Raw genomic sequence first — 230,686 nt, 5'->3', positions numbered from 1 at the left:
GCGACCTGTTCCGGGGTGCCGACAAAGTCGCGCTGGGGCCGCGAGAAACGCAGGGCCACTTCGCGCAGGGTCAGGCCTTCGTCACGGGCCAGTTGCTTGATACGTTCGGAGCCCCCTTTCTGGCTGTTGGCTCCCAGGTCGCCCAGTTCAGGGAAGGGCGCATCCAGCGGGTACTGGCTGAAATCATGGTCGTTGAACGGCCGGCCGAGGGCGACGATGGCGTCTTCCACAGTGACCAGCGCCACAGCTTGCTGGTAGCGGCTTTCCACTTCGGCGGCATCGCTCCCGACAATCGGGCGGATACCCGGCAGGATCGACAGGCTGTCCGGGTCGCGGCCAAAGCCCTTGGCGCGGCGTTTCAAATCGGCGCTGTAGGCCTTGGCCTCGTCGATAGTTTCCACATGCACAAAAATCGCATCGGCGTTTTCGGCGGCAAAGTTACGCCCATCCTCCGAAGTGCCCGCCTGGAAAATCACCGGTTGGTCCTGGCGCGAACGCGCGATGTTCAGCGGGCCTTTGACCGAGAAGAATTCGCCCTTGTGGTTAAGCGCATGCAACTTGCCCGGAGTGAAGAATTCGCCGCTGTGCTTGTTATAGGCAAAGGCGTCGTCCTCCCAGGAATCCCACAGGCCCTTGACCACATTCAGGTGTTCCTTGGCGATGCGGTAGCGCACGGCGTGGGGCGGATGCTCGGCCTTGCCGAAGTTATCGGCGGTGCCACTCAGCCACGAGGTGACCACGTTCCAGCCGGCGCGGCCGCCGCTGATGTGGTCCAGGGAGGCGAACTGACGTGCTACCTGGTAAGGCTCGGTATAGCTGACGGTCACGGTGGCGACCAGGCCGATGTGAGTGGTCAGCGCGGCCAGGGCCGAGAGGATCGTCAGCGGCTCGAAACGGTTGAGGTAATGGGGGCTGGACTTGGGGTGAATATGCAGGCTGTCGGCGATGAACACGAAGTCGAACCGGGCGGCTTCGGCCAGTTCGGTCTGCTGCTTGTAGAAGCCGAAATTCGTGCTGGCGTCGGGTTGTGCCTGCGGGTGGCGCCATTCGCCCCAACCGTGGCCGACACCGTGCACCATGGCACCGAGTTTCAATTGACGTGGCTTGCTCATGTTCTGCTCCTTAGCGCGAGGCTTGTTCGAGGGGGATACGCTTGGCGTTGAAGCTGGAATCGAAGCCCTGGGAGACGTCGATGTGTTTGCTCAGCAGGCCTTCTTTTACATAGGTGTCGGCGGTGGCTTGCAGGCCATGGATCACCGTATCGTCAATCGTGACCGGGGAAAGATGGGTGTCCTGGGCCACTTCGATATGCACGGCCAGTGGCAGGCCAGTGATCTTGGCTTGGGCAGCGGCGTATTGCTCGGGATGGGTATTGGCCCAGGCGTAGGCGCGATCAATGCGGGCGACAAAGTCGTCCAGTTGCACACGTTTGTCGGCAATGGCCTGGCCGGTAGCGGCGAAGTACAGATGATTGCTCAGCAGCTGCTTGCCGCTCACCAGCACGCGAGCATTGCTCTGTGAGGTGACCACGGTGGTGTAAGGGTCCCACGTCGCCCAGGCATCGGCGGTGCCGTTGTCGAGTACCAGCCGGGACTCGGCGGGCAGCAGGAAGATGAACTGCACATCCTGGGTGGTCAGCCCGGCATCGTTCAGGGCCTTGATCGCCAGGTAGTGCCCGATAGAGCCGCGCCCGGTGACGATTTTTTTGCCCTTGAGGTCGGCCGCGGTCTTGATCGGTGAATCCTTGGGCACCAGTAGCGCGGTGGTGTTACGGCCTTCGGCATGGATGATGCTGATCACCTTGATCGAGGCACCGGCGCCGAGGGCGAACACATAAGGGGCATCGCCCAGGGCGCCGACATCCACAGCGCCGGCGTTCAGCGCTTCGCCCAGGGGCGAGGCCGAGGGGAATTCCGACCATTTGATCTCGTAAGGCACGTTCTGGCTTTCGCCCGAGGCTTCCAGCAGTGCCTTGATCGTGGATTTCTGGTTGGCCACGCGCAGCGGTTGCAGGTCGCCAGCCTGGACGGTGGAAAGCAGGCCGAAGGCCAGGGCGGCGCCCCACAGCAGGCGTTTGAATGGGAGGGCATACAGCATGGGAAAAACTCCAGGCGTTGGGTAAAGGGAGATACCTCCGCCTGGAGAAGGGGTCGGTTGGGCGAAATGATGCAGCGCTGAATCAGATCACGTAGAAGCCATGGGTGCCGTCGCGGGCCAGTTGTTCCACGAGGCCGAACTCCCAATCCAGGTAAGCTTGCATGGCTTCCCGTGGGTTGTCGGTGCCTTCGTAGGGGCGGCGGTAGCGGTCGATACGCGGGGACGCCAGGTGGCTTTCGCCTGACTCAAGGGGCAATTGCGCGTGGACCCAGCCGGCCGTGCCGTCCTGCAGTAAAAAGACCGGCTTGCCGGTGAGGGCCTCGACTTCCGGCACGGCCAGGCGCGCCAGTTGGCTGCTGCCGCAGGTCAACACGTAGCGCTGGGCGCTCGGTACCTTGCTCAGGGCCTCGGGCAGTTGCGCGCGCAGCACCCACCAGGCGCCCGGGATATGACGTTTCACGTAGTTGGCGCTGGCGGTGAAGTCCAGCACCTGCGTGTCGCCATGGCTGAGCCAGTCGGCAAGGGTGTGAGGGCTGATCAGTTCGGCCTGGGGCGGTGGCGGCGCTGGTGCGACCCATGCGCCGCGTTCGCTGAAGTGCGTGGCTTGCAGATCGTCCAGCACCGAGACCTGCCAGCCCAACTGGGCCAGCCATGACGCGGACATATTGGCGCGCACGCCGTCGTCGTCCACCAGTACCAGGTGCGCACCGCGCACACTGGCAACGTGGTCGGTCTCCTGCACCAGTTGCCCGCCCGGGGTGGCGCGGGCGCCCGGCAGGTGGCCGGCTTCGAATTCTTCTACGGTGCGCACATCGAACAGGTAGGTGGTGCGGGTCGCGTCCTGTTGCCAGCGCTGCAGGTCATTGAGCGTTGCACGTTTTACCCCGGCTTTGTCGGCAACACCACGGGCCTCTTGGGCGGCGAGCTGGCGATGGTTTTCCGAGGTCGGCGCAAAGCGGCGCGCCTGGCCATGGGCGAGGGTCTGCCCGGCCAAGGTCCAGCCGATGGTGCCGTTGCGCAGGGCTGCCACCGGGTTGGGAAGGCCGGCGTTGATCAACGACTGGGTGCCGATAATGCTGCGGGTGCGCCCGGCGCAATTGACGATAATGCGCGTGGCCGGATCGGGCGCCAGCTCACGGGCGCGCAATACCAACTCGGCTCCCGGCACGCTGATGCCGGTGGGGATGCTCATGGTCTGGTATTCGTCGAAACGGCGTGCATCGAGCACCACCACATCGGCCTGGCTGTCGAGCAGGGCCTGGACCTCTTCGGCGGCCAGGGACGGCGTGTGACGCTGGTTCTCCACCAGTTCGCCAAACGCCTTGCTGGGTACGTTGACGTCGATAAACAGCTCGCCACCGGCCCGGCGCCAACCGTCCAGCCCATCCTCCAGCAGGCTGACCTGGGTGTAGCCCAGTGCAACCAGGCGTTCGGCGGCGCGGTGGGCCAGCCCTTCGCCGTTGTCGTACAGGGTGACCTGGGTATCGCGGCGTGGAATGCGCGCGTACACCTCCAGTTCCAGCTTGGACAAGGGGATATTCGCGGCGAACAGCGGGTGGGCCTCGGCAAAGGGGGCTTCCTCACGCACGTCGATTAGCGCGACTTCTTCACGTGCCAACAGGGCCTGGCGAATCTGCGCAAAGCTGCGGGTCGATAGGGTGGTCATAGGGCAGGGCTCTTTTCTTTGGACAGGTCCCAGATGTTCGGGAGATAGGCGTTGGAATAACCGGAGATAAACAGTTTTTCGCTGCCGTCGGGTTGATACACCGCCCGGCGCACCGCACCGATATTGGCGCCGTATACATGGATGCTGATGGACACCTGGTCGCCGTGGGCATTGCTGACCTGGTGGATATCGCCGACCTTGGGCGACACCGCCTCAACTTGGCCCGGCACCAATTGCACGGGTTCGCCTCGCGCTATCAGGCTGCCGCCCGGCGCCCGGGCAAACCCCTGGGAAACCTCCGCCCCGCGCAACATGCCGATCAGCCCCCACACCCTGTGGTCATGAATCGGCGTGCGTTGCCCTGGCCCCCATACAAAGCTGACCACGCTGAACCGCTGGCGCGAATCGGCATGCAGCAAAAATTGCTGGTAGCGCTCGGGGTCGGGTTGGGCGAAGTCATCGGGCAGCCAATCATCGTGGCTGACCAGTTGCGCCAGCAGCTTGCCGCCACGGTGCAGCAGGTCGCCTTCACGCGGGTTGCCGTCGATCAATTCCGCCAGGGCGCCTATGAAGGCTCTGAGTCTCTCGGGGTGTCGGGCCTGGGTCATGACCATTCCATCGGGCTATTGGTATGCTTTTATCTAAGCATAATGTTTATTTTTAATATGCTATTTTTTAATGATTAGCTTATAGCCGGAGGTAATTTAGAACCGCTTTGAATAGTGTTAGACGCTATTGATCACTGGCTGGTCTATCCAGAAGTGTGTGCGGCCACTATGCTTCACGCACATCTTAATGACTGATCTGTATGTGCGGCCCAAATGAAAATTGACGATATCGATGCCTTTGTCGAGGTGATTCGTTGCCAGTCCATCAGCCATGCCGCCGCGTCGTTGCAGCTGACCCAGCCAGCCATCACCCGCCGCGTGCAGAACTTCGAGCAGGCTCTGGGAGTGGAGCTGTTCGACCGCAACACCAAGCCCCTCAAGCCAACGCTGATCGGTACCCGTGTCTATGAGCAATGCCGGTTGATCCTGCGCGAGATGGATGCCCTGCGCGAACTGGTGGCCACCGATGCACCGCCCACCGGCGTGCTGCGCCTGGGCGTACCGCAGACCATCGGCGATGTGGTGCTGCTGGACGCACTCAAGCATCTGCGCAGCGAATACGCCGACTTGCGCGCCCAGGTTGCCACCGGCTGGGGCAGCCAATTGGTCGGCAAGATCGAACGCGGCGAACTGGATGCGGCGGTGGCGTTGTTCCCCGCGGGCAAGATCTTCCCGGACAACCTGGTCGGTGAGTCCATCGGCAAGATGGAGTTGGTAGTGGTCTGTGCCAAGGCGCAGTTGCCGAAGAAGCCTTGCAAGCTGGCGGACGTGTACCAGAGCGGTTGGATCCTCAACCCGGACGGTTGCGGGTTCCGTGCGGGGTTGCAACGCACCTTGTCTGACCAGGGCCTGGCGCTGCGGGTGAACCTGGAAACCTTCGGCACCGAACTACAACTTGGCCTGGTGGCCGACGGCCTCGGCCTTGGCCTGGTGCCACGTCCGTTGCTGGAACGCAGTGCTCATCGCGAGCACCTGGCGGCGATGCCCCTCAAGGACTTCAAACCGGTGATGGATTTGTGGCTGATCTATCCGCATTTTCTCGGCAATCTGCAGGGACCGGTGGATGCGTTTGGTCAATGGGTGGCGGATGCTTTGCACAAGATCCGCAGCGCTGCCTGACGCCCTGCCAGCCGACGCCTATCCACCTGACACCTCGCGAACCCAATGTGGGAGCTGGCTTGCCTGCGATGACGGCCTGCCAGCCGACATTTACCTACCAGACACCCCCGCAATCCAACTGTGGGAGCTGGCTTGCCTGCGATAGCGGCCTGACAGCCGATACAGGGTGTCAGACCGAGTACATATCCATTCCTGCGGTAACGGCCACTTAGGGTTCCGCCCTGACGGCGGCTCACTTTGCAAAAGCGGCAAAGTAAGCAAAACGCTCTTGCCCCACCACTCGGCACCTTGCCTAGGCTCGGTGTGCCCGTAATCCGCCAGTGATTTGGGGGGCCGCCGCCACGCGCCATCCATGGCGCGGGGCGGCTAAACCGGCATCCCTGCCGGTTTACCCCCCAAATCCCTGTCGAATTCCGGCCAGCGTGGTTTAACGGGGCGCCTAAGATCAAAAGCAGATCAAGAGCAAGATCAAGAGCGGCTCGCTTCGCATCGTGGTTACCGTCTCCAGATGGCCGGCTTGCCCTTTTTGTAGGAGCGAGCTTGCTCGCGAAAAACACTCAGGCGCCGCGTTCATTCAGGAAACCCGCGTTATTGTTGACGTTTTCGCGAGCAAGCTCGCTCCTACACAGGGTTTGCATCACTGCACATCTACCCGCTGCACCTGCAGCCCTAACTGTTCATATGCGTGCACATCCGGCGCGTCCCATTCGGTAATCAGCGTATGAATACGGCTGCAAGGCGCCACCACAAAGGGTTCCACCGCGCCGAGCTTGTCTGAGGTGGTCACGGCGATGACGTGGGACGCGCTGTCGAGCAAGGCTTGCTTGACGGCGACTTCACCAAAATGCAGCGAGGTGATGCCCACTTGCGGATGCAGTGCGCAAACCCCGGTGAACAACAGGTCGGCCTTGACGCTCTGGATCAGCCGCACCGCTTCATGGCCGCCGGTGGAGAGCGTGGCGGGGTTGAGTTGGCCGCCGGCCAGGATCACTTTTATATGCGGATGGTCGGCCAGGGCGATGGCGATCATGGGGGATGGCGTGACCACGGTCAGGTGCAGTGCATGGGGCAAGCACTGTGCGATCTGCAAGGTGGTGGAGCCAGAATCGAACAGCACGATCTGGCCGTCTTTAACCCGGCCCGCCGCCACGCGGGCGAGGTGGCGCTTGACCTCGTTGGTTTCCCCCACACGGGTAAAGAAATCCTTGCCGGTGTCCTTGGGACGGGGCAGGGCGCCGCCGTGTACGCGTTGCAACAGGCCGGCCGCGGCGAGCTCGCCGAGGTCGCGGCGGATGGTGTCCTGGGACACGGCAAAATGCTCGACCAACTCGGAGGCGGTGACCTTGCCGTCGCGTTCCAGCAACAACAAGATCTTCTGTTTGCGCAGGGAAGGCAGGTCGATGGCTTGATGAGTGTTATGCATGTTTGTGCGCTTTATTGCGGGTTTGTGCGAGATTAATCGCCGGCCCATCTAAACGCAACGGCTGGTTGCCTACGCTCCTGCCGGTTACTCTCTGCGTTCAGTTCAGGGAGAGGTGACCCGATGCCGTTGATCACAACCATCGAAGACTTACGCAAGCTGGCGCAAAAACGTGTCCCCCGCATGTTCTACGACTACGCCGATTCCGGCTCCTGGACTGAGAGCACCTACCGCGCCAACGAAACTGATTTTGCGCGTATCAAGTTCCGTCAACGGGTGGCGCGCAATATCGACGAGCGTTCGATCCGCGCCAGTATGATTGGCCAGGACATGGCCATGCCCGTGGCGCTGGCGCCGACTGGCCTGGCGGGCATGCAGCATGCCGATGGCGAAATCCTCACTGCCCGTGCCGCTGCCGCGTTCGGGCTGCGCTATACCTTGTCGACCATGAGTATCTGTTCGCTGGAAGACATCGCCGAGCACGTCGGCCAGCCGTTCTGGTTCCAGTTGTATGTGATGCGCGACCGCAGTTTTATCGAGCAGTTGATCGAGCGCGCCAAGGCGGCCGGGGTGGATGCATTGGTGCTGACCCTGGATTTGCAGATTCTGGGGCAGCGCCACAAGGACTTGATCAATGGTTTGTCCGCGCCGCCCAAGCTGACCCTGCCGAACATTCTCAACATGATGACCAAGCCGCGCTGGGTGATGGGCATGCTGGGTACCCAGCGGCGTGGTTTCGGCAATATCGTCGGGCATGTGAAGGGCGTGGCCGACATGAGTTCGCTGTCGTCGTGGACCGCCCAGCAATTTGACCCGCGCCTGAGCTGGGACGATGTGGCGTGGATCAAGCGGTGCTGGGGCGGCAAGCTGATCATCAAGGGCATTCTCGATGTGGAGGATGCGCGCTTGGCGGCCGATTGCGGTGCCGATGCGCTGGTGGTGAGTAACCACGGTGGCCGCCAGCTTGATGGCGCGCCGTCGAGCATCAGCCAATTGCCGGCGATTGTCGAGGCCGTGGGCAACCGCATTGAAGTGTGGCTCGACGGCGGTATTCGTTCCGGCCAGGACGTACTCAAGGCCATGGCGTTGGGAGCCAAGGGCACCATGATCGGCCGCCCGCACTTGTATGGGCTGGGGGCGATGGGCGAGGCGGGGGTGACCAAGGCGCTTGATATCATCGCCCGCGAACTGGACGTGTCGATGGCGCTCTGTGGCTATAAGGATATACGCGAAGTGAATCGCGAAATCCTGTTGCCCGGTACCTTTCCTGGAAGCACGGCTTGAGCAAAAAAAACGTAAAAATATAAAAAGAGTTGTCCACGAAAACCGTGGGTATCTCTGTGGATAACTTTGCGAAGGCCCGGCAGCGTTGGCGATTTCAGCGAAGATCATTATTTGATCAACTTGTATTTCGGGCCAACATGGCCAGGGTTTGCGCTTGACAGCCAAGCGCGAACCCAGTGCCGAAAAGCATATTTATGAGGCGTTATCGCGGCCTATGGAGTGTGTGACGATCTGGGCGGGCATCTTCGTACGCATCAGGTTTTCCAGCGCCTGGCCATAGCTGCGTCCGGCGAGGTTCATGCTGTTGTTATGGCTGGCACCTGGCACCAGCAACAGGTGTTTGGGTTGCTGCGCGGCTTCGAATAACTGCTGGCTGAAGCGCGGCGGCACGTAGCGGTCGTCAAGGCCGTGGACCACCAGCAGCGGCATGTGGATGTCGGCAATCTTGTCGATGGAATCGAACTTCTGCGACAGCAACCAGCGCACGGGCAATGAGGTGTTGGCAACGGCCGTGGCGACATCCGCCAGGGAGGTGAACGTGGACTCGATCACCAGCCCACGCACCGGCAATGGCACCTGCTTGCCCAACTCGGCAGCAAGATCGATGGCGACCGCGCCACCCAGGGAGTGCCCGTAGATCAGGCGCTTGCCGGGGTCTGGTTGCAGGGTCTGGAAACGCTCCCAGGCAATGCGTGCGTCCTCGTACACCGTGGCTTCCGAGGGCAGATCGCCCTGGCTTTGGCCAAAGCCGCGATAGTCGATGGCCAGGACCGAAAAGCCCAGGGCATGCAATTGCTCGATGCGAAACAATTGGCCCGTGAGGTTCCAGCGTACCCCGTGCAGGTAGAGGATGGCGGGCGCGTCTTTGTTGGCTGCCGGGTACCACCAGCCATGAATGTTCTGCCCTGCTTTGAAACTGGCGGGCTTGAGTTCGAATTCCTGCACCGCCTTGGGCAGGCCGGTGTACCAGCCGGCGGTTCCCGGCTCGATGCGAAACACAAGTTCGCGCTCCTTGTGTTGCAACACGGCGCAGCCGACCGGCAGGCCGACAATCAACACGGCCATGCACAGCCAGACAAGCCAGCGCAGGCCCCGGCGGGGCATAGAAACAGAAGACATGAAGGTTCCAGAACAAAGATGAAGCACGGGTTTTACCAGATGGCCTGGGCGGGTAGGCATTAATGCGACGGCCGTGACGGATGAAAGTGTTACAGCATTGAACAATCCTCGTGCGGGTTGATAGGGTGGACGGCTTGAACCTGCCCTACCTGCAAAGGCCCACACATGAACAACAGCCCCGTGCGCATCACCGCCGAAGAAACCCTCTCGGACAACTGGTACCTGCTGAAGAAATACAGCTTCGACCTGCGCCGTCGCGACGGCAGTTGGCAAGCTCAGACCCGCGAGGTGTATGACCGGGGTAACGGTGCGACCATCCTGTTGTACAACCGTGAGCAACGCACAGTCTTGCTGATTCGCCAGTTCCGCATGCCCACGTTCGTCAACGATTACCCCGGCTACCTGATTGAAGCAGCGGCCGGTTTGCTCGATAACGCCAGCGCCGAAGAACGCATCCGCCTGGAGGCCGAGGAAGAGACCGGCTATCGCGTCGGGCATGTTGAGAAAATCTACGCGGCGTTCATGAGCCCGGGATCGGTGACGGAGCGGATTCACTTTTTTATCGGCGAATACCAGCCAGGCGACCGAGTGGGAGCGGGCGGAGGCCTGGAAGAAGAGGGCGAGGATATCGAGGTACTGGAGCTGGGCTTTGAGCAGGCACTGGCGATGGTGCAGAGCGGGGAGATTGTGGATGGCAAGACGATTATGTTGTTGCAGCATCTGGAGCTGCGGATGTTGAAAGAGGGGTGGTGAGGCATGCCTTCATGTGCATAGGTATCTACACAACTTTCGCACGACGCTAAATCTGTGGCGAGGGAGCTTGCTCCCGTGACGGCCTGGCAGCCGACACAGATATAACTGATGCCCCGCGATCCAATGTGGGAGCTGGCTTGCCTGCGAAGACGGCCTGACAGTCAACACAGTTGGACCGTGTACATATCCATTCCTGCGGTAACGGCCACTTAGGGTTCCGCCTGACGGCGGGTCACTTTGGAAAAGAGCCCCAAAGTAACCAAAGGGCTCTTGCCCCACCACTCGGCACCTCGCTTAGGCTCGGTGTGCCCGTAATCCGCCAGTGATTTGGGGGGCCGCCGCCACGCGCCATCCATGGCGCGGGGCGGCTAAACCGGCATCCCTGCCGGTTTACCCCCCAAATCACTGTCGAATTCCGGCCAGCGTGGTTTAACGGGGCGCCTAAGATCAAAAGCAGATCAAGATCAAGAGCGGCTCGCTTCGCATCGTTGTAACCGTTGAGCTTACAGACTTAAGTAGATACCTATGCCTTCATGTGGTAGCTGGCAATTAGCAGACTGACGGTTATTGTCAGAAATTTCCCACAGGAGTACAAATGTACTCCATGACAAACCTGACTCCCCGCCGCACCGCCATCCTGACCTTCATTCGCGAACGCATCGCGCAACAAGGCCAGCCTCCCAGCCTCGCCGAGATCGCCGAGGCGTTCGGCTTCGCCTCTCGCAGCGTTGCCCGCAAGCATGTGGTGGCGCTGACCGAAGCTGGGTTTATCGAGGTCAACCCCAACCAGGCCCGTGGCATTCGCTTGCTCAATCAACCTGCGCGTCCCGAGTGGCTGGATGTACCGGTGCTCGGCCGTGTGGCGGCCGGTCGGCCGATTGGCGCCGATGCCGAGGTGCACAGCCGCTTGCAACTGGACCCCGCCACTTTCGCCAAAACCCCCGATTACCTGCTGCGGGTGCAGGGCGATTCGATGATTGAAGATGGCATCCTCGACGGCGACCTGGTGGGCGTGCGCCGCAGTGCCGAAGCCTTGAACGGGCAGATTGTGGTGGCGCGCCTGGACGGCGACGTCACCATCAAGCGTTTCGAGCGCAATGGCGACAGGGTTCGCCTGTTGCCGCGCAACCCGGCCTATCAACCCATCGTGGTCGGGCCCGAGCAGGACCTGGCCATCGAAGGCGTGTTCTGCGGCCTGGTGAGGCAAGGCTGATGGGCGCCGTGGTTGCCCTGGACTCGCTGTTCAATGGCGGGCGAGTCTGGAAGGGCCGGCCCGCCGCGCCCCCGGCCAGCGTGCACCCCACGGGGCTGGCGGCGCTGGATGCGGTGCTGCCCAGTGGCGGCTGGCCGGAATCGGCCTTGAGTGAAATCCTGATGGCCCAGGACGGGGTGGGCGAGTTGCAGCTGGTGCTGCCTACCCTGGCGCGCCTGTCGGCCCTGGGCGAGCGCATTGTGCTGGTGGCGCCGCCCTATACCCCCTATCCCCATGCGTGGCAGAACGCCGGGGTGGATGTGCGCCAGCTGTCCATCATCCGGGCCGAGGAGCGTGACGCGCTGTGGGCGGTGGAGCAATGCCTGCGTTCTGGCAGTTGCGGGGCGGTGTTGTGTTGGCCGCGCAAGGCCGATGATCGTGCCTTGCGGCGTTTGCAGGTGGCGGCCGAAACCGGGCAGACCCTGGCGTTTGCCTGGCGCTCCCTGAGCGAGGCGATCAATGCCTCGCCTGCCGCCCTGCGCCTGGCGGTCGAGGCCAGGCCCGCGCAAGTGCGGGTGCTCAAGTGCCGTGGCGGGCTGGCCCATCCGGCGCCAATTGCCCTGGCGGGGCATTGAGGTTGCCATGCGTTGGGTGTGTATTGTCTTCCCGCAATTGGCGCTGGACGGGGCACAGCGTGTGCACCCCGAACCCGAGCAGCCGCTGGCGCTGCTGGCCGGCACGCCGCAGCGGCGCGTGTTGCAAACCGTCAACGCCGCCGCACGCGCCTTGGGCCTGCGCCCCGGGCAATCGTTGACGGCAGCCCATGCCCTGGTCAAGCAGTTTGCCTGTGTCGAATACGACCCGCTGGAGATCGAGCGCCTGCAGCAGTTTCTGGCCACCTGGGCCTACCGATTCAGCTCCCAGGTCAGCCTGTATTACCCACGGGCCTTGTTGTTCGAGATCGAATCGAGCCTGGGCCTGTTCGGGCCCTGGCCGCACCTCGAGGCGCGTTTGCGCAAAGAGCTGACCGAACTTGGCTTTCGTCATCGCATCGTCGCTGCGCCCAACCCGGCGGCGGCGCGGATATTGGCAAACGGCTACGACGGCCTGGCCGTGGCCGATGACAGCGCCCTGATGCAGGCCCTGGCGTCGCTGCCTGTCGACCGTGCAGGCCTTGAACCCCAGGCCGCCACCGCCTTGTCGCGCATGGGCCTGCGCAGCCTGGCCCAGGTGCAGGCCTTGCCCCGGCATACCCTGGCGCGACGTTTTGACGCCAGCCTGCTCAAGCACCTCGACGCCCTGAACGGGCAACGGCCATTGGCCCTGGATTTTTATCAACCACCCGACCAGTTCGATGCACGCATCGAGTTGAATTTCGATGTGCAATCCCACCAGGCGCTGTTGTTCCCCTTGCGGCGTTTGACCGGCGACCTGTCCGCTTTCCTGTGCGGCCGCGACAGTGGCGTGCAGCGCTTTGACCTGCACCTGGAACATGCCCAGGCACAAGACAGCGTGATCAAGGTGGGCCTGCTCAGCGCCGAGCGCGAGCCTTCAATGTTGTTCGAACTGGCCCGTGGACGCCTGGAGCAGGTACAGGTCACCGCGCCGGTGCGGGGTGTGCGCCTGGTGGCCGAGGACTTGCCGGTGTTCGTGCCGCAACGCCAGGACCTGTTCGACGACCGCCCGCAACAAACCCTGCCGTGGGAGCAGTTGCGCGAACGCCTGCGTGCACGCCTGGGGGATGAGGCGGTGCAGGGCCTGCGTTTTCAGGCCGACCATCGCCCCGAATGCGCCTGGCAGGCTGCGACCGACCACCAGGCGTGCCCGAGCTTGAACAAGGTCCGCCGCCCAGGCTGGTTATTGCCGCAACCGACCTTGCTGGCCGAACACGGCGTACAGATCCTGATGGGCCCGGAGCGCATTGAATCGGGCTGGTGGGATGGCGCCGATGTCCGCCGCGACTATTACCTGGTCCAGACCCGCGCCGGCCAGCAGGGTTGGGCCTATCGCACGGTGGGGCAAGGCGATGGGTTGTGGTTGCAAGGGTGGTTTGCATGAGCATCCCCTCAGCTGGAGCGCACTTACTGTGGCGAGCAAGCTTGCTTGCGCTGGGGTGCGCAGCGCCCCCAATAAAAGCCGGAGACTGCTGCGCAGTCAGCAGGAGCAAGCTCCCTCGCCACAGCAAGCTCGCTCCTACAACAGGGGGTGGGGACGCATGAATTATGCCGAGCTGCACTGCCTGTCCAATTTCAGCTTCCAGCGTGGCGCCTCCAGTGCGCTGGAACTTTTCGAGCGCGCCAAGTGCCAAGGCTACAGCGCCCTGGCGATCACCGATGAATGCACGCTGTCAGGCATCGTGCGTGCCTGGCAAGCCGCCAAAGCCGTGGACTTGCCGTTGATTATCGGCAGCGAAATGCACATCGAAAACGGCCCGAAACTGGTGTTGCTGGTAGAGAACCTGAGCGGTTACCAGCACCTGTGCCGGCTGATCACCCTGGCCCGGCGTCGGGCTGAAAAGGGCAATTATCGTCTGCTACAGGAAGATTTCGAGCAACCGTTGCCCGGCCTGTTGGCGTTGTGGGTGGCGCAAGACAGCGACACCCAGGCCAGCCTCGACTGGCTGCGCCGCACCTTCGACCAGCGCCTGTGGCTGGCGGTGCACCTGCACTGTGGGCAGGACGATGCGCGCCATCTGCAACAGCGCTTGCAACTGGCCCACAGCCTGCAAATCCCTGCCGTGGCCTGCGGCGATGTGCATATGCATGCGCGAGGCCGCCGTGCCCTGCAAGACACCATGACCGCCATCCGCCACCATGTGCCGGTAGCCGAAGCCGGCACGCGCCTGCACCCCAATGGTGAACGCCACCTGCGCAACCTCGACGCGCTGGCGGCGCTGTACCCACAGGCCTTGCTGGATGAAACCCTCGCCATCGCGCGGCGCTGCACCTTCGACCTCGGCCAGTTGCGCTATCACTATCCACGCGAGCTGGTACCCGCGGGGCATGACGCCCAATCCTGGCTGCGCACCCTCACCGAAGAAGGCATCGCCCAGCGCTGGCCCGAAGGCATCGACGACAAGACCTTGCAGCAAATCCATCGTGAACTGCAACTGATCAGCGAGCTGGGTTACGAAAGCTATTTCCTTACGGTGCATGACATCGTGCGTTTCGCCCGCAGCCGTTCGATCCTGTGCCAGGGCCGTGGTTCGGCGGCTAACTCGGCGGTGTGTTTTGCCCTGGGCATCACCGAAATCAACCCGAGCCTGACCAACCTGCTGTTCGAGCGCTTCCTGTCCAAAGAGCGCAACGAGCCGCCGGACATCGACGTGGATTTTGAGCACGAGCGCCGCGAAGAGGTGCTGCAATACGTGTTCCAGCGCTATGGCCGCACCCGTGCAGCCTTGACGGCGGTGGTCAGCAGTTACCACGCCACGGGCGCGGTACGTGATGTGGCCAAGGCCCTCGGGCTGCCGGCGGACCAGATCAACGCCTTGGCCGATTGCTGCGGGCGCTGGAGCGATGAGGCGCCGCCGTTGGAGCGCCTGCGTGAAAGCGGCTTCGACCCGGACAGCCCACTGCTGCGGCGTGTCTTGACGCTGACCCAGCAACTGATCGGTTTTCCGCGGCACCTGTCCCAGCACCCTGGCGGCTTTGTGATCAGCGAATACCCGCTGGACACCCTGGTGCCGGTGGAAAATGCGGCCATGGCCGAGCGCACCATTATCCAGTGGGACAAAGACGACCTCGACGCCGTCGGTTTGCTCAAGGTGGACATCCTTGCCCTGGGCATGCTCAGCGCGATCCGCCGCTGCTTCGATTTGCTGCGCCGACATCGCCACCGGGACTTGAGCCTGGCCACGATTCCCAAGGAAGACCCGGCCACCTACGCCATGATCAGCAAGGCCGACACCATCGGTGTGTTCCAGATCGAGTCGCGGGCGCAGATGTCGATGTTGCCCCGGCTCAAGCCGCAGACGTTTTATGACCTGGTGATCGAGGTCGCCATTGTGCGGCCTGGGCCGATCCAGGGCGGCATGGTGCATCCGTACTTGCGTCGACGGAATAATGAAGAGCCCACCACCTATCCGTCGCCGCAATTGAAAGCCGTGCTGGAACGCACCCTGGGCATCCCGCTGTTCCAGGAACAGGTGATGCAAATCGCCATGGTCGCCGCCGACTACAGCCCCGGCGAGGCCGACCAGTTGCGCCGCTCCATGGCCGCCTGGAAACGCCACGGCGGCCTGGAGCCGCATCAGCAGCGCCTGCGCACCGGCATGCTGAAGAACGGCTACACCGAAGCCTTTGCCGCGCAGATTTTCGAGCAGATCAAGGGCTTTGGCAGCTATGGTTTCCCGGAGTCCCACGCCGCCAGTTTCGCCTTGCTGACCTATGCCAGTTGCTGGCTCAAATGCCATGAGCCGGCGGCCTTCGCCTGCGCCCTGATCAACAGCTGGCCCATGGGCTTTTACAGCCCGGACCAGATCCTGCAGGACGCTCGGCGCCATCGCTTGCAGATCCGCCCGGTGGATGTGCAGGCCAGCGACTGGGAATGCAGCCTGGAGCCCATCGACGGCCAGCAACCGGCGATTCGCCTGGGCTTGCGCATGATCTCGGGGTTTCGCGAGGACGACGGGCGGCGTATCGAAGCGGCGAGGCAGCAGCGGCTGTTCAATGACATCGCTGACCTGGACGCGCGCGCCGGGTTGGATACGCGTGCCCAGGCGCTGCTGGCGGATGCCGGGGCCTTGCGCGCCCTGGCCGGCAACCGCCATCAGGCGCGCTGGGACGTGGCCGGTGTGCATCAGCAACTGGGCTTGTTTGCCGGCCTGCCGAGCCCCGATGAAACGCGGGTGGCATTGCCCGAGCCCACGGTAGGCGAAGATTTGCACGCCGATTACGCCACCCTCGGTACCACCCTGGGGCCCCATCCCCTGGCGTTGTTGCGCGCCGAGTTACGCCGGCGCCGCTGCCGCAGTTCCCAGGAGTTGCTGACGGTGGAACATGGGCGCAACGTGAGCATCGCCGGGCTGGTCACTGGCCGCCAGCGCCCAGGCACGGCGAGCGGCGTGACCTTTGTCACCCTGGAGGATGAGTTCGGCAACCTCAATGTGGTGGTCTGGCGCGACCTGGCCGAGCGTCAGCGCCAGGCGCTGGTGGGCTCGCGTTTGCTCAAGGTGGACGGCCGTTGGGAGGCGGTGGGTGAGGTGCGGCATTTGATCGCGGGGCGCCTCACCGATTTGACGCCGTTGCTGGATGGAATGGTGGTGCGCAGCCGGGATTTTCATTGAGTTCCAGGGGTTTGTGCATTCCTCTGTGTTCAGGATGAAACCATCTACCGCTGGCGCGCTCCAAAACTTGCGACTGTCTTGTCCCTGCACAGAGCCCAATCATGCAATTTTTATCCAACCCCCATGGCTGTGAAGGCTGGGCCGGCGAAATGGCCCAGCGGATTCGCACGTTTGACTGGTCAAGTACCGACCTTGGCCCCTTGGATCAGTGGTCCACGAGCCTGGCTTGCACCGTGCAAATGATGCTCGCCTCACCCGTGCCGATGGTGATGCTGTGGGGGCGGGCGGGGTACATGATCTACAACGACAGCTATTCGGTATTTGCCGGCGGGCGCCATCCCTACCTCTTGGGCACTCCGGTAGAACTGGGCTGGCCGGAAGTTGCCGAGTTCAATCGGCATGTGGTGGATACGTGCCTGGCGGGTGGTACCTTGTCGTTCAATAACAAGGAGCTGGTGTTATCGCGTCACGGCCAACCGGAAAGCGTATGGCTGGACCTCTATTACAGCCCCGTGGCCGGGGACAACCAACAGCCGGCCGGGGTGCTGGCGATTGTGGTGGAAACCACCGAACTGGTGAAGTCCGAGCGGGTGCGCCAGGAGCTCACCCATAATCTGGAGCAACGCGTAGCCGCTGAAGTGCAGGCGCGGTCTGCCGCAGAAGACCAGTTGCGCCAGTCACAGAAGCTGGAAGCGATTGGCGGCCTGACCGGTGGCGTGGCCCATGACTTCAATAACCTGCTGCAAGTGATCGCCGGCAACCTGCATTTGCTCGCCCGGCATGAGCCGGACAATTGTCAGGTGCAACGTCGCGTCACCGCGGCCATCGCCGCCGTGGAGCGAGGGGCCAAGCTGTCGTCGCAACTGTTGGCCTTTGCCCGTCGCCAGCCCTTGTCTCCGGCGGTGTACAACCCGCAGCGCATCTACGCCGGCCTGGGCGAGCTGTTGCAACGGGCGTTGGGGGAAACCATTCATATCGACGTGCAACTGCCCCAGGACTCCTGGTGCATCAATGTCGACCGCAACCAGCTGGAAAACGCGCTGCTCAACCTGGCGATCAACGCCCGCGATGCCATGCAGGGCGAGGGTGTGATTCGTATCACCGGGGAAAACGTCATCCTCAACCCGGACGATTGCATCGGTAAAAGCATCAAGCCCGGCGAGTACGTGCGCCTGGCAGTGGCCGACACCGGCGTGGGCATGTCCGAGGCGACCCTCAAGCGCGCATTCGAACCCTTCTTTACCACCAAGCGCGAAGGCCACGGCACCGGCCTGGGCCTGAGCATGGTGTTCGGTTTTGTGCGCCAAAGTGGCGGGCACGTGGACATGTGGAGCGAGGAGGGCAAGGGCTCGGTGGTGCAGATGTATTTCCCCCACTGCCTGGAGCCTGAATGCTTCGACGACTACAGTGATGCGGACCTGCAAGGCGGCGGCCAGGAAACCATCCTGGTGGTCGAGGACAACGAAGGCGTGCGCCTGACGGTGGTCGAGTTGCTGCAGCAGTCGGGTTATACCGTACTGACCGCCGAGGATGGCGACCGCGCGATGCAAGTGTTGCAGCGCGGCGTGTCGCCGGACCTGATCTTCACCGATGTGGTGATGCCGGGTCGGGTCAAGAGCACCGACCTGGCCACCTGGGCCCGCGCTCAGAACCCGCCGGTGCCGGTGCTGTTTACCTCTGGCCACACCCGCGACATTCTGTCTTCCAATCATCTGCTCAGCGCCGATATCCACCTGCTGAGCAAACCCTACAGTCCCGATGCCCTGACCCAACGCGTGCGCAGGGTGCTAAGCGCAAGACAAGGTTGCCCATGACATCACAGCGCAACATCCCACCGCTCACCGCCCGGCAAACGGGCTTCGTCAGGGTGCGTGGCGCCCGTGAACATAACTTGCGCAATGTCGATGTGGATATTCCCCGGGACGCCCTGGTGGTATTTACCGGCGTGTCTGGCTCCGGCAAATCGTCCCTGGCGTTTTCCACGGTGTACGCCGAGGCCCAGCGCCGCTATTTCGAATCGGTGGCGCCGTATGCGCGGCGCTTGATCGACCAGGTCGGCGTGCCGGACGTAGACAGCATCGAAGGCTTGCCGCCTGCCGTGGCCCTGCAACAGCAACGGGGTACACCCAGTGCGCGCTCGTCGGTGGGCAGTGTCACCACCTTATCGAGCTTGATCCGCATGCTCTATTCCCGCGCCGGCCGTTATCCGAAAGGGCAGGCCATGTTGTACGCCGAGGACTTCTCGCCGAACCTGCCCCAGGGCGCGTGCCCGCAATGCCACGGCCTGGGCCGCGTGTATGAAGTGACCGAAGCGCTGATGGTGCCCGATCCGTCCTTGACCATCCGCCAGCGTGCAGTGGCGTCCTGGCCGTTGGCGTGGCAGGGCCAGAACCTGCGCGACATCCTTGTGACCCTGGGTTATGACGTGGACATCCCGTGGCGCGAGCTGCCGAAAAAGCAGCGCGACTGGATCCTGTTCACCGAAGAAACCCCCACCGTACCGGTGTACGCCGGCTTCACCCCGCAGCAGACCCGCGAGGCGTTGAAACGCAAGCTCGAACCCAGCTACCAAGGCACCTTCAGCGGCGCTCGGCGCTATATCCTGCACACCTTCGCCCACACCCAAAGCGCGCTGATGAAAAAGCGTGTATCGCAGTTCATGCAAGGCAGTGCCTGCCCATTGTGCGAGGGCAAACGCCTGAACCAGGCGGCGCTGTCGGTGAAGTTTGCCGGGGTGGATATCGGTGAGCTGTCGCAATTGTCCCTGGCGCAATTGGCCGAGTTGCTGCAGCCGGTGGCCGCGGGGCAGGACACGATGAAGCTGTCGGTGGAAAAACGCCTGGCGGCCCAGCGCATCGCCCAGGATCTGCTCGAACGGGTCAACACCTTGATCGAACTGGGCCTGGGCTATCTGTCCCTGGAGCGCAGCACGCCGACCCTGTCGTCCGGGGAACTGCAGCGTCTGCGCCTGGCCACCCAATTGGGCTCGCAGTTGTTCGGCGTTATTTATGTGCTCGATGAGCCTTCGGCGGGACTGCACCCGGCGGATGGCGAAGCATTGTTCACCGCGCTTGATCGTTTGAAGGCCGCGGGCAATTCGCTGTTTGTGGTGGAACATGACCTGGAAACCATGCGCCGCGCCGACTGGCTGATCGACGTGGGCCCGGCTGCCGGCGAACATGGCGGGCAAGTGCTGTACAGCGGGCCGCCAGCAGGGTTGGCGGATGTCGAGGCCTCGCAGACCCGCGAATACCTGTTTGCCTCACCTCGCCCGGCCAATGTGCCAAGCCGCGAGCCGGCCGGTTGGCTGAAGCTCAAAGGCGTGACGCGAAATAACCTGAAAGATTTGAACGTGGATTTCCCGCTGGGCCGTTTCACCGCGGTGACGGGGATTTCCGGCTCGGGCAAATCCAGCCTGGTCAGCCAGGCGCTGCTGGAATTGGTGGGCACGGCCCTGGGGCGTGTGCTGGAAAGCGACGACGAACCGAGCCTGGAAGATGCTGCACCGCAAGCCAGTGGCGGGCGCATCAGCGCCGGGCTCGAGCACATTCAGCGCCTGGTGCAGGTGGACCAGAAACCCATCGGCCGCACGCCGCGTTCCAACCTGGCGACCTACACCGGGCTGTTCGACAACGTGCGCAAACTGTTTGCCGCCACGCCAGCGGCCAAGAAACGCAATTACGATGCCGGGCAGTTCTCCTTCAACGTCGCCAAGGGCCGTTGCCCGAACTGTGAGGGTGAAGGTTTTGTCAGCGTCGAGTTGCTGTTCATGCCCAGCGTGTACGCGCCATGCCCGACCTGTCATGGCGCGCGCTACAACCCCGACACCCTGGCGATCAAATGGCAGGGCTTGAACATCGCCCAAGTGCTGGGGCTGACGGTGGAGCAAGCGGTGCAGGTGTTTGCCGAGCAGCCGGGCATCCTGCGTTCGTTAGTCGTGTTGCGCGATATCGGCCTGGGTTATCTGCGCCTCGGGCAGCCGGCCACCGAGTTGTCGGGCGGTGAGGCACAGCGCATCAAGCTCGCTACCGAGTTGCAACGCAATGCCCGGGGCGCCACCTTGTATGTGCTGGACGAGCCGACCACCGGGTTGCACCCCAGGGACGTCGATCGTTTGCTCAGCCAACTGAACCAGTTGGTGGATGCGGGGCATACGGTGGTTGTGGTGGAGCATGAAATGCGCGTTGTGGCCCAAAGTGACTGGGTGATTGATATCGGGCCGGGAGCAGGGGACTTGGGCGGGAGAGTCGTGGCGTGTGGGGCGCCGCAGAAAGTGGCCAAGAGCAAGACCAGCCGGACTGCGCCGTTTCTTGCTCGGGAGCTGGTCTGACTGGAGGCTGGCCTTTTGTGGGAGCTGGCTTGCCTGCGATGATGGCCCCCCAGCCGACCCCTATCGGCCTGACCCAACACAATCCAACTGTGGGAGCGGGCTTGCTCGCGAAGGCGGTCTGAGAGTCAACACAGTTGGATTGTGTACATATCCATTCCTGCGGTAGTGACCACTTAGGGTTCCGCCCTGACGGCGGCTCACTTTGCAAAAGCGGCAAAGTAAGCAAAACGCTCTTGCCCCACCACTCGGCACCTCGCCCAGGCTCGGTGTGCCCGAACGCAGGCTTGAATCCGTGGGCCGCCGCCACGCGCCATCCATGGCGCGGGGCGGCTAACCCGGCGTCCTGCCGGGTTACCCACGAATTCAAGCCTGCGTTCGGCCAGCGTGGTTTGACGGGGCGCTTAAGATCAAGATCAAAAGCAAATCAAGAGCAAGATCAAGAGCGGCTCGCTTCGCATCGTGGTTACCGTTGGCTGCGACGCAGTTGCAGGTACCAGGGAGCACAGGATTTTGCATTGTCTTGGTAAGACCGTGTTTGGCTCAGATGCTGATCGAGTCCAGCATGCGCCCCAACATGGCATCACATCCCGCCAATTGCGCTACGCTCACGAACTCGTCCGGCTTATGCCCCTGCTCCATGCTCCCGGGCCCGCATACCACGGTGGGAATGCCTGCCGCATCAAACAGCCCGCCTTCGGTGCCAAACGCTACGGTGCCGAACGCTTGCGAGCCGCAAAACGCCGCAATCAGCTGCGCCGCCTGGCTGTGCTCATCCGTGACCAGCCCCGGGTAGGCCGACAGCTCTGTGAACCGAATGGAGCTCTGCTTGCTGACCGCCTGCATACGCGGCAGTACCTGCTGCATGGCGTACGCTTGCAGTTCTTGAGCGACTTCAGCGGGGTCCGAGGCGGGCAGGGCGCGTACTTCAAAGTCAAAGCGACAATCGGCCGGGACGATGTTCAATGCCTTGCCGCCACTGATCAGGCCGGTCTGTACCGTGCTGAAAGGTGGATTGAAACGTGGGTCCTGGTGCGAACGCAAGCGCTGGCCGATGCGCCCGAGTTCGCAGATCAGATCGGCGGCATGTTCGATCGCATTCACCCCCGAGGGCGCATACGCCGAATGACATGCTTGACCCTGTATGTCGCAGCGCATCGCCAACTTGCCCTTATGACCCAACACGGGTTTGAGTTCGGTCGGTTCGCCGATGATGCACAGCATGGGTTTCACCGGGCGCTGTTCCAGAACAGCGAGCAATGAGCGTACGCCCAGGCATCCGACTTCTTCATCGTAGGACAGGGCGATATGCACCGGCAGGCGCAACGGTGTTTTGACCAGTTCGGGTACCAACGCCAGCACGCATGCGATATACCCCTTCATGTCGGCAGTGCCGCGCCCGAACAGCTTGCCGTCACGCTCGGTCAACGTGAACGGCGGCAGGGTCCAGGGTTGCCCATCCACTGGCACCACGTCGGTATGCCCCGACAGCACGATACCTGGCAGCTCAACCGGGCCGACGCTGGCAAACAGGTTGGCCTTGGTGCGTTGCGCGTTGTAGACCAACTCGCTGGCGATGCCAAACCCGGCCAGGTAATCGCGCACAAACTCGATCAACTGCAGGTTGGACTCACGGCTGGTGGTGTCGAAGCCCACCAGCGTTTCCAGCAGGTCGCGGCTGCGGCTCATCGCTCGTCTCCGGCCACGCCGTAGCCGGGGGAGCGGTCGGGGGCGAGGGCGCGATCGATATAGTCCTGTACCTGTGGGCGGTAGGCGTCCCAGAGTTTTTGCAATTCGCCAATCGGCGCTTCGTCGGCCCAATCCACGCGCAAGTTAATGATCGGCCAAGTCAACTCGCCCACCACCACCAGCGCGGCGGAATGCACCGGGCCGGCTTCGCCACCGGCGGCGATGGCGGCATGCATCGCTGCCAGCAACCGGTCTGCGAGCTGGCCTTCGCCCTGTTCGAAGGCCGAGACCATCGCGGTGATGACTTCACGGTCGGCGAGCATATTGCCCGCCGCCACGCATTGCTCGCCCGATACCGCGTGATGGGTACCCAGGGTCTGGCTGCCGCTGAAATGCACGCTATGGCCCAGGTGGTCTATCGCCGTCAGTTGCCGATACTGGCTGTAGCCGTTGCGGGTGAGTGCTTTGTCCACGGCATCGGCTGGGGCCAGGCCCTGTTCCAGCCCGTCGAGCACATCTGGGCCGAGGGCCGGCAAGGTGATGTTCTGGGTCGATACCGCGCCCACGCCGGGCCGCAGCCATGGGCAGCGAGCGCCTACGGCGATACTTGATGAGCTGATGGCGACGCCCAACTGGCCGGTTTCCGCGCAGCGGCCAACGATTGAAAAGGTCATGGTTAGCCTCCTTACTCTGGGATAACCGCGATCACATCGATTTCCATCAGCCACTGCGGCTGGCCCAGGGCCGAGACCACCAGCCCGGTGGAAATCGGGAATACGCCCTTGAGCCACTTGCCCACTTCCTGATACACCGGCTCGCGGTAGCGTGGGTCGATCAAGTAGGTGGTGGTTTTGACGATGTGGCTGAGGTCGCTGCCGGCTTCTTCGAGCAGTTGCTTGACGTTTTTCATCGCCTGCTCGGCCTGGGCCCGAGGGTCGCCGAGGCCCACCAGGTTGCCATCGAAATCAGTGCCCACCTGGCCGCGTACATACACGGTGTTGCCGGCGCGCACGGCCTGGCACAGGTCGTTATCCAGGCTCTGGTTGGGATAGGTTTCTTTGGTGTTGAACATGCGGATGCGAGTGTGAGTAGGCATCAAAAAACTCCAGGAAAAAGTGATCAGGCGCTGACAGGGGTCTGGCGGGCAACCGGCGCAGCTGCGCGGTACTCGAGGTACTGACGCTGGATAGCGATATGGTCGGCTACGTATTTGGCGTCGTGCCACACCCCCCAGATAAACGACGAGCCACGCCGCGATTGCCATGGCAAACCGAGGAAGTAGATGCCGGCTTCGCTGGATACACCGCGTTGGTGTTGCGGCTTGCCGGCGGCGTCGAAAGCGTCCACCTGTAGCCAGCTGTAGTCCACGGCAAACCCGGTGGCCCAGATGATCGAGGTGATGCCCGCTTGGGCCAGGTCCAGCGTCAGGATTGGCTGCTTGATGCATTCAGCGTCTGGAAACACGCGACGTGCTTCGGGCTCCTGGGGCAGGTCGAGACCATTGCGTTCGACATACGCGTCGGCCGCGTCCAGCAGGGCCCGGTAGTTCTCATCCCCGCGTGCCAGGTTTTCCACCAGGTTGGGTTGGAACGTCGCCACCGTGCCGTCGAAGGCTTGGGTCAGGCCAACCAGGGTCATGCCTTGCTGGGCCAGTTCACGGAAGTCGATGGTCTTGCCGCCGTGGGCGCCGCTCACAGCAATGGTCACGTGTTCACGGCCAGGTTTCATCGCCGCCTGGTCCCACTCGCCCAGAACCCCCAGCCACCAGCAGAAATCCCGGTTGCGATAGGCGCGGGGCGGGCGGTCATGGGCGCCTACCGACAGGTAGACCTGGCGACCGGCGCGCTGCAGTTCATCGGCGATTTGTACGCCGGAAGAACCGGCGCCCACCACTAATACGGCGCCTGCCGGCAGTTGCCCAGGGTTGCGATAGTCGGCGGAATGGATCTGGTGCAGAGCCGTGCCTGTAGGCGCTATGCCTGGAATCACGGGCTTCTGGAATGGCCCGGTGGCGGCGACCACGCGGTTGGCTTCGATCACACCTTCACTGGTATGCACGGTGAAGCCGGGGCGGCCGATGTTACGTACCACTGACGTCACGTCCACGCCAGTGCGGATCGGCGCATTGAATTTGCGTGCGTAGGCTTCAAAGTAATCGGCGACACGCTCTTTTGGCGCGAAGCCATCGGCAGGGACGTCGTCGAATTCCAGACCGGGGAAGCGGTCATGCCAGGCCGGGCCGTTGGCGACCAACGAGTCCCAGCGCCCGGTGCGCCAGCGCTCGGCGATACGGCTGCGCTCCAGCACCAGGTGCGGCACGCCTTGCTTGCTCAAATGCTCGCTCATGGCCACGCCAGCCTGACCTGCGCCCACCACCAGCGTGTCTATTTTTGTTATTGCTTGAGTCATGTGTCTGTCCTTGCGTAATGCAGTTGGATTCAGCTTGGGCATGACGTCAAGTTAGGGGGCGGGCGGTGATTAATAAAATATTATTAAGTTGGGAATTGAGCATAAATATCGGATGCAGAGGGGGCTGGAGCGAGCTTGCTCGCGAAAAACGTCAACGCTAACGCGTGTTTTCTGGATGAACGCGGCGCCTGTGGTTTTTTCGCGAGCAAGCTCGCTCCTATGTATGGACTCGCCCCCACTTTCAACCCGCTTTTCAAACATTGGTACCCGGTTGCATCTATGTATCAGGCCTATCCGAGGAAGCTCCAAACAGCTTCTGGCCAACATTGGATCAGCTCGCGATCTGCCCATTACAAAAAGGCCTCAAGGGCCGGTAGGAGCGCAGGCATCAATTCGCGACGGTCTGACCAGGGGTCAATGTTCGTTAGCACGGGTTGGAGCGGCTAAACGCCCCGGTGGCAGAACTCTGTGAATCAGTGGCTCATCGCAGTCTCCTGACTGTTGCCTGGCTGGCGGCGATACGTCTGGTCGTTCTGCAAGAGCCGCCAGAGGATACGCAGGTTACGGTTGGCCAAACGCACTGCCGCCTCCTTGCGCCCCAGACGAGATACCCAACGCTGTAACCGCTGGTCGTCGGGCTGCTCTGAATCCGGTCGTACCTGTCTTAAAACGGCGTGGGCACCCTGGACCGCCAGACTGCGCAAATACGCATCACCCTTCTTGCTCATCTTGCCGAGCCGGATTTTTTCTCCGCTGCTGTGCTGGCTGGGCACCAGCCCGAAGTAGGCGGCGAACTGTCGGGCATTTGCGAAGCGTTCAGGCTCAGTCTGCTTGGCCAACAGTGCTGTGGCTATGATCGGGCCAACTCCGCGCACCGTCATCAATCGCTTGGCTGTCTCATCGTTCTTCGCCGCTGTTTCGAGCCGACCGGTCAACACGTTGACGCGTTCGCCCAAATGAACCCATTCAACTAGCAGTTCGGCGATTAGTTCGCGCAGCAAATCGGGTAATGGCTGAGTGGCGTCTTCCAGTATTCGCGGGATACGTTGGCTGATGGCCATTTCGCCTTGGGGCATGGATACTCCCTGCTCCAGCAGTAAGCCGCGCATCTGATTACCGACTGCCGTACGTCGCCGTATATATCCCTGTCGGGCCCGATGCAGCGCTTGCATTGCGAGCGCCGCCGCACTTTTGACCGGTACGGCAGATATCCTGCAGTCGCGTCCAGCACGCAGGATCGCCAATGCATCGTTGCGATCATTTTTCGGGCCGCTGCGATGAGTGGTCACATGCTGAGCCGGTAGGATGCGCACTGAATTGCCCTGCGTTTGCAGCAATCGCGCCCATGCCTGAGCACCTGGCCCGGTTTCCACCAGCACCGTTACGCTTGCTGGAAGCTTAAGAAGAAAGGTTTGAAAGGCCTCTCGTGACTTAATCCGATCCTCGAATATCACCTGGCCGAGCGCATTCTCGCCGGCCACTTGGAAGACCTTTTTGGCAAGGTCTACCGCGACGTTTACGCAAGTAGATACATCGGCTGACAAAGACTGATTGATCGTCGTATGCTTTTTCATGGGCTCGCCCTCGCTGTCGTTGGCTTCTATAAGAATGCCACCGTGGCGCATAGACGCCTCGGCTTGGGCGAGTCCATCTAATTACAAACAGCTTAGAGCTCTCCGGAGTACTTCACCGCCGCCGCCGCCCGCGATGGTACCTTCAGGCTGCGCAGCAGGGACGACACATGGATGCGCACGGTAAACGGCGAGATATCCAGGGCCTTGGCGATTTCCTTGTTGGTCTTGCCCTGGGCAATCAGGCGCAACACTTCCTGCTGGCGGGTGGTAAGGGTATGAGTGTCCAGCGGCAGCAGGCCCGACGGCGCGAACTTGACCAGCACTTCGCCGGCACGTATCGCCAGCAGCGCCTGGCCGATCTCGTCCGGGGCGATGTTCTTGCCGATAAAACCGTCGACGCCCAAGGCCATGACTTGTTCGATCAGCGCAGGGTCGTCGACCATCGACACCACCACCAAGGTGGTGCGTCGCAGTTGCTGGCGCAGTTCGGCCAGTTGGCTGATGCAGGTCAGGCCGGGAAAGCGCAAATCGAGGATCAGGGTATCGACCTCACCCGCCTCGCGCAGCAACGTATTCACCGTGGCGAGGTCGCCGGCCTCTTGCACCTGGGCGTCGGGCAGCAGGCGTTGCACGGTGCGCGCCATGCCTTCGCGAAACATGGGGTGGTCGTCGGCGATGATGATCCGGCCGGTCATGGCGAGCTCCTTCCTGGGGCCAGGTTGTGTCGAGGCATGCTACTTTACCAGCGGGCCAAGGGCCCCTTTTCTAAGATGATATGTCAAGGATATGACTATGAGTCCCGAGACCAACTCCGAACTCGATCAGGCTAACCTGCGCATCGTGGTGGCCACCATCGCCATTGTGTATATAAGCCTATTGGGTTTCCTGCCTGGGCAGTCGTTGGACACCTACCTGCCGGTGATCCTGTATATCTTCGTGTTCCTGCTGGCATCCATCGGGTTGCGCCAGGTGATCGCACGCTGGCCCGGGCATTATCCGGCGCGGCGGATCTTCGGCATGATCCACGACTACACGGGCACTTCGTTCGGCCTGGTGGTGGGCGGTGAGGCGGCATTGCCGCTGTATGCGGTGATGGTCTGGGTGAACCTGGGCAACGGCATGCGCTACGGTTCGCGCTACCTGGCAATTGCGACGGGGCTGGCGTTGCTGGCGCTGTTGATCGTGTACCAACTCACGCCGCTGTGGCAGGCGCAACCCTTCATGATGCTGATGCTGATGATCACCAGCACAGTGATCCCGGTGTACGCCCATATCCTGTTGGAGCGCACACGCAAGGCTTCCGAGCAAGCCATCGCCGCCAACCTGGAAAAGTCGCGCTTTCTTGCCCAGGCCAGCCATGACCTGCGCCAGCCGATCCACTCCATCGGCCTGTTCACTGCATGCTTGCGCGAAGCCCGCTTGGGGGAGGACGAACAGCGCCTGGTAGACAATATCGACCGCTCTTTGCTTAACGTGTCGCAATTGTTTCGTTCGATTCTCGATCTTTACACCCTCGACAACGGACGCCTGTTGCCCAAATACCAAGTGATTCACCTGGGTGACTTTCTCGCCGACCTGGTGCGCCAGAACGCAGAGGCTGCGCGCTGGGCTGGAGTGCAGTTGCGCTTGCGCGCCTGCGCTCACTGGGTGCTGGTCGACCCGGCCATGTTGGCAACGATGGTGCAGAACCTGCTCTCCAATTGCTTCAAATACGGCGCGCAACGACCAGTGCTGATCGGCGTGCGTGTTCGCGATAACGGCTTGGTGGTGGAGGTGCACGACCAGGGGCGGGGCATTGCCAGGGAGCATCTGTCAAAGGTCTTCGAAGAGTTTTATCGCGTGCGCCAACTGCGTGACAAGGACGTTGAAGGCGTGGGCCTTGGGCTGTCCATCGTCAAGCGCCTGGGGCAGTTGATGGGCTTGCAGGTGAGCCTGCGTTCGCGGGTGGGCCATGGCACCTCAGTGAGTCTGCATGGCCTGGCCCTGGCCACCGCGCCGCGTCAACCGGCAGTGCGTGACGATGCTCGCCAGGCCGGTCTGCTCAGCGGTCTGAAAGTGTGCCTGGTGGAGGATGACTATAACGTGCTGCTCGCCACCCAAGCCTTGCTCGAGCGCTGGGGGTGCGAGGTGCAGGCCGAGTCCACGGGGCAGGGCTTGGTCAGCGACTGCGACATCATCGTTGCCGACTACGATCTGGGCAACCATGCCACCGGCATTGAATGCATCGACCAGCTACGCGAGCAACGCGGCTGGGCGGTGCCAGCGCTGATCCTCACCGGGCACGATGTGGAGAAAATCCAGGCCGCGTTGCATGATCGTCAGATCGCTATCCTCTCCAAACCGGTACGCCCTGCGGAATTGCGCGGCACCCTGCGTGAGCTCAGTCAGGAAAAAATTACTGCATGAACGGCGTCAACCCATTGCCTTTGGCGCCCTTGGGCATGCAGTAGGCCGCGGGCTTCATCAGACCGAAGCTGGCAATTGCGAACGCGCCGCCGCTCGCACCGCTGGGCACGGAGCAGTTGTACTCGCCGGAGGCAGTGTTAGCGACGTAGTAGGTGGTCATGGAGTCGCTGCGCACATTGGAAATACGTTTTACCGGCTCGCCCAGATTGGTTTCCGAAAGCTTCTTGAGATGATCTTCGGTGGGCTTGATATTGCTGCAACCGGCGACGCCGATGATCAAGGCGCCCAGCAGGGCAAGACGAGTGACAGGGGAGTGGAGTTTCATGGTGCTTCTTCCTTGGGGTTGTTTTGGTTTTTCCAACGCGCAAAGAACCCGCGCGCACTGAGTGCGCGGTGTGGGTGAGAACGTTGGAAGTGCCGCGGAATATAGCGCCGCCGTGGGGTGGGGTCGATTAGCACAAATGGGCTAGTGGCAGTTTGAGGTCATGGAAGGAGCTTGCGATGCTGGAGATAAAACGTGCCACGCCGGATGACGCCGAGCGTGCCTTCGAGATTCGACGCGAGGCCATTCGCGGCCAATGCATTGGCGCCTACAGCGCTGAGCAAATGGCGCTCTGGACCCGAGGTCGCGCCAGCGATGGCTACAACGTGTTGATGGAAACACAGTTCTACATGGGCTGGCTGAATGACGAGCCTGTCGTCACCGGTATGCTCGATCTTGCCGACGGTGAAATAGGGGCCTTGTTTGTATTGCCCGCTTACATGGGGCAAGGCCTTGGCAAGGCAATGCTTGCTCATCTGGAAGGCGTGGCACGCCAGCAAGCGATTGAACAGGTTGTGCTGGATGCGACCTTGAACGCGGTAAGTTTTTATAGAGCGTGCGGGTATGTAGGCGATGAGCAAGCGGTGTATCGCTCTCCGTCCGGGTTGGTGCTGGCGTGTGTGCCGATGGTGAAGCGGTTGCGGGTTATGAGTCCCGCTTGAATGCAGCGCGCAATTGCTCGATCACCTGCGCCACCCCTGGCCCTTGAACCTGCGGTGGGGTGAGGCTCTCGCCAAACTCTCGCCATACAAACAGGGTCAGTTCAGCGCCATCGGTCAGGGGTTCGAGGGGCGGCGTACCGAAAGCGTAAAGCGAGCGGTAGCGTTCGTCCTGCCAGAACGCTCGCTCCACCCAGTCATAGACAGGAATGAAGTGAAAGTGCAACGGGAAACCCGGCATATGTCCGTAGCGGCTGATATATAGCCACTTCGGCTGGAGCTGGGCTTGCATCACTCGTTGGATGTTGGCGAGCAAACCGCCCATTTCGGCCAGTGCGGCTTCTGGCATGTCAGCGAGGGAGTCAACCGGTACCTTGGCGCCAAGCATCAGGTAGCCCGGCAGCTTCGACGCCAGGTGGTGGTTGAGCTGCCAGTGCTCGGTCTGGTGAAGGATGAAGGCCGGGTCGATGTGCATACGCGCGCGTCCGTGTGGGCGGGAGCGCCAGGATAACAAAACTGCGGGCTTGCTCGCGAAGGCGGCCTGATAGCCGACCAGATGTCAGATCAGACCGCGTCCATATCCGTTATTCAGGCAACGGCCACCTAGGGTTCCGCAATGACGGCGGCTCACTTTGCAAAAGCGGCAAATCAAGCAAAACGCTCTTGCCCCACTACTCGGCACCTCGTTAGCGGGGCCCTATCGCCCTGCTTAGCCGCCGGCTACTGGATTGCGCCAGTCGTCCGAACCGGACGTCCCGGCGACTTCGTGAGTCCAGATGATCTTGCGATAGCTGAAGTGCACGTCCTCCAGATGGGTGAAGTGGGCGTTGTCGGGGTCCTGGCAGTTGGGCATGCGCGATTGGATGTCCACGATGGTCGCGCCTTCCAGTTCAATGGTGAAGTAGTGCTCCAGGGTCCCGGAGTAAGAGCTGCGCAGCCATTCCAGCCGGCAGGACACTTCTTCGCCGGTAGTCAGGGCGCTGAACAGCAAGGGTGAGGATTTATCGAAAACCTTGCTGATCATCAGCGGTTTGTGCACGCGCTGACCGGTTGGCTGGCCGGATTGCGGGTCGCGAGGGATGATCACCTGGTGAGCAAATGCCTGTACCAGTATCTGGTCCTCATGACCTTCCTGATAAATGCTGCCTACCGAGTCCTGAGTAAATGTGCCTGCCGTAATCAAACCTTGTTTGACACCGGTGATGGAGAGATACGCGGGTGTTGGCATGACGGGTTTCCTTGCCTGATTGAGTAGGTATTGCCGAACAGCAAAAGCGCTGAAGGGGCAGAGGCCTATAACAAGAAGCGTGCCTGAAAGTATGAAAGCCAATGAAATAAAGACGAAGGCGGCTCTGTGTTCGTTTGTTCAGAGCTTATTGTCGAACGGTAGGTGGATTTCAGCGCTATTAGTTTCACGCCTGCGCGCACTTAGTTGCTCATGCCCTTTAAGTTGTAAATGCGCGGTTGTCGGAGATAAAGCGTGGTTTTTTCCGATGAAGAGGTGCGCAAATAGTTGCGCATTCCTTTATTTGTTGGGTGTGTAGGACGTTTCTTAAGTTCCGTTCCGTTACTTGCTGATTGTTTTTGTCGTGGCTAAGGTTCACTCACTTCGATGAGTTTTGAATGGAAGTTCAAGGGCGTTTCGACAATGGCGTTAAGTCCTCCTATTTACCTCGGACGGATGTGTGCAACTCAAAATGGCTTATTCAGAAGAACTTTATGTTCATTACCGCAAGCTTGCACGGACAGCATGTTGCTCAAGCAGTTTTGTTGGTAGTGACGTGCGTTTTTCGAGCGAGTTTGAAGCGCTGGAGGCCGAGCTTGGCAAAGCCCAGTCTATCCATGTTGCGGGCCAGCCGGATTGGCAGAAGGTCAGCGAAATCAGCGAGCATTTGCTGCGTGATCACTCCAAGGATCTACGCGTCGCCGTCTGGTTGGTCTGGGCCCTGTATCAACGTGATTCATTTGCCGGATTGCTGGCCGGTCTCGGTTTGCTGCGTGACCTGTGTGAGCTCCATTGGGAGCAGGTTTACCCTGGCAAGCTACGAACCCGTGCTGCGGCGTTTGGCTGGCTGGTGTCGCGCCTTGAGCAAGCGTTTGCACTCAACCCGTCGCTCAGCGATCAACGGCCTTTATTCCAGGCCCTGTTGGAACACCTGGCATGTCTCGACCAGCTATGGGGCGAACAACTTGGAAGCGAGGCACCTTTGTTGCTGCCGATTCGCCGGCAATTGTCGGAGCGCTTGGCGCAGGGGGTATCCGAACCTGGCGGTGTCGCGAACGTCATTGCCCAGGTCAAGCAGACGACCCAGTTGCTGAGTCCCGGGCAACCGATCAACAACGAAAAAGACGCGCACAGACTGCTGCGCACTTTACAGGAGCAGGCCCGCCCGTTATGTGCCTGGTGGTTGCGCCAGGACGCAACCGACCTGCGTGCCTTGCGCCTGGGTCGAACCTTGGCGTGGTTGATGCTCGTCAATTATCCCGACGCCAACAGTGAGCGAGTAACGGCGTTGCGCCCGTTGGTCGCGGACAAGCGCAAGCGCTATCAAGAGCGTCTCAGCCAAGGCCATCACGCCGATCTGTTGCCTGAGCTTGAGGTAAGCCTGGCGGGTGCGTTGTTCTGGTTGGATGGTTTGCGCATGGTCTGGGAGTGCCTGGACGCCTTGCATGCAAACCTGGCCATGACTGAACTGGAGATGCATTTGGCTCTGCTGCTGCAGCGCCTGCCGCACCTGCCTGAATATCGGTTCAACGATGGCACCCCCTTTGCCGACCCTGCGACAGGTGAGTGGATCGCGCTGCATGTGATGCGTCACGTGCACAAGCCCGAGCCCTCCCATGTTGTCGCCGACAGTGACACGCAGCCCTGGGAGACCACATTGCAAGCGGTGATGCCTTGCCTGCGAAAGGACGGCCTCAAGGCAGCAGTGGCCGTACTCAAGCAAGGGCTGCAGGCGGCGTGCGGTGATCGAGCGCGCTTTCATTGGCGCCTGGCGCTGGCCAGGTTGTGCGTGGCGGCTGGCAAGCATGAGCTGGCCAGGCTTCAGCTGGAAGAACTGGACCTTCAATTACAGCGCACAGGCCTGGAAAGTTGGGAGCCGGCGCTGACCTTGCAAGTCGGCAAGCTTCTGTATCGCTGCTATGAGCTGTTGCCACAAACCCTGCCCATATGCGACTGCAAAGACGCACTGCATCGCAGGCTGTGCCATCTCGATCTTGAAGCAGTACTTGAATAGCGCCTCATCAAAAAGGAAAAGCACCATGGCCAAAGACGGTTCGGTAGCCCCCAAGGAACGTATCAATATTACTTTCAAACCCGCCGTCGGTGGGGCCCAGGAAGAAGTCGAGCTGCCGTTGAAGCTGCTGGTGCTGGGAGATTTTTCCCAGCGTGCGGACCCACGCAAACTCGAGGATCGCAAGCCCATCGGTATCGACAAGCACACCTTTGACGAGGTGTTGGCCAAGCAAGCCTTGAGCCTGACGCTGAGCGTACCCAATCGCCTGCAGGATACCGCTGATGTGGAGGAGTTGCCGATCCAGGTGCAGATCAACGCCATGAGGGACTTCAACCCCGCAAACCTGGTCGAGCAGATCCCGGCGTTGCAAAAGCTGATGGCAATGCGTGAAGCCCTGGTGGCGCTCAAGGGGCCGCTGGGTAACACGCCGAACTTTCGCAAGGCTATCGAGCAGGCATTGGCCAATGACGAATCCCGCGCTCGAGTCCTGGCCGAACTGGGGCTGGACAGCCCTCAAGCATTGCCGTTTCAGTAAAGGGACACTGACACCATGAACACGATTGAACACAGTTCGAAAATCGTACAAACCACCGAAACCTGCAGCATCCTCGATAACATCATTGCCCAGACCTTGCTCAGTGCCGACGACGAGGCTTATGGCATCGCCAAGCGCGGTGTGTCGGCGTTCATTGCAGAGCTGGTGAAGCCACATAACTGTGATGAGCCGGTAAAGAAATACCTGGTCGACCGCATGATTGCCGAGATAGATACCAAGCTCAGCCAGCAAATGGATGAAATCCTGCACCATCCGGACTTCCAGGCACTGGAGGCTTCCTGGCGAGGCTTGCAGTTGCTGGTCGAGCGCACCAATTTTCGCGAAAACATCAAGATCGAGCTCTTGAATGTCTCGCGCCAGGACCTCCTGGACGACTTCGAAGACTCATCGGAGATCACCCAGTCCGGGCTTTACAAACATGTCTACAGCGCTGAATACGGCCAGTTCGGCGGACAGCCGGTGGGCGCAATCATTGCCAACTACTTTCTCTCGCCCAACGCACCCGACGTGAAGCTGATGCAGTACGCATCCAGCGTCGCCAGCATGGCCCATGCGCCTTTTATCGCCGCTGCCGGGCCCGGTTTCTTCGGTTTGGAAAGTTTCACAGGGCTGCCGGACCTGAAGGATCTGCGAGATCATTTCGAAGGTCCGCAATTTGCCAAGTGGCAAAGTTTCCGGCAGAGCGAAGACGCCCGTTATATCGGCCTTACCGTGCCGCGCTTTCTGTTGCGTACCCCGTATGACCCCCTTGAGTACCCAGTCAAGACCTTTGCCTACCAGGAGAATGTGGTTAATAGCCACGAGCATTACTTGTGGGGCAATACCGCGTATGCCTTTGCCACCCGCCTGACCGACAGCTTTGCGCGATTTCGCTGGTGTCCGAACATTATCGGCCCGCAAAGCGGCGGAGCGGTCGAGGACCTCCCGCTGCATCACTTCCAGAGCATGGGCGAGATCGAAACCAAGATTCCTACCGAGGTGCTGGTATCGGACCGACGCGAATACGAGTTGGCACAAGAAGGTTTCATCGCCTTGACCATGCGCAAAGGCAGCGATAACGCGGCGTTCTTTTCCGCCAGCTCCGTGCAGAAGCCCAAATCCTTTGGTATCAGTGAGGAGGGCAGGGCCGCAGAGCTGAATTACCGGCTGGGCACCCAATTGCCTTACATGATGGTAGTCAACCGCTTGGCGCACTACCTCAAAGTGCTGCAGCGCGAGCAGTTGGGCGCATGGAAAGAGCGCACAGACCTGGAGCTGGAACTCAACAAGTGGATTCGCCAGTACGTGGCGGACCAGGAAAACCCTAGTGCCGAAGTACGTGGGCGGCGCCCGTTGCGAGCTGCACGCATTGTCGTCAGTGATGTCGATGGCGAACCTGGCTGGTATCGGGTCAACCTGACTGTGCGCCCGCATTTCAAGTACATGGGGGCAGATTTCACTTTGTCCCTGGTCGGTAAGCTGGATAAAGAATGAGCAGAGGCTACGGCACGCCAGAGCACAGCAGCCTTTTCGAACGCCTCGAATGCGGTGCGTCGCCCCCGGAGGGCGGGGCGGCGTCCATTGCTGCCCATCTGGGGAAAATGCTCAGCACTCGCGCGGGCAGTGTCAAGACACTGCCTGATTATGGGCTGCCTGACCTCAATGACATGCGGCTTAGCTTGCATGAGTCCTTGAGCCAGTCGCGTCTACATATCGAGCGCTTTATCCAGGCCTATGAACCGCGGTTGACGAATGCACGTGTCAGGCTGTTGCCGGGGGCGCGTGAATCCCTGGAGTTGGCGTTTGCCATCGAGGCTGAGCGGGCCATTGACGGCATCCTGCAGCCCGTGGTGTTCCACGCCCGCCTCACGGATGCCGGGCGGGTTGAGGTTTTTACCGATGACGCTTGACCGATATTTTCAAAGCGAACTCAGTGCCCTGCGCCAACTGGGTAGGCGTTTTTCAGAGCGTAATCCCGCCCTGGCGCCGTTTCTCGCCGAGGCTGGCCAGGACCCGGATGTCGAACGCTTGCTGGAGGGCTTTGCTTTTTTGACTGCGCGCCTGCGCCAGAAGCTGGATGACGAACTGCCGGAGTTGACGCATTCGTTGATGCACTTGCTCTGGCCTCATTACATGCGGCCGATACCGGCCTTCAGCATCCTGCAATTCGATCCGTTGAAACGCGCTGGCCCCGGTGTTCGAGTGGGTCGGGACACCGCCGTGGAAAGCGCCACCATCCACGGCGAGCGTTGCCGGTTCCGTACATGCTACGCCACCGATGTCATGCCCCTGCAGCTCAGTGGCCTGGAATACCGGAGCCAGGGCGAAGGGGCCCGTCTGGATTTGCACCTGAGCATGAGTGTCGCAGGTAACTTCAGCGAGTTGGCATTTGATTCACTGCGCTTGCACCTGGCCGGAGATCCCTATGTCAGTCAGGGCCTGTATCTGAACCTGTTGCGGCATCTCGATGGGATCTGCCTGCTGCTACTGGATCACGATGGTCTGCCGATCATCGCCAGCGATGGCCAGCCCGTGACGCTACGGCTCGCTGCTGGCCAGGTCCTGCCGGTGGGGTTTTCCAAGGAGCAGGCGTTGATTCCTTATCCGCAAAATACCCTGGAAGGTTATCGACACCTGCAGGAGTACTTTGCTTTTCCCGAGAAGTACCTGTTTGTCGACGTTGAAGGTCTGGGTGTGCTGCACACGCTGTCTCACGAGCTGCTCCGGCAGGCGCATGGCATGGTAATGCGCTTTGAACATCGCACTCACGGCCGTGAACCTCAGCGCCCCACCCTGGACAACATAAAGTTGTACTGCACGCCCATCGTCAACCTGTTCAAGCAGGATGCGATTCCTATTCGCCTGGATGGAAAGCAGGATGAGTACCTCTTGGTGCCCGGGGAATATACGCCGGGTAATGCCAGCGTCTTTTCCGTGGATCAGGTCACCGGGTGGCGCCCCGGTGGCTTGGGCTATCAAACCTACGTGCCGTTCGAGTCGTTTGAGCATGACTGCGACACTGAGCCCCTGGCGGCACCGCCCAGTTACAGCATTCGCCAACGCTCGTCGGTTCAACATGCCGGGCTCGATACCTGGATGGGGTTTGGCAACCGCCGCGAACGGGGCCATGAAACCCTCTCGGTCGAACTGACCTGTACTAATTGCAACCTGCCGCGCCAACTGCGTGCGGGTGATATCAATCTGCCGGGCGAGCAGACGCCGGAGTCGTTGACGTTCCGCAACATCACCGCGCCAACGGCGAGCTTCGCACCACCACTGGACCAAGACTATCTGTGGAAGCTCATCAGCAACATGTCGCTCAACTATTTGTCGTTGACCGATATCAATGCCTTGAGAGTGATTCTGGAGTCCTACGATTTGCCGCGTTATTACGATCGCCAGGCGCTGAAGGTCAGCCAGAAAAGAGTGGGCGCCTTGCGCTCCATCCGCCAAGAGCCAGTGGATCGCCTGCACCGGGGGCTGCCCATCCGAGGCGTGCGGATCGACCTGACGGTCGATTCCCAGGGCTTTGTTGGCCAGGGCGACCTGTTTGTATTCGCTTGCGTTCTAAATGAGTTTTTTGCGCTTTATGCCAGCCTCAATTCGTATCACGAGTTGCGGGTCATCAGCACACAAGGAGACGTGTATCTATGGCCATCCCAGATGGGACAGCAACCCCTGCTCTGACTCAGCTTTGTCGCGTTATCCGTGAGTACACGTTATTTCAGGCGGTTCTGCAGGTCACCGAGCATTTGCGCGAGGCCCATCCGCTTTTAGATGACGACGCGCTGTACGACCAGTTGGAATTCCAGGCCAACCCTGGTCTCGGGTTTGCCGCGCACGATATTGACCGGGTGGAGTTCTTTATGGATCAGGGCCAATTGCGCGCGCGCCTGCGTCTGAATGTGTTGGGGTTATTCGGTGCGGGGTCACCACTGCCCGCGTTTTATGGTGAGCAGGCATTCGCCGAGCGCTCGGGTGGCAACCCGACTCGGGATTTCCTCGACCTGTTCCACCATCGGCTGCATCGGCTGATGCTGCCGATCTGGCGCAAGTACCGCTATCGGGCGTGTTTCCGGGCAGGTGCCAACGATAGGTTTTCCGAGCAGATGTTTGCCTTGATGGGGCTAGGCGCAGCTGCGATACGGGGCGTTTGCCAAGTCGATTGCAAGCGCCTGCTGCCTTACCTTGGCTTGCTGAGTTTACGGGTGCATTCGGCGGCGTTGATCGAGTCGGTCCTGCGTTACTACTTCATGCATGAGGCGTTGTTTCTAGAGCAATGGGTTGCACGTACGGTCGAGGTCTGCCAGACGCAGCGCAATCATCTGGGGCGGGCCAATAGCGCTCTTGGCGATGACCTGATCCTGGGGCACCGCATCGCTGATCGAAGTGGCAAGTTCAGGGTGCATGTCCGGGCACTGTGCTGGGAGCGTTTCCACGATTTCCTGCCCACCGGAAGTGCCTACCAACCACTGCGTTCGCTGGTGCGCCTGACCCTGCGGGACCCCTTGGACTACGACCTGAGCCTGATGTTGGCGCAGGGCCAGATCAAGGCCTTGCATATTGGTGAGAACACGGTTTGCCGCCTGGGCTGGACCACTTGGCTGGCGCATGAACAGGCCGATGGCGTGGTCACGCTGACCCACAACTCATCAGGGATTAATGACCATGATTAATGCGGACCTGCAACAACTGATCGGCGCGCTGTCGGCAAGACCGACACAGTGCTGGCCCTGGCGTGTTTCGACGAGTGCAGCCCATGACCGATAACCTGCTTGGTAAAGAGGCCGACCCGCTGGTTTATGTCGACGCGCTGTCTGCCTGTTTCACACGCTTGGGGTTCGAGCGCGATGAACATTCGTTACTTGAAGGATGCGTTACCGGGGCGGCACGGCTGAGCCAGTGTGAGCTCAGCCAGTTGTATCTGCTGGACGAAGTGTCCGGCCGGCTTGAACTGACCGCTCAACATATGGCCCAGATACCATCGCTCTCCGTTGCGCCTGCGTGTCCCGATCAGTCCCACCAAGGGCTGCTGCACGACACCTTGAACCAGGGCTCTGTCCTGAGTCTGGAGGATGTGCAAGACAGTGGGTATGACACCCGCTTCCTGCCGGCAATGGCGATACCCTGGCGTGCGCTAATGATCGTGCCGCTGCTCAGCCGATGCAAACGTATGACCGGTGTGCTGGTCTTCGCCCGCCAACAGTCGGTCCAGTTGCGAGGCTACGCCTCATCCTTGGGGCATTTGGGCAGCTTCGCCTTGAATCAGTTACTCGCACTGCGCGATATCCAGCCCATCGTTGGCACAAAGCGCAGATGCGACAAACCGTTGGCTGGAACATATGGCTTGATTGGCACCAGTGCGGCAATGGAACAGGCGTGCCGGCTGATCAGTAAAGTACTGCACACGTCTTATACCGTGCTGCTGCACGGTGAGACCGGCACTGGCAAGGAAGTGGTGGCCCGTGCCATCCATGCTGCCGGGCCGCGCAAGGCCAAGGCCTTTGTCGTGCAGAACTGCGCAGCGTTCCCGGAAGGGTTGCTTGAAAGCGAACTGTTCGGCTACCGAAAAGGCGCGTTCACTGGCGCCGAGCGCAATCACGCGGGGCTGTTCGACGCTGCGCATGGCGGTACGTTGCTGTTGGATGAGATCGGCGATATGCCGCTGTCACTGCAAGCCAAGTTGCTGCGGGTACTGCAGGAGGGCGAGGTTCGCCCACTGGGTGCCAGTGCAGCCCATAAGGTTGATGTCCGCATCATTGCTGCCACCCATCGCGACCTCGCGGCGATGGTTGCCGAGGGGCGCTTTCGCGAGGATCTCTATTATCGGCTTGCTCAGTTTCCCATCACTCTACCGGCCCTGCGCGAGCGAGACGGCGATGTACAGCAACTGGCGCGCTATTTCACGGACAAGGTTTGCGAAGCGCTGAAAAGGTCACCTGTCGATTGGTCGAATACCGCCCTTGATCAACTTTCCAGCCACAGCTTCCCCGGCAACATACGCGAGCTCAAATGCCTGGTGGAGCGCGCCGTGCTGTTGTGTGACGACAGCGTGATCCGACCGGAGCATCTGGCGCTGCCAATGACACTGACGCCAGCCGCTACCGATGAAGCGACCCTGCGCCAGCGCATGGAACGAGTGGAGCGCACGTTTTTGCTCGATTGCCTGCACAAGAATCGCGGTAATCGCACCCGTACGGCACGGGAGCTAGGGGTTGCCCGGCGTACGCTGCTCTACCGTCTTGCCCGCTTGAACATTCCCTTTGGCGATGCCAGGGAAGAACGCTGAATGACGCACCTTATTTTCACTATGGGAGAAAGCCGATGCCTGATCGTCCATGGCACATCGTCGTGCTTGTACTGTTTTTGCTGGGTGGCTGTAACGCCAACTATGTATTCGATGACGCTGAGTACCATCCTGTGGGTGACCCACAGGCGATCACTCGTGGCCGCTGAATGGAGGGTCATGAAGATGCAGCTTGTGTTTGAGATCTGCGCGCCCGAGAGCGAAAAGAACGTGCCCCTGGCCCGCAAAGTGTTTGACGTGAGCGGTGGCGTGATCGGCCGCGGCTCGGAATGTGATTGGGTAATACCTGACGCCAGCCGCGTGCTCTCCAGCCACCATGGACTGGTCGCATACCGCGAGGGCCGCTATTTCCTCACGGATATCAGCCGCAACGGAATCAGGGTGGCAGGGAGTCATGAGCGCCTGCGCAAGGGGCACGCGCGATTGATCAGTGATGGCGAAGTGTTCGAGTTGGGAGCGTTGACGATACGTGCGCGCTTGCTGGAGCCACCGCAACCTGCTGGCGGCCTGCAGGCCGCCTCGGCAGTAACGATCCCTGAAGACGCCTTCCTCTCGCTGGGCCCTTCGCATCAGTTGGACCTTGATTGCCGTATGCATGCCTTTTCGCAGGATCTGGAGGCATTGAACGAGTCCGCCGATGAGCAGCAAGTGTGGACGGATCGCTACGGGGCTGACCGGGAGCACGTGGTCTTCCCTCGTCGGGAAGAACCTGCGGTAGAGGTTGCTACGGTACAGGCAGCGATGACTGTGCCGACTGATGAAGAGTTCTGGCCACAATTTGCAGCAGCCTTGGGCCTGGACCTGAATACGCTCGATCAACCGGGTCGGCAAGCACTTGCGATCAAGGTGGCGTGCTTATTTCGCTTGACGATCGAAGGGTTGCAACAAAGTTTGCGCACCCGTGACGAATTGAATAACGAGTTGGATACAGCGCCGTTCGGCAGCCATGGTGTGGGCCTTAATCCCTTGAAAGCGTGTAGCGACATCGATGCTGCGGTAGCTGCGATGTTGGATATAAGTGCGTTAGGTCAGATGCCCGCTGTACGGGCTATTACCCAGGCTCACCGGGAACTGCAAGCGCATCAGATCGCACTGTTGGCCGCCTGTCGAAGCACCTTGCGCAACGCCCGTGCGGCCTTTGAGCCCAGCTATCTGTTGGGATGCTTCGAGTCCTCGGGCAAGTCGGTCGGGTTTTTCTCGGATGGTGGGCATTGGCGTGCATACCAGCGTCATTACCAGCGTCTGGTGGCGCAAGAGCGATTGAATGATCGTCCTTTGGGGGGCGACTTCGCCAAGGCCTATGAGGAGCAGGTGCGCCTGATCTCCAGCCTGCATATTGATTTTCCAGGATAATGCACATGTACCGAGTCACCCTTGCTTTGCTGTTGCTCATGTTCGGGCTATTGGCGGGTTGCAGCGCCGCCTCGCCTTTTTCTAAGCTGACCAAGCTAGACATGGCGCTGACCGCCAGTGAACTCGTCAACCCGGATCTGCATGGCCGCCCCTCGCCAGTTGTGGTGCAGTTGATTGAACTGCGCCAGGGCGTCGCTTTTGAACATGCCGACTTCTTCGGTCTGTATGGCAATGCGCAGCAGACGCTGTCCAAGGACTGGGTAAACAGCGACGAACTTGAATTGCGCCCTGGGGACCGCCTGGGGCTCAAGCTTCGTATCGGACCTGACAGTCGTTTCGTGGGGGTGCTGGCGGCTTATCGAGACCTGCCCAATGTCCAGTGGCGGCTACTGATCCCGCTGACCGTGCAACAACGTAACCGTGCTGATCTGGTATTGGATCAGACCGGTATACGCGTTGCTGGCTCACTCGCCGGCCTGGAGGCGCAGTGACATGCAGGCTCAGAAAGTTATCTGGCAAGAAGGCATGCTGTTGCGGCCACAGCACTTGCAGCACAACGACCGTTACTATCACCAACAACTCACCCAGACGCGCTTGTTGGGCAGTGATACCTGGGGCTTGCTCACGCTGGAACTCAATTTGCAGTACCTCAAGCTGGGCAAGTTGGTGGTCAACCAGGCCAGCGGCGTTTTGCCGGACGGTAGCCTGTTTGAGTTGAACGCCGGGATGGAACCTCTGGTGTTGCAGATACCAACCGACACGCGCAGACAAGGCGTTTTCCTGGCGCTCCCGTTGGCCAGTGGCAGTCACCTTGAAGTTCGCCAGCCAGGACAGAGTGATGTGCTGGCACGCTACGTCAGCTGCGAAGTGGAAGTGGGAGATGCCAATGCGGGTGTGGATACGCGTTGCCGGATCAACTGCGCACGTCCCGACTTACGTCTCCTGTTGGGCGGACAACCGCATGACGAGCACTTCGTCAAACTCAAGATTTCCCAGGTACTGGACGCCACCGACGAGGGAGGAGTGAACCTGGATACAGCGTTCATCCCTACGTTCATTTTCGTGCAGGAGCATGGGTACGTGGCGTCGTGTCTCAAGGAGGTGATCGGCCTGCTTGTCAGCAGGGGCGATGCCATCGCTGAACGTATTCGTGGCGAGAGCACGACCGCAGGCACACAAATCGCTGACTTCCTGATGCTGCAAGTAATCAATCGTACCGAGCTGGAGCTTCGCCACTGCCTGAGCCAGGCCCGGGTGCGGCCCGAAGCAGTGTTCCGTGCGCTGGTGTCGCTGCTCGGTGAGTTATCAACGTTCGCCAGTGACAGTAAGCGTGCGCAGTTGAACGTTCATTACCAACACGGTGATCAGGGCGCCAGTTTTCGTGGGCTGATGGAGCAGGTGCGCTTGGTGCTGTCTGTGGTGTTGGAGCAACAGGCGATCAAGTTGGCTTTGCAGCCGCGCCAATATGGCGTCCTGGTATGCCCGGTCAGCGAGTTGAAACTGCTTGGTACGGCCACCTTCATTTTGGCGGCCACTGCGCAGTGTGAGGCGCAGGAGCTGCGCCAGCGTCTGCCGGCACACCTGAAAGTCGCGCCGGTTGAGCGCATACGTGAATTGGTCAACCTGCACTTGGCCGGTATCAAGGTCAAGCCGTTGCCAGTGGCGCCGCGACAGATTCCATTTCATGCCGGCAAGACCTACTTCATGCTCGATATGAGCGCCCGTGATATCGCACAACTGGAGCAGTCAGGTGGTTTCGCTTTCCACGTAGGAGGTGAGTTCGCCGGGCTTGAACTTGACTTCTGGGCCATCAGGAATTGAATGCCATGGAAAGTGAATGCACTCAAGATGAAAAAACCGTCCTGCTCGACCGGGAAAGTCATGGGCCAGCCCAAGGACCCTTAACGGACTTCCCGTCGCCGCCGCGTTATGAGCAGCTGGAAGATCGCATGATCTACGCCGGCCTCAGGCTCGATACGCAAAGCTTCCAGGTTGGGCTCAACCCTATAGTCGACGCGGCCTGGGCGGTATTGTCCGAGGTCGTAGGGCTCAGGCGCTGCTCTGGCCGTGAAAGTTGGGACACGCTCAACGAGCGGTTGTCGTTGGCTGTCAATCAATTTGAAACCCACGCTTTGCAGGGCGGCGTGGAAAGCAGCCAGATAATATCGGCGCGTTATGTGTTGTGCAGTGTGATTGACGAGGCGGTCTTGATAACTCCGTGGGGGGCGCAGAGCGAGTGGTCGAAAAAGAGCCTGTTGAGCCGCTTTCATAACGAAACCTTCGGGGGCGAAAAAGTTTTCCAACTGCTGGAGCGGCTGTCGCGCGACCCCCTCAAGCACCTGGCGATGCTGGAGCTTTTGTACCTGTGCCTGTCTTTGGGGTTCGAGGGCAAATACCGGGTCATGGAGCGGGGCGCGTCACAACTTGAGGCTGTTCGTGATGCCTTGTATCGCCAGATCAGGCATGTACGTGGGGAACCTCTGAAGGCGCCGCTACTGCCTGTCATACAGGGGAAGGACCTGCACAAGCGGATCCGTGTCATTCCCGTCACCTGGTGTGTGGCATTCACCCTGAGCTGGTTGTTGGCTCTGTATACAGGATTTGCCTGGGTACTGAGCAAGGAGCGATCGAATGCACTGCAACCCCTTCAATTCTCGGCGTCGGACCTGATTCGTACGCCCTTGTAAACGCTGGAGCAATGAATGAGCGCATTCTTCAAAAGGATGGGCGCCGTGCTGGGCAGGGTTTGGGTTTGGAGCCTCCTGCTGGCGCTTTCCTGTGCGGCACTCGTGTGGTTTTTAGGGCCGCTGTTGGCAGTGGATGACTATCGTATCTGGCAGGGGACGACTGCTCGCCTGCTTACCATCAGCATCGTGTTTTTACTGTGGGGGCTGGTGATAGCGCTTACGGATACTGGTAGTGCTACCAGGCGCCAAAGGCCCCCGCGTCAGCAGCCGTTGAAGTGGGTTGAGGATGAGCGCCGTCAGGTAAGCGTTCGATTCAAAAACGCTGTGCATCTGCTGAAAACATCCAGCCATTATGGCGTGCATAACGCACGCTGGCGCGATGATCTGCCGTGGTACCTGTTGATCGGCGAGCAGGGCAGTGGCAAAACGCAGTTACTGGCTGCCGCCGGCTTGCCGTTGGCGCTCGACCCTGCCCAAAGTCGGCCAATGGGCAGTAGCGTTCATTGTGATTGGTACTTCGCCGCCGCAGGCGTACTCGTCGACACGCCGGGGCGCTACCTTACCCAGCCTGACAGTTCAGTGGATGCCGCAGGTTGGGCAACCCTGCTCAATCTGCTCAGATGGCGGCGCCGAGTGCGTCCGCTGAATGGTGTGGTGGTGACGCTGTCGGTCGACACGTTGTTGAGCATCAACGAGTACGACCTGGATCATCACGCACGCCGTGTGCACTCACGTTTGCAGGAGATCCAGCAGACGTTGCATGTGGATGTGCCGATCTACCTGGTTTTGACCCAGGCCGATCGGTTGTCGGGATTCGCTGAGTTCTTCGACCTGCCCTACGCAGAGAGTGCTGACAGCTTGCTTGGGCAGCACTTGGACGCCCATGTCGAGGATACTGACACTACGCAGGTTCGCCGGGCGGTCGAGGGATTGTTAGAGCGCTTGAATAGTGAGCTGATCGGGCGATTGCACCAGGAGCGCAATGTCGAGCGCCGGGGGCAGATGCTGGGATTCCCCCAGCAGGTGGCCCGAATAGGTGAACGCGTGAATCTGTTCGCTGAAATGGCGTTTTCCTCTCATCGCTACCAACCCATCAATGGTCTGCGAGGGATTTTCCTGACCTGCGCCGATGGCCGGCATCCGCGATTTGTGCAGGGCCTGTTCAGCCAGGCAATCTTTGCCGAAGCCGACCTCGCGGGCTTGCAGGCCGAGGAACGACAGCGAATCCGTTGGCGCCAGGGGTTGCAAGCGATGGCCGTAGCCTTGGTTATTGGCGGTGTCGGCGGGCTGTGGTGGCACAGTTATGCCGTCAACCATCAACGACTGGCGCAGTTGGCGGCACTGGTAGCACTCCCGCCGCTTGGCTCGCAAGCCAGCGATGACAGCACGGCGCTGTTGGCGCTGTTGGATACGCGGCTGGCGGCGACCCGGGTTTTTCCCAGGTCGGCAGATGTGCGCCTGGTCGAGCACGTTGGGCTGTATCAGGGCGAGCTGAGTCGGCCCAGTGTCGAACACGCCTATGAGCAGGCACTGCACCAGCAATTGCTGCGTTGGATAACCGCCCAACTGGACGAGCAGGTATATGCCAGCCTGGGAGATCGGGACCGGCTATTGGACAATCTGCGCGCGTATTTGATGCTCAACGTGCGCGAGCGCCGTGAGGCTGCTTGGCTGGCACAACATATGGCGAGCCTCTGGTCGGAGCGTTTTGCCGGGGACATGTCGACACAAAAGCGCCTGAATGATCACTTTGCGCGGCTGCTTGAGCGTCCGTTTGTCGGGCCGCTCAACGAGGAACGGGTGGCTCAGGCTCGCGAAGCACTGAGGGGCGAGTCATTGGCCGACGTGGTGTATCGGGTACTGCGCGAACAAGCCCGCGACCTGGAACCCTTGCGCCTGGCCGAGGGCAATGTATTCGCTGGTATCGCCCCCTCCGTACCGGGTTTCTATACCAAAAGGTATCTGCAGTACTTTGAGGCGCAGGGTCCACGGTTGGTTGACACCATTGCCCGGGATAACTGGGTGCTCGGTGAGGGTACCGATCTGGGCCATCAAGATTTGAGTCGGCTGATGGCGCAATTGCAGCAGCGCTATTTCAGTGAATATGCCGATGCCTGGAGCGATGTTCTCGGCCGTATCACGCTGCAAGAGACCGACAGCCTACGCCAGGACGCCGAGCAGCTCATGAGCCTGACTTCGGCCCAGTCCCCTTTGATTCGGTTGTTGCAACAGCTGCGTGAAAACACGCGTTTGCTGCCAGGTCATGAGCTGCTCGATAAAGCAGTGCAACATCCTGCAGACGTGGCCAAGGCGGCGCTGGTGGCTGGGCCAGTGGCGTTTGCTGATGCTGCGCGGCGGGCGCTGCAACAAAAATTCGAGCCTTTGCATCAATTGCTGGATGAGCAGAACAACCCCGGAGCAGAGTTGACCCAGGCTTTGCGTCAGTTGGATGAACTGCACTTGCAACTGACGGCATTGAACCGTGACAGCGCACCCGAGCAGGCAGCCTTCCTGCGTGCCCGGCAGCGTATGGAGGGGCAGCAGGATGTGCTGGGTAGTCTGCGTGATGCCGCTGCGCGTCTGCCGCTACCCGTTGCCGGCTGGCTTGAGGGCCTGGCCGACGAGAGTTGGCGGCATTTGCTGGAGCAGGCCTATGTGCACGTCAACCAACGCTATCAGAGCGATGTACGTAGCCCTTACGCCAAGGCAATTGGACGACGTTACCCGTTCCATGCCAACGCGAGCAACGACGTAGCCCTTCATGATTTTCAGGAGTTCTTCAAGCCACGAGGGGTGATGGCGCGCTTTTATGAGAACTACCTGCGGCCTTTTATCAGTGTCGACGGCACTCGCTACCGATTGCGTGGGCTGGATGGCCAGAGCTTGCCGGTTTCGCGTTCGCTGTTGGAGCAATTGACAAAAACCCAGGCCATACGCCGCGGTTTTTTTACCGAGGACACGGAGGAGTTATCTGTGCGGTTTACCGTGGCGCCCTACAGCCTGGACCCATCGATCAGTCGTGCGATTCTGCGCGTGGGTGACCAGCAATTGGAGTATCGCCACGGTCCCATCGTACCCGTGGCGTTCCGTTGGCCCACCGATGCAGAGAATGGGCGCAGCAGTCTCGTCCTGGAGAAAGGCACTGAGCAGCGACCCTCGGGAATCGAGAAGAACACAGGGGCTTGGTCACTGTTCCGGTTTCTGGATCAGCTGCAGAGAGAGCCCGCCAGTGGGCAAAATGCTCAGGTTTTCAAGGCAGACCTCGCCGGCCTGCGCGTCAATTACCTGCTGACCAGCCAACGCACGCCTGTCCCGTTTGATGTGGATACATGGCGCACCTTTCGCTTGCCGGAGCAACTGTGAGGATGGCAGCCCCCTGGCGCAGCGCTGGTCGTACGCAGCAGGGGCAGGCGCGGCTGCGCAACGAGGATGCATTCCTGGACGACCCGCGCCGCAGCTGCTGGGCGGTTGCGGACGGCATGGGCGGGTATCGCAACGGGGATGTCGCCAGCCAATGGGTGGTCAGGCAGTTGGCAGCCGTGTCGGCTCAGGGCAACCTTGATCAGCGTATCCAGGCCGTTCGCAGCTGTTTGCAAGGCGTCAACCAAGGGTTGAGGCGTGCATGGACAGAACCTGGCGCACCTGGTGACGCGACGATGGGCAGTACCGTAGTTGCACTGCTGCTGGAGAAAGGCCGGGCGGCTTGTCTCTGGGCGGGGGACAGTCGCTGCTATCTATGGCGCGGGCAGAGTCTCTACCAATTGTCGAAGGACCATTCGTTGCTGCAGCGGCTCATGGACGAACGTCACCTCAGCGTCGCGCAAGCCCAGGCCTACCCCGATGCCAGGGCCTTGACCCGAGCCGTGGGCGCGGGTTCGCGGTTGCACCTTGAGGCATTGGAACTCAGTACCCGCCCAGGGGATGTATTTTTATTATGCAGTGATGGTTTGTATCAGGCCCTCAGCCATGTGGACCTGGGACGGGCGTTGAGTATGCAAACGCCCCAGCAGGCGGTGGATCGGCTATTTGCAGGGGCGTTGCGCAGGCCGGTACACGATGACCTGACTGCGGTTGTCGTGCAGCCTTGAGCGCGTCCCCACAAGCCTTGCGTCTGCTGGTTGGGCGTTATCACCTTGAGCATGTCTTGGGCAGAGGGGGTATGGGCGTGGTGTACCGTGCGCGCGACCTGCTGCACGAGCAATTAGGCGAGCGCTGTTCGAACGTGGCGCTCAAGCTGGTGGACGAATCCATTTCCCAATGTCCCGATGCGCATGTGTTGTTGTACAACGAGTTTGCGTTGACCCGCAGCCTTCGGCACGACCGCGTGGTACGGACGTTCTCGTTCGAAGTCGACACACACAGCCAGGTCGCGTTCTTCACCATGGAGTTGTTGCAGGGGCTGACCCTGGACCGTCTGCTGCTGGAATGCCCTTATGGGTTGCCCTGGCGCGAACTGCAACCCATCGCCTTGCAGTTGCTGGATGCCTTGGTCTACACCCACCAGCAAAACGTGCTGCACGGTGACGTCAAACCAGCCAATGTCATGGTGGGCGAGGAGGGCGTGCGCTTGTTCGACTTTGGGCTGGGCCATGCCGCCGGGCAGGCTGGGGTGGGTTTGCCGAGTGTCAGCCGCAGTCGTTTCAATGCCTGGACACCTGCCTACGCAGCCCCGGAACTGTTGGCCGGCGGGGCGTTGACCGCGGCCGCCGACTTGTACGGCGTGGCCTGCATCCTATACGAACTGGCCCATGGCAAGCGCGTTGGCGAACGCTGCGCAATGGACCGGCTGTCCCGGCCTGCGCAGTTGCCCAGGCATTGCTGGGCGGCATTACAGGCTGCGCTGGCGGTGGACCCGCAGCACCGAAGCATAACGGTCGCCGAGTTGCGCCAAGTCATGGGGCGCAATCGGCCACGCTGGCGCTTGTAGGGTAGAGGTCAAACGGCCAAGCCGTGCAACTGACAGTACTCCAGCCAGTCCATGCCCGCCATCTGTGCGACTTCTTTATGCACTTCACGGCGCTGGGCCTCGAAGGCTTCGGTGGAATCGGCCGTCAGCTTGAGGGTCAATTCCCAGGCGAACAGCTGTTGCTGTTCAGCGTGTGCCTCGAAGGCCTCATGCAGGCGTTCGGCGCGATACTGCGCCAGGGTTTCGCCCCTGGCCTGGGCTACCAGCGGGTTAAGACTGTCCAACTCGGCAGCGACCTGCGGTTGTTCGCGCAGGAACCTGTCCAGTGCAAGCTGATAAGTATCGTTAGGTGCCGACACAGGTAGACACCTTAACGCGAAGGATGAGAGCTGCCATCGGACGTGCGTGCGTTGAGGTGATGGCGGGCACGCTTGCGCGACCTGCGTCGCATCCAGTTCTGCAACGGCGCCAGCAAGAAAAACATCAGGTAGGCGATCAGCACCAGCGTCAGGTCTACCCAGGTTTCAGCCACAGGCCCGGTAAACAATTCAATGACGTTCTTGATCACAAACAGCAACACCACGCTGCACAACCACAGCACAATGGTGACGAATAGAGGACGCATGTTACTTGAGCGCTTGTCTTGCATAGTGAGGTTCTCTCCTTTGGCCTGTTGTCGTTCCAGGCAAGATTCCCTGAGTGCGTACCCATTATCAGACAGGTTGTAACATCGTTTAACACGCACAAACCGTGCGGATGATACCGACTCAGACAGCCTTAGGGGATGATTCAAGTCAGAAAGTTCGTTAAATCTGTAGGGAATTATCCTGGCAGCCCGGCATTCACTGGTAAAAAGCCGGGCTGGGACGGGGATAAAGGCTTTCGCTTCGGCTATCAGGGCGTGTAGCGTTAGCGGTGTTTCCGGCCGCTGATCTTCAGCGGCAGTCGGTGACAGGCAGAGGACGGCCCATGGCGCACACCCTGTTCAAACTTTTCCTGACCCAGCGCCTGGCGGTCCTGGCCAGCACGGAGTCGTTGCGTGCGATTCGTGAGGGGCTGCTGTGGATTCTGCCGTGCCTGTTGGTGTCCGCCGGCTTCCTGATTCTGTCCGAATGCGCCCTGGCGCTGGGGTTCGATCCCCAAGTGGTGAGTTTCCTGGCGGGGTTGCATAAACAGATCAGTTCGGTGATCCCACTGCTGGTCGCGGCCTCCATCGGTTATATGTTGGCGATTCAGCACCGTCTGCCACAGCTGCCGGTTGCCTTCCTGTGCCTGGCCCATGTGGTGGTCGCCACCTTCGTGCTGCGTGATTACCCGCGTGCTTCGGCCACGTTCCTGCTGTTTATTGCCATTGCTTCGCCCTTGATCAATGTACCTGCCATTGCCTGGCTGCACCGCTTTCGCTGGACACGCCTGGTTAACCAAGACCTGGTCGGCCATAACCTCAAGGGCACCATCAACATGGTGATACCCGGCGCACTCACGGCCTTGTCGTTGGTGACCGTGTTGTCGTTGCTGCTGTTGATCCCCCATGTGGCGCAAATCCAGGGGCCGCAGGTGCTTGATGCGTTGCAGACGCCTTACGGCAGCGGGTTGTTTGTGACACTGATGAATTCGCTGCTGTGGTTCTTCGGCATTCACGGCGTGTATGCCATGCAGCCGTTATTCGATGCCCTGGACCAGGCCGTGGCGCTCAATGGCGCAGCGTTGGCGGCGGGGGAGCCGGTGCTGTACTTGCTCAATAACGGCTTGCTGGGCAGTTTTGCGTTTATCGGTGGTTCGGGGGCAACCTTATGCCTGCTGCTGGCGATCCTGCTGTTTTCCAAAAGCCAGTCCATGCGCTTGCTGGCGGTGGCGAGTTTGCCGTTGTCGTTATTCAATGTGAGCGAGGTGCTGTTGTTCGGTTTGCCGATCATCCTCAACCCGCGCCTGTTTATACCGTTTCTACTGGTACCGGCGTTCAACGCGATGGTGGCGTTGATGGTGGTGCAACTGGGCTGGGTGTCGCCGGCGGTGGCCAGCGTGCCGTTTACCGCCCCGGTGCTGCTCAATGCATACCTCAGCACCCACGGCGACGTGGCGGCGGTGGTGTTGCAGATCGTTCTGCTGGGGGCCGGCACGCTGGTGTATGCGCCCTACGTGAGAGCGATTCATCGTCAGTCCAGCGATGGCGGCACGGTGTATCTCAAATCTTTGGACATGACGTTTCGCGGCCTTGAGGAAAAAGGCCGTCTGTTAGAGTTTGACCCGGTGCTGGCCACCCACCAGACATTGGCCCGCCAGGCGGCTGAGTTGAACCGCATCCAGCAGATCAGCGATTACGAGTTCTATCTTGAGTTTCAACCCCAGGTCTCCACCCGCACCGGTTTATGCACCGGGTGCGAGGCGCTGATGCGCGCCCGGGACAGCCAGGGCACGGTGCATTCGCCGTGGGAGTTCCTGCAATGGCTGGCGCACGCCAGGCTGATGCCGGACGTGGATGTGTGGGTGGCATCCCAGGCCGTGCGCCAGTATCAGAAATGGCAGAAGGTGGGTTTTGAACTGCCGATGACCATCAATATTTCCAGCACCACACTAAAGGATGCCGCCTATGGCGACCGCCTGGTGGAAATTCTTGGCCAGGCCCGTGGGCAAGTTTCAGTGGAAATTACCGAAGACGCGCTGGTCAGCGACATCCCGGCCACCCGCCAGACCATCCAGAAGTTGCAAGCCATGGGGGCCAAGGTCTATCTGGATGATTTTGGCACTGGGTTTTCTGCGTTGAGCTATCTGCACCAGTTTCCTGTGGATTTCATCAAGATCGACCGCAGTTTTGTGGTTGCCCAGCACGACCCTAAAGGCGCCCAGGTGCTCACCGGTATGTTGCGCTTCTGCGAGGCCCTGGACCTGGGCGTGGTAGTGGAAGGGGTCGAGACGGCTGAGCAATTGGCGTTCTTGAGTAACGGGCCTGAATTGTTTATCCAGGGCTGGTATTTCAGCAGGGCACTGCCTGGGGATCAGTTGCCGCGCTTTGTGCTTGAGCGCAGGGCGTTGGTCTGATGACCGACCCTTATCTACCTGGCACCCCGATCCAACTGTGGGAGCTGGCTCGCCGACGCTGATCTAACTGACGCACCGCGATCTAGATGTGGGAGCTGGCTTGCCTGCGAAGACGGCCTGACAGCCGATACAGTTGGATCGTGTACATATCCATTCTTGCGGTAACGGCTACTTAGGGCTCCGCCCTGAGGCCATCACCTCCCATCGCCAAGCCTTGAAAGAATTTTCCTACAGGTGTTGACCTTGCCACTACGGGAACCTTTAGGCTTTTTTCCGAGTATGTCCAACCACAAAAACAAGATTCAGGGGTTATCAATGGATACTGCTACCCTGCAACAACGCTCGGATTCCGATCTGTTCACCACCGCCTCGCGGCTGATGACGAATGCCTTGGAACCCGGCGCCAACTACACCCAGGTCACCCGCGCGCTGGAAGCGCTGCTCGCACTGACTCGACAAGGCCTGTCGGGAGACGCTGGCGCCTACGCGCACTATCAGTCAGCCTTGCTGCAATTGCACATTCCAGGTGACCCGCGCACCGAGCCGACCCGGCGCTGGATGGCCAGCGAGGTCTACCGCGTCGAAGATGAGTTCGCCGCCGACGTGCCGGGCTTCACCGCGTTGCCGGTGGAGGAGTTCCGTCAACAGGTCGACGCTGAAATCGCCGCACGTAGCCGGGTCAACCACCCGATGTCGGTACACCTGTTCCAAGGTACGCCGCCGGTGCAGGATGTGCGCTTCTTCCTGGAGCATCACTGGACCCGTTCCTACAACTTCTACAGCCTGCTGGCCGAACTGGCCTTTCGCTTCGAAGCCATCGAGGACGCCTCGGTGTTTTACCGCAACCTGTACGGCGAAGCAGGGGCTGAGACACCGGAGCGTTCGCACCCGGCGATGCTCGCCCATCTGATGGAGTATTTCGATATTCCGCTGGCCATCGACTTCCCCGCGTTGCATGCGCTGGAAAAGGCCTACCTGAATAATCGCATTCGCTGTGTGCGCCACACGGATGTCGCCTGGGGCCTTGCGCTGCTGTATGCGGTGGAGTCGGTCAGTTGCGTCAACCATCGGCGCATCTACGAGCTGTTGCAGCGCCTCGACGTTCCAGAGCAGCCCAGCGAATTCCACCGCTTGCATGGCACCCAGGATGAAATCGACACCGAGGAAATGTGGGCACTGATTGCCAAGTTCGCCAGCGAGGAGGGCTTTCAGCGCACGTTCATGCGCGCACTCAAGCGCCACTTCGAAATCAACAAAGCCTACTTCGACAGCCTGTGGCAGCAGATGCAGGCCCAACGCCTGTCTGCCTGAACGACCTGCGATCCGAAAACAAAAATAATGGAGCACATGATGAGCCCGCATAATTTTTCCCTGCCGCAATTGCAGAATATTCACACGCCCGAAGCCCGTCTGTTGGCGGAAGCCTTGAAGCCGGACGCGACGTTCAATCGCATCGAAATTGCCGCCAATATGCTGCGCGCCCTGTGCGAGACCGGCCAACGTGGCGACGCCGCGAATGCAGCGCAGTGCCAGCAATTGCTGTACATCCTGTCGCTGAGCGATGACGTGGCCACCGCCTCGACCCGGCGCTGGCTGGCCAATGCCGTCTATAGCGTGCAAGAGCGTTTCATGCCGTCAGCCGACCTGGCATCACCCTTGTCCGAGGCTGGTTTCCAGCAACGCCTGGAAGAGCAGATTGCCGCGCAGTCGCGGGAAAACCATCCGATGTCGCAGTATGTGTTTGAAGGCAAAGCCTCTCGCGAGCAACTGCAGGTGTTTTTGCGCCATCAATGGTTCCGCACGTACCGCCTGTACCGGGATGCCGCCGACCTGCTGGTCAACCTGACCGATGTCGACGAGGCGGCCGCCCTGGCGCGTTATCTCTACGGCGAGTTGGGCGAAGAAGACGAGCGGCGCTCCCACCCCCGCCTGTTGGCCAAGCTGCTTGCCGCCGTGGGCCTGAATGCCGATTTCGAGGCGCTCTCGACGATGCCCGAGGAAATCGCCTACCTCAACAACCGCGCACGCTGTTTCCGCAACCCCGATGTCGGCTGGGGCCTGGCGGTGTTCTACATCACCGAACTGGTGGTGCCGGGCAACCACGGCAAGCTGTACAACGCCCTGCGCAATGCGGGCTTGAGCCAGGATGATGCGGAGTACTACGAAGTGCATATCAGCCTGGTGCCGCCGCGGGCCAAGCGTGAATGGGCACTGATCTCACGGCGTATTCCGGACCTCGGGTTCCAGAACGCGTTCCTGACGTCTTTGGCCGAGCACTTCCGGCTGGAGCGGGCTTACTACGATGCAGTCTGGGAAGAAGTACAGCGCGTGAAGTAGCCCTCCCTGGACAACCCGAGTAACTCGACATGCCAAGTCATATCACTGAATCCCGTATCCACGGGGGCGCTTACTCGTCCCCGGAATTTGCTGCGATCTTCTCTGATGCCAATCAGGTGCAGAAGTGGCTCGATGTTGAAACAGCGCTGGCGGCGACCCAGGCGCAGATGGGCCTCATCCCCCACGAGGCCGCCCGGGAGATTGCCCGGGTAGCCAGCGTGGAACTGCTGGACCTCGACGCGTTGGGGCGCGAAGGCCTGGAAACCGGGCACATCCTGGTGCCGACCCTGCGCGCATTGCAGGGGTTATGCGCCGATGGGCTGGGCGAATACGTGCATTACGGCGTGACCACCCAGGACATCCTCGACACCGGGCTGATCCTGCAAATCCGCGATGCCTGGGGCCTGGCGGTGCAGCGCTTGTGCGGGATCCGTGGGCATCTGCTCACGCTCGCCCTGCGCCATAAGCACACGCCGATGGTTGCCAGGACCCATGGTCAACACGCATTGCCCACCACGTTCGGCTACAAGGTGGCGGTGTGGGTCGATGAGATTGATCGACACCTTGAACGCTTTGAAGAAGCCTACGCCCGGGTGATGGTCGGCAACCTGACCGGCGCCGTGGGCACCCTGGCCGGGCTTGGCCCGCAGGGTTTGGAAGTGCAGCGCCGTACCCTGGAAAGCCTCGGCCTGTCGGCACCGTTGAGCAGTTGGCACAGCGCCCGCGACCGAATCCTGGAAGCCGCGTGGTTGCTGGTGCAGGCGTCGGCGACGTTGGGCCGTGTCGCCAATGAGATCTACCACCTGCAGCGCACCGAGATCGACGAAGTGCGCGAGGGGCGGCGAGCCGGGCAAGTGGGGAGTAGCACCATGCCCCACAAGCAAAACCCATCGACGGTGGACCTGATCAGCGCGCTGTCGCGGCTGGTGCGCGCGCAGATGGTTGCGCTGACCGACGCCGCTTTCCAGATGCACGAGCGTGACGGCACCACCTGGCGCATCGAATGGGCGGCCTTACCCGAGCTGTTCATTTACGCCGGTGCGGTGCTCGCTCGTATGGAAGGCTTGCTGCAGGCTGGGCTGCAGGTGCGTGAAGCGCGCATGCGCAGCAACCTGGACTTGCTGGGCGGGCTGATCCTGTCGGAGCGCGTGATGCTTGCGCTGGCGCCTCGGTGTGGCAAGCAGACGGCCCATCATCTGGTGCACGACATCGCCCTGCAGGCCCAGGACGCGGGCGTTTGCTTTCGCGACGCGCTGCTTGGCGACCCTCGGCTGCGCGGTTGTTTCAGCGCGCAAACGCTCGATGACTTGCTTGACCCGACAGCCTACACAGGGCTGGCGGCCGAGATGGTCGATCTGGTGGCAACTAAAGCACGACCTCGCGCTTCAGGCGATGGCGCTGAAGCAGTGATGGCAACCCAAGGCAATACCAGTCAGTCCCTGTACGCTACGGAGGGTATGTGATGGATGCGCAAACATTGGAAAAGACAGCCCGTGCGTCTTGCACCGCACGTTCGGACCACCCGGGCTTTGATCATGACGGCGAGCAATGCCGCCACGAACACAGCCACATCCTCGATTCGAAAACCCACGGTTCGGGTTATGCCGGCCCGCAGAGCCGCAAGATCTTCTGCAGTCATTGTCGCCTGCAACGTTGGCTGGACGTGGAAGCTGCGCTGGCCATGGCCCAGGCCGATGTCAACATCATCCCGCGCGAGGCGGCCCTGGAGATCGAAAAGGCCGCGTTGCTATCGGGCATCAATGTGCGCCAACTGGCCGAGGGCGTGGCTGCCACTGGGCATTCGCTGATGCCATTGCTGAGCGCCCTGCAAAAAAATTGTAGCCCCAGTGCCCGTGAATACGTGCATTACGGCGCTACCACCCAAGACATCCAGGACACCGCCCAATCCCTGGAGATGCGCGATGTTCTTGATGCGATGGATCAGGCCCTGGAGACTTTGCTGGGCAAGTTGTCGACCCTGGCCGATGCGCACCGTGACTCGCTGATGGTCGCCAGGACCCACTCGATTCCCGCTTTGCCGACCACCTTCGGGCTGAAGGTCGCCGGCTGGATCGATGAGCTGTTGCGCCACCGGCAGCGCTTGGCCGAAGCCCGCCAGCGTGTACTGGTGGTGCAACTGTTCGGCGGGGTCGGCACCATGGCGGCGTTCGGCCCGGACGCCATGCCGATGCTGGAGCGTTTTGCCCAGCGGTTGTCGCTGCAAGTGCCCCTGACAGGCTGGCATGTGTCCCGTGACCGCGTTGCGGAGTTCGTCAGCACCCTGGCCATGGTCACCGCCTCGCTGGCCCGCGTAGCCGATGAAATCCGTACGCTCAATCGTTGGGAAATCGCTGAAGTGGAAGTGGGCTGGAGCGACCAGCAGATCGGCAGCAGCACCATGCCGCACAAACGCAACCCCGAAGGCTGCGAGCAGGTGGTGGTGTTGGCACGGCTGGCCAAGGCCCAGGTCATGCTCGCGCTGGACGCGATGATTCTTGAGCATGAGCGCGATTACCGCGGTACGCGCTTGGAGTGGTGCGCGGTCGCGGACGTCTCCCACTATGCGCTGATGGCGCTCTCGATTCTGACCGAGACCATCGATGGGCTCACCGTGAATGTGCAGAAGATGGAAGGCACCGCCCAGGCCTATGGCGATGCCATCTGCACCGAAGCGGTGGTGTTCGAAATGGCGCGCAAGCTGGGCAAGAGCAGCGCCTACCAGATCATCTTCGAAGTATCCCAGGCCAGCCAGCGCAATCACGTGTCGATCCGCGAGGCAATCGAGGCCGATGCGCGGGTGCTTGCGGTCATGAATGACGGCGCCCTGGCCCGGCTGTTCGAGCCCCGTACGCACCTGGGCATGTCCGGGCGCATCGTTGACAACGTACTGGCCAAACTCGCTGGCCACTAACCATTGATCTCTGAACAGATTCGCAAATTCATCAAGGAGCGACAGATGTCCAACGTTATGGAAGTTGATAAAGCCAAGGTCCAGCAGTTTTCGGCGCGCATCATGGAGGATTACGGCAACACGCTGCGCGGCGCCATGCTCTACATCGGCGACCAGCTCGGTTTGTTCAAGGCTTTGGCCGACGGCCAGGCGGTGACCCTGGAAGAGTTGGCGCACAAGACCGGCTACAACGCACGTTACTTGCGCGAATGGCTGGGCAGCATGGCCACCGGCAATTATGTGACCTACGACGCGCAAACCCGCCGTTACCAAATGCCCGCCGAGTTTGTGCCGGTGCTGGCCGATGAAGACTCGCCGTATTTTGCCGGTGGCATTATCCAGCTGAGCGTGCCGTTCGTGAGCATGGCGCCCAAGGTCATCGAGGCCTTCCGCCATGGTGGTGGTTGCGCTGAAGAGGCGTTCCCGCTGGAAACCTGGAAAGGCATGGAGCGCATGACCATGCCCTGGTACAAGCACTACCTGGTCCAGCACTGGATTCCATCCCTGGACGGCGTCGAAGAGAAGCTCAAGACCGGCGGCAGTGTGCTGGATTTCGGCTGCGGTGCGGGCCTTGCAGCGATCACCATGGCCAAGGCCTACCCCGAGGCGCGCATTGTCGGCTGCGATTTCCACCTGCCTTCCATCGAGTTGGCGCGGGCCAACGCCGAGGCGGCTGGCGTGGGTGACCGGGTGCAATTCGAGGTGAACGACTCCGATGCCTTGCGCGGCCAGCAATTCGACTTCGTGACCACCTTTGTGGTGATCCACGATGCCACCGACCCTCAGCAGATGCTCAAGGATTTGCGCGCCGCCACGGCCGAAGACGGTACCTACCTGATGGTGGAGCTCAACCTGTCCGAAGAACTGCACGAGAACATGAACTTGTTCGGGCGCGTCATGTACCCGCAGAGCACGCTCTATTGCATGACCTGTTCGCTGTCCCATGGTGGGGCAGGGCTGGGGGCATTCATGGGCGAGAAGCGTGCCCGCCAGATGGCTGAGGCAGCCGGGTTCAGCCGCTTTCGTAAAGTGCCTTCGCAGTGGCCACCGATGCCGGCGCTCTTCGAACTCAAGCCTTGATAGGAAGCATCCACGAGTCGCTTTGCGCAGTAAGGCAATTTAATGGCCCCTTTGTAACAAAATCCTCGCCAAAATCACTTTTATTTTCAGGTGGTTAGGTGAGGATGCAAATGCGCTCTGTGGGAATGATGCTGATTGCCTGCTCCCTGGCCGGCGGCGCGACTGTCGCGCAGGCCAGGGAATTGCGCGAGGGTGACAAGTACATGTGCAGTTGGGGCGCAGGCACGGCCGCCAGGGCCCAGGAGCTAAAGTTATCCGGCGTTTCGCTATACGCGGCCCGGCAGAAGATCCAGACCCTCAAGTTCAGCAAATCGTGGATGCGCATGATGGCCATGGGCATCACCGAGCAGACCTATGACAGCCGCTCAAGGCTCAAGCCCGAGGCGATTCGTCAAAGCTTTTACCAGGATTGCCTGCGCTACAAGGTCGCGCGCAAGTAATCCGTAGCCCGCACCAGCCGTGGGGCCTTTACAAATCCACGACAAACCCCGTGTGAGTATTTGCATACAATTGCGCACTTCTTGATGGAGGCGGGTATGCAAGTGCTGATTCGAACGGCGACACCTGATGACGTCGACACGCTGTGCGCGATTCGCACCTCGGTAGTGCAAAACCACCTGAGCCTTGAACAGATGGCTGGCCTGGGGATTACCCCGCAGGTATTGAGCGATACGTTGCGCGCAGCACCTTGCGGCTGGTCCGTTGTGGGGCCGGTCGATGGTGATGACGTTCGTTATGAAAAGCGCAGGGCGCCATAAGGCCATGAATGCCCCGGAGCCTCCATCATCCAACAGCTTGCGCTACCTCGCGGTGGGTGTGCTTGGCGTCGCCGTGCTGCTGGGGTTCTATTTCATTCAACTTAACGCCAAGGTCGACCGCCAGCGCGAAGAGGCGGCTGAACGCCTGACGCTGTGTCGTCATCTGGAGGCCGTGGTGGGCGCCACAGCTTCCAGTCGTGAGGCCCTTCAAGAAACATGCAAGCAGTTAAGTGAACAGTTAATTGAAAGCGCTGCGCCCGATTAATAACCATTTTTTCTACAGGGACTTACTGTCGTTACTTGCACCAAAAAGTAGCACGAGTACTGCCTTCCACCTTAAAAAACATGTGGTTATTGAATGACTTACGACGCTTTCAATCCGACGAAAGGATTAAAATAATCTTGTTACATGTTTTTACAATCGCTACTATAGCCGGGCGTTCACCTCCCACGGTTTATGCATTTTTAAATCCCAAGTTTCCATCAGCTACTTGGGATTTTTTTTGCCCGCGATTTAATCTCGGCCTGTCGTTCATGGCCGGTGACGCCCTACAAAGTGAGGGCTGGCTAACACTTTTGCATTAATTGTCCGGCGGCCGGCAAAACCTTATCTATGCTGCTTGCATCACCTCAATCGGGTAGAACCCAGGGACGGGGGGCTGATCATGATTTCCATCACCGAATTCAACCGCATCATGGCCTCAGGCTTCCTGCCGCTTGCGTGCGAGTGCTGCCTCAACAGCGACGGCTCGCTGCGCATCAGCGTGTTCGAGCCCACGTCCGGTCGTGTCGACTTGCTGTTGACCCGTGTATCGCCCGAGGGCCTGGACAGCATCCGTGCCATCTCCAACCTGATTGGTGAGTTGCGTACCGAGATAAAGGCCGGGCGCCGTGGGTTTGCTGCGGTAGGTTAGCGGCCGTCCAGCGCGTCAGAGGCGCCGCAGGAAGGATTTGACGATGTGGCGGGTGGCGTCCGTGGTGTCCAGCTCATCCAGGGCGCTGTAGGCATACCACTGGCAATCGACAATCTCGTTGCACGGCCGTGCCTCGTCGATATTGACCACCGAGGCCTCGAACACATGGTGGACGGTGTCGCGGGCCTTGAGCTCCTGCAGGTACAGCAAGCCGTCCACGTTTAAACCGGTTTCTTCTTCCAGCTCGCGTTCCGCCGCGCCTACCGGGCGCTCGTGCGCTTCTACTTTCCCGCCGGGCAATGCCCATTTTGATCTGGCTTTACGCACGAAGAGGATGTGCCCCTCATGTTCGCAAATGACAGTCGCCCTAATTTTCATCGGATGTGCCCCCGCGCCGGATGAATGTCATAAAAGTGTAATGCAAATGTCATGCTAAGTGGTTATGGCGCGCCAGGGCCGGTATGTGGATACTGCCCGATTGACGAATACGACCGAGGACATTAGATGAAGACCATACGCTGGGGCATGATCGGCTGTGGCAGTGTCACTGAATTGAAGAGTGGACCGGCTTTCTATAAAGCGCCAGGTTCGGCATTGGTCGCCGTGATGGGGCGGCGTGCCGAGGCGGTGCGCGATTATGCGGCGCGCCATGGCATTGCTCGTTGCTATACCGATGCCCAGGCCTTGATCGATGACCCCGAGGTGGATGCGGTCTACATCGCCACTCCGCCCGCCAGTCACCTTGAGTACGCCCTGAGAGTGGCCGCGGCGGGCAAACATTGTTGCGTCGAAAAGCCGATGTCGCTGAATGCTGAACAGAGCGCGTTGATGCAGCGCACATTCGAGCGCGCCGGGCTGCACCTGTTTGTCTCCTACTACCGGCGTTCATTGCCACGCTTCCAGCAAGTGCGCACTTGGCTGCAGGAAGGCCGTATCGGTGAGTTGCGCCACCTGACCTGGACCTTGTGCAAACCCGCTGCCGTAACAGACTCCGACGCCACCAATTGGCGCACCGATCCGGCCATTGCCGGTGGCGGTTACTTTGCCGACCTGGCGAGCCATGGGTTCGACCTGTTCCAGTACCTGGCCGGGGACATCGTCGAGGTCTCAGGCTTTTCGGCGCGACAGGCTGGGCGCTACGCGGCAGAAGATGCCGTGACGGCCTGCTGGACATTTGCCAGCGGTGCATTGGGCATGGGCTGCTGGAATTTTGTGGCGGACCGACGCGAAGACCGGGTCGAACTGATCGGCAGTCGCGGTCGTATTCAGTTTTCGGTGTTCGAGGACCAGCCGCTGCGTCTTGAAGGCGAGACCACCGAGGTGTTGGACGTGCCGTGTCACATCCATATTCAATGGCACCATGTCATGAACATGAACGCGCATATTCGTGGCGAGGCCGAGCATCCGTCGCTGGGCATCGAAGCGCTGAAGACCGATATCATCCTGGACAAGGTGTTACACCGTTACTCCCAGCATCCCTAGGCGTGGCGATAGCGTAAGGCTTTACTCTTTTAAAGGAATACCGGGATGAAATACTGGATGGTGGTGTGGCTGCTGATGGCCACCGCGGTAACGGCGGCGCCACGCAGCCAAGGGCAGGCGGGTGAGTTTGATTTCTATGTGCTATCGCTCTCGTGGTCACCCACGTTTTGCCTCACGCACCCAGGCAACGAGCAATGCTCAGGTAAAGGCTACGGCTTTGTGCTGCATGGTTTGTGGCCGCAATACGCGCGAGGAGGGTGGCCTGCGTCCTGCACACCGCAGACGCGCTTGAGCGAGGCAGAAATGGACAAGGGCGCGGCGCTGTTTCCCACCCGCACGCTGCTCAAGCATGAATGGGCCAAGCATGGCACCTGCAGTGGGCTGGAGCCGTTGGAGTATCTGGAGAAGACCGATGTGGCGCTCGGTGCGGTTGCCATTCCGCAGCAACTGCAGCCGTTCAATACGCCGCCGTCATTGCAGGCCCACGAGATCGAGGCGCTGTTTCGCGAAAGCAACCCACGCATGGGCAACCACGGTATGGCGGTGATCTGCAAGGGCAAGGTGCTGTCGGAAGTGCGGGTGTGCCTGACCAAGGATCTCGCGTTTGCCGGTTGCCCGCGCAGTGTGAAGAGCCAATGTCGGAGGGGCGATATTCGTATTCCCACCCAGCGCTGAGAGATGCCCTGGATCCCACTATGAAAGCTGGCTTGTTGGGTCGCCGTATCGCGGCGATGGCGGCGTGCCAGCCGATGGCTATCTACCTGACGCCCCCGCGATCCAACTGTGGGAGCTGGCTTGCCTGCGATAGCGGCCTGACAGCCAACACAGCTGGATTGTGTACATATCCATTCCTGCGGTAACGGCTACTTAGGGTTCCGCCCTGACGGCGGGTCACTTTCGAAAAGCGCGAAAGTAACCAAAGCGCTCTTGCCCCACCACTCGGCACCTCGCTTAGGCTCGGTGTGCCCGAACACAGGCTTGAATCCGTGGGCCGCCGCCACGCGCCATCCATGGCGCGGGGCGGCTAACCCGGCGTCCTGCCGGGTTACCCACGAATTCAAGCCTGCGTTCGGCCAGCGTGGTTTAACGGGGCGCCTGAGATCAAGATCAAAAGCAGATCAAGATCAAGATCAAGATCAAGAGCGGCTCGCTTCGCATCGTGGTTACCTGTGGGCGGCACATTCGACATCTCTGTCGATTGAACGGCCGCCATCGCAGGCAAGCCAGCTCCCACAGTTGATCGCGGGGGCACTAATCAGATCAGCGTCCGTTTCTGAAGTACCCAGGGGCATTTTCTTCAATACCCTCGTGTCCCTGCGCGGTACCGTGATCTAAACCTCGTTTGGGATCACAAAAGGAACTGCAATGAGCTTGATTCTCTCCATGGCCGCCTTTGCCCTGGCCACGTCCATCACGCCGGGACCGGTGAATGTGGTCGCTTTAAGTTCTGGCGCACGTTTTGGTTTCGTCGCCAGTCAGAAACATGTCTTCGGCGCCGCCGTGGGTTTTACCTTGTTATTGGTGTTGATCGGCCTGGGGTTGCATGAAGTATTGGTGCGCTGGCCGATCCTGATTCAATTGATCCGCTGGGGCGGCGTGGCGTTCTTGTTGTATATGGCTTGGAAGCTGGCGGTGGATGATGGCCGGCTGGACGCTGACGGTGCGCACACCGCGCCGTCGATGTTGTATGGCGCGATCATGCAGTGGCTCAACCCGAAAGCCTGGCTGGCGTGTGTGGCAGGCATGGGGTTGTTCGTGGCCGATGGCGATGCGGCGCAGGTGTGGTTGTTTGCCGCGCTTTACCTGGTGATCTGCTACCTGTCGGTGGCGTGCTGGGCGTATGCGGGGACGTTTTTGCGCCGCTACTTGAACAACCCCAAAGGTGTGCGCCTGTTTAACCGCTCAATGGCCGCGTTGCTGGTGGCCAGTGTGGGTTATTTGCTGATGGCTTGAGGTTCTCGCGGTATTGCCCCGGCGTGGCCGCGAAGTGTTGTTTGAAGGTGCGCTGGAAGTGTGCCTGGTCGGCAAAGCCCGCGGCCAGGGCGACGTCGGCAATCAGTGCGCCATTGCGCAGTTGGCTGCGGGCGAACTGGATGCGGCGGTTGACCATGAAGGCGTGGGGCGTCAAGCCGTAATAGTGCTTGAATGCGCGGATCAGATAAGACGGCGACAGCTCGGCGGCCTGGCAGATGTCTTCGAGTTTCAAGGCCTGCGTGCAGTGGGCGCGGATGTAGTCGGCGGCGCGTTCCAGTTTGTGGTTGACCTCGCGTACCGGCGTCAACGGAGGATTCAGGCGCTGTTGCACCTCGGTGAAGTAACTCACCAGCGCGCTCTGTTTTTGCAGCAGTTCGGCCTGTTCATCCACAAGCGTGCGGTACAGGTCGAGCAAGCCGTGGTACAGCCCGGTGTCGCGAGTATGGGGTGTGTCGAATGGCCGGTAGCCCTGGTCGGTACTGAACCCCAGCTGGTATTGCAGGTCGGTCAGCCAGGGCGTGTCGAGGTATAGCATGTGGTAGGACCAGGGCTGGTCATGGATGGGGTTGCACGCATGCACATCGCCGGGGTTCATCAGCACCACGGTGCCGGCGCTGATTTCGAAGGTGTGCGCGCCGTAGTGGTAATAGCTGCAGCCCGTGGTGATCGCGCCGATGGAAAAATGCTCATGGGCGTGTCGGGTATAGGTGACCTTGCGCCCGTCGGCGATGCTGCGGGCTTCGATGAACGGCAGGCGTTCGTCGCGCCAGAAGCGCGGCGTGTCTGCGGGACGGGCGATCGGGCTGAGCGACATGGCGTTATTTCTCCTGCATTTTCACCCGCGTTACGTCAGGCCGGTACCAAAAAAGCGGCCTTGAGCAACTGCCGGGTATAGGCATGTTGCGGGTCGGCAAAAATAGCCTGGGCATCGCCTTGCTCCACCACCTGGCCTTGCTTGACCACCATCAATTGGTGACTCAGCGCCTTAACCACCGCCAGGTCATGGCTGATAAACAGGTAGGTCAGGTTGTACTTGGCCTGCAAGCCGCGCAGCAACTCTACCACCTGGCGTTGTACCGTGCGGTCCAGGGCCGAGGTGGGTTCGTCCAGCAGGATCAGGCGCGGCTTGAGCACCAGCGCTCGGGCAATGGCGATGCGTTGGCGCTGGCCGCCGGAGAATTCATGGGGGTAGCGATGCCGGGATTCGGGGTCCAGGCCCACCTCCTTGAGCGCCGCGATAATCGCCGCTTCTTGTTCGGCGGGCGTGCCCATCTTGTGGATACGCAGGCCTTCGCCAACGATCTCGCTGACGCACATGCGCGGGCTCAGGCTGCCGAACGGGTCCTGGAACACCACCTGCATTTCCCGGCGCAACGGGCGCACCTGCTGTTGGCTGAGGCGGTCCAGTTGCTGGCCTTCGAAGCGAATCCCGCCCTGGCTGCCGATCAGGCGCAAAATTGCCAGGCCCAGGGTGGACTTGCCCGAGCCACTTTCGCCAACGATGCCCAGGGTTTGCCCCTGAGGCAGGCTGAAGTTGATGCCGTCCACGGCCTTGACGTAATCCACGGTATTGCGCAAAAAGCCTTTCTTGATCGGAAACCAGACTTTAAGGTCATCCACTTCCAGCAGCGGTGGGCCGACCGCGTTGTTGGCCGGACCGCCACTGGGCTCCGCCGCGAGCAGTTCCTGGGTGTAGGGGTGTTGGGGCGACTGGAACAGTGTCTCGCAATCGGCCTGTTCAACGATGCAACCTTGCTGCATCACGCACACACGGTGGGCGATGCGCCGTACCAGGTTGAGGTCGTGGCTGATCAGCAACAGCGCCATGCCCAGCCGCGCCTGCAGCTCCTTGAGCAATTCCAGGATCTTCAACTGCACGGTGACATCCAGCGCCGTGGTCGGCTCGTCGGCAATCAACAACTCCGGCTCGTTGGCCAGGGCCATGGCGATCATCACCCGCTGGCGCTGGCCGCCGGACAGCTCGTGGGGCAACGCCTTGAGGCGTTTGTGTGGCTCGGGGATACCCACCAGCTCCAGCAATTCCAACGTGCGCTCGGTGGCGACCTTGCCGGTCAGGCCCTTGTGCAGGCCGAGCACTTCGTTGATCTGTTTTTCGATGGAGTGCAGCGGGTTCAACGAGGTCATCGGCTCCTGAAAGATCATCGCAATGCGGTTGCCGCGTATATGCCGCAGGGTCTTCTCTTTGAGCGTCAGCAGGTCTTGCCCTGAATACTCGATAGTGCCCGACGGATGCCTGGCCAACGGGTAGGGCAGCAGGCGCAGGATCGAATGGGCGGTGACCGATTTGCCCGAACCGCTTTCACCCACCAGCGCCAGGGTTTCGCCGCGCTTGATGTCGAAGCTCACGTGGTTGACCACCCGGTGATGATGCTCGCCGGTGACGAACTCGACACTGAGGTCGCGGATTTCGATCAGGTTGTCCGGATTCATCTCATTTCCTCGGGTCGAACGCATCGCGAGCGGACTCGCCGATAAACACCAGCAGGCTCAACATGATCGCCAGCACCGCAAAGGCACTCATGCCCAGCCACGGCGCTTGCAGGTTGGATTTGCCCTGGGCCACCAGCTCACCCAGCGACGGCGAACCTGCCGGCAGCCCGAAGCCGAGAAAGTCCAGGGCGGTCAGGGTGCCAATGGCGCCGGTAAGGATGAAGGGCAGGAAGGTCATGGTCGAGACCATCGCATTGGGCAGGATGTGGCGAAACATGATGGCGCCGTTCTGCATGCCCAACGCCCGCGCAGCCCGCACGTACTCCAGGTTGCGTCCGCGCAGGAACTCGGCGCGTACCACATCCACCAGGCTCATCCAGGAAAACAACAGCATGATCCCCAGCAGCCACCAGAAGTTGGGTTGCACGAAGCTGGCCAGGATGATCAACAGGTAGAGCACCGGCAAGCCGGACCAGATCTCCAGGAAGCGTTGCCCGGCCAGGTCGACCCAACCGCCATAGAAGCCCTGCAAGGCGCCGGCAATCACGCCGATGATTGAGCTGAGTATGGTCAGGGTCAGGGCGAAGAGCACCGACACGCGAAAGCCGTAGATCACCCGCGCGAGCACATCACGCCCCTGGTCATCGGTGCCCAGCAGGTTGACCGAGGACGGCGGCGCCGGGGCCGGGACTTTCAGGTCGTAATTGATGCTCTGGTAGCTGAACGGAATCGGCGCCCACAAGGTCCAGGCGTCCTTGGCTTTTAGCAGTTCCTGGATGTACGGGCTCTTGTAGTTGGCTTCCAGCGGGAATTCACCGCCGAAGGTAGTCTCCGGGTAGCGCTTGAGCGCCGGGAAGTACCAGCCGCCGTCGAAGTGCACCGCCAGGGGCTTGTCGTTGGCGATCAACTCGGCGCCCAGGCTCAGCACGAACAGTACCAGGAACAGCCACAGCGACCACCAGCCACGCTTGTTGGCCTTGAACCGCTCGAACCGGCGGCGATTGAGGGGGGACAGGTTCATCTCAATGCTCCCGGCTGGCAAAGTCGATACGCGGATCGACCAGGGTGTAGGTGAGGTCGCCGATCAGTTTCACGATCAGCCCCAGCAGGGTGAAGATAAACAGCGTGCCGAACACCACCGGGTAGTCACGGTTGATCGCCGCTTCAAAGCTCATCAGGCCCAGGCCGTCGAGGGAGAAGATCACCTCCACCAGCAACGAGCCGGTAAAGAAGATGCCAATGAAGGCCGAAGGGAAACCGGCGATCACCAGCAGCATCGCGTTGCGGAACACGTGGCCATACAGCACGCGGCGATTGGTCAGGCCCTTGGCCTTGGCGGTGACCACGTACTGCTTGTTGATCTCGTCGAGAAAGCTGTTCTTGGTCAGCAGGGTCATGGTCGCGAAGTTGCCGATCACTAGGGCGGTGACAGGCAGCGCCAGGTGCCAGAAGTAATCGAGGATCTTGCCGCCCCAACTCAACTCCTCGAAGTTGTTGGAGGTGAGCCCGCGCAAGGGGAACCAGTCGAAATAACTGCCACCGGCAAACACCACGATCAGCAAAATAGCAAACAGGAACGCCGGTATCGCGTAGCCGACGATGATCGCCGAGCTGGTCCACACATCGAAATGGCTACCGTGGCGCGTGGCCTTGGCGATCCCCAAGGGGATGGACACCAGGTACATGATCAGGGTGCTCCACAACCCGAGGGAAATGGACACCGGCATCTTTTCCTTGATCAGGTCGATGACCTTGGCGTCTCGGAAAAAGCTGTCACCGAAGTCCAGCTGGGCGTAGTTCTTGACCATGATCCACAAGCGTTCCGGCGCCGACTTGTCGAAGCCGTACATCTTTTCGATTTCCTTGATCAGCGCCGGGTCCAGGCCCTGGGCGCCACGGTAGCTGGAACCGGCCACCGCGACTTCGGCGCCGCCGCCAGCAATGCGGCTGGTGGCGCCGTCGAAGCCTTCGAGCTTGGCGATCATTTGCTCCACCGGGCCGCCGGGAGCGGCCTGGATGATGACGAAGTTGATCAGCAAGATCCCGAACAGCGTGGGGATGATCAGCAACAGGCGGCGAACAATATAGGCCAGCATTTAATCGCCTCCGCTCGCCGTATCGGCGCGTGTGTCCAGGGGGACGGCAGGTGTGACGTCGGGTTTGCTCCACCAGGTCGCGGTGCCGACGTCGTAGCGTGGCGAGACCTTGGGGTGGCCCAGGTGGTCCCAATACGCCACGCGGAAGGTCTTGATGTGCCAGTTGGGAATCACGTAGTAACCAAACTGCAGCACACGATCCAGCGCCCTGGCGTGGGCGATCAGGCTTTGGCGCGAACCGGCGTCGATCAGCTCTTCCACCAACTGGTCGACCGCAGGGTCCTTGAGGCCCATGTAGTTGCGGCTGCCGGGCTTGTCGGCGCTGGAGGATTTCCAGAACTCGCGCTGCTCGTTACCCGGCGAGGTGGATTGCGGGAAGCTGCCCACCAGCATGTCGAAGTCGCGTGAGCGCAAGCGGTTGACGAACTGCGAGACGTCCACGCGACGAATCACCAGATCGATGCCCAGGTCTGCCAGGTTGCGCTTGAACGGCAGCAGGATGCGCTCGAACTCGGTCTGGGCCAGCAGGAACTCAATGGTCACTGGCTTGCCGGTGCTGTCGACCATTTTGTCGTCAACAATCTTCCAGCCCGCTTCCTGCAGCAGTTGGTAGGCCTCGCGTTGCTGGGTGCGGATCATGCCGCTGCCGTCGGTGTGGGACGGTTCGAACGCCTGGGTGAAGACTTCGCCAGGGATCTTGTCGCGCAGCGGCTCGAGAATCGCCAGCTCGTCCGGACCGGGTAGGCCGGTGGCGGCCATTTCCGAGTTTTCGAAATAGCTGCGGGTACGGGTGTAGGCACCGTTGAACAGCTGCTTGTTGCTCCATTCGAAATCCAGCAACAGGCTGATGGCCTTGCGCACCCGCACGTCCTGGAACATCGGCTTGCGCATGTTGAACACAAAACCCTGCATGCCGGTAGGGTTGCCGTTGGGGATTTCTTCCTTGATCAAGCGGCCTTCTTTCACCGCTGGAATGTTGTAGGCATTGGCCCAGTTCTTGGCGCTGAACTCCAGCCAGTAGTCGAACTGCCCGGCCTTCAAGGCTTCCAGGGAGACAGTGCTGTCGCGGTAGTAATCGGTGATGCGGGTATCGAAGTTGTAGAAGCCCTTATTGACCGGCAGGTCCTTGGCCCAATAATCCTTGACCCGCTCGTAGCGAATCATGCGGCCCGGCTTGACCTCGGCCACTTGGTAAGGCCCGCTGCCCAGGGGGATTTCCAGGTTGCCCTTGGAAAAATCCCGGCTGGCCCACCAGTGTTTGGGCAGTACTGGCAACTGCCCAAGGATCAACGGCAACTCGCGGTTGTTGGTGCGCTTGAACTTGAACAGCACGCGCAACGGGTCTTCGGCCACCACCTCATCGACGTCGGCGTAGTAGTTGCGGTACAGCGGGTTGCCTTCCTTGATCAGGGTCTGGAAGGTAAACACCACGTCTTCGGCGCGTATCGGGTGGCCGTCATGGAAGCGCGCTTCGGGGCGCAGGTAGAAGCGCACCCAGCTGTTGTCCGGGGCTTTTTCGATCTTGCCGGCCACCAGGCCGTATTCGGTGATGGGTTCGTCCAGGCTCTGCATGGCCAGGGTGTCGTAGATCAGCGGCAGGTTATCCGCCGGCACGCCCTTGCTGATGTAGGGGTTGAGGCTGTCGAAGCCGCCCATGGCCGATTCGCGGAAGGTGCCGCCCTTGGGGGCGTCGGGGTTTACGTAGTCAAAATGCTTGAAGCCGGCGGGGTACTTGGGGGGCTCGTTGTAGAGAGTCAGCGCATGTTGTGGCGCGGCGTGCGCCGCAGTGCACAGCAACAGGCTGGCGAGCAGGGTAGTACGCAAGGACATCATTGGGCTTTCTCCGAAGCTTTCAGCCACCACGCGCTCAGACCCAGGCTGTAGGGCGGCGTGGTGACGAAGGCGAACCGGTTGCGGTACGCCAGGCGATGATAGTTGAGGTACCAGTTGGGAATGCTGTAGTGCTGCCACAGCAGCACCCGGTCCAGGGCGCGGCCGGCGGCCAGTTGTTCTTCGCGGGTCTGCGCCGCCAGCAGTTGGTCCAGCAGGTGGTCGACCACCGGGTTGGCGATACCGGCGTAATTCTTGCTGCCCTTGATTGCGGCCTGGCTGGAGTGGAAGTACTGCCACTGCTCAAGGCCGGGGCTCAAGGTCTGGTTGAGGGTCATCAGAATCATGTCGAAATCGAATTGATCGAGGCGCTGTTTGTACTGTGCGCGGTCAACGGTGCGCAAGCGGGCGTCGATGCCGATGCGGGTCAGATTTTCGACATAAGGTTGCAGGATGCGCTCAAGGTTCGGGTTGACCAGCAGGATTTCCAGACGCAGCGGTTGCCCGTCCTTATCCAGTAGGCGCTGCCCCGACAGTTTCCAGCCGGCCTCGCCGAGCAGGGCCAGGGCCTGGCGCAGGGTTTCGCGGGGGATGCCGCGGCCGTCGGTGTGCGGCAGGCTGAACGGCTGGGTAAACAGCGCGGCCGGCAGTTGGTCGCGGTAGGGCGAGAGCATCAACCACTCATGGCCCACGGGCAGGCCGGTGGCCGAGAATTCACTGTTGGGGTAATAGCTCACCGAACGCTTATAGGCGCTGCTGAACAGCGTGCGGTTGGTCCATTCAAAATCGAACATCAACCCCAGGGCTTCGCGCACCTTGGCCTGGCTGAACGCCGGTCGCCGGGTATTCATGAACAGGCCCTGGCTTTGAGTGGGGATCTGATGGGCGATCTGCGCCTTGATCACATCGCCGCGGTTGACCGCCGGGAAGGTGTAGCCTGTGGCCCAGTTTTTGGCCTGATGCTCGATATAAATATCGAATTCACCGGCCTTGAAGGCTTCAAAGGCCACGTCACTGTCGCGATAGAACTCCACTTCGACCTTGTCGTAGTTATAGAAACCCTGGTTGACCGGCAGGTCTTTGCCCCAGTAATCCTTGACCCGTTCAAACACCAGTTGCCGCCCAGGCGCAACCTTGGTGATGCGATAAGGCCCACTGCCCAGGGGCGGCTCGAAGGTGGTGGCCTTGAAGTCACGGTTTTTCCAATAGTGCTGGGGCAGCACCGGCAACTCGCCCAGGCGCAGGATCAGCAAGGGGTTGCCGGCGCGCTTGAACACAAAGCGGATACGGTGGGGGTTGAGGATGTCGACCCGGGCCACTTCCTGCAGGTTGGTGCGGTACTGCGGATGGCCTTCGGTCAGCAGGGTGCGATAGGAGAACGCTACGTCATCGGCGGTGATCGGCTTGCCGTCGTGAAAGTGCGCTTCGGGGCGCAGGTTGAACACCACCCAACTGCGGTCCTCGCTGTATTCCACCGATTGGGCAATCAGGCCATAGCTTGAGGTGGGTTCATCGCCGGACGGCGCGTATTGCCCGGTGCCCACCATCAAGGGTTCATTGAGCTCGTTGACGCCGTACTGCAGGAAATTGGCGGTGGAAACCGGGCTTGAACCTTTGAAGGTGTAGGGGTTGAGCGTATCGAAGGTGCCAAATGCCATCACCCGCAATGTCCCGCCTTTGGGCGCTGCAGGGTTTACCCAATCGTAATGGGTGAATTTGGCCGGGTACTTGAGTGTGCCGAACTGCGCATAACCGTGGCTTTCGGTGATCGTCGCGTTCGCTGCAAAGCTCAAGGCCAGACTTATTAGTAGAAGGAGGGGACGCTTCAAGTCAGAGATCCGATCCAGGCGGCTTGGGCTTTATGATCGGTACAGTAACAGCTTGTTCCGGTTGGAAAAAGGCTGTCGGGAAGGCCATTTTGCGGACTGCAAGCTATTGGACGGTGTGAAGGTCAAATGTGGGAGCTGGCTTGCCTGCGATAGCATCACTGCGGTCTGACTGATAGACCGAGGTGCCTGCATCGCAGGCAAGCCAGCTCCCACACAAGCCAGCTCTCCCCGAGGTATTAGCGCGGCCCGGAAACCACCAGCATCTGCCCTGGTTTCAATGCCTGGCCGGTGCGCGGGTTCCAACGCTTGAGATGTTGCATCTCGACATTGAAGCGCTTGGCCACCATGTACAGCGAGTCACCTTTCTTGACCTTGTACTGCACCGGTTTTTTCGCCGCGACTTTACGCGTGTCCTGCATTACCAGGGTCTGGCCGACCTTGAGGGCCTGGCCGTTGAGCTTGTTCCAGCGCTGCAGGTCATGCACATCGACCTTGTTGGCCTTGGCGATCAGTGTGAGGTTGTCGCCACTGCGTACCTTGTAGCTGCGGGTACGCCCGGCAACCGCCTTGGTCTCGACTTCGTCGAACACCGGCTTCTTAGGGCGCATGCTCAGCAACTCTTCCGGCTTCATCGTCGAAAGGGTGCTGGTCAGCAGTTGGGCCTTGGAGGTCGGCACCAGCAGATGCTGGGGGCCGTCCAGGGTGGTGCGTTGTTTCAAGGCCGGGTTGAGCTGGAACAGTTCGTCTTCGTCGATCTCGGCCAGCGCGGCAACCCGTGACAGGTCCATGCTTTGCTTGACTTCAACGACCTCGAAGTACGGCGTGTTGGCAATCGGGTTCAGGTTGACGCCGTAGGCTTCGGGCGCCAGTACTACTTGGGACAAGGCCAGGAACTTGGGCACATAGTCCTTGGTTTCCTGGGGCAGAGGCAGGTTCCAGTAGTCGGTGGGCAGGCCGAGCTTTTCGTTGCGCTCGATCGCCCGGCTGACGGTGCCTTCGCCGGCGTTATAGGCCGCCAGGGCCAGCAGCCAGTCGCCGTTGAACATGTCATGCAGACGCGTCAGATAGTCCAGGGCGGCGGTGGTGGAAGCGGTGATATCGCGGCGGCCATCGTAGGCGCGGGTCTGGCGCAGGTTGAAGTAGCGCCCGGTGGAGGGAATGAACTGCCATAAGCCGACCGCATCGCTGCGCGAATAAGCCATCGGGTTGTAGGCACTTTCAATCACTGGCAGCAGCGCCAGCTCCAGGGGCATGTTGCGTTCTTCAAGGCGTTCGACGATGTAATGAATGTAGAGGCTGCCGCGTTCGCCGGCATTCTCCAGAAAGGAGGGGTTGCTGGCGAACCACAGGCGCTGTTGCTCGATGCGCGGGTTGACGCCGACACCGTCCTGCAATTGAAAGCCCCGACGCATGCGTTCCCAGACGTCCTGGGGTACTTCGGGGCTGGGCTTCTCTGATAGCCAAATAGGTTTTTGCTTGATCTTGGCAGCAAGATTCGGTTTGGGTTGCACGGTGGATTGTGCAGCGTAATGAGTCGATTGGCAGCCCGCCAGAGTTGCGGAAACGGCCACCGCCACGGCTTGAGCCAGGCGGGTCAATGCGTCTGAAGAAATGGATTTACGAATAGATGACGACATTGGCTGGAAGTAAGTTCCGGGCAAAAATGTCGGGCGATTCTAGAAAGCGCTTTGGTTCCGGTCAACCATTCAGAAATTACGTATCAGATTGCATCTGGTTAGAACTTATCTTTCCAAGCCCTCAAGCTAGCAAACACCTCGGCCCCAGAGCGGTTGTCGCGGCCGTTCCGTTCGTCCGCTTTTTGTTTAACGGATGTTTCAGCGGTGCGCAGAAAAGGGTTAGTACGTTTTTCCAAGGCCAGGTTGGAGGGCAGCGTCATCTCGCCACGGGCGCGAAGTTGGGCGACATTTTCCACACGTTCGGCGATGTCGGCATTGTGCGGTTCCACGGCTTGGGCAAATTTCAAGTTACTTTGCGTGTATTCATGGGTGCAGTACACCTGCGTATCGGCGGGCAGGGCGGCCAGGCGTCCCAGAGAGTTGTACATCTGTTCGGGTGTACCTTCGAACAGGCGACCGCAACCGGCGGCGAACAAGGTATCGCCACACAGCAATACGCCTTGGTGATAAAAGGCGATGTGGCCGAGGGTGTGGCCTGGCACGGCGTACACGTCGAAGTCCCAGCCCAGCACGCGGATATGGTCGTTATCGTGCAAGGCCACATCCCGCGCCGGGATCTTTTCGTTTGCAGGGCCATAAACCTTGGCGCCGGTGGCATTTTTCAGTTGCTCGACACCGCCTACATGATCATGGTGATGGTGGGTAACCAGTATGTCGCTGAGGCGCCACTCGGCATTCTGCTTGAGCCAGGCCAGCACTGGCGTGGCATCGCCGGGGTCGACCACGGCGCAGCGCTGGGTCGTAGGGTCTTGTAACAACCAGATGTAGTTGTCGGTAAAGGCGGGTAGGGCACTGATCTGTATCATTCTTCGATTCGCCAAGCTGAACACATTGGTGCATCTTAGAACGTCTAGGCGAGTTGGAGAATGCAATGACTGATAAAGCGTTCGCCCAGGCCGATCCTGAGTGGCTGGCCCTGATCAGCGCGGCCCGCGAATGGTTGTCCGGGCCGATTGGGCAGTTTTTGCTGGAAGAAGAGCGGCGCATGCTCGAAGACGAGCTGGGCCGGTTCTTTGGTGGCTACCTGGTGCATTACGGACCGTCGGCCGACACGCCTCCATCGGCGCCGCAGGTGCAACGCAATGTGCGCCTGGGTGCACCGTTGCCGGGCGTGGAGATCGTCTGCGAGGAACAGGCCTGGCCCTTGAGCGAACACGCCGCCGATGTGGTGGTGTTGCAGCACGGCCTGGATTTCTGCTTGTCACCCCACGGTTTGTTGCGCGAAGCGGCGAGCAGCGTGCGCCCTGGTGGCCATTTGCTGATTGTCGGCATTAACCCCTGGAGCAGTTGGGGCCTGCGCCGTGTGTTCGCCCATGACGGACTGCGCCAGGCGCGTTGCATCGCGCCATCGCGGGTGGGCGACTGGCTCAACCTGCTGGGCTTCGCGCTGGAGAAACGCCGCTTCGGGTGCTATCGTCCGCCGCTTGCGACTGCCAAGTGGCAGGGCCGTCTGGCCGGTTGGGAACGCCGGGCAGGAGCCTGGCAGCTGTCGGGTGGCGGCTTCTATTTGTTGGTTGCACGCAAGATCGTGGTCGGGCTGAGACCGTTGCAGCAAGTGCGCCGCGAGCCGATCGGCAAGCTCGTGCCGATGCCGTTGGCCAAGGTCAACCGCGAACAAGGCGAACCGTAAAACCTCTTTTTGATTTCAGGCCGAATAACCGATGACCGATAGCGTAGAACTCTTCACCGATGGCGCCTGCAAAGGCAACCCGGGCCCAGGCGGCTGGGGCGCCTTGCTGGTGTGCAAGGGCGTGGAGAAGGAACTGTGGGGCGGCGAAGCCAATACCACCAATAATCGTATGGAATTGATGGGCGCCATTCGCGGCCTCGAAGAACTCAAGCGGCGTTGCAACGTACTGCTGGTGACCGACTCGCAATATGTGATGAAGGGCATCAACGAGTGGATGGTCAACTGGAAAAAGCGCGGCTGGAAAACGGCGGCCAAGGAGCCGGTCAAGAACGCCGACCTGTGGCAATTGCTCGATGAACAGTGCAACCGTCACGACATCACCTGGAAATGGGTACGCGGGCACATCGGCCACCCTGGCAACGAGCGCGCCGACCAGTTGGCCAACCGTGGCGTGGATGAAGTGCGCGGGTACAAGCAGAGCTGAATCAACGACATCGCAGCGGCCGCTCGAGCCGCTGCTTCAACGCCGCCATCGCATGTGGCGAATCCACTTTGCTAAACCTTGTAAATAACTGTTGGGTGTCCACCGGGGGTTGGGGGCCATGGGCGCTTCGTTTACAGGGCGTGCTAATATCCCGCCCCTTGAACTGTACCGAACCGTTGAGAGCTGAACCCTGATGGCCATCCGATCTGTTGTACTCGATACCGAAACCACCGGCATGCCGGTGACCGATGGTCACCGGATCATCGAAATCGGCTGTGTCGAACTGATGGGGCGCCGCCTGACCGGCCGCCACTTCCACGTCTACCTGCAACCGGACCGCGACAGTGACGAGGGCGCGATTGGCGTCCACGGCATCACTGACGAATTCCTCAAGGGCAAGCCGCGCTTCGCCGAAGTGGCCGATGAGTTCTTCGAATTCATCAATGGCGCCCAGTTGATCATCCATAACGCGGCGTTCGACATCGGCTTCATCAACAACGAATTTGCCCTGATGGGGCAGACCGACCGTGCGGACATCTCCCAGCACTGTACGATCCTCGATACCCTGATGATGGCCCGCGAGCGTCACCCGGGCCAGCGCAACAGCCTCGATGCCTTGTGCAAGCGCTATGGCGTCGACAACTCCGGCCGTGAACTCCACGGCGCCTTGCTTGACTCCGAGATCCTGGCCGACGTTTACCTGACCATGACCGGCGGGCAGACCAGCCTGTCCCTGGCCGGTAATGCATCCGATGGCAGCGGTTCGGCGGAAGGGTCGGGCAACCGCCCTTCGGAAATCCGCCGCTTGCCAGCTGATCGCAAGCCGACGCCGATCATCCGTGCCAGCGAGCAGGACCTGGCCGAGCATGCGGCAAGGCTGGAGGCGATTGCCAAGGCAGCCGGTGCGCCGGCGTTGTGGACTCAACTCACTCAGCAATAACCGCTCATGTAGGAGCAGGCTTGCAGCCATGGGTACTTACACAGTTGCATCTGTGGCGAGGGAGCTTGCTCCCGTGACGGCCTGCCAGCCAACACCTATCTACCTGACGCTGCGCGATCAAACTGTGGGAGCGGGCTTGCTCGCGAATGCGGCCTGACAGTCAACACGGTTGGATTGGGTACATCTCCATTCCTGCGGTAACGGCCACTTAGCGTTCCGCTCTGACAGCGGGTCACTTTGGAAAAACCGGAGTGCCGGTCCAGCCCACCGACATTTGGATCGCGGAGCCTCAGGTAGATAAGTGTCGGCTGGCAGGCCGCTATCGCAGGCAAGCCAGCTCCCACAGTTTGATCGCGGGGTGTCAGGCAGGTATGGCCCGGCAGGCGGGCCGTCACGGGAGCAAGCTCCCTCGCGACTTATGTAGACACCTCTCGAACACCTGTGAAATCTTCATTCGCCACTTTTGCTTCCAGCTTCTACCCTTGTGCAAAGCCTCCGGAGTAAGAGTGCTCATGTACAAAGACCTGAAGTTCCCTGTTCTGATCGTGCACCGTGACATCAAGGCCGACACCGTTGCCGGTGACCGGGTTAGAGGCATCGCCAGGGAGTTGGAACAAGAGGGCTTCAGTATTTTTTCTGCGGTGGACTACGCCGAGGGGCGGCTGGTGGCCGCTACCCATCACGGTCTGGCCTGCATGCTGATTGCCGCCGAAGGCGCCGGGGAAAACACTCATCTGTTGCAGAACATGGTGGAGTTGATTCGCTTGGCGCGCCTGCGCGCACCCAACCTGCCGATCTTTGCGCTGGGCGAGCAAGTCACCCTGGAAAACGCCCCCGCCGATGCCATGAGCGAGCTCAACCAGCTGCGCGGCATCCTTTATCTGTTCGAAGACACCGTGCCGTTTCTGGCGCGCCAGGTCGCCCGCGCCGCACGCACTTACCTGGATGGCCTGTTGCCGCCGTTCTTCAAGGCGCTGGTGCAACACACCGCCGATTCCAATTATTCCTGGCACACCCCCGGTCATGGCGGTGGCGTGGCCTATCGCAAAAGCCCGGTGGGGCAGGCGTTTCATCAGTTCTTCGGGGAAAACACCCTGCGCTCTGACTTGTCGGTATCGGTGCCCGAACTGGGCTCGCTGCTCGATCACACCGGGCCCTTGGCCGAAGCCGAGGCCCGCGCCGCGCGCAACTTTGGCGCCGACCATACGTTCTTCGTGATCAACGGCACGTCCACCGCCAACAAGATCGTCTGGCATTCCATGGTGGGGCGCGATGACCTGGTGCTGGTAGACCGCAATTGCCACAAGTCGGTGTTGCATTCGATCATCATGACCGGCGCGATCCCGCTGTACCTGTGCCCGGAGCGCAACGAGCTGGGGATCATCGGCCCGATCCCCCTGAGCGAATTCAGTCCTGAGTCGATCCGCGCCAAGATCGACGCCAGCCCCTTGACCCGTGGGCGACCACCGAAAGTGAAATTGGCGGTGGTGACCAACTCCACCTATGACGGCCTGTGTTACAACGCCGAACTGATCAAGCAGCAACTGGGCAACAGTGTCGAGGTGCTGCATTTTGATGAGGCCTGGTATGCCTACGCCGCCTTTCACGAGTTCTTCGCCGGGCGTTATGGCATGGGTACCTCGCGCACGCCGGACAGCCCCTTGGTGTTCACCACCCACAGTACGCATAAGTTGCTGGCGGCATTCAGCCAGGCGTCGATGATCCACGTGCAGGACGGCGGCGCACGGCAACTGGACCGTGACCGCTTCAATGAAGCCTTCATGATGCATATCTCCACCTCGCCGCAATACAGCATCATCGCGTCGCTGGATGTGGCCTCGGCAATGATGGAAGGCCCGGCCGGGCGCTCGCTGCTCCAGGAAATGTTCGACGAGGCCTTGAGTTTTCGTCGTGCCCTGGCCAACCTGCGTCAGCATATCGCGGCCGAAGACTGGTGGTTCTCCATCTGGCAGCCACCCTCGGTCGCGGGCATCGACCGGGTCGCCACGGCGGATTGGTTGTTGCATCCTGGGGATGAGTGGCATGGCTTTGGCGACGTGGTAGAGGACTACGTGCTGCTGGACCCGATCAAAGTCACGCTGGTGATGCCTGGCCTCAACGCCGGTGGGGCCTTGAGCGAGTGTGGGATTCCCGCTGCAGTGGTCAGCAAGTTCCTCTGGGAGCGCGGGCTGGTGGTGGAGAAGACTGGGCTGTATTCGTTTCTCGTGCTGTTTTCCATGGGCATTACCAAAGGTAAATGGAGCACCTTGCTCACCGAGCTGCTGGAGTTCAAGCGTAGCTACGATGCCAATGTCAGCCTGGCCACTTGCTTGCCGTCGGTGTATGCCCAAGGCCCGGCACGCTATCAAGGCCTGGGCCTGCGCGACCTTTGCGACCAGTTGCACAGCTGTTACCGTAGCAATGCCACGGCCAGGCACCTCAAGCGTATGTATACGGTATTGCCGCAAATCGCGATGAAACCCGCCGATGCCTACGACCAGTTGGTCAGGGGCGAGGTGGAGGCGGTCTGCATCGATGCCTTGGCAGGACGCATCGCCGCTGTGATGCTGGTGCCTTACCCGCCGGGCATACCACTGATCATGCCCGGCGAACGCTTCACCGAGTCAACCCGTTCAATCATCGATTACCTGGCATTTGCCCGCACGTTCGATAGCAGTTTCCCCGGTTTTGTCGCGGATGTGCATGGGCTGCAACACGAAGATGACGGCAGTGGCCGTCGTTATACCGTCGACTGCATCAAGGGTTAAGGAAGTCTATGCAAGCTGTAATGAACCCGAAGTATCCAGGGCTCAGTGTGCGAGTCGCCGACGAAGGTTTTGATGCCTATGTGTGGGGCAATGATTTCAGCTTTGAAGTCAGTGCCTATGGGGTGCCGCAAATGGGCCAGCGCGTCGAACAATGGCCGGTGGAAAAAGTGCTGCCGTACCGCAAGTGCTATGGCATCGACCCGGAAGAGTTCGCCAGTTTCCGTGATGCCGCCGACAGCTCGATCTTCATGGCGTACCTGGATGACCGCGCAGTGGGGCATATCGTGGTCAGCACCAACTGGAACGGTTTCGCCCATGTTGACGAGTTGGCCGTGGCGTTACCGGCGCGCCGACATGGCGTGGCCAAGTCGTTGTTGGACGTGGCGCAGTTCTGGGCTCGCAAGAAGAACCTGCCGGGCATGATGCTTGAGACCCAGAACAACAACCTCGGCGCCTGTCGCCTGTATGAGCGTTGTGGCTATGTAATGGGCGGCATTGATCAACTGCGTTATCGCGGGATTGACCCGCAAACCCGCGAGGTCGCGATTTTCTGGTATCGGTTGTTCAAGGCGCAGGTGGAGGCTGTCTGACCCCTGTAGGCGCGAGCTTGCTAGCTCCTACAGGGGCTTGGTGTCGTTGCCAAGCAGGCTTTCGGCTTTCTGGATGACGATTTCCAGCAGCGCATTCAATGCCGGGGAGGGTGCAGCGTCTTTCAAGGTCAGCGCATACAGGCTGACCACTATCGGTGGCGACACCGGGCACGCATCAAGCCCGGACTCGCGTGCACCCAAGGCGGTGAACGGGTCGACAATCGCCAGGCCTTCTCCGGCCTCCACCAGGCCGCGCATCATCGGGTAGGTTTGCACCCGCGTCTGCACCACGGGCAACGGCCGCAGGGCGTGCAGCTTGGCATCCAGCAAGCGACTGAGCGGGTCATGGCCTTCAAGGCCGATCAACGACTGGCCGGCCAACTCCTGCAGCGCAATGTATTTTTGCTTGGGCTTGAGCCAGCCATGGGGGGCCAGCAACTGCAATTTGCCTTGGGCCAGCACCGTGCTTTGGATGTGTGGATGCTCAGGGTCATGCAGGCTAAGGCCCACATCGGCTTCATGCAACAGCAGGCTGTTGATGATCTCGCCAACTGGCTGGCTCGACAGGTTGCACGGCATGTCCTGGAAACGTCGACGCAGCGCAGCAATGCTCTGCGGCAACAGTTGGTTGGCCAGCGGCGGCGTGCAGAGCGCGCGCAGGGGCGGCGCATGATGGTGTTTCAAGCGGCTGGCAAGGCGTTGCAGCGGCTCCAGGGCTTCGTACAGAGCAGTGATTTGTGCCTGCAATTCCAGGGTTTCCCGGGTGGCCTGCAAGCGCCCGCGCACGCTGGCGAACAGCATGAAGCCCAGTTGCTGCTCAGCGTCCTTGAGGGTGGCGTCTACTTCGCCCACGGGGAGTTGCAACCACTCGGCGGCGGTGCCGAGGTGGCCGGTCTGCAAGATGGCCTGAATCACTTCGATATGACGTAAACGCATGGCCGGAGTCTATGTGCAGTGCGCAGGGGATTCAATGGCGCAGGCCTTCGTGCGCAAAAAAGACTGCCGGGGTCGTCCCGGCCTATGGCGCTCAGCCAGGACCCCATTAGAATGGCGGGTCTGATCAGCAACGACCCCTGCCGGTTTCCCGGTACTTAAAATAAAAAACAGGTCTGGTCTCATATGCCTCTACCCTCGACGTTCTTCGGGGTAACGGCCAAGCAACTCGTGGTCCTGGTGACCGTGGGAGGCCTGGCGGCTTACTTCTTCAATCATCAGGATGAACCGACGCCGGACAACCTCGCACTGGAAGCCTTTATTCGCTCCCAGCAACAGGTGGGCGAGCAGGTGGGCGCAGTCGTGGTGATCACCCTGGTCAGGGAGGTGGAGGCTTACCCCGCGTACAATGCGGCAGGTTACAAGCGCTCGATGTTTACCGTGCAAGGGGAACACGGCCAGGTGCTGGTGACGCTCAAGCAAGACGAGCAGGGCATAGAGGTGACGCAGATCCGCCGCCCATGAACGTCCCCAGCCCAGTCGCCAGGACTGAGCAGGTGAACAAGGCAAGCGCTTACGATGCCAGAGTAGTTTCGGACTCGCGCACGAGAATGGTGCCCGACTGGATCAGTTTGAATTCATCACCTTCCAGCTTTTCTACACGGTCGCCAATGGCCAGCTTGTAGGTCGTGGTGGGCGTCGATCCGGCCACGTCGCCTTGCGCCGGGTTGGATTCCTGGAACTCATGCACCGAATACACGCGGCCTTCCGCGTCTCTGGCATGAAACTGTCCAACAAGTACTGCAGCCATCTGTTTAGAACCTCTGGAGATAAACACTCGATTTGCGGTTCTGTAGACCGTCAGGGAGCGGGGTAGTTTACCTATAAGAAAAAAATACTATTCGCTGATATTTTCAGACGCTTCCTACGCAAGTGCTTGCAAGGAAAACGGCGAGGGAATCCGCACAACCCTCTGGTGAACGCGTCGCGAAGCCTCTATAACTACAGGCTCCTTTATTCAGAAGTCGGGAAACCTCAATGAGCAAGGTCTACACGATTGCCGTCCTGGTGGGCAGCTTGAGAAAAGAGTCGATCAACCGCAAGGTCGCCCTGGCCCTGGCCGAACTGGCCCCTGCCAATCTCAAGTTGAACATTGTTGAAATCGGCGACTTGCCGCTCTACAACGAGGACATCGACGGTGCAACACCGCCCGCAGCCTACAGTACTTTCCGCAAACAAGTGAGTTCATCCGACGCGGTGCTGTTCGTCACCCCCGAATACAACCGCTCCGTGCCGGCGGCCTTGAAAAATGCCATCGACGTGGGTTCGCGCCCATACGGGCAAAGCGCCTGGAGTGGCAAGCCGGGGGCGATCATCAGCGTGTCGCCGGGTGCCATTGGCGGCTTTGGCGCCAACCACCATTTGCGCCAGTCCCTGGTGTTCCTGGATGTGTGGTGCATGCAACAGCCGGAAGCCTACTTGGGCGGGGCAGGCAGTGTGTTCGATGAGGCGGGGAGGGTGTCGGAAAAGACTAAGCCGTTCCTGCAGGCATTCATCGATGCCTACGGCAAGTGGGTGGAAAAACAGAAAGGCTGAAATTAGCCCGGCACCTGTAGGAGCGAGCTTGCTCGCGAAAAACTCGACGACGACGCGTTCATTCAGGATGTCAGCGTTACCGTTAACGATCTTCGCGAGCAAGCTCGCTCCTACAGTAGGGGGTTATCGCAACCAGTTGGTGCGTGCCAGTTCGATAACCTCATCGCCACGCCCGCTCATCACCGCCTTGAGCATGTACAGGCTGAACCCCTTGGCCTGTTCCAGCTTGATGCTCGGCGGCATCACCAGTTCCTGAGTCGCGGTCACCACGTCCACCAACACCGGGCCATCGTGGGCCAGGGCGCGGCGCAGTGCCGGTTCCAGGTCTTCGGATTGCTCCACACGTATGCCCAAAATGCCCATGGCATTGGACATGGCCGCGAAGTCCGGGTTTTTCAGCTCGGTGCCGGTGTCCAGGTAACCCGCAGCCTTCATCTCCATGGCGACAAAGCCCAGGGACGAATTGTTGAACACCACGAGTTTGACCGGCAATTGCAGCTGCGCCAGGGAAATGAAATCCCCCATCAACATGGTGAAACCACCGTCCCCGGACATCGAGATCACCTGCCGTCCAGGGAACGCCGCCTGGGCGCCGATAGCCTGAGGCATGGCGTTGGCCATCGAGCCATGGTTGAACGAGCCGATCAGCCGGCGCTTGCCGTTCATCTTCAGATAGCGCGCTGCCCACACGGTGGGTGAGCCGACATCGGCGGTAAAGATCGCATCATCATCGGCCAGTTCGCTGAGCAAGCGCGCCACATACTGGGGATGAATCGGCCGGCCGGCCTTGGACGGTTGCGCCAGGTCATCCAGGCCTTGGCGGGCTTTTTCGTAGTGCTTGAGGGAGGTTTCGAGGAAGCTGCGATCGGTCTTGCGGGTCAGGCGCGGCAACAGCGCGTCGATGGTTTCACTGACATCGGCGGCGATGCCCAGGTCCAAGGTCGCACGGCGCCCCAGGGCTTGGGGGTTGCGGTCCACCTGGATGATCCTGGCGTCGGTCGGGTAGAACTGGCGATAAGGGAAGTCGGTGCCGAGCATGACCAAGGTGTCGCAATCGAGCATGGCGTGGTAGCCGGAGCTGAAACCGATCAGGCCGGTCATGCCGACGTCGAACGGGTTATCCCACTCCACGTGCTCCTTGCCCCGCAGTGCGTGAACCACCGGCGCGCCGAGGGCGTCGGCCAGCGCCACCACTTGATCGTGGGCACCGGCACAGCCGCTGCCACACAGCAGGGTGACTTTCTCGCTGCTCTGGAGCATGTCGGTGAGGCGCTGCAAGTCCTGCTCAACCGGCAGGGTGCGCGGTGCGTGCAAGGCCGGCCAAGGCTTGAGCTTATCTTCCACCTCCAGCAGCGACACATCCCCCGGAATCACCACCACCGCCACGCCTCGGTTGAGGATCGCCGAACGCATGGCACGGTGCAGCACTTGAGGCATCTGTTCAGGGTTGCTCACCAGCTCGATAAAGTGGCTGCATTCCTTGAACAGTTCCTGGGGATGGGTTTCCTGAAAGTAATTCAGGCCAACCTCCGAGGACGGAATTTGCGCGGCAATCGCCAGCACCGGCACATGGTTGCGATGGCAATCGAACAAACCATTGATCAAATGCAGGTTACCCGGCCCGCAACTGCCGGCGCACACCGTCAACTCGCCGGTGGCCGCCGCTTCGGCACCGGCGGCGAAGGCGGCAACCTCCTCGTGGCGCACATGCATCCACTCGATGCTGTCCATGCTGCGCAGGGCGTCGGTCAGGCCATTGAGGCTGTCGCCGGTCAGCCCCCAGATACGCTTGATACCCGCTTGTTCCAGGGTGGTCGCCAACTGCTGGGCCAGGTTGATTTTCGCCATGAGGAACTCCAATCGTCAGTGAGGTTGAAAAACTGCTGATCAGTAGGGGACAGTTCAATCACGGCGAATGCTCCGCCTTTAATGTGAAGATTGCGTCATGCTTGCGCGGTATTGCCGCGTACGCCGCGCGATAAACCACTGGTCACAGGCCAATGCCAGCCAGGGCGCAACGTTGGGGTTGGGCAGACGGCCGCGGCTCAGGCGACGCATCTGGTCGCGCACCACGGCGAGGGTGGCGAGGGCGGCCAGCGGTTTGCGCTTCCATTCCATGGGCCGCAGTTGTGGGTTGAGGTCGCGACCTTCACGCCACTGTTTGATCAGTTGCGGCTCCAGGGTCAGGGCGGTGGCGATGCCGGCCATGGCGATGCCGCTGTCCAATACTTGCTGGACCACCGGCAAGCGGCGAATACCTCCGGTCACCATCAGTGGCATGGTGGCGATGCTCGCCATTTGCGTGGCGAAATCCAAAAAGTAGGCTTCACGGGCCAAGGTTCGGCCGTCCCGCGCCTCACCTTGCATGGCCGGCGCTTCATAGCTGCCGCCGGACAACTCAAGCAAGTCGATCTGCAGCGTATTGAGCATCTCCACTACAGCGCGTGCATCGGTCTCATCGAAGCCGCCGCGCTGGAAGTCTGCGGAATTGAGCTTCACCGACACACAAAATGAAGGGCTGACGCTGGCACGTACGGCACGGACGACCTCCAGCAGCAGGCGTGCGCGGTTTTCCAAGGGGCCGCCCCAGCGGTCGGTACGGTGGTTGCTCAAGGGCGAGAGAAATTGGCTCAACAAATAGCCATGGGCGCCGTGGATCTGCACCCCGGTGAACCCGGCTTGCTCGGCCAGGCGGGCGCTGGCGGCGAAGCGCTTGATGACGTCCTGGATGTCATCTTCGGTCATGGCCTTGGGTTTGGCGAACATTTTGGAAAAACTGCCCACATCCAGCGCAATAGCCGAGGGTGCCAACGCTTGTTGACCGAGGTTGGCCATGGTCTGGCGGCCCGGATGGCTGAGCTGTACCCAGAAGTGCACACCTTTGGCCCGGGCTACGTCGGCCCATTCACGAAAACTGGCCAGGTGTTGCTCGTTTTCCAGCGCGACACCGCCAGGGCCGGTCATGGCGCGGCGGTCGATCATCACGTTACCGGTCAGCAGCAGGCCGGGCTCGCCGTCGGCCCAGGTCTTGTACAGCTGCTTCAAGGCTTTGGACGGTGCCTGATGCAGGTCCGCCATATTCTCTTCCATCGCGGCCTTGGCGATGCGGTTGGCGATGACTTGGCCGTTGGGCAGTTGCAGCGATTCGAACGGTGACATGGGTTAACTCCTGAGCAGGGGAGGTCTCAGGCTAAGCTTAAAGTTAACTTTAATGTCAAGCGGGCGTCGATCACACAGGATTGACGGGCGATGGAGCTGTAGGAGCGAGGGGGACGCCTAGTTCTTGCTCGCTCCTACAGGGTGTCAGCGGCGGCGGAACAGCGGCAGTGGTTCATCGGTGGCCGCTTGATAGGTCACCGAGAAATCCTTGAGACTTTCCAGCGCTTCGTACGGGTCTTTGTCCGCGCGCAAGGCGAAGGCATCGAACCCGCAGCGGTGCAGGTAGAACAACTGGTCACGCAGCACGTCGCCAATGGCACGCAATTCACCCTTGTAACCATAACGGTCACGCAGCAGGCGTGCGTTGGAGTAGTTGCGCCCGTCGGTGAAGGCCGGGAAGTTCAGGGCGATGACCTGGAAGTGCTGCACGTCATCACCGATTTCTTCGGCTTCTTCATCGGCGTCCAGCCAAACACCCAAACCGCCGTCGCGGGCCTTGAGGGCGTGGCCGTGCTCGCGCCACAGGGCCAGCGGTACGATCAGGTCGTCGCAGTTGGAGATGCCGTCGAAGCTCGCGTCCTTGGGCAGCAGGTGCCAGGTTTCGTCGACGACTGCGTTGTTCTTAATGATTCGCTGCATAGACACGCTCCTTGAACAGGTCGATGCCGATGCGCTGGTAGGTGTCGATGAAACGCTCATCTTCGGTACGCTGTTCGATATACACGTCGATCAGCTTGCCGATCACCTCCGGCATGGCTTCCTGGGCGAAGGATGGGCCGAGGATCTTGCCCAGGCTCGCATCGCGGCTGGCGCTGCCACCCAGGGACACTTGGTAAAATTCTTCGCCTTTCTTGTCCACGCCCAGGATGCCGATGTGGCCGACGTGGTGGTGACCACAGGCGTTCATGCAACCGGAGATGTTCAGGTCCAGCTCGCCGATGTCGAACAGGTAATCCAGGTCGTCGAAACGGCGTTGGATCGACTCGGCAATCGGGATCGACTTGGCGTTGGCCAGGGAGCAGAAGTCGCCGCCCGGGCAGCAGATGATGTCGGTCAGCAGGCCGATGTTCGGCGTAGCAAAGCCGCCTTCGCGCAGTTCGCCCCACAGGGTGAACAATTGGCTCTGTTCAACGTCCGCGAGAATGATGTTCTGCTCGTGGGAGGTGCGCAGTTGGCCAAAGCTGTAGCGCTCGGCCAGGTCGGCGACGGCATCCAGCTGCTTGTCGGTGATATCGCCAGGTGCAACGCCGGTGGGCTTGAGCGACAGGGTCACTGCCACGTAGCCGGGCTTCTTGTGCGCCAGGGTATTGCGCGTGCGCCAGCGGGCGAAACCTGGGTGTTGCTGGTCGAGTGCGGCCAACTCGGCGTCCTGATTGCTCAGGGCCTTGTACTCAGGGTCGACGAAGTGCTTGGCGACGCGGTGCACTTCGGCTTCGGTCAGGGTGGTCTGGCCGCCGCGCAGGTGTTCCATCTCAGCATCGACTTTCTGGGCAAACACCTCAGGGGTCAGCGCCTTGACCAGGATCTTGATCCGGGCCTTGTACTTGTTGTCGCGACGGCCATAGCGGTTGTAGACCCGCAGGATGGCGTCGAGGTAGCTCAACAGGTCCTGCCACGGCAGGAACTCGTTGATGAACGCACCGACCACCGGCGTACGACCGAGGCCGCCACCCACCAGCACACGGAAGCCCAGCTCGCCTGCAGCGTTGTACACCGGCTCCAGGCCGATATCGTGGACTTCGATGGCGGCGCGGTCCGAGGTCGAGCCATTGATGGCGATCTTGAACTTGCGTGGCAGGTAGGCGAACTCAGGGTGGAAGGTAGTCCACTGGCGCACGATTTCACACCACGGCCGTGGGTCGATCAACTCGTCGGCAGCGACGCCGGCAAATTGGTCGGTAGTCACGTTGCGCAGGCAGTTACCGCTGGTCTGAATGGCGTGCATCTGCACGGTAGCCAGTTCAGCCAGGATATCCGGCACATCTTCCAGGGCCGGCCAGTTGAACTGCACGTTCTGGCGGGTGCTGATATGGGCATAGCCTTTATCGAAGTCGCGGGCGATCTTGGCCATCATTCGCGTCTGGCGCGACGTCAGTTGGCCATAGGGCACGGCCACCCTCAGCATCGGCGCAAAGCGCTGAACGTAAAGGCCATTTTGCAGGCGCAGAGGGCGGAACTCTTCTTCGCTCAGTTCACCTGCTAAGTAGCGTCGGGTCTGATCACGGAACTGCTTGACGCGGTCCTCGATGATGCGCTGATCGTATTCGTCGTATACGTACATATAGGTCCTGTTCTCGGCAAATCTGCGCGCACGGCCGCGCACTCCCAACGGAGCCGGCGCACGATACCAGTTTGCGTATATGCGCAAAAGTGATGTTTGGGTATATGCACATAACCAAACTGACTAATGAGAACAGTTATCGCGATACCCACATTTGTCATGGGGGCAAGACTGGTCTTTACTGTGGACGAGTCTTAGTGCAGTCACCTATAAAACCGACAAGAGGCGATGCGATGAGTAATTCCACCAAAGCCCGTAAACCTGACAGTACCGTTGATGCCTGGGCCATTTTGTTTCTGATTATTCTCGTGGTCGGCACCGCTGTATTTTGGGTCAGCCACCAGTAATAAAACCGTTGATTGAGCACCGATTGGTTGTCGAGTAGCCAAGATGATGGTGGTCGATATTCAAGGTTCATCTGAGCGCCTGCAGTTGTCAGCGCCGCCAGCGCCGGTGGATTCCGTGCGCTGGCGGTCGTTGGCAAACCGGCGTTCTGTTTATGCGTTCAGTCTGCATCGGCGGCTGCGTTAAACACCGGCCAGGTACAGCACCAGCTTGACGATGCCAAACAGCGTCAAGGCAAACACCACCGTGAACGCAATGCCCAGGATCACAAAGTGGCTGGGTTTGCCATGGGTGAAGTCGCGGGCGCGATTCTTGCCGCTTTGCACACCGAACGCGGCGGCCGTCACGCTGTGCAGCATCTGCCAGAAGGTCGGTGGTTTGTTATCGATTGGATCGTCCATAAACCCCTCGTCAACATGGTTCTCGTGCAGAGTATAGACAGTCTGTCGAGGCTCATTTGGAACCCAGTACCTCCAACCCCAGGAATAGCCGCTGATCAAGCGGTGGCTTGATCTCGGCTTTCTCCAGATTGACCACGGCGCGGTTGTCGGCACGCGCCTGTTCAATCAGTTCCCGGCGCGTATATCGCTGCTCACTCGGGGTTTTAAGGTGGCCGAAATCAGGTTGGGAGGGCGGTTGATCGGCGGATGAATAATGGAAATGGGCGTACCACAAAACATTGCCCTTACCCTTTATACCCGCCCTGATTTTGCTTTTGTCGCGTACTGCATACTCGGTGAGAAAGTCACCGGCCTTCAACGGCACGCGGCTGCTGACCAGGTTGATATCGACAAAGCCGTGCTGCCACAAATACTCGACGTTGGCCGCCTTGGGGCGTTGTAACTTGTACCCCTCGCTGCAACGTTCGCGGGCCTGCTGCGTCGCTTCGGCTGCCTTGGCGCGGTATTGCCCGATCAGCGCCTGAGCGCGGGGGGCTGTGGCGTGATCGCGCTGGAGCTCTTCGGCAAGGGCTTCAAGCTTTTCCGCGTGCTGGGTGAGCATCACATCCCATTCGTGAGGGGCGACCTCGTTCAGCCGGTCGGGTTGTTGCAGCTTGCGTTGTTGGAAGCGAATGCTTGCATCAATACTTGCCCGCTCCTCCAAGGCAGTTCGTGCGAGTGTTTCTATCGTCTTTAATGAACGCACGGCACGCGGCGCAGGTTTTACCTGCGCACGAGCCTGTACAACTTCGTTCCACAGGCCCTCGTTGGCGTGTTCATGATAAGTAGCGACGGTTTGCCCGGTGATTTCGTCCTTGATGTCGACGAACTCGCCTTCAACGCCCTCCTCGCGGGGGCGCAGTTCACCCACCAGCGTCTCCTGGTTGCGGGTCTTGATAACCTTGCGGGTGGCGGGTTTCTGTCGGGCGCTCCGGTGGGGGCGGGGCGCAGGGGCAAAGCCCTCTTCAGCGAGAATCAATTGGGCCAGTTGTGCTTCCAGGTCTGTTCGCGACTTGCCGAACTGTTCCATGAACGGTCCACGATACTGCTCTCGCAAAAGCGTGGAACCCATTTCAGCTAATGAGTTAACGGCGTTTTCCAGCCGATCGTACTGCTGGAGCGCATCCTTGAGGATGTCAATTTGTTCGGTCGGTGAGTAACCGCTGGTGGCACGCATTTCGGTGTGAGTGAGTATAGCGGTGGTGGCTCTGCGATCAGTGAGTACCTCCAGGAAAGGACGCTCCTCTGGCTTACCGGTATCAAGAGCACGATTAACTATCAATTCAACGAACGCTAACAGCATGTGCTGTTCTACGATGACGGAAGAAATAGTGCTGGAGGGCGTAAGCTGTCTCATCAGTTGCTCGCGCAACGCCTTACCCGCCTGCTGCAGAAAGTCTTCGACTTTTTCTGCCACGGTGAACATTTCCTTGAGCAGTTCCAATCGCTGCGTCGCGCCGTTGATGAATTCCTCATAGGCGTCGGTGATTTGGTCGGCAAGTTCATTGTCAAAACGGCGCAGGAGTTCGGCAAGGCTTTCGCCGCGTCCGGTTTCCAGCGTGTTGGAGATTTTTTGATGTAGATTCGAATATAACAACAATAAGTGAGTGTAGATGTTGGTGGCTGCGATATCGCGTCCTTCTTTGTATGAAGCTTGGGTTCGGTCTATATCCAGCAGCTCTCCAGCCAGAGCCAGGGTCCTTTCCTGCGTGGAAATAAATGCCTGCGTGTTTGCCTCGTAATGCTCGACCGCGACGGTCCACGCGTTTTTGGCGCGAATGGCTGAACGTTGCCTTTGGGCATAACGCTCTGCGATTCTGGGGCGCAGTGCGGGAAGTAACTCAGGGCTGGCAAGTCTGACCCAGTCCTCTCTCAAGGCCCGTTTGTGTTCTATCAGTTGTTCCTTGGCGCTTTTCAGTGCAGCGCTAAGCTGTCGCGCCTGCGACTCCAATGACTGTGCTTCAATGCGCAGGATTTCCAATCCTGAACTCAATTCCTGCAAGCGTTCCTGTCGTGTTGTGTTCCATTTGCCCAGCCGCTCTCTAGGCATACCACCTTCCAGCCGAGCCTGTCGGTCCAGCCGCCAATGACCCTGCCCATCGCTCACCAGCCTGAAGCCAGGATGATCAGGGTGCCGCGGATGCACCAGGTAGACTTCATCGAACCCAGGTACAACGCTGACCCGGAACAATAGCCCGCCCAGGCTGGCATGCCAGATGTCATCAATGCGGTAGAGGCCTTTAAGTGAACCGCTGGACTGCGGGAGCGGCAAAGGCTCGGGCCAAGGCACGTTGATATCAAGCAGTGCCCTCAGCCGCTCGCTGGCTTGAGCGCTTGCCAGCGAATGACTGAAGTCCAGGGCCGTGTGGCCCGAAGCCGGTGGCTCTCCGGGCAGCGAGACCGCGCCGGGGCGGATCGCTGGTAATTCGTGCGGCACGGCCAGGCCAGGCATACGACGCCAGGCTTGAAGGTGCAGGGCGCCTTCGTCTGCGCGCTGAGGCGACCACGGCTTGCTGGAAGGCGATGCGCCATGCAGCAACACCATCGCAGTATTGAGCAGCAGATCAATCAACGCCAACTCGCGGGTGGTGGGATCGCTGCTGTCCAGGCCTGCCAAGTCCTGCTCCAGGCTGGCAACCAGCACCAGGAACCAGCCGGCCAACATGGCTGGGCCCTGTACCAAGGGCAGCAGCAATGTATTGAACAACAGCCAGGCACCCTCCATCACAATGGCCCATCGGCTTTCGGTGTTGGAGATCGACTCGCGGTCCGCCAGGTCGACCAGTGCCCGTGCGGTGCTGCCGAACAGATGGTTGGGCAGTTGGCCGTTGAGCTGGGACTGGAGCCATTCCCCGGCGCCGTCATCGACGGCCAGGGTCGCGGGCGCTGGTTTCTCGGGTCGGTTGAACTCGTCGCCGGGCAAGAAACGGATGATGTGCGGCTCTTTGATGCCGCCGTGTGCATAGATGGGGCGCACCTTGTCCGACAGCCAGGTCAGCACGCTGTCCTGCAACGCACCCGGTTCGGCGATGGCCTCCAGCAGCGCCTGGCGCGTGGGGTATTCGTAGAGGGACTCGGCGTACAGCGGTCGGTAGAGCAGGTGTGGGCCGACCTGGGAGTCGCGAGGCTCAATGATAAACATATTATTCACTTCGTCCGGCGTGGCCCCGGCTTTGCGGCACAACGCCAGGGGGCGCAGGACGATTTCCTGATCGTTGACGAGTCTGAGCGAAGGCGTTTCTCCCATGAGCGCCTTGACATACTGATAACCCGTCACGGTAACGCCATGCTGCTGGCGGACCTTGAATTCCAGCGCCTGCATCGGCAGATGAGCCTTCAGTTCGCGAGTAAACAGCACCTCGCGGCGACGTGCCTCGACGGTATCGGACAGCAGCAGCTCTTTGAGGGCATTGGGGTAGGTGGTGCCGATATCGACGCGCTGGATCAGGCCGTTGCTGCCCATCAGATAGTCTTCATTCAACCAGCCAGGCAGTGGCGTGGCTGTTGTGGAAGACAGCTTCAACGTACCTTTGGGCTTGCCGGCCAGATTCTTCAGGGCCAGCTCCGTCAGGGACATGCGCACGTGTTCGATGATCCCGGCGCCGCCCGGATAACCCGCCGCTACCGCAAAGTCCAACTGCACCGCATCAGGGTCGAAATCGCCGTGATCAGCTTGCATTTGCTTGCGCAAGGCGACGCGGCTGAATGTGTGGATGTTTTCAATGCCCTCGTTGAACGATCGCCCCTGGTTTTTTTGCAGCACTTGCGCCATATCCTGCAAGTGGCGGTGATAGGCGAAACGATCCGCGGGCTCGGCTTGCTTGAGCCATTGCGGCAGTTGCTGGCTCACGGTGCCAAGGCGCTTGGTGTCGGGCAACTTGATGTCGGTAAAATACCTGGCCGGGTTGGTGATCATGTCCAGGCGTTGATCAAGTTCTTTTTCGTCTTGCCCCTGGAACGATAGGGTTGCCAGGTCTTCGAGTTGTTGGTTGAGGATCAGCCCGGCCTGTTGTTCAAACACGTTGGCGGCAGGTTCATTGCGGTGCCAGGTAAGGCTGTCGAACTCAAACTCGCGTTGCATCCTGCTCCCCCAGGCCTGGCTGAACGCCTCCAGCGAATCAAACGCATGGATTGCGCCGGCTACGCTGTAGAGCAACACCTGTTTATCGCGTACCAATAACAGGTCCGGGGTCAATACCCGCACCGTCTTGCCGACGCGGGTGAGTGTGCTCTCGATGAAATATACGTAGGTGGCGGGTGAGGAGCGGGGCAGGCGCTCACGTTGCGCCGGCCAGGCGGCGACTACCGCCAGCATATCGCGCTGCACGTCGCTCAGCGGTGACTGGCTGGCCGCTGCGGCAATCATCTGACCATTGAGGAACTCTGCAAGCCACTGCCAGCGGCTGTTGCCATGATTGTCGACCTGGCTCCAGTAGTCGGCCAGATCGTGTTGCATGTACAAGTAAAGGGACGCGGGAAATTCGTCAAGAATCTGGGCGACCACCTGCATGTCGAGCGGCTGGCCATCCCCGGTCTTGAGCACGGCGGGGGGCTGTGTCGTGAGGAAGTACGGGCGCTCGCGGACGGTATGCAGGTCAAGTGGCTGTGGGTTCAGTACATGGGCGATAGCCACCTCCATGAGTGCGGGGTAGGTGTATTCACCATTGGCCTGAGGGCTGGCCAGTTTGACCGCGAGCAAGTCGAGGTTCAGCGACGGATATCGCTCCAGCATACGGCTGCGCAATGCTTTGAAGACGACGGAATACAGCGCCGGCCGCGTAGCGAAGCGCTCATGCACTGCCAGGGCGGGTAGTTGGCGAAAGGCTGAGTTTGACGAGGGAGTATTGGGTTCGGTCATGATGACATGCGTTTCCTGTGTAAAACCGGTTGTGCTGAGCTGCCGGTTCAGCGGACCGAGAATCGGTCCGACACAGGAAATCGCATTGAGTCATCGTAGGTGCGGTAAACGGTTACCGCAGCCAGTAGCAGCGTTACCTCAGTTGTCGTAGCCCAGATTCGGCGCCAGCCAACGCTCCGTCACGCTCAGGTCCTGGCCTTTGCGTGCCGTGTAGCTGGTGACCTGATCCTTGTCGACCTTGCCCACGGCGAAGTACTGCGCCTGGGGGTGGGCAAAGTACCAGCCACTGACCGCTGCCGCCGGGAACATCGCGTAGTGCTCGGTGAGAAACACGCCGCTGCGGCCGGCGTGCATTTCGTGGGCTTGGGGGTCGAGCAGTTGGAACAGTTGGGCTTTTTCGGTGTGATCCGGGCACGCCGGGTAGCCGGGGGCAGGGCGGATGCCGCTGTACTGCTCCTTGATCAGCGCTTCGTTGTCCAACTGCTCGTCCTTGGCGTAACCCCAGTAGTCTTTGCGCACTTGCTGGTGCAGCCATTCGGCGCAGGCTTCGGCCAGGCGGTCGGCCAGGGCCTTGACCATGATCGAGTTGTAGTCATCGCCCGCGTCCTGGTAAGCCTTGGCCACTTCCTCGGCACCGATGCCGGCGGTGGTGATGAACCCGCCGATGTAATCGGTCACGCCGCTGTCCTTGGGGGCGACGAAGTCGGCCAGGGAGAAGTTCGGTTTGCCGTCGGTCTTGATGATCTGCTGGCGCAGGTGGTGCAGCCTGGCAATAGGCTGGCCGTCGTCGCCGTAGACTTCCAGGTCGTCATCCTGCACCTGGTTGGTCGGCCAGAAACCGAACACCGCCCGGGCGCTGATGAGTTTCTCGTCGATCAACTTCTTGAGCATTTCCCGGGCATCGGCATACAGCGCGGTGGCCGCTTCGCCGACCACTTCATCGGTGAGGATGCGTGGGAATTTGCCGGCCAGGTCCCAGGAGATGAAGAACGGCGTCCAGTCGATGTACTCGGCCAGCACGTTGAGGTCGATATTGTCCAGCACCCTGGCGCCGGTAAAGGTTGGCACCACCGGGGTGTAGCTGCTCCAGTCGAACTGAGGCTTCTTGGCGACGGCTGCCGGGTAGCTCAGGCGCTCGGTGCGTGCGCTGCGGTTGGAGGTGCGCTCACGCACGTCGATGTATTCCAGGCGGGTTTTCTCGACGAAACCGGCCTTCAGTTCCTTGGACAGCAACTGCGTAGCCACGCCCACGGCGCGGGAGGCGTCGGTGACGTAGATCACCGCGTCGTTGCTGTACTTGGGCTCGATCTTCACCGCCGTGTGCGCCTTGGACGTGGTGGCGCCACCGATCATCAGCGGCAGGTGGAAATCCTGGCGCTGCATCTCGCGGGCCACATGCACCATTTCATCCAGGGACGGCGTGATCAGGCCGGACAGGCCAATGATGTCGCATTTCTGCTCCTTGGCCACCTGCAAGATCTTCTCCGCGGGCACCATCACGCCCAGGTCGACGATGTCATAGCCGTTGCAACCCAGCACCACGCCGACAATGTTCTTGCCGATGTCATGCACGTCGCCCTTGACCGTGGCCATCAGGATCTTGCCCTTGGCTTCGGGCTTGTCGCCTTTTTCCAGCTCGATGAACGGGATCAAGTGCGCCACCGCCTGTTTCATCACCCGGGCGGATTTCACCACCTGGGGCAGGAACATCTTGCCGGCGCCAAACAGGTCACCAACGATGTTCATGCCCGACATCAGCGGGCCTTCGATCACTTCGATCGGGCGTGCGAACGACAGGCGCGACTCTTCGGTGTCTTCGACGATGTGCGTGGTGATGCCCTTGACCAGCGCATGTTCCAGGCGCTTGTTGACCTCCCAGCCGCGCCACTCTTCGGTCTCGGCTTCCTTGACGCTGCCGTCGCCCTTGTACTTGTCGGCAATGGCGAGCAGGGCGTCGGTGCCTTCGGGTGTGCGGTTGAGTACCACGTCTTCGACGGCGTCACGCAGCTCGGCGGGGATCTGGTCGTAGATCTCCAACTGGCCGGCGTTGACGATACCCATGGTCAGGCCCGCACGGATCGCATGCAGCAGGAACACCGAGTGGATCGCTTCGCGCACCGGGTTGTTGCCGCGGAACGAGAACGACACGTTGGACACGCCACCGGAGGTCAGCGCGTAGGGCAGTTCGTCACGGATATAGGCACAGGCGTTGATGAAATCGACTGCATAGTTGTTGTGCTCTTCGATACCGGTGGCGACCGCGAAGATGTTCGGGTCGAAGATGATGTCTTCCGGCGGGAAGCCGACTTCATTGACCAGGATGTCGTAGGAGCGTTTGCAGATCTCTTTCTTGCGCGCTTCGGTGTCGGCCTGGCCGGCTTCGTCGAACGCCATCACCACCACGGCCGCACCGTAGCGCTTGCACAGCTTGGCGTGATGAATGAACTGCTCCACGCCTTCCTTCATGCTGATGGAGTTGACGATGCCCTTGCCCTGAATGCACTTGAGGCCTGCTTCGATCACCTCCCACTTGGAGGAGTCGATCATGATCGGTACGCGGGAGATGTCTGGCTCGCCGGCGATCAGATTGAGGAAGGTCACCATGGCCTTCTTCGAATCCAACATGCCTTCGTCCATGTTGATGTCGATCACCTGGGCGCCGGCTTCCACCTGCTGCAGGGCGACTTCGAGGGCTTCGGTGTAGTTGTCTTCGCGGATCAGGCGGGCGAACTTGGCCGAGCCTGTGATGTTGGTACGTTCGCCGACGTTGACGAACAGCGAACTGCGGTCGATGGTGAACGGCTCCAGGCCCGACAGGCGGCAGGCCTTGGGAATGTCCGGGATCGGGCGCGGCGCATACCCGGCCACGGCCTTGGCGATGGCCTCGATATGCCCAGGCGTGGTGCCGCAGCAACCGCCGACGATGTTCAGGAAGCCGCTTTGGGCGAATTCTTCGATGACCTTGGCGGTTTCTGACGGCAGTTCGTCGTACTCGCCGAATTCGTTGGGCAGGCCAGCGTTGGGATGCGCCGACACATGGGTGTTGGCCTTGTTCGACAACTCCTCCAGGTAGGGGCGCAGTTCGCTGGCGCCGAGGGCGCAGTTCAAACCGACCGAGATCGGCTTGGCGTGCGCCACGGAGTTCCAGAACGCTTCGGTGGTCTGGCCCGACAGGGTACGGCCGGACGCGTCGGTGATGGTGCCGGAGATCATGATCGGCAGTTCCACGCCCAGTTCCTCGAACACCCCTTGCACGGCGAAAATCGCGGCCTTGGCGTTGAGGGTGTCGAAGATGGTTTCGATCAGGATCAGGTCGGCGCCGCCTTCGATCAGGCCCTTGGTGGCTTCGGTGTAGTTTTCCACCAGCTCATCGAAGGTCACGTTGCGGTAGCCGGGGTTGTTCACGTCCGGCGACAGCGAGCAGGTGCGGCTGGTCGGGCCCAGCACGCCGGCGACGAAGCGCGGTTTGGCCGGGTTCTCGTGGGTTTTGGCGTCGGCCACCTTGCGCGCCAGGCGAGCGCCTTCCACGTTCAGTTCATAGGCCAGTTCTTCCATGCCGTAGTCGGCCATGGAGATACGCGTGGCGTTGAAGGTGTTGGTTTCAAGGATGTCGGCGCCAGCGTCCAGGTACGCCTTCTCGATGCCGCCAATCACGTCGGGACGGGTCAGCACCAGCAGGTCGTTGTTGCCCTTGACGTCGCTTGGCCAATCGGCGAAGCGTTTGCCACGGTAGTCCTGCTCCTCGAGCTTATAGCTCTGGATCATCGTGCCCATGCCACCGTCCAGGATCAGGATACGTTCCTTGAGGGCTTGGTGAAGGGCTTGCAGGCGAGCGCTACGATCGGGCATGGGACTACTCTGGTCAGGCATTACGGAGGGCGTGAATCATAGCAAACCTGTGCCGATTTGGAGCATGTCCGGGTTGTGCATGAATATCGCTCATGTTGCTGGCGGTCATGGCCCGGTAGAATCACCGCCATTTCACAGACCGCACGCCTTGAATCGGGACCCGATACATGTCACTTCGTTTGATCGTCAGCGCCGTCCTGGCCTTGATAGCCAGTACTGCGCAGGCAGAGGGTCCCGCTTCGGCGATTTCCTATACCCGCGATATCCAGCCGATCTTCACCGAGAAATGCGTGGCCTGCCACGCCTGCTACGACTCCGCCTGCCAGCTCAACCTTGGCAGCGCCGAGGGCGCCGCGCGCGGGGCAAGCAAAATGCCGGTGTATGACGGCGAGCGCAGCCAGGCCACGCCAACTACGCGGTTGTTTTATGACGCATTCGGTAAGCAGGCGTGGCAGCAGAAGGGCTTCTATTCGGTGCTGGACGCCCAGGGCAGCCAGGCTGCGCTGATGGCGCGCATGCTGGAGCTGGGGCACAACGCGCCGCTGGCGCCCAATGCCAAGCTGCCCGACAACATTGTGCTGGGGCTCAACCGCGAAAATATGTGCGCAACGCCCGGCGAATTCAATGCCTATGCTGGCGCTCACCCCAAGGAAGGCATGCCGTTGGCGGTCACCGGCCTGACCGATCAGCAGTACCAGACTTTGCAACGCTGGCTGGCCTCCGGCGCGCCGATTGACGAGCAGGGCCTGGCGCCGAGCGCCAGGGAAGCGTTGCAAGTGCAACAGTGGGAAAACCTGTTCAACCAGCCGGGCGCCCGGGAAAGCCTGGTGGCGCGCTGGCTGTTCGAGCATTTGTTCCTGGCGCATATCTATTTCGAGAACGGCGAGCCGGGGCATTACTTCCAGTGGGTGCGTTCGCGTACGCCCAGTGGCCAGCCGATTGACCTGATCGCCACCCGTCGCCCCAACGACGACCCGGGCACCCAGGTGTACTACCGCCTGTGGCCGGTGCAGGGCGTGATCGTGCATAAAACCCACATCACTTACCCCTTCAGCGCGGCGAAGATGGCGCGGATCAAGGCATTGTTTTACGCCGGCGACTGGCAAGTCACGGCCTTGCCAGGCTACGGCCCCGGCAGCCGCGCCAACCCGTTCGCGACATTCGAGGCGATCCCGGCCAAAGCGCGTTACCAATTCATGCTCGATAACGCTGAGTACTTCGTGCGTACCTTCATTCGCGGGCCGGTGTGCCGTGGGCAGATCGCTACGGACGTGATCCGCGATAACTTCTGGACGCTGTTCCAGGACCCCGACCACGATCTGTACATCACCGATGCGCGTTATCGCGGCCAGGCCACGCCGTTGCTGGCCATGCCTGGGCAGAATGACGACGTGGGCAGTGTGCTGAGCCTGTGGCTCGCCTATCGCGACAAGCGCAACCAGTACGAAGCCTTGCGCCGTGACAACTATGCAGACCTGCCGGCGCCGAGCTGGTCGACATTGTGGGCGGGCAATGACAATGCCTTGTTGAGCATTTTCCGCCATTTCGACAGCGCCTCGGTGACCAAGGGCCTGATTGGCGAGGTTCCGCAGACGATGTGGCTGTTCGACTACCCACTGCTGGAACGCACCTATTACCAGTTGGCGGTGAATTTCGATGTGTTTGGCAACGTCTCGCACCAGGCCCAGACCCGCCTGTATTTCGACCTGATCCGCAACGGCGCCGAGCAGAACTTCCTGCGCCTGATGCCCGCCGACACCCGCGAAGACTTCATGGACGACTGGTACCAGAACAGCGGCAAGCTCAAGCTGTGGCTGGACTACGAAGCGATTGACGATGACAAGGCCAGTGGTTTGCACCTGAGCGAGAAAGACCCCAAGCGTGACTTCGCCAACCAGTTGCTGACCCGCTACGGCCATTTGAACGCCAGCCCCGACCCGATCAACCGCTGCAGCGGCGCGTTCTGCTCCCGCGACGGCATCGACCCGGCCTTGCAGGATGCCGAACAAGCGCTGAGCCGCCTGACCTCGCGGCCGGCCGCGGGGCTCAAGGTGATCGAGCAATTGCCCGAAGCCACGATGCTGCGCATCGAAACTGCCAGCGGCAAGCGCGAGGTCTACAGCCTGCTGCGCAACCGTGCCCACAGTAACGTGGCGTTCCTGCTGGGTGAGGCGTATCGCTATCAGCCGGGCCTGGACACTGTGACCATTTACCCTGGCGTGCTCAGCAGCTACCCGAACTTCATGTTCAATATCCCGGCCCGGCAAGTGCCTGAGTTTGTCGCGCAGATGGAACAGGCCAGGGACGCCAAGAGCTTCGAGAAAATCGTCGACCGCTGGGGTGTGCGGCGCAGCCATCCGTTGTTCTGGCAGTATTTCCACGACTTGTCGCAGTACATCCGCGAAACCACGCCGGTGGAAGAGGGTGTATTGGACATGAACCGCTATGAGAACCTATAACGAAGTGCATTGATCCGGTCATTTCTCCATGTGGGGCTGAAGCAGTCGGATATTTACCTACAGATTGGAAAGGGGTAGGCCGATGCTGATTTCAGTGCAGTTGTTGCGCGCGTTGGCTGCATGGGTGGTGGTGGGTCACCATGTCATGCAGCTGTTTTTCAACTTCGAGGCCCACAACGCCTTCGAGGACCTGTTGGTCGAAAAGGGCGGCGCCGGGGTGGACGTATTCTTCGTCATCAGTGGCTTGGTGATTTTCCTCGCGAGCGCCGATAAAGCGCTCACGCCCTGGCGCTTCATGCTGATGCGCGTGGCCAGGATTGCTCCGGCGTACTGGTTCTATACCGTGCTTTTGGCTGTGCTGGTCACGGTCATGCCCTGGATGTTCCCAGACGTTCAGCTAGAACTGGGTCATGCGCTCCTGTCGATGCTCTTTATTCCCGCGCAAAACCCGGCGGGCTACGGCGTGTATCCACTGCTGGATGTGGGCTGGACGCTGAATTTCGAGATGCTGTTCTACTGCCTGTTTGCTGTTGCGCTGCTGGTGCGTGAAGCCTATAGGCTGTGGGTGGTGGCGGTACTGCTGTATCTGCTGTGCTACGTCATTGGCCCCGCCTTTGACTTGGCCGATGGGTTTTACCGTAATGACATTGCTCTGGAATTTCTCATGGGCATGGCAATCGGCATACTTTACCGCCGCGGTCTGTGCCGAGCCAGGCCTTGGCTGGCGTTGCTGGGTGTCGTCGCGGCATTGGCAGCGATTTACCACGGCGCGGATGTACCCCGAGTATTGGAATGGGGAGTGCCCAGCGCCGTGTTAGTGATCAGTTGCGTGGCGCTGGAGCCTTACTTCCATGGTTCGCGCTTGATAAAACTGCTGGGGGACTGCTCCTACTCGGTCTATCTGCTACACGTACTGGTGCTGTGTGCTGGGCGCTGGGCCATCGAGCACAGGGCAATAGACCCCTATGCAATGATACCGGTGTGCATCGCCGTCATTGCGCTGGGCGCCTTGGCCAGTTACCAAGTGTTGGAGAAGGCTACGCATCGCAGGCTCAAACATTGGTTTGGCATTGATGATGCGTTACCCACAAGGCAAAAGCATTAGGATTGCCGTTTGGCGGCTCAAGGCGTCATGTACTTCCAGTAGGCTTTCCCATAGTCCATCAGCAACTCGGTCCCGGCAGGGATGTCCCGCCAAGCGACTATAAACACCATGTATTTGCCTACATACAAGGCACCGACATTTTCGATGCCGACGTCGGGCAGGTTGGGCACCTTGACCGCATTGATCAGGCTCAGCGTATTGCTGTTACCGTGGCCGCTGATAGTCGCGCCATGAGTGTGGGTTTGGAATAAGTACGTGCCGACGGCCGCTTCACCTTTTTCCAGTATCTCGGTATTGAGCGAGGCTTGATTCAAGTGCACCTTGCCGGTGTACGGCCCAATCACATCAAAACGTTTTATATCGGTTCGGGCCACCACCGACAGGCCACGCTCCGGGCCCTCGGCCAGTTTCCTGACCTCCAGCAGTCGATCGAGTCTGCGATGATGGTTGCCTTCTTTAGAGATCCAGTCGCGGATACTCTTGGTTGCAGCCTCTTTGACTTCTACGTGTTGCAGGCCGGTGAACTCGTCGAAAAACTGGTTGGCGTCGGTGATCTCTATGTTTTGCAACGGACCTTCAAGTTCAAGGGTCAAGCTGCGCCTGACGTCGTTGGGGTCTTGCAGAATTGGCGCATTATTGTTGATTTTATGATCAAAAGACGCGGTGATTGAAGTGGATCGGCGCCGCGTGGTTGCGGTGTCGTCCTCCAGGCGCGGACGTTTTGAGCTGCTTGCGGTGGGCGGCGCAGGCCGCTTCCTGGCCACAGGCTCGTCCAGCGGGCTTCTTTGTCCGAACAGCCACCTTTCTCTACCGGCGCGGGTCATGCTGCCATTGTCATTGACGTAGTTGCTCCAGATAACCGGATTGAGGTTGTTCTGCTCGACAAATGCGTGCATGGACACCCTTGAATTGGGGGCGTTGTAGTGCTTGTTCCACTCTTGCAGGTGTTCGGGCTTCAGGTCGTCGAATTGTTCACCCCTGGCGTATTTGGCCAGTACCTTGCCTGCCGCTCTATAGGTGCCATCAAGGTTTACATGCTCGGCAAGGGCCACCGGGTCCAGGTTATGGTCGGCGGCGAAGCCCTCAAGGGTGAGGCTGTTGCGCTCGCGCTGGGACGCCTTGCTCCAGTGCTCCATATGCTCGTAAGTGACGCTGGTGCGGGCGGTTCCCGCGCGGTCTAGCATCTTTAGCCCCCGAGGTGTCAGGGTGTTGCGGCTGTTGACGAACTGCCGAAAGGCGCTGGGGTCCAGGTTGTAAGTGCTGACGAAGTTGTCCATGGTTTTTTTCAGGGCGTCTTCACTGGCTTCGGTCCATTTCAACAGCACTGAGGGCGTTACAACGCTTGGCGCATCCGGCGCGCCGCCCGTGAGCTTGATCGGGCCTGAATACCAATGACCGGGTTCCACCGACGACAGCGTGATCGACAAATCCCGGTTGGTCCTCGGATTGACCAGCACGATAGAAAAGCTGTTGTCGGCGCCTGTCGCGGCCTCCTGAATGAACCCATAGGAGTTGTCGCGGATCTGGTACACCGCGATTTTGCCCTTGTCATCGACATTACAGATGAACTTCTGGTTGTAGTCCGCCCGGGAGAAGATACCGCGCGCGTCGGGCTTGAGGCCTCTGATCAACTCCGGGTCAACCGCGTACTGACGGATCAACGGGCTGCCGTTGCTGATGACCGTGATCGGTTCTCTAAAGCGCGGTCCGAAGGCTTGGTTGGAGGCGGTATCGATCAAGCGATAATCCGGCGCGTCGAGGCTGCCGACGTTACGCATCGGGACATTGGCGAAGCCGTCCACGGTAAACAGTTGATCGCCCGCCTGCAGCGGCTTCCAGCTGTCAGGGTCGACCGAGCGCATATGCCTTGCGGCGATCGTCCCATCGCGCAGCTGGGCGATACCCCGTTTTGCCTGGCGCATCAGTTTGTGGCTCAGCTTGAGCAAACCAAAGCGCGCGAGCCTGAGCAGGCTTGGGAGGGCGGCCAGGGGGTTGAGTTCCTGGAGTGTAGCGATCACCAGTTTTCCGGTCAGTTTCGCCAGTTTGGGCAATGCCAGGCGCAGCCCGGTTTTACCTGCCTGGATGAGCAAGCGAGTCGAGCCAGCCACATACCGGCCCACCGGCAGCGCGAAAGCCACGATGTCGATGAACAGGCTGGCGACACCGGATTTGATGCGCTGGGGATCGCCGGAAGCGATGTCGTCGATGCCGCCCCAGAACGGCACAAATATCTTGCCCCAGAACGCCAAGTCTTCGAGTACCTCAGCGGGGATGTCCACTTCCCGCGTGTCTTTACGGGTTTTTTCCAGCAGGGCCTGTTCGTCGCAGAAAAACAGCTCGCGGGCAATCATGCTCGCCAGGGTTTCACTGCGCGGCGCATACAGCGTGTTGGGCGCGAACGATTGGATACGCGGCCCTGCGTCGATGGCAGGCAGTGTCTCGCCGACTTGTTCAACGATCAACTCGGCTTTTTTGCCTGGTCTGGGCGCTTTGTTCTCGCGGTAGGCCTCGCGATCAAATGGCACGTCGGTGGCCAATCGGTATTTGCACCAGCTCATGGCGTCGCGTAGCTCTACCACTTTGCCGTTCAGCGGTAGGCTTTGCAGGTCTTTACGTCGACGCAGCAGACCGGCGAAGGGGAATACCTCGATGTAAATGGCATGGAAGGGCGAGCGGGGCTTGACGATGCGTAGGATAAAACCTGTCCGGTAACGAATGGCATCGGTCTTGGCTTTGGTTTCATATTCGATGGGCACCTTGTTCAGGGCTTCTCTTAATGAATACACGGTGATCTCGTCCTGATCCACATTCAGAGTCGCGCTGCCCAGGTGGGCAAGCAATGATTGGATTAAGGTCTTATAGGCGTTTCTCGGCACCTGGAGGGCTTCGTGAAAGGCTTTGTCGTACTCCGTGTCCGAGGCAAAGCGCCAACGGCTGGGCAGTTTGAGTTTGAGGTTCTGAACCGCGTTGAACATCTCGGATTCATGCTGCTCCAGTGCAGTGACGGCCTGGGTGAGCTCGTCGCGGGAGGGGCCCGACGATCGGTTGGCGATCAGGCCGTTGGCCTGCGCCCATTGCACGGTGGGGCCCAATTTGGCCGCTGCGACCAGTGCCTGTTGTTTGATGTCATCGCCACTGGCGCGAAAGTGTTCCGCCGCCAGGTTGAGCAATTGTTCGAAACTCATGTGGCGCGATGAGCCAGGTGCAATCGTTTCGGCCAGCAGAAAGCCGCTTCTGAAATTGACCCAGGTACTGGTGGCAGCGTAGGGCAGGTCATCGGGAATATCGGCCACCCACACTTCACTGGCGACATTGGCCTTGATCACGCACACGGCCAATAGCGCTGCGTCAGTGCTGATCGACAAGTCGTGGTGATAGCGGCTGATCAGGTTTTGGCGGATCGCCTTATAAGATGCCCCCGGCGAGATGAATAACTTCAATTCGTTATCCACCGGCGAATCGGGGTTGGGGATGATCGTCAGCCACAGCGCGCGCCACAGTAATTTCACCCGTACCGGGTCTGGGCAGATTTCGTCCTTTTGGCTGCCATACCAGTCCAAGGCCTTGGCGATCCGTTCGCCCAGCGCCAGGTTATCGGGGCTATTGAGCAATTGCTCAAGCAGCACGGTGGGGGTGGTGGTGAGCATGTCCTGCTGTGAGGCGGTAAATGTTTCGGGCAATACATGACGGAACAGCGATTGACGTGTTTGTGTTTCGATCTGGCGGATAACCTCTTTGATTTTCTGGTCGGCAGGCGCATCCAGCAAGTGCTGCAAATCGCTGAGGTCGCCTTCGTGTCCGAGTTTTCTCAGGGTGTGGTGTTCCTGCAAGCCAGCGAGAACCGCTTTCCACTGTTCGCGGGTTTTGGGCTGTGACGGGATGATCGAGTAATACTTGAGCACCAGGTCAAACCGCACCGAGCCATCACTTTTAAGGCCGTTACCCACACGCCGGTTGATATCCAGCAACACGTCGGCGTCGATGTACCAATAGGTGGGTATATGGCGCAGGATCACTGAATGGTCGGCGATGCTGAACGTCTCGGCAGGGTCGGGTATCGGTGCGCGCACGCTGCTGAGCATGGTGGAGAGCAGGTCGTAAAGAAAGTCCCGGCCGAGAATGGAAGCATCTGGTTCGGGCTTTTCCCGCAGGAACTGCTGAAAGTCTTCATCGGCTTCCAGCTTTGCCAAGACACGAAAGGCTTCCTTGCATTCGCGATGCAGTTCGCTGTTGTGCGGCGGGGAGTAGTACACCTCGGCGGCGGATGCCGTCAGCGAGCTTTGTGCCGTCACGAAATCAATCAGATGGTCCAGATGCGCTTGCTGTTCCGGCAAACCCTTGAAATAGAAACTCTGCAACGCGTTATTCATTCAATCCTCACAATCCGTAGTCGAAGAGGATTCACTCTATTGAGCCGGGTTTTGCCGGGGGGGCTATATAGGTAGGCACAGGTTTTTGCAGAAATGGCCAGGTGTCACGATGCGTCAGGTCAACAGAGACAAGTCTTTCCCGACAAAAATACTAGGACTTTGTACCTGCGTAATAATTTGGCGTAAACTGCGGGCAAGCCTGTGAGGAGTTTCCATGACTGCCATAACCATTACCGACGCCGCCCACGATTACCTGGCTGACCTGCTGTCCAAGCAGAACACCCCGGGTATCGGCATCCGCGTCTTTATCACCCAGCCCGGCACCCAGTACGCAGAGACCTGCATCGCGTATTGCAAGCCCGGCGAAGAAAAGCCTGAAGACACCGCCCTGGGGCTCAAAAGCTTCACCGCGTATATCGACGCCTTCAGCGAAGCCTTCCTTGACGACGCAGTGGTCGACTACGCCACCGACCGTATGGGCGGCCAGTTGACCATCAAGGCCCCCAACGCCAAGGTGCCGAACGTCAACGCCGACAGCCCGGTCAATGAGCGCATCAACTACTACCTGCAAACCGAGATCAACCCGGGGCTGGCCAGTCATGGCGGCCAGGTAAGCCTGATCGACGTGGTGGATGACGGTATCGCCGTGTTGAAGTTCGGCGGTGGTTGCCAGGGCTGCGGCCAGGCGGACGTGACCTTGCGCGAAGGTATCGAGCGCACCCTGCTCGAACGCATCCCGGAGCTCAAGGGTGTACGTGATGTGACCGACCACACGCAGAAAGAAAACGCCTACTACTGAGTAAGGTGTTCACTGCGAACATAAAAAACGGCGCCCCGTGAGCGCCGTTTTTCATTATTTAAATTCAGTGAGTTGCAAGATATATCTGATCAAGCAGATCAAGTGTGGGAGCTGGCAAGCCAGCTCCCACATTATTGTTGTTCGCATTGCTTCAGGGGCGGTAGAGGTGCGCATGCCCTGCGCGGTACAGCGACGACTCGCTGAAACTGTCGCTGGCCAGCACTCGGCCTACCACAATCAGCGCCGTACGCCGGAACCCCTTGGTCGCCACTTTGGCGGCAATGTCTGACAGGGTGCCAGCCACCCAATTCTGATCCGGCCAAGTCGCACGGTGTACCACGGCAATCGGGCAGTCGGCGCCATAATGCGGCAGCAGTTCGGCGACGATCTTCTCCAAGTGATTGACCCCGAGGTGAATCGCCATGGTCGTACCGTGACGAGCCAGGCTGTCGAAGTCTTCACCAGTCGGCATGCTGGTTTTATCCGCATAGCGGGTCAGTATCACGCTCTGGGCGATGTCCGGCAGGGTCAGTTCGGTCTCCAGCAAGGCCGCGCACGCCGCGACCGCCGTGACCCCTGGAATGATCTGGAAAGGGATGCCCAGCTCACGCAAATGGCGTATTTGTTCACCAATCGCCCCATACAGGCTGGGATCGCCGGAGTGCACCCGCGCCACATCCTGGCCTTTGGTATGGGCCGTCTTGATCAACTCGATGATCTGTTCCAGGTGCAGCTCGGCACTGTTGACCACCTGGAGCGCCTGATGACCTTCCAGTACGGCGGCGGGCACCAGCGAGCCGGCGTAGATGATCACCGGGCAACTGCGGATCAGCCGCTGGCCTTTGACGGTGATCAATTCCGGGTCGCCGGGGCCGGCGCCGATAAAGTAGACGGTCATGGAGAAGTCCTGTTCAAAAACGGGCGAGCATGAACACAGCTCATGCTCAAGAGCGGCAATTATCGGAATTTTAACCTGCGCAGGCCAATGCAAGGGTGGCCTGTGCGCTTTTCTGGCGGGTGATCAGCAGGCGCGCGGGGCCATTGGACAGGTGCTCGGCCAGGGCCAGCGCGGCGCTTTCGGCCACCCCATAACAGCCGGTATGGGCAAACGCCAGTGTTGAGCGATGGCTCAGCCGATGTTCATAGCCTGCCAGTTGCTCGGCGCTGAAGCACTGCAAGGGCAGGTTCAACCGCTGGGCCAGCGCCAGCAGCCCAGGTTCATCGCGCTTGCGATCAATGCTTGCCAGCGCAGTTATGCGTGAGCGATCAATGCCTGCCGCGGCCAGGGCTCCGTCCAGCAACGCCAGCAGGCTGTGAACCTCACAGCCACGCTGGCAGCCCAAACCGACAACCAGGATCATGCCGAGTATTGGTCGTCGCGGTTGCGGCGGAACAACCAGGCGCTGATCAGGCCCAAGGCCAGCCAGAAGGCGACGTTGGTCAATTGCGAGGCGATCTTGAACTGCGCTTCGAGCGCCTCAGGGGCCAGCATCGAATGTACCTCAGGTTGCGGCGCGCCGATGACGTGGGGTACGGCAAGGATCGCCAGCCCAAGGCCTTTCAACAGCCAGTTGCGGCCGAACACGATCAGCGCCAGGCCTGCAGCGGTGGCGGCTGCGGTGCCGATCCACCAGGTCTGACGCAGTGTCAGGTCAGCCGCCGCAGTGCCCGGCAGTTCCGGCGGCAGGCCCAGGGTGGGTGCCAGTACAAAGGTCGCGTAGCCGGCCAGGCCCCAGAGCAGGCCTTGGGCGGTGCGGGTCGGCGCACGTAGCGTGTAGAGGCCGGCGAGCATCAGTGCAAAGCCTACGGCCACCACCAGGTTGCCTCCAGTGGTGGACAGCACACGCTGCCAGCCATCTTCCGGCTCCCAGGCTTGGGCATCGTGGCTGTGGGCAGCAACGCCTGCGGTGTGCTCGTGCACCACTTCGGCGGCTGGCGGGGCTTTTTCAAAGCTTTCCGCCTGCAGAATCAGCGGTGCCACCCAGAAACTTTGCAGCAGGGTCAGCAGCAAGGCAGCCAAAAGCCCAGTGAACCCTGCGGTTTGCGCAATACGCTTGATCATGTCGGCAGCTCTCAATGGCACGGGAACGCGGCGCTGTGGCGGGTATCGTGGGCGGCGTTGTGCACCGCCTCGATGTGCGAGAACCCGGCGAAATACACCAGGCACGCACCGAGGATCGACGCACCGATGGCGGCGGTCAGGCGTTGGCTGAGGGTGGCGGTGCTAGTGGCGGTGTGCGAAGTGCTGCTGATGATCGACATGGCGCGTCCCTTTCAGGTGTCAGGGTGAAACGAGCGCATGAAAACCCCACGCGCCAGGCACGCAGGGTTCTGAACAGCGCCCGCCCACCGCGGGTTTGTTATCTGAATTTTTCGGGCCGGTCTCCGGGCTTGCGAGGGGCGGCTCTTGAAAGAGTCCTCCTGAAAGCATCGCCTTCCCATGCAAAAGCACAGTGGCCGTGACGCTTCGCTCGCTTACCGTTGCGGGGGCAGCACCGGACTGGTCATAGGTCTATGACGCACCGGTTTCCCGTTTCACCCTGTGAAGGGCACCCGAAACAAGGCGTGTAGGAGAGCATGGGCCGGGACGGTAGTCAAATGCTGCAAGCCCCTGTAGCCTTGCACCTTCGAGGTTCTTCGGCCCAGGCCGAAGCTAAGAAGGGAACGCGGTTCAAGCCGCGGCTGCCCCCGCAACTGTGAAGGGTTCAGTTGACTGCCACGCCACTGCCGATAGGGCGGGAAGGCGCAGTCAGCGTTGGTCGCAAGACCTGCACACCCCAAGCCAGGAGACCTGCCTCGCAACCGATTTTCCAATTCAACCGGGCGGGGTGATCCGGTGACGAAATCCGCTGCTGCGCGCCGCCGCAGGGCCTGTCGTCCCGTATGCCCGCCCCAAAGGGCATCCGATGAAAACACTGGCCAAACTTCCCGTCACCATCGTTACCGGCTTCCTCGGCTCGGGCAAAACCACGCTGTTGCGCCATATGCTCGACAATGCCCAGGGCCGTCGCATTGCGGTGATCGTCAACGAGTTCGGCGAGCTGGGCATCGACGGTGAAATCCTCAAGCAGTGTTCTATCGGTTGCACCGAAGAAGAAGCCAATGGCCGCGTCTACGAGCTGGCCAACGGTTGCCTGTGCTGCACCGTGCAGGAAGAGTTCTTTCCGGTGATGCGCGAACTGGTCGCCCGTCGCGGTGACCTGGACCATATCCTCATCGAAACCTCGGGCCTGGCCCTGCCCAAGCCGTTGGTGCAAGCCTTCCAGTGGCCGGAAATCCGCAGCGCCTGCACCGTTGACGCGGTGATCACCGTAGTCGACAGCCCAGCCGTGGCCGCCGGTACCTTTGCCGCCTTCCCGGACCAGGTCGACGCCCAGCGCAAACTCGACCCGAACCTGGACCACGAGTCGCCGTTGCACGAACTGTTCGCCGACCAACTGGCCAGCGCTGACCTGGTGATCCTCAACAAATCCGACCTGATCAGCGCCGAAGACCTGGCCCGTGTGCGCCTGGAAGTGGCCGAAGAACTGCCGCCGGCGGTGAAGGTCATCGAAGCTAGCAGCGGCCGCCTGCCGCTGGACGTGTTGATCGGCCTCGGTGCCGGCTCCGAAGAGCATATCGACGCTCGCCACAGCCATCACGATCAGCACCATGAAGGCGAAGACGACCACGACCACGACGCGTTCGACTCCATCTCCATCGACTTGCCGCAAGCCGACGAAGCCCTGTTGCTCGACGCCCTGACTCAATTGGTGGTGCAGCACGGCATTTTGCGTGTGAAAGGCTTTGCAGCTATCCCAAACAAGCCGATGCGCCTGCTGATCCAGGGTGTGGGCACACGCTTTGACAAACACTTCGACCGTGCCTGGGGCGCTGACGAAGCACGCACCACGCGCCTGGTGCTGATCGGCCAGGAACTGGACGCCGCCGGCCTCGAAGCGCAATTGCGCGCTGCCCTCAGCGTTTAACCATGCACCTGCTCAGGACCCAACCCGGTGGTTTCGTCGCGGACGACAATATTGCCGACCTTGGCCAGACCCCCGCTGAACTGGTGATCCTGTGCAGCGGCGATTCCAGCCTGGCGCTGCTCGCCGAAGCCGCCCAGCAATTGCCCGAGGATTACCCCAGCCTGCGCCTGGCCAACCCGATGCAGGTGCAGAACCATGCCTCGGTCGACCTGTACGTGGACGAGGTATTGCGCCACGCCAAGGTCATCCTGCTGTCATTGCACGGCGGCATCGGGTATTGGCGCTACGGCATCGAGCGCCTGGTGGAGTTGGCCGAACGCGGCGTCACCCTGATCCTGGTGCCGGGTGACGACCGCCCAGACCCGGAACTCAGCGGCCTGAGCACCGTTGCTGCCGAACACCGCGAGCGCCTGTGGCACTTCCTGCGCCAAGGTGGCCTGGGCAATGCCCTGGATTTTTACCATTGCCTGGCCAGTGCCCACCTGGGCCGCGACTATGCCTGGGCCGAGCCGCAAGCGCTGCCGCGCACGGCGATCTATCACCCGCACTCCGCCAATGCCCGCCTCAATGACTGGCAGGCCGATTGGCACGCCGATTGGCCCGTGGCTGCGGTGCTGTTCTATCGCTCCCATTTACAGGCGGCCAATACCGGTTTTATTGATGTGTTCTGCCAGCGCTTACAGGCGGCGGGCCTCAACCCCTTGCCTGTCGCGGTGGCCAGTTTGAAAGAACCCGGCTGCCTCACGGTGGTCGAGGACCTGCTGGATGACGTGCAAGCCGCGGTAATTCTGAACACCACCGGCTTTGCCCAATCGAGCCCGGAAGCGCCGCATTTGCGCCCGTTTCGCCGTAATATCCCGGTGATCCAGGCGATCTGCGCCCAGGATAACCAACCCGGCTGGCAGGCCAGCGAACAAGGCCTGGGGCCCCGCGACCTGGCGATGCACATTGCCTTGCCGGAGCTTGACGGGCGCATCATCAGCCGGCCGATCAGTTTCAAGGACCTGGCCTGGCGCAGCGAGCGCAGCCAGTCGGACGTGGTGTGCTACCGCGCAGCGCCCGAACGCATGGATTTTGTCGCTGAGCTGGCAAGCCGTTGGGTCGAGTTGGCGCGGGTGCCCAATGCCCAGAAAAGGATTGCGTTGATCCTCGCCAACTACCCGACCCGCGACGGTCGCATCGGTAACGGCGTGGGCCTGGACACCCCGGCGGCAGCGCTGAATATCCTGCGCGCCTTGCAAACCGAGGGCTACCCGGTGGCGGAGCGGCTGCCCGACAGCGGCACCGCGCTGATCCAGGAACTGCTCGGCGGCGTCACCAACGATCTCGACAGCCTCGACCTGCGCCCCTGCCATCAAAGCCTGAGCCTTGTGGAATACCAGGCGATGTTTGAGCGTTTGCCGGCCTCCAATCGCCAGGCCGTGCTGGCGCGTTGGGGTGCCCCGCAAAACGATCCGATGTGCCGCGATGGCCGCATGATGATCGCCGGCCTGCGCCTGGGCCTGACCTTTGTCGGCATCCAGCCGGCCCGGGGTTACCAGGTAGATGCCAGCGCGGTGTACCACGACCCGGACCTGGTGCCGCCCCATGGCTATCTGGCGTTCTATTTCTGGCTACGCCATACCTACGGCGCCCACGGCGTGATCCATGTGGGCAAGCACGGCAACCTGGAGTGGCTGCCCGGCAAAGGCGTGGGCCTGTCGGAGCACTGCTGGCCGGATGCATTGCTGGGGCCGCTGCCGAATGTCTACCCGTTTATCGTCAACGATCCGGGTGAGGGCGCCCAGGCCAAGCGGCGCACCCAGGCCGTGATCATCGACCACCTGATGCCGCCGCTGACCCGCGCCGAAACCTACGGCCCGCTGCGTGACCTTGAGTTATTGGCCGACGAATATTACGAGGCGCAATTGCTCGACCCGCGCCGTGCGCTGGAGCTGCAAAAAGACATCCTCAAGCTGGTGCGCGAAACCCGTATCGACCAGGAGCTTGAACTGGGCAGTGAGGCGGACGCGGCGGTGTGGCTGCCGCGCCTGGATACCTACCTGTGCGACTTGAAGGAGTCGCAGATCCGCGATGGCCTGCATATCTTTGGCGAGTCGCCCGAGGGCCGTTTGCGTATCGACACCTTGCTGGCGCTGTTGCGCATTCCCCGTGGCGATGGCCGGGGCCCGCAGTCGAGCCTGCTGCGTGTGTTGGCCAAGGCATTCGACCTGGGGTTTGATCCGCTCGATTGTGCACTGGCCGAGCCCTGGACGGGGCGGCGCCCGTTGGTGTTGCAGAAGATTGACGATCAGCTGTGGCGTACGGCCGGAGATACCCGTGAACGTCTGGAGTTGTACGCGGCGCGCTTGATCGAGCAGGCGTTGGAAGGCCCCATCGAACAGTTGGAAGAGCCCGGCTGGCAGGAGGTGAAGTCGGTGATCGAAAGCCTGCGCATTGTCGTCGCGCCACGCCTGGATGCCTGTGGGCCGGCGGAGATGCGCGGCTTGCTCGATGCCTTGAGTGGGCGCTTTGTCCCGGCAGGGCCCAGCGGTGCGCCGAGTCGCGGTCGGCTGGATGTGCTGCCTACGGGGCGTAACTTCTTTACCGTGGACGTACGCAACCTGCCAACCACCACGGCGTGGCGTCTCGGTTTCCAGTCGGCCAACCTGATTCTTGAACGGCACCTGCAAGACCATGGCGACCACCTGCGCCAGCTCGGCCTGTCGGTATGGGGCACCGCGACCATGCGCACCGGCGGTGACGATATCGCCCAGGCCATGGCACTGATGGGCGTGCGCCCGGTATGGGCCACTGGCAGCCAGCGGGTGGACGATTTCGAGATCCTGCCGATCAGCTTATTGGACCGCCCGCGGGTGGACGTGACCCTGCGCGTGTCCGGGTTTTTCCGCGATGCGTTTGCCAACCTGATCCGCCTGTTCGATGCGGCGGTGCAAGCGGTGGCGGCCCTGGATGAACCCGACGACATGAACCCGCTGGCTGCCAAAGTGCGCAGTGAACGCCAGGCATTGCTTGAGGCGGGCCTGGATGAAGGTGCCGCGGCCAAGCAGGCCGGCTGGCGCATTTTCGGCGCCAAACCGGGTGCCTATGGCGCGGGCGTGCAGGGCGCGATTGACGGGCGCTTGTGGCAGAGCCGCGAGGACTTGGCCGAGGTCTACCTGAACTGGGGGGGTTACGCCTATGGTGGCGCTGACGAAGGCACTGCGGCCCGGGAGCAATTTGCCCAGCGTTTGAGCCAGGTGCAGGCGGTGTTGCAGAACCAGGACAATCGCGAGCACGACTTGCTCGACTCCAACGACTACTACCAATTCCAGGGCGGCATGCTGGCCGCCGTGGAAACCCTGAGCGGCGAAAAGGCCGCCAGCTACCATGGCGACCACAGCCAGCCGGACGTGCCGAAAATCCGCACCTTGAAGGAAGAGCTCAACCGGGTGATCCGTTCCCGCGCGGCCAACCCCAAGTGGATCGAGGGCGTGAAGCGCCATGGCTATAAAGGCGCGTTTGAAATGGCCGCGACCGTGGACAACCTGTTCGCCTTCGACGCTACCACCGCGCTGATTGACGATCACCAATACGCCTTGCTCGCCGATGCCTACCTGCTGGACCCTGACACCCGTGCCTTTGTGCAACAGCACAACCCCGATGCCCTGCGCGACATGACCGAGCGCATGCTCGAAGCCCAGCAACGTGGCTTGTGGCAGGCACCGGGGGCGTACCGCGAAGCCTTGGAAAACCTGTTGCTGGACATAGAAGAAGACAGCTGATGACTGATACTCCGCATTTCCCACTGTCCGCGGTGGTCGGCGCTGATGACTTGAAGCTCGCGCTGTGCCTGGCCGCCATCGACCCGAAGGTCGGCGGCGTGCTGATCGAAGGGCCACGGGGCATGGCCAAGTCGACTCTGGCCCGTGGGCTGGCAGACCTGTTGGCCAGCGGGCAGTTTGTAACCTTGCCCCTGGGCGCGACCGAAGAGCGCCTGGTCGGCACCCTGGACCTGGACGCAGCACTGGGCGAAGGCCGTGCGCAATTCTCCCCCGGCGTGTTGGCCAAGGCCGACGGCGGAGTGTTGTACGTGGATGAAGTCAACCTGCTGGCCGACCACTTGGTGGACCTGCTGCTGGACGTAGCCGCCAGCGGCACCAACTTGATCGAACGCGACGGGATTTCCCATCGCCATGCGGCGCGCTTTGTACTGATCGGCACTATGAACCCGGAGGAGGGCGAGCTGCGCCCGCAGTTGCTCGACCGCTTCGGCTTCAACGTGGCCTTGAGCGGGCAGACCTTGCCCGCCGAGCGTGGGCAGATCATCCGACGTCGCCTGGATTTCGACACCGACCCGGCGGCGTTCTGCGCGCAGTGGGCGCCAGCGCAAGCTGCCTTGCGCGAACGCTGCACCCTGGCACGGGCACGGCTAGACAGTATCGCCCTGGATGACCAGGCGTTGGCCCGCATCACCGAGCGCTGCTTTGCCGCTGGGGTCGACGGCCTGCGTGCCGACCTGGTCTGGTTGCGTGGCGCCCGTGCCCATGCGGCGTGGCGTGGCGCCGTCGCTATCGAGCAGGAAGATATCGACGCGGTGGCGGAGTTCGCCTTGCGCCATCGACGTCAGCAGCAAGCGCCGATAGGCGCGCCGCCCCAGCCGGATGACGGGCCGTCATCGTCACCCTCTGACACCTCGCCTGGCCAAGGCCAGTGGGGCGATATGCCCGCACCTGGCTTGCCCACGGGCGCACGCCGCGATGTACCCACCTGGCCAAAAAAGCCCTAGGCATCCGCCCCCGACCTGACGCGGGGGCGGATGCCCGGCCCCAGGCGGGGCGATTGAACACCGGCCGGCAGGGCAAGGCCCGCAGCGCACAGCGCGGGGCGATCAATTGGCCGGGCACGTTGCTGGATGGGCGGCCGCAATGCCGTGAGGACCTGCTGTTCCACCTGCGTAGCCGGTCGGCTCCCGAACTGTGGTTGGTGATAGTCGATGCCTCGGCATCCACGCGGCGCCATCGGGCGTTGACCGATGCCAAGGGGTTGTTGGCCCAGCTGTTTGACGACGCTTATCGGCAACGGGCGCGCATGGCGTTATTGACGGCCAGCGGGCAATCGCCGAAGTGGCAGGTACAAGGCTTGAAGGCGGCGAAAGGCTTGGTCGACTGGTTGGGGCAGTTAGGGGCAGGCGGGGGCACGCCGCTGCTGGCTGCGCTGACCGAGTCGGGGCATTGGTTGGCGGCACGGCGCAAGCGCTATCCCGCCGAGCAACAGAAGTTGCTGGTGGTGACCGATGGGCGGCTCAAGGCGATTGGCGCGCTGCCGCGATTGGAGTGCCCAGGCATGTTGATTGACATCGAGCGTGGGCCGATCAGGTTGGGGCGGGCTGAGGCATTGGCGGTGGGGTTGCAGTTGGAGTATCAGCACATCGATAAGCTGTAGCGCCTGGGCTATCGCCATCGCAGGCAAGCCAGCTCCCACAGGGATAGGCGGCGCGTCAAACGGTGTGGCTTCAGTTGGATTATCAGCACATCAATAAGCTGTAGCGCCTGGGCTGTCGCCATCGCAGGCAAGCCAGCTCCCACAGGGATAGGCGGCGCGTCAAACGGTGTGGCTTCAGTTGGATTATCAGCACATCAATAAGCTGTAGCGCCTGGGCTGTCGCCATCGCAGGCAAGCCAGCTCCCACAGGGATAGGCGGCGCGTCAAACGGTGTGGCTTCAGTTGGAGTATCAGCACATCGATAAGCTGTAGCGCCTGGGCTATCGCCATCGCAGGCAAGCCAGCTCCCACATGGAATCGGCTGCGCGGTCAAACTGTGGGAGCTGGCTTGCCTGCGATGAGGCCCTCAAACACCCCACACCTATCAGCCTGTCCCCGGCACATTCGGCCAAAGATCAGCCACCAGAAACAACCGCTCGGCTTCCTCCCACTCCTCACCGTTCGGCACCATGCGCACCAGCAACTGCGCCGGGGCCATGGGGTCCAGCTCTGCCAGCCAGTCTTGCATCTGCACCTCACTCCACACTTCATCGGCCGGGTAATGCGCGGGCGCCAGCCAGGCATGGCGGGGCAGGGGTTGCCAGCGGCCCGCCGGGCGGGTGCTGACAAAGTCTGTCCAGTCGCGCTGATGCAACCAGCGCCCACGCAGATGCTGCGGGTGAGCGCCGAGGGGGGATTGCGCCGCGCCGGGCCAGGGGTAGAGCAGATAGCCGCCGAGCCACAAATGCGCATCGAACGCTTGGATATCCAACGCCCCCAAGGCCTCGCGGCTTTCTGCCCGCGCGGAGATCGGCAGTTGATGCTGGGCCAGGTGCGCGAGTTTGCGGTCAAGCCGGTCATGGCAGCCAGGTCCCAGCCATTGGGCGGTGTCCTGGCCGTTGCCGTCCTGCGGGCCCAGGTAGAGTTTGATCGCCAGTTCCAGGTGGTGCACCCCATCGCGGTCGCGCAGCAGCATGTCCAGCTCGCCCAGGGTGTGCCCGGCACGGCGGATCGGCAGGTTGGCGGCCAGCAACTCCACGCCTGGAGCATGTTGCACCGCAAATTGCCATAATCGCTCGTAGTACAGGCCCAGGCGCCGGGTACGTGACAGGCTCAGCCACTGCTGCAACGCGCTGCTGTCCTGGTCCAGCTGGCGCAGCCAGGCTTCGAGTTGGTGAGGGGCCTGCACCCAGTCACTGCCCGCCAGCGGATGGCGCTGCGGCCAAGGCGTCTGCGCCAGCATCGGCGGCGCGAGCATCACCCACGCCAGGTCGCGCACCTCGGGGTGGCGCAGTTGGCGGGGCAGGGTGTGCAAGTCGGGGAATGGGGTCATGGTCCGAGCATAGCCTTTTCAGCGTGCAGAAGGTGCCTGAGAACCATTGTCATCAAGGCGTGGCGGCGACAAAGGATTTTGCCTGAGGCGGCCTTTCGCCCATAATCGCTCTTTTTGCCTCACCCCAGATCCCGCAGGAGCCCCATGGAGCAATTTCGCAATATCGGCATTATCGGTCGCCTGGGCAGTACCCAGGTGTTGGACACCGTCCGCCGGCTGAAGAAGTTTCTGCTCGAGCGCCACCTGCATGTGATCCTCGAAGACACCATCGCTGAAATCCTCCCTGGCCACGGCCTGCAAACCTCGTCGCGCAAGATGCTCGGCGAGGTGTGCGACATGGTCATCGTGGTCGGTGGCGATGGCAGCCTGCTCGGCGCCGCCCGGGCGCTGGCGCGGCATAACGTGCCGGTGCTGGGGATCAACCGCGGCAGCCTGGGGTTCCTCACCGACATCCGCCCCGATGAGCTGGAAGTCGAAGTGGCCAAGGTGCTCGACGGCCATTACCTGGTGGAGAACCGCTTCCTGCTGCAGGCCGAAGTGCGCCGCCATGGCGAGGCGATCGGCCAGGGCGATGCCCTTAACGACGTGGTGCTGCACCCCGGCAAGTCCACGCGCATGATCGAGTTCGAGCTGTACATCGATGGCCAGTTCGTCTGCAGCCAGAAAGCCGACGGCCTGATCGTCGCCACGCCCACCGGTTCTACCGCCTACGCGCTGTCGGCCGGCGGCCCGATCATGCACCCCAAGCTCGATGCCATTGTGATCGTGCCGATGTACCCCCATATGTTGTCCAGTCGGCCAATTGTGGTCGATGGCAACAGTGAGCTGAAAATCGTGGTGTCCAAAGACATGCAAATCTACCCGCAAGTCTCCTGCGACGGGCAGAACCATTTCACCTGCGCCCCCGGTGACACCATCACCGTGAGCAAGAAGGCACAGAAGTTGCGCTTGATCCACCCGCTGGATCACAACTACTACGAAGTGTGCCGTACCAAGTTGGGCTGGGGCAGCCGCTTGGGGGGTGGAGGCGACTGATGCTCGATCCCGCGCGTAGCTACGACCTGATTGGTGACGTGCACGGTTGCGCTCATACCCTTGAGCACTTGCTCGACCAACTGGGTTACCACAAGCAGGGCGGCACCTGGCGCCATCCGTCGCGCATGGCCGTGTTCTTGGGCGATATCATCGACCGTGGCCCACGCATCCGCGAGGCGCTGCATATCGTCCACGATATGACCGAGGCCGGCCAGGCGCTGTGCATCATGGGCAACCACGAGTTCAATGCGCTGGGCTGGACCACGCCGGCCCCGCCGGGCAGTGGCAAGCAGTTCGTGCGTGAGCACAACCCGCGCCACGCCCGCTTGATCCACGAGACCCTGACCCAGTTCGAACACCACCCGGCCGACTGGCACGACTTCCTCGGCTGGTTCTACGACATGCCGCTGTTTGTCGACGCCGGGCGTTTTCGCGTAGTGCACGCGTGCTGGGATGAAGGCTTCATCCAGCCGCTGCGCGCCACCTTCCCGGACGGCTGCATCGACCAACACTTCCTGCAAGCCGCCGCCGTACCGGGCAGTTTCGCCTGCAATGCATTCGATCGCCTGTTGCGCGGCACCGATATGCGCCTGCCCGATGGGCTCACCCTGACCGGTGGCGATGGCCTGACGCGGTCGTTCTTTCGCACCAAGTTCTGGGAAGACGACCCCAAGACCTACGGCGACATCGTGTTCCAGCCCGACGCCTTGCCGGAGCCGGTGGCGCGCACGCCGTTGTCGTCCACCGAAAAGAACTCTCTGCTGCGCTACGGCGTCGACGAGCCGTTGTTGTTCGTCGGCCACTACTGGCGCAGCGGCAAACCGGCGCCGATCCGCCCGAACCTGGCCTGCCTGGACTACAGCGCAGTGTTGTACGGCAAGCTGGTGGCGTATCGACTCGACCAGGAAACCCAACTGGATCCGCGTAAATTCGTATGGGTCGACGTTGAGCGACCAGAGGCCATGCCATGAGTACCGTAGCTGTATTGCGCTTGCCCCTGAGCGTCGACCTGGGCGGCTTCGTCAAGTTGCTGCAGCGCATGCAGGTGCCGCACCGCGTCAGCGAGGAGGCGGGTGAACAGGTGCTGTGGGTGCCCGAGGCCATCAGCGACGATGTGCGCGTGTTGTATCAACGTTTCCCCGCTGGCGACCCGGACCAGCAACTGGACATTCCCGAGCAGGCGCCGGTTGCGCGGCCAGGTTTTGTCCAGCAGGTGCGCCATAGCCCGGTCACCGCGCTGGTTTTGCTGGCCAGCCTCATCGTCGCGGCCGTGACGTTGCTCGGCGAAAACCTGCAAACCATGGCCTGGCTGACCTTCCTGCCGTTCCGGGTGCTGGGCGAGTACATCCAGTTCACACCGTTGGCCGACACGCTGGCCTCGGGGCAGTGGTGGCGCCTGGTCACGCCGATGCTGATCCACTTCGGCATCCTGCATCTGGCCATGAACGGCATGTGGTACTGGGAGTTGGGTCGGCGCATTGAAGCGCGCCAGGGCAGCATCAACCTGCTGGGCCTGACCCTGTTGTTCAGCCTGGTCTCCAACTACGCGCAATACGCCTACGGTGGCCCCGGCTTGTTTGGCGGCTTGTCCGGCGTGTTGTACGGCCTGCTCGGGCACTGCTGGATCTTTCAATTATTGTCGCCCAACCCGGCCTATCGCCTGCCCCGTGGGGTGCTGGTGATGATGCTGGTGTGGTTGCTGCTCTGCCTGTCGGGGCTGGTCTCGATGATCGGTTTCGGCGAAATCGCCAACGCGGCCCATGTGGGCGGGTTGGTCATCGGTTGCTTGACGGGTTTGCTCGGCGGTTTGTACAACCGTCGCAAAGCGTCTCTTTGATAAGGAAGAGCCTTATGTCCTCTTTTGCTGAAATGATCGAAAACATCACCCCGGACATCTACGAGAGCCTCAAGCTCGCGGTAGAGATCGGCAAATGGTCCGATGGCCGCAAGCTCACCGCCGAGCAGCGCGAATTGTCGTTGCAAGCGATGATCGCCTGGGAGATCCAGAACCTGCCCGAAGAGCAGCGCACCGGCTATATGGGCCCGCAGGAGTGCGCGTCCAAGTCAGAACCGGTGGCGAACATCCTGTTCAAGTCGGATGCGATCCATTGATTGAAATTGGTCGCGGTGCAGTCAGCAAAATGTCGGCGCAACTCGGTGAGCCGACCGTTCAATACGCCTTTCGCCTGGGCGACACCGAGGTGCCGGTCAATCCGTTGATCGGTACCCATGTCCGCCTGGAATACCTGGGCGCGATTCATTGCAGCCATTGCGGGCGCAAGACCAAGACCAGCTTCAGCCAGGGCTATTGCTACCCGTGCATGACCAAGCTGGCCCAGTGTGACCTGTGCATCATGAGCCCCGAGCGTTGCCATTACGACGCCGGTACCTGCCGTGATCCGGGCTGGGGCGAGACATTCTGCATGACCGACCACGTGGTGTACCTGGCCAACTCGTCGGGCATCAAGGTCGGCATTACCCGTGCTACACAGTTGCCCACCCGTTGGCTGGACCAGGGCGCCAGCCAGGCGCTGCCGATCATGCGCGTGGCGACGCGCCAGCAATCGGGCTTCGTCGAAGACTTGTTCCGCAGCCAGGTGGCCGACAAGACCAACTGGCGCGCCTTGCTCAAGGGCGAGGCGCAAGCGGTGGACCTCAAGCAGGTGCGTGATGAGCTGTTCGCCTCTTGCGCCGAGGGCTTGCTGGGTTTGCAGGAACGCTTTGGCCTGCAAGCCATCCAAACCATTGCCGACATCGAGCCGATTGAAATCCGCTACCCGGTCGAGCAGTATCCGACCAAGATCGTCAGCTTCAACCTGGACAAGAACCCGATTGCCGAAGGCACGCTGCTGGGGATCAAGGGCCAATACCTGATCTTCGACACCGGCGTTATCAACATTCGTAAATACACGGCCTACCAGCTCGCCGTGCATCAGTAGAAGGATCCCAAGCATGCGCACCGAACAACCGAAGATGATTTACCTGAAGGACTATCAGGCGCCGGACTACCTGATCGACGAGACGCACCTGACCTTCGAGTTGTTCGAGGACCACAGCCTGGTCCACGCGCAGCTGGTGATGCGCCGCAATCCCGAGCGCGGCGCCGGTTTGCCGCCATTGGTGCTCGATGGCCAGCAACTTGAGCTGTTGAGCGTCAACCTGGCCGACCAGCCGCTGACGGACGCTGACTATCAGCTGACCGATAGCCATCTGACCGTGCAGCCAAAGAGTGAGACCTTCACCCTCGACACCACCGTCAAGATTCACCCGGAAACCAACACTGCCCTGGAAGGTTTGTACAAATCCAGCGGTATGTTCTGCACCCAGTGCGAGGCCGAAGGTTTCCGCAAGATCACCTATTACCTCGACCGCCCGGACGTGATGAGCGTGTTCACCACCACGGTGATCGCCGAGCAGCACAGCTATCCGGTGCTGTTGTCCAACGGCAATCCGATTGCCAGCGGCCCTGGCGAAGACGGCCGGCATTGGGCGACCTGGGAAGATCCGTTCAAGAAGCCGGCGTACCTGTTTGCGCTGGTGGCCGGTGACCTGTGGTGCGTCGAAGACAGCTTCACCACCATGACCAACCGCGAAGTCGCGTTGCGCATCTACGTCGAGCCGGAAAACATCGACAAGTGCCAGCACGCCATGACCAGCCTGAAAAAATCCATGCGCTGGGACGAAGAGACCTACGGCCGCGAGTACGACCTGGACATCTTCATGATCGTGGCGGTCAACGACTTCAACATGGGCGCCATGGAGAACAAGGGCCTCAATATCTTCAACTCCAGCGCCGTGCTGGCCCGCGCCGAAACCGCTACCGATGCCGCTCACCAGCGCGTTGAAGCCATCGTCGCCCACGAATATTTCCATAACTGGTCGGGTAACCGCGTGACCTGCCGCGACTGGTTCCAACTGTCGCTCAAGGAAGGCTTCACCGTGTTCCGTGACTCGGGCTTCTCTGCCGACATGAACTCGGCCACGGTCAAGCGCATCCAGGACGTGGCGTACCTGCGTACCCACCAGTTCGCTGAAGATGCCGGCCCCATGGCCCACGCCGTGCGCCCGGACAGCTTTATCGAGATCTCCAACTTCTACACCCTGACCGTGTATGAAAAGGGCTCGGAAGTGGTCGGCATGATCCACACCTTGCTCGGTGCCGAAGGCTTTCGCAAAGGCAGCGACCTGTATTTCGAACGCCATGACGGCCAGGCCGTGACCTGCGACGACTTCATCAAGGCCATGGAAGACGCCAATGGCGCCGACCTCAGCCAGTTCAAGCGCTGGTACAGCCAGGCCGGTACCCCGCGCCTGGCGGTAAGCGAGGCTTACGATGCGGCGGCCAAGACCTACAGCCTGACCTTCCGCCAGAGCTGCCCGCCGACTCCGGACAAGGTCGAGAAATTGCCCTTTGTGATCCCGGTAGAGCTGGGCTTGCTGGACGGGCAGGGCGCCGGCATTGCCTTGCGCCTGGCCGGTGAAGCAACGGCGGGTGGCACCTCAAGGGTGATCTCGGTAACCGAAGCGGAGCAGACGTTTACCTTCGTCGACATCGCTGAAAAACCCTTGCCTTCGTTGCTGCGTGGTTTCTCGGCGCCGGTGAAGCTCAGCTTCCCCTACAGCCGCGATCAACTGATGTTCCTGATGCAGCACGACAGCGACGGTTTCAACCGCTGGGATGCTGGCCAGCAGTTGGCCGTGCAGGTATTGCAGGAACTGATCGGCCAGCACCAGGCGGGCCAGTCGCTGAAGCTTGATCAGCGCTTGATCGACGCGCTGCGCACGGTGTTGAGCGATGAAAGCCTGGACCAGGCCATGGTCGCCGAAATGCTCTCGCTGCCGAGCGAAGCCTACCTCACGGAAATCAGCGAGGTGGCGGATGTGGACGCTATCCACGCTGCCCGCGAGTTTGCCCGCAAGCAACTGGCCGACAACCTGTTCGAAGGCTTGTGGCTGCGCTACCAGGCCAACCGCGAGCTGTCCAAGCAAACGCCTTACGTGGCAGAAGCCGAGCACTTCGCCCGCCGTGCGCTGCAGAACATCGCGCTGTCTTACTTGATGCTCAGCGGCAAGCCAGAAGTATTGGCGGCCACCCTGGATCAGTTCGACACCAGCGATAACATGACCGAACGCCTGACGGCGTTGGCGGTGCTGGTGAACTCGCCGTTCGAAGCAGAGAAAGCCCAGGCCTTGGCGGTGTTTGCCGAAAACTTCAAGGACAACCCGCTGGTCATGGACCAATGGTTCAGCGTACAGGCCGGCAGCACCTTGCCGGGCGGGCTGGCGCGGGTCAAGGCGCTGATGGAGCACCCGGCGTTCACCATCAAGAACCCCAACAAGGTGCGCGCGCTGGTGGGCGCATTTGCCGGGCAGAACCTGATCAACTTCCATGCGGCGGATGGCTCGGGCTACCGTTTCCTGGCGGACCTGGTGATCCAGCTCAATACGTTGAACCCGCAGATCGCCTCGCGCCAACTGGCGCCGCTGACACGCTGGCGTAAATACGACAGCGCACGGCAGGCGCTGATGAAAGCGGAGCTGGAGCGCATCCTGGGCGCGGGTGAGCTGTCCAGCGATGTGTTTGAGGTGGTCAGCAAGAGCCTGGCGTAACCCTCTCTGCCCTAATGCGATCCCCCTGTGGGAGCGGGCTTGCTCGCGAAGGCGGCGTGTCAGTCGACATCAATATGACTGACCCACCGCTTTCGCGAGCAAGCCCGCTCCCACATTTAGGTCAAGGGGCGTCAGTTTGATAAGCGCCGTAACTGCGGCGCGTGCGCTCTATCTCTTCGACCAACCGGTCAATGCCCGTCAACCGTGCCCGGTTGTCATGATCCCAAGGATGAAAGCCCGGTTTGAAATAATGCAGCCACGGCCGGCACATCCGTGGAAACACCCCCTTGGGCCCATACAAGAACTTAACCATGCGCCACAAGCCCTTCAGCGTGCCGCCCGAAGTGCGGTCGGCAATCAACAGGCGCACGTGAAAATCCAGCACCACCACCCAGAACAGCACGCTGGTGGTCAGCATGGTCCCCGTGCGCAGCAGGTAACGTGCAGGCCCTGGTTTAATCACCCTGTTCCATACATCGAACGCCACGGCTTTATGTTCGGTTTCTTCCAGGGCGTGCCAGTACCACATCTGCTGGTAACCCTTGAGTGAGTCGCCAAAGCGCGACGGGTCGCTCAGCAGGATTTCCGCGAGCATGGCGGTGTAGTGTTCCAGGGCGATGGTCACCGCCAGGTTGAACGACGCCGGCAGGTGTTTTTTCTGCAGGTCGAGGAAGAACTTCAAGCGTCGGTCAAGGGTGTGCGCCGGCAGGCCGGCCGCTTGCAGCAAGTCGTTATACGCCACGTGCTCCCGGCTGTGCATGGCCTCCTGGCCGATAAACCCCTGGATCTCTTTTTTCAGTTCGGCATCATCGATCTGCCCACGGTAGTGGCGCACGCTGTCCATGAAGAACAGCTCGCCCTGGGGAAACAGCAACGACAGGGCATTGAAGAAATGGCTGACCACAGGCCCTTGTTCGTGCCAGTTCTTGATGCGCTCGGCAGGCAAGGCAAAACGGATATCGCGACGGATCGGCAACATGGTGCGTCCTCCTGTTCAGAGTCGAGGCTCGTCGTTGGTTTCAAACACCGGCGTGCGCGGCTTGGGCGCCATGCGCTTGCTGGCAAACACCACCAGCGCCTGATAGGCCGCCGGCAGGCAACGGGCGAGCAGGTCGAGGAAATAGGCATCGCGGCCAATCAGCACGCGGCGCTTGTTTTTGTGTACGCCTTGCAGGATCACTTTGGCGGCCTGGTCGGCGTCGGTGATAAAGAGTTTTTCGAAATCGGCGCGGGCTTGTTGCTCGCTGTGGATGAGAAAACCGGTCATGTTCGCGTCGATGCGGCTGCTGCGGCAGATATCGGTACGAATACCACCGGGGTGTACACAGGTGGCCGAGACGCCGCAGCGTTGCAGGTCGAGTTCCTGGCGCAAGGCTTCGGTGAAGCCGCGTACCGCGAACTTTGTAGCGTTGTAGCCGCTCATGCCGGGCTGGGCGAACAGGCCGAACACGCTGGACGTATTGATGATGTGCCCGTCACCGCTGGCCTTGAGGTACGGCAGGAATGCCTTGGTGCCATGTACCACTCCCCAGAAGTTGATGCCGACGATCCATTCCAGGTCGGCGTAATCCACCCCTTCGACGGTGCTCGACAGCGCCACCCCGGCATTATTGAAGACCAGGTTGACCTGGCCGTGCTCGGCCGCGCAGCGTGCTGCCCAATCGTGCATGGCCTGGCGGTCGGACACGTCCAGCACTTGGGTGGTGACAGTGACGGGCGACAAGGTCGAGGTGCGGATCAGCGCCAGGGTCTGTTCCAGGCCCTGGCTGTTTTTGTCTGCCAGCGCCAGGTGGCACCCCTCCCGCGCCAGGGCCAGGGCCAGTGCGCGGCCCATGCCGGAAGCCGCGCCGGTGATCGCCGCGACGCGGCCGTTGAATGACTTCATGACAGGCTGCCTTCTGTGGTGGAGTGGGGCGTTGCAACCGCTCGCGGCAGGGCGGGCGCCGGCGCCTGGCTGACGCTGTAGTCCTTGAGGGCAAAATGCCGGGTGACCTGCTTGAAGCGCCAGGTCGAGCCGGGCCACAGCGTGGTGTTCTTGCCGGTGCGCGGGTCGAGGTACCAGCTCTGGCAGCCGCCGGTGTTCCAGATGGTGCGCTTGAGCTTGTCCTGCAACTGCTGGTTGTAGGCGTGCTCCACGGCGGGCTTGACCTCTACCGTGGCAAGGCGCTGGCGCTGCATGTGTTTCAGGGCGTCGAGGATGTACGCGACCTGGGCCTCGATCATCAGGATCATCGAGTTATGCCCCAGGCCGGTGTTGGGGCCCACGATCAGAAACAGGTTCGGGTAGCCCGGCACGGTGGTGCCTTTGTAGGCATGGGCGCCATCGCGCCAGGCGTCCATCAGGTCGATGCCGTCACGGCCGATGATGCAGCCACGGGGCAACGGGTCGCTGGCCTGGAAACCCGTGCCGAAGATCAGGCAATCGGCGGGGTGCTTGATACCGTCGGCGGTAATCACGCCGTCGGCTTCGATGCGCAGTACGCTGTCGGTGACCACCTCGACATTGCTGCGCGAGAGTGCCGGGTAGTAGTCGTTGGAGATCAACACCCGCTTGCAGCCGATGGTGTAGTCCGGCGTCAGGGTTTTGCGCAGGGAAGGGCGGGCCACTTGTTTGCGCAGATGACGCAGGGCGATTTTCTGCACCATTTTCATCAGGCGTGGATGCAGGGCAAAGCCCACCACACGGCCTTCCAGCGCCCAGTAAAGCGCAGCGCGCACCAGCCTTTGGGTGAGCGGTACATGCTTGAACAACCAGCGTTCGAACGCTGAAATCGGCCGATCAGGCTTGGGCATGATCCAGGGCGGTGTGCGCTGGAACAGGTCCAGATGCGCTACCTGCGGGGCGATCTGTGGCACGAACTGGATAGCGCTGGCACCGGTGCCGATCACCGCCACGCGCTTGCCCTTCAAGGAGTACTCGTGATCCCACTGCTGGGAGTGGAAGCGCTTGCCCTTGAAACTCTCCAGCCCTGGGATATCCGGCATTGCCGGGCGTGACAACCCCCCCATGCCCGACACCAGCACCCGTGCGCTGACCTGGCGGCCGTCGCTGAAGGTCAGTTGCCAGCGCTGTTGTTGTTCATCAAACACCGCACGTTGCAGGCCCATGCCAAAGCGCAGGTAGGGCGCCAGTTCGAAGCGCCTGGCGCAGTCTTCCAGATAGGCGCGAATCTCGGGTTGCGCCGCGAACTGTCGCGTCCAGTTCGGGTTGGGCGCAAAGGAAAACGAATACACATGGGACTGCACGTCGCAGGCGCAACCTGGGTAGTGGTTGTCGCGCCACGTACCGCCGAGGGTCTCGGCCTGTTCGGCAATAAAGAAGTCGGTGATCCCGGCTTCCTTGAGTTTGATCGCCATGCACAGGCCCGCGAACCCGGAGCCAATGATGGCGATGTCAATTGAGTCACTGGGGGCATTCATAGGGCTGCCTCGTCAATAAAACGCTTGGGCATCGGATGTGCTCCTGTTTTTGTTTTGTCTTTTAGATAGAACACCATTGCAAAGGAAAATTGAATTATTTATTTTAAAAAAGATTTTAAATAATCTACCTGAAAAATTCGCCTACGCTAGGACCTTGCTGCGCATGAGCGATTTGTCCGACGGACGAACGTGGTATGCATGAAGTGTAGGTCCAGGGTGTGGACGATGGCTGGGGCCAGATCAATTCCGGTCGGGTCGCCAGCAGCAGGGAAGCAGAGGACCGAGCTATGGCTGTCGAATGGGTTGTCGCTGCGGGTGTGCTGGCGGGCGCCAGTGCTGCGTTGTGGGGCTTGAGTGCCTGGATGACGCGGCGCATTGAAGCGACTGTGCCGATCAACGGGCGCTTCGTCGAGGTAGATGGCGAGCGCTTTCATTATGTCGAAGAGGGCAAGGGCCCGCCGCTGGTGATGATCCACGGGCTGATGGGCAGTAGTCGCAACCTGACCTATGCCTTGTCCGGCCAGTTGCGTGAGCATTTTCGGGTCATCAGCCTCGACCGGCCGGGCTCAGGCTATTCCACCCGGCACAGCGGCACGCCGGCAGACCTGCCGGCCCAGGCGCGACAAATCGCGGCCTTTATCAATACGCTGGACCTGGGCAAACCGCTGGTACTGGGGCACTCCCTGGGCGGCGCGATTGCCCTGGCGCTGGCCCTTGACCATCCCCATGCCGTTTCCGGGCTGGTGCTGGTTGCGCCCTTGACTCACCCCCAACGCATGCTGCCGCTGGTGTTCCTGTCTCTGGCCGTGCGCCCGGCCTGGCTGCGGCGCTGGGTGGCCCACACCTTGACCCTGCCCATCGGCCTGCTGACCCAAGACTCGGTGGTGAAGGGCGTGTTTGCCCCCGATCCTGCGCCACCGGACTTCGCCACCCGTGGCGGCGGTTTGCTGGGCATGCGACCCGACAATTTCTACGCCGCTTCCACCGAGATCAACCGGGTCAATGACCACTTGCCGGAAATGGTCAAGCGCTACTCCCGATTGACCCTGCCCATCGGCCTGATCTACGGCGCGCAGGACAAGGTGCTCGACTTCCAGAAACACGGCCAGGCCCTGGCCAGCAAGGTGCCAGGGCTGAAAATGCAGGTGATCGAAGGCCGGGGGCATATGTTGCCGATCACCGCCACCGAGCGCGTGGCGGCGCTGGTGGAGCAGGTGGCCAAGCGGGCTCGACCCGGCGAGAGCGTCCGGCCGCTAAACCCACCTGTCGCCCTGGCGAGCCAGTAACAGTGCCACCTGACTGCGGCGCCTGGCGTTGACGCCTGCCCCTGAGTACCTGACCAAACGGCTGTAAAGAGACTGCTCGGTCACGGAAAAAAGGGCTGGAGAAACTAGTTGACGACCTAACGATTCCGCGCTATTTATTTAAAAAAATTATTTCAATGTGTAATTTGAAATTATTTTTGAAATGCCTAAGAGCGAATAAAATAATGAAAAAAACGCCTTTTATCGCATGGTTGATTTCCCGGAGCAGTCAACGCTCCGTATACCTGTCGCCTGCCTCGTTGCCCACCGAATGCGTTCGGAGGCTGCCATGAACCAGACTCTGGCAGCCCCGCATGTCTGGGCCGACGGCAAACGCCACCTGTGGTGGCTCGGCATCATGCCGCTGGCGACGCCCTTGCTCTCCGGCGCCCTTGCCATCACCACAGGCGTGCAGCAATTGTGGTGGGTGGGCGTACTGGTGATCTTCGGCCTGATTCCGCTGATTGACGGCCTGCTCGGCGAAGACGTCAGCAACCCGCCCGAATCTGCGGTCAGCCACCTTGAATCCCAACGCTACTACCGCTGGATCGTCTACACCGGCGTGCTGTTTGTGATTGCCTCGGTGGTCATCACCGGTTGGCTCGCTGCTGGCGGTATCGACTGGATCATCAACGGCGGCCTGTTGCACGCCACGGCCACCCTGGAACCCTCAAGCTGGTTGGTCAAGACCGCCGCGTTCATCACCGCGCGCACTGAACTTCACGGTGCAGTCAGCTGGTTGACTTATGTGGGCATGGCCATGTCCACCGGTGCCGCCACCGGTATTGCCATCAATACCGCCCATGAACTGGGGCACAAACCCAAACCCCTGGAAGTGTTCCTGGCCAAGGTCACCCTGGCGCCGACCTTCTACGGCCACTTCTACACCGAACATAACCGTGGCCATCACGTACGGGTCGCCACCCCGGAAGACCCGGCCAGCTCGCGCCTCGGTGAAAGTTTCTGGGCATTCCTGCCGCGCTCGGTGTGGTTCAGCGCCGTGTCGGCCTGGAACCTGGAGCGCGAACGCCTGCGCAAACTCGGCCTGCCGACCTTGCACTGGAAGAACGCCGTACTCAGCGCCTGGATGTACAGCGTGGTGTTGTGGGGCGCAATGATTGCCTGGCTGGGGGCGGCGGTAATTCCGTTCCTGATTATCCAGGGCATCTACGGGTTCTCGTTGCTGGAAGTGGTGAACTACGTCGAGCATTACGGCCTCAAGCGTCAGAAGTTGCCCAATGGCCGTTATGAACGCTGCTCGCCGCGTCACTCGTGGAACAGTAATCGAATTGTCACCAATATCTTTCTGTTCCAGTTGCAGCGGCACTCCGATCACCATGCCAACCCTACGCGTAGTTATCAGTCGCTGCGTCACTTTGATGAGTCACCGCAACTTCCGTATGGCTACGCCAGCATGATTGTCTGGGCTTATGTGCCGTACTTGTGGCGGCGTCGCATGGACCATCGTGTACTGAATCACTATGCCGGCGATATCAACCTGACCAATCTTCAACCGTCAAAGCGCTTGAAGTATCTGGAGAAGTACAGCGGCACTGCCAAACCATTTTGATACGTATCAAGCGGTAAGGGCGTACTCGGGATCTGTGTATCGCGCAGGTTCTGATCGCCCCCGGTAATGAAATGCAAGAACGTGGTTTGACCCTACAACAATAATTTCAAGGGAAGGACGTACACCATGCAAAGTTCTGCCAAGTTCACCGCCCACATCCTGTTGGCGGCCATGGGTTTGATTGCTTACCACCAGGCCCAGGCTGCGCGTATCGAACCCGCTGGCAGTGCCTTCACCGCCCAGGGACCTATCAGCTTTTCCAAAGGCAAGCTCATCAGTGCCGACTGCACCATCAAGGTAGCCGGCAAGGTTGCAGCCGATGGTTCATCGGTGAATGTCGACAAAGTCGAGTTCGACGGTGGCCTCAAGTGCAGCCGTGTCGAAGCCATCAACTTGCCTTGGGTGTTAATCGCCAAAGATACAAAAAGCGGCTCCATGTCGAAGATCAGCGTGGACGTGCATGCCTTTGGCCTGGGCGGCAAGTGTGGGCCGTCGACGGCCGACGGAACTTGGGATAACGCCACCGGCAAGTTGGAAGCCGCTGATGTTGCGATTGGCGAAGACTGCAAGATCAAGACGGTGTCGATCAAGATGCCGCCCAACTTCAAAGTTGTCGAATAGCGCGTTCCGACTGTTGTAGCGGTAAATGCATTGAAATTTGGCTGGAAAGGGAAGTTCTGCAGTTTCACCGTGACCTCTCGATCATGGCCATTACCCCTGGCGAAATGAATCGCCATAACATGTGAGGAAAAACAATGAAAAGCTTGAAAACCCTCGTTTGTGCAACTTCGTTTGCTCTGTGCTTTGGTGCCGCCTCCATGGCGAGCGCGGCTTCCGTTTCTCCAGACGGTCCGTTCTCGACTAATGCCGGTACCATCGTGGTGAAGTCGCCCTCATCCTTTGGTGCGGCAGTGACTTGCGGCATTACCTTTACCGGCAACGTTAGCGGTGGCGTGGCTTCTATCAACGGTGCTTCCTTGACCGGCGGCGGCCTGTGCGCACTGCCCACGCTGACTAACCTGCCTTGGGTTCTTACCGCTGCGACGGGCACCACCGGCACCGTGACCAACGTAGGCTACAAAATCTCCTCGATTCCGGCCACTAACTGCGGCCCTACCACCATTGCCGTGGCTTGGACTCCTGGTACCAAAACACTTTCGGCTACCAATCAGTCGCTGACCGGCAACTGCACTGTCGTATCGCTGAATGTTGTTGCCCCGACGCTGACGGTTAACCCGTAAGCATGTGACTCCAGAGGGCTGATCACCCGTTGAAAGGCCGATGCCTCATGCGAGGCATCGGTTGGGCAGGGTACTTACGGTCTGCCTACGGCCACACGACCCATCGGCAGGGGCCGGGCGAAATAATAATAAGGAGCAGCGCATGAATAATAAGAAACAACACGCTCACACGTTACTGGGGTTGGCGCTGTTGGGAGGCTTGATGACCACAGGAAATGTGCAGGCGGGCGGCTTCTCCACGCCAACCTACGGTGCGCCTGGCTGGGGGCGCGCGTTTGGTGGCGGTTCATTGTTCAAGAACGACCCCAGTGCCGCGTACAACAACCCGGCGGCCATGGCGTTCATCGATTCAACCATCGTGCAGCAGACCGTCGATTACGCCCGGATCAAGATCAAATATTCTGGCCAGGCGTATGACCATAACGGTAACCCGGTGACCAATACGCCGGTGCTGGATGATCAGGGCAACCTGGGCGATCCGACGCTGAATACGAATAATGGCGGCCAGGGTGGTTTCACCGCATGGCTACCTACTGGCTTTATGGTCATGCCCATCGGCGACCGTTTTGCTTTTGGCCTGAGCCAAGTCGTACCGCAAGGCATGAAAAGTACGTGGAACGAAAACTCTAAGCTGCGAGATTTCGCCGTTGACACCAAGATCGAGACCATTGGCCTGACAGGCTCCTTGTCATTCAAGGTCAATGATGAGTTTTCCGTCGGTGCCGGTGCCATCGTTCAACGTAGCCAAGGGAACGTCAGCCAGAACGTTGACCTGCTGGCTGCCGCGGATGTCTCTCCCGGTCTGGGAGGCACCGGTTTTCCGACCGGCGTCGGGCATTCCTTGATACGCGTGAAAGTCGACAATATCTCAGTGGGCTGGTTTGGCGGCGTGGTTTGGAAGCCGACGGCGCAAGACACGCTGGGCGTGAATTATCACGCCAAGATCAAAAACAAGATGACGGGCAAGTACGACGTTTATACAGACGCGATTGGCCGTAACGCGATGACCAACCCGATTGGTCCGAACGGCGAAACGCTGGTTGAAATGGCCTACCCTGGTCTCAAACTGTTCCCGGATGGCGCGCATGCTAGTGCTCAATTGGATATCCCGGCGACGGCGGCGATTGACTGGGTCCACCAGTTCAATGATCGCTGGACGCTGGGCGTGAGTGCCCAGTGGACAGAGTGGTCCTCGTTCAAGGACCTCACGCTCAAGTCACAGGGCTCGACCATCGTTGCCATACCCTACAACTACAAGAACGCGTGGATGACTTCTATCGGCGGCGACTACAAAGCGACCGACGAACTCACCCTCCGTGCCGGCGTGGCTTACGACCAGACACCGACCCGAAACTCCACCCGTGACCCTCGGATCCCCGACGGGGATCGCTACTTCCTTGCGTTTGGTGCAGGTTATGACATCAAGGCGGTACCAGGCCTGTCGGTGGATGCCGCCTACTCGCACCAATTCGTCCAGAAGGTCAATCTGAAGACCAAGAACGTTGACCGCCTTGGAGGCGCGCAGCTGGACGGCAAAGCTGAATCCTCAGGTGACGTGGTCAGCCTGTCGGCGACTTATAAGTTCTGAGGCGCGTGCAAGGCAGGGCACTCAGCGCATCTGGAGGCCTTGCCATGGCTTTCGTTTTCGGCGACGTACGTTGATTCCTTCTTTCGTCAGGCTGACCCGGTCAGCCTATTTTTTCGGCAAGGAATTAAATAAAAATTTCAAAACAAAATTTGAATTAATGATTTGAAGTTTGTAGTGTGGTTTCACGTCCTGAATCAAGTAGAGGTCTCCCCCATGCTTATCTGGTTATTGGTGGGTATCGCAGCAGCGATTGCCCTGGCTTACCGACAAGCCGCCGCCGCCCTGTGGCTAAGCGCCGGCATCCTTTGGCTGGCGGCTGGTTACCTGTTCAACGCGGTGGCCGGCCTGGGCCTTACTGTCGCGGCTTTGCTGGTGGTGCTGCCCGCCTTGGTGCTGGCGATCAAACCCCTGCGCCGCAAACTGTTGACCACCAAGGCTCTGGGCCTGTTTCGCACGATCATGCCGGCGATGTCCGATACCGAGCGTGCGGCCATCGAGTCCGGCACCGTGTGGTGGGATGCCGAGCTGTTCAGCGGCAAGCCCGACTGGCAGCGTCTGCTGCAAGCCGCGCCGGCCAGCCTGAGCGCGGAGGAGCAAGCCTTCCTCGACAACGAAGTCGAAACCCTGTGCGACATCGCCAACGACTGGGAAACCACACAGGTCTGGCAGGACATGTCCCCCGAAGGCTGGCAGTACACCAAGGATGCCGGGTTCCTCGGCATGATCATTCCCAAGCAGTACGGCGGCAAAGGCTTCTCCCACTACGCCCATTCCCAAGTGGTGATGAAGCTGTCGACACGCTGCTCGGCGGCAGCGATTTCGGTGATGGTCCCCAACTCCCTGGGCCCGGCCGAGTTGCTGCTGCATTACGGCACCGACGCCCAGCGCAACTACTACCTGCCGCGCCTGGCACGCGGTGACGACATTCCGTGTTTCGCCCTGACCAGCCCGTATGCCGGCTCCGATGCAGGCGCGATCCCCGACCTGGGCATTGTCTGCAAAGGCATGCATGAGGGCGAGGAAGTACTGGGTTTCAAAGTGACCTGGGACAAGTGCTACATCACCCTCGGCCCGATTGCCACGGTGCTGGGCCTGGCGTTCCGCGCCGAAGACCCGCAGGGCTTGCTTGGCGCGCCAGGCTCCCTGGGCATTACCTGTGCGTTGATCCCCACCTCCCATCCAGGGGTGAACAGCGGCCGGCGTCACTGGCCGTTGAATGCGGTATTCCAGAATGGTCCTACCACTGGCAAGGATGTGTTCATTCCCCTGGAGTGGGTGATCGGTGGCCGCGAACAAATCGGCAACGGTTGGCGCATGTTGATGGAATGCCTGGCGGCAGGTCGGGCGATTTCCCTGCCTTCGGCCAACGTCGGCCTGGGTAAAGTGGCGGTGCGCGGTACCACAGCCTATGCGGCGATGCGCAAGCAATTCGGCCTGCCCATCGGCAAGTTCGAAGGTGTGCAGGCGCCGCTGGCGCGCATGGCCGGGCATCTGTATGCCTGCGATGCGGTGCGCAAGGTGTCGGTGGCGTCCCTGGACGCCGGTGAGAAACCCTCGGTGATCTCGGCCATTGCCAAGTACCACGTCACAGAGCGGGCGCGCATCATCGTCAACGACGGCATGGACATCGTCGCCGGCAAAGGCATCTGCATGGGCCCCAATAACTTCCTCGCCCGTGCCTACCAGCAAAGTCCCATCGCCATTACGGTGGAGGGCGCGAACATCATGACCCGCTGTCTGATCATCTTTGGCCAGGGCTTGATTCGTTGCCATCCCTACGTGTTCCGCGAGATGGAGGCGGCGCACAACCCCGACCGGCGCAAGGCCCTGGAAGACTTCGACAGCGCAATGTTTGGCCATGTGAGTTTTGTCGTGGCCAACACCGTACGCGCAGCGGTGCATGCCCTGACCGGCGGGCGCCTGATTGCGGCCCCGGCCAAGACCGACCCGGCGCTGGCTGCCTACTACCGCCAGGCCAATCGGCTGTCGGTGGTGCTGGCGCTGATCTCGGATATCTCCATGGGCGTGCTGGGCGGTGCCCTCAAACGCAAGGAAAGTATTACCGGGCGCCTGGGGGATATGTTGTCGCAGCTGTACATCCTGTCTTGCGTGCTCAAGCGCTTCGAGGATGACGGCAGGCCCCAGGCGGACTTGCCTCTCGTTCACTGGGCGGCCCAGGACGCGTTGTTGCGCGCCCACGAGGCCTTGGCCGAAGTGCTCGACAACTACCCTTCAAAACCCGCAGCAGCAGTGGTGCGCACCTTGAGCTTTCCGTTTGGCATCCCGCTGCGCAAACCGTCGGACCGCCTGTTGGCGCAGGTGGCGGAGGTGGTGCAGACCCCTGGCGAGACCCGCGACCGGTTGCTGGCCAACTCCTACATCCCACGTCCGGAAGTCGACAAGCTGGCCTACGGCGAATTGGGTTTCCGTTTGCTGCCCCAAGTGGAGCTGATCGAGGCGCGGCTAAAGCCCGCCATCAAGCAAGGTCTGCTCGGCCCGCTGCCGATTTCTGCCACGGCCTTCACCGATTGGCGCGTGAAGGCGCGGGCGCTGGATTTGATCAGCGACGACGAAGACGCCTTGCTGGCGCGCTATGTGGAATACGCCGACCACGGTATCCAGGTGGATGACTTTCCCCAGGACTTTGGTTTGCTGGAGGCTCTGCAGCAGCGTAAGCAGGCGCTCGAGCCGGTGGCCAAACGGCGCAGCGTCCCGGTCAATTAAGAGAAAACCCGGTCCACCTGTGGGAGCTGGCTTGCCTGCGATGGCATCACCTCGGTTTGACTGACACACCCAATCGCGGGCATCGCAGGCAAGCCAGCTCCCACATTCGATCGGGTTTACAAGGCAAGTATGTGGTGTGAGTGAGTGCTTACCATGAGTGACAGCTACCTTTCGTTCGTCAATTCCCCCTGGGGCCGGCGTCTGGCCCAGGCGGTCGGCTTGCCGCAACCCTTGCCCCTGCAACGGCATCGCAGCGGCCAGGCCGGCCTGGCTAATCCTGTGATCATCGCCGGGGCAGGGCGCCTGGTGGCCTCGGTGCAGCGCGTGTTAAGCGCCACCGACACCGTCGCCGCGAGCCCGGCGACGCTCAAGGCACCGTCCACGGTCAAGGTGCAAGGCGCGGTGTTCGACGCCAGCGGCGTGACCGACCTGCGACAGTTGGATGAGCTTTACCTGTTCTTTCACAGCAATGCCAAGCGCCTCAGCCAGCATGGCCGGGTGGTGGTACTCGGCACGGCACCCGAGCATTGCGACGACTTGCCCCAGGCCATCGCCCAACGCGCCCTTGAAGGCTTGGTGCGGTCGCTGGCCAAGGAACTGCGCCGCGCGATCACCGTGCAACTGCTGTACGTGGCGCCGGGCGCGGAAGACGCGCTGGACAGCAGCCTGGGGTTTTTCCTGTCGCGCCGTTCCGCCTATGTCTCGGGGCAGGTGGTGCGCCTGGAAAAACCGGTCGATGGCCTTGCCGCCATCAACTGGGACAAACCCTTTGCCGGCAAACGCGCCCTGGTCACCGGCGCCTCCCGTGGCATCGGCCTGGCGATTGCCCAGGTGCTGGCGCGGGACGGTGCCCATGTGGTGTGTGTGGACGTGCCCCAGGCCCAGGAAGCCTTGCAGCAGGCGGCGACCAGCGTGGGCGGTTCAGCGTTGCCCCTGGATATCACCGCCGCCGACACCGTCTCACTGTTGCAAACCCACGTCAGCCAATATGGCGCCTTTGATGTGGTGGTGCACAACGCCGGGATCACCCGCGACAAGACCATCGCCAAAATGACCGAGGGCGCCTGGCGCAGTGTGCTGGCGGTCAATCTCGAAGCGCCGTGGCAGCTCAGTGAGGCCTTGCTCGACAGTCAGGGTTTGAACCCCGGTGGGCGCATTGTGTGCGTGTCGTCGATTTCCGGTATTGCCGGCAACCTGGGGCAGAGCAACTACGCCACGTCCAAGGCCGGTGTGATCGGCCTGGTACAGGGCCTGGCACCGCGTGCGGCAGCCCGGCAGGTCACGGTGAACGCGGTGGCGCCCGGCTTTATCGAGACCCAGATGACCGCGAAGATCCCGCTGATGATCCGCGAAGCGGGGCGGCGCATGAATTCGTTGTCCCAAGGCGGGCAACCCATCGACGTGGCCGAGACCATTGCCTGGCTGGCGCATCCGGCGTCGGGCGGCGTCAATGGCCAGGTGGTGCGGGTGTGCGGCCAAAGCCTGTTGGGAGCCTGACCGATGGACTACGTGACGCAGATTATCGACCCACCGCCGTCGCGCACGCAGTTGTTGCTCGACGGCCTGCGCGCCTTGCGCAAACCCAAGTTAGACGGTGCGCCGCCATTGCCCACAGCGCGCCTGGTGCGCAGCGCGGTGGAGCTTTCGCCGGCCGGTATCGCCGCTTACGCACGGGCGTGTGGCTTTCGTCGCGAACAGGGCGTGCCATTGTCCTATCCCCATGTGCTGGCGTTCCCCCTGCACCTCATGCTGCTGACCCGGCCAAGCTTCCCGTACCCGGCCAGTGGCATGGTGCACCTGGCCAATCGCATTCGTCAGCACCAGCGCCTGCACGAGGGCCAGGCGCTGCGCCTGGAGGTGTATTGCGAGCGCTGGGTGGCCCATCCGAAAGGGCAGGCCTTGAGTATCGCCACCCGTGCCTACAGCCAGGAAACCCTGGTGTGGGAAAGCGACAGTCTGTATTTGCGCCGTGACGTCAGCAATCCGGTGGGCGAACCCTGGAATGACCCTCTGCCACTGCAGGAAGACCGTCTGTTACGCACCCAGCGCTGGGTACTGCCCGCCGACCTGGGGCGACGCTTTGCCAAGGTCTCGGGGGATTTCAATCCCATTCACACGTCGGTCATCGGTGCCAGGCTGTTCGGCTTTCGTCGCGCCATCGCCCATGGCATGTGGACCCTGGGCCGCGCATTGGCAGCGCAACAGCCGCCCGGTGGCCTGGACCAGGCCGAGGCCCATTGCGACTTCAAATTGCCGATCTTCCTGCCCGGCCAGGTCGCCCTGTGGGGCCACCCCGTGAGCGGGCCACGGCGCGAGTTCGAAGTGCGCAATTTCGCCGGGGACAAGCCCCATATGCGCGGGCTATTCATTTGGAAAGAGAGCCAGCAATGAGTGACTACAGTTTTACCCCAGCCCCGACCCGCCGCGTGGCGATTATCGGCGGCAACCGTATTCCATTTGCGCGCTCCAACACGGTGTATGCCCACGACAGTAACCAGGACCTGCTGGTCGCCGCCCTGCAAGGATTGGTGGAGCGCTACAACCTGCACGGCCAACGCCTGGGTGAGTTTGCCGCCGGAGCGGTGATCAAGCACTCGCGGGATTTCAACCTGGCCCGCGAGGCGCTGTTGTCCACCACGTTGTCTGCGCAAACCCCTGCCTATGATGTGCAACAAGCCTGTGGCACAGGGCTTGAAGCCGCACTGCTGGTGGCCAATAAAATCGCCCTCGGCCAGATCGAAGTGGGCGTTGCCGGTGGTGCCGACACCACCTCCGACGCGCCCATTGGCATCAACGAATCCTTGCGCCATACCTTGCTTGCGGCCAATCGCGCCAAAAGCCTGGGCGGCAAGCTCAAGGCCTTGATGAAAGTACGCCCATCGATGCTGTTTAAACCGTTGCTGCCGCGCAATGGCGAGCCGCGCACCGGCCTGTCCATGGGCGAGCACTGCGAAGAAATGGCCAAGCGCTGGCAGATCAAGCGCCTGGCCCAGGACGAGCTGACCCTCACCAGCCACCAGCGCCTGGATGCGGCTTATAAACGCGGCTTCTTCGACGACCTGATCAGCCCCCATCGCGGCTTGGCCCGTGACAACAACCTGCGTGCCGATATCAGCCTGGAAAAGCTCGCCGGCTTGTCGCCGGCCTTCGACCGCCAGAACGGCACGCTCACCGCTGGCAACTCCACGCCCCTGACCGATGGCGCCTCGGTGGTGCTGCTGGCCAGTGAAGAATGGGCCGCCGCCAATGGCTGGCCGGTGTTGGCCTACTTGCGCACCGGCGAAACGGCTGCGGTAAATTTTGTCGACGGCACCGAGGGCCTGCTGATGGCGCCGGCTTACGCCGTGCCACGCATGCTTGCGCGTGAAGGCTTGAGTTTTGCCGACTTCGATTTCTTCGAGGTCCACGAAGCGTTCGCCGCCCAGGTGTTGTGCACGCTCAAGGCGTGGGAAGACCCGCAGTATTGCCGCGAGCGACTCGGCCTTGACGCCCCCCTGGGCACCATTGACCGGGCCAAAATGAACGTCAACGGCGGCTCACTGGGCTGCGGCCATCCCTTTGCGGCCACCGGTGGCCGGCAACTGGCGGCGCTGGCCAAGGCCATCCATGAACGCGGTGGCGGTCGCGGCCTGATCTCGATCTGCGCGGCGGGTGGGTTGGGTATCACCGCCATCGTCGAAAAGTAGCGCTATCAAAAACAACAATAAGGACACTGCGATGAACGCTATCAGCCTGGAACACACCGAACGCATCTGGTTGAACACTTACCTGCCCGGCGTGCCAGCGGACATTGACGCCGGGATCGAGGACTACCCGTCGCTGCGCGAAGTGTTCCTGGAGCACCTGGAGAAGTTCCGTGAACGGGTGGCCTACGTCAGCATCGGCACGCAAATGACCTATGCCGATTGGCGCACCCAGGGCATTGCCTTTGCCGCCTGGCTGCAGGACCAGGGCGTGAAGAAGGGCGACCGCGTGGCCCTGATGATGCCCAACTGCTTGCAGTACCCGATCTGCCTGCTGGGCACGATCCTGGCCGGGGCGGTAGTGGTCAACGTCAACCCGTTGTACACCGCCCACGAACTCAAGCACCTGCTCAAGGACAGTGGCGCCGAAACCGTGGTGATCTTCGAAAATTTCGCGCATACCCTGGAAAAAGCCATGGTGGGCAGCAGCGTCAAGCGAGTGGTGGTCGCGGCCATTGGCGACTTGCTGGGCACCTTCAAGGGCGCGGCAATGAACTTCATCCTGCGCAGCGTGCAGAAGCAGGTACCGGCCTTCAGGTTGCCCGGTTCGCTGCGTTTCAACCAGGTGCTCAAACAGGGCAGGGCCATGCATCATTTGCCGGTCAGCCTGCACCGCGATGAACTGGCCTTCCTGCAATACACCGGCGGCACCACCGGCGATGCCAAGGGTGTGATGCTCAGCCATCGCAATATCATTGCCAACCTGCTGCAAGCCAAGGCCTGGGTCGGTGACCAGTTAAACCTGCACAAGCAGGAAACCAACGTGACCTTGCTGCCGCTGTACCACATCTTCTCACTGACGGTGAACTGCCTGATGTTCATGTGCCTGGGCGGGCGCAATATCCTCATCGCCAACCCTCGGGACGTGAAGCGCGTGCAAATGATCCTGCGCAAGGAACGCTTCAATGGCATTGCCGGGGTGAACACGCTGTTCAATGGGTTGCTGGAGAACAAGGAGTTCTGTGCGCGGGACTTTTCCGATTTGCGCCTGGTGATTGCTGGCGGCATGGCCACCCACACCGCCGTGGCCAAGCGCTGGAAAGAGGTGACCGGGCTGCCGATCATCGAAGGCTACGGGCTGACCGAATGCTCGCCCGTGGTGAGCATCAGCCCTATTGATATTTCCCGCATGCGCGAGATGGAATTCACCGGCAGCATTGGCGTGCCATTGCCCTCTACCTGGGTGCGCTTCGTACGCGAAGACGGCGAACTGGCGGATATCGGCGAGCAGGGCGAGTTGCAAGTACGTGGCCCGCAAGTGATGCAGGGCTACTGGCAACGGCCGAAGGAAACCGCCGAGGTGCTGGATGCCGAGGGCTGGCTGTCCACCGGGGACATCGGCGTGATGGACGCACGCGGGTATATCCGCCTGGTAGACCGCAAGAAGGACATGATCCTGGTCTCGGGCTTCAACGTGTACCCCAATGAAATCGAGGACGTGGTGGCCATGCACCCTGGGGTTGCTGAAGTGGCGGCCATTGGGGTCGAAGACCCAGTGACCGGGGAGAAGGTCAAGATCATCGTCGTGCGCAAGGACCCGACCCTGACCCAGGAGCAGATTCTTGCGCACTGCCGGGAGTACCTGACGGGGTACAAGCTGCCAAAGTATGTGGAGTTTCGCACCACGGAATTGCCCAAGACCACGGTGGGCAAAGTGCTGCGTCGGGCCTTGCGCTGATTGAATGGTTCAGATGACCAAATGTGGGAGCGGGCTTGCTCGCGAAAGCGGCGGTTCAGGCACTGAGGGTGCCGACTGACACAGCGTATTCGCGAGCAAGCCCGCTCCCACTTTTTAAACCGTGCCCACTTTCACCCAGCGTTCCTCAAGGGCGGCCACTCGAATCGCCGTCGCCAATCGCTCCACCTCCCACGCCGCCTCAAAGTCCGTGCCCTGGGCCCCTTGGCCGGCCAGCGCCATGATCAACTCGTGCACTTCCAACGTCTTCAATTCGTTGTAACCCAACTGATGCCCCGCCGCCGGGCTGAATGCCGCATAGCCGGGCAGCGCAGGGCCTGCCAACACGCGTTGAAAGCCGTCTTGGCCGACGCGGTGCAGGCGCAGTTCATTCAAGCGTTCCTGGTCAAACGCCAAGGTGCCTTTGGTCCCGCTTATCTCAAAGCACAGGTGGTTTTTGTAACCGTGCTTGAGCCAGCTGCTGCTCACCGTGCCGCGTGCACCGTTGGCGAAGCGCAGCAGGGCGTGCACCTGGTCATCCACGGCGATGGCTTTTGAGGTTGGGCTGCCGGCAGTGGCGGGGCGTTGGCTGTGTACGGTCTGGGTATCGGCACAGACATCGGTCACGTCGCCCACCAGATAGCGAGCCATCGACAGCAAATGGCTACCCAGGTCAGCCAGGGCGCCGCCAGCATGCTCCACCTCACAGCGCCATGACCAAGGGGAGGCCGGGTCCGCCATGAAGTCTTCGCTGAACTCACCTTGGAAACTGATGATCTGGCCCAATTCGCCCTGGGCAATCATCTGCCGGGCCAGCACGATCATGGGGTTGTGCTGGTAGTTATAGCCGACACGCGTCACCACCCCGGCGGTATGGGCGGCGCGGCGCATGGCGTCGGCTTGTTCGAGGCTCACGGCCAGGGGTTTCTCGCAATACACGGCTTTGCCCGCGGCAATCGCGGCCATGGCCATGGGGTAATGCAAATGGTTGGGGGTGGTGATGGCCACGACGTCGACCTTGGGGTCGTTGACCAGCGCTTGCCAGTCACCATGGGCCTGAGCAAACCCCCAGGCGCTGGCGCAACGCTGGGCGCGTTCAGTGTCAGCATCGGCCAGGGCGGCCAGCTTGAGCTGCACAGGCAGTTCAAATACCGCCCGAGCGTTGTTGAACGCCAGCGCGTGGGCGCGGCCCATGAAGCCTGTGCCGATCAAGCCGATTCCGAGTTCACGCATCGTCGTGGTCCTTTGGATTATTGTTTTCAGGGAAGGCCATTAATGGAATAAAAATTCATTAAATTCAATAGATGGAATAAAAATTCATTTGCCCTGATCGCAGTCAGCTCATCATTTCAGCTGATGCAGCGATATTCAGCACATGGCCAAACGCCGCCAGTTAACAAAAGATAACGTAGCGCCGATTGTCAGACGATTCCAAAGCCCGATAGGATGGCTCCTGCTTCCTCCAGGGGCTCTAGATTGCAGGTTTCAAGGTCCTGGCAGAGAAGACGACCTAACAATAATAAATGGGAGAAAGGTCTATGAGTGAGCCTGTCATGGGTTGGGTTGTTTGCCGCCCACGCGCCGCACGCAGGGTTGCGTTGCTGGCCACAGCGCTCTCGCTGCTTGCTGGCAGCGTATTGTCGCTGCCGGTTCTGGCCGCCAGCGATACCTCCGCCGCCGCAGTCTTTGCAATTGAATCCCCCAAGGCCGCCAAAGGCTTGATGATCGACGTGGTTCACGCGGGCAAGCGCCTGGTGGCGGTCGGTGATCGGGGGCATATCCTTTATTCCGATGACCAGGGCAACACCTGGGCCCAAGCCAAAGTACCCACCCGGCAACTGCTCACGGCGGTGTTTTTCGTTGATGATCAGCACGGTTGGGCCGTCGGCCACGATGCGCAGATTCTTGCCAGTACCGATGGCGGCGCCACGTGGACCCAGCAATATCAAGACCTCAAACGCGAAGCGCCGTTGCTCGATGTGTGGTTCAACGACGCCAACCACGGCCTGGCCGTGGGCGCCTACGGTGCGCTGATCGAGACCACCGACGCCGGCAAAACCTGGAACGATGTCAGCGAGCGTCTCGACAACGAAGACCAGTACCACCTCAACGCCATCGCCCAGGTCAAGGGCGCCGGCCTGTTTATCGTCGGTGAGCAAGGCAGTATGTTTCGCTCCAGCGACGACGGCCAGACCTGGGAAAAACTCGAAGGCCCCTACGAGGGTTCGCTGTTTGGCGTGATCAGCACCGCACAGCCGCAAACCCTGCTGGCGTATGGGTTGCGCGGCAACCTCTACCGCTCCACTGATTTCGGCAGCACTTGGGAACAGGTCCAATTGAACGCAGCGCGTGGCGCGTTGGAGTTTGGCCTGTCGGGGGCGACCTTGCTGGAGGACGGTTCCATTGTTGTGGTCGGCAACGGCGGCAGCGTGGTGGTCAGCCATGACGACGGCCAGACCTTCAGTGTGTTCAATCGCCCGGACCGTATTTCACTCTCGGCGGTCACGGCGGCCGGCAATGGCAATTTGATCCTCGCGGGGCAGGGTGGCGTGCGGGTTGCCACATCGGCCGGCGCAGAGCTCTCACAATAATAAGAAGGCGGGGATTCAATGAGCAGTCATCACAACGATAAAGCGACCTTTCTTGAGCGTCTGATCTTCAACAATCGCCCGGCGGTGATCGTCATCTGCCTGCTGGTGAGCCTCTTCCTGTTCTGGCAGGCGACCTTGATTCGCCCGTCCACCAGCTTTGAAAAAATGATTCCGCTCAAGCACCCCTTCATCGAAAAAATGATGGAGCACCGCAACGATTTGGCCAACCTGGGCAACACCGTGCGTATTTCGGTGGAAGCCAAGGACGGGGACATTTTCACCAAGGAGTACATGGAGACCCTGCGCCAGATCCACGACGAGGTGTTCTACATCTCCGGTGTGGACCGCTCGGGCCTCAAGTCGCTGTGGAGCCCCAGCGTGCGCTGGACCGAGGTGACCGAAGAAGGTTTTGCCGGCGGGGAGGTGATCCCGCAGAGCTACAACGGTTCGCCGCAGAGCCTCGACCAGTTGCGCAATAACGTGCTCAAGTCCGGCCAGGTCGGGCGGCTGGTGGCCAATGACTTCAAGTCGAGCATCGTTGATATTCCGCTGTTGGAGTCCTACCCGGACCCGCAAGACCAGGGCAAGTTGCTGGCCCTGGACTACCGCAAGTTCTCCCATGAACTCGAAGACAAGATCCGCGACAAGTTCGAAACCCAGAACCCCAACGTCAAGATTCATATTGTCGGCTTTGCCAAAAAGGTCGGCGACCTGATCGATGGCCTGGTGATGGTGGTGCTGTTCTTCGGCGTTGCGTTCGTCATCACCCTGATTCTGCTGCTGTGGTTCACCAACTGCCTGCGCAGCACCATTGCGGTGTTGAGCACGACATTGGTGGCGGTGGTCTGGCAACTGGGGTTGATGCACTTCTTCGGTTTCGGACTGGACCCGTATTCAATGCTGGTGCCGTTCCTGATCTTCGCCATCGGCATTTCCCATGGCGTGCAGAAGATCAACGGCATTGCCCTGCAATCCAGCGAGGCAGACAACGCCCTCACCGCCGCGCGGCGCACCTTCCGGCAACTGTTCCTGCCGGGGATGATCGCCATTCTGGCGGATGCGGTGGGCTTCATCACGCTGCTGATCATCGACATCGGCGTGATCCGCGAACTGGCTATCGGCGCGTCCATCGGCGTGGCGGTGATCGTGTTCACTAACCTGATCCTGCTGCCGGTCGCGATTTCCTATGTGGGCATCAGCAAGCGCGCCATCGCCAAGAGCAAGAAAGACGCGAACCGCGAACATAGCTTCTGGCGCCTGCTGTCCAAATTTGCCAGCCCGAAAGTCGCGCCGGTTTCGGTGTTCCTGGCGTTGATCGCCTTTGGTGGCGGCCTCTGGTACAGCCAGAACCTGAAGATTGGCGACCTGGACCAAGGCGCACCGGAACTGCGCCCGGATTCGCGCTACAACAAGGACAACAACTTCATCATCAGCAATTACTCCACCAGCTCCGACGTGCTGGTGGTGATGGTCAAGACCAAGGCCGAAGGCTGCTCGCGCTATGAAGCCATGGCGCCCATCGACCAGTTGATGTGGAAGATGCAGAACACCGAGGGCGTGCAGTCGGCGATCTCGTTGGTGACTGTGTCCAAGCAAATGATCAAGGGCATGAACGAAGGCAACCTGAAATGGGAAACCCTGTCGCGCAACCCGGATGTGCTGAACAACTCCATCGCCCGTGCCGATGGCTTGTACAACAACAATTGCTCCCTGGCGCCCGTGCTGGTGTTCCTCAATGACCACAAGGCCGAAACCCTCGACCGCGCGGTGCATGCGGTGCAGGACTTCGCCAAGGAAAACAACAAGGACGGCCTGGAATTCATCCTCGCAGCGGGTAATGCCGGGATCGAAGCGGCCACCAACGAGGTGATCAAGGAGTCGGAACTGATCATCCTGATCCTGGTGTACCTGTGCGTGGCGACCATGTGCATGATCACCTTCCGCTCTTGGGCGGCGACTCTGTGCATCGTGCTGCCGCTGGTGCTGACCTCGGTACTGGGTAACGCACTGATGGCGTTCATGGGCATTGGCGTCAAGGTCGCAACCTTGCCGGTGGTAGCCCTGGGTGTGGGGATTGGCGTGGACTACGGCATCTACATCTACAGCCGTCTGGAAAGCTTCCTGCGCGCTGGCTTGCCGTTGCAAGAGGCGTATTACCAGACGTTGAAGTCCACCGGTAAGGCCGTACTGTTCACCGGCTTGTGCCTGGCCATCGGCGTGTGCACCTGGATCTTCTCGGCCATCAAGTTCCAGGCCGACATGGGCCTGATGCTGACCTTCATGCTGCTGTGGAACATGTTCGGCGCGCTGTGGCTGTTGCCGGCGCTGGCGCGATTCCTGATCAAGCCTGAAAAGCTGGCAGGGCAGAAGGGCAACTCGTTGTTCGCACATTGATCCTGCTCCCAAAAGGCGGGAGCAGGCTTGTGTGGGAGCTGGCTTGCCTGCGAAGACGGCCTGGCAGCCAACTGGGATGTTGGATCAGAGCGCGTACATATCCGTTACCGCAGGAATGGATATGTACTCGGTATTACGGTGTCGACTGTGAGGCCGCCATCGCAGGCAAGCCAGCTCCCACAGTTTGATCGTGGGGTGTCAGGTAGGCGGGCGTTGGCTGTCAGGCCGTCACGGGAGCAAGCTCCCTCGCCACAAGTTTAGCGTCGTACCGAAGTTGTAGATACCTATGCTGCGATAGCATCACCGCAGTGTTCAACCTCTAGGTTACAGGCTGGGCTATCATTGCGGCTTTCCCCAAAATGATTGACTGCCATGACTGCCGACACCCTGACTTGCGTCCTTGCTACCAGCGATATGCTGATCATCAATGGGCTGCACGCTTTTGACTTCGAGCTTGATCAGCAACTGCAGATCCAAAGCATGGATGGCCGGGAACTCAAGCGTTGGACCTTCAGTCCAGAACAATTGCAGGCGGCTACCTTTGACGAGAGCTTGCAAAGCTGGTTGCTGATCAACGACGACGGTGAACACCGTCTGGTCTGCTTGAGCGCCATCCAGGGCGACAACAATAACGACGAGGACGAAGCAGATGATGCGTAAATTCTGGCCCCTGCTGATGGCAGGCAGTGTCGGTGCGATGTCGGTGCAGGCCGCACCGGCTGATATCCATGAACTGTTGGTCGGCAGCTATACGGCCGGCACCAGTGAAGGGATCTACCGTCTGCAATTCGACAGTAGCACCGGGCAGTTCAGCGGCAAGCCGGCGCTGGCGGCGAAAACCGCCAACCCTTCCTGGCTGACGATCTCCAAAGACCAGAAGCACCTGTTCGTGGTCAATGAAAACGGCCCGGGCCAGGAAGACGCGGTCGGCCGCGTCAGCAGCTACAGCATCGACCCGCAGAACCACCAGTTGACCCTGATCAACCAGGTGCAGAGCCTGGGCAATGAGCCCACCCATTCCAGTGTGGCCGCCGATGGGCGTTATCTGTTCGTCGCCAACTATTCGGTGGTGGAAGACCCGGGTGGCAGCCTGGCGATCCTGCCGGTGGATGCCAGCGGCAAGCTGTCGGCACCGGTGCAGTTGAGCGGGCACCCGGCCAGCCGTGTGAACCCGGAGCGCCAGGCGTCCAACCATGTGCATTCGGTAGTGTCGTCGCCGGACGGCAAATATGTATTCGTGCAGGACCTGGGCGCGGACAAGGTGTTTGCCTACCGCTACGACCCCAAGGCCAATCACGAGCTGCCACTGACCGCGGCCAACCCGGCGTCGGTGCAGTTGCCACCGGGCAGCGGGCCGCGTCACTTGCTGTTCAGCGCGGACGGCAAACACGCCTGGCTGACCACTGAGATGAGCGCCCAGGTCGCTGTGTTCGACTACAACGAGGGCAAGCTGTCGCAAACCCAGTTGCTCGACTATGCCGCCGGCCAACCGGTGTCCGACAAGGCCGGTGCAGCGTTGCATGCCTCAAACGACGGTAAATTCCTGTACGTGAGCAACCGTGGCACGGCCAATCAGATGCTGGTGTTCAGCATCGACCCGGCCACCGCGCACCTCAAGGAAATCCAGCGGCGTTCTGTCGAAGGCGACCATCCGCGTGAGTTCAGCCTCGACCCGAGCGGAAAGTTCGTGCTGATCGCCAACCAGAAAAGCAATGAAATTGTCGTCGTCGAGCGCGACCCCAAGACCGGCCTGCTGGGTAAAACCGTGCAGAAATTGCCGATTGATGCCCCCAGTGACCTCAAGTTCCTGGTGCGTCAATAAGCCACAGGCCCCGCACTGCGGGGCCTGAAGCTTTGTATTAATCGCAGTGATAACGGCTACTGTTTCAAAGCATTTCTAAGGTTCAACCCTCGGGCGTAAGTTGGGTTCCAAGGCCTTCCCAGGCCACCCAACCAAACGAACACAAGGGTTACCGCCATGAATTTCAATCTCTTCTCGATCATTGCTGCTTCTGCTGTTTCCGCCACGGTGGCATTGCCTGCCGCTGCCAGCGTGGAAGTTACCGGCAAAAAATCCAATGTCACGGCCTATACCCAGAAATACCTGCAACAGAGTGCCAACTTTTATGCGGCGCTGGATCACAAGATTCAAAACTGATTGTCGAGCGACTCAAACCCCAAGCCACTCGCGAGAGTGCCTTGGGGTTTGACGTATCTAGCTGATGGTCAATATCCGACGCAAGGATTCATTCAGGTCTATTGCGCGCGCGCGGGTGAAGCTGCTTGAGATCACGTAATAGAACTCGAAGTTGTAGCCTTTGAACTGGCGCAATTGTTCCCAGTAAAACACCTGCTTGACCGGCGCACCGACGGGCCAGGATTGGCCGACGACTTGTGTCTCGGTATGGAGGATCACCTCGTTCAACCCTTTTACAAGTCGAAAGATCCACAGAATCTCGTCGGTGGGTTGCCGCCAGGCATAGTAGGGGCAGCGTGCGATGACATGCGCCGGGTCGTTACCGATGTGATCGTCTGGGTAGCCCTCAAGGTCCGGTGGCTCCAGGCGAACCACTGAGCCTCTGACCTCGGCGCTGGTTTTCTTGGAGTACACCTCGTAGGGCGGGCCGGACTTTCTCAATACGAAGCTGGTCTCCACCCGGCCTTCAGCGGCCATCCGTACATCCAGGTAATCGATGAACACTGAATAGACCTGGCCACCTCGCCGGATCTCGACAAATTTGTGAATGATTTTGACGCCACCTTTAGGTGGGTAGATGCGGAACATTACATCATAAATATCACCCACAGCGCCCACGCTAGACGGCGTGCGAACCTGCAGCTCCAGGGGGTTTTCCCCCACGACTTCAAGGTCGATATAGCCAGGTGGCCCGCCATTGACAATGACGGGGCCATCCGTCAGGTGCTGGCCCAGGTTCACCGAGACCTCCACGCTGGCCGAGCCGGGCGTCGAGACATTCCCCACCAGGTCCCGCACCTCCAGCCAGACGTACCGAAGATCACTGTCGCCGGCTTCAAGCAAATCCGCATAGGTCACCAGGATCACTGTGGGCTTGAGAGCCCCCGCAATGTTTTGCGTCTTGATCACCGATCCCCAGTGAAGATCGACTTCATCGGTTGGGTTGGTGTTTGGGGGCGGCTGGAGCGTGATAGTGACGCCTTTGCTGGCGTTGCCTGGGACGATGACCGTCTCGGATACGCTGAATTTCAGTCCTGAATGCCCGGGTACTGTAGGGCCGTCGTCGTCGTCACCAGCGGGAAGGTCGGTCTTGACCAGCGTCAGCAGCGGGTAAGACCTGTCGTAGTCCGTGCCTCCGGCATAGTGGACCACATACACCAGGGCATACGGGCCGTCGGGAAGGTCCTTCTGTTCGGCGGCGAAAAAGTAGGCGTTGTTCAGCTCCTCGCCAGGTTTGAGCTGCTTGGTGGCGAGTACCGACACGGTGCCGTCGTCGAGTAGTTTACCGACCGTGATGACATCGCCGGGGGCCGCGGCCCAGCCTTTGTCTACCTGAATCGTCATGCCCGACTCAAACAACCACTTCGGGACGCCAGCGTCGTAGCCTTTGACGTTCTCACTCATGCCGGGAATGTAAAGCCGGTCGAGGTACTTGGGCGCCTTCTTTTCCTCCAGCGTCATGATGGTGTGTGATGGGGCCGGAACCTTCTGTTTGGCAGAGGCTTTGGTTTTGGTCTTTCCCTCTGTCGCTGCTGGCTTGGTCGCAGGCACGGATGTCTGGTTTTTTTTGGCTGGCATGGCTGTTCTCCTGTTCCTGCGAAGTGTGCTGTTGGCGCTATCAAACGCCTGAATCCGGGCATTGGCTACTGTCAGAATTAACAGGTGCCGATGCCAGGGGCATCCTGCACTACCTGTTAATTCTGACAGTAGGCACGCCGCGATTTCAGGCGTTTGATAGTGGTAAGCCAACAGCGCACGACCGTGAGGATTCTCGCCATGCCCAAGAACAAAACACTTGACCCCCTCCTGCCGCCCGTCGTTGTTCCGCTGATGGAACCGGCCATTGATGGTGATATCGAAGGGGCGCATGGCGGTATCGGCCTGCGGCATACCGAGGTGCCGTTGGTGGTCTACCTGATCAACCCCAAAGATGGCGTCACTCCGGGCAGTGTTGCCTCACTGTTCTGGGGCAACCGTAATATTCCCGTGGCCTCTACGCCGATTCGCGAAGGCGAGGAAAACCTTGACCTGATCCCGCTGACTGTTCCCGCGCACCATATCGTCCCGTACTTGGTCAACGATGTATGTGCCATGCTGAGGCGCAGAAGCGGCAATGAGTCATTCACCGAAGAAATCAAGTTACGGGTCAGCCTGACTCGCCCCGGTGGCGAAGACAAAGACAGTCTGCCCGGCCACCAGGGGCTGGCGTATCAGGTCCCACCGGATGTTGTGCTGCATGGCGTCAATCAGGAGCAGGCACTGGCGGGTGTCAAGATCATCATTCGCTACTGGCTAAACATGCGCGCTTATGACCTGATCACTCTGGCCTGGGGCTCGCAAGTGGTTCAGCACCGGGTCCAGCCCGGCGAAGTGGGCCGTGATATCACCTTGACCGTCGACTACGCCACTATCAGCGCCGCGGGCAATAACCCGCTGACGCGCGTGGCTTACCAGGTGCGGGACGCGGGCGGCAATCTGCCTGAGGAGCGGGCGCGCTGGTCGGCGGTGTCATTGATTGATGTGCACCTCAATGAGGTGCGCCCCGAAGCGCCGTGGCTGCAGTTTCCAGACACCGGTACGAAAATCGACCTCGCGGAGCTGGGCAGTTGGGATGTGGAAGTGGCCCTTTGGGTCACCTCCCAGGAGGCTAGCGCCTATTCCCACGTGACGCTGATCTGGGCCGGTTTGGACAGTGAAGGCAATTCGATCCCTTATACGCACACCGAAGAACTCAGTAGAGCAGGCCTTTATACCTTTGAGGTTCCCAACGCGCTGGTGAGCGCGATTGCCGAAGGCCGCGCGAGTGTGCATGCCCTGTATCAGAATGGCGCGGTGCAACAGCCTTCCGAAAAGCTCTATCTGGACGTCGTGGGGCAAGTCGTCAGGTGGCCGGCGCCGACGATAGACGAGGACCTGGGCGGCCATATCGAGCCGGATGTCAACGCGACCGTACGCTTCCCCCTTCAAGGGAGCTGGCCGAAGGACGGTTATATCGAAGTCATCTTCCGGGTCAGCAGCGCCGATAACACCATCGAGCATCGCATCGGCCGCGAAGTCGACGATATTCCGCCCACGGCCGGTGGGGATTTGTTGTTTACGATATACCGCGAGGAACTGCTGCGTTTTGACGGCCACCTGACCGACGTGTTTTATGCCCACACCCGGCCCGACGGCCGCCCGCAGGAGTCCCTGCGGTTGCAGATCGTGGTGGGTCAGATCAAGCGTACGATGCCCAAGCCGATTGTCGACAAGGCGGTCAGCGGCCAGTTGAATCCGGATGATGTAGGCGCCTATGCCACCGTGTTTGCACCGTTTGGCGAAACACTGCGCGGCGACTGGATCCGCATGTACTGGCTTGGCCAGGGCGCCCGCACCGAAGTGCCGGTGCAGGTGGCCGTGAATGGCGCCACCACCACCCACGACATCGAAAAATACTATGTGGAGAACAACCTGGATGAGTCGGTGACGGTGTTCTATACGCTGACACGCGCTGATGAGGCGATGCCGCGTTACTCACAGATCACTGAGGTGCTGATCAGCCGTGGCGTGGGCGAACTGCCGTCGCCGACCTTGCTTGAAGCGCAAACCACCGGCCCCGACACCGCCGACCTGGAACCCCTTAAGGTGCAACAGGGCACCCAATTGGTGGTGAGCTACGTGGGCATGCGCAACGGCGACTCGATCAAAGCCAGCATGGTAGGCGCCGGCAATGGCGGTTCGCCGGATATCCCGGCCAAGCCAGGCAATGAGACCTTGCAGAAGGTGGCGTTCGATATTTCCAGGGCGGCGATAGCGGCGAATATTCGTGACCAGGCCACCACGGTGAAATACCAATACGTGGTAACCCGTGCGGGTGTCTCGGTCACGTCGGCAACCTTGACGGTGACCGTGAGGCCGATACCGCAATCGGAGCTGGCCAAGACGGTCATCAGGCTCAACGAGGCCAATAGCGCGACAAAGGTGCTGGACCTGGATAGCTTCGTCGGCAACGCGATGGCGCATGTCGGCACCTGGCCGTTTATCACCGCCCCTTATCCGGTCTCGTTGAAGTTTTTTGGTAGAACAGCCGCTAATGTTGCTCATGACCTGACGCTGTTCAGTATCAACAGCTCGTATGTCAATCCGAACTGGGTTGCCCAAGGCCGTTATGAATATCGGCTGTTGCGCACTTACATTGATGGGTTGGGCCATGGCACAAAATTGAGGATGGAACTCAAAGCCGCCGTCAGTCTTAGCAAGGTTGAAGCCGAGGCCATCAGTTTTCCGGTGGTGGAGTACACCGTCAATACACTCCCGGCAGAATTCCCTGTTCCCAAGTTGATCCAGGCAAGTGGCACCGGTACGTCGGTAACGCTCGCGCCGTTGGATGCACAAAACGGTGGCACGGTGTCGGTGGAGTACACACCGATGTACACCACAGACAGCATCAAGGTGACGATGGTGGGCACGGCCGGTGCGGGTTCTCCGGTGATCCCGGCCAAGAATGGGGTAGCGACGGGCAAGGTCACGTTTGATATTACCAAGGCCGCGATTGCCGCCAACGTCGGTAATACCAACAAGACGGTCACCCTTGATTACGAAGTGGCCCGCAACGGCAAGGTGATTTCGTCCAAGGTATTGACGGTGACGGTGACGCCGATACCCCAGGCTGAGTTGGCCAAAACGGTGCTCAAGATCAATCAGGCTAACGCGGCGACTCAAGTACTGAACTTGACTACGTTTACCGGCGATGCCACAGGGCAAATTGGTGTCTGGCCGTTTATCACTGCGCCTTACCCCGTCTGGTTGAGGCTGCAGGGGAAAACGGACAATGGCGTTGATCATTCGCTGACGGTGTACAACGGTGCGGGCAGTGCAGCTGTCAACCCGACCTGGATCGCTGAAGGAAAGATCGAACCAGGGATCGCTCGTAGTTATCTGGAGGGGTTGGGACATGGCACCAAGCTGCAGGTGGAGTTAAAAACGGCTTTCAGTCTAAGTAAAGCTGAAGCTGATGCCATTAGATTTCCAGTGGTGGAGTACGTAGTTGCTAGAAAGTTTCATGATCTGACGACATTTGAGTCTGATAATGCCAATGGGTGGTATATCTCCAACGCTACGTGGGATTACCTAGATATAGATGGAAATCGTTGCGGAGTTGTGCCGCTTAAGAAAAGTAACCTTGTATATCGGGGGCTGCTAATTAAGTCATATAAGAACCTGCAGAGGGGCAAGATGTATGAATTTTCCTTCGATTTAAGGCCAGAGCATCATATAACAACTGTTGAATTTCAAGCCTTGGTGGCTCGCAAATACCTTTTTGGGGGGTTTTTTACGGGGGCGTCTTGGCGTAATTTCTCGAAAACCTTTCGTCTTGAAATTGATAGCTCCATTAGTTTTGAAATTTTGTTTTTATTAAACGGAACAAACGATCGTGTTCTTATAGATAATATTATTGTGCAGGAAATATAGGGTGGGATGGGCGGTTATTTAAAGTTGAGTCTGCTCCATACTTTATCGGTGCGGGTAAAGTATGGGGTGGGTTTTGTCTGAGTTTTAAGTGTGAAAAGAAGCTTGTTCATTAATACAATGTTGGGTGTCGTCAGGGTTTTGTCATCACCGCGATAAACAGCGGCGACTCCAGAAACCGCTGCAACCAAACCTGCAAACGCTGATACGGCGTCCCCGCAAACCACTCCCGATCCACATGAGCAAACTGGCGCACAAACGGCGCCAGTGACGCATCCGCCAGGCTCAGGTGTTCGGCGAGCAAGTACTCACGCTCCGCCAGCAAGCCTTCCAGCTTCTGCAAGAACACCTCACCCTCGGCCCGATAATGCTCCATCGGATGCTCCGGGTAGCGCTCGGCATACTTGTATCGATTCAAGTGATGCTTGAACACCTGATCATTTTCGGCAATCAACGCCAGCACCGCAGGGTCACCTTGTAGCAGCCAATCATCCGGATCGTGCTGCGCCAGCGCCCATTGCATGATCTCCAGGCTCTCCTCGATCACTCGACCTTCGACACTCAACACCGGCACCGTACCCTTGGGCGACAGTGCCAGCATCTCGGCTGGCTTGGCCTTGAGGCTAACCTCGACAATTCGCACAGGAACGCCTGAGTAACCCAAGGCCAGCCGCGCCCGCATCGCATACGGGCAGCGTCGGAACGAGTACAGCAGCGCTGCGTTCACTTGACCTCCAGGGTACTCAAGCCATTGCCCTGGCGCTGGACTTGGATTTGCACCGGAATGCGCTCATGCATTTCCTGTACGTGGGAGATCACCGCCACCTTGCGGCCCTGGGCCTGCAAGCCGTCCAGAGCGTCCATCGCCAATTGCAATGACTCCGGATCAAGGCTGCCAAAGCCTTCGTCGATAAACAGCGACTCGATCTTCAAGGTGCTCGACGCCATGGAAGCCAGGCCCAAGGCCAAGGCCAACGACACCAGGAAGGTTTCGCCACCGGACAGCGAATGCACCGAGCGCAGTTCATCGCCCATCTCTGTGTCCATCACCAGCAGCCCGAGCATGCTGCCGCCGCGTTTGAGCCGGTAGCGGCGCACCAGTTGGCGCAGTTGCACGTTGGCATGGTGCACCAGCAAGTCGAGGTTGTAGGCCTGGGCGATCTTGCGGAAGGTGTCGCCGGTGGCCGAGCCGATCAGCGCATTCAGGCGTGCCCAGCGCTGCCACTGCTCGTAAGCCTTGGCTATCTGTTCGGCCAGGGCCTGGTTGGCATTCTGGCGGCGCTGGTCTTCGGACTGGCGTGCGCGCAGTTCGGCGCAGTGTTTCTCACCCTCGAGCAGTTGCTGGTCAAGCGTTGCCAGGGTGGCGTCCAGTTGCTCGGCCTCCAGGTTGCCGTTGTGCAGGGCCTGGTGTTCGGCCAGGCGCTGTTCGCGCTCGTGCAGCAGAACCTTGGCTTGCTCGACGGCCTTTTCGCTGCTGTGCAGGTGCTGACGCAACTGCGCGACCTGGGCTTCATCAAGGGCCAACAGGCGTGCCAGGCCCTGATCATCCAGTTCTGGGTGCTGGGCGCGCCATTCGCCGATGCGTGTCGCAAGGGCGTGCTGCTCCGCCTCCAATGCCTGCTGGCGTTGCTGCTGGGCCTTGAGGTCGGCGGCCAGCTGTACTTGCGCCGTGTGCACGGCGTGCAGTTCCTGGTTGGCGTCGGTCTCGCTTTGGCGCGACTGCGTGACGGCTTGCTCCAGCTGCTGTTGCCAGTGTTCGGCGCTGGGGTAATCCCCTAGCAAGGCGCGGAGTTTTTCCTGGACGGCGTGTTGCTGGTCGGCCAGCTCGGCGACTTGCAGATTCACAGCGTCGAGTTGCTGCTGACGATGCTGTTGGTGGGTGTGTTGTTTCTCGATGGCCTGTTGGCGCTCCTGCTGCTCGGCCTGCTCATCGCGTTGATGGCCCAACTGCTCAAGGCGCTGGCTGACCTGTTGGTCGAGCTGCATGAAGGTCGCCGCAGGCGCGCTGTGCAAGCCTTCCAGCGTTTCGCTGGGCAGCAGGCTGGCGAAGGCGCTGAGTTCCGCCTCCAGGCGTTCGCGGTCGCCGGCCAGTTGCCGTTGTTGGTCCACCAGCAATTGCCGGGCTTGCTGGCTGGCATCCTGGGCCGCTTGTAATTGTTGCTGCAAGCGCCCGGCGTTCTGTTGCAGGTTGAGCAGGGCGCCTTGGCGTTGTTCGTCCTGGCTGATGCTTTGGGTCAATTGGGCCAGTTGCTGGGCCAGCCAAGGGTTGCGCTTGGCGGCGTCCTGATTGAACAGCGAGGCAGACAGTGGGTGGGCTTGCAGGCTCGGTGCCAAACCCTGCTGCTGGGTGGCCAACTGTTCCTGCTGTTGCAGGAGCTCTTTTTGCTGAGCGATCAGGCCGCCGACTTCACCGCGCAATTCAGTGAGTTTTTCCTTGAGGCTATCGACGGCTTTCTGCGCCGCCGCCTCTTCACTTTCATCATGGCGACCCAGGCTTTGCAGCAGGGCTTCAGGCTGGTGATAGGGGTGTTCGTGGCTACCGCACACCGGGCAGGGTTGGTCATCCTGCAACTGCTCGCGTAATTCCTCGACGCTGGCACTGCGGGCCAGGCGTTGGCGCTCAAGCAGTTGCTTGGTCACCGCCAGGGTTTGTTCGGCAACGGTGAGTTCGGCCTTGGTTTGCAGGCCGGTCTGGTTCAGTTGTTCGCGTTTTTGCGCGGCCTCGGCGAGCCTTTGCGTGAGCGCACCTGCCTGTTGATCCAACTGTTGCTGGCTGTCCCACAAACGGGCCAGGTCTTCGAAGGCGCGCTGTTGCTTGCGATTGTCTTGCAGCAGGCTGGCCAGTAACTGGATTTGTTCGGCCACTGCGTGCGGTTCGGCACCGGCCTCGTGGTAGAGCAAATCCAGGGCTTCGCGCTGTTGGGTGAACTGTTCGGCGGCAGCGCTGGCGCGCTGTTCGAGTTGCCCCAGCTCGGCCTGGCCTTGGTTGAGACGATTGCCGATCAGCACCAGTTGTTGCAGGCGGTCACGGTAGGCGTTCCAGGCATCGCTCAGCGGGGCGAGCGCGGCGCTGTGCTCAAGTTCGGTGGCCAGGCGCTGCAGGCGCTCGGTGACTTGTGCCTGCGTGTGTTGCAAGCCGTCGAGCAGGGCCTGGCCTTCGGTACAGGCGCTTTCGTGCTGGTGTTTTTCCTCGTTGCGCTTGGCCAGTTCGCGGCTCACATGGGCGAGGGTGTTTTGCTCTTCGATGGCCTGGCGCAGCAGGGGTGCGGCGTCGGCCTGGTGTTTCAGGGCCTCGGCCAGTGCTGCCTGGGCGGCCACTTGCTGGTGTTGCGCCTGTTCCTGGCGGGCGTGCAGGGTAGCTTGTTGCTCGAGGTGCTGCGCAATCTGTGCCGCCAGGGGCGTCAGCAAGGTGCCGAGTTCTGCCTGGCGCAGGAAGTGATGGCGTTGCGGTGCCAACTGCTCCAGCAGGCTGAGGTCTTGGCGTTGCTGGCCTTGGCTGGCCCAGGTTGCTTCGTCGCGTTGCAGTTGCTCCACTGCGTGTTGATGGCGCTCCTGCCATTCACGCAGTTCCTTGAGCCAGGTGTGCTGCAGCTCCAGCTGCTTGAGCTGGGCTTGTTGGGTCTTGAGCTGCTGCTGGGCGTGGGCCAACTGTTGATCCAGCTCGGCGCGGGCTTCGGGGGCCAGGGGTACCACGCCGGTGGCTTGGTCCTGCAGCTGTTTGTGGGCGTCCTTGGCCTCTTTGGCCTTATCGAACGCACGGCGGCCGAGCTGGGTGTAGAGCGCGGTATCGGTGAGCTTTTCCAGCAGTTCGCTGCGCTCATTGTCATTGGCCTTGAGGAAGGCGCTGAACTCGCTTTGCGCTAGCAGCACCGCACGGGTGAACTGTTCGAAGTTCAGGCCCAGGGCCAATTCGAGCTGGGTCTTGTACTCGGTTTTCTGGCTGGCCAGCAGTTGGTCGCTGTCCAGGTCGATCAGGCTTTGCCGGCTGTTCTGCAACTTGCCGCTGGCCTTGTCACGGGCGCGGTTGGCTTCCCAGCGCGCACGGTAGCGACGGCCACTGACACCGACAAAATCCACCTCGGCATAGCCACCACCGGTGCCGCGTCGAATCAGGGTGCGCGGGTCGCCGATGGAGATATCCGTGTCGGCGTCCGGCATCTTGGCCTGGCCGGTGTCACCCAGGCGTGGCACTGCGCCAAACAGCGCCAGGCACAACGCATCGAGCAGGGTACTTTTACCCGCGCCAGTCGGCCCGGTGATGGCGAACAGGCCCGCACTGGCCAGGGGTTCGGCGGTAAAGTCGATTTCGAACGGGCCCGCCAGGGAGGCGAGGTTTTTCAGGCGGATGGCGAGGATCTTCATGGCTGTTCGCCCTCCTGTTGCACTTCCTGGAGCAGCACGGCGAAGTCCTTCAAGGTCTGTTCATCCACTTCACTGCCGTAGCTGTCCTGCCAGGCGCGGCTGAACAGTTCCTGGGGCGTGAGCTGGTCGAGTTCGATCAGTTGCGCATCGTCTACCTCTGCGCTGCCGCGTGTGCCGGCATATTCGGCGGCGATACGCACCAGGCGTACGGCCTTGCCTTGCAAAGCGGTTTCGATCTGTTGGCGCAGGTCCGGTTGCGGCTCGTCGAGGCGCACGCGCACTTCCAGCCAGGGGTGGCGCTGGGTTTCGGCGAGCAGGTCGATGTCGGGCAGCTCACCGAGTTGCTTGAGGATATCGGCCAGGGGCGCGGCATCCAGGCGTTGCAGGTTGACGGAGCGGGGAATCAGGATCGGTTCGCAGCCCACCAGCCTTTCGCCCTGGAACGTCACGTCGAGAATCTGGTGCTTGTAGCCGATTTCGGAGAACGACAGGGGGATTGGCGAGCCGCTGTAGCGAATGCGCTCCTCGCCATTGACCTTTTGCGGCTTGTGCAAATGGCCGAGGGCCACATACGCCACGCTTCGGTCGAACAGTGTGGCGGGCAGTGCCTCGGCATTGCCGATGATCAGGCTGCGTTCGGAGTCTTCGGATACCGACCCACCGGCCATGTGCGCATGGCTGATGGCTATCAGCGCCTGGCCCTTTTTGCGCTTGGCATTGGCCGCCGCGATCAGCCATTCATGCACTTGGCCGATGCCGCGCAGGTAATCATCGCCCAGCTGTGCGCCGGTGACTTCCGCCGGGCGCAGGAAGGGCAGCGCCAGACACCAGGCGGCGATCTTGCCTTTGGCATTGGGCAGCGGAATCAGCAGCCGGTCGGCATCCAGTTGCCCGTCATCCAGCCACAGCACCCGGCCCAGGGCATGGGTGCGCAGGCGGCGCATCAGAGGCGCAGGCAGCTCAATGCGCGAACCGGAGTCATGGTTGCCGGCAATCATCACAATGGTCAGTGTCGGCTGTTGTTCGTGGGCGCTGATGATGAAGTCATACAAGCGCTCCTGGGCCTTGAGCGGCGGGTTGACCGTGTCGAAGATATCGCCGGCGATCAACAGCACATCCGGGCGCTGGGCCTTGAGTTGGCCCAGCAGCCATTCAAGGAAACAGGCGTGTTCGCAGTCGCGTTCCTGGCCGTGGAGGTTTTGGCCCAAGTGCCAGTCGGAGGTATGAAACAGACGCAAGGCGAACTCCGTGGAGAAGATGAAAAGGAGGGGAGTTTACCTGTAAAAGTGCGCGCGGACTCATGGCCGACGCGATCAACGGAGTGTGGGCTAGCCCTCATGGCTGTTTATAGGAGCGAGCTTGCTCGCGAAAAACGTCAACGATAACGCGTGTTTCCTGAATAAACGCGGCGCCTATGAGTTCTTCGCGAGCAAGCTCGCTCCTACACAGGGGTCATGGGGTGTTAGTGGAGTTGGGTTGCAGGCAATCCAGCGCACGGTCGGCGAGGGTGCGGGCCATGTCGATCAGGTGAGCGGTGGAACAGGCCATGTCGCGTCGGGTGCCTTTAAGGCCTTCGGCGGTTTCGGTGGCGGTGGTGGCGGCGCAGCGCAGTAGCGAGGAGATGCTGGCGATGGCGTCTTCGAAGCTCAGGTCTTCGTGGGCGACGAAAATGGGGAAGGGTGGGTCGGGGACGATTTTGCTCATGGGTATAGCTCCTACTCGATTGGGGCGCCAACCTGTGCCGTTTCCACACGACAAATTAGGTGGCAGCCATACGCGGGGTGGAAACCGGGGAGTAGGACCCAGTCAGACCGAAGTCTGCCCGCGCACAGCCGCCATTGAGCGTTTGCACACGATCATGACGCCTACTCATTCCAGGTTTCCACACCCGATCGCTGATAGGCAGCGACGAAGCGAAGGCTAGCCAGTGGGTTGAGCAGGCGCAAGGCCAAAGGATTGTCTAGGAAACGTCCTGCAAATTAAAGGGATATGGATTGCTGGCCTTTAACAATGCATGTCGAACGGGCGGTGATGAATGGAACGGCAGGTTGAGTGACGACCACCCATAAGGTGGATTTTTCAATCAATCCCTGAATGAATCAGAGGCCCACCATGTCATTTTCAGTAAAACCACCTTCGACTAGCACTTTCACCGCTCTACCAGATCAACTGGATGTTGACAGTCGCTCAACCCAAGCTAACCATCGTCAGGCACGAAGCGCTCAAACCCAGGCCAGCGCCCCGGACCTGCGCCCGTACGCAAGCGTGAGTGACCGGCAACTAATAGGGTTGATCCGCGATCACTTCCGCGAATTCGCCGCAGGGGCGACAGACAGCTATGTGAACTTCAATGAGTTGAAAGAGGCCGCCGGCCTGATCGCCACCGACAGGACGTTCTCACCCGAGGCCCATTACGCGGCCAAGGAGCTACTCTCACGCCCCAAACTGCTGCGCAAGCTGGATATCGGCATCAGCTTCTTCGGTGGCCCCGGCAAGGAGGATGGCCGGTTCGATATGGATAACCTGAACTATCTGTACAAGTTCCCCCATCGGGAATGGAAGGTGCCGCGTCGTAATCACTAAGTGCAAGCAGGCGTTCGAGCAGGCGATGCAGATCCACTGTGGGAGCTGGCTTGCCTGCGATGGCGGAGTATCAGCCAGCACATCTGCCGCCTGTTACACCGCCATCGCAGCATAGGTATCTACATAACTCTGTTAGCTCAACGGTAACCACGATGCGAAGCGAGCCGCTTTTGATCTTGATCTGCTTTTGATCTCAGGCGCCCCGTTAAACCACGCTGGCCGGAATTCGACAGGGATTTGGGGGGTAAACCGGCAGGGATGCCGGTTTAGCCGCCCCGCGCCATGGATGGCGCGTGGCGGCGGCCCCCCAAATCACTGGCGGATTACGGGCACACCGAGCCTAAGCGAGGTGCCGAGTGGTGGGGCAAGAGCGCTTTGCTTACTTTTGTCTGGGCCGGCATTCCGGCTTTTCGAAAGTGAGCCGCCGTCAGGGCGGAACCCTAAGTGGCCGTTACCGCAGGAATGGATATGTACACGGTCCAACTGTGTTGACTGTCAGGCCGTCTTCGCAGGCAAGCCAGCTCCCACATTGGATCGCGGGGCATCAGTTATATCTGTGTCGGCTGCCAGGCCGTCACGGGAGTAAACTCCCTCGCCACAGGTCCAGCGTCGCCTCGAAGTTGTGTAGATACCTATGGCCATCGCGGGCAAGCCCGCTCCCACAGGGTTTTGTGGTGTTGGTTGAGGCTGGGTTACTTGGGGTAGAGCGGCGGCAAGCTGGTGGTGTCGGTGGCCAGGTCTTGCTCGCGTTCGGCCACGGGGATGGCCTTGATCGCTCGCCACAGGTCATCACCCAACCAGTATTGGCCGCTTTCGCTATACAGCGCGCCATTCAAGCCATCCAGGGCATCGGACAGCGGCACAAACCGTGCGGCCATGTCGGCCAGGGTTTCGGGTTGTTGCCTTGCCCAGGCGTCGAGGGCCTGGCGGGTAGCATGAGGGTCGTTGGCCTGGGTGGCGCGCTTGAGGTCGTCGAGCAGGGTGCGTGGGCTGGGGCCGGTTTGCGCGGCGCGTTGTACCGCCGGTTGGCGGCGTGCGCGCCACCACAGGCCAAAGCCTAGCAGGGTGGTGCAGGCCAGTATCAGTGTGCTCAGTTGCCACAGCCACAGGCGGTCATCGTCGGGGGCGGTGATGATGGTCGGTGTCGCCGGGGTGTCCACCACCAGGCTGGGGTTCACCGCCACGTGCACGGTGCGCGCCGGCAGGCTGGTGCGTTCCAGATGATCTTCGTGGGTGTTCCACCACACCACTTCCACGGCGGGCAGTTCCAGCTCGCCGGCGCGGGTCGGCACCAGGGCTTCGCGGTCTTCACGGCTGCCGGTCAGGCCGCGGTCGCTGGTACGGTTAGCCATCACTGGTTGGTCGGGGTAGCGGCGCAGGCCGTTGACCTCGGTGCCGGGCAGCGCCGGCAATTGCGCGCTGGACAGGCCTTCGGCCTCCACGGTGAGGCTGCGGGTCAGGGAGTCGCCGACTTGCACGTGGTCCGGCGTGGGGTTCCAGCCTTCGCTCAAGCTCAGGCTGCGCGCGGGCAGCCAGGGAGTGTCGGCGGGGTAGGCGTCCGGTTTGGGTTTGACCGTCAAGGGCAGGGGCGCGGAGCTGACGTGAATCATCTTGCCCGGCTTGGTGCCCTGCAGGGTGTTTTCCTGGGGCGGGCGCGATTCCACCAGGGTGGCGCTGAAGGTCTGCGCCGGAATCACCACGGCGCCGCTGTGTTGCGGGTAGAGGGCGTAGCGGGTTTCGATCACGCCATGGCGGATGCTGTTGATGACCTTTTCATAGGTGCGCGATTCGCCCAGTTGTTCGACACGTGCATCCGGTATCTGCAAGGGCGTGAGGCTGCTGTCGTCATACAGCGACACCGAGTGGTACACGCGCACGGTCAGCAGGGCCTGGGCCTGCACGTACACGCTGGTCTGGTCGAGGCTGGCTTCGATGAACACCGGGGCCAGTTCGGCGCTGGTGTTCTGGCTGGCGCTTTCCACCACTTGCAGGGTGATCGGCTGGGTCTTGAGCGCGCCCACCTGCAGCGGCGGGATCACCACGTTGCCGTTCACCTTGGGCAGCAGGGTGATGATCCAACGGGTGGTGGCGTGGTTGTCGCCGTCCAGCGTGGTGAGTTGGTTGATCTGGCGGGTGCCGCTGACTTCGAACTGCGCGTCCAGGGGCGACAAGTCCGGTTTGCCAAACTGGGTCACATCACTGGATTGCACCGTCAGCTCCACCGTTTCCCCGGAGTTGAGGCGGCTGCGGTCTACGCTGGCGACCAGGTCCGCCGCCTGGGCGTGGGCTGCCGACAACGCGAGCAGGAGCAAAAGGGTGGTGCGGCGGCTCATCGAGTGGTGTCCTGATGTTGTTGCTGTTCGTACCAGAATTTGCGGCGCAACAGCTCGCCGGGGTTGTCCGGGATCTCCTGCAACCATTGCTCCAGTGCTTGGCGGCGCTCGCCTTCCAGGCGTGTGTCGGCGGGGCGCAGCGGCGGCGTGGTGGTCTGCTCGTCACCCAGTTCGCTGCCAGGCACTTCATTACCGCCTGGCTGTGGCGCGGCGCCTGTCTGAGTCTCAGCGGTACCGGCTTCGCCCTGGCCGTGGGACGATTGCTCGCCGCCCTGGGCCGTTTGTGCGCTGGTGCCCGGTTGCGCAGTTTGGCCGGGTTGGGCGGTTTCGTCATCTTCGTTTTTTGCAGGCGGGTCCGGCTCGGGCTGCGTTTGCTCCTGCATCAGCGCTTCAACCAGGGCTTTGTTTTTCAGCGCCGGCTGCAAATCGGGCTGGGCTTCCAGGGCTTGTTCATACGCATCAATGGCCGCTTCAAGCTCACCGGCCTTGGCCAGGGCATTGCCGCGGTTGTAGTGGGAATAGGCGTCGCTGCCTTGGGCAAACCGCTTGATGGCCTCGGCGTAATTGCCGGCTTCATACAGCGCCACGCCTTGCCATTGCGGGTCCTGGAAGTGTTCGGCTGCTTCGGCCGGGCGTTTGTGCTTGAGCAGGTACTGGCCTTGTTGGTCGGGGCGTAGCCACAGGTCCTGCAACCCAAAGGCGTAGCTGGGTTGCGGCGCACCCATCAGCAGCAAGGGCAGGCAGAACAGCCAGCCGCGACGCCCGGCGCACGCGGCCAGCAGCAACAACGGCAAGAGCAGCCAATAACCCTGGTCGGCCCAGCTGTCCAGGCGCAGCCGTTGGCCGTCGTCGCGCAGGGCTTGGGCGCTGTCGAGCATGCCGAGTTGGCGCAGGTCCTTGTCATCCAGGCGCGCAGCACGGTAGCGGCCGCCCATTTCGCTGGCGAACGCCTTGAGGGTCGGGCTGTCGAGACGCGGCACCAGGATCGCGCCCTGATCGTCCTTGAGGAATTCACCGCTCTCCTGAGTCACCGGCGTACCTTCGCGACTGCCGATGCCGAGGATCGACAACGTTGGAGCCTGGGCACTTTGCAGTTGCAGGCGGATGCCTTGGCGCTCTTGTTTGGACAGTGAGGAACCGATCAGCAGCAGGCGCCCCTGGCCAAGACCGCCTTGCTTGAGCAGGCCCAGGGCTTTTTCCACGGCAAGATCGGCACGATGGCCGGGCTCGGGCATGATCGAGGGGCGCAGGGCTTCCAACAGGTTGCGGCTGGTGGCCAGGTCATCGGACAGCGGCACCAAGGTATGGGCGCTGCCGGCGTACACGATGATGGCTGTTTGCGCATCGGTGCGCGCTTGCAGCAAGTCATACAGCTTGCGCCGCGCCTGTTCCAGGCGGTTGGGTGGGCTGTCGGTGGCGAGCATTTCCGGGGTCAGTTCCAGCAGCACCACCAAGGGGTCGGAAGGTTTCTGGCTGGCCTGTTCAACCCGTTGCCAACTGGGGCCCAATAACGCGAGCACGGCCAACAGCCAGGCGATGCCGAGCACCACCCACGGCGATTTACTCTCGCGGCCATTGCCACCGCTGAGCAACTCGGCATGGAACGCCGGCGGCAGGATCATCTGCCAGCGCCCGGCGCGCTTTTGCCGATGCCAGAGCTGCCACAGCAACCAGCCAAGCAGGGGCAGCAACAACAGCCACCAGGGGCGCAACCAGTGCGGCCACAGCGCGATCATCGACGCCTCCGCAAACGCAGGCGCTGCAGACGCTGGCGCCATTCAGGGTGTTGCTGCAAAAACATGCTCCTGCTCGATAGCCTGTTGAAGGCTCGTTGCAAAGCGTTGTTCGGCCAGCGTTCCTGGATCACCAGCAACAGGCTCAACACCAACGCCAAGGCCAATGGGCCGCTGTACAGCGCCTGGGCCGGGCGGGCCTGGGTGGGTTGTTGTTCCACGGGCTCCAGGGTGTCGAGGGTGTCCTTGATCTTCAGCAGTTCCTCGCCGTCCCGGGCGCGGAAATACTGGCCGCCGGTGGTCTCGGCCAGTGCCTTGAGCGCCGGTTCGTCGAGGTCCAGGCTCGGGTTTACGCCAAGGATGCCCAGGGCGCCGGTTTGCTCGGGGTCGGCGCCGATGCCGATGGGGTAGATTTTCACGCCTTCCTCGGCCGCCAGGCGCGCGGCGGTCAACGGGTCGATCTGCCCGGCGTTGTTGGCGCCGTCGGTGACCAGGATCAGCACACGGCTTTGCGCCGGGCGCTGGCGCAGGCGTTTTATGGCCAGGCCGATGGCGTCGCCGATGGCGGTGTTCTTGCCAGCAATGCCGATGCGCGCTTCATCCAGCCAGGTGCGCACGGTGCGGCGGTCAAAGGTCAGGGGCGCTTGCAGGTAGGCTTGGCTGCCGAACAGGATCAGGCCCACGCGGTCACCTTCACGCTCCTCCAGAAAGTCTCCCAGCAGGTGCTTGACCAGGGCCAGGCGGCTGACGTCTTCGTCCTGCCAATGCATGTCGGGAAAATCCATGGAGCCAGAGACATCCACCGCCACCAGCAAATCCCGGCCGCTGGCAGCAATCGGCAAGGGTTCGCCCAGCCATTGCGGGCGGGCGGCGGCGGTCAACAACAGCAACCACAGCACCACGAATGGGGCTTGCTGGCGCCAGCCGGGCAGGTTGACACGGGCGCGGCGGCGGGCCAGGCCTTCGAGGTCGCTGAGGTAGCTGACTTTGAGCGCCGGTTCGCCGCTGTCGGCCACGGGCAGCACCAGGCGCATGACCCAGGGCAGTGGCAACAGGGCGAAGATCCACGGCCAGGCGAACTCAAACATGTTTGCGAATCCAGGTGTCGACGGCTTGGGTGAGGCCGGCGATGGCTTTGTCGTCGAGCTTGCATTCGGGTTTGTAGGCGCCTTCCACCAATACCATCCAGCGCGTCAGGCCGGCGGCGGGGCAGCGGTTGTCGAGGAAGGCCAGCCATTTACGCCCGTTGAGGGTATGGCTCTGGCTATAAGGGTAGTCGTTACGGCACAGGCGCTTGAGCAGGCCGTTGAGTTGCTGCAGCCAGGCGCCCGCAGGCGCACCGTCGTAGGGCTTGGGCATCAAAGCCAACTCGGCCAGGGCGGCGATACGCAACGGGTCCAGCGGTTGTTCGGCGCGGGCCACAGGGCGGCGGGCCGGCAGGAAACGGCGCAGCCACCACAAGCCCCAACCGAGCAGTGGGATCACCAGCAGCAACAGCCACCAGCCCGGCGCAGGTGGCCAGAAGCCAATGGCAGGCGGGGCGATCAGCGGTTGCAGTTGGTCCAGGCTGCTCATGGTTTTTTGACCGGGCGTTGCGGGTTGAGGTATTCGCGCAGTTGCTCGACCATTTCACTCTGGGTGCTCAAGGGCATCAACAACAGCCGCAGTTTCTGCGCGAGCAGTTCCCAGCGGGCGATACGCGCTTCGGCCTGGGCCTTGTAGGCCTGGCGCAGGTCGATATTCAGTGTGTCCAGTTCCAGTTGCGCGCCCCTTTGCGCGAAACGCAGCAGCCCGGCGGCGGGCAGGGCGTGGTCCAACGGGTCAGAGATTGGCAACAACAGCAGGTCGCAATGGCGCGCCAACAGGCTCAGCTGTTGCTCGGCGCCTTCGGTGAGGGCGCGCTCATCACAGATCACCACCACCAGGCTGCCCGGGCGCAGCACCTCGCGGCCACGGCGTAAGGCCATGCCCAGGGCATCCGCTTCCGGCTGACGCTCGGTGTTCAGGCTCTGGTTGACCCGCACCAGCCGGTTGAGCAGTTGCAACAGGCTCTGTTTGCTGCGCCGTGGCTTGATCTCGTAGTGCTCGTTGTCGCCGAACACCAGCCCGCCCACCCGGTCGTTATGGCCAAGAGCGGCCCAACCGATCAGGCTGGCGGCCTGGGCGGCAAGCACCGACTTGAACATTTGCCCCGAGCCGAAAAACAGCCGGCAACTTTGTTCGACCATGATGAAAATCGGCCGTTCGCGCTCTTCGTGGAACAGCTTGGTGTGCGGTTCCTGGGTACGCGCCGTCACGCGCCAGTCTATGGTGCGCACGTCGTCTCCGGCCTGGTACACGCGCACCTGGTCGAAATCGACGCCACGCCCGCGCAGCTTGGAGTGATGCAGGCCCACCAGTGGGCTACGCTGGCCAGGCGTGGAGAACAACTGCACCTCACGCACGCGGTGGCGCATCTCAATCAATTCACTGAGGGTTACGCGGATGCCATCGCTTGCGTTCATCGACTTCAAGCGACGGCAACGACGTCGAGAATGCGTTGCACCACGCGGTCCTGGTCGACACCGGCGGCTTCGGCCTCGAACGACAGGATGATACGGTGACGCAGCACGTCGAACAGCACCGCCTGGATATCTTCCGGGCTGACAAAATCGCGACCGGCCAACCAGGCATGGGCCCGGGCACAGCGGTCCAGGGCGATGGAACCACGCGGGCTGGCGCCATAGGCGATCCACTCGGCCATTTCCGGGTCGAACTTGGCAGGGGTGCGCGTGGCCATCACCAGTTGCACCAGGTATTCCTCCACGGCATCGGCCATGTACAGGCCGAGGATTTCCTTGCGGGCGGCAAAGATGGCCTGTTGGCTGACGCGCCGCTCGGGCTTGGTTTCGCCATTGAGTGCTTCGCCACGAGCTTGCTGCAGGATGCGGCGCTCGACGGCGGCGTCCGGGAAACCGATCTTGACGTGCATCAGGAACCGGTCGAGCTGGGCTTCGGGCAGTGGGTAGGTGCCTTCCTGCTCGATGGGGTTTTGCGTGGCCATCACCAGGAACAGCGGCGACAGCTCATAGGTGCTGCGGCCCACGCTGACCTGGCGCTCGGCCATGGCTTCGAGCAAGGCCGACTGCACCTTGGCCGGAGCACGGTTGATTTCGTCTGCGAGCACCAGGTTATGGAAGATCGGCCCCTGCTGGAATACGAAGCTGCCGGTTTCCGGACGATAGATCTCGGTGCCGGTGATATCGGCGGGCAACAGGTCGGGGGTGAACTGGATACGATGGAACTGCGCTTCGATCCCTTCGGCCAACTCCTTGATCGCCTTGGTCTTGGCCAGTCCCGGTGCGCCTTCGACCAGCATATGGCCGTCAGCGAGCAGGGCGATCAGCAGGCGATCGATGAGTTTTTCCTGGCCGAGAATCTGCGTAGAAAGAAAGGTTCGCAGCGCAAGCAGCGCTTCACGATGTTCCATCGATGACGGTTCCTGGAAAGATGAGCCTGGGTGTCGTGACAGAACACCGGGCCTGGGGCGTTTACTTTAATGCATCGCGGGGTGCGGCGACTAACGGCTTGATGGGTATTTTTGGCGAAACTTACAGGATTGCGGTGTGAGAGGCATAACAGTTGGGTAGGTAGAGCACGGTCACTGTGGGAGCTGGCTTGCCTGCGATCCAGTCAACTCGGTGATTCAGGCACACCGAGTCGATACCTTCGCAGGCAAGCCAGCTCCCACATTTGGATCGCCGTGCCTCAGCCAGATCAGCGTCGGCTGTCAGGCCGTCACGGGAGCAAGCTCCCTCGCCACGGATTTAGCGTCGTGCCGAAGTTTCAAGTGACCGGTTTCAAGTCCGAATGAACGTGCCGGTGCCTGTGAGGATGTTCTGCAGGGTTTGCTGCACTTCGGCCATGTCTGACGCGACGGTGCCGTGGGTGATCTCCAGCTGGTCCTTGCCGCCCAGGGCATCGGCATCGCCGGCCGCCAGTTCGATCAATAAGGTGGTGTCGCCCAACGTCACTTTCAGCCCGTCCAGGGTCGAAGGTTCGTAGTCCCAGGTCAGCTCCACTTCGTCTTCATCCGGGTAACGGGTGAGCATGAACATTTCGCCGTTCTTGCCGTGACAGCAAAGCATGGCCATGTTGTCTTCTTCGTCGTCGCACGGGGTGGCCATCAGGGCGTCGGTTTTCAGCTGCAGCATGGGGCAATCCTGTGTAGGGGAGGGCAATTGTGCCACTGCGGCGAATTTTGTGCTTCATCCTGTGTCGGAAGTTGGGCATGACCTGACGGGCCGGATCGGTCATTTCTGGTACTGATGGTGTGCAAAGTAGCAAAATTTTCTACCGAAAATCCGAGGTTGCCCAAGTTGCAACCGGCACCCTGCTTACCGATGACCGAATATGTCGCAGCGTTGCAAGCAGCGTTCTTCCTACACTCGTTAAGCTGCGCAACGGATGTGCCCTGTGCCAGGCGCCTGACCTGCCCGTCGTATCGTCATCTGGCCAACGGCATGCCGTATGGAAGTTGTATGTGACCTGACTGTCCTGTCCAGCTTCACCCACCTGTCACCCTGATTCGTTTATGGTGCTTGTCAGCACACCAGCGAACAGAGCTGACGGTCTCCCCGCAAGGGGATAACACGCGACGCTTTCATCAATAACAAGCCCAAGCGGAGTACCACAGATGGCGTTCTTCACCGCAGCCAGCAAGGCCGACTTCCAGCATCAACTGCAAGCGGCACTGGCGCAGCACCTCAGTGAACAGGCACTGCCACAAGTGGCGCTGTTCGCTGAACAATTCTTCGGCATCATTTCTCTGGACGAACTGACCCAGCGTCGCCTTTCCGACCTGGCCGGTTGCACCCTGTCTGCCTGGCGCCTGCTTGAGCGCTTTGATCACACCCAACCGCAAGTGCGGGTCTACAACCCCGATTACGAACGTCATGGCTGGCAATCGACCCACACTGCGGTCGAAGTGCTGCACCATGACCTGCCCTTTCTGGTCGATTCGGTACGCACAGAGCTGAACCGCCGTGGCTACAGCATCCATACCCTGCAAACCACCGTGCTCAGCGTGCGTCGTGGCAGCAAGGGCGAGCTGCTGGAAATCCTGCCCAAGGGCACCCAGGGCGAAGGCATCCTGCAAGAATCGCTGATGTACCTGGAGATCGACCGCTGCGCCAATGCCGCCGAACTGAACGTGCTGAGCAAAGAGCTTGAGCAGGTGCTGGGCGAAGTACGCGTGGCCGTGGCCGATTTCGAACCGATGAAAGCCAAGGTCCAGGACCTGCTGGCTGGTATCGACGCCAGCGCGTTCGCCATCGACGGCGAAGAAAAAGCCGAGATCAAGAACTTCCTCGAATGGCTGGTGGGCAACCACTTCACCTTCCTGGGCTACGAAGAGTTCGTGGTACGTGACGAGGCGGACGGCGGTCATATCGAATATGACGCCAGCTCCTTCCTCGGTCTGACCAAGCTGCTGCGCGCCGGCCTCACCGCCGAAGACCTGCGCATCGAAGACTACGCCGTGGCCTACCTGCGCGAGCCGACCGTACTGTCGTTCGCCAAGGCCGCCCACCCAAGCCGCGTGCACCGCCCGGCCTACCCGGACTACGTGTCGATCCGCGAGATCAGCGCCGACGGCAAGGTCATCAAGGAACACCGTTTCATGGGCCTGTACACCTCCTCGGTGTATGGCGAAAGCGTGCGGGTGATCCCTTACATCCGTCGCAAGGTCGCGGAAATCGAACGTCGTTCGGGCTTCCAGGCCAAGGCGCACCTGGGTAAAGAGCTTGCCCAGGTGGTGGAAGTACTGCCCCGCGACGACCTGTTCCAGACTCCGGTCGACGAGCTGTTCAGCACCGTGATGTCGATCGTGCAGATCCAGGAGCGCAACAAGATCCGCGTGTTCCTGCGCAAAGACCCCTATGGTCGTTTCTGCTACTGCCTGGCGTACGTGCCACGCGACATCTACTCCACCGAAGTGCGCCAGAAGATCCAGCAAGTGCTGATGGACCGCCTGAAGGCCTCGGACTGCGAGTTCTGGACCTTCTTCTCCGAGTCCGTGCTTGCCCGTGTACAACTGATTCTGCGGGTTGACCCGAAGAACCGCCTGGACATCGACCCGCTGCAACTGGAAAAAGAAGTGGTGCAGGCCTGCCGCAGCTGGCAGGACGACTACGCCAGCCTGGTAGTGGAAAGCTTCGGCGAAGCCCAGGGCACCAACGTGCTGGCGGATTTCCCCAAAGGCTTCCCGGCCGGCTACCGCGAGCGTTTCGCCGCGCATTCGGCTGTGGTCGACATGCAGCACCTCAACAGCCTGACCGAAGCCAACCCGCTGGTGATGAGCTTCTATCAGCCGCTGGGCCAGGTCTCCGGCCAGCGTGAGCTGCATTGCAAGCTCTACCACGCTGACACGCCGCTGGCGCTGTCCGACGTGCTGCCGATTCTGGAAAACCTCGGCCTGCGTGTGCTGGGCGAGTTCCCGTATCGCCTGCGCCATGCCAATGGCCGTGAGTTCTGGATTCATGACTTTGCGTTCATCGCCGCCGAAGGCGTGAACCTGGATATCCAGCAGCTCAACGACACCCTGCAGGATGCATTCGTGCACATCGTGCATGGCGATGCCGAGAACGATGCGTTCAACCGCCTGGTCCTCACCGCCGGCCTGCCATGGCGCGACGTGGCGCTGCTGCGTGCCTATGCCCGTTACCTGAAGCAGATTCGCCTGGGCTTCGACCTGGGTTACATCGCCAGCACCCTGAACAACCACACCGACATCGCCCGCGAGTTGACCCGGTTGTTCAAGACCCGCTTCTACCTGGCGCGCAAGCTCACTGCCGACGACCTGGAAGACAAGCAGCAACGCCTGGAGCAAGCGATCCTCAGCGCCCTGGACGACGTTCAGGTGCTCAACGAAGACCGCATCCTGCGTCGCTACCTGGACCTGATCAAGGCCACCCTGCGTACCAACTTCTACCAGACCGATGCCAACGGCCAGAACAAGTCGTACTTCAGCTTCAAGTTCGACCCGCGTGCTATCCCCGAGCTGCCCAAGCCAGTGCCGAAGTTTGAAATCTTCGTGTACTCGCCGCGGGTCGAAGGCGTGCACCTGCGCTTTGGCAACGTGGCTCGTGGCGGCCTGCGCTGGTCCGACCGTGAAGAAGACTTCCGCACCGAAGTGCTTGGCCTGGTAAAAGCCCAGCAAGTGAAGAACTCGGTGATCGTGCCGGTGGGCGCCAAGGGCGGCTTCCTGCCGCGTCGCCTGCCATTGGGCGGCAGCCGGGACGAGATCGCGGCCGAAGGCATCGCCTGCTACCGCATCTTCATTTCCGGCCTGTTGGACATCACCGACAACCTGAAAGACGGCGCGCTGGTGCCGCCGGCCAACGTCGTGCGTCATGACGACGATGACCCGTATCTGGTGGTGGCGGCGGACAAGGGCACTGCGACCTTCTCCGACATCGCCAACGGCATTGCCATCGACTACGGCTTCTGGCTGGGCGATGCGTTCGCCTCCGGTGGTTCGGCTGGTTACGACCACAAGAAAATGGGCATCACCGCCAAGGGCGCGTGGGTCGGTGTACAGCGTCACTTCCGTGAGCGCGGCATCAACGTGCAGGAAGACAGCATCACTGTGGTAGGTGTCGGCGATATGGCCGGTGACGTGTTCGGTAACGGCTTGTTGATGTCGGACAAACTGCAACTGGTCGCAGCGTTCAACCACCTGCATATCTTCGTTGACCCGAACCCGAACCCGGCCACCAGCTTCGTCGAGCGCAAGCGTTTGTTCGAACTGCCGCGTTCGGCCTGGACCGACTACGACACCAGCATCATGTCTGAAGGTGGCGGTATCTTCTCGCGCAGCGCGAAAAGCATTGCCATCTCGCCACAGATGAAAGAACGCTTCGACATCCAGGCCGACAAGCTGACCCCGACCGAACTGCTCAACGCCTTGCTCAAGGCGCCGGTGGACCTGTTGTGGAACGGCGGTATCGGTACCTACGTCAAGGCCAGCACCGAGAGCCATGCCGATGTGGGCGACAAGGCCAACGACGCACTGCGCGTCAACGGCAACGAGCTGCGCTGCAAGGTAGTGGGCGAGGGCGGTAACCTGGGCATGACCCAGCTGGGCCGGGTGGAATTCGGCCTCAATGGCGGCGGTTCCAACACCGACTTTATCGACAACGCCGGTGGCGTGGATTGCTCCGACCACGAAGTGAACATCAAGATCCTGCTCAACGAAGTGGTGCAGGCCGGTGACATGACCGACAAGCAGCGCAACCAGCTGCTGGCGAGCATGACCGACGAAGTCGGCAACCTGGTGTTGGGCAACAACTACAAGCAGACCCAGGCTCTGTCCCTGGCTGCGCGCAAGGCTTACGAGCGCGCTGCCGAGTACAAGCGCCTGATGAGCGACCTGGAAGGCCGTGGCAAGCTGGACCGCGCCATCGAGTACCTGCCGACCGAAGAGCAGCTCACCGAGCGCGCTTCCGCTGGCAAGGGGCTGACCCGTCCGGAGCTGTCGGTGCTGATCTCGTACAGCAAGATCGACCTCAAGGAAGCACTGCTCAAGTCGCTGGTACCGGATGACGAGTACCTGACCCGTGACATGGAGACCGCGTTCCCACCGAGCCTGGTGGCCAAGTTCGGCGAAGCCATGCGTCGCCATCGTCTGAAGCGCGAGATCGTCAGCACTCAGATCGCCAACGATCTGGTCAACCACATGGGCATCACCTTCGTTCAGCGACTCAAAGAGTCGACCGGCATGAGCCCGGCGAACGTGGCGGGCGCTTATGTGATCGTGCGGGACATCTTCCATCTCCCGCACTGGTTCCGTCAGATTGAAGCCCTGGACCACCAGGTTTCCGCTGACGTGCAACTGGAGCTGATGGACGAGTTGATGCGCCTGGGCCGTCGCGCTACGCGCTGGTTCCTGCGCAGCCGTCGCAACGAGCAAGACGCCGGGCGCGATACCGCGCACTTCGGTCCGCACCTGGCGGCGCTGGGCCTCAAGCTCGACGAACTGCTGGAAGGCCCGACCCGCGAAGGCTGGCAGAACCGCTACCAGGCCTACACCCAGGCCGGCGTACCGGAGTTGTTGGCACGCATGGTTGCAGGCACTACCCACCTGTACACCTTGCTGCCGATCATCGAAGCCGCCGACGTGACCGGGCATGACGCCGCCGAAGTGGCCAAGGCTTACTTCGCCGTGGGCAGCGCCCTGGACTTGCCATGGTACCTGCAGCAGATCAGTGATCTGCCAGTGGCCAACAACTGGCAGGCCCAGGCCCGCGAAGCCTTCCGCGATGACGTGGACTGGCAGCAACGGGCGATCACCATTTCGGTCCTGCAAATGGCCGATGCGCCGCAAGACATGGAAGCCCGCGTGGCCCTGTGGCTTGAGCAGCATCAGGACATGGCGGATCGCTGGCGTGCCATGATGGTGGAAATTCGTGCCGCGGTGGGCACGGACTACGCCATGTACGCGGTGGCCAACCGTGAGTTGCTGGACCTGGCGTTGAGTGGCCAGTCGGTGTTGCAACCGGCTTGATGCCTCGCTAAACCAAAAGCCCCCGCATCGTGAGATGCGGGGGCTTTTTATTTGATCTGGAATGCGATCAATGTGGGAGCTGGCTTGCCTGCGATAGCGGCGGGTCAGTTAATCATTTGGTCACTGGTACACCGCTATCGCAGGCAAGCCAGCTCCCACAGTTTTAACTTCACTCACTTGGAGTCAGTGGTGTTTGAGTAGTCGGGTTTCCAGGTGATCCAGGTGCTGGGTCATCAGGGCGACAGCCGTGTGGGCGTCGCGCTGTTCCACGGCATCCACAATCGCCACATGCTCCTGCCACGCGCAATAGGTGCAGGCCTTTGTTTCAAATTGCGCAATGATCAACGACGTCAACGGCACCAGGCTGTTGAGAAACTGTGCCAACGGCGCATTGCCTGCCATGTGCGCCAGTTGCAGATGAAACTCTCCCGAAAACCGGATCGCCGGCCCCCGCTGGTCACGCTCAATGGCGTTGCGCTCGTGTGCAATCAGCTCGCGCAGTTGGCGAATTTGCATCGCTGTGGCCTGGGCGCAGGCCAGTTGCACCACGGTCATTTCGGTGAGGCGCCGTGCTTCCAGAATCTGCCGTGTGTGCTGGGCATCCGGCGCGGCGACCTGGGCGCGCTGGTTGGGGCGCAAGATGACCACTTGCTGATGGGACAGCTTGGCGAGCACCCGGCGAATCACGCTGCGGCTCACGCCAAAGAGTTCGCCCAGGCCTTCTTCGGTGAAGCGGCTGGCGGGCGCAATGCGTTGCTCAAGGATGGCGTCGAACAAACGTGGGTAGATATCGTCCACCGAGGGCTTTTTTTCGGGCGTCCAGCGTAGGGAGGTGAGGGTTGAGTCGCGTTGCAGGGCGTGAGCGTTCATGGCCGGTCTCCGAAAATCAACTGCCCAGATGGTCGTCCGGGATATTCAAGCGAATGCCCATGCGCAGGCCTTCCTGCAGGATGTGCCGGCGCATTTCGGCACTGGCCAGGGCGCTGTTCTTGTTGCGGATGGCGCGTACCACGGCTTCGTTCTCCTGCAGGCGTTCGGCCAGGTGCTCCGGGGAATTACGCAACACCTGGGCGCTTTGTTTGAGCGCGGTGCTGGTTTGCTGCACCACGTTTTGGAAGATCGGGTTGGAGGTCAGGGCGAAGAGTTCTTCATGGAAGTCGATATAGGCGTTCATGCCGGCTTCGGCATCGCCGGCATCCAGGGCTTCGCGCATGTCCATCAGGGTCAGGCGCAGTTGGCCGATTTCCTTGCTGCTGATCGACTGGGCCACCAGGCCGACGATGAAAGGTTCGAGGGTGTAGCGCAGTTGCAGGATGTCCTCGAGGCTGGCGTCTGCCACGGCGTCGCTCGATTGCGGCTCGCTGACGCTGGTTTCCAGCACGACCACGCCTTTGCCCGGCATGGAGCGCACCAGGCCGAGGGTCTCCAGCACGATCACAGCCTCACGCAGGCTCGGGCGGCTGATGCCCAGCTGTTCGGCCAGTTCGCGTTGACCGGGCAGCATTTCACCGCGGCGCCACTGGCCTCGCGCCAAGGCGGCGCGCAGTTTTTCTACCACTGAATTGACGACGGTTGAGGTGCTGATCACGTCGAAGGCTCCTTGATGTTGCTCATACAGTATTCAGTCTGACGAAGGTCCAGTGTGGGAGCTGGCTCCCACATTGAATGGGTGTTGTCCTAGAACTCCTGATGCGCCGGCAGCACCGGCTTCTTGGCCTGGAAGGCATAGCCTTGCTGGCCGTCGAGCACTTTGTTGGCGCGCTGGATATCAATGTCTTTTTCCCAACGGGCAATCGCCACAGTGGCGACGCAGTTGCCGATCAGGTTGGTCAGCGCACGGCCGATGCCCATGAACCAGTCCACCGCCAGCACCAACACCAGGCCGACTACCGGAATCGCCGGAATCGCTGTGAGCGTTGCCGCCAGGATCACCAACGCCGAGCCTGGAATGCCATGGGCGCCCTTGGAGGTGATCAACGATACCAGGAGGATGGTCAGCAAGTCGGTCATCGACAGCGGCGTGCCGGTGGCGTTGGCGATAAAGACGATGGCCAGGGTTAGGTAGATCGAGAAACCGTCGAGGTTGAACGAGTATCCGGTGGGGATTACCAAACCCACGGTGGAGCTGCCAATGCCCAAATGTTCCAGCTTGCGCATGATCTGCGGCAGCACAGCGTCGGACGACGCGGTGCCCATCACGATCAGCAGTTCTTCGCGCAGGTACTTGAGCAGCGGCAACATGCGCAGGCCCGACAGGCGCATCACCAGCCCGAGGATCACCGCCACGAAGGCAAAGCAGGTCAGGTAGAAAAGCCCCACCAGGCTGCCCAGGTGTTGCAGTGAGTCCAGGCCATAGGTGCTGGTGGTGAAGGCGATGGCACCGAATACGCCAATCGGCGCCAGGCGCACGATCATGCCCATGATGCGGAAGATCACATGGCTCAATTCGTTGATCAGTCGCGAAATCCCGCTGGCCGCTTCGCCCACCAGGTTCAGCGCGCTGCCGAACAGTACCGAAAACAACAGCACTTGCAGCACGTTATTGTCGGCAAAGGCGCCGACTACCGAGTTGGGGATCAACTCCATCAGAAACTGGCTGGTGCCGCGGATGTGCTGGCCCTTGTCGGCCAGTTCATTCAAACCGGCGGAAGAGAGTTGCTCCAGATGAATATTGGCGCCGCTGCCGATGCCGGTGCTGAAGGCCATGATCAGGCCGAGCACCAGGGCGACGGTGGTCAGCATCTCAAAATAGATCACCGACTTGAGGCCGATGCGTCCGACCTTCTTCAAGTCGCCCGCGCCGGAAATACCGCTGACCACCACGCAGAACACGATCAGGCCGATCAGCATTTTGATCAGCTTGATAAAGCCGTCACCCAAGGGTTTGAGTTGCGAGGAGAATTCGGGAAGGGCCAGGCCGCAGGCGATGCCGAGCATCAGGCCAATCACGACTTGCAGGAAAATCGAACGCGAGCACCATCTGAGCATGGGAGGGATCTCTATTCGGTGCCCTGGTGGTTCCAGGGCTTAATTGTTGTGGTCTTACCGGTAAGTCCAGTGCGGGGCCAGTCTACGCTCGGGTTTTTTCAAATCACAAGTAAATATTTGGCGGTTGGCAGGTCCCGGTCTGACCAGTTGGTCGGTAAGTACGATGCTTGAGCGGTTGGCGGGGATTAATTTTTTTTGCGTATCATCGCCCTCGGCATACGAGGTGATGGATGGACCAATCAGGGCTGACAACCGACGAAGCAGGGCGCATGTATTGCGCCTGGCGCACTGCAGCGCCTGCTTACCTGCATTACCACGACCACGAATGGGGCGTGCCGGTGGCGGATGACATCGCGTTGTACGAGAAGATCTGCCTGGAGGGCTTTCAGGCGGGGATGGCGTGGATCACCATCCTGCGCAAGCGCGAAAACTTTCGACAGGCGTTCGAGGGGTTTGATTTTCGCCGGGTGGCGTACTACGCCGAGGCGGACATCGAGCGGTTGATGAGCGACCCGGGCATCGTGCGCAATCGCGCGAAGATCGTCTCGGCCATCAACAACGCGCGCCGGGCCTGTGAACTGGTGGAGGAAACCGGCTCGCTGGCGCGCTGGCTGTGGGCGTTCGAACCCGACGCGCAAGAGCGGCCGGCAGTGGTGGACATGGCTTACTGGACGGCCAATCCGACCTCAGCGGCTTCGGTGCGCTTGTCCAAAGCCCTGAAGAAACGCGGCTGGACCTTTGTCGGCCCGACCACGATGTATGCGTTGATGCAGGCGATGGGGATGGTCAATGATCATCTGGAGGGTTGCGAGTGCCGCCAGCGCATTGAACACCAGCGCAACCTGTTCAAACGTCCCTGAATCACTGGCAGAGCAGGTTAAAAACTGTGGGAGCCAGCTCCCACATGGGTTTTGTGGTGTTGCTGATTACTTGGGAAGTGGGGTAAGTACCTCAGCCTTGTCATCCAGCACCATCACCACCAGCAGCTTGGCCGGTTGGGTCTGGCTGGCATTGCTTGACTCAAAATGCCGCGAGCCGGCCGGTTCGTAGAACGATTGCCCGGCTTTGTAGGTGATCGCCTTTTCATCATTGACCCGCGAGGTGATCTCGCCTTCGAGCACATAAGCCACGGCGGTGCCGGTGTGGCTGTGGGGCACGGTGGCCTGGCCGGGGGCGTAGTCCACGGTGAGCATGATGGTTTTCTTGCCCGGCACGTTGGTCAAGGCGTGTTCTTGCAGCACCTTGAGCGTTTCCTTGTTGTAGACCGGGTCGTGGGCAAATGCACTGAGGGAGGCGAGCATCAGTGTGGCAGCGAACAAGCGTTTCATGATGAGGGTTCCATCGGGTGAAAGACCGCTTCACCCTACGCCGCCGGGGGCTTGCCACCAATGACCAATGCGCCGGAAAACCGCCTAGCCAATCTGCAGGAGGATATCCCGCACCTTGTCCAGCGCCGGGTCGATATCCAGAGTCTCGATGGCACCGAACCCCAGAATCAGCCCCGAGCGCACCGGGCGGTCGTGAAAAAACACGTCCAAGGGATATAAACCCACCTCGACCTGACGCGCCCGTTCCATCAGCAATGGAATATTCACCGGCACCTTGCACAGGGCCGCCAGGTGAAAGCCCGCCACCGTCGGTACGGCCTCGAACCACGGCGACAGATCGCCCGCCAGACGCTGCAGGATGCGTTCGCGACGCCCCGCGTAGACGCCGTGACAGCGGCGAATATGTTTGAGCAGGTAGCCTTCGCTGATGAACTTGGCCAGTGCCCACTGCGGCAAGGTAGCGCTGTGTTGGTCGGTCAATTGCTTGGCCTTGAGCACCGCACCATAAATGGCCGGCGGCAGTACCGCATAGCCCAGGCGTAGCTCCGGCGACAGGGTTTTGGAAAAGGTGCCGACGTAGGTGACCACGCCGCGGGTATCCATGCTTTGCAGGGAGTCGGTGGGACGGCCTTCGTAACGGAATTCGCTGTCGTAATCGTCTTCGATGATGATCGCGCCGAGCGCAATGGCGCGGTCCAGCAGGGCCTCGCGGCGCGTCTGGCTCATGGGCATGCCAAGGGGGAATTGGTGCGACGGCGTCACATAGATCAGGCGGGTGCCATCCGGGATCTGGTCGACCTGCAGGCCCTGTTCGTCGACGGCAACACTGGCGACGCGGGCGCCCATCGCGACGAACAATTGGCGTGCGGGGCTGTAGCCGGGGTCCTCCATCGCGACCAGGCTGCCGGGCTCAAGCACCACGCGGGCAAGCAGGTCCAGCGCCTGTTGTGCACCGTTGGTGACTACGATATCGCGGGCGCCGCATTTGACCCCACGGGAAAATGCGATATGCCCGGCGATGGCTTCGCGCAGGGCGGGCACGCCTTCTGGCTGGCTGTAAAAACCATTGTTCTGGGCGATGCGACGCAACGCATCCTGGGTGCAACGCCGCCATTCATCCTGGGGGAATTGGTGGCGTGTCGTCGCGCCGCCGATAAATTCGTAGCGCAGGATCTCCTCGCGGGCGGGGTGGCCCATGGGTGAGGGCAGTGCCGCCCATTTACCCAGGTTGGCAGCACACGCCAGGTCGGTGGCGGTTTGCACGCGGCCGGGCTGTGGCGCCCACGCATTGACGAAAGTGCCGCGGCCGATCTTGCCAACCAGCAGGCCCTCGTAGGTCAAGGTGGCGTAGGTGTCCGACACCGTCTTGCGCGAGATGCCCAGTTGTTCGGCGAGCAGTCTGCTGGGGGGCAGTTGTGCGCCTGCCGACAGTTGCCCGGTGGCGATGGCTTTGCGCAACTGCTGGTAGAGCTGTTCGGCCAGGTCCTTGCGGCCATTGATTACCACGTGCAGTTCCATGTTTCATCCCAAGGCTTCACTCCGCGCCAAGATTACTCGCTTGCGGTGCGGGCTCAAAATATCTGTGAGTCAGTCGCCCCTGCGTATAAGCATCTACCGTCGCCTGGCTATTACCGGCCGCCATGATTTCCCCTATTGCAGGCACCGATTGCCTGCCGCCCGCGTTATTCAACGTGATGGCATAGGGAGCCGGATTCATGACGACATCGAAAACACATACTAAAAAGAGGCGCGAGACCTTGCTCGCCCTGGACCAGAGCCTGGGACCGCTGGTGGTTGGCGAGTTGACTGTCTCGCGTATAGACCTGGCCGCCATGGGTGCCCAGGTGGCGGGAAAACCGGTCAAGACCCATCGTCTGGCGGTACGCGAGGCAGATCAGACGCTGCTGGATTCAATTCGGTTCTCGGCGTCCAGACTGCAGGGTTATCTTCGCGGGAGTAGTTCTGTCAGTGACAGCAGTGCCGCTGTGTTGTTTGAATTCGCGGCGTTGCGCTCTACACAAGCTGCGCCTTTACTGGTGGTCAAGTCGGGAGACGACAATCCCGGTGCAGTGGGCAAGCTCGATAGGCTGTTACGTTCAGTGCAGAAAACCAATCTCAACCAAGCGGCGCAGTTGGAGGGAATGCCTGGTTGGGTCGAGCCGAAGAAAAGCCGAAGCTTGGCGGTAATGGGCGCCGGGCTTGAGGTTTACGGGTACTACAGTGCGATCAACGCTTTGGCCGAAGCGATCAAGACCGGCGATATCAATGAGGCGGTAGTCACAGGCGCAGAGTTGTTTGCCAACCTCACGGGCACGGCACTGGAGTTGGCGCTGGAGCACTTGGGCAGACGACTGCTGGAAAACGGGCATAAGGTGTTAGCAGGTTTCAGCGCCAGTTCTCTTGGCCAGATCCTGCGACGGGGCGCCGGCCTGTTCGCTCTGGTGCTGACGTTGCCGTTTGACTATCACAATGCCAAGCAATCGCTGCATAAGGCGGCGAACAGCACTGGCAAGGAAGCGCTTGATCATTACGTCAACGCCGGCTTCAGTATCGTGAGCGCCAGCGTCAGTGTGGCCCTGGGGGTTGCAGCGTTGGCTGGATTCGGCGTGGCCGGCCCGCTGGGTATTGCCGCCGCCGCCGTATTGATGTTTGGCGCGCAACTCTATGCGGCGGTTCGTCAGGTGGATGAAATTGATGACTATATCGAGCTGAGTGTTTTCGAGCGGCTGCACACGGGCTGGTTGGCATTTCAGGGCAAGGAACCGGAGAAAGAAATACGTGAGCGGTTCGCCCTGGCCAGGATGGAAAATTGGTATGCGCAGCACCTGACCAATCAGGCCGAGACCTGGCTCAGGGGGGCGCTCAGAGGCACCGTACAGGCGGTAGTCAATGGTGGGTTTGAGGTGCGGCTGAGTCCGGTCCGGCATTGGAAGCATCGATGGAACGAAGTTGAGGGTGAGGATCCCTACATCGACACCACCGAGCCGATGGTCGTCGACCAGAATGATCAAATAGATGCTTCCAGCGCCTCGGTTGGCCGTCTGCCTGGTGTGGTGCTTGGTCAGGGTGATGCGAATTCCGCGGTGCTTTGGCGGTTGGGGGGCGGCAATGACGATGTCAAAGGCTTCGCTGAGATCCCCAATATTTTTCAGTTCGGTGAAGGCCAAAAGCAGCTGACCGGTGGCGCCAGGGACGACGTATTCAGCTATAACATGCCGACGGGCACACTGGACGAGGCCGACGCACATCGCCCGGCCAGTCAGCTGCGTGGCGAGGCAGGCAGCGATACGCTCTACCTGTCCAACTCGGCAATCTATGAGCACAACACGCAGGGCTATGCCATCGACCTGCAGGCGGGCACCGTCGTGCGGCGCAAAGATATCGACAAACCGCTGCCTCATCACTCGATCAGCCTCGACTCGATAGAAAATATCGCCACGCCAGCCGGGGTTGCCAGCCAAGTCAAGGGTTCGGAACAGGCCAATACGATAATCGCAAACGGCGATGGCGATCGGATCGAGGCCGCGCAGGGCAATGATACGGTGATCGTGCTGGGTTCCAACGCCTGGGTGGACGGCGGAGCGGGCAAGGACCGTTATGTTCTGGCCACCAACCGCGGCACGGTCTCGCTATACGAGCAGGACTGGGCCGAGGGTGCAGTGATCGAGATGCGCTGGCCTCTCTCGGCTATCGCCCATTGGGGCATCCAGGGGTGTGCGTTGGTCATTGTGGTCTGGCGGGGCGTTAATGGCGAACTGCCGCAGCACGTGATCAAGCTTGAGCAGCTCTATACGCAAGGTGATGACCGGCGCTGGTTGAACAAGCACAGCCTGCTGTTTCTCACGGAGGACGGCTACATGCTTGAGCCGATTCTCGAACCGACATTGGTTGGCAACGAGGACGCCGACGTGACCGTCGCCGTGAGAGCGGGTGGCCAGGACGTCAGCCTGGACAGGGTGTTGAACGCCGGAACGTTCGTGGTGCCCCATGGGCGTTCGACCCGCTGTTTCATCGAACGTGGGCCACACAGAAAGGTGGTCGAAGTTCGCCTTAAAAGCGACGCGACTGCTTGCGTGTTGTACGTGGATTATTCGTCGCAGGAGATTCTCCAGGTATTGGCCGGTTACCGTGTAACCCTACGCAGGTTGGTTCACTTCGATTCGCTGACCTATAGCGACGTGAAATTAACCATCAGTTTCACCGACGGCAGTCAGTTGGTGCTCTGCGAATATGCCAGTGATCGATCCTCGATACGCACTAACGTGACGTCAAACATCATCGCGGTCAGCCTCAAACTGGACTGCCAGTTTGTACTGGTCATGAATGATGGCGTCTCATACCGGATACAGGCGGCCCAGCAAACCTATACCCAGGACCGCGCCTCACCAGGATTCAATACCTTCGATGGCAGCTCGGCATTGGTAAAAAGGCCCGGGATACACGGTTTTTTTCGACCGCATAGCGCCAAGGGGACCTGGTTGCAATCGTCGCCGCAGAAAGTCGTTATTCCTGCCCCACCGCATTATCAAAAGTCTTACTCGTTGATGGGGCGGGCGTCGACCTATGAAGTGGTGCCCAGCACAGGCTCAACGATCTACCTGTCCACGCCGGGCGCGCTGGCCAAAAAGTCGGACGCATCGTTCTGGCGGATCAACACGGCCAAGCTTGGCGAGCTGATTGAGCGGGCGCACATCGTCTTGATCGAAAACACGCTGACCCTCGGCAGTGTGAAGGTGCTGCTGCCCCCCGTGACAGACCCTTCGGTACCGCTGGAACAAGTCAGCGTACTCACCAAGCAGGGCGAGCAATACGACATCCGCCAGGACCTGGGGGGCATCTATCTCGCGCAATTGGATGCCTCCCCTTATCAGACTGTAGCCGAGGTCTGGGAAGCGTTGCGGCGCTCTCGCCAGTGGTCAACCTTGATGGCGCATCAACTGCGCGTTATCGGCTTGGAGCTGAGCGACGGCACGGTGTCAGGCGTTCATTACGATTCAGGCCGCGATTGCTGGGGGGCGGACGTTGATCCGCTGCGTACCGTAACGTCTGCGGACTTGCGGTTCAGCGGTGTTGACCCAGTCTGATTGATCATTAAAAGGGATTTTTTATTTATGCAGCAAAAACCGCAATCGCCCAGAACTGCCGGCCGACCCTCTGGGCGTGCCGGTGACGGTGCCGACACTGTCATGGTCAGGGACTATGGCCGCCCGAGCAGTACCACTCAACCGGCGTATCAAGGCGCGCAGCGCACGCGATACCGCAATGGTGGTTTGCTTGGGGTCCCGCAAATAAGTGCTTTGGAGCTGCCTGGGCCGCCACCGCCAACGGCTGTATGGGTGACAGGCGATACGCTTGGAGCCGTCAATGCCGAGGGTATGCATGATGTGAACGGCCGCAGTTACGTCAATCTGGATACCGGGCAAACGGTGCAAGTGGTCCATCAGCCGGCCAGTGGTACTTATCACGCGCGCTTGGCGCATCAACTGGCTGCCGGCTCAGCTGTGGTACAGAGGGTTGGGAATACTTCAACCTGGGCAAACGTGACGACCGCAGCGCATTCCAGTGTTCCGATAGTCACGCCAGTGACGATGCCAACACCCGGGCCGCGAGATCCGCAGTGGGATCTGCAGCTCTACGATGCGCGAGGTGCTGGTGCAGCGACGGGGACTCCTATCCCGGGGAAAAAACAGTACGTCATTGGCGGGCAAAACTACTACGGTGATGAACTGTTTTCGTTGGACCACTACAAGGCAGGCGATAACAGGCTCTACATGCAGAATGCGAGTGGTGTGTTGCAGCCTCGCGGCTCCATCAGCGAAGACGGGATGATTCAGCTCTCTGGTGACCCGGCCGTCGCCTATTTGGAGGTGGGGAGCGTGCTGGTTCGCGTCGAGCTTGATAGCACGAGAAATAAATACCAACTGATCCCGAATGGTTCCAACAGCGCGCCGGGTATTTACCTGGATACTGGCGGCAGCCGGGCATCGTGGGTACCCGAAATGCGCCTGGACAGCATCGGCGCAATCATTAGCGCCGCCCGAAAATCGCTGGGCTACACCGGTGTTACCAGTGATATGAGCCAGGGCTTGATGTCGACCGTGGACAAGCAGACGTACTGCTATATGCGCCAATATGCGCGGCAGATGATTGCATTCGATAACCCGCGTATCCGCAACGCGCCCGTGCAGCAGCGCGATCGCATGATTGATGCACACATCTGGACCCATGGCTACCCGTATGAGCGCCTGTTGCTCGGGATGCACGCCAGGGCTGAGGGCGTCGCACTACCACCGGGTGTTGTGCAGTTTGATGCGTTTCAAGGCATGGCCACCGTGGCGGCTCGTCGTGAGGGAACGTTCAATCTAGAGGCCGTTGCCGTCAATGATCAGCTTCATTATCCCTATCGCGGCAGGCGCGGGGATGAGCAGGATTTTTTTGATCAATGGAGGGCGTTGGACATTAAGCAGACCAGGCAGCGTGGGGCGGCCAATGAGCAAATGTACCGTGAGTTACTTAAAAATGATGGCTATCGAATCATTCCCGGTGGGACCTACGGCGGCAGCCAGAATGGCTTCGATCTGGTATTCATGGGGCCGGCGGGCGATGTCTATGTGCTTGAAGTCAAACATGCCAAATCCGGCCACGTCAGCATGGCCAGGGTCAATCAGCACTTCCAGATGGAGGATGGCTGGGTCACACGGGTCCTGAGCAAACTGGACAGTCACGATCCAGGTGCCGGGCAGCAGGTTGCGGATGCACTGGCACGTCAACGGCTTTTCAAGGTCATTGGTGCGACCCTGCCAGATGGCAAACTGGTGCTATTTAAGATCGACATGAGCGCTGTACGTGCGCGGTGACAAACAGGCGAGCCCGTTCGCCACCGACAGTGCCGGCGGCTTCAGGACAAGAAGCCACCGTCCACGTTGAGCGAAACGCCCGTGGTGTAGCTCGATGCGTCACTGGCCAGGTACAACACCGCGCCAGCCATTTCGCTGGGGTCAGCCACGCGCTTGAGCGGGATCTGCGCCAGGGCAACTTTCAGGATCGAATCGTTCTTGACCAGTGCCGAGGCGAACTTGGTATCGGTCAGGCCCGGCAGCAACGCGTTGCAACGGATACCGAACGCCGCGCACTCCTTGGCGAATACCTTGGTCATGTTGATCACGGCGGCCTTGGTCACCGAGTAGATGCCCTGGAACACGCCCGGCGAGATGCCGTTGATCGAGGCTACGTTGATGATGCTGCCGCCGCCGTTCTCGCGCATCAGCTTGCCGGCTTCCACCGACATGAAGAAGTAACCACGGATATTCACGTCAACGGTCTTCTGGAATGCGCCCAGGTCGGTGTCCAGTACGTTGCAGAACTGTGGGTTGGTAGCGGCGTTGTTGACCAGGATATCCAGGCGGCCGAACTGTTCACGAATGCCGGCGAACACCTGGGTGATTTGCTCCATTTCACCAATATGGCAGGCAATGGCCGTGGCTTTGCCGCCCTCGGCGATGATCGCATCGGCCACGTGCTGGCAACCCTCCAGCTTGCGGCTGGAGACAATCACATGGGCGCCTTGCTGGGCCAGCAACTTGGCGATGGCTTCACCGATGCCACGGCTGGCGCCGGAAACAAACGCAATCTTGCCATCGAGGTCGAACAGGTTGGTCTTGGACATGAGGGTTCCTTGTAGTTGCACTCAGAGCGCTGATTTGCCGATGACATTCAGGCTCATCTGCTCCAGCAGTTTGTTCATGTGTATGAACTGCGCGAAGCGTTTGTCCTGGGTCTGGCCATGGAAGAAGCGGTAGTAGATCTGCTGCACAATCCCGGCCAGACGGAACAGGCCGTAGGTGTAATAGAAATCGAAATTGTCGATCTGGATGCCGGAGCGCTCGGCGTAGTAGTCGACAAACTGGCGGCGGGTGAGCATGCCAGGGGCGTTGCTCGGCTGGCGGCGCATCAATTGCACCGGCGCCGGGTCCGCGGCCTCGATCCAGTAGGCGAGGGTGTTGCCCAGGTCCATCAGCGGGTCGCCCAGGGTGGTCAGTTCCCAGTCCAGCACGCCGATGATCTGCATCGGGTTGTGCGGGTCGAGGATCACGTTGTCGAAGCGGTAGTCGTTGTGCACGATGCTGGAGGTGGGGTGGTCGGCAGGCATCTTGTCGTTGAGCCAGGCGCGTACCGCCTCCCATTTTGGCGCATCGGGCGTCAGGGCTTTTTCATAGCGCTCGCCCCAGCCGCGAATCTGCCGCGCCACATAGCCTTCGGGCTTGCCCAGGTCGGCCAGGCCGCAGGCGTGGTAGTCGACCTGGTGCAGTTCGACGAACTTGTCGATAAAGCTCTTGCACAAGGCTTCGGTGCGGGTGGCGTCCAGGCCCAGTTCAGCCGGCAGGTCGGAACGCAGGATGATGCCGTTGACGCGCTCCATCACATAGAACTCGGCGCCGATCACCGATTCATCGGTGCAGTGCACATAAGCCTTGGGGCAGTACGGGAAGCCATCTTTGAGCTGGTTGAGAATGCGGTATTCGCGGCCCATGTCGTGGGCAGACTTGGCCTTGTGACCAAACGGCGGGCGACGCAGCACAAATTCCTGGTCGGGGTATTCCAGCAGGTAAGTCAGGTTCGACGCGCCACCAGGGAACTGGCTGATTTTGACGGTACCGCTCAGGCCCGGAATATGAGCTTTGAGGTAGGGATCGATCAGGCTGGCATCAAGTTCTTCGCCTGGGCGAATCTGGGTCGATTGGTCGTTCAGCGCCATGCTTATCCCTTCTGCTTATTCTAAAGGCCTTGGACTATTTCCTAATCTAATGCGCATAGCCGCCCAGCGACAAGGTCGGGGCGGTTTAATAGGTTAGCGTGTTGAAGGGTGATCAGCGTGCCTGATTGGTCATTTTGCGGGCGCTGGCAAGGTCACCGGTGTAAGCACGGGGCGGCCGGCAAAGTATTCCACCAGGTTATCAGCGACGCGCTGCACCGTGTCATGGGCCGCTTCCGGGGACAGGCCGGCCACGTGGGACGTCAGTACGGTATTGCTCAGGCGCTTGAGGGCATCGGGCACTGCAGGCTCATCGTCAAACACGTCCAGCGCGGCACCGCCGATGCGGCGCTGCTCCAGCGCGGCGACCAGATCGGCGGTCACCACTACGCTGCCGCGGCCGATGTTGACTAGAAAACCGTGCGGCCCCAGGGCGTCCAGGGCGTGACGGTCGATCAGGTGACGGGTGCTGGCACCGCCGGGCGTAGCCAGCACCAGGAAATCCGAGGTACGCGCCAGCTCGACAGCCGTCGCACAGTAGGTGTAATCCACGTCATCGCGGGGTTGGCGGTTGTGATAACTCACCTCCATGCCGAACCCCAGGGCGGCGCGCCGGGCAATCTCCATCCCCACCGCACCCAGCCCGAGAATCCCCAGGTGTTTACCGCTCAGGGAAGGGCGCATCACTTTCGGCCATTCCCCGCGCCGCACCGCCGCATCCGTCTGGGGAACGCCACGTACCAGCGACAGCAGCAACGCCATGGCATGGTCGGCCACCGACGGCGCATTTACCCCTGCACCGTTGGTCACCACGATCCCACGATTGCTCGCGGCCTGCAGGTCCACGTGTTCGTAGCCGGCACCGATCACGCAGATGATTTCCAACAACGGCAGTGCCGCGATTTCATCGGCGTACAACCCCAGCGGGCCACGGGTCAGCACGGCCTTGATCTGCCCACCGTGCAACTTGATCGCCTGAGCGCGTTCGGCGGGCGTCGGCGCCAGAATCACATGAAAGTCATTGCTCTCGATGATTTGCAGGTACTCGTTGATGGTTTCAACCAGGACCAGAACGGTGGTGGGCATGGGGCAGCTCTCCGGTGAGTTCGATGCTCGGAGTATGCTGCATTTTTGTTGCGCGAAATGCCCAAGGCGCTGAGAAAGCGCCACTACTTTTGCGAAAAGTGCCAGCGTCTCGGCGAGCGGGAGACGCTGTTTGCACGCGGGCGAATTATTTAGCAGGTGCGGGCTTGCGTACCTTGCTCTGTTCGGCCGCTACGATGTCCATGTAATCGTAGGTAGGAAAGAACTCTGTCCTGAAGGGTCCCCATGCAGAGCGTTCGATGGCGAGATTGACCTCCCGCAGGCGCGAGGCGGGGAAGCGTAGAACGATGACGTGGCCGATCCCCATGGCGATGGTCCAACTGACGATCTCTACCCCTTCAGGAGGGAATACTTTAAAGAGTTCCTGTTCGGTGAGTTTTGTTCTTATTTCGTTCAAGTTGCGAGATTGGTCATGTTTGAGGAAAACGGTCAGCAGCACCGCATTGTCAGCGCTGATGGCGACAGGTTTTCCTGATGTGGAAGCCTGCGCATGAAGGCCGCCTGAAACAAGGGTAGAGAACAATAAAACAGACGCCAATAAAGGCTTTAATAGCGTTTTCATTGAGTGAGGCCTTTTATGAGTATTATCGCTACTCGTGGGGTGAGGGTTGAGGATTGAGGGTTAGTGGGTGGGGGTGGTTTTTACTGATCCGGTATAGGGCGCATGAACCACATGTATTCGAACAAGAGGGTTGGCGTCGATCATGTCGCGCGGAACTTCACGAGAATAAGTGAACTCCTGATTGTTCAACGTCTCAAGTTTTCTGACGATGGTTCTCGTTGCACCTTTATCGGGTATCAGGATATGGTTTTTCTTGTCCCCTGTTACCATGAAGTAACCGCCGCCGCCGTTGTCATATTTTGATAGCCCGGTATCGGTGTAGAAAAATTCGTAGCGATTACGTTCAGGGTCCCACGCTGATATTCCAACGACACCTGGGTACTTGTCCTTTACATCGATCTCTGGGGCGCCTTCTATATAAACTTTTGTCGTCAGCCAGCGGGGGGATGTGCCCAGGGCACTTGCGTCGGAGTTTTCTACTGCCGGTTGTGCTTGGCTGGCCAATGGGCTGAGCATTCCGGTGGCAAGTATCAGTGAGAAAATAAGGTTGTGTTTTTTCATCAAGTCGCTCCTGGCGAGTGAGGTTTTTAATTCTGCTGTCGTGGGTTTAGAGGACTTTGTTTTTTGAGCTGAGCTGGAATATAGACGTGATAGGAGGGGGTCTCAATGCTTGGGAAAACCCCTGTAACAAAAGTCGCAATAATTAGAGTTTCAGTCCAGATGCGTTGATTAACTGTATGTAAGAGCATTCTTATATGTAAGAGTGCGTAATTTTCATTGACGTTGGGTTTCTGTCAGCGGCTTGCCACTGGAGAACTCTGAGCGACTGGGTTTGTTTAAACACAGCTTCGCCGGCCTTGCGTGATCGACCCTCCCAATGCCACCCGGCAGGGGCACTCGTGAGGTGGGTAAAGGCGGTGCGCATCTGGCGTTGACTCAACTGAGCTGCCCATGGACCGCCTTCCAGCCTTTGCACTGCATTGCCGTTCCTCAGCTAAGTCTTTGCTTATTCACAAGAATCCCGGACAATCGCGCCCCTGTTAAGGTCAGGGCGCTGCCTGTCAGGTTTTTCTGACTCGTCCTGGCCGTGTGAATGCGGAGATCCGACCGGATGAATGATCAGGCCAATAGCGTCGACGAACGCTATGCAACGACACCTGCAACGCTCACAAGCTGGAGCCGCCAGGACACCACCTGGATGCTCGGGCTGTTCGGTACCGCCATTGGCGCCGGTACTTTGTTCTTGCCGATCAACGCGGGCCTGGGGGGCTTCTGGCCGCTGGTGATCCTGGCGGTGCTGGCCTTCCCGATGACGTTCTTTGCCCACCGTGGGCTGACCCGTTTCGTGCTGTCCGGCCGCGAAGGTTCCGACATCACCGACGTGGTGGAAGAGCATTTCGGTATCAAGGCCGGTGCACTGATCACCTTGCTGTACTTCTTTGCGATCTTCCCGATCCTGCTGATCTATAGCGTGGCGCTGACCAATACCGTCAGCAGCTTCATGGAGCACCAACTGCACATCCTGCCGCCGCCCCGGGCGATCCTGGCGTTTGTATTGATCCTCGGCCTGCTCGCCGTTGTGCGCTGCGGTGAACAGGTGATCGTCAAGGCCATGAGCCTGATGGTGTACCCGTTTATTGTGGCCTTGCTGTTCCTGGCGGTGTACCTGGTGCCGCACTGGACCGGCGGCATCCTCAGCACCGCCAGTGAAGTCCCCGCGCCTTCAGCCTTGCTCAACACGCTGTGGCTGGCGATTCCGGTGATGGTGTTTTCGTTCAACCATTCGCCGATCATCTCGGCCTTTGCGGTGGACCAGAAGCGCCAGTATGGCGCTCACGCCGAGGAGCGCAGTTCGCAGATCCTGTCCCGCGCGCACTTGCTGATGGTGGCGATGGTGCTGTTCTTCGTGTTCAGTTGCGTGCTGACCCTGTCGCCCGCGCAGTTGGCGGAAGCGAAAGCGCAAAACCTGTCGATCCTGTCGTACCTGGCCAACCACTTCGATAACCCGACGATTGCCTTTGCCGCACCGTTGATTGCGTTCGTGGCGATTGCCAAGTCGTTCCTGGGCCACTACATCGGCGCCAGCGAGGGCCTCAAGGGCCTGGTGGTCAAGACTGGCCGCCGTCCGGCACCCAAGACCCTGGACCGCATGACCGCCGCCTTCATGCTGGTGGTGTGCTGGATCGTCGCCACGCTTAACCCGAGCATCCTTGGCATGATCGAGACTCTGGGTGGGCCGGTGATTGCGTCGATTCTGTTCCTGATGCCGATGTACGCCATCCGCAAAGTGCCGGCCATGGCCAAGTACCGTGGGCAGGCGTCGAATGTGTTTGTGACTGCAGTTGGCTTGGTTGCCATTACGGCGTTGGTGTATTCGCTGGTTGCTTGAGCCCTGATGCGGTCTATCTGACTGCACGGCTCTAAAAGTGTGGGAGCTGGCTTGCCTGCGATAGCGTTGTATCAGTCACTAGAGAGGTGATTGAACTGACGCCATCGCAGCATAGGTATCTACACAACTTCGGCACGACGCTAAATCTGTGGCGAGGGAGCTTGCTCCCGTGACGGCCTGGCAGCCGACACAGATATAACTGATGCCCCGCGATCCAATGTGGGAGCTGGCTTGCCTGCGAAGACGGCCTGACAGTCAACACAGTTGGACCGTGTACATATCCATTCCTGCGGTAACGGCCACTTAGGGTTCCGCCCTGACGGCGGCTCACTTTGCAAAAGCGGCAAAGTAAGCAAAACGCTCTTGCCCCACCACTCGGCACCTCGCTTAGGCTCGGCACCTCGCTTAGGCTCGGTGTGCCCGTAATCCGCCAGCGTGGTTTAACGGGGCGCCTAAGATCAAAAGCAGATCAAGATCAAAAGCAGATCAAGATCAAGAGCGGCTCGCTTCGCATCGTGGTTACCGTTGAGCTAACAGAGTTATGTAGATACCTATGGCCATCGCAGGCAAGCCAGCTCCCACATTTTTTTTGTGTTGGCAGTAAGGTTAATTCCAGGCATAAAAAAACGCCGCGTACCTTGCGATACGCGGCGTTCTTCACATCAACACACCGTTAAGCTTGAATCACCGGGATGTTGGCGCTTGCTGCGATCTTGCGGAACTCGGCGATCTGGTCGAAGTTCAGGTAGCGGTAGACGTCACTGGCCATGGTGTCCAGTTTCGCCGCGTAGCCCATGTACTCTTCGACTGTCGGCAGGCGACCCAGAGTGGAGGCGACTGCCGCCAGCTCAGCCGATGCCAGGTAGACGTTGGCACCATCACCCAGGCGGTTCGGGAAGTTACGGGTCGAGGTCGACACGACGGTGGAGTTCGGCTCAACGCGTGCCTGGTTACCCATGCACAGCGAGCAGCCTGGCATTTCCATGCGTGCGCCAGCCTTGCCGTAGATGCCGTAGTAGCCTTCTTCGGTCAGTTGGTGAGCGTCCATCTTGGTCGGCGGCGACAGCCACAGACGGGTTGGCAGCTGGCCCTTGACCTGCTCCAGCAGCTTACCGGCAGCGCGGAAGTGACCGATGTTGGTCATGCACGAACCGATGAACACTTCGTCGATCTTCTCGCCAGCGACGCTGGACAGCAGACGGGCGTCGTCCGGGTCGTTTGGCGCACAGAGGATCGGCTCGTTGATTTCCGACAGATCGATTTCGATGATTTCGGCGTATTCGGCGTCGGCATCGGCTTCCATCAGCTCCGGGTTGGCAACCCAGGCTTCCATCGCTTGGGCGCGACGTTCCAGGGTGCGTGCATCGCCGTAGCCTTCGCCGATCATCCAGCGCAGCAGGGTGATGTTGGAGTTCAGGTACTCGGTGACGGACTCTTTGGACAGCTTGATGGTGCAACCGGCAGCCGAACGTTCAGCCGAGGCGTCGGACAGCTCGAAAGCCTGTTCCAGCGTCAGGTCGTTCAGGCCTTCGATTTCCAGGATGCGGCCAGAGAAGGCGTTCTTCTTGCCTTTCTTCTCTACGGTCAGCAGGCCAGCCTGGATCGCGTAGTAAGGAATGGCATGCACCAGGTCACGCAGGGTGATGCCAGGCTTCATCTTGCCTTTGAAGCGCACCAGAATCGATTCCGGCATGTCCAGTGGCATTACGCCAGTGGCTGCAGCGAACGCGACCAGGCCAGAACCGGCCGGGAACGAGATGCCCATCGGGAAACGGGTGTGGGAGTCGCCACCGGTACCGACGGTGTCCGGCAGCAGCATGCGGTTCAGCCAGCTGTGGATGATGCCGTCGCCTGGACGCAGCGATACACCGCCACGGGTCATGATGAAGTCAGGCAGGGTGTGGTGGGTGGTCACGTCGATCGGCTTCGGGTAAGCCGCGGTGTGGCAGAAGGACTGCATCACCAGGTCGGTCGAGAAGCCCAGGCACGCCAGGTCTTTGAGTTCATCACGGGTCATTGGGCCGGTGGTGTCCTGGGACCCCACGGTGGTCATCTTCGGCTCGCAGTAGGTGCCTGGACGAACGCCTTTGCCTTCTGGCAGGCCACAGGCCTTGCCGACCATTTTCTGCGCCAGGGTGAAGCCTTTGCCGGTGTCGACAGGCGCTTCAGGCAGCTTGAACAGGTCGGTCGGGCCCAGGCCCAGCTCAGCGCGAGCCTTGTCGGTCAGGCCGCGACCGATGATCAGCGGGATACGACCGCCAGCGCGAACTTCGTCCAACAGCACCGGGGTCTTCATTTCGAAGGTGGTCAGGACTTCGTCGGTGCCGTGCTTGCAGACTTTGCCAGCATGCGGGTACAGGTCGATCACGTCGCCCATGTTCATGTTGGTGACGTCGAATTCGATTGGCAGTGCGCCGGCATCTTCCATGGTGTTGTAGAAGATCGGAGCGATCTTGCTGCCGAAGCAGAAACCGCCGGCACGCTTGTTCGGCACGTAAGGCACGTCGTCACCGAAGAACCACAGTACCGAGTTGGTCGCCGACTTACGCGACGAGCCGGTACCGACCACGTCACCCACGTAGGCGATCGGGAAGCCTTGGCCACGCATTTCTTCGATCTGCTTCATCGGGCCGGTCTTGCCTTGCTCGTCCGGCACGATGCCTTCGCGAGCCATTTTCAGCATGGCCAGGGCGTGCAGCGGGATGTCAGGGCGGGACCAGGCGTCAGGCGCAGGCGACAGGTCGTCGGTGTTGGTTTCGCCGGTGACCTTGAAGACGCGCAGGCTGATCTTGTCGGCCAGGGTAGGGCGGTTGCGGAACCACTCGCCGTCAGCCCAGGACTGGATCACGCCTTTGGCGTGCTCGTTGCCGTTGCGGGCTTTTTCGGCGACGTCGTGGAACGCATCGAACATCAGCAGGGTGTGCTTGAGTTGGGCGGCCGCGACGGGTGCCAGTTCGGCGTCGTCCAGCAGCTCGACCAACGTCACGATGTTGTAGCCGCCTTGCATGGTGCCGAGCAGTTCAACAGCGCGTTTCTTGTCGATCAGGGGGGAAGTGGCTTCGCCCTTGGCCAGGGCAGACAGGAAACCGGCCTTGACGTAGGCAGCTTCGTCAACGCCTGGTGGAATGCGGTTGGTGATCAGGTCAACGAGGAATTCTTCTTCGCCAGCCGGAGGATTTTTCAGCAGCTCGACCAGGCCTGCGGTTTGTTCGGCGTTAAGCGGCTGGGGAACGATACCCAGTGCTGCACGCTCTTCGATATGTTTGCGGTAGGCTTCAAGCACAGTTATTACCCTCATCAGTGGTCCCACGGGACGCTCATCCAGAAATGAACGGCACGCATGCGCTCGGGGGCTTTTTGGGCCGCAAAGCCAGCGCTGCCGGCATTCCTTACAGAAGCTGCTTTCAAAGTTTTACGCCTGCAGAACGGAGCTGATGAGGGTTGGCGCGGGCTCTGACCTACCGGGTCGAACCTGCGCCAACACCGTTCTGAAGGAACGACTGTGCTCGTGACGCTTTGAAAACAGCTTCCAGCGGATTATTGGCGCCTTACAAGGCCGGGTGATTCTACGGCAAAAAAAATCTAAAGGTAAGTTGCCTGCTCAAGTTTGCTGGGTGATCAACCTTAGACAAAGGGCTAACATGGCACACTGTTTCGCTGATTTGCGTGTTGCTGCTTATGCCCAACCAAACCATCAAGACCCCCTGCGTCGGCCTGTGCTCCACGGTCTACGGCGATCTCGTGTGCCGTGGATGCAAGCGCTTCCACCATGAAGTGATCCAGTGGAACGGCTATAACGAAGAAGAAAAACGCGCGGTCTGGCTCAGGCTTGAGCAGCTGTTGGTGCAGGTCATGGCCGGTAAAGTGGAGGTTTTCGACCCCAAGACCCTGCGCGGGCAGTTGGAGCAACGCAAGATTCGCTTTGTGCCGCACCAGTCCGAGTATTGCTGGGCCTACCAGTTGATCGCCCGTGGGGCCCGGGTGATCAATAACCTGGAGGCCTATGGCATGGTGCTGTTGCCGGAGTTTCGCGACTGGGCGCTGCCTGAACTGCGCGATGCCATTGATCGCGAGTTCTTTATCTTGTCCGAGGCGCATTACCAGCGCTATATCGCGCCGGGCTTCTTGAAAGATGCGCTGGGTTAACTGACTGGCGAGGTCAATGTGGGAGCTGGCTTGCCTGCGATAGCGGTGTATCAGGAGCAAATGCGCAAGCTGACCCACTGCAATCGCAGGCAAGCCAGCTCCCACATTTGATCCACATTGCCTGAAGGTCGGTGTCAGGGCTTGGTCGCCAGCTCTTGCAGATGATCCATGAGCGTCTGCGGCTTGAGCACCAGCACATCGCTTTGCACCGCATCCAGCACCACTTCTGCGGTATTGCCGATCAACGCGCCGGAAATCCCCGTGCGCGCCACCGTGCCGATAATGGTCACCGCCGCCTGCAAGCGATGGGCAATATGTGGGATCAGCACATCGGCCGGGCCTTCCTCGATATGCAGGTGCCTGTCGTCCACGTCGAACTCGGCCTGGAAGGCCTTGCATTGCTCGCGGTAACGCGCCTCGATGGTTTCCTTGAGCTGAAAGGTCGGGTCTGCCGCCGACAGCATGGGCGAGGGGTGCGCGCTGATCACATGCAACTGCGCTTTGGCGAGGCTGGCGATATCAAAGCCATGGTCGATGATCGAATTGTGCAGCGAGCGGTGTTCGCCGTCGGCGTTGCCCACGTCGATGGCCGCCAGGATCACGCTGCCCGCCCAGGGGGTGGCGGTCTTGACCAGCAACACCGGCGTCGGGCAATAGCGCAGCAACTTCCAGTCCGCCGGGGTCAGCAGGGCTTTTTTCAGAGGGTTGTCGGGGAAGTGCTGTTTGATCACCAGGCCACAGCCTTCGGCTTGCTGCACATCGATGATGGTTTCATGCAGGCTGTCGTTCCAGGCTTGCTCGGTGGTGACGCTGTAGCCGTCTTCTTTCAAGCCCTCCTTGAGCAGGCTCAGCAGCGCCGAATGCTCGTGCTTCTTGTCACAGACCAGCAAGTGCAGGTGCGCGTCGGTCACTTTGGCAATCAGCTTGGCACGCTTGAGGGCCAGGCTTTCCGAATGCTCGGGCTCGATGACCACCAGGATGCTGCGGATGGCTTGCATGGTCGGGATCTCCAAAAGGGCGGGCGTTGGATAACTATAGTTGCTGCTACGCAGCCGTCATGTTGATACACATCAAGGCCGGTGGCTGGTGGTCTGCGACGGGGTCGGTATAATCGGCGCCCTTTTGTGATCCTTTGCCCGTGAGCCCGATGAACCTGCCCGAAATCCATGAATTCCTCGGCTGCCGCACCCCCGATGCCTGGGTCAAGGCCGCGTTGGCCGATCAGGAAACCCTGCTGATCGACCACAAGAACTGCGAATTCAAAGCCGCCAGCACCGCCTTGAGCCTGATGGCCAAGTATTATGGCCACGTTGACCTGATCAACATGATGTCGCGCCTGGCCCGCGAAGAGTTGGTGCACCACGAGCAGGTCATGCGCCTGATGAAAAAGCGCAAGGTCGAACTGCGTCAACTGCACGCCGGCCGTTACGCCTCGGGTTTGCGCAAGGTGGTGCGCAGCCATGAGCCGGTCAAGCTGGTGGATACCCTGGTGGTGGGGGCCTTTATCGAAGCGCGCAGTTGCGAGCGGTTCGAAGCGCTGGTGCCGCATTTGGACGAAGAACTCGGCAAGTTTTATTTCGGCTTGCTCAAAAGCGAGGCGCGGCACTTCCAGGGCTACTTGAAGCTGGCATACCAGTACGGCGACGCCAAGGATATCGCCCAGGTGATCGAGCGGGTACGGGCCACCGAGCAGGACCTGATCGAATCACCCGACGTCGAGTTCCGCTTTCACAGTGGCGTGCCAGCCTGAGGCCACGGCCACACCGATCAAGGCGGTGATCCCGGTCAGCAGCAGGATCACCGTTGGCGTGCCCAAAGGCGCTGCCAACACGGCAATCATCAAGCCCGCCAAGGGCTGGGCCAGGTTGTTGAGCAAGGTCATCACGCCAACGGTCTTGCCGAAGTCCTGCACCGGAATCACCCGTTGGCGGGTGCTGCGCAGGTACACGTTGAACATCTTGTCGAAGCCGGTCAGCAGCAGGAACCCCACCGTGTAGGCCCACACGCCGGGGCTGAGCGCGGTGATCAGCGCGCCGACGGTGATCATCGAGTACGACAACCCGCCCAGTACCTTCAGCTTCAGTGATGAATGCGCCAGGTAGAACAGAATCGCGATTGTCACCAGCGCCCCGGCGGCTTGTAGCAGGGCATAGGCGTCTTTGCCCGCTGCGTAGTGGCCGGTGACCATGGCAGCCGAGGTAGCCAGCGTCACGCCGACCATCAGGTTCACACCGACCGCCAGGACGATGATGCGTTTCAACTCCACCCGGTTGAGGATGTGGCCAAAAGCGGTGCGCAGGGGTTGCAGCCAGTTACCCGGCTGTTGTTCATGGATGTGCAGGTCCACCGTGGTGTTGCGCTGCCAGATCAGCATCGCCAGGTCTGCCAGCACAAACAGCGCGGCGACGCCCAGCACTACCCATGGCCACGCCCAGACTTCCAGCATCAGCGCCGCCACCAATGGCCCGAGCACCAGTCCGCCCTGGTCGGCGATCTGCGAATAGGACAAGGTCTTGGCGTAGGTGTACTGCCCGAAGATATGCGGCATCACCACTTCCCGCGCCATGATGCCCTGGGTGGTCAGCACGCCGCACAACGCGGACAGCATCACCAGCCAATGGATACCGTCGAACAGCCCATACAGCGCCATCGCCACCACGCAGGCCAGGGCCCGATACACCTGGCTGATATGCAGGATACGCACCGGTGAAAACCTGTCGCACAACGCGCCGCACACCGGAAACGCCAGGTAGCGCGGCAGTGACTCGATAAAAAACGCCAACCCCGCCCACGACACGCTTTGCGTGGTCTGGAACACGATCAGTGGCACGATAAACAGCAGAACCTGGTCGGCCAGCCGTGAAAGGAACAGCGAAATGAAGAACGCCAGGTAATCCTTGCGCATGGAACTCCCTGTCAATGGCGTTAAAAACTGCAGGCTATTTGTTAAAAACTCTTAAAAGCATGAAGCTTCTTCGCTGGGGACTGGTCAGCCACCTCTGTCGGCCAGCTTGCCACCTATAATGGCCCCATTTCAATCCGCGCATCCACACTGAGAACTTATGGAAAACCTGGGTCTGGGCAAGGTCCTGCTCGTTGAGGACGATGAAAAGCTGGCAGGGCTGGTCTCGCATTTTCTGTCGCAGCATGGTTTCGAGGTACGGGTGGTGTACCGGGGCGATGAAGCCCTGGCGGCGTTCCTGGATTTCAAGCCGAAGATCGTCGTGCTCGATCTGATGCTGCCGGGTCAGAGCGGGCTACATGTCTGCCGCGAGATTCGCAACGTGTCGGACACGCCCATCGTGATCCTCACCGCCAAGGAAGATGACCTGGACCATATCCTTGGCCTTGAGTCCGGTGCTGACGACTACGTGATCAAGCCGATCAAACCGCCGGTGTTGTTGGCGCGCCTGCGTGCGCTGCAGCGCCGCCAGGTGCCCGAGCCCACCGTGCGCGGCGCCCTGGAATTTGGCCGTTTGTCGATTGATCGCAGTTGCCGGGTGGTCCGCCTGGGCGGCGAGACCATTGACCTCACCACCATGGAGTTCGAGTTGCTGTGGCTGCTGGCCAGCAGCGCGGGCAAGATTCTCTCTCGCGACGACATCCTCAACCGCATGCGCGGCATTGCCTTTGACGGGCTGAACCGCAGCGTAGACGTGTACATCAGCAAACTGCGCGGCAAGCTCAATGACAACCCCCGCGAGCCGGTGTGCATCAAGACCATCTGGGGCAAGGGCTACCTGTTCAATCCGTTCGCGTGGGAGGTGTAGATGCTGCGCTTGTACCTGCGCCTCTATTTGATTCTCGCGCTCGGCCTGGCCGGGTCGATCTGGCTGGTCGACTTCGGCCTTGACGCTTACATGCCCGAGTCCAACGAGACCTATAACCGTGAAGCCCTGCGCGGCCCGGCGTGGGCCCTGGTGGAGCAGTTGCGCCCCGTGCAGGCAGAGGCGCGCCAGGCACGCCTGGACGAACTGCAACCGCATTACGGCTTGCGGCTCGAACTGGTGCAGCGCGACGCCCAGAATTTGAGCGAACGGGAACAGAAACTCCTGGCGGCTGGTCAGGTGGTGGTGCGCGAAGACTTCATGAAATTTCTTGCGCCTATCGACGACGGCCCGCAACTGCTCGAAATCAGGTTGCCGGAAGAACCCAAGTGGTTGTACCTCTGGGCCTACGCTTTCCTGGGCGTGAGCCTGGCCATCGTCCTGTATTTCTGGGTGCGTCCACACTGGCGCGACCTGGAGCACATCCGCCTGGCAGCGCAACGTTTCGGTGACAATGACCTGGGCTCGCGCATCTTGCTGCCGACTCGCTCCACCGTGCGTTCACTGGCCGGGCACTTCAACCAGATGGCCGAGCGCATCGAAGGTTTGATCGCCAACCAGCGCGAACTCACCAACGCGGTCTCCCACGAATTGCGTACGCCGATTGCGCGGCTGTCATTCGAGCTGGACCAGCTCAGGCAGCAGAGTGACCCACGGCAAAGCCGAGCGTTGATCAACGACATGTACGCCGACCTCGGTGAACTGGAAGAAATGGTCTCCGAGCTGTTGACCTATGCCAGCCTTGAGCCGGGCGCTACCCAGGTCACCCGCGAGCAAATCGAGGCCCACAGTTGGCTCGACAGTGTGATCGGCAGCGTGGCCCTGGAGGCCGAAGCGGAAGGGGTGCAGTTGTCGTTGCGCACCTGCGAGGTGGACGTTATCCAGATCGAGCCACGCTTTATGGCGCGGGCCGTGATCAACCTGCTGCGCAACGCGATTCGTTATGCCGATCGCCGCGTGGAAGTGTCGCTGGTCAAGTTTGGCAGCGGTTACGAAGTGCGGGTCAACGACGATGGGCCGGGGGTACCGCTGGAGGGTCGCACCAAGATATTCGAACCCTTCCTGCGCCTTGACGCCAGCCGCGACCGCCGCACAGGCGGATTTGGTCTGGGCCTGGCGCTGGTCAAGCGTGTCAGCCAGTGGCATGGCGGGCAGGTGGAAGTGCAGGATTCGGAGTGGGGCGGGGCGTCGTTTCGGATGACGTGGGCATATGCTGAGTAGTTCTAATGTGAATACCTGGCATGGGGAAGGGCGCGAGTCTAACCGTCCCACTAGAGCTTCAAAGGTGAATGGGTGCGTTTGAACGAGTAGCCCGAAGCACTCAGGCCGTTGACCTGTCGGCTGACGGTATCGCCCAGGCCGTAGCCGTTGCCGGCCAGCACCGCATGGGCGTTGTCGATGGGCAGCAGGATGTAGTCGGTCAGCGGCTCGCCGTGCAATTGGCCGCGAATCACCAGGAAACCGTCCTCCTGGCGCACGCTGATGCCACTCAATGGCGCGTCGGGTTCATGGCTGCTGAGCACCTGGTAGGTGCCGACCGTGTTGGCCCACGCGGCGGACAAGGGCGGCGGCTCGATGCGCTCGCCGATGGCAATGCGTTGGCCGTGGCTGCGGGCGGTGAGCATTTGGCGGCCTTGTACCGTGACCACATCCAACTGCACGCGGCCCAACTCGCCCAGGTCCTTGCGCCAGAACCCCAGTATTTTTTTCTGCGCCCGCAGCCAGCCTTGCTCATCACGCAACAGCTGGAAATCGTAGCCGGCCAGTTCACCGCTCAAGCGCGCATGCTCATCCCTGATGCGGAACACGCCCCAGGCGGTCGCGTAGAAGCCTGCCAGGCGCTTGCGATCCACCGCCGCCGGTACATGGCGCAGCTTGAGGCCGTGGCTGGGGGCCTGGCAGTCATCGGCGCATACGGGCTTGCCGGTCTGAGCCTGGAGCATCAGGCGCAGGCTGTCAGTGGTCAGCGACACCACCATGTCTTCGGCGTTGCTGTCGTTGGCCATGATGACCACGGCCAGTTGCTGATCCGGCAGCAGGGTCAACTGGGCCACGAAGTCGTCGCCGCCACCGCTGTGCTGGTAGGTGCGCACACCGGGGCCGATGGGCTCGTCACCACAGGGCGCCAAGAACCAGCCCAAGCCCATCTGGCAGTCGAAATCCAAGGCATTGCCGGTGTTTTGCTGGGTAAACATGGCGTCGATAGACGTGCTGCCGAGGATCTGGCTGCCCTTGTAGGTGCCCTTGGCAAACAGCATGCGTACGTAGCGGCTGAGGTCTTTGGGGCTGGTCCACAGGCCGCCGGCGGCGAGGTCACGCACCTGGGGGTCGGTGCTGGCCTTGCCATCCTCGTAGCCGTGGGCGCGATAGCTCATTTGCGCACCGGTACCCAGGAAACTGGACTGGTTCATTCGCAAGGGTGTGAGCAGGCTGCTTTGTAACTGGGCTTCGAAGCTTTTGCCGCTGCTGCGCTCAATGGCGGCGCCCACCAAGGCATAGCCAAGGTTGGAATACGCCACCTGGGAGCCCGGCAGGCTGCTCAGCCACACACCCGACACACGCATCGGCATTTGCCCCATGGCATAGGTGCTGCGCAGGTCGCGCAGGTGCTCGCTGGGCAAGCCGGATTGATGGCTGAGCAAGCGCCGCAAGGTGATCGTGCGATCCGCCTCGGCCTGGTCACTGTGAAAGCGGGACCTTACGTAGAACTCACGCAGGGTCTGCTGGATCGGCGCATCCAGCGCCAGGTGTTGCTGCTCCACCAGTTGCAGCGCCGCCGTGGCGGTCAGCAGCTTGGAGATGCCACCTGCGCGAAACGCGGTATTGGGCGTGACTGGCACCCCCAGGTCTTTGTCAGCCAGGCCAAAGCCGCGGGCCCAGATCAGCTCCTGGCCATTGACCAGGGCAATCGACAATCCCGCCACATTGTCCCGAGCCATCTCCCGGGGAATGCGGGTTTGCAGGTAGCGGATGATTGCGCCGTAATCGCCTTTTTGAATCGGCGGCGGGGCAGGCGGTTGCGAGTGGCAACCGATACTGCCCAACAGGCAACCCAATAGCGGAATACCGCGCAGTCTGCGAAACATCAAGAGCACCCGAATGATGATTTGGATGCTGGAATGCTAGGGCGGCGGGGGCCGAGAATCTTTGAGTGCTTTGTCGGGAAACTGTCAAAGACTGTTAACGGCCGCTTATAAAAACATCAGGATTTGCCCAGGGGGGCGGGCATCAACGTGGCAATCAGGGCGCGAATGGTCCCCGGCAGCGCTTCCAGCTCGCGTACCAGAATGCTGCGCTCGCGAATCGCCCAGGGCTCGTCCAGTTTCACCGTCACCAGTTGCATGGTGCGGCTGTGACGCAGGGCGGCGGACTCTGGAATGATGCCAATGCCCACGCCGGCCTCGACCATCCGGCAGATCGCCTCGAAGCTCGAGACCTGGATACGCAGCGACAATTGCTTGCCCAGACGCTCGACGTGTTCGCGCAGGAAACTCAACAGCGTGCTGCCTTCATGCAGGCCGATATGCTGATACGCCAGGGTCTGCTCAAGGGTCACCGAAGGCTGGTCGGCCAACGGATGCCCGACGGGCACCATCAGCACCAGTTCATCGGTGCTGAAATGCAACACCTGCAGGCCGGACGCTTCCACGGGGCCGGCGATGATGCCCATGTCACTGGTGCCATCGAGCACGCCGCGCACGATGTCCCGCGACAGGCGTTCCTGCAGATCGACAGTGACGCCCGGACGCTGCGACAGAAAGCCTGCCAGAACCTCCGGCAAAAATTCGGTGACCGCCGTGGTGTTGGCGAAGATACGGATATGCCCGGCGGAATCCACGCCGTATTGGGTGAACTCGCTTTTGAGGTAATCCACCTGGCGCATAATCAACCGCGCATGGTGTAACAGGCGCTCGCCTGCCGGGGTGATCTCCACGCCCCGGCTATCGCGGTACAACAGGCGCGTGTCGAGCTGACCTTCCAGGGCCTTGATCCGCGCACTGGCGGCAGCCGGCGACAGGAAGGCGCGCTTGGCACCCTGGGTGAGGCTGGGGGATTCGGCGATATGGATAAACAGGCGCAGGTCGGCGAGATCGAAGTGCATGCAAAACTCCAGGCTTGTGATCACCCGTGGCGAGGGAGCTTGCTCCCGCTGGACTGCGAAGCAGGCCTGTTTTTTGGGGCCGCTTCGCGCCCCCACGGGAGCAAGCTCCCTCGCCACAAGAGGTACGCATAGGAATGGTGCGTTCAGCTTAACCGAACGCTGGTTTATTGAAATGCAAATTCTCAGAACGGGCAGGCCCTTGCATGATCCACGGCAGACACCCACTGCCTGAGGACCTGCACCCGATGAGCGCCACTGATTGGATCGGCCGAAGTGAGACCGCCCACGACCACCTGAGCCATAACCTGCTCAAGCGCATCGCCGCGACGTTTGGTGAAGAGGTGCCTGCCGACGGTGAAGCCGTACCTGCGCTGTGGCAATGGTGTTTTTTCCAGGACCCGTTGCCGGAGGTGGCGTTGGGCGGCGACGGCCACCCGGCACGAGGCGGGTTCCTGCCGCCGGCCGATAACCGCAATCGCATGTGGGCCGGTGGGCGTGTTGAATTTCTGCAGCCACTGCGGGCTGGCGAGGCGGCTACGCGCGTGTCGACCATCACCCAGGTCGAAGAAAAGACCGGGCGCACCGGCTCACTGCTATTTGTCACCGTGCGCCATGACTACTCCCAGGAAGGGCGCCTGGCCATCCGCGAGGAACAGGACATCGTCTACCGCGAACCCACGCCACCCAAGCCTGGCAGCGGCGACGCGCTGGCCCGGGGCGAATGGACAGAGGCCGTCGAGCCGACGTCGACCCTGTTGTTCCGCTACAGCGCCGTCACGTTCAACGGCCACCGCATCCACTACGACTACCCCTATGTCACTGGCACCGAAGGCTATGCCGGCCTGGTGGTGCATGGCCCGCTGATCGCCACTTTGAACCTGCGTGCGTTCTGCCGGGCGCACCCTGAGGCGACCCTGCGCCGCTTTGCCTATCGCGGCGTGCGCCCACTGATTGCGCCACAGCCTTTTGAGGTCGGCGGGCGTATCACCGCAACCGGCGTCGCAGAACTCTGGGCGGGCAACACTGAAGGCCTGGCACAGACCGCCCAAGTGCATTTCGAATAACCCGATAACAACAGGCGGAGAGCCGTTAATGAATGCCCATGACAACGAAGAACTCAATGCCATCCGCGACGGCGTGCGCGCCTTGTGCGCCGAGTTCGATGCCGCTTACTGGCGCAAGATCGATGAAGAAAAAGGCTTCCCCGAAGCCTTCGTCAAGGCCCTGACCGACGCCGGTTGGCTGTCGGCCATGATTCCCGAAGAATACGGCGGTTCCGGCCTGGGCCTGGCCGAAGCCTCGGTGATCCTTGAGGAAGTCAACCGCTGCGGCGGCAACTCGGGCACCGTACACGGCCAGATGTACAACATGTTCACCCTGCTGCGTCACGGCAGCGAGGCGCAAAAACGCTTCTACCTGCCCAAGCTGGCCAGCGGTGAGTTGCGCCTGCAGTCGATGGCCGTCACCGAGCCCACTACCGGCACCGACACCACCAAGATCAAGACCACGGCGATCAAGCGCGGCGACAAGTACGTGATCAACGGCCAGAAAGTCTGGATCTCTCGGGTACAGCATTCCGACCTGATGATCCTGCTGGCGCGCACTACGCCTTTGGCCGACGTAAAGAAAAAGTCCGAAGGCATGTCGATCTTCCTGGTAGACCTGCGCCAGGCCATCGGCAACGGCCTGACCGTGCAGCCCATTGCCAATATGGTCAACCACGAGACCAACGAGCTGTTCTTCGACAACCTGGAGCTGCCCCTGGACAGCCTGATTGGCGAGGAGGGCAAGGGCTTCAAATACATCCTCGATGGCCTGAATGCCGAGCGCACGCTGATTGCCGCCGAGTGCATCGGTGACGGCCGCTGGTTCATCGAAAAGGCCAGCGCCTATGCCCGCGACCGTGTGGTGTTTGGCCGGCCAATCGGGCAGAACCAGGGCGTGCAGTTCCCGATTGCCGAGGCGCATATCGAGATCGAAGCGGCCGACCTGATGCGCTGGCGTGCCTGTGATGAATACGACAACGGCAAGAACGCCGGGGCCAGTGCCAACATGGCCAAGTACCTGGCGGCCAAGGCGTCGTGGGAAGCGGCCAACGCCTGCCTGCAAACCCACGGCGGCTTCGGCTTTGCCTGCGAGTACGACGTGGAGCGCAAATTCCGCGAGACCCGCCTGTACCAGGTAGCGCCGATCTCCACCAACCTGATCCTGTCCTACGTGGCCGAGCATTTGCTCGAACTGCCACGTAGCTTTTGAGGGCCTGAGCAATGAGCCCTACCCAAGCCCTGTGCCGGTTCCTGGCCGAGCTGACGTATTCACAATTGCCCGAGCCCGTGCTGGCGCGCACCGAAGAGCTGTACCTGGATTGGCTCGCGTCCGCCTTGGCCAGCCAAGGCGCGCACCCGATTCCCTTGTTTGAACGCTACGCGCAGAAGATGGGCCCGAGCAGCGGTCCGGCCCAGGTGATCGTCAACGGCACCGGCACCAGCGCGTATTTCGCCGCACTGGTCAACGCCGCCTCCTCACACCTGGTGGAGCAGGATGACCTGCACAACAGTTCCGTGCTGCACCCGGCCACCGTGGTGTTTCCCGCCGCGTTGGCGGCTGCCCAGGACCTCGGCAAGTCTGGCCGTGAACTCTTGCTGGCCTCGGTGGCCGGCTACGAGGCGGGGATTCGCATCGGTGAGTTCATGGGCCGCTCCCACTACCGCATCTTCCACACCACGGCCACGGTCGGCACCCTGGCGGCGGCGGTCGCGGTGGGCAAGTTGCTCGATTTCAACGAAGAACAATTCATCAACCTGCTCGGCAGCGCCGGCACCCAGGCTGCCGGGCTGTGGGAGTTTCTGCGCGATGCCGCCGACTCCAAGCAACTGCACACGGCCAAGGCGGCGGCGGACGGCTTGCTGGCGGCTTACCTTACGGCCGATGGGCTGACCGGCGCGCGCAATATCCTTGAAGGTGAGCAAGGTTTGGCGGCAGGTATGTCCAGTGATGCCCAACCGGGCAAATTGTCTTCCGAGCTGGGCAGCCGTTGGGCGCTGGTGGAGACCTCGTTCAAATTCCACGCCTCCTGTCGCCACACCCATTCTGCTGCCGATGCGCTGCTGGCCGTGATGCAGCGTGAAGGCTTGAGCGCTGCGCAGATCTCCCAGGTGCAAACCCACGTGCACCAAGGCGCCATCGATGTGCTGGGTCGAGTGACGGTGCCGGCCACCGTGCACCAGGCCAAATTTTCCATGGGCACCGTGCTTGGGCTGATCGCTGTGCATGGCAAAGCCGGGTTGCCTGAATTCCATGAGCTGGCGTTGACCGATCCTGCGGTCGCGGCGTTTCGCGACAAGGTCAGCATGACCCTGGACCCGGAAGTCGACAGCGCCTACCCGCAACGCTGGCTGGGCCGCGTCACGGTCACCACCACCGATGGCCGCACGCTGCGCGGTGCCATTGATGAACCCAAGGGCGACCCGGGCAACACCCTGAGTCGGGCCGAACTGGCGGATAAGTTCCAGCGCCTGGCCCACTTCAGCGGCGCCCGCACCCCGCCCCAGGCCAGAGGCCTGATCGAGCAGGTGTGGAACCTGCGCACTACCGCGTCCATGGCCCATTGGCTTTGAGGGATTTGTCATGACTGAACAACGACCGCTGGACGGCATCACCGTCGTCAGCCTGGAACACGCGATTGCCGCGCCATTTTGCACGCGCCAGCTGGCCGACCTCGGTGCCCGGGTCATCAAGGTAGAGCGCCCCGGCACCGGCGACTTCGCCCGTGGCTATGACGAGCGGGTGCGTGGCCTGGCGTCGCATTTCGTCTGGACCAACCGCTCCAAGGAAAGCCTGACCCTGGACCTCAAGCAGGACGAGGCGGGCGCTATTCTGGATGCGCTTTTGGCCGATGCCGATGTGCTGGTGCAGAACCTTGCCCCCGGCGCGGCGGCGCGCATGGGCTTATCGTTCGAGGCGCTGCACGCGCGCTTCCCACGCCTGATCGTCTGCGATATTTCCGGCTATGGCGAAGGTGGGCCCTACGAGAAAAAGAAAGCCTACGACCTGCTGATCCAGAGCGAGGGCGGCTTTCTCTCGGTGACCGGAGGCCCAGGTGAAGAACAGATGGCCAAAGCCGGTTGCTCCATCGCGGATATCTCCGCCGGGATGTACGCCTACAGCGGCATTCTGTCGGCGCTGCTGCTGCGCGGCAAAACCGGCCAGGGCAGTCGCATCGATGTGAGCATGCTCGAAAGCCTGGTGGAGTGGATGGGCTACCCGATGTATTACGCCTTCGACGGCGCGCCGCCGCCACCGCGTGCGGGTGCCGCGCATTCGACGATTTACCCCTACGGGCCGTTTCCCACCGGGGGCGGCGGCACGGTGATGCTCGGCTTGCAGAACGAGCGCGAATGGGCGGCGTTCTGCGACAAAGTGCTGCTCACCCCGGCATTGGCCACGGACGAGCGCTTCAGCGCCAATTTCAAGCGCTCGGCCAACCGCGAGGTGCTGCGCCAGATCATTGTGGAGCGCTTTGCCCCACTGGACGTCGAGGCGGTGATCCAGCGCCTGGAGCACGCGCAAATTGCCAGTGCCCGGGTCAACGACATGCAAGGCGTGTGGGACCACCCGCAACTCAAGGCCCGCGACAGCTGGCGTGACGTCGACAGCCCGGCGGGGCCGTTGCCGTCGCTGTTGCCACCGGCCCGTAACGCTGCGTTTACCCCGCGCATGGACGGCGTGCCAGCGCTGGGGCAACACAGCCAAGGCATCCTTGAGCAGCTGGGTTACTCCATTGAGGCTATTAACAGTCTGCGCGAGCGCGGCGTTATCTAATCAGGAATCACGTGATGCCAAAGCCATTAGTACGTTCTGCGCTGTTTGTGCCGGGCAGCCGCCCGGAGCGGTTTGCCAAGGCCCTGGCCAGCGGCGCCGACGCAGTGATTGTGGATTTTGAAGACGCGGTAGAAGAACCGCTCAAGCGTCAGGCCCGGGATAATCTGGATGCATTCCTGCGCGCCCATCCTGAGGCCCAGCTGTGGGTGCGCATCAACGCGCCGCAACATGCCGAGCATTTTGAGGACGTGGCGTTCTGCAAGGCCCATGCAAATGTCGCCGGGGTATTGCTGCCCAAGGTCGAAAGCGCGGCCCAGGTGGCTGTGGTGGCCGCGACCGGCAAGGCTATCTGGCCGATTATCGAAAGCGCACGCGGTTTGCTGGCACTGGCGCAGATTGCCCAGGCGCCCCAGGTGGAGCGCCTGTCGTTCGGTGGCTTGGACCTGGCGCTGGACCTGAACCTGAGCAGTCACTCCCGCGCCGCTGAATTGGCCCTCGACCAGGCGCGCCTGGCGCTGATCGTGCATTCGCGCGCCGCGGGCCTGGCGGCGCCGCTGGACGGCGTGCACCCGGCCATCGACGACCCCGAAGGCCTGCACCGTTCGATCCGGCACGCCTATGAGATGGGCTTTGCCGGGGCGTTGTGCATTCATCCCAAGCAAGTCGCGGTGATCCATGCCGCGCTAGCGCCGAGCGCCCAAGAGCTGGCCTGGGCCAGGCGGGTGGTGGAGGCGGGCGCCCATGGGGCAGGGGCTTATCAGATTGATGGGCAGATGGTGGATGCGCCGGTGTTGCTGCGCGCGCAACGGCTGCTGGCCGCGCAACTGTAACTGACAAAACCGGGAACAAAGTGTGGGAGCTGGCTTGCCTGCGATAGCGGCAGAACAGTCACTGTCTGTGTTGCCTGACACACCGCTATCGCAGGCAAGCCAGCTCCCACACTGGACGCGTTCGGCCAGGCCGAACGCAGGTATCTAAAATTCGAAATTCACGACACGCGTAACATCAGGCACCTTGCCTTAAACACAACAATAAGAAGGTGATTCCCATGCTCAAGCTTTCCCGGGCGCTGCTGTGCGCCGCCACCTTGTTTACCGCTGGCCTGGCCCAGGCGGCAGACCCGATTGTGATCAAGTTCGCCCACGTGGTTGCCGAAAACACCCCTAAAGGCCAAGGCGCGCTGCTGTTCAAAAAACTTGCTGAAGAGCGCCTGCCCGGCAAGGTCAAGGTCGAGGTGTACCCGAACTCGTCGCTGTTTGGCGATGGCAAGGAAATGGAAGCATTGCTGCTGGGTGATGTGCAGATGCTGGCGCCGTCCCTGGCCAAATTCGAGCACTACACCAAGCAAGTGCAGATATACGACTTGCCGTTCCTGTTCAACGACCTGGCCGCCGTCGACCGTTTCCAGGCGGCCCAGGGCAAGCAACTGCTGACCTCGATGCAGGATAAAAACATCCTCGGCCTGGCCTATTGGCACAACGGCCTCAAACAACTCTCTGCCAACAAGGCCCTGCATGAACCCAAGGACGCCCGTGGCCTGAAGTTCCGCGTGCAAGCTTCCAGTGTGCTCGAAGAACAGTTCAAGGCGATCCGCGCCAACCCGCGCAAGATGAGCTTTGCCGAGGTTTACCAGGGCCTGCAGACCGGTACCGTGAATGGCACCGAGAACACGTGGTCGAACTATGAAAGCCAGAAGGTCAACGAAGTGCAGAAGTACTTCACCGAGTCCAACCATGGCCTGATCGACTACATGGTGATCACTAACGCGACGTTCTGGAACGGCCTGGCGCCGGATGTGCGCAGCACCCTGGAGCAGATCATGGCCGAGGTCACCGTGGAGGTGAACAAGCAGGCCGAAGCGCTGAACCAGTCGGCCAAGCAGAAGATCATCGACGCCAAGACCAGCGAAATCATCGAACTGACCCCCGAGCAACGTGCGCTGTGGCGCGAAGCCATGCGCCCGGTGTGGCAGAAGTTCGAAGGCGAGATTGGGGCTGACCTGATCAAGGCGGCGGACGCTTCCAACCAGTAATCCTCTGTGGGAGCGGGCTTGCCCGCGATTGCGGTGTGTCAGTTGATACAACTGGCGGCTGGTCCACCGCTATCGCAGGCAAGCCAGCTCCCACAGGTTGACCTGGTTTTTACCTATCTTTGCCACGCGAGGTTTTGCCATGCAAACGCTAAGGCGCGTCTGGGAGCACCTGGAGGAAGCCTTTATCGCTTTCCTGCTGGCCGCCATGACCCTGGTGACGTTCGTCTACGTCATGCTCAACAACGTCTACACCCTGTTCTTTGCCCTGGCCGACAAATGGGCCTGGAGCAGCGCCTTCTTCAATGCCCTGGGCGACGGCACCATGACCTGGGCCCAAGAGATGACCTGGAGTGTGGCGCTGACCAAGGCGATGTTCGGCTGGTTGATTTTTTTCGGCATTTCCTACGGCGTGCGCACCGCCGGCCACCTGGGCGTGGACGCGCTGGTGCGGCTGACCCGGCGCCCGGTGCAGCGCCTGCTCGGCATGCTCGCCTGCCTGTGCTGCCTGGCCTATGCCGGGCTGTTCATGGTGGCCAGCTACAAGTGGGTGAGTGCGGTGATGACCGCGCATATCGGCGCCGAAGACCTTGACCAGTTCGGCATCGATGTCGGCGACATCGTGGTGATCGTGCCCATTGGCTTTGCGTTGGTATTGATCCGCTACCTGGAAATTTTCTACCGCATCTTTACCCACCGCCAGGTCGGGTTGGGGTTGGCCGACGAGGCCGGTGAGGCCAGCAAGTTGGCCGGCAGCCATGAGGAGCGTCACTGATGGCCGTGCTCTGTCTGTTTCTGCTGTTGTTCGTGTTTATGTTCCTGGGCGTGCCGATTGCGATTGCCCTGGGGCTGTCCGGTGCGGTGTCGATCCTGATGTTCAGCCAGGACTCGGTAAGTTCCCTGGCGATCAAGCTGTTTGAAACCAGCGATGCCTACACCTTCCTGGCGATTCCGTTTTTCCTGTTGTCCGGTGCCTTCATGACCACCGGCGGCGTGGCCCAGCGGCTGATCGACTTTGCCAACGCCTGTGTCGGGCATATCCGCGGTGGCCTGGCGATTGCGGCGGTGCTGGCGTGCATGCTGTTTGCAGCGCTGTCCGGGTCGTCACCGGCCACGGTGGCAGCAGTAGGTTCGATTGCCGTGGCGGGCATGGTGCGCTCCGGTTATCCGAAGGAATTTGGTGCGGGCATCATCTGCAATGCCGGGACCTTGGGCATTCTGATCCCGCCGTCGATTGTGATGGTGGTGTATTCGGCGGCGACCGAAACCTCGGTGGGCAAGTTGTTCATGGCCGGGGTGATTCCGGGCTTGCTGCTGGGCCTGATGTTGATGGTCGCGATCTACATCGTCGCCCGCATCAAGAAGCTGCCGGCGCAACCCCGGGCGACATTCCGTGAGTGGCTGAGCTGTGCACGCCGAGCGTTCTGGGGCCTGTTGCTGCTGGTGATCATCCTCGGCGGCATTTACAGCGGCATGTTCACCCCGACCGAAGCGGCGGCAGTGGCGGCCGTGTATTCAGCATTCGTCGCGCTGTTCGTCTACAAGGACATGAAGCTGCGCGACTGCCCCAAGGTGCTGCTGGAGTCGGGACGCTTGTCGATCATGCTGATGTTCATCATCGCCAACGCCATGCTGTTTGCCCACGTGCTGACCACCGAACAGATCCCCCAGCAAATCACCGCGTGGGTGATCTCCGAAGGGCTGACGCCGATTGGTTTCTTGATCATGGTCAACGTGGTGCTGCTGATTGCCGGCAGCTTTATGGAGCCATCGGCCATTGTGCTGATCCTGGCGCCGATCTTTTTTCCGATTGCGATGAAGCTCGGGATCGACCCGATTCACCTGGGGATCGTGATGGTGGTGAACATGGAAATCGGCCTGGTGCACCCGCCGGTGGGGCTGAACCTGTTCGTGACCTCGGCGGTGACCGGGCTGACATTGGGGCAGACTATTCGCGCGGCGATGCCGTGGCTGATGATCCTGTTGGTGTTCCTGATCATGGTGACGTACTTGCCGTTCATTTCCCTGGCGCTGCCGCAGTGGCTCGGAATGTAGGGTGGGAGGGGGCTTGCCCCGATGGCGGTGGGTCAGACACTTCCTCATCGGGGCATAGGTATCTACACAACTCAGGGACGACGCAGGCCCTGTGGCGAGGGAGCTTGCTCCCGTGACTACCCGACGGCGGACGCTGATCTAACTGACGCGCCGCGATCCAAATGTGGGAGCTGGCTTGCCTGCGATGGCGGCCTTATTGGTCCATCGCACTCAAGATCGCGTGCGCTACTTTCACCCGTTCGGCATTCGGGTAGTTCCGGTTCGCCAGAATCACCACCCCCATGTCCTTGCTTGGCACGTACGCCACGTACGCACCAAAGCCGCCAGTGGACCCGGTTTTGTTGTACAGCACATTGGCAGGCTGCGGCTGGGCGGGTTTGAGCCAAGTGACCTTGTGCGGCTCCATCGCCATCGGTGTGGAGTTGCCGTCCAGCAACGCTTGCAGGCTGATGGGGTAGGGGTAGCGTTCCCAGCCCAGGCCCTGGGTCATGCCGTTGACGGTGTAGTAGCCGGCGTGAGTGGTGGCAATGGCCTGTTGCACCGGTTGTTCCAGGGTTTGCGGGTGCATGTTCGCGATCACGTAGCGGGCCAGGTCCTGGCTGCTGCTCTTGATGCCGTAGGCTTCGAAGTCCAGGGCGCCGGGGTTGACGCGTACCGGTTTCTGCTGGCTGTCATAGCCCTGGGCGTACTGGCCGGCCTTGTCGGCGGGGACGCGAGTATAGGTATTGGTCAAGCCCAGCTTGGGCAGCAGGGTTTTTTCCATGGCGACGGTGAAAGGCTGGCCCAGGCTTTTTGCGGTCACGTAACCGAACAGGCCAATGCTGGGGTTGGAGTAAAGGCGTTGTTCCCCCGGCGCATAAGTGGGTTTCCAATGCTGGAAGTAATCCATCATGGTGGTTGCACTGTCGGCGGCATCTGGAAACTGCAGCGTCAGGCCGCCGGCGGTATAAGTGGCCAGTTGCAGCAGGCTGATGCGATCGAACGCGCTGCCAGCCAGGACGGGCAGATGTTGGCTGGTCATGTCCGACAGCTTGAGCTTGCCGATGGCTTGGGCATACCCGCCGAGGGTGGCGTTGAAGGTTTTGCTCACTGAGCCGATTTCGAACAAGGTGTTTTCGGTGACGGGTACCTGGGTGTCTTTGGCGGCGACGCCGTAGTTAAAGTATTGCACCTTGCCGTGTTGGACGACCGCGACCGTCAGGCCCGGGATGCCTTGCTGTTTCATCAGAGGGGTGACGTGGCTGTCCACGACCTGGCGCATGTCGGTGGCGGCCATGCAGCTGCCGGCACCGAGCAACAAGGCTGAAACCGCATATTTTTTCAGGGTGTGTTTCATGGTTCGCTTCCATGTAAATAAGGCAATGACGATCGGAACCTGCGCAGGCGTGGCAAATGTAGGTGGATTTCCGGGTGTCGGCAAACGATGATATCTCGCACCTACCATTAGAAAAATTTGGGTCAAGCCATGTTGCGTTCCCACCTGCCGCTCAATGCGTTGCGCGCTTTCGAAGCGTCGGCGCGCCATTTGAGCTTTACCCGTGCGGCCATTGAGCTGTGCGTGACCCAGGCGGCGGTCAGTCATCAGGTCAAAAGTCTCGAAGCGCAACTCAACGTCACGCTGTTCAAGCGCCTGCCACGGGGCTTGATGCTCACCAGCGAAGGCGAATCCCTGCTGCCCGTGCTGCGTGACGCCTTCGACCGTATTGCCCTGACCTTGGATCAGTTTGAAGGCGGCCATTACCGTGAAGTCCTGACGGTGGGGGCGGTCGGTACCTTTGCGGTGGGCTGGTTGTTGCCACGCCTGGCGGATTTTCACAGCCGCTACCCGTTGATCGACTTGCGCTTGTCCACCCACAACAACCGCGTGGATGTCGCCGCCGAGGGCCTGGATTATGCCATCCGCTTTGGCGCCGGCGCGTGGCACGGCACCGACGCCTGCGCCTTGCTTGAGGCACCGTTGACGGTGTTGTGCGTGCCGCAGATTGCCGAACAACTGCACAGCCCGGCTGACGTACTGAAACACACCTTGCTGCGTTCCTACCGTGCCGATGAGTGGAACCTGTGGTTCCAGGCCGCCGGTTTGCCCAGCGATACACGGATGCCGCGCAGCGTGGTGTTCGACTCTTCGCTGGCGATGATGGAGGCCGCGCTGCAAGGGACTGGCGTAGCACTGGCGCCAGCCCTGATGTTTTCACGGCAATTGGAGAACGATGTGATCCGCCAGCCGTTCGAGGTGGGGATCACCACCGGCAGCTATTGGTTGACGCGCTTGCAGTCGCGGGCTGAGACACCCGCGATGTTGGCGTTCAAAGGGTGGTTGCAGGCAAGTGTTGCCTGAGGTGATCAAAGGTGGGAGCTGGCTTGCCTGCGATAGCGGTCGTGCAGTAACAGGTGCAGCGACTGACACACCGCCTTCGCGGGCAAGCCCGCTCCCACAGTCAGCGCTTGGCTAGGCGAGGTATTGGCGGAACCATCCCAGGGTGCGTTCCCAGGCAAGGTTCGCCGCTGCTTCGTCATAGCGCGGTGTCGAATCATTATGAAAACCATGATTGGCGCCCTTGTAGATAAACGCCTCATACCTCGTCCCCGCGGCTTTCAATGCCTGTTCATACGCCGGCCAGCCTTCATTGATGCGCGTATCCAGTTCACCGAAATGCAACATGATCGGCGCCTTGATGCGTGGCACGTCCTTGGCGTCGGGTTGGCGCCCGTAGAACGACACTGCCGCGCCCAGTTCCGGGTAGGCCACCGCCGCTGCATTGGTCACGCCACCGCCATAACAGAACCCGGTGATGCCGACTTTGCCCGTGCTGCTGTCGTGCTGCATCAGCCATTCGATGGCGGCGAAGAAGTCGTTCATCAGTTTGGTCGGGTCGACGGTCTGCTGCAGGGCCACGCCTTTTTCATCATTGCCAGGGTAGCCGCCCACCGAGGTCAGGCCGTCCGGGGCCAAGGCGATAAAGCCGGCCTTGGCCAGGCGTCGGGCGACGTCTTCGATATAGGGGTTCAGGCCCCGGTTTTCATGCACCACCACCACGGCGGGCAGCTTGCCTGCCGCCTTGGCTGGGCGTACCAGATAGCCGCGCACGGTGCCGTTGCCTTTGGGCGAGGGGTAGGTGATGTAGTCGGCGACGATATCCGGGTCGGTGAATTTCACCTGCTCGGCCAAGGCGTAATTGGGGCTCAGGGCCGCGAGCAATGCCGAAGCGGTGAGGCCACCGAGGGTGAACAGCGCGGCGCGGTCTAGAAATTCGCGGCGGTTGATCTTGCCGTGGGCATAGCCGTCGTAGAGTTCCAGCAGTTCGGGAGCAAAGTCTTTCGCGGTCAGACGAGTCATCGGTGCAGTCCTCGATTAGCGGTTGCCGTCACTGTAGACCAGGATCAAACCTCGCGGCCATGGGCGGCGGCGGCCAGTTGCCCGGTGTCGACGCGCACGAATACCGAGTCGCCGACGGCGGTGAGCACGCTGCCTGCATACACTTCGCAGACCACCCGGCTTTTGCGGCCGATTTCGCCTTCGACCCGCGCCCGCAGGACCAGGGGCACGCCCATGGGCGTGGGCTTGATGAATTTGATCCCCAGGTTGCCGGTGACGCAGTCGATGCGCGGCAGGCTGCCGGGTTCACGCTGTTCGGCGCGGTAGTGGTAGGCCATGGCGGTCCAGTTGGAGTGGCAGTCCACCAGCATGGCGATCAGGCCACCGTAGACCAGGTCTGGCCAGCCGCTGTATTTGGCCTCGGGTTGATGCTCGGCAATGACGTGTACGCCATCGTCATCCCAGCGGCTCTTGATGTGCAGACCATGAGGGTTGCTGCTGCCGCAGCCGTAGCAGATGCCTTCCGGCGCCGTGGTGTCCTGGAGAGAAGCGCTGTGCATGCAGAGTCCTTGTTGTTGTTTGGGCGACGCTTCTATTTAGCAGGCCAGGGGTTAGCGAGCAAACTTCTTCGCCCCGGCCACGCAGCCGATCACCGCCACCGTCACCAGCACCATGCCCAGGCTGACCTGTTCATGCAGCAAACCCACCGCCAGCGCCAGGCCGAAGAACGGTTGCAGCAACTGCAACTGGCCGACCGCGGCAATCCCGCCCTGGGCCAGGCCTCGGTACCAGAACACAAAGCCGATCAACATGCTGAACACCGCCACGTAGCCCAGGCTCAACCAGGCCGGCAAGCTGATACCGCTGAGGGTAGACGGCGCCAACAACAGGCTCAAGGGCGCCACCACCGGCAGCGACACCACCAGCGCCCAGCAGATCACCTGCCAGCCGCCCAGGCTGCGCGACAGCTTGGCGCCTTCGGCATACCCCAGGCCGCATGCCAGCACGGCCAACAGCATCAACACATCGCCCGCGGGTGCGGCGCTCAAGCCTTGGGCAACGGCATATCCCATCACCAACAGGCTGCCCAGGATCGAAAACAACCAGAACACCGGCCTCGGCCGTTCACCGCCGCGCAGCACACCGAACACCGCCGTAGCCAGTGGCAGCAGGCCGATAAAGACGATGGAGTGGGCCGAGGTCACGTACTGCAGGGCCAGGGCCGTCAGCAGTGGAAAGCCGATCACCACGCCAAGCGCGACGATAACCAGCGGTGCCCATTGCTGGCGCGTGGGGCGTTTTTCCTTGAATACCCCCAATAGGCACAACCCCAGTAGCGCCGCGAGACTGGCGCGGATCATGGTCAGGAACACCGGATCGAATTCCATGACCGCCAGGCGCGTGGCTGGCAGCGAGCCGCTGAAAATCACCACACCGATAAAACCGTTGATCCAACCCTGGGTGCTGCTGTCCAGAGTGCCGAGAGGAGAAGTGCGTTCCATGGGGGACCTGTCCGAAAATGGCAGTTGCGTGCTGGGCATCCTAGGATTGAAGATTAAGACAATCAAAAAATTGTCATGGATACATCCCTATGCCCCGTGCTCGCTACAAGACGCTGGTCGATACCTTCGCCGAGGCCATCCGCAGCGGCCAATTGCAGCCCGGCACGCGGTTGCCTACCCATCGGCATTTGGCCGCCGAGCATGGTCTGGCACTGGTCACCGCCAGCCGGGTGTACAGCGAGCTGGAAGCCATGGGCCTGGTCAGTGGCGAAACCGGGCGCGGCACCTTCGTGCGTGAGATTGCCTTGCCAGCGGGCCAGGGCAGTGGGCAGATGACGGTTGCGGCGGGTGTGCTTGACCTGAATTTCAACTACCCGTCTTTGCCGGGTCAGGCCGAGCTGCTGCGCACGGCGTTGCGCCAACTCGCCCTGTCTGGCGACCTGGAGGCGTTGCTGCGTTACCAGCCCCATGCCGGACGTGTGCACGAGCGCGCCGCCGTGGCCCGGCACTTGTTGAACCGAGGGTTGACGGTGCAAGCCGAGCAGGTGCTGGTGGTCAGCGGCGCCCAGCATGGCCTGGCGGTGAGCATGATGACCTTGCTCAAGCCTGGGGATGTGGTCGCGGTGGATGCACTGACCTATTCGGGGTTCAAGGTGCTGGCCGAAACCCTGCACCTGGAACTGGTCGCCATCCCAGTCACGGCCAACGGCCCGAACCTGGACCACCTGCACAGCCTGTGTCGCCAGCGCCCGGTGCGAGCGGTGTACAGCATGCCGACCCTGCATAACCCGCTGGGCTGGGTGATGAGCCTGGCGCAGCGTGAGCGCTTGGTGGCAATCGCCCGGCAGCACAAGCTGATGATCATCGAGGATGGCGCCTATGCGTTTCTCGCCGAAGAAGCGCCGCCACCCTTGGCGACCCTCGCACCGGAGCGCACGGTGTACATCGGCGGGCTGTCCAAGAGTGTCGCCACCGGTTTACGCGTGGGCTTTATCGCTGCGCCTATGGCTTGGGTGAGCGGCTTGGAACGCACGATCATGGCTACCACCTGGAACGTGCCGGGGGTGATGAGCGCGATTGCGGTGGGCTGGCTCGAAGATGGGACGGTGACGCAACTGGAGGCGCAAAAGCGTGCGGATGCCCAGGCCCGTCAGGCGTTGGCGGCGCAGGTGCTGAGAGGGGTGAAGACCATCAGCCATCCGTCATCCTACTTTCTGTGGCTACCGTTGGCGGAGGACGCCCGCGCCGATCAGGTCGCCATGACCTTGCAGCGCGCGGGCATCTCTGTTTCAACCGCCGAACCGTTCGCGATCTCGGCCCAGGTGCCCCACGCGCTGCGCCTGGCCCTGGGTTCGGTGCCGATGGCGGCGCTGCGTGAGGCGCTGGTGACGGTGCGTAAGGTGGTGGCGTGGTGAGCGAACACATAGCCACAGGGCTTGATTTGAAATACGGGCAAAATGTGGGAGCTGGCTTGCCACCTATGGCGGCCCGACAGCCGGCACCAATCTACCTGATGCTCCGGGATCTAAATGTGGGAGCTGGCTTGCCTGCGATGGCGGCCTGACAGCCGACACTGTTATACCGAGTACATATCCATTCCTGCGGTAACGGCCACTTAGGGTTCCGCCTGACGGCGGGTCACTTTCGAAAAGCGCGAAAGTAACCAAAGCGCTCTTGCCCCACCACTCGGCACCTCGCTTAGGCTCGGTGTGCCCGAACGCAGGTTTGAATCCGTGGGCCGCCGCCACGCGCCATCCATGGCGCGGGGCGGCTAACCCGGCGTCCTGCCGGGTTACCCACGAATTCAAGCCTGCGTTCGGCCAGCGTGGTTTAACGGGGCGCCTGAGATCAAGATCAAAAGCAGATCAAGATCAAGAGCGGCTCGCTTCGCATCGTGGTTACCTTTGGGCGGCACATTCGACATCTCTGTCGATTGAACGGCCGCCATCGCAGGCAAGCCAGCTCCCACAGGTGACCGCGTTTAGCGGGCTGCCAATGGTGGCGTACGCGGCGGGATCATCCGTTTGCTGCCGGTGGCTTCGAACGCCGAGGCAAAGCGCAACAGCGCCGAATCGTCATAGGCACGCCCGGCGAAGGTCAGCCCCACCGGCATGCCGATGTCCGCCATCACGCCCATCGGCACGGTGACGGTGGGCACGCCCAGGTGGCGGATGGCTAGGTTGCCGTTGGCGACCCACACGCCGTTGCTCCAGGCAATGTCGGCGGAGGCTTCGTTCACATCGGCATCCGCCGGGCCTACATCGGCCACGGTGGGGAACAGCACGGCGTCCAGCCCGAGGGTGTCCATCCAGTCTTCCAGGTCCAGGCGCCGGGTTTGCTCCAGGCCGCGCAGGCCATCGGGCACGGTGCTGATCTGGTCCCATGGCGTGATGCCGCGTTGGGCCATGCGCACGTATTCGTCCATGCCAGCGGCCAGGTCGTCTTCACGGTTGGGCAGGGTACCGGGGTCGTGGGGGAAGATGTTCGGCCCGTCCACATCGGCCAGGCGGTTCAGGTGTGGGTCGCCGTTGGCGCGCAGGAAGTCATCGAAGGCCCATGCAGACAGCTCCCACAGTTCGTCGTGGAGGAACTCTTTAGAGACCAGGCCACGGGTAAACACCGTCGGTGCGCCGGGGCGGTCGCCTTCGCAGTTGGACACCAGCGGGAAATCCACTTCGATCACTTCGGCACCCGCCGCTTCCAATGCCTGGCGCGCGGCTTGCCACAGTTCGATCACCGTGGCGCGGGTGTGGATCTTTTGTCCGGTCGGGCCGCCGATACCAGGTTTTTCGCTGGTGCCAGCATCCGGGTCGGCGTTGATGTACATGCGCGGCACGCCAAAGCGCTTGCCGGCCAGGTTTTCGCTGTCGACTGCCAGCGCCGCGTAGGACACCGGGCGCACCGAGGTGACGCTGGGGATCGGCACCCAGGGTTGCAGGCGCCACAGGTCACCACGTGTGTCCGGGTCTTCGGCCACCACGACGTCGAGCACTTCCAGCAGGTCGGCCATGGTGCGCGCATAGGGCACCACCACGTCCATGGTCGGGGTCAGCGGCCAGTTGCCGCGCACCGAAATCACGCCACGGGACGGCGTGTAGGCACACAAGCCATTATTGGAGGCCGGGCCGCGACCGCTGGACCAGGTTTCTTCAGCCAGCCCGAACGCGGCAAAGCTGGCTGCGGTGGCGGTACCGGCGCCGTTGGAGGAGCCCGACGCAAACGGCGCGGTGAGGTAGTCGGCGTTGTAGGGGCTTTCGGCGCGACCGTACACGCCACGCTGCATACCGCCATTGGCCATCGGCGGCATGTTGGTCTTGCCCAGGCAGATAGCGCCACCGGCACGCAGACGCTCAATGGTGAAGGCATCGCGCTGGGCCACCAGCTTGGCAAACGCCGGGCTGCCGGATGCAGCCGTCAAGCCCTTGACCAGGTAACTGTCCTTGGCCGTGTAGGGGATACCATCCAGCGGCCCCAGGGTTTGCCCCTTGGCGCGGCGCGCATCGGACGCCTGGGCTTCTTTGAGCGCATCGGGGTTGCGTACCACCACGGCGTTCAGCGCAGTGGCCGTCTGCGGGCCATCGTAGGCATCGATCCGCGCCAGGTACGCCTGCACCAGTTCAACTGCCGTGGTCTGGCCGGCTTCAAGCGCAGCGCGCAATTGGGCAATGGAGACTTCAGTAACTTGCATCACGTTTTTTTCGCCGCCTTCAAGTGGGGGTATGGCGGCAGTCTACGTACAGATATTTCACAAAACCAGCGCGGCATACTTCGTGTAGGCGGCGCGCAGGACATCTCGAGAAAGACGTCTGCAGGATTGCGAGCGGCAGCCTCTTGTCGCTAAGGTGGCCGCGCTGATTAACGTTGCACTTCAAGGAAGAGACCATGCACAGACCTTATATCGCCCTGGCTGCCTTGCTCGGGTTTACCCTCTATACGGTGGCGACCATGCTCACGGCCGAGCAGTCACTGCTGGCATTTGGATGGGAACTGATGTCCCGGCCCGATACGGCGCAGGTGGTGATTGACCTGTATCTGATGGCGGTGCTGGCGTGTGTGTGGATGTACCGGGATGCGCGTGGGCGAGGGCGGTCGATGGTCTCAGTGCTGCCGTATTTTTTACTGACGGCAGTGTTTGTGTCGGTAGGGCCGTTGCTTTATATCGTGGTTAATGGGTTTTCTCGTCGGGCCATGAAGTGAGGCTTGTTGCTGCCGTAACGACCTGCCAGCGACACTGATCTACCTGACGCACGACGATCCAAAGTGGGAGCTAGTGGTGTCAGATAAATATGCGCCGACTGTCAGGCCGTCACGGGAGCAAGCTCCCTCGCCACAGGTCCCGCGTCGCCCCAAAGTTGTAGATAACTACGGCTATGGGGCGACGTGATCGATCAAACGCCTTTGGTCGACGGCAACAGTACCGTGAGGATGCCCACCAGCGGCAGGAACGAGCACAGCTTGTACACGTATTCGATGCCGTGATGGTCAGCGAGCATCCCGAGCAGCGCCGCGCCGATCCCGCTGAAGCCGAACATCAGGCCGAAGAATATCCCGGCGATCATGCCCACATTGCCCGGCACCAGTTCCTGGGCAAACACCACGATGGCCGAGAATGCCGAGGCGATGATAAAGCCGATGACCACGCTGAGCACGGCGGTCCAGAACAGGTCGACGTAGGGCAGGGCCAGGGTGAATGGTGCGGCGCCGAGGATCGAGAACCAGATGACTTTCTTGCGGCCGATCTTGTCGCCGATCGGGCCGCCGGCGAAGGTGCCCACGGCCACTGCGCCGAGGAACAGAAACAGGTACATCTGCGAGCTGGCCACCGACAGCTGGAATTTCTCGATCAGGTAGAACGTGAAGTAACTGGTCAGGCTGGTCATGTACCAGTATTTGGAGAACACCAGCACAGCCAGTACCACCAGGGCGAAGGTCACGCGGCCTTTGGACAAACCGTGGGTCGCCTGGCTGCCTTGCTTGAGCTTGAACAGGTTGAGGTGGTGGCGGTACCAGCGGCTCAAACCGTACAGCACCAGGATGGCGAACACCGCAAACAGGCCGAACCAGGCAATGTGGCTTTGGCCGTAGGGAATGATGATTGCCGCCGCCAGCAACGGGCCGAAAGCGCTGCCGGTGTTGCCGCCGACCTGGAAGGTCGATTGCGCCAAGCCGTAGCGCCCACCGGAAGCCAGGCGTGCGACGCGAGAGGTTTCCGGATGGAAGGTCGATGACCCCACACCCACCAGCGCCGCCGCGAGCAATATCGCCGGGAAGTTGCCGACAAAGGCCAGCATCAGGATGCCGATCAAGGTGCACACCATGCCCGCTGGTAATAACCAGGGTTTGGGGTGGCGGTCGGTGTGGTAGCCGATCCACGGTTGCAGCAGCGAGGCGGTCAACTGGAAGGTCAGGGTAATCAGGCCGACCTGGGTGAAGCTCAGGCCGTAGTTGGCCTTGAGCATCGGGTAGATCGATGGCAGCACAGCCTGGATCAAGTCATTGATCAGGTGCGCCAGGGCACAGGCGCCCAGGACGCGCATGACTAAGGGGCTTACTTGCGGGCTGGTCGAAGGTGCGGCGGGTGACGCTGTGACTGTGGACATGCGGGCATTCCGTACAAGGCAGCTGACAGGCGTGGAGGCGGGCGGCGGTGATGTGAACCGCCACTCCATCTGGACTCGGCGTTTATGCTAGATTCGGCGCCAATGCCTGTCTCGCGCAATTCGGGCGGAAACCATCGCAAAAAGGGCGAAATGATCAAATCACTGGATAAATTTCTGCGAGAGATCGATGAGGGCGACTGGGCCGTCATCAGTTCGGCCACCGATTACCCCGAAAACTGGGTGATCCCCGAACACAGCCACAACAAGCACCAACTGCTGTACGCCATTGGCGGTGTGATGGTGGTGTACTCGGCCCTGAGGCAATGGACGGTGCCGCCCAATCGTGGCTTTTGGATGCCTTGCGGTCAAGTTCACTCACTGCGTTGCGTGGGTACGCTGAAGATGCGCAGCGTGTTCGTGCGCCCGGACAGCTTCCCCAACCTGCCGGCCGAGCCCAAGACGGTGACGGTTTCGCCGCTGCTGAGTGAACTGATCAAGGCCTCGGTGAGCTTGAAGCCGCCGTATGCCGAGGATTCACGCGACGCGCGGATCATGCACCTGATTCTTGACGAACTGGCCATTCTCCCGGCCTTGCCGCTGTCGCTGCCCCAGCCTGCCGACCCGCGTTTGAGACCGATTTGCCTGGCGTTGCAGGATGAGCCGAGTGATGCCTCCACCGTCGCCGACTGGAGTGCGCGGTTGGGATTGGACCAAACCACCATCCAGCGCCTGTTCCGCAAGGAAACCGGCATGACCTTCGGCCAATGGCGCCAGCAGGCGCGGTTGCTGCTGGCGCTGGAGCGCATTGCGGTGGGGGAGAAGATCATTGATGTGGCGTTTGAATTGGGCTACGAAAGCCCCAGCGCTTTTACCAGCATGTTCAAGAAACAGTTTGGTAAAACGCCGAGTCATTTTTTCAAGTAGCGTCGCTCGCCATGGGCGCATGAGCAGGGCGGCGGGATGCCAGGTAAGCCAGCAGCGTGGCGACTACCAGCAAGGCGGCGCTCAGCTCGAAGGTGGCCCGGTAGCCGCTCAAGTCGAATGCCACGCCACCGACGGTGGCACCGGCGGCAATCGCCAACTGGATGATGGCGACCATCAACCCCCCGCCGGCCTCGGCGTCGTCGGGCAAGGTGCGTGCCAGCCATGTCCACCAGCCAACCGGTGCAGCTGTCGCTACCAGGCCCCAGCAGCCCAACAGCAGGGTGGTGACAATCGCTGAACCGCCGAACCCCACCAGCGCAAGGGCAATGCCGGCCATGATCAACGGAATGGCAATCAGCGTCGGGTACAGGTGACGCTTGAGCAAATGCTCAATCAACACCGTACCCGCCAGGCCGGCCAGGCCGAGCACCAGCAGCATCAGCGACAGGGTGGACACCTCGACCCGGGTCACGCCTTCCAGGAATGGTCGCAAGTAAGTGAACAGCATGAACTGGCCCATGAAGAACAGGCTGACGGCGCACATGCCCAAGGCCACCTTGGCGTTTTTCAGCAGGCGCAGCGCATTGCCGGTGGCCGCCGTGCCGCTGTGCTTGAGCGCCGGCAAGCTCAGCCACAGCCAGGCCAGCGCAATCACGGCCACTGGCACCACGCAAAAGAATGCGCCGCGCCAGCCAATCAGGCCGCCAAGAAAGCTGCCCAGCGGCGCCGCGATCACCGTCGCCAGGGCGTTGCCACCGTTGACGATGGCCAAGGCCCTTGGCACTTGGGCGGGCTCGACCAGGCGCATTGCCGTGGCCGCCGACAGCGACCAGAAGCCGCCAATCGCCGCCCCAATCAATGCGCGCCCGAGCATGAACACCGCGTAATTTGGTGCGAACGCCACCACGCTGCCAGAGACGATCATCAGCAGGGTCAGGGCCATCAGCAGGCGCTTGCGATCCATCCGCGCGGCAACCGCCGCGATCACCAGGCTGGTGAGCAAGGCAAACACCCCGGACACGGAAATGCCCTGGCCGGCCTGGCCTTCAGTGATGTGCAAGTCAGCGGCCAGCGGTGTGAGCAGGCTGACCGGCATGAATTCGGAGGCGACCAAGGCAAACGCCGCGAGCGACATCGCCAGCACCGCGCCCCAGCGTTGCGGTTGAGGGGTAACGGAACTCACTGCAAGTGGCTCTGGAAGAAGGTGGTGAGCGTGTCAAACGGGATCAGTTCGACGCGGTCGTACAGGTCTACATGGCCGGCGTTGGGGATGATCAGCAATTGCTTGGGCTCGGCGGCGCGTTGATAGGCGTCTTCACTGAATTCACGGGAGTGCGCGTTGGCCCCGGTAATCAGCAGCAGTGGGCGCGGCGAGATCGTCTCGATATCGTTGAAGGGGTAGAAGTTCATGAACTTGACGTTGCTGGTCAGCGTCGGCCGGGTGGTGGTTTGCGATGAGGCGCCCGCCGGGGTGACTTCGCCGCGCGGGGTGCGGTAGAAGTCGTAGAACTCGTCGCCGACCGGGTCGCCGGTAAGGCTCTGCGGCGTGCCACCGGTGTAGAGGGTCTCGCCGCCCTGGAACTCTACATAGCGCTGGTTGGCGGCCTGGCGCAGGATCTGCTGGCGCTGTTGCAAAGTCATGCCGTGCTTGAGGCCATTGCGGTTGGCCGCGCCCATGTCGTACATGCTGACGGTGGCGATTGCCTTGAGACGCGGATCGATCTTCGCAGCACTGATCACAAAACTGCCGCTGCCACAAATGCCGATGGCACCGATGCGTTCCCGGTCGACCTGTGGGCGAGTGCCGAGAAAGTCCACGGCGGCGCTGAAGTCTTCCACGTATAGGTCGGGCAACACCGCGTTGCGTGGTGTGCCGGCGCTTTGGCCCCAGAACGACAGGTCCAGGGACAGGGTCACGAAACCCTGCTCAGCCATTTTGGTGGCGTAGAGGTTGGCGCTTTGCTCTTTGACGGCGCCCATCGGGTGGCCGACGACCAGGGCTGCGTGCTTTGAGCCTGGGGCAAGGTGCCTGGGCATGAACAGCGTGCCTGCGACCTGCATGCCGTATTGATTGTTGAAGGTGACAGGTTCGGCCGTCACTGTGTCGCTGTTGTAGAAGTTATCCGCACCGTTAGACATATCGGCTCCAAATGAAGAAAGAGAAGTCACCAGCAAACCCAGGGCGAGCAAGAGGCGTTTCATAGGGGTGTTCCTCGTGAAGTGTTCGCACATTTTCCGGGTGACGGCAGGGCTTCTGTAGTGCATTTGAGTGGATTACTTGCCTGATCCTCTGAGTTTCAGTGCCAGGTGACGACGCCCGTGGCTTGCGCGGGTAAAGTGCAATGAAGCATTGAAAGGGTCTGTCATGACGTCCACTCTCACCCCCCTGAACGCGCTGATCCAGTCGATTGGTTCGCGCACGCCGTCGCCCGGCGACTACGCCATGTCGATCCCCGGCCTGGGCTTTTATCGGCGTGAGCAACCCGCTGCGCCGGTGGTGTGCATGGTTGAGCCGTGCATCGTGCTGGTGGCCCAGGGCGAGAAGCAGTTGTGGGTCGGCGGCGAGGGCTTCCCCTACGACCCTTCCCGGTTCCTGGTGACATCGCTGGACATCCCGGCCAATTCCGAGGTGCTGGCGGCCAGCCCCGAGCAGCCGTGCCTGGGGCTGACGTTTAAGCTGGACCTGCGCATGCTCGCCGAGCTGATCGCCCAGAGTGGCTTGCCGCCGGTGCGTGAGCGCGCAGTCATGAAGGGCGTGGGGATCGGCACGGTCACCGACGGCATGCTGGCCGCATTCGCGCGCCTGGTGGCGTTGCTGGATGAACCGGAGGCTATTCCGGTACTCGCGCCATTGATCCAGCGCGAGATTCATTACCGGCTATTGAAAAGCGACCAGGCCGGCCGACTGCGCCAGATCTGCTCGGTGGACGGGCAGGGCTATCGAATTGCCAAGGCGATCGACTGGCTGAAGTTGAATTTCGACGCGGTCCTGCGTGTGGAAGAGCTGGCAGCGCGGGTGCAAATGAGCGCGGCGACCTTTCACCATCACTTCCGGCAACTGACCGCGATGAGCCCGCTGCAATACCAGAAATGGCTGCGTCTGAATGAAGCACGACGATTGATGTTGAACGAGCACCAGGATGTCTCCAGTGCCGCGTTCAAAGTCGGGTATGAGAGCCCGTCGCAATTCAGCCGTGAGTACAGCCGGCTGTTCGGGGTGCCGCCCAAGCGTGATATGGCAACACTGCGGGGCAGGGCGGGTGTCAGTGATCCGCAGGGGTCAGATTAGCGTAGAAGATGCAGCCAATCAGCCGTGCGAACAGGCTCAGGGTTTCCGGCAGGTTCGGGTCGTCGAACAGCATGGCCCGTGAGTCCAGCGCACACAGCGCCCCGAACAGGCGGCCATCGGGCAGGAAGATCGGCGCGCCGGCGTAGCTTTCGATGGCGTATTGCTTGACCACCGGGCGTGACGCGAAACGGCCGTTCTGGCTGATCTGGGGAATGAACAAGGTGTGTGGGTTGATGCAGAACTCACTGCACAGGGTGGTTTCAAGGTCGAGTACGTCGTCGACGTTGATGCCCATTTGCAGCGGGTCGTAGGCCGAACACACCACCCATTCCAGATCGGTGAACTTGGCGATGCCGGCGAACCTCATCCCGGTCAGACGGGTGACCAGCTTGAGAATGTTGGTGGTTGCTTCAATTTCGGCAATCGCGGCGCGCTCGTCTGCGCTGAGTAACCTGTGTGCGGCGGTGACGCTTGAAACCATGCTGAACGCTCCAATGGCGTGGTCGCAGGCCGCGACCACGCACAGTCAGGTTATTAATTGATGCGCGGGTGTTGCTGCACCAGGTTTTCCCGCTTGGTCTGCAGCGCGGCAATCTCGGCATCGATGTCTTCGATCTTCTGCTCGATATTGTCGTGATGCTCCTGCAACAGCTCCTTGGCTTCTTCCATGTCGGAAGCTGCCGGGGCTGCGCCACGCAGGGGCTTGTTGGCGGTTTCCTTCATGGTCAGGCCCGTGATCAGGCCCACCACCGCAAACACCATCAGGTAATAGGCGGGCATGTACAGGTCGTTGGTGCTTTCCACCAGCCAGGCCACGGCGGTCGGCGTGACGCCGGCGATCAGTACCGAGACGTTGAAGGCACTGGCCAGGGCGCTGTAGCGCAGGTGGGTGGGGAACATTGCTGGCAAGGTCGACGCCATCACGCCGATAAAGAAGTTCAGCACCACCGCCAGAATCAACAGGCCGCCGAAAATCAGGCCGGTCTTGCCACTGGTGATCAGCATGAAGGCCGGGATCGACAGGAACAGCAGGCCAATGCTGCCGGCGATGATGAAAGGCTTGCGGCCGATCTTGTCGCTGACAAAACCAATGAACGGCTGCACGAACAACATACCGACCATGATCGCGATGATGATCAGCACGCCGCTGTTTTCGGCATAGTGCAGGTTGTGGGACAGATAGCTCGGCATGTAGGTGAGCAGCATGTAGTAGGTCACGTTGGTGGCCGCGACGATACCGATGCAGGTCAGCAGGCTGCGCCAGTGCTTGGTGGCGATTTCCTTGAACGAGACTTTAGGGCCGTGGCTCAGGCCTTCGCGGTCACCCTGTTCGAGTTTGTCGACATGCTGTTGAAACGCCGGGGTTTCTTCCAGCGCGTGGCGCAGGTACAGGCCGATGATGCCCAGGGGCAGGGCGAGGAAGAACGGCAGGCGCCAGCCCCAGGCCTCGAATTCTGCTTCACCGAGCACGGTGGAGATCAACACCACCACACCCGCGCCGAGCACGAAACCGGCGATGGAGCCGAAGTCCAGCCAGCTGCCAAGGAAGCCGCGCTTGCGGTCCGGGGCGTACTCAGCCACGAAAATCGACGCGCCGGTGTACTCGCCGCCCACCGAGAAACCCTGGGCCATTTTGCACAGCAGCAACAGGATCGGGGCCCAGATGCCAATGGAGGCATAGCCGGGGATCAAGCCGATGGCAAAGGTGCTCAAGGACATGATCACGATGGTGGCGGCCAGGACTTTTTGCCGCCCGTACTTATCGCCCAGTGCGCCGAAGAACAGGCCGCCCAGCGGGCGAATCAGGAAAGGTACGGAGAAGGTGGCCAGTGCTGCGATCATCTGCACGCTGGGGGACGCGTCGGGGAAGAACACCTTGCCCAGCACATAGGCGACAAAGCCATAGACGCCAAAGTCGAACCACTCCATGGCATTGCCAAGTGCGGCGGCGGTGATCGCCTTGCGCATCTTGTTGTCGTCGACAATGGTGATGTCTTTCAATCCGATGGGTTTGACGCGTTTTTTACGTAGTTTCATGCGGGCCACTCAAAAGCTGAACAGGGGAGGTGCCATCGCTACGATGGCACCGCTCTGTCAGTTCAGATACAAGTGGACACGAAATAATTCACCGCTTTGTGTATTTTTTATCGCATGGGATGAAACGTCGGTTTTCGAGGCTTATGCATAACTAGCGGCAAAACAGATCAAATGTGGGAGTTGTCGAGCCCCGGCGAGGCTACGAAGGCGGCGGTATTGTTGGCATTTGCGTTGCCTGACCTGCCGCCATCGCGGCCTCGCTAAAGCTCGAGCGCTCCCACAGGGGGTTGTCTTTGTTGATACTGACTGATGTTGAGGCTATGTCATCCTATAACTTCACAAACCTGACCTTTTCCTATTCCACGTAGATGCTGGATAAGCGGCAATCTTTGCGATTGACACTGCGTGGGCGTCTCGCTATAAAACTCGCAGTTGTACGACGACATATGACGTTACATATGTCCTACCTAACAAAAATAAAAAGTGATGCCATGAATCTGAACGAGCCCATCAGTGCCCTTCGTGTCGGCCAGGCGGTCGGCAGCTATCGCTGGACGATCTGCGCGATGTTGTTTTTCGCGACCACGGTCAATTACCTCGACCGCCAGGTGCTCAGCCTCTTGGCACCGCAACTGTCAACGCAGTTTGGCTGGAGCAACACCGATTACGCCAACATCGCGGCGGTGTTCCAGTTTGTCTACGCCATTTCCATGCTGTTTGCCGGGCGCTTCGTCGACAGGATCGGCACCAAGGCCGCCTATGTGGTAGCCATTGGCATCTGGTCCACTGGCGCGATCATGCATGCGTTTTCGGTGCCGATGGGCGAGGGCATCGCGGCGGTCAGTGGTGCCATTGGCCTGGCCGTAATCCCGGTGTCCATTGCCGGTTTCATGCTCTCACGGGCGGTATTGGCGATTGGCGAAGCGGGTAACTTTCCGATCGCGATCAAGGCCACTGCCGAATATTTCCCCAAGAAAGAACGCTCCCTGGCCACCGGCATCTTCAACTCCGGGGCCAACGTCGGTGCGATCCTGGCGCCAATCTGTGTGCCACTGATTGCTGGTATGTGGGGCTGGGAGGCGGCGTTTATGGTCATCGGTATGCTGGGTTTTGTCTGGGTTGCCGTGTGGGCCGCCGTGTATGAAAAACCGGAACAGCAAAAACGCCTGTCACCTGAAGAGCTGGCCTACATTCGCAGCGACCAGACCGTACAGCCGTTCACCCCGGCACCGACGGGCACCGTAGGGAAGAAAGTCTCCTGGTTCAAATTGTTGACCTACCGCCAGACCTGGGCGTTTGCCTTCGGCAAGTTCATGACCGACGGCGTATGGTGGTTTTTCCTGTTCTGGTTGCCCACCTACCTGTCTGCCCAATACGGCATGAAAGGCGCCGATATCGTGATGCCGCTGGCGGTGCTGTACAGCATGACCATGGTCGGCAGTATTGGCGGCGGCTGGTTCCCCAGCTACTTCATGGCGCGCGGCGATGCCCCCTATGACGGGCGCATGAAAGCCATGCTGGTGATTGCGCTGTTCCCGCTCGTGGTGTTGCTGGCGCAGCCGCTGGGTTACCTGAGCTTCTGGGTGCCGGTGTTGCTGATCGGGGTGGGCGCTTCGGCACACCAGGCGTGGTCATGCAACATTTTCACCACCGTATCCGATATGTTCCCGCAGAAAACCGTGGCCTCGGTGGTCGGCATTGGCGGCATGGCCGGTGGCCTGGGCGGCGTGCTCATGACCAAGATCGGGGGCTGGGTGTTCGACTATTACAAGTCCATCAACGACATCCATACCGGCTACATGATCATGTTTGCCGTCTGCGCCCTGGCTTACCTGGTGGCCTGGAGCGTGATGAAGACGCTGGTGCCGCGCCACAAGGAAATCACTGACCTGTAACGCTGGCTAGAAAGGTCATCAAGGCAGCGGTGATGACCTCGGGCGCGTCCTCTTGCATAAGATGCCCCGCCCGCGGGACGCGCAGGTAGCGTGCACCTAATCTATCTGCGAGCGCATCGCCCTGTGCCACGTTGATCCATTGGTCCTCCTCTCCCCAGAG

Annotated in this window: 183 protein-coding genes and 2 riboswitches (2 of these 185 only partly in view); of the genes, 100 read left to right on the top strand and 83 right to left on the bottom strand. The window is 60.9% G+C overall.

What is annotated here, in order from left to right:
- The 4 genes from CLM72_RS15885 to CLM72_RS15870 form a co-directional block, all read right to left on the bottom strand.
- Positions 1–1,112: the 5' portion of an LLM class flavin-dependent oxidoreductase gene (locus CLM72_RS15885; RefSeq protein ID WP_105227100.1), read on the bottom strand. 229 nt of this gene lie to the left of the window's left edge; only the first 1,112 of its 1,341 coding nucleotides appear in the window; it begins with the start codon at positions 1,110–1,112; the stop codon falls past the left edge of the window.
- A 10-nt stretch (positions 1,113–1,122) separates the two neighbouring features.
- A complete protein-coding gene (locus CLM72_RS15880; protein ID WP_105227099.1) occupies positions 1,123–2,097 on the bottom strand; it encodes an ABC transporter substrate-binding protein in 975 nt (324 codons plus the stop codon).
- 82 nt (positions 2,098–2,179) lie between these two features.
- Positions 2,180–3,763, bottom strand: coding sequence for a rhodanese-related sulfurtransferase (locus tag CLM72_RS15875; protein ID WP_105227098.1), 1,584 nt, complete (start codon positions 3,761–3,763; stop codon positions 2,180–2,182).
- Positions 3,760–4,371 (bottom strand): cysteine dioxygenase, encoded by a 612-nt coding sequence (locus tag CLM72_RS15870; RefSeq protein ID WP_105227097.1) that lies wholly within the window; start codon positions 4,369–4,371, stop codon positions 3,760–3,762. Before CLM72_RS15870 ends, CLM72_RS15875 begins: the two co-directional genes overlap by 4 nt.
- A gap of 213 nt (positions 4,372–4,584) precedes the next feature.
- On the opposite strand from CLM72_RS15870, the gene CLM72_RS15865 reads away from it, so the two are divergent.
- The gene (locus CLM72_RS15865) at positions 4,585–5,490 is read left to right on the top strand and encodes a LysR family transcriptional regulator (RefSeq protein WP_032896831.1); all 906 of its coding nucleotides are present in this window, start codon (positions 4,585–4,587) and stop codon (positions 5,488–5,490) included.
- A 637-nt stretch (positions 5,491–6,127) separates the two neighbouring features.
- Here the strand turns inward: CLM72_RS15865 and CLM72_RS15850 are convergent.
- On the bottom strand, positions 6,128–6,913 hold the full coding sequence (locus tag CLM72_RS15850; RefSeq protein ID WP_105227095.1) for a DeoR/GlpR family DNA-binding transcription regulator: 786 nt from the start codon (positions 6,911–6,913) through the stop codon (positions 6,128–6,130).
- Between the two features lie 120 nt (positions 6,914–7,033).
- Here CLM72_RS15850 and CLM72_RS15845 point away from each other — a divergent pair, with 120 nt between their 5' ends.
- Complete coding sequence (locus CLM72_RS15845; protein ID WP_014718172.1) at positions 7,034–8,194, top strand: alpha-hydroxy acid oxidase; 1,161 nt, start codon at positions 7,034–7,036, stop codon at positions 8,192–8,194.
- 192 nt (positions 8,195–8,386) lie between these two features.
- Here CLM72_RS15845 and CLM72_RS15840 read toward each other — a convergent pair whose 3' ends face one another.
- Positions 8,387–9,313: an alpha/beta hydrolase gene (locus tag CLM72_RS15840; protein ID WP_105227094.1), complete on the bottom strand. Its 927-nt coding sequence runs from the start codon at positions 9,311–9,313 to the stop codon at positions 8,387–8,389.
- Positions 9,314–9,478: 165 nt separating this feature from the next.
- Between CLM72_RS15840 and CLM72_RS15835 the strand changes: the two genes are divergently transcribed.
- The 7 genes from CLM72_RS15835 to uvrA all read left to right on the top strand — a co-directional run bounded on the left by CLM72_RS15835 (position 9,479) and on the right by uvrA (position 20,875).
- Positions 9,479–10,066 (top strand): NUDIX domain-containing protein, encoded by a 588-nt coding sequence (locus CLM72_RS15835; RefSeq protein WP_034125680.1) that lies wholly within the window; start codon positions 9,479–9,481, stop codon positions 10,064–10,066.
- Between the two features lie 595 nt (positions 10,067–10,661).
- On the top strand, positions 10,662–11,279 hold the full coding sequence (gene lexA, locus CLM72_RS15825) for a transcriptional repressor LexA (protein ID WP_072448369.1): 618 nt from the start codon (positions 10,662–10,664) through the stop codon (positions 11,277–11,279).
- The gene (gene imuA, locus CLM72_RS15820) at positions 11,279–11,893 is read left to right on the top strand and encodes a translesion DNA synthesis-associated protein ImuA (RefSeq protein WP_003191873.1); all 615 of its coding nucleotides are present in this window, start codon (positions 11,279–11,281) and stop codon (positions 11,891–11,893) included. Before lexA ends, imuA begins: the two co-directional genes overlap by 1 nt.
- A gap of 7 nt (positions 11,894–11,900) precedes the next feature.
- Positions 11,901–13,316: a DNA polymerase Y family protein gene (locus CLM72_RS15815; protein WP_105227092.1), complete on the top strand. Its 1,416-nt coding sequence runs from the start codon at positions 11,901–11,903 to the stop codon at positions 13,314–13,316.
- 157 nt (positions 13,317–13,473) lie between these two features.
- On the top strand, positions 13,474–16,545 hold the full coding sequence (locus tag CLM72_RS15810; protein WP_105227091.1) for an error-prone DNA polymerase: 3,072 nt from the start codon (positions 13,474–13,476) through the stop codon (positions 16,543–16,545).
- A 101-nt stretch (positions 16,546–16,646) separates the two neighbouring features.
- Entirely contained in the window at positions 16,647–18,359 is a 1,713-nt protein-coding gene (locus CLM72_RS15805) for an ATP-binding protein (RefSeq protein WP_034126118.1), read from the top strand.
- Positions 18,356–20,875 carry an excinuclease ABC subunit UvrA gene (gene uvrA / locus CLM72_RS15800; protein ID WP_105227090.1) on the top strand — a complete coding sequence of 840 codons (2,520 nt, stop codon included), beginning with the start codon at positions 18,356–18,358 and terminating at the stop codon, positions 20,873–20,875. Before CLM72_RS15805 ends, uvrA begins: the two co-directional genes overlap by 4 nt.
- A 540-nt stretch (positions 20,876–21,415) precedes the next feature.
- Here the strand turns inward: uvrA and argE are convergent.
- From argE to CLM72_RS15760, 6 genes are all read right to left on the bottom strand, one after another.
- Positions 21,416–22,561, bottom strand: a complete 1,146-nt coding sequence (argE, locus tag CLM72_RS15790) for an acetylornithine deacetylase (protein ID WP_105227089.1) — start codon at positions 22,559–22,561, stop codon at positions 21,416–21,418.
- Positions 22,558–23,235, bottom strand: coding sequence for a DUF1028 domain-containing protein (locus CLM72_RS15785; RefSeq protein WP_105227088.1), 678 nt, complete (start codon positions 23,233–23,235; stop codon positions 22,558–22,560). Before CLM72_RS15785 ends, argE begins: the two co-directional genes overlap by 4 nt.
- 11 nt (positions 23,236–23,246) lie before the next feature.
- Positions 23,247–23,657: a RidA family protein gene (locus tag CLM72_RS15780; RefSeq protein ID WP_014718154.1), complete on the bottom strand. Its 411-nt coding sequence runs from the start codon at positions 23,655–23,657 to the stop codon at positions 23,247–23,249.
- 23 nt (positions 23,658–23,680) lie between these two features.
- Positions 23,681–25,012, bottom strand: coding sequence for a flavin-containing monooxygenase (locus CLM72_RS15775; RefSeq protein WP_371920428.1), 1,332 nt, complete (start codon positions 25,010–25,012; stop codon positions 23,681–23,683).
- 431 nt (positions 25,013–25,443) lie between these two features.
- Positions 25,444–26,544, bottom strand: coding sequence for an IS110 family transposase (locus CLM72_RS15765; protein WP_105229148.1), 1,101 nt, complete (start codon positions 26,542–26,544; stop codon positions 25,444–25,446).
- Positions 26,545–26,636: 92 nt separating this feature from the next.
- Positions 26,637–27,239 carry a response regulator transcription factor gene (locus CLM72_RS15760; protein ID WP_034126113.1) on the bottom strand — a complete coding sequence of 201 codons (603 nt, stop codon included), beginning with the start codon at positions 27,237–27,239 and terminating at the stop codon, positions 26,637–26,639.
- Between the two features lie 97 nt (positions 27,240–27,336).
- On the opposite strand from CLM72_RS15760, the gene CLM72_RS15755 reads away from it, so the two are divergent.
- Positions 27,337–28,950 carry a hybrid sensor histidine kinase/response regulator gene (locus CLM72_RS15755; protein WP_105227085.1) on the top strand — a complete coding sequence of 538 codons (1,614 nt, stop codon included), beginning with the start codon at positions 27,337–27,339 and terminating at the stop codon, positions 28,948–28,950.
- Here the strand turns inward: CLM72_RS15755 and CLM72_RS15750 are convergent.
- Positions 28,940–29,275 (bottom strand): hypothetical protein, encoded by a 336-nt coding sequence (locus tag CLM72_RS15750; RefSeq protein WP_044273082.1) that lies wholly within the window; start codon positions 29,273–29,275, stop codon positions 28,940–28,942. The genes CLM72_RS15755 and CLM72_RS15750 overlap by 11 nt on opposite strands.
- Before the next feature lie 176 nt (positions 29,276–29,451).
- Between CLM72_RS15750 and CLM72_RS15745 the strand changes: the two genes are divergently transcribed.
- Positions 29,452–29,934 (top strand): GNAT family N-acetyltransferase, encoded by a 483-nt coding sequence (locus CLM72_RS15745; RefSeq protein WP_105227084.1) that lies wholly within the window; start codon positions 29,452–29,454, stop codon positions 29,932–29,934.
- Here the strand turns inward: CLM72_RS15745 and CLM72_RS15740 are convergent.
- Both CLM72_RS15740 and CLM72_RS15735 read right to left on the bottom strand, forming a co-directional pair.
- Complete coding sequence (locus tag CLM72_RS15740) at positions 29,918–30,406, bottom strand: HIT family protein (RefSeq protein ID WP_060764841.1); 489 nt, start codon at positions 30,404–30,406, stop codon at positions 29,918–29,920. The genes CLM72_RS15745 and CLM72_RS15740 overlap by 17 nt on opposite strands.
- A gap of 234 nt (positions 30,407–30,640) precedes the next feature.
- Entirely contained in the window at positions 30,641–31,159 is a 519-nt protein-coding gene (locus tag CLM72_RS15735; RefSeq protein WP_105227083.1) for an Hcp family type VI secretion system effector, read from the bottom strand.
- Between the two features lie 469 nt (positions 31,160–31,628).
- Here CLM72_RS15735 and tssA point away from each other — a divergent pair, with 469 nt between their 5' ends.
- From tssA to CLM72_RS15660, 15 genes are all read left to right on the top strand, one after another.
- Positions 31,629–33,170 (top strand): type VI secretion system protein TssA, encoded by a 1,542-nt coding sequence (gene tssA / locus CLM72_RS15730; protein ID WP_105227082.1) that lies wholly within the window; start codon positions 31,629–31,631, stop codon positions 33,168–33,170.
- Positions 33,171–33,195: 25 nt separating this feature from the next.
- The gene (gene tssB / locus CLM72_RS15725; RefSeq protein ID WP_105227081.1) at positions 33,196–33,705 is read left to right on the top strand and encodes a type VI secretion system contractile sheath small subunit; all 510 of its coding nucleotides are present in this window, start codon (positions 33,196–33,198) and stop codon (positions 33,703–33,705) included.
- 15 nt (positions 33,706–33,720) lie between these two features.
- Entirely contained in the window at positions 33,721–35,199 is a 1,479-nt protein-coding gene (gene tssC, locus CLM72_RS15720) for a type VI secretion system contractile sheath large subunit (protein WP_105227080.1), read from the top strand.
- Positions 35,196–35,615 carry a type VI secretion system baseplate subunit TssE gene (tssE, locus tag CLM72_RS15715; protein ID WP_105227079.1) on the top strand — a complete coding sequence of 140 codons (420 nt, stop codon included), beginning with the start codon at positions 35,196–35,198 and terminating at the stop codon, positions 35,613–35,615. Before tssC ends, tssE begins: the two co-directional genes overlap by 4 nt.
- A complete protein-coding gene (gene tssF, locus CLM72_RS15710; protein WP_105227078.1) occupies positions 35,605–37,392 on the top strand; it encodes a type VI secretion system baseplate subunit TssF in 1,788 nt (595 codons plus the stop codon). The genes tssE and tssF overlap by 11 nt, the downstream gene beginning before the upstream one ends.
- On the top strand, positions 37,356–38,381 hold the full coding sequence (gene tssG, locus CLM72_RS15705) for a type VI secretion system baseplate subunit TssG (RefSeq protein ID WP_105227077.1): 1,026 nt from the start codon (positions 37,356–37,358) through the stop codon (positions 38,379–38,381). Before tssF ends, tssG begins: the two co-directional genes overlap by 37 nt.
- An 83-nt stretch (positions 38,382–38,464) precedes the next feature.
- Positions 38,465–39,994: a sigma 54-interacting transcriptional regulator gene (locus CLM72_RS15700; protein ID WP_105227076.1), complete on the top strand. Its 1,530-nt coding sequence runs from the start codon at positions 38,465–38,467 to the stop codon at positions 39,992–39,994.
- Positions 39,995–40,029: 35 nt separating this feature from the next.
- Positions 40,030–40,161 (top strand): hypothetical protein, encoded by a 132-nt coding sequence (locus CLM72_RS29310; protein ID WP_034126102.1) that lies wholly within the window; start codon positions 40,030–40,032, stop codon positions 40,159–40,161.
- Positions 40,162–40,171: 10 nt separating this feature from the next.
- Entirely contained in the window at positions 40,172–41,365 is a 1,194-nt protein-coding gene (gene tagH, locus CLM72_RS15690; RefSeq protein ID WP_105227075.1) for a type VI secretion system-associated FHA domain protein TagH, read from the top strand.
- Positions 41,366–41,370: 5 nt separating this feature from the next.
- Positions 41,371–41,856, top strand: a complete 486-nt coding sequence (tssJ, locus tag CLM72_RS15685; protein ID WP_105227074.1) for a type VI secretion system lipoprotein TssJ — start codon at positions 41,371–41,373, stop codon at positions 41,854–41,856.
- A 1-nt stretch (position 41,857) separates the two neighbouring features.
- The gene (gene tssK / locus CLM72_RS15680; protein WP_105227073.1) at positions 41,858–43,186 is read left to right on the top strand and encodes a type VI secretion system baseplate subunit TssK; all 1,329 of its coding nucleotides are present in this window, start codon (positions 41,858–41,860) and stop codon (positions 43,184–43,186) included.
- 5 nt (positions 43,187–43,191) lie between these two features.
- Positions 43,192–44,052 (top strand): type IVB secretion system protein IcmH/DotU, encoded by an 861-nt coding sequence (icmH, locus tag CLM72_RS15675; RefSeq protein ID WP_105227072.1) that lies wholly within the window; start codon positions 43,192–43,194, stop codon positions 44,050–44,052.
- A gap of 15 nt (positions 44,053–44,067) precedes the next feature.
- Positions 44,068–47,415 (top strand): type VI secretion system membrane subunit TssM, encoded by a 3,348-nt coding sequence (gene tssM / locus CLM72_RS15670; protein ID WP_105227071.1) that lies wholly within the window; start codon positions 44,068–44,070, stop codon positions 47,413–47,415.
- A 2-nt stretch (positions 47,416–47,417) separates the two neighbouring features.
- Positions 47,418–48,140 carry a PP2C family serine/threonine-protein phosphatase gene (locus tag CLM72_RS15665; protein WP_105227070.1) on the top strand — a complete coding sequence of 241 codons (723 nt, stop codon included), beginning with the start codon at positions 47,418–47,420 and terminating at the stop codon, positions 48,138–48,140.
- Positions 48,137–48,979, top strand: a complete 843-nt coding sequence (locus tag CLM72_RS15660) for a serine/threonine-protein kinase (RefSeq protein ID WP_105227069.1) — start codon at positions 48,137–48,139, stop codon at positions 48,977–48,979. The genes CLM72_RS15665 and CLM72_RS15660 overlap by 4 nt, the downstream gene beginning before the upstream one ends.
- An 8-nt stretch (positions 48,980–48,987) precedes the next feature.
- Here CLM72_RS15660 and CLM72_RS15655 read toward each other — a convergent pair whose 3' ends face one another.
- Together CLM72_RS15655 and CLM72_RS15650 are read right to left on the bottom strand one after the other, a co-directional pair.
- Positions 48,988–49,317, bottom strand: a complete 330-nt coding sequence (locus tag CLM72_RS15655) for a DUF6388 family protein (protein WP_105227068.1) — start codon at positions 49,315–49,317, stop codon at positions 48,988–48,990.
- Positions 49,318–49,328: 11 nt separating this feature from the next.
- Positions 49,329–49,583: a hypothetical protein gene (locus tag CLM72_RS15650; RefSeq protein ID WP_232914494.1), complete on the bottom strand. Its 255-nt coding sequence runs from the start codon at positions 49,581–49,583 to the stop codon at positions 49,329–49,331.
- A 344-nt stretch (positions 49,584–49,927) separates the two neighbouring features.
- Here CLM72_RS15650 and CLM72_RS15645 point away from each other — a divergent pair, with 344 nt between their 5' ends.
- The 10 genes from CLM72_RS15645 (at position 49,928) to CLM72_RS15600 (ending at position 60,036) form a co-directional block, all read left to right on the top strand.
- Positions 49,928–51,997 (top strand): EAL domain-containing protein, encoded by a 2,070-nt coding sequence (locus tag CLM72_RS15645; RefSeq protein ID WP_057974849.1) that lies wholly within the window; start codon positions 49,928–49,930, stop codon positions 51,995–51,997.
- Positions 51,998–52,312: 315 nt separating this feature from the next.
- Positions 52,313–53,308: an HOASN domain-containing protein gene (locus tag CLM72_RS15640; RefSeq protein WP_105227066.1), complete on the top strand. Its 996-nt coding sequence runs from the start codon at positions 52,313–52,315 to the stop codon at positions 53,306–53,308.
- 39 nt (positions 53,309–53,347) lie between these two features.
- Entirely contained in the window at positions 53,348–54,334 is a 987-nt protein-coding gene (locus CLM72_RS15635) for an HOASN domain-containing protein (RefSeq protein WP_105227065.1), read from the top strand.
- A gap of 29 nt (positions 54,335–54,363) precedes the next feature.
- Positions 54,364–55,797, top strand: coding sequence for an adenylosuccinate lyase (gene purB / locus CLM72_RS15630; protein ID WP_105227064.1), 1,434 nt, complete (start codon positions 54,364–54,366; stop codon positions 55,795–55,797).
- Entirely contained in the window at positions 55,797–57,245 is a 1,449-nt protein-coding gene (locus CLM72_RS15625; RefSeq protein ID WP_105227063.1) for an adenylosuccinate lyase family protein, read from the top strand. The genes purB and CLM72_RS15625 overlap by 1 nt, the downstream gene beginning before the upstream one ends.
- Positions 57,246–57,290: 45 nt before the next feature.
- Positions 57,291–58,364 (top strand): class I SAM-dependent methyltransferase, encoded by a 1,074-nt coding sequence (locus CLM72_RS15620; protein WP_014718237.1) that lies wholly within the window; start codon positions 57,291–57,293, stop codon positions 58,362–58,364.
- Positions 58,365–58,474: 110 nt separating this feature from the next.
- Positions 58,475–58,804: a hypothetical protein gene (locus CLM72_RS15615; RefSeq protein ID WP_003191756.1), complete on the top strand. Its 330-nt coding sequence runs from the start codon at positions 58,475–58,477 to the stop codon at positions 58,802–58,804.
- 96 nt (positions 58,805–58,900) lie between these two features.
- A complete protein-coding gene (locus CLM72_RS15610; protein WP_105227062.1) occupies positions 58,901–59,122 on the top strand; it encodes a hypothetical protein in 222 nt (73 codons plus the stop codon).
- A gap of 4 nt (positions 59,123–59,126) precedes the next feature.
- Positions 59,127–59,387, top strand: a complete 261-nt coding sequence (locus CLM72_RS15605; RefSeq protein WP_105227061.1) for a hypothetical protein — start codon at positions 59,127–59,129, stop codon at positions 59,385–59,387.
- A 400-nt stretch (positions 59,388–59,787) separates the two neighbouring features.
- Positions 59,788–60,036: a DUF1652 domain-containing protein gene (locus CLM72_RS15600; RefSeq protein ID WP_105227060.1), complete on the top strand. Its 249-nt coding sequence runs from the start codon at positions 59,788–59,790 to the stop codon at positions 60,034–60,036.
- A gap of 15 nt (positions 60,037–60,051) precedes the next feature.
- On the opposite strand, the gene CLM72_RS15595 is transcribed toward CLM72_RS15600, so the two are convergent.
- On the bottom strand, positions 60,052–60,414 hold the full coding sequence (locus CLM72_RS15595; protein ID WP_014718243.1) for an NUDIX hydrolase: 363 nt from the start codon (positions 60,412–60,414) through the stop codon (positions 60,052–60,054).
- A gap of 126 nt (positions 60,415–60,540) precedes the next feature.
- Between CLM72_RS15595 and CLM72_RS15590 the strand changes: the two genes are divergently transcribed.
- The 3 genes from CLM72_RS15590 (at position 60,541) to CLM72_RS15580 (ending at position 63,471) form a co-directional block, all read left to right on the top strand.
- Positions 60,541–61,518, top strand: a complete 978-nt coding sequence (locus CLM72_RS15590; protein ID WP_105227059.1) for a Gfo/Idh/MocA family protein — start codon at positions 60,541–60,543, stop codon at positions 61,516–61,518.
- Positions 61,519–61,563: 45 nt separating this feature from the next.
- Complete coding sequence (locus CLM72_RS15585; RefSeq protein WP_105227058.1) at positions 61,564–62,193, top strand: ribonuclease T2; 630 nt, start codon at positions 61,564–61,566, stop codon at positions 62,191–62,193.
- Between the two features lie 690 nt (positions 62,194–62,883).
- Positions 62,884–63,471, top strand: coding sequence for a LysE family translocator (locus CLM72_RS15580; protein WP_054897493.1), 588 nt, complete (start codon positions 62,884–62,886; stop codon positions 63,469–63,471).
- Here the strand turns inward: CLM72_RS15580 and CLM72_RS15575 are convergent.
- From CLM72_RS15575 to gloB, 8 genes are all read right to left on the bottom strand, one after another.
- Positions 63,413–64,306: an AraC family transcriptional regulator gene (locus tag CLM72_RS15575; protein ID WP_105227057.1), complete on the bottom strand. Its 894-nt coding sequence runs from the start codon at positions 64,304–64,306 to the stop codon at positions 63,413–63,415. The two genes, CLM72_RS15580 and CLM72_RS15575, sit on opposite strands and share 59 nt — an antisense overlap.
- Before the next feature lie 35 nt (positions 64,307–64,341).
- Complete coding sequence (locus tag CLM72_RS15570; protein ID WP_105227056.1) at positions 64,342–65,943, bottom strand: ABC transporter ATP-binding protein; 1,602 nt, start codon at positions 65,941–65,943, stop codon at positions 64,342–64,344.
- Position 65,944: 1 nt separating this feature from the next.
- The gene (locus CLM72_RS15565) at positions 65,945–66,964 is read right to left on the bottom strand and encodes an ABC transporter permease (protein ID WP_003190688.1); all 1,020 of its coding nucleotides are present in this window, start codon (positions 66,962–66,964) and stop codon (positions 65,945–65,947) included.
- A 1-nt stretch (position 66,965) separates the two neighbouring features.
- Complete coding sequence (locus CLM72_RS15560; protein WP_034126078.1) at positions 66,966–68,039, bottom strand: microcin C ABC transporter permease YejB; 1,074 nt, start codon at positions 68,037–68,039, stop codon at positions 66,966–66,968.
- Positions 68,040–69,872 carry an extracellular solute-binding protein gene (locus CLM72_RS15555; RefSeq protein ID WP_105227055.1) on the bottom strand — a complete coding sequence of 611 codons (1,833 nt, stop codon included), beginning with the start codon at positions 69,870–69,872 and terminating at the stop codon, positions 68,040–68,042.
- Positions 69,869–71,698 (bottom strand): extracellular solute-binding protein, encoded by a 1,830-nt coding sequence (locus CLM72_RS15550; RefSeq protein ID WP_105227054.1) that lies wholly within the window; start codon positions 71,696–71,698, stop codon positions 69,869–69,871. Before CLM72_RS15550 ends, CLM72_RS15555 begins: the two co-directional genes overlap by 4 nt.
- 236 nt (positions 71,699–71,934) lie before the next feature.
- Positions 71,935–73,335 (bottom strand): transglycosylase SLT domain-containing protein, encoded by a 1,401-nt coding sequence (locus CLM72_RS15545; protein WP_003190692.1) that lies wholly within the window; start codon positions 73,333–73,335, stop codon positions 71,935–71,937.
- A gap of 98 nt (positions 73,336–73,433) precedes the next feature.
- Entirely contained in the window at positions 73,434–74,201 is a 768-nt protein-coding gene (gloB, locus tag CLM72_RS15540) for a hydroxyacylglutathione hydrolase (RefSeq protein ID WP_105227053.1), read from the bottom strand.
- A 65-nt stretch (positions 74,202–74,266) separates the two neighbouring features.
- Between gloB and CLM72_RS15535 the strand changes: the two genes are divergently transcribed.
- The 5 genes from CLM72_RS15535 to CLM72_RS15515 all read left to right on the top strand — a co-directional run bounded on the left by CLM72_RS15535 (position 74,267) and on the right by CLM72_RS15515 (position 79,807).
- A complete protein-coding gene (locus CLM72_RS15535) occupies positions 74,267–75,025 on the top strand; it encodes a class I SAM-dependent methyltransferase (RefSeq protein ID WP_034126074.1) in 759 nt (252 codons plus the stop codon).
- Positions 75,026–75,056: 31 nt separating this feature from the next.
- Positions 75,057–75,509 carry a ribonuclease HI gene (rnhA, locus tag CLM72_RS15530; protein WP_003173571.1) on the top strand — a complete coding sequence of 151 codons (453 nt, stop codon included), beginning with the start codon at positions 75,057–75,059 and terminating at the stop codon, positions 75,507–75,509.
- Between the two features lie 199 nt (positions 75,510–75,708).
- Complete coding sequence (gene dnaQ, locus CLM72_RS15525) at positions 75,709–76,449, top strand: DNA polymerase III subunit epsilon (protein WP_164692278.1); 741 nt, start codon at positions 75,709–75,711, stop codon at positions 76,447–76,449.
- Positions 76,450–76,961: 512 nt separating this feature from the next.
- Complete coding sequence (locus CLM72_RS15520; protein ID WP_054897499.1) at positions 76,962–79,217, top strand: Orn/Lys/Arg decarboxylase N-terminal domain-containing protein; 2,256 nt, start codon at positions 76,962–76,964, stop codon at positions 79,215–79,217.
- A gap of 20 nt (positions 79,218–79,237) precedes the next feature.
- The gene (locus CLM72_RS15515; protein ID WP_019820276.1) at positions 79,238–79,807 is read left to right on the top strand and encodes a GNAT family N-acetyltransferase; all 570 of its coding nucleotides are present in this window, start codon (positions 79,238–79,240) and stop codon (positions 79,805–79,807) included.
- A gap of 27 nt (positions 79,808–79,834) precedes the next feature.
- Here the strand turns inward: CLM72_RS15515 and CLM72_RS15510 are convergent, their stop codons facing one another.
- Positions 79,835–80,743 carry a LysR substrate-binding domain-containing protein gene (locus CLM72_RS15510; protein ID WP_105227052.1) on the bottom strand — a complete coding sequence of 303 codons (909 nt, stop codon included), beginning with the start codon at positions 80,741–80,743 and terminating at the stop codon, positions 79,835–79,837.
- Positions 80,744–80,926: 183 nt separating this feature from the next.
- Between CLM72_RS15510 and CLM72_RS15505 the strand changes: the two genes are divergently transcribed.
- Positions 80,927–81,265 (top strand): hypothetical protein, encoded by a 339-nt coding sequence (locus CLM72_RS15505; protein ID WP_105227051.1) that lies wholly within the window; start codon positions 80,927–80,929, stop codon positions 81,263–81,265.
- A gap of 49 nt (positions 81,266–81,314) precedes the next feature.
- On the opposite strand, the gene CLM72_RS15500 is transcribed toward CLM72_RS15505, so the two are convergent.
- On the bottom strand, positions 81,315–81,551 hold the full coding sequence (locus tag CLM72_RS15500; RefSeq protein WP_105227050.1) for a hypothetical protein: 237 nt from the start codon (positions 81,549–81,551) through the stop codon (positions 81,315–81,317).
- Between the two features lie 227 nt (positions 81,552–81,778).
- Between CLM72_RS15500 and CLM72_RS15495 the strand changes: the two genes are divergently transcribed.
- A complete protein-coding gene (locus CLM72_RS15495; RefSeq protein WP_105227049.1) occupies positions 81,779–82,336 on the top strand; it encodes an NADPH-dependent FMN reductase in 558 nt (185 codons plus the stop codon).
- A 123-nt stretch (positions 82,337–82,459) separates the two neighbouring features.
- Here the strand turns inward: CLM72_RS15495 and poxB are convergent, their stop codons facing one another.
- From poxB to CLM72_RS15465, 6 genes are all read right to left on the bottom strand, one after another.
- On the bottom strand, positions 82,460–84,184 hold the full coding sequence (gene poxB, locus CLM72_RS15490; RefSeq protein WP_034126070.1) for a ubiquinone-dependent pyruvate dehydrogenase: 1,725 nt from the start codon (positions 84,182–84,184) through the stop codon (positions 82,460–82,462).
- A 78-nt stretch (positions 84,185–84,262) separates the two neighbouring features.
- Complete coding sequence (locus CLM72_RS15485; protein WP_105227048.1) at positions 84,263–85,495, bottom strand: NADH:flavin oxidoreductase/NADH oxidase family protein; 1,233 nt, start codon at positions 85,493–85,495, stop codon at positions 84,263–84,265.
- A gap of 144 nt (positions 85,496–85,639) precedes the next feature.
- Positions 85,640–86,134, bottom strand: a complete 495-nt coding sequence (locus CLM72_RS15480) for a DUF934 domain-containing protein (RefSeq protein WP_003190711.1) — start codon at positions 86,132–86,134, stop codon at positions 85,640–85,642.
- Positions 86,118–87,776, bottom strand: coding sequence for a nitrite/sulfite reductase (locus CLM72_RS15475; RefSeq protein ID WP_003190712.1), 1,659 nt, complete (start codon positions 87,774–87,776; stop codon positions 86,118–86,120). The genes CLM72_RS15480 and CLM72_RS15475 overlap by 17 nt, the downstream gene beginning before the upstream one ends.
- 527 nt (positions 87,777–88,303) lie before the next feature.
- The gene (locus CLM72_RS15470) at positions 88,304–88,522 is read right to left on the bottom strand and encodes a DUF2970 domain-containing protein (protein ID WP_057702850.1); all 219 of its coding nucleotides are present in this window, start codon (positions 88,520–88,522) and stop codon (positions 88,304–88,306) included.
- A 52-nt stretch (positions 88,523–88,574) separates the two neighbouring features.
- Complete coding sequence (locus CLM72_RS15465; protein WP_256595419.1) at positions 88,575–92,765, bottom strand: dermonecrotic toxin domain-containing protein; 4,191 nt, start codon at positions 92,763–92,765, stop codon at positions 88,575–88,577.
- A gap of 207 nt (positions 92,766–92,972) precedes the next feature.
- Here CLM72_RS15465 and CLM72_RS29305 point away from each other — a divergent pair, with 207 nt between their 5' ends.
- The gene (locus CLM72_RS29305; RefSeq protein WP_236485858.1) at positions 92,973–93,374 is read left to right on the top strand and encodes a hypothetical protein; all 402 of its coding nucleotides are present in this window, start codon (positions 92,973–92,975) and stop codon (positions 93,372–93,374) included.
- Positions 93,375–93,557: 183 nt separating this feature from the next.
- Here the strand turns inward: CLM72_RS29305 and metH are convergent, their stop codons facing one another.
- Positions 93,558–97,268: a methionine synthase gene (metH, locus tag CLM72_RS15460; RefSeq protein WP_105227046.1), complete on the bottom strand. Its 3,711-nt coding sequence runs from the start codon at positions 97,266–97,268 to the stop codon at positions 93,558–93,560.
- A gap of 167 nt (positions 97,269–97,435) precedes the next feature.
- Between metH and CLM72_RS15455 the strand changes: the two genes are divergently transcribed.
- Positions 97,436–99,727, top strand: a complete 2,292-nt coding sequence (locus CLM72_RS15455) for a fatty acid cis/trans isomerase (RefSeq protein WP_105227045.1) — start codon at positions 97,436–97,438, stop codon at positions 99,725–99,727.
- Between the two features lie 82 nt (positions 99,728–99,809).
- On the top strand, positions 99,810–100,832 hold the full coding sequence (locus tag CLM72_RS15450; protein ID WP_105227044.1) for an acyltransferase: 1,023 nt from the start codon (positions 99,810–99,812) through the stop codon (positions 100,830–100,832).
- Positions 100,833–100,849: 17 nt separating this feature from the next.
- Here CLM72_RS15450 and CLM72_RS15445 read toward each other — a convergent pair whose 3' ends face one another.
- On the bottom strand, positions 100,850–105,202 hold the full coding sequence (locus CLM72_RS15445; protein ID WP_105227043.1) for an SET domain-containing protein: 4,353 nt from the start codon (positions 105,200–105,202) through the stop codon (positions 100,850–100,852).
- 214 nt (positions 105,203–105,416) lie between these two features.
- Between CLM72_RS15445 and nfuA the strand changes: the two genes are divergently transcribed.
- Complete coding sequence (gene nfuA, locus CLM72_RS15440; RefSeq protein WP_003190728.1) at positions 105,417–106,001, top strand: Fe-S biogenesis protein NfuA; 585 nt, start codon at positions 105,417–105,419, stop codon at positions 105,999–106,001.
- A 151-nt stretch (positions 106,002–106,152) separates the two neighbouring features.
- On the opposite strand, the gene cobM is transcribed toward nfuA, so the two are convergent.
- From cobM to CLM72_RS15420, 4 genes are all read right to left on the bottom strand, one after another.
- Positions 106,153–106,899, bottom strand: coding sequence for a precorrin-4 C(11)-methyltransferase (gene cobM, locus CLM72_RS15435; protein WP_105227042.1), 747 nt, complete (start codon positions 106,897–106,899; stop codon positions 106,153–106,155).
- A 70-nt stretch (positions 106,900–106,969) separates the two neighbouring features.
- Positions 106,970–107,362: a cobalamin biosynthesis protein gene (locus CLM72_RS15430; protein WP_105227041.1), complete on the bottom strand. Its 393-nt coding sequence runs from the start codon at positions 107,360–107,362 to the stop codon at positions 106,970–106,972.
- Positions 107,359–108,063 carry a CbtA family protein gene (locus tag CLM72_RS15425; RefSeq protein ID WP_105227040.1) on the bottom strand — a complete coding sequence of 235 codons (705 nt, stop codon included), beginning with the start codon at positions 108,061–108,063 and terminating at the stop codon, positions 107,359–107,361. The genes CLM72_RS15430 and CLM72_RS15425 overlap by 4 nt, the downstream gene beginning before the upstream one ends.
- 11 nt (positions 108,064–108,074) lie before the next feature.
- Positions 108,075–108,263, bottom strand: coding sequence for a CbtB-domain containing protein (locus CLM72_RS15420; RefSeq protein WP_003190735.1), 189 nt, complete (start codon positions 108,261–108,263; stop codon positions 108,075–108,077).
- Between the two features lie 96 nt (positions 108,264–108,359).
- Positions 108,360–108,573: riboswitch (cobalamin riboswitch) on the bottom strand.
- Between the two features lie 41 nt (positions 108,574–108,614).
- A riboswitch (cobalamin riboswitch) is annotated at positions 108,615–108,815 on the top strand.
- Positions 108,816–108,907: 92 nt separating this feature from the next.
- Here CLM72_RS15420 and cobW point away from each other — a divergent pair.
- The 4 genes from cobW to CLM72_RS15400 are packed head-to-tail and all read left to right on the top strand — an operon-like array spanning position 108,908 to position 115,393.
- Complete coding sequence (gene cobW, locus CLM72_RS15415) at positions 108,908–109,969, top strand: cobalamin biosynthesis protein CobW (protein WP_105227039.1); 1,062 nt, start codon at positions 108,908–108,910, stop codon at positions 109,967–109,969.
- 2 nt (positions 109,970–109,971) lie between these two features.
- Positions 109,972–113,733, top strand: a complete 3,762-nt coding sequence (cobN, locus tag CLM72_RS15410) for a cobaltochelatase subunit CobN (RefSeq protein ID WP_105227038.1) — start codon at positions 109,972–109,974, stop codon at positions 113,731–113,733.
- On the top strand, positions 113,733–114,737 hold the full coding sequence (locus CLM72_RS15405; RefSeq protein WP_105227037.1) for an ATP-binding protein: 1,005 nt from the start codon (positions 113,733–113,735) through the stop codon (positions 114,735–114,737). The genes cobN and CLM72_RS15405 overlap by 1 nt, the downstream gene beginning before the upstream one ends.
- Before the next feature lie 53 nt (positions 114,738–114,790).
- Positions 114,791–115,393, top strand: coding sequence for a VWA domain-containing protein (locus CLM72_RS15400; protein ID WP_105227036.1), 603 nt, complete (start codon positions 114,791–114,793; stop codon positions 115,391–115,393).
- A 424-nt stretch (positions 115,394–115,817) separates the two neighbouring features.
- Here the strand turns inward: CLM72_RS15400 and CLM72_RS15395 are convergent, their stop codons facing one another.
- On the bottom strand, positions 115,818–116,765 hold the full coding sequence (locus tag CLM72_RS15395) for a DUF1853 family protein (RefSeq protein ID WP_105227035.1): 948 nt from the start codon (positions 116,763–116,765) through the stop codon (positions 115,818–115,820).
- Between the two features lie 144 nt (positions 116,766–116,909).
- On the opposite strand from CLM72_RS15395, the gene CLM72_RS15390 reads away from it, so the two are divergent.
- The 6 genes from CLM72_RS15390 to pepN are packed head-to-tail and all read left to right on the top strand — an operon-like array spanning position 116,910 to position 123,410.
- Positions 116,910–117,800: an NAD(+) kinase gene (locus CLM72_RS15390; protein ID WP_003217892.1), complete on the top strand. Its 891-nt coding sequence runs from the start codon at positions 116,910–116,912 to the stop codon at positions 117,798–117,800.
- Positions 117,797–118,771: a metallophosphoesterase gene (locus CLM72_RS15385; protein ID WP_371920474.1), complete on the top strand. Its 975-nt coding sequence runs from the start codon at positions 117,797–117,799 to the stop codon at positions 118,769–118,771. Before CLM72_RS15390 ends, CLM72_RS15385 begins: the two co-directional genes overlap by 4 nt.
- Positions 118,768–119,637: a rhomboid family intramembrane serine protease gene (locus CLM72_RS15380; RefSeq protein ID WP_105227033.1), complete on the top strand. Its 870-nt coding sequence runs from the start codon at positions 118,768–118,770 to the stop codon at positions 119,635–119,637. Before CLM72_RS15385 ends, CLM72_RS15380 begins: the two co-directional genes overlap by 4 nt.
- 14 nt (positions 119,638–119,651) lie before the next feature.
- Positions 119,652–119,912: a YeaC family protein gene (locus CLM72_RS15375; protein ID WP_005788688.1), complete on the top strand. Its 261-nt coding sequence runs from the start codon at positions 119,652–119,654 to the stop codon at positions 119,910–119,912.
- Positions 119,909–120,739: a DUF2797 domain-containing protein gene (locus tag CLM72_RS15370; RefSeq protein WP_168220177.1), complete on the top strand. Its 831-nt coding sequence runs from the start codon at positions 119,909–119,911 to the stop codon at positions 120,737–120,739. Before CLM72_RS15375 ends, CLM72_RS15370 begins: the two co-directional genes overlap by 4 nt.
- Positions 120,740–120,752: 13 nt before the next feature.
- A complete protein-coding gene (pepN, locus tag CLM72_RS15365) occupies positions 120,753–123,410 on the top strand; it encodes an aminopeptidase N (RefSeq protein WP_105227032.1) in 2,658 nt (885 codons plus the stop codon).
- 121 nt (positions 123,411–123,531) lie between these two features.
- On the opposite strand, the gene CLM72_RS15360 is transcribed toward pepN, so the two are convergent.
- The 3 genes from CLM72_RS15360 to CLM72_RS15350 are packed head-to-tail and all read right to left on the bottom strand — an operon-like array spanning position 123,532 to position 126,830.
- The gene (locus tag CLM72_RS15360) at positions 123,532–124,389 is read right to left on the bottom strand and encodes a metal-dependent hydrolase (RefSeq protein WP_105227031.1); all 858 of its coding nucleotides are present in this window, start codon (positions 124,387–124,389) and stop codon (positions 123,532–123,534) included.
- 15 nt (positions 124,390–124,404) lie between these two features.
- Positions 124,405–125,295 (bottom strand): SDR family oxidoreductase, encoded by an 891-nt coding sequence (locus CLM72_RS15355; RefSeq protein ID WP_105227030.1) that lies wholly within the window; start codon positions 125,293–125,295, stop codon positions 124,405–124,407.
- Positions 125,292–126,830, bottom strand: a complete 1,539-nt coding sequence (locus CLM72_RS15350) for an NAD(P)/FAD-dependent oxidoreductase (RefSeq protein WP_105227029.1) — start codon at positions 126,828–126,830, stop codon at positions 125,292–125,294. The genes CLM72_RS15355 and CLM72_RS15350 overlap by 4 nt, the downstream gene beginning before the upstream one ends.
- Before the next feature lie 287 nt (positions 126,831–127,117).
- Here CLM72_RS15350 and CLM72_RS15345 point away from each other — a divergent pair, with 287 nt between their 5' ends.
- From CLM72_RS15345 to CLM72_RS15300, 10 genes are all read left to right on the top strand, one after another.
- The gene (locus CLM72_RS15345; protein WP_105227028.1) at positions 127,118–128,116 is read left to right on the top strand and encodes an alpha/beta fold hydrolase; all 999 of its coding nucleotides are present in this window, start codon (positions 127,118–127,120) and stop codon (positions 128,114–128,116) included.
- Between the two features lie 307 nt (positions 128,117–128,423).
- Positions 128,424–129,704, top strand: a complete 1,281-nt coding sequence (locus tag CLM72_RS15340) for an alkane 1-monooxygenase (RefSeq protein ID WP_105227027.1) — start codon at positions 128,424–128,426, stop codon at positions 129,702–129,704.
- Between the two features lie 126 nt (positions 129,705–129,830).
- A complete protein-coding gene (gene praA, locus CLM72_RS15335; protein WP_014718292.1) occupies positions 129,831–130,325 on the top strand; it encodes an alkane oxidation protein activator PraA in 495 nt (164 codons plus the stop codon).
- A gap of 134 nt (positions 130,326–130,459) precedes the next feature.
- Positions 130,460–130,945, top strand: coding sequence for an alkane oxidation protein activator PraB (praB, locus tag CLM72_RS15330; RefSeq protein WP_014718293.1), 486 nt, complete (start codon positions 130,460–130,462; stop codon positions 130,943–130,945).
- Between the two features lie 142 nt (positions 130,946–131,087).
- A complete protein-coding gene (locus CLM72_RS15325) occupies positions 131,088–132,533 on the top strand; it encodes an outer membrane protein transport protein (RefSeq protein ID WP_105227026.1) in 1,446 nt (481 codons plus the stop codon).
- 213 nt (positions 132,534–132,746) lie between these two features.
- The gene (locus CLM72_RS15320) at positions 132,747–135,257 is read left to right on the top strand and encodes an acyl-CoA dehydrogenase (RefSeq protein ID WP_105227025.1); all 2,511 of its coding nucleotides are present in this window, start codon (positions 132,747–132,749) and stop codon (positions 135,255–135,257) included.
- 153 nt (positions 135,258–135,410) lie between these two features.
- Complete coding sequence (locus CLM72_RS15315; protein WP_105227024.1) at positions 135,411–136,754, top strand: 3-oxoacyl-ACP reductase; 1,344 nt, start codon at positions 135,411–135,413, stop codon at positions 136,752–136,754.
- Positions 136,755–136,757: 3 nt separating this feature from the next.
- Entirely contained in the window at positions 136,758–137,648 is an 891-nt protein-coding gene (locus tag CLM72_RS15310; RefSeq protein ID WP_105227023.1) for a MaoC/PaaZ C-terminal domain-containing protein, read from the top strand.
- Complete coding sequence (locus tag CLM72_RS15305) at positions 137,645–138,943, top strand: acetyl-CoA C-acetyltransferase (protein ID WP_105227022.1); 1,299 nt, start codon at positions 137,645–137,647, stop codon at positions 138,941–138,943. The genes CLM72_RS15310 and CLM72_RS15305 overlap by 4 nt, the downstream gene beginning before the upstream one ends.
- Positions 138,944–138,974: 31 nt before the next feature.
- The gene (locus CLM72_RS15300; protein ID WP_054920791.1) at positions 138,975–140,678 is read left to right on the top strand and encodes an AMP-binding protein; all 1,704 of its coding nucleotides are present in this window, start codon (positions 138,975–138,977) and stop codon (positions 140,676–140,678) included.
- 114 nt (positions 140,679–140,792) lie between these two features.
- Here the strand turns inward: CLM72_RS15300 and CLM72_RS15295 are convergent, their stop codons facing one another.
- Entirely contained in the window at positions 140,793–141,908 is a 1,116-nt protein-coding gene (locus tag CLM72_RS15295) for a Gfo/Idh/MocA family protein (protein ID WP_105227021.1), read from the bottom strand.
- Positions 141,909–142,228: 320 nt separating this feature from the next.
- Between CLM72_RS15295 and CLM72_RS15290 the strand changes: the two genes are divergently transcribed.
- The 5 genes from CLM72_RS15290 to CLM72_RS15270 all read left to right on the top strand — a co-directional run bounded on the left by CLM72_RS15290 (position 142,229) and on the right by CLM72_RS15270 (position 147,818).
- Entirely contained in the window at positions 142,229–143,266 is a 1,038-nt protein-coding gene (locus CLM72_RS15290) for a YCF48-related protein (RefSeq protein ID WP_105227020.1), read from the top strand.
- 18 nt (positions 143,267–143,284) lie between these two features.
- Positions 143,285–145,660, top strand: coding sequence for an RND family transporter (locus tag CLM72_RS15285; RefSeq protein WP_057974813.1), 2,376 nt, complete (start codon positions 143,285–143,287; stop codon positions 145,658–145,660).
- A 372-nt stretch (positions 145,661–146,032) separates the two neighbouring features.
- Positions 146,033–146,320: a DUF5629 family protein gene (locus tag CLM72_RS15280; protein ID WP_034126034.1), complete on the top strand. Its 288-nt coding sequence runs from the start codon at positions 146,033–146,035 to the stop codon at positions 146,318–146,320.
- Complete coding sequence (locus tag CLM72_RS15275) at positions 146,310–147,482, top strand: lactonase family protein (protein ID WP_105227019.1); 1,173 nt, start codon at positions 146,310–146,312, stop codon at positions 147,480–147,482. Before CLM72_RS15280 ends, CLM72_RS15275 begins: the two co-directional genes overlap by 11 nt.
- A 156-nt stretch (positions 147,483–147,638) precedes the next feature.
- On the top strand, positions 147,639–147,818 hold the full coding sequence (locus CLM72_RS15270; RefSeq protein WP_034126032.1) for a hypothetical protein: 180 nt from the start codon (positions 147,639–147,641) through the stop codon (positions 147,816–147,818).
- 57 nt (positions 147,819–147,875) lie between these two features.
- Here the strand turns inward: CLM72_RS15270 and CLM72_RS15265 are convergent, their stop codons facing one another.
- The gene (locus tag CLM72_RS15265; protein WP_105227018.1) at positions 147,876–149,435 is read right to left on the bottom strand and encodes a hypothetical protein; all 1,560 of its coding nucleotides are present in this window, start codon (positions 149,433–149,435) and stop codon (positions 147,876–147,878) included.
- A gap of 198 nt (positions 149,436–149,633) precedes the next feature.
- On the opposite strand from CLM72_RS15265, the gene CLM72_RS15260 reads away from it, so the two are divergent.
- Positions 149,634–153,308, top strand: coding sequence for a hypothetical protein (locus tag CLM72_RS15260; RefSeq protein ID WP_105227017.1), 3,675 nt, complete (start codon positions 149,634–149,636; stop codon positions 153,306–153,308).
- Between the two features lie 130 nt (positions 153,309–153,438).
- Here CLM72_RS15260 and CLM72_RS15255 read toward each other — a convergent pair whose 3' ends face one another.
- The 4 genes from CLM72_RS15255 to CLM72_RS15240 form a co-directional block, all read right to left on the bottom strand.
- Positions 153,439–154,032, bottom strand: a complete 594-nt coding sequence (locus tag CLM72_RS15255) for a glutathione S-transferase (RefSeq protein WP_105227016.1) — start codon at positions 154,030–154,032, stop codon at positions 153,439–153,441.
- Positions 154,029–157,667 (bottom strand): AAA family ATPase, encoded by a 3,639-nt coding sequence (locus tag CLM72_RS15250; protein ID WP_105227015.1) that lies wholly within the window; start codon positions 157,665–157,667, stop codon positions 154,029–154,031. The genes CLM72_RS15255 and CLM72_RS15250 overlap by 4 nt, the downstream gene beginning before the upstream one ends.
- The gene (locus tag CLM72_RS15245; RefSeq protein WP_105227014.1) at positions 157,664–158,905 is read right to left on the bottom strand and encodes an exonuclease SbcCD subunit D C-terminal domain-containing protein; all 1,242 of its coding nucleotides are present in this window, start codon (positions 158,903–158,905) and stop codon (positions 157,664–157,666) included. The genes CLM72_RS15250 and CLM72_RS15245 overlap by 4 nt, the downstream gene beginning before the upstream one ends.
- Before the next feature lie 214 nt (positions 158,906–159,119).
- Positions 159,120–159,371, bottom strand: coding sequence for a DUF6124 family protein (locus tag CLM72_RS15240; protein WP_105227013.1), 252 nt, complete (start codon positions 159,369–159,371; stop codon positions 159,120–159,122).
- Positions 159,372–159,932: 561 nt separating this feature from the next.
- Between CLM72_RS15240 and CLM72_RS29075 the strand changes: the two genes are divergently transcribed.
- Positions 159,933–160,250, top strand: coding sequence for a hypothetical protein (locus CLM72_RS29075; protein ID WP_232917570.1), 318 nt, complete (start codon positions 159,933–159,935; stop codon positions 160,248–160,250).
- A gap of 692 nt (positions 160,251–160,942) precedes the next feature.
- On the opposite strand, the gene CLM72_RS15225 is transcribed toward CLM72_RS29075, so the two are convergent.
- The 7 genes from CLM72_RS15225 to CLM72_RS15195 all read right to left on the bottom strand — a co-directional run bounded on the left by CLM72_RS15225 (position 160,943) and on the right by CLM72_RS15195 (position 168,509).
- Positions 160,943–162,583 carry a BatD family protein gene (locus tag CLM72_RS15225; RefSeq protein ID WP_105227011.1) on the bottom strand — a complete coding sequence of 547 codons (1,641 nt, stop codon included), beginning with the start codon at positions 162,581–162,583 and terminating at the stop codon, positions 160,943–160,945.
- A complete protein-coding gene (locus CLM72_RS15220) occupies positions 162,580–164,319 on the bottom strand; it encodes a tetratricopeptide repeat protein (protein WP_105227010.1) in 1,740 nt (579 codons plus the stop codon). The genes CLM72_RS15225 and CLM72_RS15220 overlap by 4 nt, the downstream gene beginning before the upstream one ends.
- A complete protein-coding gene (locus CLM72_RS15215; protein ID WP_105227009.1) occupies positions 164,316–165,404 on the bottom strand; it encodes a VWA domain-containing protein in 1,089 nt (362 codons plus the stop codon). The genes CLM72_RS15220 and CLM72_RS15215 overlap by 4 nt, the downstream gene beginning before the upstream one ends.
- Positions 165,397–165,891, bottom strand: a complete 495-nt coding sequence (locus CLM72_RS15210; protein ID WP_003190798.1) for a DUF4381 domain-containing protein — start codon at positions 165,889–165,891, stop codon at positions 165,397–165,399. Before CLM72_RS15210 ends, CLM72_RS15215 begins: the two co-directional genes overlap by 8 nt.
- Positions 165,888–166,820, bottom strand: a complete 933-nt coding sequence (locus CLM72_RS15205) for a DUF58 domain-containing protein (protein ID WP_034126021.1) — start codon at positions 166,818–166,820, stop codon at positions 165,888–165,890. The genes CLM72_RS15210 and CLM72_RS15205 overlap by 4 nt, the downstream gene beginning before the upstream one ends.
- A gap of 5 nt (positions 166,821–166,825) precedes the next feature.
- Entirely contained in the window at positions 166,826–167,785 is a 960-nt protein-coding gene (locus tag CLM72_RS15200) for a MoxR family ATPase (RefSeq protein WP_020301524.1), read from the bottom strand.
- A 370-nt stretch (positions 167,786–168,155) separates the two neighbouring features.
- Positions 168,156–168,509 carry a hypothetical protein gene (locus CLM72_RS15195; RefSeq protein WP_105227008.1) on the bottom strand — a complete coding sequence of 118 codons (354 nt, stop codon included), beginning with the start codon at positions 168,507–168,509 and terminating at the stop codon, positions 168,156–168,158.
- Between the two features lie 482 nt (positions 168,510–168,991).
- On the opposite strand from CLM72_RS15195, the gene CLM72_RS15190 reads away from it, so the two are divergent.
- Positions 168,992–173,860 (top strand): NAD-glutamate dehydrogenase, encoded by a 4,869-nt coding sequence (locus tag CLM72_RS15190; protein WP_105227007.1) that lies wholly within the window; start codon positions 168,992–168,994, stop codon positions 173,858–173,860.
- A gap of 183 nt (positions 173,861–174,043) precedes the next feature.
- On the opposite strand, the gene CLM72_RS15185 is transcribed toward CLM72_RS15190, so the two are convergent.
- The 3 genes from CLM72_RS15185 to CLM72_RS15175 all read right to left on the bottom strand — a co-directional run bounded on the left by CLM72_RS15185 (position 174,044) and on the right by CLM72_RS15175 (position 176,863).
- Complete coding sequence (locus tag CLM72_RS15185) at positions 174,044–174,730, bottom strand: GntR family transcriptional regulator (RefSeq protein ID WP_105227006.1); 687 nt, start codon at positions 174,728–174,730, stop codon at positions 174,044–174,046.
- A 16-nt stretch (positions 174,731–174,746) separates the two neighbouring features.
- Positions 174,747–175,448, bottom strand: coding sequence for a FadR/GntR family transcriptional regulator (locus CLM72_RS15180; protein ID WP_014718317.1), 702 nt, complete (start codon positions 175,446–175,448; stop codon positions 174,747–174,749).
- A gap of 89 nt (positions 175,449–175,537) precedes the next feature.
- Positions 175,538–176,863 carry a C4-dicarboxylate transporter DctA gene (locus tag CLM72_RS15175; protein WP_169855370.1) on the bottom strand — a complete coding sequence of 442 codons (1,326 nt, stop codon included), beginning with the start codon at positions 176,861–176,863 and terminating at the stop codon, positions 175,538–175,540.
- Positions 176,864–177,078: 215 nt separating this feature from the next.
- Between CLM72_RS15175 and CLM72_RS15170 the strand changes: the two genes are divergently transcribed.
- Positions 177,079–177,708 (top strand): DNA-3-methyladenine glycosylase I, encoded by a 630-nt coding sequence (locus tag CLM72_RS15170; RefSeq protein WP_105227005.1) that lies wholly within the window; start codon positions 177,079–177,081, stop codon positions 177,706–177,708.
- A gap of 66 nt (positions 177,709–177,774) precedes the next feature.
- Here CLM72_RS15170 and CLM72_RS15165 read toward each other — a convergent pair whose 3' ends face one another.
- The gene (locus CLM72_RS15165) at positions 177,775–178,176 is read right to left on the bottom strand and encodes a cupin domain-containing protein (protein WP_019820196.1); all 402 of its coding nucleotides are present in this window, start codon (positions 178,174–178,176) and stop codon (positions 177,775–177,777) included.
- Positions 178,177–178,260: 84 nt separating this feature from the next.
- The gene (locus CLM72_RS15160; protein WP_105227004.1) at positions 178,261–179,694 is read right to left on the bottom strand and encodes a PLP-dependent aminotransferase family protein; all 1,434 of its coding nucleotides are present in this window, start codon (positions 179,692–179,694) and stop codon (positions 178,261–178,263) included.
- A gap of 197 nt (positions 179,695–179,891) precedes the next feature.
- On the opposite strand from CLM72_RS15160, the gene CLM72_RS15155 reads away from it, so the two are divergent.
- Positions 179,892–183,260: a type I secretion protein gene (locus tag CLM72_RS15155; protein ID WP_105227003.1), complete on the top strand. Its 3,369-nt coding sequence runs from the start codon at positions 179,892–179,894 to the stop codon at positions 183,258–183,260.
- Positions 183,261–183,551: 291 nt separating this feature from the next.
- The gene (locus CLM72_RS15145; RefSeq protein WP_256595203.1) at positions 183,552–185,033 is read left to right on the top strand and encodes a hypothetical protein; all 1,482 of its coding nucleotides are present in this window, start codon (positions 183,552–183,554) and stop codon (positions 185,031–185,033) included.
- Positions 185,034–185,074: 41 nt separating this feature from the next.
- On the opposite strand, the gene CLM72_RS15140 is transcribed toward CLM72_RS15145, so the two are convergent.
- The 5 genes from CLM72_RS15140 to CLM72_RS15120 all read right to left on the bottom strand — a co-directional run bounded on the left by CLM72_RS15140 (position 185,075) and on the right by CLM72_RS15120 (position 189,155).
- Positions 185,075–185,842: an SDR family oxidoreductase gene (locus CLM72_RS15140; protein ID WP_034126013.1), complete on the bottom strand. Its 768-nt coding sequence runs from the start codon at positions 185,840–185,842 to the stop codon at positions 185,075–185,077.
- A gap of 21 nt (positions 185,843–185,863) precedes the next feature.
- A complete protein-coding gene (locus CLM72_RS15135) occupies positions 185,864–186,931 on the bottom strand; it encodes a phosphotransferase family protein (protein WP_034126012.1) in 1,068 nt (355 codons plus the stop codon).
- A 129-nt stretch (positions 186,932–187,060) separates the two neighbouring features.
- Positions 187,061–188,014, bottom strand: coding sequence for a 2-hydroxyacid dehydrogenase (locus tag CLM72_RS15130; RefSeq protein ID WP_057703503.1), 954 nt, complete (start codon positions 188,012–188,014; stop codon positions 187,061–187,063).
- Between the two features lie 145 nt (positions 188,015–188,159).
- Positions 188,160–188,594, bottom strand: a complete 435-nt coding sequence (locus tag CLM72_RS15125) for a hypothetical protein (protein ID WP_054921314.1) — start codon at positions 188,592–188,594, stop codon at positions 188,160–188,162.
- A gap of 60 nt (positions 188,595–188,654) precedes the next feature.
- Positions 188,655–189,155, bottom strand: coding sequence for a DUF4822 domain-containing protein (locus CLM72_RS15120; protein ID WP_057703502.1), 501 nt, complete (start codon positions 189,153–189,155; stop codon positions 188,655–188,657).
- Between the two features lie 550 nt (positions 189,156–189,705).
- Between CLM72_RS15120 and CLM72_RS15115 the strand changes: the two genes are divergently transcribed.
- The gene (locus CLM72_RS15115; protein WP_105227001.1) at positions 189,706–190,983 is read left to right on the top strand and encodes a serine/threonine transporter; all 1,278 of its coding nucleotides are present in this window, start codon (positions 189,706–189,708) and stop codon (positions 190,981–190,983) included.
- Positions 190,984–191,656: 673 nt separating this feature from the next.
- On the opposite strand, the gene acnB is transcribed toward CLM72_RS15115, so the two are convergent.
- Positions 191,657–194,266: a bifunctional aconitate hydratase 2/2-methylisocitrate dehydratase gene (gene acnB, locus CLM72_RS15105; protein ID WP_003190828.1), complete on the bottom strand. Its 2,610-nt coding sequence runs from the start codon at positions 194,264–194,266 to the stop codon at positions 191,657–191,659.
- A 395-nt stretch (positions 194,267–194,661) separates the two neighbouring features.
- On the opposite strand from acnB, the gene CLM72_RS15100 reads away from it, so the two are divergent.
- On the top strand, positions 194,662–195,129 hold the full coding sequence (locus tag CLM72_RS15100) for a DUF1289 domain-containing protein (RefSeq protein WP_003190830.1): 468 nt from the start codon (positions 194,662–194,664) through the stop codon (positions 195,127–195,129).
- A 134-nt stretch (positions 195,130–195,263) separates the two neighbouring features.
- Here CLM72_RS15100 and CLM72_RS15095 read toward each other — a convergent pair whose 3' ends face one another.
- The gene (locus CLM72_RS15095; protein WP_105227000.1) at positions 195,264–196,127 is read right to left on the bottom strand and encodes a universal stress protein; all 864 of its coding nucleotides are present in this window, start codon (positions 196,125–196,127) and stop codon (positions 195,264–195,266) included.
- 149 nt (positions 196,128–196,276) lie between these two features.
- Here CLM72_RS15095 and CLM72_RS15090 point away from each other — a divergent pair, with 149 nt between their 5' ends.
- The gene (locus tag CLM72_RS15090) at positions 196,277–196,879 is read left to right on the top strand and encodes a tRNA-(ms[2]io[6]A)-hydroxylase (protein ID WP_105226999.1); all 603 of its coding nucleotides are present in this window, start codon (positions 196,277–196,279) and stop codon (positions 196,877–196,879) included.
- On the opposite strand, the gene CLM72_RS15085 is transcribed toward CLM72_RS15090, so the two are convergent.
- Positions 196,835–198,034 (bottom strand): MFS transporter, encoded by a 1,200-nt coding sequence (locus tag CLM72_RS15085; protein WP_034126006.1) that lies wholly within the window; start codon positions 198,032–198,034, stop codon positions 196,835–196,837. The two genes, CLM72_RS15090 and CLM72_RS15085, sit on opposite strands and share 45 nt — an antisense overlap.
- A gap of 157 nt (positions 198,035–198,191) precedes the next feature.
- Between CLM72_RS15085 and CLM72_RS15080 the strand changes: the two genes are divergently transcribed.
- Positions 198,192–198,899, top strand: coding sequence for a response regulator (locus CLM72_RS15080; RefSeq protein WP_014718339.1), 708 nt, complete (start codon positions 198,192–198,194; stop codon positions 198,897–198,899).
- Positions 198,900–200,177, top strand: coding sequence for an ATP-binding protein (locus tag CLM72_RS15075; RefSeq protein ID WP_105226998.1), 1,278 nt, complete (start codon positions 198,900–198,902; stop codon positions 200,175–200,177). It abuts the gene before it with no gap.
- 50 nt (positions 200,178–200,227) lie between these two features.
- On the opposite strand, the gene CLM72_RS15070 is transcribed toward CLM72_RS15075, so the two are convergent.
- Together CLM72_RS15070 and CLM72_RS15065 are read right to left on the bottom strand one after the other, a co-directional pair.
- Positions 200,228–202,042, bottom strand: coding sequence for a serine hydrolase (locus CLM72_RS15070; RefSeq protein WP_105226997.1), 1,815 nt, complete (start codon positions 202,040–202,042; stop codon positions 200,228–200,230).
- A gap of 116 nt (positions 202,043–202,158) precedes the next feature.
- Complete coding sequence (locus CLM72_RS15065; RefSeq protein ID WP_034126002.1) at positions 202,159–203,058, bottom strand: LysR family transcriptional regulator; 900 nt, start codon at positions 203,056–203,058, stop codon at positions 202,159–202,161.
- Positions 203,059–203,303: 245 nt separating this feature from the next.
- Between CLM72_RS15065 and CLM72_RS15060 the strand changes: the two genes are divergently transcribed.
- From CLM72_RS15060 to dctM, 8 genes are all read left to right on the top strand, one after another.
- Positions 203,304–204,122, top strand: a complete 819-nt coding sequence (locus tag CLM72_RS15060) for a MaoC family dehydratase N-terminal domain-containing protein (RefSeq protein WP_105229145.1) — start codon at positions 203,304–203,306, stop codon at positions 204,120–204,122.
- Positions 204,123–204,150: 28 nt separating this feature from the next.
- Positions 204,151–205,314, top strand: a complete 1,164-nt coding sequence (locus tag CLM72_RS15055) for an acyl-CoA dehydrogenase family protein (RefSeq protein ID WP_105226996.1) — start codon at positions 204,151–204,153, stop codon at positions 205,312–205,314.
- A gap of 11 nt (positions 205,315–205,325) precedes the next feature.
- Positions 205,326–206,675 carry an MmgE/PrpD family protein gene (locus CLM72_RS15050; protein ID WP_105226995.1) on the top strand — a complete coding sequence of 450 codons (1,350 nt, stop codon included), beginning with the start codon at positions 205,326–205,328 and terminating at the stop codon, positions 206,673–206,675.
- Positions 206,676–206,685: 10 nt separating this feature from the next.
- A complete protein-coding gene (locus CLM72_RS15045; protein WP_105226994.1) occupies positions 206,686–207,879 on the top strand; it encodes a CaiB/BaiF CoA-transferase family protein in 1,194 nt (397 codons plus the stop codon).
- Positions 207,880–207,893: 14 nt separating this feature from the next.
- Positions 207,894–208,709: a CoA ester lyase gene (locus tag CLM72_RS15040; RefSeq protein ID WP_105226993.1), complete on the top strand. Its 816-nt coding sequence runs from the start codon at positions 207,894–207,896 to the stop codon at positions 208,707–208,709.
- Positions 208,710–208,927: 218 nt separating this feature from the next.
- A complete protein-coding gene (locus CLM72_RS15030) occupies positions 208,928–209,911 on the top strand; it encodes a TRAP transporter substrate-binding protein (RefSeq protein WP_073522239.1) in 984 nt (327 codons plus the stop codon).
- A 139-nt stretch (positions 209,912–210,050) separates the two neighbouring features.
- On the top strand, positions 210,051–210,683 hold the full coding sequence (locus tag CLM72_RS15025; RefSeq protein ID WP_105226991.1) for a TRAP transporter small permease: 633 nt from the start codon (positions 210,051–210,053) through the stop codon (positions 210,681–210,683).
- Positions 210,683–211,963: a C4-dicarboxylate TRAP transporter large permease protein DctM gene (gene dctM, locus CLM72_RS15020; protein ID WP_014718351.1), complete on the top strand. Its 1,281-nt coding sequence runs from the start codon at positions 210,683–210,685 to the stop codon at positions 211,961–211,963. Before CLM72_RS15025 ends, dctM begins: the two co-directional genes overlap by 1 nt.
- A 193-nt stretch (positions 211,964–212,156) precedes the next feature.
- Here dctM and ampC read toward each other — a convergent pair whose 3' ends face one another.
- On the bottom strand, positions 212,157–213,299 hold the full coding sequence (gene ampC / locus CLM72_RS15015; protein WP_105226990.1) for a class C beta-lactamase: 1,143 nt from the start codon (positions 213,297–213,299) through the stop codon (positions 212,157–212,159).
- 129 nt (positions 213,300–213,428) lie between these two features.
- On the opposite strand from ampC, the gene CLM72_RS15010 reads away from it, so the two are divergent.
- Complete coding sequence (locus CLM72_RS15010) at positions 213,429–214,301, top strand: LysR family transcriptional regulator (protein WP_105226989.1); 873 nt, start codon at positions 213,429–213,431, stop codon at positions 214,299–214,301.
- Positions 214,302–214,412: 111 nt separating this feature from the next.
- On the opposite strand, the gene yghX is transcribed toward CLM72_RS15010, so the two are convergent.
- From yghX to CLM72_RS14995, 3 genes are read right to left on the bottom strand one after another with little or no spacing between them, the layout of a single operon-like run.
- A complete protein-coding gene (gene yghX / locus CLM72_RS15005) occupies positions 214,413–215,300 on the bottom strand; it encodes a YghX family hydrolase (protein WP_105226988.1) in 888 nt (295 codons plus the stop codon).
- Between the two features lie 44 nt (positions 215,301–215,344).
- Entirely contained in the window at positions 215,345–215,839 is a 495-nt protein-coding gene (locus tag CLM72_RS15000) for a PaaI family thioesterase (protein ID WP_054897340.1), read from the bottom strand.
- A gap of 51 nt (positions 215,840–215,890) precedes the next feature.
- The gene (locus CLM72_RS14995; protein WP_105226987.1) at positions 215,891–216,781 is read right to left on the bottom strand and encodes a DMT family transporter; all 891 of its coding nucleotides are present in this window, start codon (positions 216,779–216,781) and stop codon (positions 215,891–215,893) included.
- A gap of 89 nt (positions 216,782–216,870) precedes the next feature.
- Here CLM72_RS14995 and CLM72_RS14990 point away from each other — a divergent pair, with 89 nt between their 5' ends.
- Positions 216,871–218,196 carry a PLP-dependent aminotransferase family protein gene (locus CLM72_RS14990; protein WP_105226986.1) on the top strand — a complete coding sequence of 442 codons (1,326 nt, stop codon included), beginning with the start codon at positions 216,871–216,873 and terminating at the stop codon, positions 218,194–218,196.
- 566 nt (positions 218,197–218,762) lie between these two features.
- Here the strand turns inward: CLM72_RS14990 and CLM72_RS14980 are convergent.
- Positions 218,763–220,472 (bottom strand): amidase, encoded by a 1,710-nt coding sequence (locus tag CLM72_RS14980; protein WP_105226985.1) that lies wholly within the window; start codon positions 220,470–220,472, stop codon positions 218,763–218,765.
- Between the two features lie 191 nt (positions 220,473–220,663).
- Here CLM72_RS14980 and CLM72_RS14975 point away from each other — a divergent pair, with 191 nt between their 5' ends.
- Positions 220,664–220,978 carry a DUF2834 domain-containing protein gene (locus CLM72_RS14975; protein WP_105226984.1) on the top strand — a complete coding sequence of 105 codons (315 nt, stop codon included), beginning with the start codon at positions 220,664–220,666 and terminating at the stop codon, positions 220,976–220,978.
- A gap of 191 nt (positions 220,979–221,169) precedes the next feature.
- On the opposite strand, the gene CLM72_RS14970 is transcribed toward CLM72_RS14975, so the two are convergent.
- Positions 221,170–222,381, bottom strand: coding sequence for an MFS transporter (locus tag CLM72_RS14970; RefSeq protein ID WP_003190861.1), 1,212 nt, complete (start codon positions 222,379–222,381; stop codon positions 221,170–221,172).
- A 102-nt stretch (positions 222,382–222,483) separates the two neighbouring features.
- Between CLM72_RS14970 and CLM72_RS14965 the strand changes: the two genes are divergently transcribed.
- Positions 222,484–223,305 (top strand): helix-turn-helix domain-containing protein, encoded by an 822-nt coding sequence (locus CLM72_RS14965; protein WP_105226983.1) that lies wholly within the window; start codon positions 222,484–222,486, stop codon positions 223,303–223,305.
- On the opposite strand, the gene CLM72_RS14960 is transcribed toward CLM72_RS14965, so the two are convergent.
- Both CLM72_RS14960 and CLM72_RS14955 read right to left on the bottom strand, forming a co-directional pair.
- Positions 223,298–224,488: an MFS transporter gene (locus CLM72_RS14960; protein WP_105226982.1), complete on the bottom strand. Its 1,191-nt coding sequence runs from the start codon at positions 224,486–224,488 to the stop codon at positions 223,298–223,300. The genes CLM72_RS14965 and CLM72_RS14960 overlap by 8 nt on opposite strands.
- Entirely contained in the window at positions 224,485–225,507 is a 1,023-nt protein-coding gene (locus tag CLM72_RS14955; protein WP_105226981.1) for an alpha/beta hydrolase, read from the bottom strand. The genes CLM72_RS14960 and CLM72_RS14955 overlap by 4 nt, the downstream gene beginning before the upstream one ends.
- A gap of 163 nt (positions 225,508–225,670) precedes the next feature.
- On the opposite strand from CLM72_RS14955, the gene CLM72_RS14950 reads away from it, so the two are divergent.
- Complete coding sequence (locus CLM72_RS14950; protein WP_105226980.1) at positions 225,671–226,594, top strand: AraC family transcriptional regulator; 924 nt, start codon at positions 225,671–225,673, stop codon at positions 226,592–226,594.
- On the opposite strand, the gene CLM72_RS14945 is transcribed toward CLM72_RS14950, so the two are convergent.
- On the bottom strand, positions 226,569–227,075 hold the full coding sequence (locus CLM72_RS14945) for a GAF domain-containing protein (protein ID WP_105226979.1): 507 nt from the start codon (positions 227,073–227,075) through the stop codon (positions 226,569–226,571). The genes CLM72_RS14950 and CLM72_RS14945 overlap by 26 nt on opposite strands.
- 53 nt (positions 227,076–227,128) lie before the next feature.
- Positions 227,129–228,631, bottom strand: coding sequence for a glycine betaine/L-proline transporter ProP (proP, locus tag CLM72_RS14940; RefSeq protein ID WP_014718644.1), 1,503 nt, complete (start codon positions 228,629–228,631; stop codon positions 227,129–227,131).
- Between the two features lie 491 nt (positions 228,632–229,122).
- Here proP and CLM72_RS14935 point away from each other — a divergent pair, with 491 nt between their 5' ends.
- Positions 229,123–230,526 (top strand): MFS transporter, encoded by a 1,404-nt coding sequence (locus CLM72_RS14935; protein WP_105226978.1) that lies wholly within the window; start codon positions 229,123–229,125, stop codon positions 230,524–230,526.
- Here CLM72_RS14935 and CLM72_RS14930 read toward each other — a convergent pair.
- Positions 230,513–230,686 carry the 3' end of an alpha/beta fold hydrolase gene (locus CLM72_RS14930; RefSeq protein ID WP_105226977.1) on the bottom strand. It continues 672 nt past the right edge of the window, so the window shows 174 of its 846 coding nt (coding positions 673–846); its start codon lies beyond the right edge, outside the window — the gene reads right to left on this strand; the stop codon is at positions 230,513–230,515. The two genes, CLM72_RS14935 and CLM72_RS14930, sit on opposite strands and share 14 nt — an antisense overlap.

The organism is Pseudomonas sp. MYb193 (assembly GCF_002966775.1).
Lineage (GTDB): Bacteria > Pseudomonadota > Gammaproteobacteria > Pseudomonadales > Pseudomonadaceae > Aquipseudomonas > Aquipseudomonas paracarnis.
The sequence above is the reverse complement of the archived record's forward strand: the minus strand, read 5'-3'. Positions and strand labels throughout refer to the sequence as shown.

Excerpts from the sequence above, each read along its gene's own strand:
- CLM72_RS15880 (WP_105227099.1), bottom strand. The coding sequence starts at position 2,097 with ATGCTGTATGCCCTCCCATTCAAACGCCTGCTGTGGGGCGCCGCCCTG.
- CLM72_RS15875 (WP_105227098.1), bottom strand. The coding sequence starts at position 3,763 with ATGACCACCCTATCGACCCGCAGCTTTGCGCAGATTCGCCAGGCCCTG.
- CLM72_RS15870 (WP_105227097.1), bottom strand. The coding sequence starts at position 4,371 with ATGACCCAGGCCCGACACCCCGAGAGACTCAGAGCCTTCATAGGCGCC.
- CLM72_RS15865 (WP_032896831.1), top strand. The coding sequence starts at position 4,585 with ATGAAAATTGACGATATCGATGCCTTTGTCGAGGTGATTCGTTGCCAG.
- CLM72_RS15850 (WP_105227095.1), bottom strand. The coding sequence starts at position 6,913 with ATGCATAACACTCATCAAGCCATCGACCTGCCTTCCCTGCGCAAACAG.
- CLM72_RS15845 (WP_014718172.1), top strand. The coding sequence starts at position 7,034 with ATGCCGTTGATCACAACCATCGAAGACTTACGCAAGCTGGCGCAAAAA.
- CLM72_RS15840 (WP_105227094.1), bottom strand. The coding sequence starts at position 9,313 with ATGTCTTCTGTTTCTATGCCCCGCCGGGGCCTGCGCTGGCTTGTCTGG.
- CLM72_RS15835 (WP_034125680.1), top strand. The coding sequence starts at position 9,479 with ATGAACAACAGCCCCGTGCGCATCACCGCCGAAGAAACCCTCTCGGAC.
- lexA (WP_072448369.1), top strand. The coding sequence starts at position 10,662 with ATGTACTCCATGACAAACCTGACTCCCCGCCGCACCGCCATCCTGACC.
- imuA (WP_003191873.1), top strand. The coding sequence starts at position 11,279 with ATGGGCGCCGTGGTTGCCCTGGACTCGCTGTTCAATGGCGGGCGAGTC.
- CLM72_RS15815 (WP_105227092.1), top strand. The coding sequence starts at position 11,901 with ATGCGTTGGGTGTGTATTGTCTTCCCGCAATTGGCGCTGGACGGGGCA.
- CLM72_RS15810 (WP_105227091.1), top strand. The coding sequence starts at position 13,474 with ATGAATTATGCCGAGCTGCACTGCCTGTCCAATTTCAGCTTCCAGCGT.
- CLM72_RS15805 (WP_034126118.1), top strand. The coding sequence starts at position 16,647 with ATGCAATTTTTATCCAACCCCCATGGCTGTGAAGGCTGGGCCGGCGAA.
- uvrA (WP_105227090.1), top strand. The coding sequence starts at position 18,356 with ATGACATCACAGCGCAACATCCCACCGCTCACCGCCCGGCAAACGGGC.
- argE (WP_105227089.1), bottom strand. The coding sequence starts at position 22,561 with ATGAGCCGCAGCCGCGACCTGCTGGAAACGCTGGTGGGCTTCGACACC.
- CLM72_RS15785 (WP_105227088.1), bottom strand. The coding sequence starts at position 23,235 with ATGACCTTTTCAATCGTTGGCCGCTGCGCGGAAACCGGCCAGTTGGGC.
- CLM72_RS15780 (WP_014718154.1), bottom strand. The coding sequence starts at position 23,657 with ATGCCTACTCACACTCGCATCCGCATGTTCAACACCAAAGAAACCTAT.
- CLM72_RS15775 (WP_371920428.1), bottom strand. The coding sequence starts at position 25,012 with ATGCCCAAGCTGAATCCAACTGCATTACGCAAGGACAGACACATGACT.
- CLM72_RS15765 (WP_105229148.1), bottom strand. The coding sequence starts at position 26,544 with ATGAAAAAGCATACGACGATCAATCAGTCTTTGTCAGCCGATGTATCT.
- CLM72_RS15760 (WP_034126113.1), bottom strand. The coding sequence starts at position 27,239 with ATGACCGGCCGGATCATCATCGCCGACGACCACCCCATGTTTCGCGAA.
- CLM72_RS15755 (WP_105227085.1), top strand. The coding sequence starts at position 27,337 with ATGAGTCCCGAGACCAACTCCGAACTCGATCAGGCTAACCTGCGCATC.
- CLM72_RS15750 (WP_044273082.1), bottom strand. The coding sequence starts at position 29,275 with ATGAAACTCCACTCCCCTGTCACTCGTCTTGCCCTGCTGGGCGCCTTG.
- CLM72_RS15745 (WP_105227084.1), top strand. The coding sequence starts at position 29,452 with ATGCTGGAGATAAAACGTGCCACGCCGGATGACGCCGAGCGTGCCTTC.
- CLM72_RS15740 (WP_060764841.1), bottom strand. The coding sequence starts at position 30,406 with ATGCACATCGACCCGGCCTTCATCCTTCACCAGACCGAGCACTGGCAG.
- CLM72_RS15735 (WP_105227083.1), bottom strand. The coding sequence starts at position 31,159 with ATGCCAACACCCGCGTATCTCTCCATCACCGGTGTCAAACAAGGTTTG.
- tssA (WP_105227082.1), top strand. The coding sequence starts at position 31,629 with ATGGCTTATTCAGAAGAACTTTATGTTCATTACCGCAAGCTTGCACGG.
- tssB (WP_105227081.1), top strand. The coding sequence starts at position 33,196 with ATGGCCAAAGACGGTTCGGTAGCCCCCAAGGAACGTATCAATATTACT.
- tssC (WP_105227080.1), top strand. The coding sequence starts at position 33,721 with ATGAACACGATTGAACACAGTTCGAAAATCGTACAAACCACCGAAACC.
- tssE (WP_105227079.1), top strand. The coding sequence starts at position 35,196 with ATGAGCAGAGGCTACGGCACGCCAGAGCACAGCAGCCTTTTCGAACGC.
- tssF (WP_105227078.1), top strand. The coding sequence starts at position 35,605 with ATGACGCTTGACCGATATTTTCAAAGCGAACTCAGTGCCCTGCGCCAA.
- tssG (WP_105227077.1), top strand. The coding sequence starts at position 37,356 with ATGGCCATCCCAGATGGGACAGCAACCCCTGCTCTGACTCAGCTTTGT.
- CLM72_RS15700 (WP_105227076.1), top strand. The coding sequence starts at position 38,465 with ATGACCGATAACCTGCTTGGTAAAGAGGCCGACCCGCTGGTTTATGTC.
- CLM72_RS29310 (WP_034126102.1), top strand. The coding sequence starts at position 40,030 with ATGCCTGATCGTCCATGGCACATCGTCGTGCTTGTACTGTTTTTGCTG.
- tagH (WP_105227075.1), top strand. The coding sequence starts at position 40,172 with ATGAAGATGCAGCTTGTGTTTGAGATCTGCGCGCCCGAGAGCGAAAAG.
- tssJ (WP_105227074.1), top strand. The coding sequence starts at position 41,371 with ATGTACCGAGTCACCCTTGCTTTGCTGTTGCTCATGTTCGGGCTATTG.
- tssK (WP_105227073.1), top strand. The coding sequence starts at position 41,858 with ATGCAGGCTCAGAAAGTTATCTGGCAAGAAGGCATGCTGTTGCGGCCA.
- icmH (WP_105227072.1), top strand. The coding sequence starts at position 43,192 with ATGGAAAGTGAATGCACTCAAGATGAAAAAACCGTCCTGCTCGACCGG.
- tssM (WP_105227071.1), top strand. The coding sequence starts at position 44,068 with ATGAGCGCATTCTTCAAAAGGATGGGCGCCGTGCTGGGCAGGGTTTGG.
- CLM72_RS15665 (WP_105227070.1), top strand. The coding sequence starts at position 47,418 with ATGGCAGCCCCCTGGCGCAGCGCTGGTCGTACGCAGCAGGGGCAGGCG.
- CLM72_RS15650 (WP_232914494.1), bottom strand. The coding sequence starts at position 49,583 with ATGCGTCCTCTATTCGTCACCATTGTGCTGTGGTTGTGCAGCGTGGTG.
- CLM72_RS15645 (WP_057974849.1), top strand. The coding sequence starts at position 49,928 with ATGGCGCACACCCTGTTCAAACTTTTCCTGACCCAGCGCCTGGCGGTC.
- CLM72_RS15640 (WP_105227066.1), top strand. The coding sequence starts at position 52,313 with ATGGATACTGCTACCCTGCAACAACGCTCGGATTCCGATCTGTTCACC.
- CLM72_RS15635 (WP_105227065.1), top strand. The coding sequence starts at position 53,348 with ATGAGCCCGCATAATTTTTCCCTGCCGCAATTGCAGAATATTCACACG.
- purB (WP_105227064.1), top strand. The coding sequence starts at position 54,364 with ATGCCAAGTCATATCACTGAATCCCGTATCCACGGGGGCGCTTACTCG.
- CLM72_RS15625 (WP_105227063.1), top strand. The coding sequence starts at position 55,797 with ATGGATGCGCAAACATTGGAAAAGACAGCCCGTGCGTCTTGCACCGCA.
- CLM72_RS15620 (WP_014718237.1), top strand. The coding sequence starts at position 57,291 with ATGTCCAACGTTATGGAAGTTGATAAAGCCAAGGTCCAGCAGTTTTCG.
- CLM72_RS15615 (WP_003191756.1), top strand. The coding sequence starts at position 58,475 with ATGCGCTCTGTGGGAATGATGCTGATTGCCTGCTCCCTGGCCGGCGGC.
- CLM72_RS15610 (WP_105227062.1), top strand. The coding sequence starts at position 58,901 with ATGCAAGTGCTGATTCGAACGGCGACACCTGATGACGTCGACACGCTG.
- CLM72_RS15605 (WP_105227061.1), top strand. The coding sequence starts at position 59,127 with ATGAATGCCCCGGAGCCTCCATCATCCAACAGCTTGCGCTACCTCGCG.
- CLM72_RS15600 (WP_105227060.1), top strand. The coding sequence starts at position 59,788 with ATGATTTCCATCACCGAATTCAACCGCATCATGGCCTCAGGCTTCCTG.
- CLM72_RS15595 (WP_014718243.1), bottom strand. The coding sequence starts at position 60,414 with ATGAAAATTAGGGCGACTGTCATTTGCGAACATGAGGGGCACATCCTC.
- CLM72_RS15590 (WP_105227059.1), top strand. The coding sequence starts at position 60,541 with ATGAAGACCATACGCTGGGGCATGATCGGCTGTGGCAGTGTCACTGAA.
- CLM72_RS15585 (WP_105227058.1), top strand. The coding sequence starts at position 61,564 with ATGAAATACTGGATGGTGGTGTGGCTGCTGATGGCCACCGCGGTAACG.
- CLM72_RS15580 (WP_054897493.1), top strand. The coding sequence starts at position 62,884 with ATGAGCTTGATTCTCTCCATGGCCGCCTTTGCCCTGGCCACGTCCATC.
- CLM72_RS15575 (WP_105227057.1), bottom strand. The coding sequence starts at position 64,306 with ATGTCGCTCAGCCCGATCGCCCGTCCCGCAGACACGCCGCGCTTCTGG.
- CLM72_RS15570 (WP_105227056.1), bottom strand. The coding sequence starts at position 65,943 with ATGAATCCGGACAACCTGATCGAAATCCGCGACCTCAGTGTCGAGTTC.
- CLM72_RS15565 (WP_003190688.1), bottom strand. The coding sequence starts at position 66,964 with ATGAACCTGTCCCCCCTCAATCGCCGCCGGTTCGAGCGGTTCAAGGCC.
- CLM72_RS15560 (WP_034126078.1), bottom strand. The coding sequence starts at position 68,039 with ATGCTGGCCTATATTGTTCGCCGCCTGTTGCTGATCATCCCCACGCTG.
- CLM72_RS15555 (WP_105227055.1), bottom strand. The coding sequence starts at position 69,872 with ATGATGTCCTTGCGTACTACCCTGCTCGCCAGCCTGTTGCTGTGCACT.
- CLM72_RS15545 (WP_003190692.1), bottom strand. The coding sequence starts at position 73,335 with ATGTCGTCATCTATTCGTAAATCCATTTCTTCAGACGCATTGACCCGC.
- gloB (WP_105227053.1), bottom strand. The coding sequence starts at position 74,201 with ATGATACAGATCAGTGCCCTACCCGCCTTTACCGACAACTACATCTGG.
- CLM72_RS15535 (WP_034126074.1), top strand. The coding sequence starts at position 74,267 with ATGACTGATAAAGCGTTCGCCCAGGCCGATCCTGAGTGGCTGGCCCTG.
- rnhA (WP_003173571.1), top strand. The coding sequence starts at position 75,057 with ATGACCGATAGCGTAGAACTCTTCACCGATGGCGCCTGCAAAGGCAAC.
- CLM72_RS15520 (WP_054897499.1), top strand. The coding sequence starts at position 76,962 with ATGTACAAAGACCTGAAGTTCCCTGTTCTGATCGTGCACCGTGACATC.
- CLM72_RS15515 (WP_019820276.1), top strand. The coding sequence starts at position 79,238 with ATGAACCCGAAGTATCCAGGGCTCAGTGTGCGAGTCGCCGACGAAGGT.
- CLM72_RS15510 (WP_105227052.1), bottom strand. The coding sequence starts at position 80,743 with ATGCGTTTACGTCATATCGAAGTGATTCAGGCCATCTTGCAGACCGGC.
- CLM72_RS15505 (WP_105227051.1), top strand. The coding sequence starts at position 80,927 with ATGCCTCTACCCTCGACGTTCTTCGGGGTAACGGCCAAGCAACTCGTG.
- CLM72_RS15500 (WP_105227050.1), bottom strand. The coding sequence starts at position 81,551 with ATGGCTGCAGTACTTGTTGGACAGTTTCATGCCAGAGACGCGGAAGGC.
- CLM72_RS15495 (WP_105227049.1), top strand. The coding sequence starts at position 81,779 with ATGAGCAAGGTCTACACGATTGCCGTCCTGGTGGGCAGCTTGAGAAAA.
- poxB (WP_034126070.1), bottom strand. The coding sequence starts at position 84,184 with ATGGCGAAAATCAACCTGGCCCAGCAGTTGGCGACCACCCTGGAACAA.
- CLM72_RS15485 (WP_105227048.1), bottom strand. The coding sequence starts at position 85,495 with ATGTCACCGTTCGAATCGCTGCAACTGCCCAACGGCCAAGTCATCGCC.
- CLM72_RS15480 (WP_003190711.1), bottom strand. The coding sequence starts at position 86,134 with ATGCAGCGAATCATTAAGAACAACGCAGTCGTCGACGAAACCTGGCAC.
- CLM72_RS15475 (WP_003190712.1), bottom strand. The coding sequence starts at position 87,776 with ATGTACGTATACGACGAATACGATCAGCGCATCATCGAGGACCGCGTC.
- CLM72_RS15470 (WP_057702850.1), bottom strand. The coding sequence starts at position 88,522 with ATGGACGATCCAATCGATAACAAACCACCGACCTTCTGGCAGATGCTG.
- CLM72_RS29305 (WP_236485858.1), top strand. The coding sequence starts at position 92,973 with ATGATTGTCGACCTGGCTCCAGTAGTCGGCCAGATCGTGTTGCATGTA.
- metH (WP_105227046.1), bottom strand. The coding sequence starts at position 97,268 with ATGCCCGATCGTAGCGCTCGCCTGCAAGCCCTTCACCAAGCCCTCAAG.
- CLM72_RS15455 (WP_105227045.1), top strand. The coding sequence starts at position 97,436 with ATGTCACTTCGTTTGATCGTCAGCGCCGTCCTGGCCTTGATAGCCAGT.
- CLM72_RS15450 (WP_105227044.1), top strand. The coding sequence starts at position 99,810 with ATGCTGATTTCAGTGCAGTTGTTGCGCGCGTTGGCTGCATGGGTGGTG.
- CLM72_RS15445 (WP_105227043.1), bottom strand. The coding sequence starts at position 105,202 with ATGAATAACGCGTTGCAGAGTTTCTATTTCAAGGGTTTGCCGGAACAG.
- nfuA (WP_003190728.1), top strand. The coding sequence starts at position 105,417 with ATGACTGCCATAACCATTACCGACGCCGCCCACGATTACCTGGCTGAC.
- cobM (WP_105227042.1), bottom strand. The coding sequence starts at position 106,899 with ATGACCGTCTACTTTATCGGCGCCGGCCCCGGCGACCCGGAATTGATC.
- CLM72_RS15430 (WP_105227041.1), bottom strand. The coding sequence starts at position 107,362 with ATGATCCTGGTTGTCGGTTTGGGCTGCCAGCGTGGCTGTGAGGTTCAC.
- CLM72_RS15425 (WP_105227040.1), bottom strand. The coding sequence starts at position 108,063 with ATGATCAAGCGTATTGCGCAAACCGCAGGGTTCACTGGGCTTTTGGCT.
- CLM72_RS15420 (WP_003190735.1), bottom strand. The coding sequence starts at position 108,263 with ATGTCGATCATCAGCAGCACTTCGCACACCGCCACTAGCACCGCCACC.
- cobW (WP_105227039.1), top strand. The coding sequence starts at position 108,908 with ATGAAAACACTGGCCAAACTTCCCGTCACCATCGTTACCGGCTTCCTC.
- cobN (WP_105227038.1), top strand. The coding sequence starts at position 109,972 with ATGCACCTGCTCAGGACCCAACCCGGTGGTTTCGTCGCGGACGACAAT.
- CLM72_RS15405 (WP_105227037.1), top strand. The coding sequence starts at position 113,733 with ATGACTGATACTCCGCATTTCCCACTGTCCGCGGTGGTCGGCGCTGAT.
- CLM72_RS15395 (WP_105227035.1), bottom strand. The coding sequence starts at position 116,765 with ATGACCCCATTCCCCGACTTGCACACCCTGCCCCGCCAACTGCGCCAC.
- CLM72_RS15390 (WP_003217892.1), top strand. The coding sequence starts at position 116,910 with ATGGAGCAATTTCGCAATATCGGCATTATCGGTCGCCTGGGCAGTACC.
- CLM72_RS15380 (WP_105227033.1), top strand. The coding sequence starts at position 118,768 with ATGAGTACCGTAGCTGTATTGCGCTTGCCCCTGAGCGTCGACCTGGGC.
- CLM72_RS15375 (WP_005788688.1), top strand. The coding sequence starts at position 119,652 with ATGTCCTCTTTTGCTGAAATGATCGAAAACATCACCCCGGACATCTAC.
- pepN (WP_105227032.1), top strand. The coding sequence starts at position 120,753 with ATGCGCACCGAACAACCGAAGATGATTTACCTGAAGGACTATCAGGCG.
- CLM72_RS15360 (WP_105227031.1), bottom strand. The coding sequence starts at position 124,389 with ATGTTGCCGATCCGTCGCGATATCCGTTTTGCCTTGCCTGCCGAGCGC.
- CLM72_RS15355 (WP_105227030.1), bottom strand. The coding sequence starts at position 125,295 with ATGAAGTCATTCAACGGCCGCGTCGCGGCGATCACCGGCGCGGCTTCC.
- CLM72_RS15350 (WP_105227029.1), bottom strand. The coding sequence starts at position 126,830 with ATGAATGCCCCCAGTGACTCAATTGACATCGCCATCATTGGCTCCGGG.
- CLM72_RS15345 (WP_105227028.1), top strand. The coding sequence starts at position 127,118 with ATGGCTGTCGAATGGGTTGTCGCTGCGGGTGTGCTGGCGGGCGCCAGT.
- CLM72_RS15340 (WP_105227027.1), top strand. The coding sequence starts at position 128,424 with ATGAACCAGACTCTGGCAGCCCCGCATGTCTGGGCCGACGGCAAACGC.
- praA (WP_014718292.1), top strand. The coding sequence starts at position 129,831 with ATGCAAAGTTCTGCCAAGTTCACCGCCCACATCCTGTTGGCGGCCATG.
- praB (WP_014718293.1), top strand. The coding sequence starts at position 130,460 with ATGAAAAGCTTGAAAACCCTCGTTTGTGCAACTTCGTTTGCTCTGTGC.
- CLM72_RS15325 (WP_105227026.1), top strand. The coding sequence starts at position 131,088 with ATGAATAATAAGAAACAACACGCTCACACGTTACTGGGGTTGGCGCTG.
- CLM72_RS15320 (WP_105227025.1), top strand. The coding sequence starts at position 132,747 with ATGCTTATCTGGTTATTGGTGGGTATCGCAGCAGCGATTGCCCTGGCT.
- CLM72_RS15315 (WP_105227024.1), top strand. The coding sequence starts at position 135,411 with ATGAGTGACAGCTACCTTTCGTTCGTCAATTCCCCCTGGGGCCGGCGT.
- CLM72_RS15310 (WP_105227023.1), top strand. The coding sequence starts at position 136,758 with ATGGACTACGTGACGCAGATTATCGACCCACCGCCGTCGCGCACGCAG.
- CLM72_RS15305 (WP_105227022.1), top strand. The coding sequence starts at position 137,645 with ATGAGTGACTACAGTTTTACCCCAGCCCCGACCCGCCGCGTGGCGATT.
- CLM72_RS15300 (WP_054920791.1), top strand. The coding sequence starts at position 138,975 with ATGAACGCTATCAGCCTGGAACACACCGAACGCATCTGGTTGAACACT.
- CLM72_RS15295 (WP_105227021.1), bottom strand. The coding sequence starts at position 141,908 with ATGCGTGAACTCGGAATCGGCTTGATCGGCACAGGCTTCATGGGCCGC.
- CLM72_RS15290 (WP_105227020.1), top strand. The coding sequence starts at position 142,229 with ATGGGTTGGGTTGTTTGCCGCCCACGCGCCGCACGCAGGGTTGCGTTG.
- CLM72_RS15285 (WP_057974813.1), top strand. The coding sequence starts at position 143,285 with ATGAGCAGTCATCACAACGATAAAGCGACCTTTCTTGAGCGTCTGATC.
- CLM72_RS15280 (WP_034126034.1), top strand. The coding sequence starts at position 146,033 with ATGACTGCCGACACCCTGACTTGCGTCCTTGCTACCAGCGATATGCTG.
- CLM72_RS15275 (WP_105227019.1), top strand. The coding sequence starts at position 146,310 with ATGATGCGTAAATTCTGGCCCCTGCTGATGGCAGGCAGTGTCGGTGCG.
- CLM72_RS15270 (WP_034126032.1), top strand. The coding sequence starts at position 147,639 with ATGAATTTCAATCTCTTCTCGATCATTGCTGCTTCTGCTGTTTCCGCC.
- CLM72_RS15265 (WP_105227018.1), bottom strand. The coding sequence starts at position 149,435 with ATGCCAGCCAAAAAAAACCAGACATCCGTGCCTGCGACCAAGCCAGCA.
- CLM72_RS15260 (WP_105227017.1), top strand. The coding sequence starts at position 149,634 with ATGCCCAAGAACAAAACACTTGACCCCCTCCTGCCGCCCGTCGTTGTT.
- CLM72_RS15250 (WP_105227015.1), bottom strand. The coding sequence starts at position 157,667 with ATGAAGATCCTCGCCATCCGCCTGAAAAACCTCGCCTCCCTGGCGGGC.
- CLM72_RS15240 (WP_105227013.1), bottom strand. The coding sequence starts at position 159,371 with ATGAGCAAAATCGTCCCCGACCCACCCTTCCCCATTTTCGTCGCCCAC.
- CLM72_RS15225 (WP_105227011.1), bottom strand. The coding sequence starts at position 162,583 with ATGAGCCGCCGCACCACCCTTTTGCTCCTGCTCGCGTTGTCGGCAGCC.
- CLM72_RS15220 (WP_105227010.1), bottom strand. The coding sequence starts at position 164,319 with ATGATCGCGCTGTGGCCGCACTGGTTGCGCCCCTGGTGGCTGTTGTTG.
- CLM72_RS15215 (WP_105227009.1), bottom strand. The coding sequence starts at position 165,404 with ATGTTTGAGTTCGCCTGGCCGTGGATCTTCGCCCTGTTGCCACTGCCC.
- CLM72_RS15210 (WP_003190798.1), bottom strand. The coding sequence starts at position 165,891 with ATGAGCAGCCTGGACCAACTGCAACCGCTGATCGCCCCGCCTGCCATT.
- CLM72_RS15205 (WP_034126021.1), bottom strand. The coding sequence starts at position 166,820 with ATGAACGCAAGCGATGGCATCCGCGTAACCCTCAGTGAATTGATTGAG.
- CLM72_RS15200 (WP_020301524.1), bottom strand. The coding sequence starts at position 167,785 with ATGGAACATCGTGAAGCGCTGCTTGCGCTGCGAACCTTTCTTTCTACG.
- CLM72_RS15195 (WP_105227008.1), bottom strand. The coding sequence starts at position 168,509 with ATGCTGCAGCTGAAAACCGACGCCCTGATGGCCACCCCGTGCGACGAC.
- CLM72_RS15190 (WP_105227007.1), top strand. The coding sequence starts at position 168,992 with ATGGCGTTCTTCACCGCAGCCAGCAAGGCCGACTTCCAGCATCAACTG.
- CLM72_RS15185 (WP_105227006.1), bottom strand. The coding sequence starts at position 174,730 with ATGAACGCTCACGCCCTGCAACGCGACTCAACCCTCACCTCCCTACGC.
- CLM72_RS15170 (WP_105227005.1), top strand. The coding sequence starts at position 177,079 with ATGGACCAATCAGGGCTGACAACCGACGAAGCAGGGCGCATGTATTGC.
- CLM72_RS15165 (WP_019820196.1), bottom strand. The coding sequence starts at position 178,176 with ATGAAACGCTTGTTCGCTGCCACACTGATGCTCGCCTCCCTCAGTGCA.
- CLM72_RS15160 (WP_105227004.1), bottom strand. The coding sequence starts at position 179,694 with ATGGAACTGCACGTGGTAATCAATGGCCGCAAGGACCTGGCCGAACAG.
- CLM72_RS15155 (WP_105227003.1), top strand. The coding sequence starts at position 179,892 with ATGACGACATCGAAAACACATACTAAAAAGAGGCGCGAGACCTTGCTC.
- CLM72_RS15145 (WP_256595203.1), top strand. The coding sequence starts at position 183,552 with ATGCATGATGTGAACGGCCGCAGTTACGTCAATCTGGATACCGGGCAA.
- CLM72_RS15140 (WP_034126013.1), bottom strand. The coding sequence starts at position 185,842 with ATGTCCAAGACCAACCTGTTCGACCTCGATGGCAAGATTGCGTTTGTT.
- CLM72_RS15135 (WP_034126012.1), bottom strand. The coding sequence starts at position 186,931 with ATGGCGCTGAACGACCAATCGACCCAGATTCGCCCAGGCGAAGAACTT.
- CLM72_RS15130 (WP_057703503.1), bottom strand. The coding sequence starts at position 188,014 with ATGCCCACCACCGTTCTGGTCCTGGTTGAAACCATCAACGAGTACCTG.
- CLM72_RS15125 (WP_054921314.1), bottom strand. The coding sequence starts at position 188,594 with ATGAAAACGCTATTAAAGCCTTTATTGGCGTCTGTTTTATTGTTCTCT.
- CLM72_RS15120 (WP_057703502.1), bottom strand. The coding sequence starts at position 189,155 with ATGAAAAAACACAACCTTATTTTCTCACTGATACTTGCCACCGGAATG.
- CLM72_RS15115 (WP_105227001.1), top strand. The coding sequence starts at position 189,706 with ATGAATGATCAGGCCAATAGCGTCGACGAACGCTATGCAACGACACCT.
- CLM72_RS15100 (WP_003190830.1), top strand. The coding sequence starts at position 194,662 with ATGCCCAACCAAACCATCAAGACCCCCTGCGTCGGCCTGTGCTCCACG.
- CLM72_RS15095 (WP_105227000.1), bottom strand. The coding sequence starts at position 196,127 with ATGCAAGCCATCCGCAGCATCCTGGTGGTCATCGAGCCCGAGCATTCG.
- CLM72_RS15090 (WP_105226999.1), top strand. The coding sequence starts at position 196,277 with ATGAACCTGCCCGAAATCCATGAATTCCTCGGCTGCCGCACCCCCGAT.
- CLM72_RS15085 (WP_034126006.1), bottom strand. The coding sequence starts at position 198,034 with ATGCGCAAGGATTACCTGGCGTTCTTCATTTCGCTGTTCCTTTCACGG.
- CLM72_RS15080 (WP_014718339.1), top strand. The coding sequence starts at position 198,192 with ATGGAAAACCTGGGTCTGGGCAAGGTCCTGCTCGTTGAGGACGATGAA.
- CLM72_RS15075 (WP_105226998.1), top strand. The coding sequence starts at position 198,900 with ATGCTGCGCTTGTACCTGCGCCTCTATTTGATTCTCGCGCTCGGCCTG.
- CLM72_RS15070 (WP_105226997.1), bottom strand. The coding sequence starts at position 202,042 with ATGTTTCGCAGACTGCGCGGTATTCCGCTATTGGGTTGCCTGTTGGGC.
- CLM72_RS15065 (WP_034126002.1), bottom strand. The coding sequence starts at position 203,058 with ATGCACTTCGATCTCGCCGACCTGCGCCTGTTTATCCATATCGCCGAA.
- CLM72_RS15060 (WP_105229145.1), top strand. The coding sequence starts at position 203,304 with ATGAGCGCCACTGATTGGATCGGCCGAAGTGAGACCGCCCACGACCAC.
- CLM72_RS15055 (WP_105226996.1), top strand. The coding sequence starts at position 204,151 with ATGAATGCCCATGACAACGAAGAACTCAATGCCATCCGCGACGGCGTG.
- CLM72_RS15050 (WP_105226995.1), top strand. The coding sequence starts at position 205,326 with ATGAGCCCTACCCAAGCCCTGTGCCGGTTCCTGGCCGAGCTGACGTAT.
- CLM72_RS15045 (WP_105226994.1), top strand. The coding sequence starts at position 206,686 with ATGACTGAACAACGACCGCTGGACGGCATCACCGTCGTCAGCCTGGAA.
- CLM72_RS15040 (WP_105226993.1), top strand. The coding sequence starts at position 207,894 with ATGCCAAAGCCATTAGTACGTTCTGCGCTGTTTGTGCCGGGCAGCCGC.
- CLM72_RS15030 (WP_073522239.1), top strand. The coding sequence starts at position 208,928 with ATGCTCAAGCTTTCCCGGGCGCTGCTGTGCGCCGCCACCTTGTTTACC.
- CLM72_RS15025 (WP_105226991.1), top strand. The coding sequence starts at position 210,051 with ATGCAAACGCTAAGGCGCGTCTGGGAGCACCTGGAGGAAGCCTTTATC.
- dctM (WP_014718351.1), top strand. The coding sequence starts at position 210,683 with ATGGCCGTGCTCTGTCTGTTTCTGCTGTTGTTCGTGTTTATGTTCCTG.
- ampC (WP_105226990.1), bottom strand. The coding sequence starts at position 213,299 with ATGAAACACACCCTGAAAAAATATGCGGTTTCAGCCTTGTTGCTCGGT.
- CLM72_RS15010 (WP_105226989.1), top strand. The coding sequence starts at position 213,429 with ATGTTGCGTTCCCACCTGCCGCTCAATGCGTTGCGCGCTTTCGAAGCG.
- yghX (WP_105226988.1), bottom strand. The coding sequence starts at position 215,300 with ATGACTCGTCTGACCGCGAAAGACTTTGCTCCCGAACTGCTGGAACTC.
- CLM72_RS15000 (WP_054897340.1), bottom strand. The coding sequence starts at position 215,839 with ATGCACAGCGCTTCTCTCCAGGACACCACGGCGCCGGAAGGCATCTGC.
- CLM72_RS14995 (WP_105226987.1), bottom strand. The coding sequence starts at position 216,781 with ATGGAACGCACTTCTCCTCTCGGCACTCTGGACAGCAGCACCCAGGGT.
- CLM72_RS14990 (WP_105226986.1), top strand. The coding sequence starts at position 216,871 with ATGCCCCGTGCTCGCTACAAGACGCTGGTCGATACCTTCGCCGAGGCC.
- CLM72_RS14975 (WP_105226984.1), top strand. The coding sequence starts at position 220,664 with ATGCACAGACCTTATATCGCCCTGGCTGCCTTGCTCGGGTTTACCCTC.
- CLM72_RS14970 (WP_003190861.1), bottom strand. The coding sequence starts at position 222,381 with ATGTCCACAGTCACAGCGTCACCCGCCGCACCTTCGACCAGCCCGCAA.
- CLM72_RS14965 (WP_105226983.1), top strand. The coding sequence starts at position 222,484 with ATGCCTGTCTCGCGCAATTCGGGCGGAAACCATCGCAAAAAGGGCGAA.
- CLM72_RS14955 (WP_105226981.1), bottom strand. The coding sequence starts at position 225,507 with ATGAAACGCCTCTTGCTCGCCCTGGGTTTGCTGGTGACTTCTCTTTCT.
- CLM72_RS14950 (WP_105226980.1), top strand. The coding sequence starts at position 225,671 with ATGACGTCCACTCTCACCCCCCTGAACGCGCTGATCCAGTCGATTGGT.
- CLM72_RS14945 (WP_105226979.1), bottom strand. The coding sequence starts at position 227,075 with ATGGTTTCAAGCGTCACCGCCGCACACAGGTTACTCAGCGCAGACGAG.
- proP (WP_014718644.1), bottom strand. The coding sequence starts at position 228,631 with ATGAAACTACGTAAAAAACGCGTCAAACCCATCGGATTGAAAGACATC.
- CLM72_RS14935 (WP_105226978.1), top strand. The coding sequence starts at position 229,123 with ATGAATCTGAACGAGCCCATCAGTGCCCTTCGTGTCGGCCAGGCGGTC.